Source organism: Actinomadura sp. J1-007 (assembly GCF_009793335.1).
Taxonomy (GTDB): domain Bacteria; phylum Actinomycetota; class Actinomycetes; order Streptosporangiales; family Streptosporangiaceae; genus Spirillospora; species Spirillospora yumaensis.
The window spans coordinates 5,116,753-5,345,477 of record NZ_WING01000001.1 but is presented as its reverse complement, the minus strand read 5'-3'; the positions used below and the strand labels follow the sequence as shown (position 1 = coordinate 5,345,477).

The following is a 228,725-nucleotide window of genomic DNA, read 5'->3' as shown; positions in this document are numbered from 1 at the left end:
GCGCGGCGTCGGCGGTCAGCGGGCAGATCCCGGTGAGGTTCATCGTCCGGCTCCGTTCTCCGGTCCCGTACGGCCGTCCGGCCCGCCACCGGGTCCGCCGCCCGACGCGAAGGCGTCGACGCCGCCGCGCCAGCCGCCGTCGGCGAGGCAGCGCTCGATCGCGGCCATCTCGATCCCGATCCCGCTGGTCAGGTCCGTCTGCGAGCCCAGGTCCACCGCCTGCTTGGTCAGCGACATCGCCAGCGCCGGCGCGCCCGCGATCGTCTCCGCGAGCCGTTCGCCGGCCGCGAGCAGTTCCCCGGCGGGGACGGTGCGCGCGACCAGCCCCACGGCGACGGCCTCCTCGACCGCCATCGTCCTGGCGGTGAACAGCAGCTCCTTGGCGCGGCGCTTGCCGATGACGCGTTGCAGCCGCTGCGTCGCGCCGACGGTGCCCCAGTGCGGTTCGGGGAACCGGAACGTGGCGTCGCCCGCCGCCACGACGAAGTCGCACGACATGGCGATCTCCCCGCCCGAGCCCACCACCGGCCCGTGCACCAGGGCGACGACCGGTTTGGCGCACCGTTCGATCGACTCGTACGCGCGGAACGAGGCGAGCCGCCGGGACCGCACCCACGGCTCGTCGCGGCCCCTGCGCTCCTTGAGGTCCGCGCCCGCGCAGAACGCGGGGCCGTTCGCGCGCAGCAGCACCGCGCGGACGTCGCCGTCGGCGTCGAGCCGGGCGAACGCCTCGCTGAGCCGGTGGCACATCGCGAGGTTCAGCGCGTTGCGCGCGGCCGGGCGGTTCAGCACGACGTGCGCGACGCCGCCGGAACGGCTGACCAGCACGGGATCGTCGTCCATGACTAGATCGTCCCTTCGTCGCGGAGCCGGGAGATCTCCGCCTCGTCCAGGCCCAGCAGCTCGGTGAGCACGGCCTCGGTGTCGGAGCCGAGCAGCGGCGGGGCGGCGGGCTCGGGCGGGCCCGCGCCCTCGGCGCGCAGCGGGGTGCGCAGCGCGGGGAACCGGCCCTCGCTCGGATGGTCGAAGTGCCCGACCATGCCGCGTTCGGCGGTGTTGCGGTCGGCGAGCGCCTCGCGGACCGAGTGCACCTCGCCCGCCGGAACGCCGGCCGCGCGCAGCGCCCCGGCCAGCTCGTCCCTCGGCCACCCGGCGACGGCCTCGCCGAGCGCGGCCGTCACGCGGTCGCGGCGGGCGAGCCGTCCGGCGTTGGCGGCCAGCTCCGGGTCGGCGGCCAGCTCGTCCAGGCCGAGCACCGCGCACAGCGGGCGCCAGTGCGGGTCGCTGCCGCTGATGTGCAGCCACCGCCCGTCCTTGCACTCGAACGCGGCGGACGGCACGCGGCCGGGGTGCTCGGTGCCGGTGCGCGCCGGGTCCTCGTCCAGCGCGAACAGCCGGGCCGCCGCCACCGCCAGCAGGCTGACCTGGACGTCCATCATCGCCAGGTCCATGTGGGCGCCGCGCCCGGCGCCGTTCCGCCCGGCCAGCCCGGCGAGGGCGGCGATGGCGATCCACAGCCCGGACGTCAGGTCGGCGATCGGGACGCCCGCCTTCGCGGGCGGCGTGTCCGGGTGGCCGGTGAGCGCCATGACGCCGGACAGCGCTTGGAAGACGGTGTCGTACCCCTTGCGGTCGGCGTACGGCCCGGACTGGCCGAAGCCCGTCGCGGACACGTAGACCAGGCCCGGGTTCTCCTCCGCCAACGCCGCGTAGCCGAGCCCGCGCCGCTCCATCGCGCCGGGCAGGAAGTTCTCGACCAGGACGTCCGCCTGCCGGGCGAGGCCGCGCGCGATCTCCTGCCCGCGCGGCGTCGCGAGGTTGAGCGTCACCGACCGCTTGCCGCGGTTGAAGGCGAAGAAGTACGCGCTCTCGCCCGCGGGCAGCCGGGGCTCGAACCGCCGGGCCTCGTCGCCGCCGTCCGGCCGCTCGACCTTGATCACCTCGGCGCCCAGCTCGGCGAGGACCTGGGTGGCCATCGGCCCGGCGAGCACCCGCGAGAAGTCCACCACCCGGACGCCGGCCAGCGGCCTCACGCCCCCGCCCCCGGAACCCCCGCATGATCGCGTTGACGTCCCCGCCGGCCCGCATCGCCTCGTCGAACGGCAGGTCGGCGACGCGGTAGAACAGGCCCTTGGCCGCGGCCATCGCCCGCGGGTCCACCGCGGCCCAGCCTGCGGCGATCTCCAGGGCGGCGGCGAGCTCGTCCCCCGGCTCGACCACCCGGTTGGCGAGCCCGTGCCGGGCCAGCTCGTCGGCGTCCAGCATGCGGCCGGTGCTGATCAGCTCGAACGCGAGCTTGCGGCCGAGGTGCCGCTGGAGCCCGGTCATCACGATCGCCGGGACGAGCGAGTGCCGCAGCTCGGGGTAGCCGAACACCGTGTCGGTGGCGGCGACCACCATGTCGCAGCCGATCGCGAGGCCCGCGCCGCCGCCCATGGCGGGCCCCCGCACGGCGGAGACGATCGGCTTGGCGAGCCGCTGCGGGAGCATCTGCGTACGGGTCGTCAGGTCCGCCCGGCGCACCACCGCGTCCTGGTCGGCGGGCGTCAGGCCGGCGAACTCGCTCAGGTCCGCGCCGGCGCAGAACGCCCGGCCCGCGCCGGTGAGCACCACCGCGCGGACGGCCTCGTCGGCGTCCGCCGCCCGCAGCGCGTCGAGGAGGGCGGCGGTGAGCTCGGTGTTCAGCGCGTTCAGCTTGCGCGGACGGTTCATCCGCAGCACCCGCACCGCGCCGTGGTCCTCGGTGACCAGCACGCCGTCCCGTCCGCCGCCGACGCCGGCTCCGGCCGCGTCGGCGACGTCGGCCTCGGCGACCCGGGCGGCGGGACCGTTGCCGTCGAGGGGGTCCTGCTCAGACATCCTGGAACTCCTTCCGGCGGACCGGGCCGAACCCCGCCCGCGCGACCATGCTGTGCAGCGGGCGGCCGAGCGCCTCCTCGCACCGCCGCGACGCCGCCATGACCCTGTCGAGGTCGAGCCCGGTGTCCAGGCCCTCCGACTCCAGCAGGTTGACCAGGTCCTCGGTGCAGACGTTGCCGGTCAGGCCGCCGCCGTAGCGGATCCGCGCGGGATGGCCGCCCACCCCGCCGAACGAGCTGTCGAAGTCGCGGCATCCGGCCTCCAGCGCCGCGACGCAGTTGGCCAGCCCGGAGCCGCGGGTGTTGTGGAAGTGCGCGACGACCGGGAGACCGGACCGTTCCGACGACAGGGCCGAGGTGATCCGCCGGAACATGTCCTTGACGGTGCTCGGCGTGGCGAGGCCGGTGGTGTCGCCCAGCGTCACCATGTCCACGCCGAGCTCGGCGAACCGGGCCGCGTCCTCGACCACCACGCCGGGGTCCACCCGGCCCTCGAACGGGCAGCCGAACGCGACCGACACCACCCCGACCAGCCGGAACCGTCCCGCGGCGAGCCGCGCCATCTCGGCGACGGCCGCCCACTGGCGCTCGCGCGTCGTCCGCATGTTGCGCTCGGTGTGCGACTCGGTGGCGGAGACCAGCAGGCTCAGCTCGTCCGCGCCGTGCCCGGCGTCGAGGTCGGCGACCGCCCGCTGGACGGCGCGCGGGTTGGGGCACGTCGCCTTGTACGCCACGCCGCGCGGCCGGGGCAGCCCGGCGAGCACCGCGCTCGCGTCGCGCAGCGCCGGGACCCGCTCGGGGTGGCTGTACCCGGTGGCCTCGACGCGGGTGAACCCGGCCTCGGCGAACGCGCCGACGAGGCCGATCTTGACGTCCGTCGGGACGTCGGTCTCCTCGTGTTGCAGGCCGTCGCGGGCGAAGCATTCGCAGATCGTGACTCGGTCGGTCATGCGCGGCCGCCTCCCTGGAGCGTGACACCCACACGGGTCTTCACGGCAGGAATACAGGCCGGGTGTTGATGATGTCAACAGCGCGACAGGGCGCCGGTCAGGGTTCGGCGCGCTCCAGCGCCCGGCCCACGGCCGCCAGCTTGCGCAGCGCGGAGTCGAGAACCTCCTGCTCAAGCGGGCTGAGGCAGGCGAGGAACGCGTCGTTGCGGTCGTTGGCGGCGGAGATGAGCCCGCGGTAGAGCGACCTGCCGCCGCGGGTCAGGGAGACCTGCGTGCTGCGTCCGGGGCCGGGCTCGCGCTCGACCAGGCCGCGCTCGGCGAGCTTGGTGACCACGCGGCTCATCTGCGCCTTGTCGAGGCCGGCCAGCCGGGCGAGCTGGTTGACCGTCTGCGGCTCGTCCGCGCCGAGCAACGCGATCGTTCGCCATTCGTGCAGGCTGACGCCGAATTCGCGGCGGTAGCGGAGGGCCGCGCTGCGAGAGAGCGCGTTGGCCACGCGATGGAGCCGGTAGGACAGCAGGTCCCTGATCGGAAGGAGCGCGGTCGTCTCGGCGGCCGGATCCGCCGAGCGCGCGGGAGGTGCGTTCATGCGGCCCACTCTAAAGCCGGGACCCGATCGAGCGTTAGGTGTTGACAAATACAACACTTGGTTCTCAGACTGCTGCCCAGTGCCGATCACGGTCGGCGAGGACCGGCGCCGGTCCCGGGCGTCCCCCGGACCTCGGGGAACCGCCCCGGCTCCGCCGCAAGCCAGTTCACGAGGAGGGCCGCACCATGCCCGAAGACCCGTCCACCGCCACCCTGCTGATCGGCGGGGAGTGGCGAACGGCGGACGCCACGTTCGAGGTGGTGGACCCGGCCACGCTGGAGCCCGTCGCGCGGGCGGCCGACGCCGGGCCGCGGGAGGCGCTCGCGGCCCTGGACGCGGCCTGCGCGGCGTTCCCGGCCTGGCGCGACACGGCCGCCGAGGAGCGCGCGACCGCGCTCGGCGCCGCCGCGGCCCGGATCCGCGCCGGGGCCGACTCGCTCGCCGCGCTGATGACCGCCGAGAACGGCAAGCCGCTCGCCGAGGCGCGCGGCGAGATCATGAGCAGCGCCCGGATGCTCGACTGGGCGGCCGAGGAGGGCCGGCGGGCGAGCGGACGGGTGACGCCGCGCGCCGGGGGCGGCCCCGGCCTGGTGCTGCGCGCCCCGGTCGGCCCCGCGCTCGCGATCACCCCGTGGAACTTCCCCGCGAGCATGCTGGTCCGCAAGGCGGGCCTGGCCCTCGCGGCGGGCTGCCCGGTGATCGTCAAGCCCGCCGAGCAGACCCCGCTGGTCGGCACCGAGCTGGTGCGCCTCATCGCGGACGGGCTGCCGCCCGGCGTCCTCCAGTCGATCACCACGACGCGCCCGAAGGACGTGGTGGACGCCCTGCTCGCCGACCGGCGGCTCCGCAAGGTCAGCTTCACCGGCTCGACCGACGTCGGCCTCGGCCTGCTGCGCTCGACCGCGGACCACCTGCGGCGCACGTCCCTGGAGATGGGCGGGCACTCCCCGGCGATCGTGCTCGACGACGCCGACCTGCCCGCCGCGGCGGCGGGCGTCGCCGCGGCGAAGTTCGCCAACGCCGGGCAGAGCTGCATCGCGGTCAACCGGCTGTTCGTCCAGCGGCCGGTGTACGACGCGTTCCTGCCGCTGCTGCTGGAACGGGTCGCGGCGCTGCGGCCCGGCCACGGCGCCGACGAGGGCACGACGCTCGGACCGCTGATCGACTTCGCCGGCCTCGACAAGGTCGAACGGCACGTCGCCGACGCGGTCAAGCGCGGCGCGTCCGTCGCGGCGGGCGGGCGCCGCTGGGAGCCGCCGCGCCCCGGGCTCGCGGGCGCGTTCTACGAGCCGACCGTCCTCACCGGCGCGGACGACACGATGCTGATCAGCACGGAGGAGACGTTCGGGCCGGTGCTGCCGGTCTACGTCTTCGACGAGGACGGCGAGGCGGTCGAGCGGGCCAACGCCACCGACTACGGGCTCGCGGCCTACGTGTTCGGCTCGGGACTCGCCCGGGTGTGGCGGACCGTGGACCGGCTGGACTTCGGCGTCGTCGCGGTGAACGAGCCGTTCCCGGTACGGCCCGAGCTGCCGTTCGGCGGGACGAAGAACAGCGGGCAGGAGCGCGAGGGCGGCAGCGAGGGCATCGACGCCTACCTGGAGTCCAAGTCCGTTTCGATGAGACTGTGAGGGCGGTGCCATGACGACGGGACAGCAGATCACCCAGGTCCGGTCCGGGCCGGAGCGCGCGCGGGAGCTCGCCGAGCTGGACGCCCGTACGCTGGTCCATCCGCACAGCGTGATCGGCGCTCCGGCCGAGGCGCTCGTCCTGGACCGCGGCGAGGGCGCGGTGGTGTGGGACGTCGAGGGCCGCTCGTACATCGACGGCACGTGCGGCCTGTGGCAGTGCCCGGTCGGCCACGGCCGCCGGGAGCTGGCGGACGCCGCCGCCGGGCAGATCGCGAAGCTGGAGTTCTACTCCTCCTTCGGCGACTACTCCAACGAGCCGTCGATCCGGCTGGCCGAACGCCTGCTGGAGCTGGCGCCGGCCGGGATGCGCAGGGTCTTCTTCACCAACGGCGGGTCCGAGGGCACCGAGACGGCGATCAAGCTGGCCCGGCTGGCGCAGCACAACGCCGGCCGCCCCGAGCGCACGATCGTGCTCGCGCGTACGGGCGGGTACCACGGCATGGGCGGCGGCTCGCTGGCCGCGACCGGCATCGACCGGCTGCGCGCCGGGTTCGGGCCGCTGGTGCCGGGCATCGAGTTCCTCGGCAAGCCGCACATGCCGCCCGGCGACCCGGACGCGGCGGACCGGCTGGTCGCCGAGCTCGAAGAGCGCATCGAACGGATCGGCCCCGAACGGATCGCCGCGTTCATCGGCGAGCCGGTGCTCGGCGTCGGCGGCATGGTCCCTCCCCCGGACGGCTACTGGCCGCGGGTGCGGGACGTGCTGCGCCGCCACGGCATCCTGCTGATCGCGGACGAGATCGTCACCGCGTTCGGCCGGACCGGGCACTGGTTCGCCAGCGAGCGCTACGGCATCGAACCGGACATGATCGTCACCGCGAAGGGCCTGTCCAGCGGCTACATCCCGATGGGCGCCGTGCTGCTCGGCGACCGGGTGCTCGACCTGGCGGGCGGCGCCCCGTTCCTGCACGGCTTCACCTACAACGGCCATCCGGTCGGCGCCGCGGTGGCCCTCGCCAACCTCGAGATCCTGCGCCGCGAGGGCCTCCTGGAACGGGCCGAACGGCTCGGCGGGCGGCTGCTCGACGCGCTGCGCCCGCTGGAGCGCCTGGACCACGTCCTGGAGGTGCGCGGCGTCGGGATGATGCTCGGCGTCGAGTTCACGGACGGCGACACCTCGGGGGTGCAGGCCGGCTGCCGCGCCGAAGGCGTCATCGTCCGGGCCTCCGGCTCCAGCATCGTCCTGTCGCCGCCGCTGGTGATCAGCGAGGAGCAGCTCGACACGCTCGCGCGGGTGCTGACCGCGCAGGTCGAGGCCGCGCGCTAGCGCGCCCCGGCCGGACCGCGCACCGCGCCCCCCACCCCGCACCACCGCCCATCCACCACCGACCCCTGCCCCCGTACGAACGGCACCGGAGGAGACCGTGCGCCTGAGAACAGGCACCACGACCAAGGCCATGGCCGCCGGTCTCGCCGTGACCGCGGTCGCGGCCTGCACCATCGGCAACCCGGCGAGCACCCGCGACACGCTGACGTTCGTGTCGACCGGCAGCCCCTTCCAGGACTACCAGAAGAAGGCGTGGCAGCAGCCGTTCACGGCGCGGACCGGGCTGAAGGTCCGCAACGACGGCCCGGTGGACGAGGCGCGGCTGCGCACGATGGTCGAGGCCAGGAAGGTGAGCTGGGACGTCGTCGACACCAGCGCCGCCGCGGCCGAGCAGTACTGCGGCAAGTACGTGGAGAGGCTGGACTTCTCCGTGATCGACCAGAGCGTGTTCCCGAAGGGCACGGTCGGCCGCTGCGGCGTCCCCGCGTACTTCTACAGCCTGGTCTTCATGTACGACAAGGAGAAGTACGCGAAGGACCCGCCGACCACCATCGCGGACTTCTTCGACGTGAAGAAGTACCCGGGCAGGCGGATCGTCCCGCCGGAGATCGCCGTCGGGCTGCTGGAGGCCGCGCTGCTGGCCGACGGCGTCCCGAAGGAGGGGCTCTACCCGCTGGACCTGGACCGCGCGTTCCGCAGGCTGGAGCCGATCAAGCGGGTGACCACGTTCGCGAAGACGTACGGCCAGATGCAGCAGATGCTGGTCGACCGCCAGGTGGACATGGGCCTGGTCCTGTCGGCCCGCGCGTACCAGGCGCTCAAGGCGGGCGCGCCGTTCCAGCCCGTCTGGGACAGGACCATCGTGAACTGGGACGACCTGGTGGTCCCCAAGGACGCGCCGAACAAGGAGAAGGCGATGCGGTTCATCGCGTTCGCGTCCCAGGCCGAGCCGTCGGCGAGGCTGGCGGAGCTCGCGTCCGTCCAGCCGATCAACGAGGGCATCGAGCCGAGGTACGACCGGATCCAGCAGACCGTCAACCCGTTCACGCCCGCGCGCAGGCACTCGATCGTCCGGGCGGACGCCGCGTGGTGGGGCCGGAACTTCGACCAGGTCACCAAGCGGTACACCGCTTGGCTCGCCGGGTGAGGCCGCGATGACGACCACGACGACCACCACGGTCCCGGCGGCGGGGGGACGCGGGACGCCGGGGCGCCGGGGCGTGCGCCTCCGGGCCCGCGCCGCCTGGCTCGTCCTGCCCGCGACCGCGCTGCTGCTGGTGTTCTTCTTCTACCCGATCGCCACGATCGTGTGGCGCAGCTTCACCGAGCCGCGTACGGGCCTCGGCAACTACACCGCGCTCCTGCACGACGGCGTCTCGGTCAAGGTGCTGGTGCGCACGCTCGTCACGGCGCTGATCGTGGCCGCGTCCACGCTCGTCATCGCCTACCCGTACGCCTACGCGATGACGAGGGTCGGCGCGCGGGCCCGCGGCGTGCTGACGATGATCGTCCTGCTGCCGTTCTGGACGTCGCTGATGGCCCGCAACTTCGCCTGGTACATGCTGGAGCAGCGCGGCGGCCCGATCGAGCGGCTCCTCGGCGCGGTGGGCTTCGACGGCGTCGTGCTGCTCGGCACCGTCCCGGGCGTGACGCTGGCGATGGTGCAGGTCATGCTGCCGTTCATGGTGCTGCCGCTCTACAGCGGCATGGAGGGGATCGACCGGCGGCTGCTCGACGCGGCCGGCAGCCTCGGCGCGCCGCGGTGGCGGGCGTTCGCGCGGGTGTACCTGCCGCTGTCGGTGCCGGGCGTCCTGTCCGGGTTCTCCCTGGTGTTCATCATGACGCTCGGCTTCTACATCACTCCGGCGCTGCTGGGCTCCCCGCAGCAGTCGCTGGTCTCGCAGGTGATCGGGGAACGGGTCAACCGGCTGCTGGACTTCGGCGGCGCGGGCGCGCTCGGCGGCGTGCTGCTGGCGGTGACGCTGGTGGTGCTGTTCGCGGTGTCCCGGGTCGCGCGGCCGGCCAGGGCGCTCGGCGGGGCGGTGGGACATGAGTGACACGAGCGGCGGTCGGCAGGGCGGCCGGGACGGCGGCCTCGGCTGGGGCCTGCGGACCGCGGTCGCGCTGACCGTGCTGCTGCTGATCACCCCGACGGTGGTCGTGATCCCGATGAGCTTCTCGGGGGCCGACACCTTCCAGTTCCCGCCGGAGTCGTGGTCGCTGCGCTGGTACCGCTCGTTCTTCGGCTCCGAGAAGTGGATGTACGCGCTGCTCACCTCGGTGCAGATCGGGCTGCTGGTGGCGGCCTGCGCCACCGTGCTCGGCGTCGCGGTCGCGCTCGGCCTGAACCGGTCGCGGTTCCGCGGCCTCGGGGCCGTCCGCACGCTGATGACGGCCCCGATGATCATGCCGGGGATCGTCGTCGCGGTCGCGGTCTACGGGGTGTTCATCCGCTGGCAGCTCAACGGCACGGCCGTCGGGTTCGTGATCGCGCACACCGTGCTGGCGCTCCCGTTCGTCGTGACGGCCGTGTCGACCAGCCTGGCCGGCTACGACCGCACGATGGACGTCGCCGCCGCGACGCTCGGCGCGACCGCCTGGACGACGTTCGTCCGCATCACCGTGCCGCTGGTCGCGCCGGGCGTGCTGTCCGGGTTCGCCTTCGCGTTCGTCACCTCGCTGGACGAGGTGGTCGTCGCGCTGTTCCTCCAGACGCCGGACATCCAGACCCTGCCGGTGCAGATGTACAACTCCATCACCCTTGAGATCGACCCGACGATCGCGGCGGCGTCGAGCCTGATGGTGACGGCCACCACCCTCGTGCTGCTTGTTCCGCAGTTCGTACGCCGCGAGCGGAGGACACGATGAACCCCACCGTCAACGACAGCAGCCGCGGGATCCGGATCAAGGGGGTGTCCAAGGTCTACTCCGGGACGGCGCGCCCGGCGGTGGACGCGGTGTCGCTCGACATCGCCCACGGCGAGTTCATGACGTTCCTCGGGCCGTCCGGCTCGGGCAAGACCACGATGCTGTCGATGCTCGCCGGGTTCGTGTCGGTGTCGGCGGGCTCGATCGAGATCGACGGCCGCGACGTGTCGCGGCTGAAGCCGCACAAGCGCGACCTCGGCGTCGTGTTCCAGCAGTACGCCCTGTTCCCGCACCTCAGCGTGGCCCGGAACGTGGCGTTCCCGCTCCAGCAGCGCCGGATGCGCAAGGCCGACATCGCGGCGAAGGTCGCCGAGACGCTGGAGCTGGTGCACCTCGGCCCGTACGCCGACCGGCTGCCCGGACACCTGTCCGGCGGGCAGCAGCAGCGCGTGGCGCTGGCCCGCGCCGTGGTGTACCAGCCCCGGGCGCTGCTGATGGACGAGCCGCTCGGCGCGCTGGACAAGCGGCTGCGCGACCGGCTCCAGCGCGAGATCGCGCGGATGCACCGCGAGCTCGGCATGACGTTCATCTTCGTCACCCACGACCAGCACGAGGCGCTCACCCTCTCCGACCGCATCGCGGTGTTCAACGAGGGCAGGATCGAGCAGGTCGGCGCGCCGGCCGAGCTCTACGAGCGCCCCGAGACGCTGTTCGTCGCGCAGTTCCTCGGCGAGTCCAACGGCTTCCGCGGGACCGTGGACAAGGCCGCCGGCGTCCTGCGCTGCGGCGCGCACGCGCTGAGGGCCCCGCGCCTGGACCCGCGGCTCGACCGGGCCGAGGGCGTCGCGGTCGTCCGGCCCGAACGGCTGTCGCTGCACGGCGACGCCGCCGACGTCGCGTCCGGGCGCAACCGCCTGGGGGCGACCGTCACCGAGGTCGTGTACGTCGGCGACCGCCACCAGGTGGGGCTGCGCTTCGCCGACGGCACCACCGGCACCGCGACCCACCCGGTCGGGTCCCCGCTGCCCGCGATGCCCGGCGAGTGCGTCACGGTGAGCTGGGACCCCGAGCACCAGTCGATCGTCACGGGCGGCGCCGGCGCGCCGGTCCCGCCCGTGGCCGCAGAGATCCCGGCGGACGCGTGAGCCCGGCGTCCGGCGTCCGTCCAGTCCCCCGGCGATGGGAGTCCCGCCCGTGACAACGCAGACCGACAGCGGCGGCCGGAACGGCACCGGCGAGGCCGCCGGAGCCGACGAGCGTTTCGAGCGCATCACCGCCGGCGTACCCGAGGTGACCGACGCGTTCCTGCGGGACGTCCTCCGGGACCGGTTCGGGCTCGACCCGGTCACGCTCGGCCCGCTCGCGGGCGAGACCGACCGCAACACCCACGTCGTGGACGCCGCGGGCGAGCAGTACGTCCTCAAGGTCACCGGCGCGGGCGAGCGGCGGGCCGCCGCGTTCCAGACGGCGCTGCTCGCGCATCTCGCGGAGCGGGACGCGGGCTGCGCGGTCCCGCGCGCCGTCCCCGACCGGTCCGGCGAACGGGTCGCGGCCGTGGACGGCCTGCTGGTGCGGCTGCTGACCTGGGTCCCGGGCGCCCCGCTGGCCGAGGTGCGCCGCAGGTCGCCCGAGCTGCTCGCCGACGTCGGCGCGGCGGCCGGGCGGCTGGCCGCCGCCACCGCGTCGTTCACCCCCCTGACCCGCCCGACCCCCACTACTGGGAGTTCGCGCACGCGGGCGCGGCGCTCGCCGGGTCGGTCCCGCACGTCCGCGACCCCGACCTGCGGGCGGCGGTCGCCCGCATCCAGGCGCGCCACCTGCCCCTGCTGGACGAACGGCTCGGCGGGCTGCCCGCGGCGGTCGTCCACCACGACCTCAACACGTTCAACGTGCTGGTGCGCCGGGACGGCGGCCGGACCCGGGTGTCCGGCGTGATCGACTTCGGTGACGCGGCGCGGGCGCCGCGGGCCGCCGACCTCGCGGTGCTGGCCTCCAGCGCGATGCGCGGCGCGGCCGAGCCGCTGGCCGTCGCCGCCGCGCTCACCGCCGCGTACCACGGCGCGTGCCCGCTCGGCGAGGACGAGCTGGACCTGCTGTTCCCGCTGATCGCCGTACGGTCGGCGGCGGTCGCGGCGACCACCGCGCGGCTGGACGCCGGACGGCGGCACGGCGACCCCCGGCACCGGTCCGCCGCCGTCGCGGGCCTCGCCCGCCTCCTCGCCGACGTCCCGGCCGAGGTGGGCCGCGCCGCCGTCCGGCAGGCGTGCGGGCTGCCCGCGCACCCGGCCACCGCGACGGCCGCCGCCTGGCTGGCCGGGAACGCCGCGTCCGTGACGCCGCCGGTCGAGGGCCCGTTCGGCCCGTTCCGGCTCGACGCGGCGGGCGAGTGCTTCGACGGCGCGGACCCGCGCGAGCCCGACTCCCTGCGCGCCGCCGCGCGCGACGGCATCCGGGCGTACGGTCCGGGCGTGCCGGTGGGCCGCTACGGCGAGCCGAGGTTCCTCGCTCCGCGGCGGCGCGGCCCGGGGTCCGGTGACGTTCCCCTGGGGCTCGACGTCTTCGCCTCCTCCGGCACCCCCGTTCGAGCGCCGCTGGCCGGGGTGGTGGAGGGCGCCGGGGCCGATCTGGTGCTGCGGCACGAACCGGCCGACGGCGTACGGTTCCGCACCCTCTACGCCGGGCTGTCGCACGACCTGGCCGAGGGCGAGGAAGTACCGGCGGGCGGACGGCTCGGCCAGGTCGCGGCCGACGCCGCCGACGGGCTGCCGCCGCGCGTCCGGATCCAGATGACCGCCGTGCCGGTCACGGCCTGGCCGGACGTCCCGCGGCAGGCCCCGGACTCCGAGCTCGCGCTGTGGCAGGCGCTGTTCCCCGACCCGACGCCGCTGCTCGGCGGGCAGAACGCGGTCGCGGCCTGGACGCCCGCCGCCGACCGGGCCCTGGCAGCGCGGCGGCGGCACCTGCCGAACACCCACCCGACCTACTTCAGCGACCCCATCACCATGGTCCGCGCGCGGGACTGCCGGTTCTACGACGAGCACGGGCGCGCCTACCTCGACGCCCTGAACAACGTCACCCTCGCCGGGCACGGCCACCCCCGCCTCGTCGAGGCCGCGGCGCGCCAGCTCGGCAGGCTGAACACCAACACCCGGTTCGTCTACGAGGTGCTGTCGGAGTACGCCGAGCGGCTCACCGCGACGCTGCCGGACGGCCTCGACGTCGTCTACTTCGTCAACTCCGGCAGCGAGGCCAACGACCTGGCGCTGCGCATGGCCCGCTACCTCACCAAGCGGGACGACGTGGTGATCATCGACGACGCGTACCACGGCTACACCTCGGCGGTCTCCGACGTGAGCCCCTCGCGCTACCGGCACTACGGCAAGCCCGACACCACCCACCCGACCCCCGTGCCGGACCGCTACCGGGGCCGGTACGGCTACGACGACCCGGACGCCGGGGCGAGGTACGCCCGGCACGTGGCCGACGCCTTCGACCGGCTCGCCGCGGCGGGACGGCCGCCGGCGGCGTTCCTGTTCGAGGCCCTGCTCGCGGGCGGCGGCCAGGTGGTCCTGCCGCCCGGCTACCTCGCGCCGATCTTCACGGCCGCCGCCGGGCACGGGGCGCTGACGATCGCCGACGAGGTGCAGGTGGGGTTCGGCCGGCTCGGCGAGGCGTTCTGGGGCTTCCAGACGCAGGGCGCGGACGTCGTCCCCGACTTCGTGACGATGGGCAAGGCCATGGGCAACGGGTTCCCGGTGGCGGCGATGGTCACCACCCGGGAGATCTCGCGGGCGTTCGACCCGGCGGGGCGGTTCTTCTCCACCTACGGCGGCAACCCGGTCGCCTGCGCGGTCGGCCTGGAGCTGCTGAACGTCGTGGAGGAGGAGGGCCTCCAGCACAACGCGCTGGTCACCGGGCAGTACCTGCGCGACAGGCTGTCGGCACTGGCGGAACGGCACGGGCTGATCGGCGACGTGCGCGGCCAGGGCTTCTACAGCGGCGTCGAGTTCGTGACCGACCGGCGCACCAAGGAGCCCGCGTCGGACGAGACGCTGATCGTCTGCGAACGGCTCAAGGACCGGGGCGTGCTGGTGTATCCGACCGGCCCGGCGTGGAACGTTCTGAAACTGAAGCCGCCGCTGACGTTCACGCGGGCCCACGCCGACGAGTTCGCCGCGGCGCTGGACGACGTTCTGGAGGAGGGCTGGTGACGATGGACGCCGACCTGGTGCTGCTCGGCGGCACGGTGCTCACGCTGGACGAGGAGTCCCGGACCGCGACCGCCGTCGCGGTGGCGGGCGACCGCGTCGTCGCCGTCGGCGGCGACCGGGAGGTGCGGGCGCTCGCGGGCCCGGGGACCCGGACGGTCGACCTCGGCGGGCGCACGGTGCTGCCGGGGATCAACGACGCGCACCTGCACCTGGCGATGTTCGGCCTCTCCGGGCCGCCGTACTCGGCCGACCTGAACGGCCTCGGCTCTCTGGACGACCTGCGCGGCGCGCTCGCCGGGGCGCCCGGCCCCGGCGGCTGGCTGGCCGGCGAGGGCTGGCGCGAGGCGAACATCCCGGAGTTCGACGCGGAGGTCCCCGGCCCGCACCGTTCGCTGATCGACCCGGTCACCGGAGACCGCCCGGCCATCCTGCACCACGCCTCGCGGCACTCCGTCCTGGTCAACACCATCGCGCTGCGCCTGGCGGGGATCACGCGCGACACCCCCGACCCGCCCGGCGGACGGATCGTCCGCGGCCCGGACGGCGAGCCCACCGGCCTGCTCCTGGAGGCCGCGAAGGAGCTGGTCACCCGGCACGTCCCGCCGTACTCCGAGCGGGAACGGCTGGACGCGATCGCCTCCGCCATGCGGACGCTCAACGCGCTCGGCATCACCAGCGTCACCGACCCGATCGTCTGGCCGGAGCTCCTGCGCGACTACACCACCCTGCGCAGGGAGGGCCGGATGACCGTCCGCGTCAACGCCCTCCTGCACTGGGACTGGCCGTCCCCGACGAGCACCTCCGAGGGCCTCGCGACGGCGCTGGCGTACGCGGGCCTGTCGACCGGGCTCGGCGACGACTGGCTGCGGGTCGGCGGCTGCAAGCTGTTCGCCGACGGGGTGCCGACGCAGTGCACCGCCTGGCTGCACCGCCCGTACCCCGAGGGCGGGACCGGCCACCTGATCACCCGCGGCGACGACGAGCACGCGCGGTACGAGGAGCTCATGCGCATGATCGAGCTGGCGCACCGGCACCGGCTCCAGGTGCAGGTCCACGTCACCGGCGACCGCGCGGCGGACGCGGCGGTGGACGGCCTGGCGCGCGCGCTCAAGGCCGACCCGTGGCCGGACGCGCGGCACGCCCTGATCCACGGGACCCTGCTGGCGGAGGACTCGTACGCCCGCCTCGCCGAGCACGGCATCGGCGTGATCACCAGCTCGCTGATGAAGTCGCACAGCGGCGCGTCGATGACCCGGTCCATCGGCGCGGACCGCTGGGCGCGGGCGTTCCCCGCCGGGGCGCTGCTCGCCACGGGCGTCCACGTCGCCGACAGCTCGGACGCGCCGGTCACCTTCCCCGACTGGCGGCGCGGCGTGGCCACCTTCGTCGGCGCCGCCCCGGGCCCGTTCTCCGACGTCCCGCCGGACCTGCGCCTCACCCGCGAGCAGGCGCTCCGCCTGTGGACGACGGCCGGAGCCCGTTTCGAGCACGCCGAACGGCGCAAGGGCTCGATCGCCCCCGGCCGCCTCGCCGACCTCGTCGTCCTGGACGAGGACGTCATGGCGGTCGAGGACTCCGAGCTCCAGCACCTCACCCCGACCCTCACCCTCGCGGGCGGCCGCATCGTGTACGACCGGGACCGCTGAACCGTGAACACCGTCCCTCACCCGGTCGGCGCGAAGCGGCGCTCCAGGACGTCGGCCTGCGCGTCGGCGCCCAGCCCGCGCAGCCGGTCCGTCAGCTCGGCCACGGCGGCGGAGTCGTCGAGCGGAATCCGCACGGCGGCATGTCCGGCGAGGATCCGGGCCTCCATGCTGGAACCGGTCCTGCCCAGGCTGTCGAGCAGGGTGAGCAGCGCGCGGACATCGTCCAGCGGCGGTGCGGCGGCGACCCGTTCGCTGAACGCCTTCGCGGACACCCTGGCGCCCACCTCGTACAGGGCGTCCAGCAGGCTGACGGCTCCCCGGGCGTCCTTCACCGGGAACTCGGTGGCGGCGCGCTCGGCGAAGAGCCCGACATGCACCTTCATCTTCTCCTCACGCAGCGCGTGCAGCAGCGCCGCGACCTCGCGGTGGTCCTCGCACGGCATCGCCAACGCGGCGCGCCTGGCGAACTCCACCGTCTCGGACGTGGCCCCCGCGGCCTTCAAGCCGTCCAAGGCGGGGAGTACGGTGCCCGGCCTGGTGACGGGCCCGGTCTTCGCGACTCGTCCGGCGAGCAGGCGGGACGTGCCGGACGGCTGGGTTCCGGCCAGGGTGGCCAGGAGGACGGCCACGGCGTCCGGGTCTTCGAGCGGGACGCCCGCGGCGGCGCGTCCTGCGAGCCGTTCGGACTCGGCCGCCAGCCCTATGTCGGCCATGCCGTCCAGCAAGCCCGCCACCGCGCGCGGATCGCCGAGCGGGATGCCTTCGGCGGCCCGCCTGGCGAACGCCGCCGCCCCGTCCGGGACATGGTCACGGAGCATGGCCAGTAGGGCGACCGCGGCTTCGGGCTTGTCGAGTTTCATGTCGTCGGCGGCACGCCGGAGCAGCGCCTGAGCGTGCTCGCCCGACCCGTTCTCCCGGAGCCGTTCCAGCACCGCGACCGTGGCCTCACCATCGTCCAGCGACATGTGGGCGGCGGCACGCCGGAGCAACACCTCAGTGTGCTCGCCCGACCCGTTCTCCCGGAGCCGTTCCAGCACCGCGACCGTGGCCTCACCATCGTCCAGCGACATGTGGGCAGCGGCACGCCGGAGCAGAATCCGAGCCGCCTGCCACTCCGTGCTGTCCCAGAGCCGATCCAGCACCGCGACCGTGGCCATGGCGTCGTTGAGCGACATCTCGGCGGCGGTGCGCCGGAGCAGGAGGTTCCGCTCCTCCGCCAGGTGCAACCCCTGCAACAGATCCAGCAGATCGACGGCCGTGCGGGGGACGTTCAACCGCATCTCCGCGGCGGCGCGCTCCGCGAGTTCCCTGGCCTGCGCGGTCATGCCCAGAGCCTGGAGCCGGCGCAGGAGGAGCACGACCGCCCGCGGGCCGGCCAGCGAGCAGGACACGGCGCGTGCCGCGAGCAGTTCGGCCTTGCCGAACGTACCGGGGCGGGCGAGGCGGACGAGGAGCGCGGCCACGTCGTTCGGATCGTCGAGCGGGGTCTCGCGGGCGGCGCGCTCCGCCAGACGCTCGGACGCGGCCGCGAACCCCATGCCGTCCATGGCGTCCAGCAGGCCCACGACCGCGTGCGGACGGTCGAGCGGGACGCCTACGGCGGCTCGGGCCGCGAAGCCCCGGGCCGTGTCGCGCGCATGGTCGCGAAACAGATCGAGCAGCGCCGTCGTCGCCCTCATGTCCCGGACCGGCATCTCCTCCGCCGCGCGCGCCGCCAGGGTCGTCCACAGCCCCGACGCGTCCATCGCCCGTAGCGTCTTCAGCAGGTCGAGGACCATGTGCGGGGGGTCGAGCGGCGTGGCCGCGACGGCGCGTGCCATGAAGACCCCGGCCTGCGCGTCGGCGCCCATGTCCCTGAGCCGGCCGAGGAACAGCGCCACCGCGAGCGGATCGCTCACGGGCAGACCTGCCGCCGCCCGTTCCGCGAGCGCGTTCGCCTGGGCGTCGGCGTTCAGTTCGCGCAGGCTGTCGAGCGTCATGGTCACCGTGCGCGCGTCGGTGACGGGGACGGCGTCCACGATGCGGTCCGCGAGCACGCCCACCTGCGTGCTCGCGTCCATCCTGGTCAGCCGCACCATCAGGTCGATGGCGGCGTAGAGGTTGTCCAGGGGCATGCTCACCGCCGCCCGCACCGCCAGCACGCGGGCCTGCGCGCTCGCGCGGACGCTCTGGAGGCGGTCGAGCAGCAGACCGATCACGTGGGGCCGGTCGAGCGAGGTCTCCGTGGCCACGCGCTCGGCGATGACCATCGCGTGCCCGGACGCCCCGAGGCTCCGGAGGTCGTCGAGAAGGCTGACCACGGACATCGGGTCCGTGAAGTCGACGTTGCCGAACAGACCGTTCAGATCGGAGAGTTGGACGCCCTCCAGATGGTCGAGGAACACTTCGAGCTGGCGGCAGCGCTCCTCGGCCTCGTCCCTGGTGCGGCGGGCCCGCTGGAGGTCGCGCGTGAGCTCGGCGATCTCCTGTTCCAGGCGGTCGCGCTCGGCCGTCATCGCCGCCCGGTCGGCGGCCCACTCGTCGCGCAGCCGCTCCTGGTCCGCAGCGAGCTCCTCGACCTGCCGCACCCGCCTCTGGATCTGTTCCTCAAGGTCCCCTGCGCGGCCTTCGGCCGTCTGCCTGGCGGCGAGGGCCGCCTCCAGCTCGTCGGTGACGAGCCGCGCGAGATACCTGTGCGGGTGCGCGACGAGCAGTGCCTTCAATTGCAGGAGGGTGAGGTGCTCGTACACGCCTTCCCCGACCGGCTTTCCGCCCTTGGCCAGGATGTCCAGCAGCTTGTCCAGGAAACGGTGGTCGTTCGGGACGCGATGGCCGCTCAGGTACCGGGAAAGGCTTCCCTTGTCCACATGGAAGACCCGCGAGAACTGGTTCTGCGAATAGCCCGTGGCGGCGAAGAGGTCGCGCAGGGCCTCCGTCCATTCCCGCACCGCGGGCTTGAGGTGCATCGGCGTTTGATCTTGCCGTGGAGCCGGATCATGCGCTGGTCTCGGCATCAACTCGGACATGCGGCCATTATCAGGCGCTCTCCGCCGCGTCACAGGGCGCTCGCACGAGGTTGTGTTGCCAGTTGCCGCAACGGTTCCGCGCCGCTCCGCCCGGCTCCCGTACCGGGCGGGCGGAGCCGGGAAAGGCGGCAGGCCATCGCTCCGGGCCCCTTATCCGGGGGCGTTGCCGCCGCCGTCCGCGGGCCCGAGCGGAAAGATCTGCATGAGGAGGCTGATCACGGTGAGGACGGTGTTGATCGCGGCGACGGCCGCGAGGGAAAGGGACGCGGTGCCGACGTAAGTCAGCGTCCCCGTGAGGATGCCGGCGGCCAACGCCGAGCCGAGAATGATCGCGAGCCTGACGGCCGGTGTCGAACGGCGGGGCATAAGGACGTCTCCCTGCGTATTCGAGCCCGCGAACGGATTCCCGCGAGCCGAATTTCATTGCAGCGAGCGCGCGACCCGTTGAGGAAGGGCGCAACGGGTGGTTGCGGCGTTCGGCAACGGGTTGCGGCGTCCGGCAACGATGCGTGCCGTACGGCGCGTGCGCGCAGGCCGGGGCCGCGCGTCCCGGAAACCGTCCGGGGGTGCCTCTAGAATCCCGTGGGTGACCGCCTACGATGATCTTGATGCGTTCGAGGGGCTGGACGCCTCCGCCCTGCCGCCGCGCCAGCAGCGGATACTGGCCGCGATCAGGGACTGGGTGGTCAGGTACGGGTATCCCCGAGCACGCGGCAGCTCGGCGACGCCGTCGGCCTGCGGTCGGCCTCGTCGGTGTCCCGGCACCTGGCGAGCCTGGAGAGCAAGGGGTTCCTGCGCCGCGGGACCTCGGTCGCCCGGCCGATCGACGTGCGGGCGTTCCTGAACGGCGGCGCCGGACGGGAGCCCGCCGACGACTCGGTGACCGTTCCCCTGGTCGGCGACATCGCCGCCGGCGCGCCCATCGCGGCCGACGAGCACCTCGACGGCACGCTGTCGCTGCCCCGCGAGCTCACCGGGCGCGGCACGGTGTTCGCCCTGCGGGTCCGCGGCGACTCGATGACCGACGCCGCGATCCGCGACGGCGACCTCGTCGTGGTCCGGCAGCAGCCCGAGGCCCACTCGGGACAGATCGTCGCCGCGATGATCGACGGCGAGGCCACCGTCAAGGTGTACCGGCGCCGCGACGGGCACGTGCTCCTCGAACCCCGCAACCCGGCCTACGACGTCATCGACGGCGACGAGGCCGCGGTGCTGGGCGTCGTCGTGTCGGTGCTCCGCAGCGTCTGAGGCTCACCGCTTGCGCAGGACGCCGCCGTACTCGTAGACGCCGCGGTCGAGCCGCGACGCGCCCTCGTAGCGGCGCAGCTCCTCGGGGACGGGGGCGAGCGGGGGCTGGACGTCCATCGGGCGCCAGTCGGCCAGGTCGCACAGGCCCGGCTCGACCGGGTCGAACCCCGACAGCAGCGCGTCGATCTGCGCGGGCGTGCGGGTCTGCCACGGGATCCCGGCGGCGGTGACCTGCTCGGTCATCCGCGCGCAGCGCTCCGGGTCGTCGCACGCCACCTGCGAGAACGTCAGGTGGCTGCCCGGCGCGGCCCGGTCGGTCACGGCGCGCAGGACGCGCTCGGGCCGTCGGCGTCGCGCAGGTGGTGGCCGACCGACAGGAACAGCGCCGCGACCGGCTCGGAGAAGTCGATCAGCCGCTCGACGTCGGGATGGGCGAGGACGGCGTCCTGGTCGCGCATGTCCGCGGTGATCACCGCGGTGGACGCGTCGCCGGCCAGCAGCGCGCGCCCGTGCGCGAGCACGACCGGGTCGATGTCCACGTAGACGACCCGGGCGTCCGGCGCGAACTCGCGGGCGACCTGGTGCACGTTGGCGTCGGTCGGCAGCCCGCAGCCCATGTCGACGAACTGCCTGATCCCGGCCTCGACGGTCAGGTAGCGGACGGCCCGGTAGAGGAACAGCCGGTTCTGCCGGGTGATGTCGAGCCCGGCGGGGTGGTGCTCCAGCTGGGCGCGGATGAACCGCCGGTCGACCTCGTAGTTGTCCTTGCCGCCCAGCAGCCAGCCGTAGGCCCGCGCGGACGTCGGCCGGTCGCTCGTGGTGTCGGCGATCGAGAGCTGGTCTTCGTTCACATGCGGGCTCCGCTTCCGGACGGTCCGAGGAGATCTCTGCCGCTCCGGAACGCTACCCCCCGCCGCCCGGTCCCGCTGATCTTCGGCGGGGATCGCGTGCGCGGCGGAGGCGATCGTCACGCGCCGCGCTCCCTCGGGAGCGTTCCGTCGAGCAGGTGCCTGAGGCCGGTGGTGAACGAGTAGTCGCGGGCCAGGTCCCCGGAGACGGGGCCAGCTCCTCGATCATGGCCAGGCCGCGGGCCTGCGGGGCGCTGGTGTAGTGCGGCGGGGCCGCGGCGTCGTGGCGCCGGTGCCGGTGGGCGAGCAGCGCGTGCCCCGCGGTGAAGTACCAGAGGGTCTCGTGGGCGAGGAACGCCTCGGACGGGGTCAGGCCGCGTTCGGTGAGGGCGGTCAGGATCTCGTTGGTCAGCCAGGCGCCGCGGGCGTTGACGGCGACGCCGGTCGCCAGGACGGGGATCGCCCAGCGGTGCGCGACGAACAGCCGGTGCATCCGCTCGCAGAGGGCGACGAGCCGTTCGGTGCCGCCCTCAGGCAGCGCCGCGGCGTCAATGTGCAGGTCGGCGGAGGCGATGAGCTCGGCCAGCAGCTCGTCCTTGTCGCGGACGTAGTGGTAGAGCGCGGTCGGCGTGCTGTCCAGCCGGGCAGCCAGCCTGCGCATCGACAGCTTCTCCACGCCGTCGGCCGCCACGATCTCCCGGGCCTCGTCGAGGATCCGGTCGAGGTTCAGCCGCGCCGGCCGTCCGCCTGTGTTGACCATGCCCCCATTCTGCCGGGTTGCCCGCCGCGATCAGGTTATGTAACAGTGTTAGGTAAGGTAAGCCTAACAAGGAGCGCGGATGGTTGCGAGATGGCGGGCCGTCCTGGCCGCGCTGGTCGTGCTGGCGTCGGCCGGCTGCTCGGCGGACCGGACGGAGCACGCGGCGTCCGGGAGCGGTGTGGTGATCGAGCACCAGCACGGCAGGACGACGATCGAGGGACGGCCGCGGCGGGTGGTGACGCTGGTGCCCTCGTTCACCGATCCCGCGCTGGCGCTCGGCGCGGCCCCGGTCGCCGCGCCCGGGAACCCCTACGGGCGCGGCCGGCCGTACGCCTGGCAGCGGGGCCGGCTCGACCCGGCGAAGACCAAGCTGCTGCCCGTCGTGTCCGCCGCGACGCTGAACGTGGAGTCGATCGCCGCCCAGCGGCCGGACCTGATCCTGGCCGGGTTCGTGGCCTCCGACAAGGCCGTCTACCAGCGGCTGTCGGCGATCGCGCCGACGATCCCGATGCTGCGCCGCGGCTTCACCGACACCTGGCAGGACGTCACGCTCGTGACCGGGCGCGCGCTCGGGCGCGAGGCCGAGGCGAGGACCCTGGTGGCCGAGTCGGAGCGGAAGCTGCGCGCGTCGGTGGCGGGACTGCCGCGGCTGAAGGGGAGGACGGTCACGTTCGCCGGGCTGAGCAGCCCCGGACTGGTCGCGGTCGTCTCCGACCCGCAGGACGCGGCCAACAGGCTCCTGTCGGCGCTGTCGCTGTCGCTCAACCCGTCGGTGCGCGGCAACCTCGCCGGCAACGCGGGCGTGCAGGGGCAGATCGGCATGGAGCGGCTACGGCTGCTGGACCGGGACCTGCTCGTCATCGCGCCGTTCAACGACGGGCTGCGCACGGCGCTGGAGAAGAGCCCGCAGTTCCAGGAGCTGAAGGTGGTGCGGCGAGGCGACGTGGCGTGGCTGAACGTCGAGCAGGGCACCGCGCTGCGCAATCCGTCGGCGCTGAACCTCGGCTACACCCTCGACGCGCTCAAGCCCGCCCTGACCCGGTTGGCGGACCGGTGAGCCGGCGCTGGATGCTGACCACGGTCGTCGGCCTGCAATTCCTGGTCTCCCTGGACCTGTCGATCGTGAACGTCGCGCTGCCCGCCATCAGCCGGGCCCTCGCCTTCACGCCCTCGGGCCTGCAATGGGTGGTCAACGCCTACACGCTGGTGTTCGCGGGGTTCGTCCTGCTGGGCGGCAGGATCGGCGACCTCGTGGACCGCCGCGCGCTGCTGGCCGGGGCGCTGGTGCTGTTCGCCGCCGCGAGCGCGTGGGGCGGCGCCGCCACGGCGGGCTGGATGCTCGTCGCGGCCCGCGCCTTGCAAGGCGTGGCCGCCGCCGTCCTCGCGCCGATGGCGCTGGCGCTCGTGACGTCGGCGTTCCCCGAGGGGCCGGAGCGGCGGGCGGCGCTGGCCTGGTGGGGCATGGCCGGCGCGTTCGGCGGCGCGACGGGGGTCCTGCTCGGCGGCGTGCTCACCGAGACGCTGGGCTGGCGCTGGGTGTTCCTGGGGAACGTCCCGATCGCCGCGGTGATCCTGCTGGCCGGGCTGCTGTCGGTGCGGTCCACGGCGACGGCCTCGCTCCGCGACCTCGACTGGGCCGGCGCGGTGCTCGTGACCGCGGGGTTCGCCGCCCTGGTGTACGGCGCGGTGAGCGGCGGCGCGCCCGTCCCGCTGGCCGCCGGGCTGGTGTCGCTCGCGGCGTTCGTCCTGGTGGAGCGGCGGGTCCGCCGCCCGCTGGTCCCGCTGGCGTTCTTCGGACGGCGGGAGCGGGTCGGGGCCGCGGTGTTCGGGTTCCTGCTGACGTCGGCGCAGCTCGCCGCGTTCTACTTCCTGTCCCTCTACCTCCAGGAGCGGATGGGCTACACCGCCGTCCAGGCGGGCCTCGCGTTCGTGCCGTTCAGCGCGGGCATCGTCGTCGGCGTCAGGGCGGGGGGCGCGCTGGCCGTACGGTTCGGGGCCAAGCGCGTGCTGGTCGCGGGGTCGGCGGTGGGCGCTTCGGGACTCGCCTGGTTCGGGCTGCTCACGCCGGACGCGCCGTACGCGGCGGCCGTGCTCGGCCCTTCCGCCGTCGCCAGCGTGGGGATCGGCGCCGCCTTCCTCACCCTCGGGGCCCTCGCCTCCACCGGCGTCCCCGAACGCGACGCGGGCCTCGCCTCGGGCGTCCTGACGACCAGCCAGCAACTGGGCGGCTCGTTCGGCCTGGCCGTGCTCGTCGCGGTCGCGGCGGAGGGGGCCGAGTACACGACGGTGCTGCTGATCGGCGCCCTCCTGCTGGTGCTGGGCGGGGCCGCGTCCGCCGTGATCCTCCCGTCCTCGCGCCGCACCCCCGACGCGCCGAGCGCGGGCGAACGGGCCGGGACGCGACGGCCCGCCACGACCGAGGGGACAGGAACATGAGAGACGGCGTCCGCTACCACGACCTCACCGTGGCCCGCGTCACCGACGTGACGCCCCGGATGCGCAGGATCACCTTCACCGGTCCTGACCTGGCCGACTTCGCCTCCGTCGCGCCCGACCAGCAGGTGAAGCTCTTCCTCCCGCCGCCGGGCCGGTCCGCGCCGGACGTCCCGCCGCTGCCCGAGGACGGCGACCTGGTCCGCTGGTACGCCGCGTACCGGGAGATGGACCCGGCGGTCCGCCCGTACATGCGCACCTACAGCGTCCGCGCCCACCGGACGGATCCCCCGCGGATCGACATCGACTTCGTGCTGCACGGCCCGGTGGGGCCGGGCTCGCGCTGGGCGGGCGACGCGGCCGTGGGGCGGCGGATCGCCATGATCGGTCCGGCGCCCAGCCACAAGCGCGTCCCGGCCGCGTACGACTGGATGCTGCTGGCGGGCGACGAGAGCGCGCTGCCCGCCATCGCGGCCACCCTGGAAGCGCTTCCCGCGGGGCTGCCCGTACAGGCGTTCGTCGAGATCGACGGCCCGGCGGAGGAGCAGCGGCTCGACACCGCCGCGGACCTGTCCCTCGCCTACGTGCACCGCGACGGCGCGCACGGCGACCGGCTCGTACGGGCGGTGGCCGAGCACCACATCCGGCTCGGCCTCCCCTACGTCTGGCTCGCCGGTGAGGCCGCGACCGTCCGCCGGCTCCGGCGGCACTTCGTCGCCGAACGGGCCGTGCCGAAGAGCGCGATCGCGTTCGTCGGCTACTGGCGCCGCGGAACGGCCCAGGACGCCCCGCCCACCTCCGAGGACCTGGCCGATGAGCGCGAAGCGCACTGACCACCGGACGCTGTGGCTGGCGGCGGCCGCGGCCGCCGTCCTGCTCGCCGCCGCGTCCAGCGTCGCGGTCGGCGCGCAGGACCTGCCGATCACGGACCTGTGGCACGGGCTCTGGGCCCGGGACGGCAGCCACGAGGCCCGGCTGGTGTGGGGAAGCCGCGTGCCCCGCACCGTCCTCGGCCTGATCGTCGGCGCCTGCCTGGGCCTGTCCGGCGCGCTGATCCAGGGCTACACGCGCAACCCGCTGGCCGACCCGGGGCTGATCGGCGTGAACGCCGGCGCGGGCCTCGCCGTGGCGCTCGCCGCCGGGACGCTGGGCGTCACGACGGTCACCGGGCAGGTCTGGTTCGCCATGGGGGGCGCGCTGGTGGCGGCGGTGGCGGGCTACCTCGCCGGCTCGGCGGGAGCGCGCGGCCCCTCGCCCCTGCGGCTGACGCTGGCGGGCCTCGCGCTGGGCGCGCTGCTGACCGGGATCACCAGCGGGCTCGCCCTGCTCGATCCGCGGGCGTTCGAGCAGGGCCGGGCGTGGAGCGCCGGGTCGCTGACCGGGCGCGACCTCGGCACCGCCTGGACGCTGCTGCCGTTCCTCGCCGCCGGGCTGGTGCTGGCGCTCGCCTGCGCCCGCGCCCTCAACGCCGTCGCGCTCGGCGAGGAGACCGCGACGGCCCTCGGCCTCGGCGTCAACCGCCTGCGGGCGACACTGGTCGCGGCCGTCGCCCTGCTCGCCGGTACGGCCACGGCCGCCGCCGGGCCGATCGGGTTCGTCGGCCTGATGGTGCCGCACGCCGCGCGGTGGGCCGTCGGGAACGACCAGCGCTGGGTCCTGGCCTGCACGCTCCTGCTCGCGCCCGCGCTGCTGCTGTCCGCCGACGTGGCCGCCCGGGTCCTGCTCAGTCCCGACGAACTCCCCGTCGGGGTGGTGACCGCGTTCCTCGGCGGCCCCGCGCTGCTGGCGGTCGTCCGGACCCGACGGCTGGGCGGCTCGTGATCCCGCCCGTGCTGAGACTGGGGCGGACGTTCTCCGTCCGCCTCGCCCCGCGCGGCGCCGCGGCCTGCGCCGTGCTCGCCGCCGCGACGGCGGCCGTCGCCCTCGTCTCGCTCGGCGACGGCGAGGTCCGCATCCCGCTCCCCGACGTCGTGGCGGCCCTGACCGGACGGGCCGGCGGCCTGGAACGGACCGTGGTGGTGGGCTGGCGCCTGCCCCGCGTCCTGCTCGCCGTGCTGCTGGGCGCGGCGCTCGGCATGAGCGGCGCCGTCTTCCAGAGCTACACCCGCAACCCGCTGGGCAGCCCCGACGTCATCGGCTTCGGCACCGGGGCCCACACCGGCGCCCTGGTCGCGATGATCCTGCTGGGCGGCTCGTACCCGCAGGTCGCCGCCGGCGCGCTCGCTGGCGGGTTCGGCACGGCGGTCCTGGTCTACCTGGCCGCGGGCCGCGGCGGCGTGCGGGGCGCGCGGCTCATCATCTCCGGCATCGCCATCGCCGCGATGCTCGCGGGCCTCAACACGTGGCTGATGACGGCGGCCAAGATGGAGGTCGCGATGGCCGCCGCGGCCTGGGGCGCCGGGACCCTCAACGGCGTCGGCTGGGAGCAGGCCCGTCCGGCGATCGCCGTCCTGGCGCTCCTGCTGCCCGCCGCGGCCCTGCTGTCGCGCCCGATGCGCCAGCTCGAACTGGGCCGCGACACCGCCACCGCGCTCGGCCTCAGGACCACCGCCACCGAGACCGCCATGATCACCATCGGGGTCGCGCTCACCGCGACCGCGACGGCCGCCGCGGGCCCCGTCGCCTTCATCGCCCTCGCCGCCCCGCAGATCGGCCGCCGCCTGGCCCGTTCGGCGGGAACGGCCCTCGCCCCCGCGGCGTTCACCGGCGCCTTCCTGCTCGTCACCGCCGACTGGCTGGCGCGGACGCTGTTCGCCCCGGCGCAACTGCCCGTCGGCGTGCTCACCGTCGTCCTCGGCGGCCTCTACCTGCTGTGGCTCCTGATACGCCAAGCGCGCTCCCCCGGCGCGTAGCCGCCGCCGCTCCCGCCCCCGCTCAGGGCCCGTCCTGGTCCGGTGTGCCGCCCGGCCAGAAATGCGTCACCGCCTCAACCATGCTTAGCAACTCTGCGTGACTATTTGAGTGCGGAACGTGGCGCTAGCGTTGGGGTCGTTGTGTCCAGGACGGACGAGCGACAACGGAAGGGAGGTGAGATGACAATGGTGACGGATGTTTACGAACCCCCGCTTCTGACCGCGGTGGGCGACCTTCGCGTGGTCACCCTTGGTGACCGCAGCTGGGGCTTCGACCGCATCAACCAGTGCGCGTTGTGGGGCTGCTAAGGGCCGCTCCACCACCTGAGGTCGCAGTACGGAAGGCCGTGCCGGCGCGGTACCCCCGTCGGCACGGCCGGCTTCGCGAGAGACGAGCCCGGCCCCGGTGAACGGGGCGCAGGGCCCCGCGTTCTTTTCTGAAGGGGGAGGCATGCGGTTCCTGGTCGTTCCCGACAGCCCGGCGGGGGAGGCCGTCGTGGCGTCGCTGCGCGTGCCGTCCCGCGGAACGCCGCCTGACCGGCCCGCTCCGCGCGTGATCCCGCACCGTTCGGGGCGGCCCTGGATCGCCGGCTGGTGGCGGGACGAGGACGTCGTCTGGGCCGCGGCGGGCGAGCGCCGCGTCGCCGTCCTGGGCCGGTCGGCCGCCACCGCGGCGTGGCTGGCCGACTACGCCGCCCGGCTGCGCGGCCTCGACGGTGCGGCCGGACTGCCGTGGGAGCTGCCCGGCAGCTTCCACACGGCCGCGGTCGTGGACGGCGTGGTGTCCGTGCAGGGCACGCTGTCGTCGGTACGGGAGGTCTTCCACACCCGGCTGCTGGAGACGACGGTCGCGGCGGACCGCCCCGACCTGCTGGCCGGGCTGACCGGCGCGGCGTTCCGTCCGGAGTGGCTGGCGTCCAGGCTGGTCGCGCCCGAACCGCCGTGGCCGGTGAGCGAGCGGTCCCTGTGGGAGGGCGTCGAGACGCTGGAGCCGGGATGCCGCCTGGAGGTCTCCCCGGACGGCCGGGGGCGCGTGCGCCGCCGGCACCGCCCGCCGGCGCCGGACGTCCCGCTGGACGAGGCGGCGGGCCGCCTGCGGGAGGCCCTGCGCGACGCCGTGGCGGTCCGCGCGCACGGCCGGACGATGCTGAGCGCCGACCTGTCCGGCGGCATGGACTCCACCAGCGTGTGCTTCCTCGCCGCCGAACGGGTCGAACGGCTCGTCGCCGTCACGTGCGAGGCCACCGACCCGGCCGCCGACGACGCGCACTGGGCCGCGCTGGCCGCGAAGGAGCTCCCCCGCGCCGAGCAGGTGCTGTACGGGGTGGAGGACTTCCCGCGGTGCTTCGCGGGCCTGCTCGAACCCGACCCCGACCTGGAGGGCCCGTTCCCCGCCATCCAGACCCGGGAGATCCTGATCAGGCAGGCGCGGCTGCTGTCGGCGCTCGGCTCGTCCCGGCATCTGACCGGGCACGGCGGCGACGAGCTGTTCCAGCCCAACCCCGGCTACCTGCACGATCTGCTGCGCAGGCGGCCGCTGCGGGCGATCCGGCAGGTCCGCGCCGGACGCGCCGTCCACCGCTGGAGGCTGCGGCCCACCGTCGCCCAGCTCCTCGACCGGCGCTCGTTCGGAGACTGGCTCGGCCGGGACGCGGGGCGCGCGCTGGACCGCCCGATCCGCGGCGTCATGCACGCGCCCCTCTCGGGCTGGGGGTCCAGCTACCGGATGCCCGAGTGGGCGACGCCCGACGCCCTCGCCTCGGCGCGCCGCACGCTCCAGGAGACGGCCGCCGCCGGGGCCGAGCCGCTCTCGCCGGTACGGGGGCAGCACCTCACCCTCCAGGTCGTACGGCAAGGCGGCGCCCTGGTACGCCGGATCGACCGGCTGTCCTCCCGCCTCGGCGTCACGCTGGAGGCCCCGTTCCTGGACGACCAGGTCGTCCAGGCCGGACTCGCGGTGGACTACGCCGACTGCCTGCGGGCCGACCGCTACAAGCCCGTCCTGGTGGACGCGATGCGCGGCATCGTCCCCCAGCGGAACCTCGGCCGCGGGTCGAAGGCGGAGTTCAGCGCCGACGTGTACGCGGGGCTGCGGCGGCACCGCTCCGAACTGCTGGAGCTGAGCGACGGGATGCGCCTGGCCGGCCTCGGGCTGGTGGACCCGGGCGCGCTGCGCGCCGTACTGATGTCCCCGCCACCGTTCCCGCACCGGCTCGTGCCGCTGCTCGGCACGCTGGCCTGCGAGGTGTGGCTGCGCTCCCTGGAGGCCGCGCCGGCACCGGCCGCGGCGCCGACCGTCCACCCCTAACCCGTGAAGGTGATGCTCTCGTGACGATGCCGATGACCCTTGAGGAGACGGCGCCGGTCCCGCTGCGGCGGCGGCTGGCGGCGCGCCCGGCGGTCGCCCTGGCCGCCGCGGTGGAACGGCTGCCTCCCCGGCGGATGCGGCGCGTGCTGCTGGCCGCCAGCCGCGGGGCGCGTCCCGCGTCGGGGGCGCAGGCGCTGGCCGCGCGGCAGGCGGTCGTGGCGGTCAGCGTGCACTGCGCCGGGCAGGGCTGCCTGCGCCGTTCGCTGGCGACGGCGCTCCTGTGCCGGCTCGGCGGAACGTGGCCGGACTGGTGCACCGGCGTGCGCGCCGAGCCGTTCCGCGCGCACGCCTGGGTCGAGGCGGAAGGGACGGCGGTCGGGGAGCAGGGCGACACGCGGCTCTACCACAAGACGATGACCGTGCCCGCCCGTCCGGCCCGTCCCGGTCGCTCCGCCCGGCCGGGCCGTCGCGCCCGTCGCGCCCGCCGCGAAGGGGGGCGGTGAACGATGCGCGAGTATCTGCCGCTGGCCACGCAGTGCCTGATGGCCGGGGTGTTCGCGTCGGCCTCGTTCGGCAAGCTGCGGAGCCGCGAGGACTTCGGCAGGTTCGTCACGACCGTACGGAAGCTGACCATGCGCGAGGGGGCGTCCACCGTCCGGATCGCCGCGGCGTTCGCGGCGCTGGAGACGCTGACCGCCGTGCTGATCGCCGTGCCGGCCACCGCGCGGATCGGGTTCGGCCTGGCGTCGGCGCTGCTGACCGTGTTCATCGGGGTGGTGTTCCGGGCCGTCCGCGGCCGGGTCTTCGCCGAGTGCGGCTGCTTCGGCCGCCACGGCTCGGTCATGAGCTACCCCCTCCTGCTGCGCAACGCCGCGCTGCTCGCCATCGCGGTGACCGGCGCGGTGCTCGCCGCGCCCGTCTCGCCGCTCGGCCTCGCCGGGCACGCGCTGGCGCTCGCCGCCGGGATCGTGGCGGCCTCGGCGCTGCTGCGCTACTACGACCACGCCGTGACCGCCGTCCTCATGCGGTTCCGCCCGAAGGCCGGGACGTGACGCGCGCGGGCGACGCTCCGGCGATCGAGATCACCGGCCTGAGCAAGCGCTTCGGCTCGGTGACCGCGCTGGACGGCATCGACCTGACCGTTCCCGCGGGGACGGTGCTCGGCCTGCTCGGGCACAACGGCGCGGGCAAGAGCACCCTGGTCGGCGTGCTGGCGACCCTGCTGCGGCCCACCCGCGGGACCGCCCGCGTCGCCGGGCACGACGTCGTCGCGCACGCCGCGGGCGTCCGCCGCTGCATCGCCGTCACCGGGCAGCGGACGACGCTGGACCTCACCATGTCCGGCCGGGACAACCTGATCATGGTCGCCCGGCTGCTCGGCGCCCGGCCCCGGCCCGCCCGCGCCCGCGCCGAGCACCTGCTGGAGCTGTTCGACCTGGTCCGCGCCGCCGACCGGCCCGCCCGCACCTACTCGGGCGGGATGCGGCGCCGCCTCGACCTCGCCGTCACCCTCACCCGGCGCCCCGAGGTGGTGTTCCTGGACGAGCCCGGCACCGGCCTGGACCCGGTCAGCCGGCTGAACATGTGGGACGCCGTCCGCGAGCTCACCGCGACCGGCACCACCGTCGTGCTGACCACCCAGCACCTGGAGGAGGCCGACCGGCTCGCCGGCTCGATCGCCGTGCTGGCGGGCGGCCGGGTGATCGCCTCCGGGTCGCCGCGGGAGCTGAAGTCCCGCATCGGGCACCGCACCGTCACGGTCGAGCTCGCCACCGACGACGACGCCGTCGAGGCGCGCCGGGCACTGCACCGGGCCGGGCTGCGCCCGGTGCTCGACCGCGTCGAGCGCACCGTCAGCGCCGCCCTCGCCCGCGACCCCGACCTGACGGCGGTCGTCCGCGCGCTGGACGCCGCCGCCGTCGAACCGTCCCGCCTCACCCTCACCGAACCCGGCCTCGACCAGGTGTACCTCGCCCTCACCGGGCACCGGCACGCGGAGACCCCATGACCGCCCTCGCCCCCGCCTCCGGCAACCGCCCCCTCCACACGATCTCCTTCGAGGGGACGGCCGCCTGGCGCGGCACCCCCGTGCGCACGCAGGTCCGCATCCTCACGGCCCGTTCCGTGCGCGACCTCGTCCTGGACCGCCGGCTGCTGGCCATGAGCATGGTCGAGCCGCTGCTGATGCTCGTCGCGTTCGGCCAGGTCTTCTCCGCCCTGGCCCGCGCTCCGGGCTTCCCGCCCGGCGTGCGCTACATCGACTTCCTGATGCCGGCGCTGCTGCTCACCACCGCCCTGCACAGCGGCGTCCAGGCCGGGATGGGCATCGCCGACGACACCCGCAGCGGCATGCTCGACCGCCTCCGGTCCCTGCCGATCCGGCCCGGCTCGGTCCTGCTCGCCCGCAGCGTCGCCGGCCTGGCCCGCGCGGTCCTGCGGCTGGCCGTCCTGCTCGCCTTCGCGTCCGCCCTGTTCGGCTACCGCCCGTTCGCCCACCCGGCCGGCCTGCTCGCCGCCGTCGCCCTCTCCCTGACCGTCGGCTGGAGCCTCGGCTGGGTGTTCACCGCGCTCGCCTGCTGGATCGAACGGACCGAGCCGCTGTACGCCGCCGCCGGGCTGCTGATGTTCCCGCTGACGTTCGCGTCCAACGCGTTCGTCCCGATCGGGCAGTTGCCGCCGTGGCTGCGGTGGACCGCCGGGCTCAACCCCGTCACCCACGGCATCAACGCCACCCGCGACCTGTGCCTGTCCGGTGCCGTCGGAACGGGAGCCCTGAGCGCCGCCCTCACCAGCCTCGCCATCGCCGCCGTCACCGCCCCCGTCGCCGCCCGCGGCCTCAACCGCCCGCACTGACCCGCGCCGTGCTCCCGTCCGGCCTCGCCCTCCGAAGGAGTATGGGCGAACAGGTGGAACGCGGAAATCAGCTGCTATCTCGCCAAGGTAAGAGAAGCCGGTTTCGGAACGGTTCTCGGCACTCCGGTGACCATCGAACTGCGCGATCTGGCCGCGCTCGGAATGGTCTTCACCGATTTCCCACCGAACCAGTGAGCCCTACCGGCGGGCGGCCGGCTCCAGCACCCACCGTGCGAAGTCGGCGGGTTCCACATTGCTGCCGCACAGGATGGTGGTGACGCGCCGTCCGGCGAACCGTTCGGGATTCTCCAGCACGGCGGCGACGCCGAGCGCCGCGGAGGGCTCCACGACGAGCCCGGCGTGCTCGTGGAGCGCCCGCATCCCGGCCTTGATCGAGTCCTCGCCGACGAGCACCACGTCGTCGAGGACGGCGAGCAGGTCGTCCAGGACCTCGGGGATCGGGCAGCGCCCCGCGACGCCGTCGGCGATCGTCTCGATCCGCTCCGTCTCGACCACCGTTCCCCGCCGCCACGACAGGGCCATCGCGGGCGCGCCGATCGGCTGGATCCCGATCACCCGCACGTGCTCGGCGAGCGAGCGCATCACGTACCCGAGGCCGCTCGCCATCGCACCGCCTCCGAGGGCCACGAGCACGGTGTCGAGCGCCGGATCGTCCCGGACGAGTTCGAGGCCGATCGTGGCGGCGCCCTCGCAGGTCGCCAGGTCCAGGCTGTCCTCGACCAGGTGCGCGCCGCCGGTCTCCGCGAGCTCGCGCGCCAGCAGCCGGGCGTCCTCGATGTCCTCGCCTTCGAGCCGCACCTCCGCGCCGAGTTCGGCGATCCGGCGCAGCTTGAGCGGGTTGGCGGTCTCGGCCGCCACGACGGTGACGGCGAGTCCCCGGCGCGAGCCGCTGTAGGCGAGCGCCTGGCCGAGGTTCCCGGCGCTCGCGCACACCACCCGCGACGCGCCGTTCTCGCGGGCCGCGGCCGCCACGGTCTCCGTGCCGCGCCCCTTGAAGCTCCGCACCGGGTTGAGCGTCTCGACCTTCAGCGTCATCGAGCAGCCGAGCGCCCGGCCGAGCGGCGCGCACTCCAGCGCCGGCGTGTCGAGGAACACCCGGTCGATCTCGCCGACCGCGGCGCGCACCCGGTCGAGCCTGAGCCGTACGCCATCGAGGCCACTCACGGCGCCCAAGCATGCCATGCCCCTCGCCGGGCCGCAGCGGCGCGTCCGGGGCGCGGCGGGGCGTGCGGGGCGTCGAGCCGCTATCCGCCGGCCGGTTTCGCCGGTTGCTCGATCTGGCGCATCAGGACGTCGTGCACCGTGAACCGTTCGAGCTCCGCGGCGACGGCGTCGGAGACCGCGCTGTCGAGGGCGGTCAGCGACCGCTGGATGCCGCGCCCGACCGGGCAGTCCGGGGCGGGCCCGTGCAGGCCGAGGACCGGGTCCGCGCCCTGGAGGAGCCGCCAGACCCGCGCGAGCGTGACGTCATGGGCGGGGGTCGCCAGCTCCCAGCCGCCGTGCACGCCCGGCCGGGACCGCACCAGCCCGGCCTCGCGCAGCGGGCCGAGCACGCGGCGCACGTAGACGGGATTGACGTTGGTGCTCTCGGACAGCTCGTCCGAGCTCACCGGGCCGCCGTCGGCCATGCCCGCCAGGTACGTGAGCACGTGCACGGCGACCGCGAACTGGGTGTTCTTCGACCGCGCCATACCGCCATGTTGCCATACCGAAACTATTACGGTTACGGTAGGCTCGATTCGTAATCACAACGACTACAGTTTGGAGCCGTCATGACGATCGCCATCACCGGGGCCTCCGGCGCCCTCGGGCGGGCCAGCGCCGAGATCGTGCTGCGGACCGTCGACCCGCGCGAGGTCGTGCTGACCACGCGCAACCCGGACGCGGTCGCCGACCTCGCGGCCCTCGGCGCCGAGGTGCGGCAGGCCGACTTCGCCGATCCGGGCACGCTGGCGGGCGCGTTCAAGGGCGTCGACCGGCTGCTCCTCGTCTCCACCGACGGGTTCGGCGAGCGGCTCGACCACCAGCGCGCGGCCGTCTCGGCGGCGGTCGGCGCCGGGGTCCGGCACATCGTCTACACCTCCCTCCCCGAGCCCGTTCCGGCCAACCCGGCGCTGGTGCTCTCGGACCACGCGGGGACGGAGCAGGCGCTGCGCGACAGCGGCGCGCGGTGGACGATGCTGCGCAACAACCTGTACGCGCACATGCAGGTGCCGGTCGTCCAGCAGGCCGCGGCGTCGGGCCGGCTGGTGACCAACGGCGGGGCGGGCGCCACCGCCTACGTGACCCGCGAGGACTGCGCCGCGGTGGCGGCGGCGGTCCTGACCCAGGACGGGCACGAGGGCATGGCGTACGACGTCACCGGGCCGGAGGCGCTGACGGCCGCCGACCTCGCGGACCTCGCGCGGGAGATCGGCGGCCGCGAGGTCGAGGTCGTCCACGTGGACGATGCCGCGGCGTCGGCGGGCCTGCGGGCGGCCGGGCTCCCGGACATGGTCGCGGACGTCGTGGCGTCGTTCGGCACGGCGACCCGCGGCGGCTTCCTCGCCAACGTCAGCTCGACGGTCTCCGACCTGACCGGCCGCAAGCCGACGCCGCTGGCCGACACCGTCCGCGAGGCCCTGAAGCCCTGAAACCCTGACCGCGAGGGCGGGCCGCAGCCGGGCCGCCGCCGGGCCGCAGCCGGGCCCGCCGCCGCGATCGCCGTAGGGCCGGGACGCCCGGGTCAGAGGCGGTAGCGGCGGCGGGCGTTGCCGGAGAACAGCGCGCGGCGTTCGGCCTCGCTCAGCGGGGCGGTGATCTCCTGGTACGCCGCGAGCTGCTCGGCGTACGTCCCGCCGACGCCGTCCACCGGGAAGTTGCTGCCGAAGAAGCAGCGCTCGACGCCGAACAGCTCGACGCAGCTCTCGACGTACGGGCGCAGCTCCTCGACGGCCAGGGTCCGCAGCGCCATGCCGAGGCCCGAGATCTTGCAGTCCACGTTCGGCAGCGCGGCGAGCTTGGCCATGCCCTCCCGCCAGCGGCGGAACGGCTCGCCACGGCCCCTGTCGGGCCAGCCGGTGTGCTCGGCCACGACCGCCGCGTCCGGCGCCCCCGCCAGCAGCGGCACGTAGGCGTCCACGTCGCCGGGCCGGATGATCTGGTCGAACACCAGGTCGCGCGCGGCCAGCAGCCGCAGGACGCGGCCGGCCGCCTCGCTCGCCGGGTCCAGCCCGCTGAGCACCCGTACGCCCCGGAGCGCCCCGGCGGCGGCCTGGGCGTCCAGGTCGCGCTCGACGTCCTCGGCGGACCGGCCCGGGTCGAGCCCGCCGATGATCGCGGAGGGACGGGCCGGGTCGGCCCGGTGCATCCCGTCCAGCCACCCGGTCTCGTCCAGGTAGGCGCGCGGCGCGGACGTCGCGGACACGTGCACCACGTCGGTGACGTCCACGCCGGCCTTCGCCGCGTCGGCGCGGTGGTCGCCCGGCAGGTAGTCGCGGTACACCTCCGGGAAGTGGCTGTCGAGCTGCGGATACCAGCCCTCGTGCGCGCCCAGGTCCCAGAAGTGCACGTGCGCGTCGACGAATCGCAGAGCGGCCATCGAGCTCCCCCCAACCAGATGCTTGCTTGATGACGCTTCCACGCTACCGCGCACCGTTCCTAACAGGAACAAGTGACGGTGCGTCGCCGGTGCTCAGCGCGGTATGGAGCGAGCGAGGCGGAACCCGACGTCGTCCACCCGGTAGTCGGGGTGGCTGCGGCGCCGGGCGGAGGCGCGGCAGCTCCAGTGCTCGTCGAACCAGCCGCCGCCGCGCAGCACCCGGTAGGAGCCGTAGACGCGGGGGTCGTAGAGGTCCCAGCACCAGTCCCAGACGTTGCCGAGCATGTCGTACAGGCCCCAGGCGTTGGGGCGCTTCCCGCCCGCCTCGTGGAGGCGCTCGCCGGAGTTGCCGCGGTACCAGGCGATCTCGTCCAGCGGCCCGTAGCGGGGCCCGGCCGTGCCGGCCCGGCAGGCGTGTTCCCATTCGGCCTCGGTCGGCAGCCGGTAGCCGTCCGCGGCGGGGACGCGCTCGACGCCTTCGCCGCCGTCGGGGAAGCGGTAGGCGGGCGCGAGGCCGTCGCGTTCGGACAGGCGGTTGCAGAAGCGGACGGCGTCCCACCACGAGACGCCCTCGACGGGCAGGCGGTCACCGGACGACGCGCTCGGACGCGCGCCGGTGACCCGCGCGTAGAGCGCCTGGGTGGCCGGGACGGCCGCGAGCCGGTACGGCGCGAGATCGACCGACCAGGTGCTCTCGGTGCGCCGGTCCGCCAGCGTCACCCGCCCCGGCGGGATCTCGACCATCTCCTGCGTGCTCGCGTCCATGGGCAGGCGATGCTAGCGGGCGGCGCGGCGAGCCGTTCCCAGGGGCGGGCCCGTCAGGCGGCGAGCGCGGTGAGGCGGTTGCTGAAGCGCGCGAGCATGGCGGTCTGGGACGTCTCGGGGAACAGCCGGCCGATCATCGGCGGGATGCGCCAGTTGGCGGGGTTGCGCCTCGCCATCCGGGAGACCAGGGAGACGTGCGGGTAGCGCGCCCGCTCGTAGGCGCGCAGCCGTTCCACCGGGTCGCCGCCCTTGGCGAGCTCGCGGCCGAGCACCCAGGCGTCCTCCAGGGTCTGGTTGGCGCCCTGCCCGAGGGTGGGCGGCATGATGTGGGCGGCGTCGCCGACCAGCGTGACGCGCCCCTCGCCCCACACCCGGCGGACCTTGTTCCAGTGGTGCCCGAAGAAGGCCAGGTCGCCCTCGGGCGCGGCGGCGAGCACCTCCGGCACGGGCGAGGCCCAGTGGCCGAACCGGCGCCGCATGTCGGCCAGCGGATCGGCGGGACGCGGGTCGGAGGGCGTCCAGCGCACGTCGAACCACCACTGGAGCAGCCCCTCCCCGCGGGCATCAGCCCGCACGCGCCCTCCCGTCCCGTGATCATGAGGTTGGTGTGCGAACGGGTGACCTCGACGTCGATCGGGCTGAGCCCCTGCCACGTGCCGAACGTCGCGGGCGCGACCGAGCCCTCGCCCCACAGGCGCGCCCGGACGGCCGAGTGGTGCCCGTCGGCCCCGACCAGCAGGTCCCCGGTCGCCGCCGTCCCGTCGCCGAACGTCGCGGTGACCCGGCGGCCGTCCTGCTCGACGCCCCGGCACTCCCTGCCGTACTCGACCAGGTCGCCGGGCAGCCCGTCCGCGAGCCGTTCCAGCAGGCGGCGGCGGGAGACCACCTTGGTCAGGAAGCCGTAGCGCTCGGCCGCGTGGGCGATGTTCTGGCTGGTGCGCAGCCGGCCGCCGGAGGTGAGCGCGTCGATCCGGTCGATGCGGGCGCCGACGCCGTCCAGGGAGACGCCGAGATCGTCCAGCACGGCGGTGCCGTTGCTGAAGATCATCACGGCCGCGCCGCCCGTCCGCCACCCGGGCGCGCGCTCGAAGACCCGGACCCGGTGGCCCGCGGCGAGCAGACCGCGCGCGACGGCGAGGCCGCCCACCCCGGCGCCCATGACGAGAATCTCCATGTCCCCTCCACATCGAAGTATCTCCGATCCGAAGATATATCACAATGGAGTAGGTTGGCCGGGTGGCCCATGAGCAACCCGAAGAGGACGTCTTCCGCGAGTTCCTCGTCGCCGTCCTGCTGCACAACGAGGCGGTCGCCGACCGCCTCGGCCTGCAACCCATCGACGTCGCCGCCGCGGTCCTGCTGGAGACCCGCGGACCGCTGTCGGTGGGACGGCTCTCCGAGGAGCTCGGGCTGCCGTCCGCCTCGACGACCCGGCTGATCGACCGGCTGGAGCGGGCGGGCTACGCCCGGCGCGTCCGCGACGAGCGCGACCGCCGCAAGGTCACCGTCGAACTGGCCGAGGGCGGCCTGGACGACTACGAGGCCGCGTGCGAGGCGTCCCGGCGGCACCTGTACGCGATCAGCCCGCACTACGAGCCGGAGCAGGTGCCCTTGCTGCTGGGCATGTTCGACCGCATCGCCCAGGCGTACCGCGCCGCCGCCAAGGAACTCCGCGCGTCCTCGTCCTGACCGGGGAAACGCCTCACCCCGGACGGCGAGGCGCGCCGGGCCCCTCGGGCTCCGGCGCGCCCGGCGGCATCGCGGAGCTCGGCAGCATCGCGTACGGCTCGTTCGGAGGCGGCTCGTTCGGACGCGGCTCAGACGGCGAACAGCAGGGCGGCGCTGATGAGGACGACCACCGCGGTCGCGAAGTGGATGCCGAACGCCGTGGCCTTCGTCCCGCCGTGCCGCAGCACGATGAGGGTGTCGCCGAGGGGGCGACGGCGACGACCAGCATGTACCAGCCCGCCGCGCCGGCGTCGGCGAAGGCGAGCAGGGCCAGTCCGAGGAGCCCGAACGTGAGGTCGCGCAGCCCCTTGACCTCCAGGTAGGCCGCGTCGCCGTCCCGCTTGGCCGGAACGCCGTACCCGGCGGCCGCGGCCTTCGGGACCAGTAGGAACCGGGCGCCGATGAAGGCGACGAAGAGGGCGAGGACGACGGCCAGACCGTAGGCGACGGGGCTCAGCATGACTTGCTCCAATTCCTAGCACTGCTAGCGACAGTGCCGACGCTAGCAGACCGCCGACAGGAAAACTAGCGCCGCTAGGAGCGGGCGCGCGGAAGCGCCGCGATGCCATGTCACGTGGGGCGTCCGTCAAACCGAGACCGATGCGACCCGAGCCGGGCCGGGCCAGGGCAGGACCGGGCCAGGGCAGGGCCGGGCCAGGGCAGGACCGGGGCAGGGCAGGACCGGGGCAGGGCCGGGCGGGGCGGGGCTCAGGGTGAGGGGGCTAGATCGACGCCGTGAGGACGTGGGAGAGGAGGGCGGGGCGCGGGTGGCGTTGGCGGCGTCGGGGAGGACGTCGGGGGTGAGGGTCCAGTCCATGCCCACCCAGGAGTCGCCCACCGTGCCCTGGCTGGACGGGAGGGTGTTGCAGGACTGGAGGATCCGGACGGCGCGGACGGAGTCGGGGGCCGGGGTGTCGGTCTCCACCAGCAGCACCGGGACGCCGACCAGCGGTCCGTCCTCCACGAGGCGCAGGAGCTGGTGCGCCTGCTCGCCCTCGACGGCCGCGCCGGCGTCCATGATCACCACTAGGCGGACCTGGGGCTCCGCGCCGGGGCCGGCGGGGTCGCCTTCCGGGCCGCCGATCCTGCGCAGGTCGACCAGGTCGAGGAGGCGCCGGAGCCGTTCGGCCGCGGCGGGGCCGGTGGCCACGCCGCCGCCCGGCAGGCGGGCGGCGGCGAGCGTGTTCAGCCAGCCGGCGCCCGACAGGCCCGTCGCGTCGATCACTTCCAGGCCGACCAGTCCCGGCGGGACGGCGGCCAGGAACCTGGTCACCAGCGACCAGGCGTAGGCGGCGGCGTCGCCGGGCATCGTGCCGCGCGAGATCCACACGGCGCGCCGCCAGGGCACCCGCAGGACGAGCGGCACCCGCAGGTCGGGCAGCTCGGGGGTGGACAGCCGCCCCAGCAGGACGCCCTCGGCCAGGTCGGCGCGGGGCCGCCAGGTCAGCCAGGACGGCGCGTCGAACGGCGCGGCCTCGGCGGTGACGTGCGGCTCGACGCGGGCGAGCTCGTCGCGGAGCTGCGCGGCGTCGGCCCGCAGCCGCTGGTCGGCCGCCGCCATGAGCTGCTCGAACCGTCCGCGCGGGGCGCGTCCGGCGATCTCGTCGTTGCGGAGGTTGAGGGCGTGCTCGGTGGACGCGCGGAACGCGGCGATCGAACGGCTCGCGTCCTCCCAGACCAGCCAGCACCGTTCGAGGTAGCCGACCTCCCCGGAGGGCGGCGCCTGCGGGGCCGGCGGGACGGCCGGGCGCGGCGGCGGGGCTCCGACGGCGGGCGCGGGCGGCGGGGCGGCCATGCCGGCCTCGGCCTCGCCCGGGTCGTCCACCTCGACGCCGTGGGCCTCGACCAGTTCGGCGAGCCCGCCGGCGTAGCCCTGGCCGACGGCGCGCACCTTCCAGCGGTCGGCCCGGCGGTAGACCTCCAGCCCGATGATCGCCTTCTCCGGGCCGAGCCCCGCGGCGGTGAACAGCGCCATCGGGCCGCCGCCGGGCGCGGTGAGCTGGACCTGCGGCGGCGGCACCGCCCCGAACGAGACGCCGCTCCCGCTCAGGCTGACCGCGATCAGCACCGCCTGGGCGTCCGCGGGCACGGCGTCGAGGTCGAGGTCGACGCGCTGGCGCCCGCCGCCGTCGGTCCAGCGCACGCCGGGCGCTTCGGGCGCGTTGAAGAACACCAGGTCGGCGTCCGAGCGCACGCGCAGGTCCGGGCCGACCAGCAGGGCGCTGAGGTCCACGGGGACGGCGCAGGACACGGTCGCGGTCACCCGCCGGGCGGGCAGCGCGGTGTTGGCGCCGGGCGAGAGTTCGAGCATCGCCGGTCAGGCCAGGCCGGCGATCGTCGGGAGCATGTCCTCGAAGGTGCGGCCGTGGCAGGGCTCGCCGATCGCGTTCATCTTCCACGCGTCGCCGTGCCGGTAGAGCCGGGCCATCACCATGGCGGTGTGGGCGCCGCCGCCGGTCAGGGTGTAGCGGGCCAGCTCGTCGCCGTCCGCCTCGTTGACCAGGCGGCAGAAGGCGTTGTCCACCTCGTCGAACGTCTGCCCGTTGAACGAGTTGACCGTGAACACCAGCGAGGTGACGTGCACCGGCAGCCGGGGCAGGTCGACGATCACCGACTCGTCGTCGCCGTCGCCCGCGCCGGTGAGGTTGTCGCCGGTGTGCCGGACGGAGCCGTCGTCGCTGACCAGCTTGCCGAAGTAGACCACGTCGGCGAGGCGGCCGTCGGCGAAGAGCACGCAGGAGGCGTCGAGGTCGATCTCCCGCTGCCGGGAGCCGAAGAACCCCTTCTTCCGCACCGCGTCCCAGCCGAGGCCCATCCGGACCATGCGCAGCTCCGCGCCCGGCTTCTCCAGCGAGATCCGCTGGCCCTTCACCATCGAGACGGTCACTGCCGTCGCCTCCTCGTGTCCCCTGTGCCGCGCGCTCCCCGAGAGCGCGCCGGCCGACGGCATCCCGATCGTCGCGAAGCCGAGCAAGATGCGACGAAAGCCTTGCAGCCCGCCACCCGGTTGTCACCCCGTTCGCCGTTGACGCCGTACGGGTTCCGGGACGTCCGGCGGTGCGGGTGTACGAGGCGATCGGCGCCATAGCGCCTGCTCCACGCGGGACATGAAAGAGAATTCACGTTCCTTTGCGGTCCGCGACCGGCTTTGGCGCCCCGCAGATCACGGCCCGCAATTCGAACGAATCGAATGCCGCGCCTGACGGCCCGGGACGGGATTGTTTTGCTGTGCCTGTGGGTGCGTCCGCATGGGCTTATCGACGAGCGGGCGGGGTCGTGAAGATCTTCTCTCTCGGTGCGCCCGACTTTCGTCCCGGACGGGGCGCGGGCCGTAGGCGCAATTGCGGTGTACCGCCTGCATGGCCGGTGTCGGGCGAGGTGCCGGGGCCCGGTTTTCGCTGGGATTACCTGCGACTGAAGAACTGACGTCGTCCTGACTTCAATTTACCTTTGCCTTACAATGTGCCGTGCCCGTTCTGTTGACCCCGCGTCCGGACGCCCCGGAACATGGCAGGGGAAAGAGAAGTGGCCCAGAATCTGCCGGCAGAATGGAGCACGGCGATATGGCATCGACCACGGGCGTCGGCATCGGAAAACAGATAAGAATGGAACGGCTGCTGCACCGGCACCGGGAGAGGCTCTTTCTGGTGCCGATGGACCATTCGGTCACCGACGGCCCGATCGCCACGGGCGACGGGATGGAGCGGCTCATCGGGGAGATCGCGGGCAACGGCGCGGACGGGGTGGTCCTGCACAAGGGGCGCCTGCGGTTCCTGGACCCGCGGATGTTCCGGGCGCTGTCGGTGGTGGTGCATCTGAGCGCGAGCACCAACCAGGCGCCCGACACCGACGAGAAGATCCTCGTCGGGGACGTCGAGCAGGCGGTGCGGCTCGGCGCCGACGCGGTGAGCGTGCACGTCAACCTCGGGTGCGACACCGAGGCGGCGCAGCTCGCCGACCTCGGCCGCACGGCCGAGCACTGCGCCCGGTGGGGCATGCCGCTGCTGGCGATGGTCTACCCGCGCGGCCCCCGGGTCAGGGACCCGAGGGACCCCGAGCTCGTGGCGCACGCGGCGACCGTGGCCGTCGACCTCGGCGCCGACATCGTCAAGACCCCCTACACCGGGTCGGTGGAGACCATGACCGAGGTGGTGCGGTCGTGCCCGATCCCGCTGATCGCGGCGGGCGGGGCGGCGGTGCCGGCCGCGCCGGCGCTGCTGGCGTCCATCCGGTCGATCATGCGCTCCGGCGCGGCCGGCGTCGCGGTCGGCCGCAACGTCTTCCAGGCCCGGGACGTGGCGGGCGTGACCCGGTCGATCGCCGAGATCGTCCACGGGCCGGAGCAGGACGCCGGCCGGGCCAAGGTGCTGGAGCACGCCGCCCTGATCAGAGGAGTGAAGTAGATGAAGCTGGCCTGGATCGACCTGCGCGGGCTGGACGAGCCGCTGGCGGTGGCCGAGGAGGCCGCGCACGTCGGGGCGCACGGGCTGCTGTCCGACGACCCCGCCGTGCTCGGCGCGCTGCCGCCGTCGGTGAAGCGCGTCGGCATGGCGGCGGACGGCGGCGACCCCGCCGCGCTCGCCGAGGTCGCGGACGTGGTGGTCGTCGACCACCGGCACGCCCCGGCGCGGCGCGACGACGACTCGGGCGTGTTCGTCCGGGTGGACGACCACGCGTCGCTGGACGTCGCGTGCGACTCGGCCGGGCGGCCCGGCTGGACGCTGATCGACTTCACCGACCCGACGAAGATCCCGCTGGAGATCGTCCTCGCGGCGGCGGACGGGACGCAGGGCCGGACCGTGACCCTGGTGCACGACCTGGAGGAGGCGCAGATCGTCGTCGGCGTCCTCGAACGCGGGTCGGACGGGGTGCTGTTCGCGCCGCGCGGGGTCGGCGAGACGACCGAGCTGATGAGCCTGCTCCAGGTCGCCACCCCCAAGATCGACATGTCGCCGCTGGAGGTCGCGGCGATCACCCATGTCGGGCTCGGCGACCGGGTGTGCGTGGACACCTGCTCGCACCTCGGCCCGGACGAGGGCATCCTCGTCGGCTCGTACGCGGGCGGGATGGTGCTGGTGAGCAGCGAGACCCATCCGCTGCCGTACATGCCGACCCGGCCGTTCCGGGTGAACGCGGGCGCGCTGCACTCCTACACGCTCGGCCCGGAGAACCGGACCCGCTACCTCAGCGAGCTCGGGTCCGGGTCGGAGCTGCTGGCCGTCCGGACGAACGGGGAGACGCGGCGGGTGGTGGTCGGGCGGGCGAAGATCGAGACCCGGCCGCTGCTGCGGATCGAGGCGCGCTCGGCGTCCGGGACGGCCGTGGACCTGCTCGTCCAGGACGACTGGCACGTGCGGGTGCTCGGGCCCGAGGCGGAGGTCCGCAACGTCACGGACCTGAAGCCCGGGGACGAGCTGGCGGGCGCCACGCTGACCGACCCGCGCCACGTCGGCTACGCCGTCCGCGAGTTCCTGCTGGAGAAGTAGGCGGCATGAGCCTTGTAGTGCAGAAGTACGGCGGGACGTCGCTGGGCGACGCGGCGCTGATCGGGCGGGTGGCCGACCGGGTCGCCGCGGCCCGGCGGGCCGGGCGCGAGGTCGTGGCGGTGGTGTCGGCGATGGGCTCGACCACCGACGAGCTGCTGTCGGTGGCGCACGAGGTGTCGCCGAAGCCGCGCGGCCGCGAGCTCGACGCGCTGCTCAGCACGGGCGAGCGCGCGTCGGCGGCGCTGCTGGCGCTGGGGTTGCAGCGCCGCGGGGTCGCGGCGTGCTCGCTCACCGGCGCGGACGCCGGGATCACCACCGACGACGAGCACGGCAGGGCGCGGGTGCTGGAGGTCCGCCCGGACCGCGTCCGCGAGCAGCTCGCGGCGGGCCGGGTGCCGGTCGTCGCGGGGTTCCAGGGGGTGTCGCGGACGGGCCGCGACGTCACCACGCTCGGGCGCGGCGGGTCCGACACCACCGCGGCGGCGCTCGCCGTCGCGCTGGACGCCGAGGTCTGCGAGATCGGCACGGACGTGGACGGCGTCTACAGCGCCGACCCGCGCTGCGTCCCGGACGCCCGGATGCTCCGCTACCTGCCGTACGAGCCGATGCTGGAGCTGGCGCGGGGCGGGGCGCGGGTGCTGGTGCCGCGCTGCGTCGAGTACGCGGGGGCGCACGGGCTGCCCGTCCGCGTGCGGCCCGCCGACGGCGGCGGCGACGGGACGTGGATCGCGGCGAGGCCGCCGCGCGGCAAGCGCGGGCAGCGCGGCGACCCGGCGGAGCGTGCTGGTGTGTGGGGGCTCGCGCACCTCGACCGGCAGGTGCAGCTCACCGTCGCGGGGCTGCGGGAGGACCCGGACGCGCTCGCGACCGTGTTCCGCGCGCTCGCGGACGCCGACGTCGGCTTGGACCTGCCGACGTGGGCGGCGTCGCCCGACCGGGACCGGCGGCTGGAGGTGTCGTTCCTGCTGCCCGAGGCCGAGTGCGAACGGGCCGGAGCGGCGCTCGCGGAGGCGCGCTCGTTCTGCGGGTTCGACGCGCTGCGGCGGTCGGAGCCGATGGGCAAGCTGACGATCGTCGGGACGGGCCTGCGCTCGCGCCCGATCCTGCTGCCCGCGCTGCTCCAGGCGCTGTCGGCGGCGGGCGTGGTCGTCGCGCGGACCGAGCTGACCGAGAGCCGGATCGCGGTGACCTGCCCGGAGGAACGGCTGCTGGAGGCGGCGATCGCGGCGCACGAGGCGCTGGTGCTCGGCCGGTCCCCGTTCACCTCCGCGCCGGGCGCGCCGGGCGAGCCGGGCGGCCCCGTCCGGGCGGAGGTGGGGAGATGAGCGCGCCCGCGATCGGGGTCCTCGGCGCGGGCATCGGCGGGCTCGCCGCCGCCGGGGCGCTGCGCGCGGCGGGGCTGGACTGCACCGTGTTCGAGCAGGCCCCGCAGCTCGAGCGGATCGGCGCGGGCATCCAGGTCTCGCCCAACGCCAGCCGCCTGTTCGGGCGGCTCGGCGTGGCGGAGACGGTCGACGCGGTCGCGAGCAGGCCGCTGTCGAGCGACGTCATGCGCTGGAACGACGGCCGCCTGCTCGGCCGCACGCCGCTCGGCCGCGACTGCGTCGAGCTGTTCGGCGCGCCGTACTACACGCTGCACCGGGGCGACCTGCACCGGGCGCTGCTGGAGGCGTCGCCCGAGGGCACGGTCGTCCTCGGCCGCCGCTGCGTCGCCGTCGAACCCGGCACCGGCGGGAACGGCGACGGCGGGAACACCGGCGGCGGCGGGCGCGTGTGCGCCGTGTTCGCGGACGGCTCGCGCGAGCGGTTCGACCTGCTCGTCGGGGCGGACGGCACGCGTTCGGTCGCGCGGCGGGTGCTCGCGGACGACGCGCCGCGCTTCTCCGGCCAGGTCGTCTACCGCGGGCTCGTTCCGGCCGAACGGGTGCCGGAGCTCGCGAGCGTCCCCCGGGTGCGGGGCTGGATCGGCCCGGGGCGGCACCTGGTCTGCTACCCCGTGTCGTCCGGGCGCTCGATCGCGTTCAGCGCGACGCTGCCCGCGACCGTCCTCCCGGACGCGGTGCGCGAGGCGGGCGGCGGCGAGGGCGCGTGGTCGGGCCCGGCGTCACCCGCCGAGCCCGCCGCCGAGTACCGCGGCTGGGACCCCGCCGCCGTCGCGCTCGTCGAGGCGGCCGAGGAGGTCACGTGGTGGCTGCTGCACGACCGCGACCCGCTCCCCCGGCTGGCCGCCGGGCGGCTCGCGCTGCTCGGCGACGCGGCGCACCCGATGCTGCCGTTCCAGGCGCAGGGCGCGAACCAGGCCGTCGAGGACGCGGTGGTCCTCGCCGACTGCGTGCGCGCGGCGGGCTCCGACGTGCCCGCGGCGCTGCGGCGGTACGACGGGCTGCGGCTCGCGCGCACGTCCCGCGTCCAGCGCGCCTCGCGGGAGACGGCCGACACGTTCCACCTGGGCGACGGCGCCCGGCAGCTCGAACGCGACCAGGACCTGCCCGGCCAGTGGGAGCTGAGCGGCCGCGCGTGGCTGCTCGGCCACCGCGCCGAGCTCGCCGCCGCCGAGCGTCTCCTGGCGGGCCCGCCGCCCGGGGCGCCGTCCGGGGACCGGTCCCGGCGGTCCGTCGCGAACTGAACCCCGAACGGAAGAGGGAACCGAGATGTCAGCAGGACAGACCGGGGGGATCGGCGTGCTCGGCACGGGCTCCCACCTGCCCGCCACCATGGTCACCAACGACCAGGTCGGGGCGCCCGCGGGCGTGGACGACGCGTGGATCACCCGCAAGACCGGCATCCGCGGCCGGCGCTGGGCCGAGCCCGGCGAGACCACCTCCGACCTGTGCCTGGCCGCCGCGCAGCTCGCGCTGAAGGAGGCGGGCACCGATCCGGACCTGCTGCGGCTGATCATCGTGGCGACGTCCACGCCGGACTCCCCGCAGCCGCCGACCGCCGCCGTCCTCGCCGCGCGGCTCGGCGCGCCCGCGGAGGCCGCCGCGTTCGACCTCAACTCGGTGTGCAGCGGCTTCGTGTTCGCGCTGGAGACCGCCCGGAGGTTCCTGGCCGCCGACGCCGGGACCGCCGGAGGGGACGGCGGGCCGTACGGGGCGGACGCGGGACGCGCCCTGGTCGTGGCCGCCGACGTGTACTCGCGCGCCATCGACCCGGAGGACCGCCGCACCGTCGTGCTGCTCGGCGACGGCGCGGGCGCGGCCGTCCTCGGCCCTGTCCCCGCCGCGCCGAACGGCTCGTACCCCGGCGGGGCCGGCGCGCACGCGGGCCGCGACGGCGACCGCGGCGGCCACCGCGACGGCCACCGCGCCGGCGATCACGGGCGGGCGATCCTCGGCTCGAAGCTGCTGACCTTCGGGACCACCGCGACCTGGTCGGCGTCGCGGCGGGCGGCAGCCGCCTGCCCGCGTCCGCCGAGACGCTCGCGCGGCGGCAGCACTACTTCACCATGCAGGGCCGCGCGGTCACCGAGTTCGTGATGGAGCACGTCCCGGACGAGGTCGGCCGCTTCCTGGACGAGCAGGGCGTGAGCCGCGCGGACGTCCGCCACGTCGTCCCGCACCAGGCGAACGCGCACCTGATCAGGAGGCTCGCGGACGAGCTGCGGCTGCCCCGCGCGGCCCTGCACTCGACGGTCGAGCGGTACGGCAACACCGGCGCCGCCTCGCTGCCGGTGACGCTGGACGCCGCCGCGCGCGACGGCCGCTTCGAGCCCGGCGACCTGGTCCTGCTGGTCGCGTTCGGCGGCGGCATGTCCATCGGGCTGTCCCTCGTCCGCTGGTGACGCGGGCCCGGCGGACGACGAGAGCCCGCGAGGCGGGCGAGAGGAGGAAGGGGAGACGATGACCCTGCACCGGAGCACGGCCGAGGCGTACCTGGCCCGCATCGGGGCCCGGCGGCCGGAGCGGCCCGACGCGGAGGCGCTGCGCCGCCTCCAGGAGCGGCACGTGATGTCGGTCCCGTTCGAGAACATCGACTGCTACCTGCGGCGGCCGCTCGGCCTCGGCGCCGCCGCCGTCGACAAGATCGTCCGGCTGCGGCGGGGCGGCGGCTGCTACGAGCTCAACTCGGCGTTCGGGCTGCTGCTGGAGTCGCTCGGCTACCCGGTGACGGTGCTCGGGGCGCGCGTGTTCAACGACGGCGCGCCCGGCCCGCCGCTGCGGCACCTGGTGCTGCTGGTCGAGGCCGACGACACCACGTGGCTGGTCGACGCCGGGTTCGGCTTCGGCAAGGAGCGCAACAGCCGGTTCCCGCTGCGCGCCCTCGACCGTTCGCCGCAGCCCGACCCGCACGGCGAGTACGTGCTCATGGACGCCCCCGACGGCGACGTCGACGTGGTGTGCGACGGCCGCCCGCTGTACCGGTTCGAACGGCACCCGCGCTCGCTGAGCGACTTCGAGCCGACGCTGTGGTGGTTCCTCACCGCGCCGCGCTCGCCCATGCTCCAGGCGCTGTTCTGCGTGCTGCCGACCGAGTCCGGGCGCGTCTCCCTGAAGGACCACAGCCTCGTCCGCATCGCCGACGGGCACCGGACCACGACGCTGCTGGAGGAGGAGAACCGGGTCCGGGAGACCCTCGCCGAGTCGTTCGGGATCGTCGTGGACGACATCCCCGACTTCCTGAAGTCGCCCGAGGAGCTCGCCGAGATCATCGCGACCGAGGCCGCCGCCGCGCGGCGCGGGACGGTCGCGCCCGCCGGCGGCTGACCGCCGCGCCCCGCACCGCGTCCCGTTCCGCGTCCCGCCGCGTCCCGCCGCGTCCCGCCGCGTCCCGCCCCGCACCGCGTCCCGCACCGTTCCGACCCGTTCCGAACCGAAGGACCACGCACATGCCTCCCCTCGACACCGACGTCCTGGTCGTCGGCGCCGGCCCCGTCGGCCTGACGGCGTCCGCGCTGCTCGCCAGGGACGGCGTGGACGCCGTCACCGTGACCAAGCACGCGGGCACCCATCCGACGCCCCGCGCCGTCTACACCAACCAGCGCACCATGGAGATCCTCCGCGACCTCGGCATCGAGGACGAGGCGCGGCGCGCCGGCGTCCCGATCGACCGGGTCGGCGGGAACGTCTGGGCCACCAGCTTCCCGGGCGTCGAGCTGGCCCGGATGCCCGCGTGGGGCACGGGCCTCGCCCGCCGGGCCGACTACGAGGCGGCGAGCCCGAGCCGTACGCACACCGCGCCGCAGCACGTCCTGGAGCCGATCCTGCTCGCGGCGGCGCGGCGCCTCGGCGCGGACGTGCGGTTCGGCACGGAGCTGACCGGGATCGAGCAGGACGGCGACGGCGTGACCGCGACCGTCCGCGACCGGGAGACGGGCGCCGAGCGCGCGCTGCGGGCGCGGTACGCCATCGGCGCGGACGGCGGGCGCAGCACCGTCGCCGCCCGGTCCGGCTTCGCGTACGAGGGCGAGACCGGCATCATGAACTGGGCCGCGAACGTGTGGCTTGAGGCCGACCTCACCCAGTACTGCGCGCACCGTCCGGCGCTGATGTACTGCGTGTACGAGCCGGGCGAGGACTTCCACAGCAACACCTGGATCTGCATCCGGCCCTGGTCGGAGTGGGTGATGAGCATCATCTTCTCCGGCTCGCGGGACCGTCCGGGCCTGGACGGGGCCGAGGCGCTCGCGTACGCGCGGCGCATGATCGCCGACACGGACGTGCCCGTACGGATCAAGGGCATCTCCACCTGGTCGGTCGACAAGGGCCTCGCGACCGAGTACCGGCGCGGCCGGATCTTCCTGGCCGGGGACGCCGCGCACCGCCACCCGCCCCCCAACGGCCTGGGCAGCAACACCGGCGTCCAGGACGCCTACAACCTGTGCTGGAAACTCGCCAAGGTCCTCAACGGCCAGGCCGGACCCGCCCTCCTCGACACCTACCACGCCGAGCGCCGCCCGGTCGGGGAGCGCGTCGTGGACCGGGCGATGCAGAGCCTGCTCGACATGGAGCCGATGGTGGACGCGCTCGGCCTGCATCCGGACCTCGACGCGCAGGCGGGCTGGGCGAAGCTGGACGAGCTGGCCGCCGCCGACGGGCGGGGCCGCAAGCGCCGCGCGATGCTGCGCGAGGCGCTGGAGTTGCAGGAGTACCACTACAACGCGCACGGCGTGGAGTACGGGCAGCGCTACGACGTTCCGGGCGCGGCGGTCGTCGCGGACGGCGGCGAACCGCCCGAGCCCGTACGCGACCCCCAGCTCTACTACCAGCCAAGCACGTACCCCGGCCACCCGCTCCCCCACGCCTGGGTCCAGCGCGACGGCACGCCGCTGTCCACGCTCGACCTCGCGGGACGCGGCGAGTTCACGCTGATCACCGGCATCGGCGGGGAGCTGTGGCTGGACGCCGCGGCGCAGGCGTCCGCGGCGCTCGGCGTCCCCATCGCGACCGCCGTCGTGGACTACCGCCGCGAATACCACGACCCCTGCGGCGACTGGGCCGCGCTCCGCGAGATCGACGAGACCGGCTGCCTGCTCGTCCGCCCCGACCGGCACATCGCCTGGCGCGCCGACGCCCGTCCGGCCGAGGCCGCCGAAGCCGAGGCCGCGCTCGCGGACGCCCTGCGCCGCGTCCTCGCCCGAGGCTGAGGGGACGGCGGAGATGCGCACCATCGACACCGACGTGCTGGTCGTCGGGGCCGGGCCCACGGGCCTCGCCGCGTCGGCCCTGCTGGCGCGGCTCGGCGTCCGCGCCCTGACCGTGTCGCGGCACGCCACCACCTCCCCGACGCCGCGCGCCCACATCACCAACCAGCGCACCATGGAGATCCTCCGCGACCTCGGCATCGAGGAGCGGGTGCGGCGGGCCGGAACGCCCGCGCGCGCCGCGGGCGCCAACGTCTGGGCCACCGGCTTCTCGGGGACGGAGCTGGCGCGGCTGCGGGCGTGGGGCACCGGCACGGCGCGCAAGGCCGAGTACGAGGCCGCGAGCCCGTGCCCGATGTTCAACGTTCCGCAGCACGTCCTGGAACCGCTGCTGCTGGAGAGCGCCCGCGAGAACGGCGCGGACGTGCGCTTCGGCACGGAGCTGGTCGCCGTCGAGCAGGACGGCGACGCGGTGGCCGCGACCGTCCGCAAGCGCCCGGCGGGCGAGGAGAGCCTCGTCCGGGCGCGCTACCTGATCGGCGCGGACGGCGGGCGCAGCACGGTCGCGGACCGGGCCGGGTTCCGCTTCGACGGCGACCCGGGCGTGCTGAACCACGCGGTCAACGTGTGGCTGGAGGCCGACCTCACCCAGTACTGCGCGCACCGTCCCGCCCTCCTGTACTGGTTCCACGAGCCGGGGGACGAGCTGTTCACCAGCACGTGGATCTGCGTCCGGCCGTGGTCGGAGTGGGTGATGGCGATCGTCCACCCCGCGACCGGCGGCCCGGACGGCGCGTCCGACGGGGCGTCCGACGGGGCGCCGGGGATGGACGAGGCGGAGGCGCTGGCGCACGCGCGCCGGATGATCGGCGACCCGGACGCCGACGTCCGGATCAAGGCGATCGGGACGTGGTCGATCAGGCACGCCCTCGCGACCGAGTACCGGCGCGGCCGGATCTTCCTGGCCGGGGACGCCGCGCACCGCCACCCGCCCCCCAACGGCCTGGGCAGCAACACCGGCGTCCAGGACGCCTACAACCTGTGCTGGAAACTCGCCAAGGTCCTCAACGGCCAGGCCGGACCCGCCCTCCTCGACACCTACGAGGCCGAACGCCTGCCGGTCGGCCGCGCCGTGGTCGAGCGGGTGAGCGAGAGCCTGCGCAACATCGGCCCGCTCGCCCAGGCGTTCGGCCTCGAACCCGGGCTCGACGCGAAGGAGGGCTGGGCCAGGCTCGACGAGCTGGCCGCCGACGAGGAACGGGGCCGCAAGCGCCGCGCCCTGCTGCGCGAGGCCGTCCAGCTCCAGCACTACCAGTACAACTGCCACGGCGTGGAGTACGGGCAGCGCTACGGCGGGCCCGGCGCGGCGGTCGTCGCGGACGGCGGCGAACCGCCCGAGCCCGTACGCGACCCGCAGCTCTACTACCAGCCGAGCACGTTCCCCGGGTCCCCGCTCCCCCACGCCTGGGTCGAACGGGACCGCACGCCGCTGTCCACGCTCGACCTCGTGGAGCACGGCGAGTTCACGCTCATCACCGGCATCGGCGGGGAGGCGTGGCTCGACGCGGCGGCCCAGGCGTCCGCCGCGCTCGGCGTCCCCATCGCGACCGCCGTCGTGGACTACCGCCGCGAGTACCACGACCCCTGCGGCGACTGGGCCGCGCTCCGCGAGGTGGACGAGTCGGGCTGCGTGCTCGTCCGCCCCGACCGCTACGTGGCCTGGCGTTCCGCCGCACCCGGCGCGGGCGCCGCCGATGCCGCACCCGGCGCGGGCCCCGGCGCGCCCGATGCCGAGACCGTCAGCGCGGACGCGGGGGCCCGCCTCACCGAGGCCGTGGCGCGCCTGCTCGGCCGCGCGCAGCCGTCCGACCGTCCCTCACGAACGCGTCCAGGAGGCGTCCGATGACGATGGAACAGCCCACCCGATCAGCCGTGCTCAGCCCGTCCGCCGCGCTCGACCGGTGGGTCGAGGCCGAGGTGCGGTACTTCGCGTCCGGCGGGGCCGACGTGCCGCCGTTCGAGGAGATGCTCGACCCCGACTTCGTCCTCGTCGAGCCCGCGTCCCTGCCGTACGGCGGGGAGTGGCGGGGGCCCGACGGGTTCCTGCGGTTCCTGGAGACGATGAACCGGGTCTGGAGCCGGATGGGCCCGAAGGACCCGCCCGTCCACGTGGAGCAGGGCGACACGATCGTGCTGCTGGCCACGCTCGACGCGGTCGGGCGCGCCACGGGGCGCGCCATCGAGGTGCCGGTCGCGCAGGTCGTGCGCTTCCGCGCCGGGCTGCTGCTGGAGGCGCGGATGTTCTACTTCGACACCGTCGCCGTCAACGAGGCCCTCGGCCATGACCCGCGGTGAGCGCGGCGGCCGGGACGCCCGGCGGTCCGGCGGCGCGCCGGACGGGCGGGAGGGCCGGCGGCGGATCATCGTCGCGGGCGCGGGGATCGGCGGGCTGACCGCCGCGCTGTGCCTGGCGCGCACCGGCAACGAGGTCACCGTGCTGGAACGGGCGGCCGAGCCGAGGGAGTCGGGCGCGGGCATCCTGCTGATGAACAACGGCCTCGCCGTCCTCGACGGCCTCGGGTTCGGCGCGGAGCTGCGCGCGGCCGGCAACCGCGTGGACGCCGCCACCCTGCACGGCGCGGACGGGCGGCCGCTGACCGCCATCGCCGTGCCCGACCGCGGGCCCGGCCTCGACCACGCCCTCATGCTGCGCCGCAGCGCCCTGCACGGGGTGCTGCTCGACGCCGCCCGGCGGCAGCGCGGCCTCGGCCTGCGGTTCGGGGCGCCCGTCGTCGCCGGGCACCCGTCCGGACGGGTGACGGCCGAGATCGCGGGCGTGCGCGAGACGTTCACCGCGGACCTGGTCGTCGCGGCCGACGGCGTCCGCTCCGTCCTGCGCGGGCACGGCCGCTTCGGCGCGCGGTTCCGCGACCTGCGGGCGCTGTCGATCCGCGGCATGGTGCCGGTGGAGACCCCGGCGCTGACCGGGCTGGACGAGTACTGGTCCCCGGCGGGCGTGTTCGGCGGCGCCCCGATGGGCGACGGCAGCACGTACTTCTTCACCTCGGCGACCAAGCGCCCGCTGCCGCACGCGGTCGGCGCGCGCGACCTCGCCGCGTTCCGCGCGGTGTGGCGGCAGGCGCTCCCGACCGTCGCGCCGGTGCTGGAGCACGTGCGCGAGTTCGGCGACCTCTACGTCACCGGCATCGCGCGCGTGGACTGCGAGCGCTGGGTGGACGGCAGGCTCGTCCTCCTCGGCGACGCCGCGCACGCGATGCCGCCCAACCTCGGGCAGGGCGGCAGCTCCGCCATCATCGACGGCGCGGTCCTGGCGCACGAGCTGGCCGCGGACCGTCCCCTCGCGGAGGCCCTGGCCCGGTACGACGCGCGCCGCCGTCCCGTCGTGCGCGCCCTCCAGGACAAGGTCGGCACGCTGTTCCGGCTCACCGAGGCGCCGCCGCCCGGCATGAGCCGGGTGTACGAGGCGGCGGTCCGCCTCGCGTCGCGCGTGCCCCGGTCCGGCGGCGGCGAGGCCCTCCTCCAGGAGGACCCGGCCTGGCTGCACGCGCAGGCCGCGTCGATGTCGGACGCGCGACTCCCGAAGGAGGCCCGCGATGGAACGGCCTGACGCGGCGGGCGAGCCGCCGTCCGTACGGCTCACCGCGCTCATGGACGGCGCGCTGATCGCCCAGCTCATCTCCGTGGCGGCCGAGCTCGGCGTGGCCGACCTGCTCGCCCGGGGCCCGCGCTCGGTCGAGGAGCTGGCGCACCACACCGGCAGCGACCCGGACGCCCTGCACCGCGCGCTGCGCTGCCTCGCCGCCGCCGGCGTCTTCACCGAGCCGTCCCCGCGGACGTTCGCGCTGACGCCGCTGGCGGACGTCCTGCGGACGGGCTCCCCGGACTCCATCCGCGACCTCGCCAGGATCAGGGGGCTGCCCGAGCACTGGCGGTCGTGGGGCGAGCTGGCGCACAGCGTCCGCACCGGGCGCTCGGCGTTCGAGCACGTCTTCGGCACGGACTGGTGGACGCACCTGGAGTCCCGCCCCGACCTCGGCGCGCTGTTCGACCGGGCGATGGGCAACGACACCCGGCAGGTGCACGCGGCGGCGCTGGAGGCGTACGACTTCTCCGGCGTCCGGCGCCTGGTGGACGTCGGCGGCGGCCACGGCCACCTGGCGGCCGCGCTGCTGCGCCGCCATCCGGGCATGACGGCGACCGTCCACGACCGTCCCCAGGCGATGGCGGGCGCGGGCGCCGTACTCGCGGAGGCCGGGGTCGCCGACCGCGCGAGCGTGGTGGGCGGCGACTTCTTCGAGTCCGTCCCGCCCGGGGGCGACGCGTACGTGCTGTGCCGCGTCTTGCACGACTGGGACGACGCGCGGGCCGAACGCGTCCTCGCGAACGTCCGCCGGGCCCTGTCCGGAGGCGGGCGGGTCGTCGTGGTGGACGCGGTCGTGCCCGAGGGCGACGTCCCGCACCCGGCCAAGGCGATGGACCTCACGATGCTGGCGCTGCACGGCGGCCGGGAGCGCACCGAGGCCGAGTTCGCCAAGCTCTTCGACGCCGCCGGGCTGCGGCACACCGGGACCTGGCCGTCCTCCTCGCCGATCAGCGTGCTCACCGCCGAGGCGGCCTGAGCCGGAAAGGGAGAACCCATGGACCTGCGCGACCCGAGACTGGCGACGGCCGCCGCGACCGCGATGGCCGCCGCCCGCGTGACCATCGGGCTGTCGACCGTGCTGCGGCCCGACCGGCTGGCCCGGTCCTGGCTCGGCGAGAGCGCGGAGGGCACCGACGCGCGGCCCGCCGTGCAGGTGCTCGGCCGCGGCCACGGGGGCCGCGACCTGATGCTCGGGGCGGGGGCGCTCGCCGCGCTCGCCGCCCGGGACCGCGCCGCGGGCGCGTGGCTCGCCGCGGGCGGCGTGGCCGACGCCGTGGACGGCGTCACCACCGTCCTGCTGTGGCGGAGCCTGCCGTCCCGGAGCCGCTGGGTGTTCGCCGCCTCCGCCGCCGGGACGGCCGTGGCGAGCGGGCTGATCTGCGCGGGGCTGCGGCCCCGCTGAGAGGAAGGAACGCGATGGGCAGCAGCGAGGCGATCATCTACGCCCGGCCGGGCGCGGACCCGTACGCCGACCGGTACGTGCGGGAGAACGGCGGGTCGCGGACGGTGTTCGTCCCGGCCGCCGACCCGGACACCGCCGTCCGGGTCGCGCCGTCCCTGGTGGCGGACGGGGCCGAGCGGATCGAGGTGTGCGGCGGGCTCGGCCCGCGCACGAGCGCCCGCGTGGCCGAGGCCGTCCGGAACGGGGTCCCGGTCGGGGTGTGCGTGTTCGGGGTGGAGTCGATCCCGGCGGCGGCGGCGTTCGACCGGAGCCTGCACGAGGGCGAGCGGGTCCGCATGGCCCTGCTGTACCGGGAGGACGGCGCGGACCCCGTCGCGGACCGGTACGCGATCGAGGCGGGCATCGTGCGGATGCTGTTCGTCCCGGTGCCGGACGACGCCTCGGCCGCCGGCGCCGCCGCGGCCCTCGCCGCGGACGAGGGCGTCACGCTGGTCGAGCTCTACCGGGGCCTCGGACCGGCGGCGACCGCCGGGGTCATCGAGGCCGTGGGCCCCGGCGTCGGCGTCGGCTCGGTGCTCTACGCCCGCTGATCGGGCTCCCCGCGTCCGGCCGGCCCTCCCCGCGGGGACCGGCCGGACCCGGCGCGCCCGGAAGCCGTACGCGGGGCCGCGGTGAGGAGGCCGCCGACGATCTCGTCGAGGCCCGCCTTGATGCGCTCGGTGCTCATCCCCCGCTCGTGCCTGTGGTGCACGAACAGCCCGGCGGCCAGCGGCGCCAGCAGCGCGTCGGCGAGGTAGTGCGCGTCCCCGCCGGGCAGCGCCTCGCCGATCAGCGTCGTGAGGTGGACGTGGTGGACGGCGTACGCGCCGCCGCGGAACCGCCCGGTCGAGGAGGTCGCCTCGGCGACGGCCATGAGCGGCGCGTAGTCGTCCAGCAGGTCGACATAGGCGTGCAGGAACGCGCGGACGCGCTCGGCGGGCGGCGCGCCCGGCCCGAGCGGCGGGGCCCCGGCCATGAACGACTCCTGGAGCCGGCTCTCCCGCTCGTCCATCACGGCCCCGATCAGTCCCGCCAGGTCGCCGAACCGGCGGTAGACCGTGCCGACGCCGACGCCCGCCGCGGCGGCGACCTCGTTCATGGTGAGGGCGGTGACGCCCCGGGTCGCCACGATGTCGGCGGCGATGGCGAGGATCCTGCCGCGGTTGCGCACCGCGTCGGCGCGCCGCGGCCGCTCCGCCCCGGCCACCGGCAGGTCCAGGCGGCGCCGGCCGCGGCGCCGCGCCGGTTCACGGCTCATGCGTTCGCGCTCCTCACCGGCCGCGACGCGCCGGGCGTGCGCGCGTCCGCCGTTGACATCCGGATAACTATCCGATTATGTTCGAGGTGGATTGTAATCCATCGAGGGAGCCGACCATGCAAGAGGTCGTACTTGAGGATGTGGGCCTGCTCCTCGTGCGCGCCCCCGCCGGGCTGCTGCTCGCGGCGCACGGGACGCAGAAGCTGTTCGGCTGGTTCGGCGGCGACGGCCCCGAGGCCACCGGCCGCGGCTTCGAAAGCCTCGGCTACTCGCGCGGCAAGGCCATGGCGGTGCTCGCGGGGCTCACCGAGCTCGCCGCGGGCCTCGGCCTCGCGCTCGGCCTGCTCACCCCGCTCGCCGCCGCCGGGGTGATCGGCATCATGATCAACGCGGCGGTCGCTGCGCACGGCGCCAACGGGCTCTGGGCGCAGAACGGCGGCTACGAGTACCCGCTCGTGCTCGGCACGCTGGCCGCCGGGTTCGCCGTGCACGGCCCCGGGCGGGTCGCGGTCGACCACGCCTACGGCTACGCCGAGACGGGCCTGTGGTGGGGCCTCGGCGCGATCGCGCTCGGCGTCGTGACGGCCGCCGGCTCGCTGGCCGGACGCCGCGCGCCCGCCGGTTCCGCGCCGCCCGAGCCCGCCGGGCCGTCCGAGCCCGCCGCGCGCGCGAGCTGACCCCGCACCGACACCGAAAGGCCACGATGGCAAGCCGCGTCCGAACGAGCACCCCGGCGTCCGGCCGGGAGGTGCGCCACCGGGGGCTCGCGCTCCTGCTGCTGTGCTCCGCGCAGTTCACGGTCATCCTCGACACCACGATCGTGAACGTGGCGCTGCCCGCGATCCGGTCGGAGTTCGGGTTCGCCTCGCAGGCGGAGCTCCAGTACGTGATCTCCCTGTACGCGCTGACGTTCGGCGGGTTCCTGATCCTGGCCGGGCGGGTGGCCGACCTCTACGGCCGGCGGCGGCTGTTCGTCGCGGGCCTGCTGCTGTTCGCCGCCGCGTCCCTGCTGTGCGGGCTCGCCCCGGCGAGCTGGGTCCTGCTCGCGGGCCGCGCGCTCCAGGGGCTGGCGAGCGCCATGGTCTCGCCCGCCGCCCTGTCGCTGCTGGTCACGCTGTTCGACGAGGGCCCCGAGCGCAACCGCGCCCTCGGCGTGTGGGGCGCGAGCGGCGGCGCCGCGGGCGCCACGGGCCTGATCGTCGGCGGGGTGCTGACCGCCGCGCTCGGCTGGGAGTGGGTCTTCTTCATCAACATCCCGATCGGGCTCGCCGCCGCGCTCGCGGCGCGGCGGCTGCTGCCGCCTGGCGGGGCCGCCGGGGCCCGGAGCCGGCTGGACCTGCCGGGCGCGGTCGCCGTGACGCTCGGGCTCGGCCTGCTCATCTTCGGCCTCACCCGCGGCGAGCAGGACGGGTTCGACGCGCCCGCGCCGCTCGTCCTGCTGGCCGCCTCCGTCCTGCTGCTCGCCGCGTTCGTCCTGATCGAACGGCACGTGCGCAGCCCGCTCGTCGCGTTCCGGCTCTTCCGGGTGCCGGGCGTGACCGGGTCGAACGTCGCGGCGCTGCTGCTCACCACGATCATCTCCTCGCAGCTGTTCTTCACGACCCTCTACGCGCAGCGCGTGCTCGGCCTGTCGGCGCTGGAGACCGGGCTCGCGTTCGTCCCCAACAGCGCCCTGGTGCTGGTCGGCTCGTCGGTCGCGTCCCGGATCACCGGACGGCTCGGCGCGGGCCGGGTCCTCGCCGCCGGCCTGGCGATCATCGGCGTCGGCTCGCTGCTGCTCGCGGGCGTCTCGCCGGACGGCGCCTACGCCACCGACGTGCTGCCCGGCTTCACCGTGACGGGGTTCGGCCTCGGGCTGGCGTTCGTCGCGGTGACGATCGGCGCGACGAGCGGCCTGCGCGAGGACGACCAGGGCCTCGCGTCCGGCGTGGTCAACACCGCCCAGCAGATCGGCTTCGCGGTCGGCATCGCGGCGGTCGTCGCCGCGGCGCTGGCGCTGACCGAGCACGGCGGCGGCGACGAGACCGAGCGCCTCGTCTCCGGCTACTCCACCGGCTACCTGATGGACGCGGGGCTCGCGGCCGCCGGCGCGCTGCTCGCCCTCGCGCTGGTCCGGGCGCGCCCGGCCCCGCCCGAGGACGGGCGGCCCGCGAAGGGCGCCGAGCCGACCGGCTGACCGCCGCCCGCGCGCGGCCGCGGACTCGCCCGCGCGCGGGCGGTGCCGTCCCCCGCCCCACGCGACGCACACGACCGACCCGGGCGAACGGGCCGGTACGGCGCGAACGGGCCGGTACAGCGCGAGCGGGCCGGTACAGCGCGAACGGGTCCAGAAGGGGCGGCCGACGGGCGCGGGCGGGTCAGACGCCGTGCGGGCGGGTCAGACGCCGCGGGGGAGCGGCTGGGCCTCGGAGGCGGGCAGGACGAGGCGGAAGCCCACGCCGCGTACCGTGACGATCCAGTCGCTGTCGCCGAGCTTGCGGCGCAGGCTGCTGACGTGCATGTCGAGGGTGCGGCTCGACGTCGTCCAGACGTGTCCCCAGACCTGCGACATGACCTCCTTGCGGGACACGACGGCCCCGGCCCGGGAGGCGAGCAGGTGCAGCAGGTCGAACTCCTTGCGGGTGAGCTCGACGACCTCGCCGTTCAGGCGGGCCTCGCGGGAGCGGGGGTTGATCCTGAGCGGGCCGTGGGTGAGCGGCCCGGGCACGGACGGGCGCGGGTGGACGCGGCGCATGACGGCCTCGATGCGGGCCATCAGCTCCTGGAACCCGTACGGCTTGACCAGGAAGTCGTCGGACCCGGCCTGGAGCCCGAGGACCCGGTCCACCACGTCGCCGCGCTCGGTCAGGGTGATGATCGGCAGCTCGCTGCGGCCCCGGATGGCGCGGCACACCTCCAGGCCGTCGATGTCGGGCAGGTCCAGGTCGAGCAGCAGCAGGTCCGCGCGCCGGTAGCGGCGCAGGGCGGTGGTCCCGGTCTCGACCCGCTCGACCTGGTAGCCGTGCCGGCGCAGGTTGCGGGTCAGGGCATCGGATTCGGACGGGTCGGCGTCCACGACGAGCACATGCACGGTTCCTCCTGGCGGGGGTGAGCTGAGGACGACCCCGTTGGCACGGTCCCTCGGGCGGGTGTCGGTCTTGCGTTGCGGGAGCGTGTCCGCATCGGTCCGGATAGCTATCCGTATAGCGTCTTCATCGTTTGCCGCGCGGAGCCGTCAAGTAAAGGGTTGCGGGGAGTTGCAGGGGGCCCGGCGCTCCGGTTAGGGGGCGCCCGCGCGGTGCGCGCGCACGGCCGGGGCGGTGGCGCCGGGGAGCAGGTCGGCGGGATCGTCGGGCAGCAGGCACGCGACGTCCAGCCAGGACTGGATGCGGTACGGGCCGCCACCGACGACGCTTCCGAGCCGCCGCCGCAGCCGCGACATCTCCGCCCGGACGGTGACGGTGTGCGCCGAGTCGCCGAAGAGTTCGGCGGACAGTTCCGCGGCGCTGCAACCCCCCGGCCGCCGGGCGAGCACGAACAGGATCTCGGCGTGCCTGCGGCTCAGCCGGTGCCGCCACCGGCCGCTCGGGCCCGCGACGACGACCGACGGCGGGTCGCCGCGCAGGTCGAGCCGGAGCGTCGTCGGGCGGTCGGACTCGGCCGGGTCGACGCGGACGAGCCACCCGTCGAACAGCGGCTCGAACCGACAGTGGCCGAGCCCCGGGACGAACCCCGCGCCCCGTTCGACGTCGTCGGGCAGCGTCACCCGGTCGGGCGGCAGCAGGTCGGCCGCCGCCGCGACCCAGCCGTGCCGGTCGGTGACCACGGCGGGCCCGGCGATCCGGGCGAGGACGGGCGCCGCGACCGCCCGCAGCGACGCCAGCTCGTTGCCGTGCGTCATGCGCAGCCGCGCCTCGGCGAGATGCGTGACCGACGACACCAGGCCGAGCGTGCTCGGGTGGGCCGTGGAGACGGGCCCGCTGACGTCCACGACGCCGAGCAGCCGCCCGTCCACCGGGTCGTGCAGCGGCGCGGCCGTGCAGATCCAGGGGTGGTGCGTGCGGACGTAGTGCTCGGCGCCGAACACCTGGAGCGGGTGCCGCGAGACGAGCGCCGTGCCGATCCCGTTGGTGCCGACCGACGCCTCGTCCCACACCGCGCCCTCGACGAACCCGAGCGACTCGGCGTTGGAGCGCACCCCCGTGCGGCCCTCGCGCCACAGCAGGCAGCCCTCGGCGTCGGCGACGACCATGATGTGGTTGCCGTCGTCGGCGAGCGACACCAGCCCGTGGCGCAGCGTGTCGAGGACCTCGGCGAGCCTCGACTCCGCCCGTCTTCGCTCCACCTCGGCGACGTCCAGCGGCTGCCCGTTGGACCCGCGGTCGGCGTCGACGCCGAGGCCGCGGACCCGCCGCCAGGACTCGGCGATGATCCCCCGAGGCGGCGCGGGCGGCCTGCCGCCCGCGAGCGTCGCGTCCCGGACCATGGACAGCAGCCGCGCGTGGCGGTGCGGATCGGCGCACGCCGGAAGCGCCGCTTCGAGCGGCATGACAACCCCCCGTGCAGGCGGATAATGATCAACTGACGATCAGTCCAACAGAAATCATGAATGCTGTCAAGCAATGCCGAATACCCTCGGGAAGCACGTCGCACCGTTCCACTTAATGGACGTCAATAAAACCGGATCACGGCCGGTCGGTTTCTCCGCGAACAAGATCGGCGCCACCCGGACGGCCCCCGGACCGAGCCTCTCCCCCGCGCCTCCGCCGCCCACCGCAAGATCGATTCAACCGGGGCGGGGACGTCGATATAGCAAGATGAATTCGAGGGAAAGGCGCTGGAAATCGGCAGTGGCGTGCGCGTTCGCGGCCACCCGCCGGACGCCCGGGGCCGCCGCTCCCGGCACTCCCGCGACCCGCCCACCCGCCGCGACGCCCCGGCGGGCCGCAGCCCCGGCCGTCCCCCGGGCGACCACGCCGTTCGACGCCGTATGCTGCGAAGGGGCCTGTCCATAACCCCGTAGCACCCTGTGACCGGCCACTCTCCGAGACGGTGCTACCCGCGGGGGACGACCCGCCATCGTCGCGACGGGCGCCCGCCGACACCGACGAGCCGAGCGATCACCACGGCCTCCCGCCCCGAGCCGAACGCCCCCGCCACGCCCACTCCGTCACCCTTCCCCCGCATTCTGCCTGCCACCGTGGACCTTTCCCCATCCATTCTCGCGACGGGGTCACCGCCTCGTTAAACTGGAGAAGGAAAAGCACGTTCGACCATTCTCCTCCCCTACACCAAAGGGGGTGATTCAAGAACGTCCAACCGGTCAAGATTCCTTGCCCGACTGCAACGACTGGACGCCGGACCCGCCCTGGACAGGCAAGTCGCGTACCGGCGGGCGAGGGCGGACTCCTCGGGCCGGCGGGCGTCCACCGGTATTCCGCACGGCGAATGCGATCCGGAAGAACGGCCTGTCACGCCACGGTCCCGGATGGCGCGGCCGGGCCTTGGTACGGAATGCGGAGCGCGAATCGTCGCGCGGGCGACGCCAGCGGTCGGTCGCGCCGAACGGTCGTGCGGCGGCGTTCCCGCTCTCCGGGACGGCGCGCGGCGGGGAAATCGACGTCGATCTTCACCGGGGGCGGATCACGCGCCGGAGGGATCGGCCCGTTCCCGCGACGCCGTTCTGGCCGGCCAGGTGCGGGGCGGGCCGGGCCCGCGGGCCGCCGCCGGGCCGGCGATGTGAAGATCTCATGTCGCCGCGTGGGCGATTCACCGGCTTCTCGTGATCACGGCACTGTCGCCGGACTTCGCGGCCCGCGCATACTTCCAGCCGGGAGCGCCCGGCCGTTCGCCGCGTACCCCGCCGCGCCGGGGCCGCGCGAGGTGGAAGCGCCGCCCTCGGCCGGCGGCCGGGACGTCCCGGCGAACGGGCCGGTGCTCCTTCGCAGTCACGAAGGCCCGGCGAGCCACCCGGCCCCGGGCCGTTCACGAGAGTACGGAGTTCTGATGAGGCGACGGAAGTTCCTGGGGTTGGCCGCTGCCGCGGCGCTGAGCGTGCCGGTGGCGGCGGCGCCCGCCGAGGCCGGTTCCGCCGCGCCCGTCATCGACGTCAAGGCCGATGACGAGGGGTTCACCGCGCCGGCGTCGTTCACCAGCGGGCCGACGTCGTTCCGGGTGAGCACCACCGCGACCGGTGAGTCGGGCAGCATCATCGGCCTGGTCCGGCTGCGTCCCGGCGCCACGCCGGAGCGCTTCGCCACCCATCTGGGCCAGGTGTTCGCCGACGATCCCGAGGTCGCCGTCCCGGCCGGGCGCGCGCTGATGGCCGAGGCGGAGCTCGTCGGCGGGGCCCAGGCCCAGCCGGGACGGCCGACGACGTTCACCACGACGCTGCGGCCCGGCACCTACTACCTGCTCGACTACATGGACTTCGAGACCGGGACCCCGGCGGGCGCCGAGGCGCTGCGCGCGCTGACCGTGAAGCGCGAGCGCCACCGCGGGCGCGCGCCCCGTCCCGGCGCGGTCGTGGGCATGTCGCGCACGGCGTCCGGGCCCCGGTTCCACGCGCCGTCCCGGATCCGGGCGGGCGCGCCGCTGCTGCTCTCCAACCGCATGGAACAGGTGAACGAGGCCCTCTTCGTCCCCGTACGGCCGGGAACGACCCGGGCCGACGTGCAGAAGTTCTTCGAGGGCGTGCAGAACGGCGAGTGGAGCGAGCCGCCATTCGCGGGTGCGTCGCTGGGCGCCCCGCCGTTGTCGCCCCGCCGTTCCCTGGTGCTCGCGGCCCCGCTGAAGCCGGGCCGCTACGCGCTGATCACCTGGGTGGTCGACCTGTCCGACGGCGGCCGGCTCGCCGCCAAGGGCATGCACACACTGATCACCGTGACGTGACGGCCCCGGCCCGTCCGACCGGCGGGCGCGCGCACCGGGCCCCGGTCACTGGCGGCTGACGGCGCGCGTGACGCCCGCGACGATCGTGGTCGCCAGGACCCAGCCGAGCACGACCAGCAGGTACGCGAGCCACTGGTGCCAGCCCCGCGGCTTGAACGCCTTCTCCTGCCCGAAGTCGATGATGGGCAGCAGCAGGTCGAGCGTGTAGAAGACCGGGTTGAAGTCGGGCGCCTCGCCCGGCTTCAACGGCTGGGGCCGGTGCAGCCCGTACGCGGTGGCGGCGGTGAGCATCAGCGCCACCAGCCACACCGCCGCGCGCATCGGCCGGAAGCCGTAGCCCACGGTGACGTCCTGCACATGCCCCCAGCACCGCGCGTACCAGGGCAGGGTGGCGCGGCGGCGGCGCTGCTTGGCCAGTTGGACGGTACGGGCCGCCGCGTCATCCCCGGCCAGGCGGTACGCCCCGGCCAGTTGCTCGTAAGGGTGGGGCACGTAGCCGAGGTCCTCGCGTTCCAGCAGCGCCAGGCGCTCGGCGGCGGGCAGCGGCGGGAGCAGGGAACGGTAGGTCAGGCCGTCGAGCCCGACCCGTTCCGGCCAGACCCGGGGCTCGGCGAACACGATCTCGACGTGGGAACGGCGCAGGTTGACCGCGCCCTCGATCGGCGCCGCGCCGCGCAGCCACAGCTCCCCGATCGTGCAACTGGTCGCCCGCAACGCCGTCGCGCCGGGCGCCGACAACCGCGCGGAGACGAGGTCGAGATGCCTCGTTATCGTGGCTCCCCGCAGGTTGACGGTGCCCTGCGCGCGCAGCCCCTCGCCGCTCAGATGCCCGCCCACGGCCAGGTTCTCCGCGTCGAGCGCGACGTGGCCGGGGGCGCGCAGTTCGGCGCGGTCGAAGTCCAGGTTCCCGCCGACGGTGCTTCCGGTCAGGGTGAAACGGCCGTGGATCACCGCTCCCGCCGCCGACAGGTCGTTCTCCACCGCGCCGTGATCGAACTGGAGGATCTCCTCGCCCTCGTCCCCGTCGCTGTCGCCGATGCGCGCCCCGTCCAGGAACAGCGCACCGGCGAGCCGCGCCCCTCCGAGCCGTACCTGGCCGGGGATCTCGCATCCGCTGAGCCGCAGGTGGCCGTCCACCTGGAGGGACACCGCGTCCAGGGCGGGCAGGTACGACGACCGCAGGTTGAGCCGCCGGGTCCGCGCGCCGTACAGGATCGGCGGGCGCTCGAAATGGCAGCCCAGCAGCCGCACCGAATGCTCCAGCACCGCGTCGCTGAGGTCGAGCAGGCCGCTGATCCGCCCCCCGACGATCCACAGGCCCGCGATCTCGCCGTCCGCCCGCGAGCCGTTCAGCAGCAGGGACCTCAGCACCTCCGCCCGAACGGTCCGAGCCGGGCCCCAGGAGCCGCCGTGCACGGCCTCCTCGTCGCCCGGCCCGAAGCCGACGCTCTGCCCTTTGGGGAACGCCCGCCATACGCGGCGCTCGGCGGGCGTGAGATCGGCGAGTTGCATCGGAGGGACCTTCTCGCACGCCGCCGCCGCAGCGCAATCGGTCGCGGGGCGCCGTGCGTCCGGCAGGATGATCGCATGGCTGCGAAGGACGACAGGCGGTGGAACCACAACATCCACTACCACCCGCTGATCCTGAGGTCCGTGCCCGGCGGCGCCCAGCGCGCCCTGGACGTCGGCTGCGGCGAGGGCATGCTCGCCCGCGGGCTCCGGCGGACCGTGCCGCACGTCACCGGGATCGACCTGCACGCCCCCGGCATCGACCAGGCCCGCGACCAGGCCGGCGACATCGACTACATCGTCGGCGACTTCCTCACCCACCCGTTCGAGCCCGCCTCGTTCGACGTCGTCGCCTCCGTGGCCACCCTGCACCACATGGACGCCGCCGCCGCGCTGGCCCGGATGCGCGACCTGCTGCGCCCCGGCGGCGTCCTGGCCGTCGTCGGGCTCGCCCGCAACACCTACCCCAAGGACCTGCCGTACGTCCTCGCCGGGGTGGCCGCCAACGCCGCCCTCCGCGCGGTCAAGGGCTACTGGGAGCACCCGTCCCCCACCGTCTGGCCGCCTCCGGTGACCTACCCCGAGATGCGGGCGCTGGCCGCCCGGACCCTGCCCGGCTCCCGGTACCGCCGCCACCTGCTGTGGCGCTACAGCATCACCTGGCGCAAGCCCCGGGACTGACCGGGCGAGGCTCCCGTCCGTTCCGCGACGGTGTCAGGAGGTACCGACCAGGCGGCACGTCATCCCCTTGGGGGTCAGCGTCGAGGGGCCGAAGTGCGGGGTGACCCGGTCGAGGCCGGGCGCTTCGAGGCGCTGGTGGACGGAGATGTGCGCGGCGGTCAGCACGAGGACGGCGATGCCCAGGTGCGTGCCGAGGCAGCCGCGCGGCCCCGAGGCGAACGGCAGGTAGGCGTTCGGCGCGTGCGGCGGCTCGGCCTTCAGCCAGCGCTCCGGGTCGAACCGTTCCGGCGCGTCCCACCAGCGCGGATCGTGGTGCAGCAGGTACGGGCTGAACATGATCGCGGTACCCGCGGGCACCCGGTGGCCGCCGAGGTCGAGGTCGGTGATGGCGTCCCTGCCGAGCAGCCAGGCGGGCGGGTACACCCGGAGCACCTCGTGGACGAACGCGTGGGTGTACGGCAGGGCCCGCTCCGGACGGCGGACGATCTCGCCGTCGGACGCGGCGGCGGCCTCGGCGCGGACCCGTTCGGCGGCCTCGGGATGCGCGGCCAGGCAGTACAGCAGCCAGCACCACACCGCGCCCATCGTCCCGATGGCCCCCAGGAAGGTGAACCCGATCGCCCCCATGGCGATGTCCCGAGGCGCGGGCTCAGGCTGCGCGAGGATGTGCTCCAGCAGCGTCCCCGGAGGCTCATGGTCCTCGGAGCCGTCATGCCGAAGGCCGCCGTGCTCGGGGGCGGCGTGGGCGGGGCAGGCGGGGGCCAGCATGGGGGCGATCTCGTCGCGGACCCGCTGGTCCGCGGAGCGGACGCGGCGGCGCAGGCGGCTCGGCATCCACCTCGGGACGCGTACGGCGGCCTCGCCCGCACGCAGGGACGCGTCGAACGATCCGAGGAGCGCGTCCACCAGCCCAGGGGCGGGATCGGGGACGTAGAGCGGGAGCAGGGCGCGCACGCAGACCGCCCAGGCGTTCTCAGTCGGGTCGAACCGGACGCCGTCCAGTGCGTCGAGGTCGGCGGCCAGGGCCCGCCGTACGGCGGGCAGCCGCGCCGGCAGCGCGGCCGACCGGAAGATCGGCAGCGCGAGCTGCCGCGCCCGCATCCAGCGCCGGGTCTGCTCCGGCGTGGGGAACCTGCCGCCGTCGAGCGGGTTGGCGTTGGGCACCGAGTCGCGGTTCGTACGCGCCAGTACCCGCTGGATCAGTTCCGGATCGCCGGCCACGACCACGCCGGTGTCGAAGCGGAACAGATCTCCGTACTCCCGTTGGCATTCGGTGAGGAATCCGATCGGGTCGGCTTCGTAGGCCGTCAAATGGCGCGCGAGAATGCCGCCCCGCGGGCCGGGAAGTGTCATATCCGAACGCTCGGACATCGGTCAGGACCCTCTCGCCGGCCTCGATTCCCCAACACGTGCTTGATCCGGAAAGGGTGCGGTGCCGGGGGCCGTACGCCACCGGCACCGCGCTGAACACGCCCTAGCGGAGCCGGTAGACGATGTAGCGGCCCTTCATCTGTGCCCGGTGCATGCCGAACGCGCGCTTGACGATCCTTGTCATGTCTGACACACCTTTCCCTCAAGCCACCTCGCGGATGTGTGGCCGTCGCCTCATCTACGCACACACTTCCGGGCCGGGCAACGGTCACCGCCGTCGGTGCCCGCCATTTCCGCCGATAAGCGCCGCCCCAAAACGGCGCCCGAACTCCTCACCCCGAACTATGACCGTTGGACAATTCCCATGACGTACCGTCACCGAGCCCGCCCGCGCCCCCACGCCCCGCGGGTCAGGCGGGCACGGCCTCGACGAGCGCGCATTCGCTCTCGGTCGGGACGACGCGCGACAGGCGCAGCCCCGCGCGCCCCAGCAGCCGTTCGAAGTCGGAACGGGTGCGCTGGCGTCCGCCGGGCGTCATCACCAGCATCGACAGGTCGGTCCACGCCGCGAGCGCGGAGCCGCCGCCGCCGGGCCCGTCCGGGAGCACCCATTCGGCCAGCACCACCCGGCCCCCGCCCGCGCCGCCGCCCGCGCCGCCGCGCAGGGCGGCGCGGCAGTTGGTGAGGATCCGTGCGGCGCGATCGTCGTCCCAGTCGTGGATCACGTGGGCGAGCAGGTAGACGTCGCCGCCGGACGGCACGGAATCGAGGAAGTCTCCCCCCACGCACCGGCAGCGGCCGTTCAGGCCAGGCTCGGCGGCGGCGACCACGTGGGGCAGGTCGTAGAGCACGCCGCGGACGCCCGGGTTGGCGGCCAGGATGGCCGACAGCAGCGCGCCGTTCCCGCCGCCGACGTCCACGACCGTGCCGGAACGCCCGAAGTCGTAGGCCCGGACGATCGGGGCGACGAGCCGTCCGGCGGACGCGGCCATCATCGCGTCGAACGCCCGCGCCTCCTCGGGATGGTCGCCGAAGTGCTCGAACATGGTCCGCCCGTGCAGCGTCTCGAACGCGGGCTCACCTGTGCGGATGCTGTCGGGCAGCCGCGTCCAGGCGTCCCGGTAGAGGGGCCTGCCGACGGCCAGGGCCCAGTCGCGGATCGAGCCCGGCGCGCCCTCCCGGAGCAGGGCGCCGAGCGGCGCGAGCGCGAAGCGCCGCCCGTCCAGCTCCTCGAAGACCTCGGCCGCCGCCAGCGCGCGCATCAGTCGGTACAGTGCAGGGCCGTCCGCGCCGACCGCGGCGGCGAGCTCCTCGACCGGGCGCGGCCCCGCCGCCAGCTCGTCGGCGACGCCGAAGCGGGCCGCCGCGTGCACGGCCTGGACCAGCGCCGCCCCGATCGCCAGCCGGTCGACCTGCGCGGACACAGGGTCCTGCGACGGCTCAGGCACGGCTCGCTCCTCGTACGACTCGTTCCGACGGGCCCCGCGGCTCCAGCCAACGCGCGCCGCTCCGGCCTGTCAATCGCCCCGTACGAACGCCCGATCCCCCGCCGTGCAAGGCGATGCGGCCCGTTCCGGCGGGCGTGCTCCCCGAGGCGGGCAGGAGGCGGCGGGGGCGTGTGGTAGCCCTTACGGGTGCGCCCGCCGGGGGTGTGCGGGCGGCGACCTTTTTGTGGGGACCCCACAACACAGCGGCCCCGTCGTGTTCGATGCGGGGCATTGGTGAACAACGTGGGGATCCAGCAGGCTAGAGGGACAGGTGCAAGCGACGCTCCCCGACCCGGACGTCGCCGTACGCGCGGGGTACTTGGGAGGCTCAACCGGTGTTCAGTCGTGTCGCCATCGTCAACCGTGGAGAGGCCGCGATGCGGCTCATCCACGCCGTCCGGGAGCTCTCGGCCGAAACCGGGGCGCGGATCCAGACGGTAGCCCTCTACACCGACGCCGACCGCGACGCGACGTTCGTCCGCGAGGCGGACGCCGCCTACCCGCTCGGGCCCGCCTCCGCCCGGCCCTACCTCGACCACGCCGTCCTGGAGCGGGCGCTGGTGGAGAGCGGAGCGGACGCCGCCTGGGTCGGGTGGGGGTTCGTCGCGGAGGACCCGGCCTTCGCGGAGCTGTGCGAGCGGATCGGCGTCACGTTCGTCGGGCCGAGCGCGGACGCGATGCGCAGGCTCGGCGACAAGATCGGCGCGAAGCTGATCGCCGAGGAGGTCGGCGTCCCGGTCGCGCCGTGGAGCCGCGGCGAGGTCGCCACGCTGGAGGACGCCCTGCGGGCCGGCGACGAGATCGGCTACCCGCTGATGCTCAAGGCGACCGCGGGCGGGGGCGGGCGCGGCATCCGCAAGGTCGCCTCGGCGGACGAGCTGGCCGAGGCGTACGAGCGCACCAGCCAGGAGGCGCTGCGGGCGTTCGGCTCCGGCGTGGTCTTCCTGGAGCGCCTGGTCACCGGGGCCCGGCACGTCGAGGTCCAGGTGATCGCCGACGGGCAGGGCACGGCGTGGGCGCTCGGCGTCCGCGACTGCTCGGTGCAGCGCCGCAACCAGAAGATCATCGAGGAGTCCGCCTCCCCGGTCCTGTCGGCCGGGCAGGCCGCCGAGCTGAAGGCGTCCGCCGAACGGCTCGCCGTGGCCGTCGGCTACCGCGGCGCCTGCACCGTCGAGTTCCTCTACCACCCCGGCGAGCGGCTGTTCGCGTTCCTTGAGGTCAACACCCGGTTGCAGGTCGAGCACCCGATCACCGAGCTCACCACCGGCACCGACCTGGTCCGGCTGCAACTGCACGTGGCGAGCGGCGGGCGGCTGGAGGGCGAGCAGCCGGGCGAGGCGGGGCACGCCGTCGAGGCCCGGCTGAACGCCGAGGACCCCGACCGCGACTTCGCGCCCGCCCCGGCCGCATCGCGCGCCTGGTCCTGCCCGCCGGGCCGGGCGTACGGGTGGACACCGGCGTCAGCGAGGGCGACGTCATCCCGGCCGACTTCGACTCGATGATCGCGAAGATCATCGCGTACGGCCGGGACCGGGAGCAGGCGCTCGGCCGGCTGCGCCGCGCGCTGGCCGGGACCACCGTGATCATCGAGGGCGGGGCCACCAACAAGAGCTTCGTGCTCGACCTGCTCGACCAGCCCGAGGTGGTGGACGCGAGCGCCGACACCGGCTGGATCGACCGGGTGCGCGCCGAGGGCCGCCTGGTCAGCAACCGGCACTCCGCGGTCGCCCTGGCCGCCGCCGCGATCGAGGCGTACCGGGACGAGGAGGAGGTCGCCCGCGGGCGGCTGCTGTCCACCGCGCACGGCGGGCGCCCGCAGGTGCGGCACGACCCGGGCCGCCCGCTGGACCTCAAGCTCCGCGGCGTCGGCTACCGGGTGAGCGTGGCCAGGGTCGGGCCCGCGCGGTTCCGCGTCGGCGTCTCCGGCGGCGGCGAGGTGCGCACGGCCGACGTCGAGGTGGAACGGTTCGACGCGCACAGCGGCCGGATCGTCGTCAACGGCCACCGGTTCAAGCTGGTGTCGGCCACGCACGGCCCGACCCACCTGGTCGAGGTGGACGGCGTCACGCACCGGATCAGCCGCGACGAGGGCGGCGTCGTCCGCTCCCCCGCGCCCGCGCTGGTGGTCGCGACGCCGCTGGCGGTCGGCGACGAGGTCGAGGCGGGCGCGCCGATCCTGGTGCTGGAGAGCATGAAGATGGAGACGGTGCTGCGCGCGCCGTTCCGCGCCCGCGTCCGCGAGTGCCCGGTGTCGGTGGGCGGCCAGGTCGAGACCGGCGCGCCGCTGATGCGGCTGGAGCCGCTGCCCGACGAGGGCGCGGCGGAGGCGGAGGCGGCGTCCGAGGCCGTCGAGGTGGAGCTGCCCGAGGAGCCGGCGGCGTCCGCGGCCGAACGGGTCGAGCGCGGCCTCCAGGACCTGCGCGGCCTGCTGCTCGGCTTCGACGCCGACCCGCACGACCCGAAGCGGCCGCTGGCGGACTACCTGGCCGCGCGCGCCGAGCTCGGCGGGCTGCCGCTGGAGGGCGAGCTGGACCTGCTCACCGTGTTCGCCGACCTGTCCGAGCTGAGCCGCAACAAGCCGGCCGGAGAGCTCGACGCCGAACCGGGCAGCCCCGTGCACAGCCCACGCGAGTTCTTCCACGGCTACCTGCGGAGCCTGGACGTCGAACGCGCCGGGCTCAGCGAGGCGTTCCAGGCCAAGCTCGCCAAGGTCCTCGCGCACTACGGCGTCACCGGCCTCGACCGCACGCCGGAGCTGGAGTCGGCGGTCTTCCGCGTCTTCCTGGCCCAGCAGCGGATGGGCGCCGGCGTCGCCGTCGTGACCGAGCTGCTGCGCCGCTGGCCGGTCGGCGCGCCGCCGCGCGAGGCGCTCGCCGAACGGGCCGGGCCCGCCCTGGAGTACCTGGTCGAGGCCACGCAGGTGCGCTTCCCCGCGGTGTCGGACCTGGCCCGCGGCGTGGTGTTCCGCTGGTTCACCCAGCCGGTGCTGCGCCGCGACCGCGCCCAGGTGTACGCCGCGGTGCGCGACGACCTGCGGTACCTGGACCGCGAGCCCGACGCCCCCGACCGCGCCGAGCGGATCCAGTCCATGGTGGCCAGCTCCGAGCCGCTCGTCCGGCTGATCGGCCGGCGGATCGGTCGGCCGGGCCGCGACCACGCGCCGCTGCTGGAGGTGCTGACCCGCCGCTACTACGGCAACCGCTGGCTGTCGGAGGTCACCGCGCGGGACGGCGCGGGCTGCCGGTTCGTCACCGCCGAGCACACCGGACCCGGCGAGGTGACGCGCGTGGTCGCCGCCGCCGTGGACATCGCCGCCCTGCCGGACGCCGTTGAAGCCGTCGGCGCGTTCGCCGCCGAGACCGCGGACACCGCGGACGCCGCGGGGCAGGGCCTGGTCGCCGACCTCTACGTCGCCTGGGAGGACCGGCCGGACGCCGACGCGATGGCGGTACGGCTCCGCGAGCTCCTCGCCGAGCGCCCGCTGCCCGCGTCCGTCCACCGGATCACCGCCACCGTCGTCGGCACCGGCGGCGCGGTGATGCACCACCTGTTCACCTTCCGGCCGGACGGCGGCGGCTTCGCCGAGGACCGGCTGATCCGCGGGCTGCACCCGCAGATCGCGCAGCGCCTCCAGTTGCAGCGGCTGCGCGAGTTCGACCTGACCCGGCTGCCGTCCGCGGACGAGGAGATCTACCTGTTCAGGGCGGTCGCGAAGAGCAACCCGGCCGACGAGCGGCTCGTCGCGCTCGGCCAGGTCCGCGACCTGACGCCGCTGCGCGACGCGGACGGCAGGCTGATCGCGCTGCCCGCCGCCGAGGACGTGTTCACCGGGTGCCTGGACGCGATCCGCAACATCCAGGCGCAGCGCCCGCAGAACAAGCGGTTCGACACCAACCGGATCATGATGTACGTCTGGCCGCCGACCGAGCTGACCGCCGAGGAGCTGAAGGCGCTGGCCCAGCGGCTGCTGCCGACCATCGCCGGCGCGGGGCTGGAGGAGGTCCAGTTCGTCGCCCGCCGCCGCACCCCCGCCGGCGCGCTGACCGAGATCGCCGTCCGGATCACCCAGGAGCCGGGCCACGGGCCGCGCCTGCACGTCGCCGGGCCGTCCACCGAGCCGGTGCCGCCGCTGGACGACTACCGCCAGAAGGTGCTGCGCGCGGCCCGGCGCGGCAACGTCTACCCGTACGAGCTGACCGGCCTGCTCGCCGGGCCCGGCGGCACGTTCACCGAGCACGACCTCGACGAACGCGGCGCGCTCGTCCCCGTGGACCGGCCGAAGGGCGGCAACACCGCGGCGATCGTGGCGGGCGTCGTCACGACGCCGACCGCGCGGCACCCCGAGGGCGTCACCCGCGTGGTGCTGCTCGGCGACCCGACCAAGGCGCTCGGCGCGCTGTCGGAGCCGGAGTGCTCGCGGGTGATCGCCGCGCTCGACCTCGCGGAGCGGATGCGGGTCCCGCTGGAGTGGTTCGCGCTGTCGGCGGGCGCGCGGATCTCGATGGACTCGGGCACCGAGAACATGGACTGGGTCGCGGCGGCGCTGAAGCGGATCGTCACCTTCACCCAGGACGGCGGCGAGATCAACGTCGTGGTCGCCGGGATCAACGTCGGCGCCCAGCCGTACTGGAACGCCGAGGCGACGATGCTCATGCACACCAAGGGCGTCCTGGTGATGACGCCGGACTCGGCGATGGTGCTCACCGGCAAGCAGTCGCTGGACTTCTCCGGCGGCGTGTCGGCCGAGGACAACTTCGGCATCGGCGGCTACGACCGGGTCATGGGCCCGAACGGCCAGGCGCAGTACTGGGCGCCCGACCTGCCGGCCGCCCGCGACGTCCTGATGGCCCACTACGACCACACCTACGTGGCGCCCGGCGAGACCGCGCCGCGCAGGGCGGGCACGAACGACCCGTTCGACCGCGACATCACGGCGTTCCCGCACGCGGCGCCCGGCAGCGACTTCACGACCGTCGGTGAGATCTTCTCCGCGGAGCACAACCCGGACCGCAAGAAGCCGTTCGACATCCGCACGGTGATGCGCGCCCTGTCCGACCAGGACCACCCGGTGCTGGAGCGCTGGGCGGACATGGCCGACGCGGAGACGTCCGCGGTGCAGGACGCGCACATCGGCGGCCGGCCGGTCTGCCTCGTCGGGATCGAGTCGCGGCCCGTTCCGCGGCGCGGGTTCCCGCCGACCGACGGCCCGGACGCCTACACCGCGGGCACGCTGTTCCCGCGCTCGTCGAAGAAGACCGCCCGCGCGATCAACGCCGCGTCCGGCAACCGGCCGCTGGTGGTGCTCGCGAACCTGTCCGGGTTCGACGGCTCGCCGGAGTCGATGCGCAAGCTGCAACTGGAGTACGGCGCGGAGATCGGCCGGGCGATCGTCAACTTCGAGGGCCCGATCGTGTTCTGCGTGATCTCCCGCTACCACGGCGGGGCGTTCGTGGTGTTCTCCAAGGCGCTCAACCCCAGCATGACGGTGCTGGCGCTGGAGGGCTCGTTCGCCTCGGTGCTCGGCGGCGCCCCGGCCGCCGCCGTGGTGTTCTCCGGCGAGGTGAACAACCGCACCGCGAACGACCCGCGGGTGACCAAGCTCCAGACGCAGGTCGCCGAGACCAGCGGCGCCGAGCGGGCCGCGCTGAACGCCCAGCTCGCCGAGGTCCAGTCGGCGGTGCGGGCGGAGAAGCTCGGCGAGGTCGCCGTGGAGTTCGACCGGGTGCACAGCATCCAGCGCGCGGTCGAGGTCGGCTCGGTGGACGCGATCGTCGGCGCCGCCGAGCTCCGCCCCCGGATCATCGAGGCCATCGAGCGCGGCCTGAACCGCTGACGCCCCGTTCCCGCGTCCGGCCTGGCCCTGGCCCTGGCCCCGGCGCGGTCGCGTCCGCGGCGCGACCGCCCGGGGTCAGGCGGGGATCTGGGGGAACGGCTGCCGCAGCGCGACCTCCTCCAGGCGGTCGCGCCAGGCGGCGATCTCGTCGGCCCCGGCGCGTTCGGGACGCCACAGCCTCACCCGCGCCGCGTCCTCCAGGGCCGGGACGGGGCGCGCGGCGCCGCCGGCGGTGACGAGCCCGCCGCCCGGCACGGGCAGCGCGGCGACCCAGCCGTCGTCGGAGCCGGGCGGCGCGAACTCCCAGACCAGCCGCCGCGCCACGACGCCCGTGATCGGGTGGTCGATGTAGTACGGCCGCCAGTCGCCGTACGTCCAGACGCGTCCGGGCAGGTCCTCCTGGAGGAGGTCCCTCAGGAGGCGGCGCGCGAGCATCAGCGTCTCGCGCACGCGCTTGGCGTGCCGCTGGACGCCCTCGACGTTCTCCGGCCCGTACCGCGCCTTGTATCCGGTGGGCGTACGGAACGGCTGCCCGCCCGACGTCCGCTTCCCCTCGTCGTCGATCCAGGTCAGCACGACCGTCTCGGCGTCCTCGACGGCCAGTTCGGCGCGAAACGGGTAGTTGCCGTGGATCGTCCCCTCGCCGCTGGGGCCGAACGTGCCGAGCGCCCCCGCACCGTCGGGCAGGAGGCCGTGGGCGGGGACCATCCGCTCGCGCCGCACCTCGTCGGGGACGCCCATCCGGGCGGCGGCCTCGCGCAGTTCGGGGGCGAGGCCGTCCTCGCGGAGCACGACGTAGTCGATGTCGCGGTAGAGGGACCACAGCGCGTCCAGCGCGGCGGGCGCGTCGATGTCGGCCAGCGCCCAGAACGCGCCCTTGGCGAGGACGTCGTTGCGTCCGACCGCGGACCCGGTGCCCAGCGCGGCGGCCGAACGGGCGAGGGCCAGCAGGTCGGGCACCGCCCCGGCGTCCTTGGCGCGGCCCACCGCGAGGACGAGGCCGAGCGCGAGCCCCTCGTACTCGCCGCTCACCGGCCCCGCCGCGAGCAGTTCCAGCGCCTCGCGGGCGAACGGGGCGGCGTCGGCGTTCGCGGCGAGCAGCTTGCCGGTGCGCGCGAACCAGCCCTTCTTCAGGCCGCCGCGCTTGTCGCGGTGCTCGCGGACCTCGGCGCAGTGCCGGCCGAACTCCTCCAGCCCGTCCGCCCTCGGGTCGCCGGCCAGCCGGGCGCGCATCGCCACGGCCCAGCGCGAGCCACCGGCCGGAGCCCAGCCGGGCAGCGTCCCCGTAGCCCCCGCCGTGCCCGCCGTGCCCGCCTTTTGCGCGTCGTCGTCGCTCATGGCCCGATCCTGGCAGGCGGGTCCGACACGGCGGCGGCGGTTCGCGGCATTCGGCGGTCATCACCCGGCGTGTCCGTTCGGTGACGGTCTCTCAGGTTGGTCTTATCGCCGGTTCCTACCGTCCCGCCCATGACGAAGATCCACTGGATGCGGGGACGGGTCTGGGGCCTGGCCGCGGGCGCCGCGGGACTGGCGATGGCGGTCGCGGCGGTCCTCGCGACCGGGACCGGGGAACGGCCCGCGCTGCCCGGCGCCGTCGCCGAGGACGGCTCAGGGCTGCCGTGGCCGTTCGGCGCGCGCGGGGCGCTGCACGTCGAGGGGTCGCCGGACACGGTCCTGTACGGCTCGCGGAGGCCGACGCCGATCGCCAGCGTCGCCAAGGTCATGACCGCCTACGTCTTCCTCAAGGACCGCCCGCTGGCGCCGGGGCGCGACGGGCCGGTCTTCACCGTCTCCGCCGAGGAGGCCGGCCGGTACGGCGAACGGCTCGCCCGGCAGGAGTCGCTGGTGCCCGTACGGCCCGGCGAGCGCTACACCCAGCGGCAGGCGCTGGAGGCGCTGCTCACCGTCTCGGCCAACAACGTGGCCCACGAGGTCGCCCGCTGGGACGCCGGAGGCGACCGCGCGTTCGTCGCCAAGATGAACGCCGCGGCCCGCGCGCTCGGCATGGACGACACCCGCTACACCGATCCGAGCGGGTTCGACACCGGGACGGTCAGCACGGCGGCCGACCAGCTCGTCCTGCTGCGCGCGGCGTCCCGGCTGCCGGGCTTCCTGGCGACGGCGTCGCGGCCGTGGTTCGAGGCGCCGGGCACGGTGGGCCGCGTCCCGTCCACCGACGTGGTCCTCGGGCGGCAGGGCATCATCGCGGGGAAGACCGGCTACACCCGCGCGGCGGGCGGCGGCTTCGTGTTCCTGGCGCTGGTCCGCAAGGAGGGCGTCCCGGTGCTCGTCCACGGCGTGATCCTCGGGCACCGCGACGCCGTCGGCTCGGCGCTGACCTGCCGGACGGCCCCGCCGCTGGTCGAGGCGGCCGTCAACGGCCTGGGGCGTCCGCGCCGTACCGCCGAGGCCGACCGGGTCCAGTCCTGGACCGAGTCGCGGCCTTAACCGAAGTCCGGGGGCGGGGCGCGTCCCGGCCGGGGAAGCGCAGGCGGATCAGGGTGCCGCCGCCCGGGGCGTTCTCGGCGTCGAGGCCGGCCGCGTGGGAGACCGCGATCTGGCGGGCCATCGCCAGCCCGAGCCCCGACCCGGGCAGGGCCCGCGCGCTGCGCGCCCGGTAGAAGTGGTCGAAGATGTGCGGCAGGTCCTCGGGCGCGATGCCCGGGCCGTGGTCGCGCACCGTCAGCTCCGCGCCGTCGCCCGCGACGACCCTGACCTCCACGGCGCCGCCGTCCGGGCTGAACTTCGCGGCGTTGTCCAGGACGGTGGAGACCAGCCTCGCCAGGCGAGCGGGCACCCCGGTGACGACCGCCTCGCGGGTCTCGGCCTCGAAGGCGACGCGCGGCCAGTTGGCGCGCGCGGCCTCCACGGCGGCGAGGGCCAGCTCGTCCAGCCGCACGTCCTCCAGGAGCGCGGGCGGCTCCTTGCCGCGGGCCAGCTCGACCAGGTCGTTGACCAGGCCGGTGATCGCGCGGAGCTGCCCGTCCAGCGCGGCGACCGCCCGTTCGCGCTGCTGCGGGGTGATCCGGTCGCCGAAGCCGAGGATGTCGATGTTGGTGCGCAGCGCGGTCAGCGGCGTGCGCAGCTCGTGCGAGGCGTCGGCGACGAGCTGCCGGCGCGCGGCGAGCGACCGCTCCAGCACGTCCAGCATGGTGTCGAACGACGCGGCGAGCCGGGCGACCTCGTCGCGGCCCGGTTCGCCGTCCGGGACCGGCAGCTCCGACCTGCGCCGGGGGTCGCCGGTCGCGGCGATGAGCTCGGCGGTGTCGGTCAGCCGGCTCACCCGGCCGAGCCCGGCGCGGGCGACCAGCCAGCCGCCGCCCGCGGCGAGCACGACGCCGGCCGCGGCCAGCACGGCGAGCAGGGTCTTCAGCCGGGCCACCGAGTTGGCGTAGGTCTGGGCCTGGATCGCCACCTGGAGGGCGCCGCCCTCGACCGGGACGGTCAGCGCCCGCCCCCGCGCGCCGTTCACCACGACGTCGGAGTACGCCGAGCCCGAACGGCCCGCCGCGACCCGGGCGGCGCCGGCGGTCACCGGCATGCCGGACCCGCCCACCGTCCCCGCGGGGGTCCCGGCGGGGAAGGTCTGCGCGCACGTGCTCGTCCCGCGCAGCGAGCACGACGAGGACGAGATCCACGGCATGGCCGCCGCCCCGCCCCGCACGTCCGGGCCCTCCAGCAGGGCGTCCGCCTGCCTGCGCAGGCCGAGGTTGAGCTGCCAGTCGAGCTCGTGCCGGACCGCGGCGTACACCCCGGCGGTCAGGGCCGTCACGATCAGCGCCATCGCCGCGGCCGTCGTCACCGCCAGCCGGGTGCGCAGCCGCGACCGCCGCCACCGCGCGGCCGGGCCTCCGCTCACGGCTCGCCCAGCCGGTAGCCGAGCCCGCGGACCGTGTGCACGAGCCTCGGCTCGCCGCCGGCTTCGAGCTTGCGGCGCAGGTAACCGATGTAGACCTCCAGCGAGTTGGACGAGGGCCCGAAGTCCAGGCCCCACACCCGCTCCCCGATCTGGCCCCGGCTCAGCGTGCGGCCCGGATGCTCCAGCAGGACCTCCAGCACGCTCCACTCGGTGAGCGTGAACTCGATCCTGCGCCCGCCGCGCCACCCCGTCCGGGTCTCCGGGTCCACGGTCAGGTCGGCGAACCCCCGGGCGGGACCGGGCCGGGACCTGCGCAGCAGCGCCCGCACCCGGGCCACGAGCTCCCCGAGGTCGAACGGCTTGACCAGGTAGTCGTCGGCGCCCGCGTCCAGGCCCTCGATCCGGTCGCTGACGGCGTCGAGCGCGGTGAGCACCAGGACCGGCGTACGGTCGCCGCGGGCCCGCAGCGCGCGGCAGACGGCCAGCCCGTCGGTGCCCGGCATCATCACATCGACGATCATCACGTCCGGGAACCAAGCCGCGGCGGCGCGCAGGGCGGCGTCGCCGTCGGCCTCGGTGCGGACCTCGTACCCGGAGATGCGCAGGCCGTCGGCCAGCGCCTCCCGCACCTCGGCCTGGTCGTCCACGACGAGGACGCCCGCCCCGTCCAACTCCGCTCCGCTCACGTCACACCAACGGACCGGCTCCCCGGGACCATTCCCGCGCCCCCGCCGAACCGGCCGCCCCCTGCGGAACGGCCGCCCCGCGCGGGCCCTCCGCCCGATCCGGGCGCGCCGTTCGTTGACCAGACTCGCGTCACTCGTCGGCGCGGGGACGTCCGGGCGGCCGCCGGCCCGGACGTCCCCGTACGCCGTGATCAGGCGAGGTCGTACCGGTCGAGGTTCATGACCTTGTCCCACGCGGCGACGAAGTCGGTCACGAACTTCTCCTTCGCGTCGTCGCTCGCGTAGACCTCCGCGACCGCGCGCAGCTCGGAGTTGGCGCCGAAGACCAGGTCGGCGCGGCTGCCCGTCCACCTGACGTTGCCCGAGGAGTCGCGGCCCTCGAACGTCTCGGAGTCCTCGGACGTCGGCTTCCACACCGTGCCCATGTCGAGCAGGTTCACGAAGAAGTCGTTGGTCAGCGTCCCGGGGGCGTCGGTGAGGACGCCCATGGACGACCGCGCGTGGTTGGCGCCGAGGACGCGCAGGCCGCCGACGAGGACCGTCATCTCCGGCGCGCTCAGGGTGAGCAGGTTGGCCCGGTCGATGAGGAGGAACTCGCCGGGCAGCAGGTTGCCCTTCATGAGGTAGTTGCGGAACCCGTCGTGCGTCGGCTCCATCACCTCGAACGACTCGACGTCGGTCTGCTCCTGCGTCGCGTCGGTCCGTCCGGGGGTGAACGGCACCTCGATGTCGTGCCCGGCGTCCTTCGCGGCCCGTTCGACGGCGGCGCACCCGCCGAGCACGATCAGGTCGGCCAGCGAGATCCGCTTGCCGCCGGTCTGCTCGGCGTTGAACGCCTCCTGGACGCCCTCCAGGGCGCGCAGCACGGTCGCCAGCTCGTCGGGGTTGTTGACCTCCCAGCTCCGCTGCGGTTCGAGCCGGATGCGCGCGCCGTTGGCGCCGCCGCGCTTGTCGGTGCCGCGGAACGACGCGGCCGACGCCCACGCGGTCGAGACGAGCTGGGAGACCGACAGGCCGGAGTCCAGGAGCCGGGCCTTGAGGGCGGCGACGTCCTCGGGGCCGACGAGCTCGTGGTCCACCGCCGGGACGGGGTCCTGCCAGACCATCGTCTCGTCCGGCACCTCGGGTCCGAGGTACCGCGCGACCGGGCCCATGTCGCGGTGGGTCAGCTTGAACCACGCGCGCGCGAACGCGTCCGCGAACTCCTCGGGTTGTTCATGTAGCGCCGCGAGATCGGCTCGTAGATCGGGTCGAAGCGCAGCGAGAGGTCGGTCGTCAGCATCATCGGCTGGCGCGTCAGCGAGCCGTCCTCGGGGTCGGGCACGGTGTTGGCGCCCGCGCCGTCCTTCGGCCGCCACTGGTTGGCGCCCGCGGGGCTCTTGGTCAGCTCCCACTCGTACCCGAAGAGGATCTCGAAGAAGCTGTTGTCCCACTTCGTCGGGGTGGGGTCCAGGTGACCTCCAGGCCGCTGGTGTAGGAGTCCCGGCCCTTGCCGGTGCCGTGCGTGCCCTTCCAGCCGAGGCCCTGGTCCTCCAGCGGGGCGCCCTCGGGCTCGGGGCCGACGCTGTCGGCGGGGGCCGCGCCGTGGGTCTTGCCGAAGGTGTGGCCGCCGGCGATCAGCGCGACGGTCTCCTCGTCGTTCATCGCCATGCGGCCGAACGTCTCGCGGATGTCGCGGGCCGCGGCGAGCGGGTCCGGGTTGCCGTTCGGGCCCTCGGGGTTGACGTAGATGAGGCCCATCTGCACCGCGGCCAGGGGCTTCTCCAGCTCCCGGTCGCCGCTGTAGCGCTCGTCGTCGAGCCAGGCGGTCTCGGGGCCCCAGAAGACGTCCTCGTCGGGCTCCCAGGCGTCCTCGCGCCCGCCGGCGAAGCCGAACGTCTTGAGGCCCATCGACTCCAGGGCGACGTTGCCGGCCAGGATCATCAGGTCGGCCCACGAGATCTTCCGGCCGTACTTCTGCTTCACCGGCCACAGCACGCGGCGCGCCTTGTCGAGGCTCGCGTTGTCCGGCCAGCTGTTGAGGGGCGCGAAGCGCTGCTGGCCCGCCCCGGCGCCGCCCCGGCCGTCGCTGACCCGGTAGGTGCCCGCGCTGTGCCACGCCATGCGGATGATCAGCGGCCCGTAGTGCCCGAAGTCGGCCGGCCACCAGTCCTGCGAGTCCGTGAGCACATGCGCGATGTCCTGCTTCACCGCGGCGAGGTCGAGGCTCTCGAACTCCTTGGCGTAGTCGAAGTCCGCGCCGAGGGGGTTGGCCATGGGCGGGTTCTTGGCGAGCAGCTTCAGGTTGAGCCGGTCAGGCCACCAGCCGCGGTTGCCGCCGCCCTGGGTCGGGTGGGGGGCGCGCCTGTGCGCGACGGGGCAGCCGCCTTCGCCCTCCGCCGGGGTCGGGGCAACGGTTTCGTTGTTCTCGGACATGTGTTTTCCCTCCGGGGAGAATCAGGAACTCTCGCGGGCGGCACAGGCGGGGCAGAGGCCCCAGTAGATGACCTCGGCCTCGTCGATCGAGAAGCCGCGGTCGTCGGAGGCGGTCAGGCAGGGCGCCTCGCCGACGGCGCAGTCGGCGTCGGCGACGGCCCCGCAGGACCGGCACACGATGTGGTGGTGGTTGTCGCCGACGCGCGCCTCGTACCGCGCCACGGAGCCGGACGGCTGGATGCGGCGCACCAGCCCCGCCGCCGTCAGGGCGTGCAGCGAGTCGTACACGGCCTGGTGGGAGACCTTCGGAAGCTCCCTGCGCACGGCGCGCAGGATCGAATCGGTGTCGGCGTGCGGATGCGCGTGCACCGCGCTCAGCACCGCCGTGCGGGGACGGGTCACGCGCAGCGCGGCTCCCCGCAGCATCTGCTGGAAGTCCGGGGGCGTGACCACGCCCACAGGCTGGCCCACTTTCTGGAACCAGTCAAGAATCCAGCACGAAATCCCTCAAGCCCCTCCACTCCCACCCGCCCCCGCCCGTACGCCGCATCGGCGGGCCGTCCGGCGCCCCGTTCAGGCCCGGACGATCCCCGCGGCGCGGGCCGCGCGGAGCCGGCCGGGGAGCCCCTCCGTCAGCTTCCGGAACAGCGCGTCGTCCCCGGCAGACCACTACCGGCCGTCCCGCTCCAGGCACGTGCGGCAAAGCGGGTCACGGGGTGTCGATCGGCGACAATCGCTGCTATCTGTTGACGGGCGTAACTTTGTGTCGAGTCCCGAGGGCGAGGCGATGGCGGCAGGTGGGTCGGCGGACGCGCGGGGGCGGCGGGCCCGCGCGGAGGCGCTCGAACTGGCGCGGCGTTCACGCGAGGCGTACCGGCTGGCCGGACGGTACGAGGCGGCGGCCGAGGCCGAGCGGGTGGTCGCGGCGACGCTCGTCGGCCTGACCGCGATCGGCTGGCGCCTGCTGGTGGACCGCCGCTGGCCGGGCACGCGCTCGGCGAACATCGACATGATCCTCGTCGGTCCGGGCGGCGTCTTCGTCATCGACGTCAAGCGCTGGCGGGATCCGCCGGTCGTCGCGGAGGGGCGCCTGACGGCCGGCGGGGAACGCCGCGACGGGGAGGTCGGCAAGCTGCTGGCCCTGACGCGGACCGCCGACGAGCAGGTGGCCGCGCTGGGCATGTCGCCGGTCGCGCTGCGCCCGCTCATGGTGTTCGCCGGGCACCGCATCGACGCGAGCCTCGGCAGGGTCCGGCTGCTCGGCCACCCCGATCTCGTCCGGACGCTGGTCGCCGAGCCGAGGCGGCTGACTCCGGCCCTGGTCCGGGCCGTCGCCTCGCATCTGGCCGAGGTGTTCCCGGCGTACGAGTCGACCGCCCTTGAGGAGCCCGGCGCCGAGGCCGCTCCGGCGCCGGACGGCGGCGGGGACGCGCTCTTCCGGACCGAGGACGTCGAGCAGGCGGCCATGGAGTCGCTGCTGCACGCGCCGATCGAGCGGTGGATGACGTTCCTGCATCCCGAACAGGTGGCCGTCGCGCGCCGCGAGTGGAGCGGGCCGGCGCGCATCAGCGGGCCTGCGGGGACCGGCAAGACCGTCGTCGGGCTGCACCGCGCGGCCCACCTCGCGGGACGGTCCCGGGGCCGGCTCCTCTACGTCACGTTCGTCAACAACCTGCCGCGCGTGCAGAGGCACCTCTTCGAGCGGATGGCCCCGACCTTCGCCGACCGCGTGGAGTTCACCAGCCTGCACGGCTGGGCGACCGCGTTCCTGGCCGAACGGGGCGTCGAGGTGCAGTTGAACGCCGCGCGCGCCGACGACGCGTTCTCCCGCGCGTGGATGACCGCCGGCCGCGACAGCGTGCTCACCGAGATCGATCCGAAGCCCGGGTACTGGCACGAGGAGATCCACCACGTCATCAAGGGCCGCGGCCTGGCGTCCCTTGAGGAGTACCGCACCGTCGCGCGACACGGCCGCCGGACCGCGCTCCAGCCCGCGCACCGCGAGGCCGCCTGGCTGCTCTACGAGGAGTACGAGATGCTGCGCGCCGAGCGCGGCGTCGGCGACTTCAACGACGTGCTGCTCGCGGCGCTCGGGGAGCTGCGCGAACGGCCCGCCGACCCCCCGTACTCGGCCGTGGTCGTGGACGAGGTGCAGGACCTCACGCTCGTCGGCGTCAAGCTCCTGCACGCGCTCGCGGGCGACGGCCCGAACGGGCTCCTGCTCATCGGCGACGGGCAGCAGGCGGTGTACCCCGGCGGGTTCCGGCTCGCCGACGCCGGCATCGCCGTCAAGGGGCGCGGCGCCGTGCTGCGCACCAACTACCGGAACGCCGCGCGGATCCTTGAGGCGGCGATGGACCTGGTGTCGGGCGACCCGTTCGACGATCTCGACGGGCCCAGCCCGAACGGGCGCCGCGCCGTCGATCTGACCTACCACGACGGGCGGGTCGTCCGGGTGGACGCGGCGGACGGGGACGAGCACGACCGGCGGCTGGTGGAGGCGCTGCGGGCGCTGCCGGAGCGGAACGCGGACGGTTCCGCGTCGTGGGCCGGCAGTGTGGTGCTGTGCCGGTCGCGGCGGGAGGTCGAGCAGTACCACCGGTTCCTCGTGCGGGCGGGCATTCCGGTGCTGCGGCTCGAACAGTACGACGGGCGGCCGGTCGAGGCGGTCAAGCTCGGCACGTACCGGCGCGCCAAGGGGCTGGAGTTCAAGTACGTGTTCCTGCCTCATCACGACGTCGGGCTCTCCAACGGCGCGCTCACGGACGCCGTCGACTCGGAACGTGCCGAGTTGGCTCGCAGGCAGCTTTTCGTGGCGATGACGCGTGCGCGCGACCTGCTGTGGCTCGGGTCCGTCGCGGCGGATGCGCGGGGCGGTCGCTGACGTCGGGCGCAAAGGGGTGTGGGGCCCCGACGGCGTCGGGGGCCCCACGTGAACCGGATGGGAGCCGGGTCTACTTCAGGGTGAGGCGCTGCGACTGGAGCGCCTCGTCCAGCGGCTGGAAGAACGACTGGAAGCCGGAACGGCAGCTTCCGGTCGTGCCGCCGGAGGTGATGCCGATGGCGGTGCTGCCGCTCTGGAGCGAGCCGCCGCTGTCGCCGGGCTGCACGCAGGCGGTCGTCTCGATCATGTCGGTGACCGTGCCCTCCTGGTAGTTGACCGTGCGGCCGTAGCCGCGGATCGTCCCGGAGGTGGTGCCGGTGGTGGAGCCCTTCTTCTGGATCTGGGTCCCGACCGGCGGGCGGCCGACCTGGGTGAGCTGGGCGTTGCTGGTCGGCAGCGAGCTGTTGGTCACCCGGATGGTGCCGTAGTCGTTGCCCGGGAAGCTGGTGGCCTGCCGGGTGCCCACGGTCTGGCCGCCGGACGTCGTCCACGAGGCGCCGATGCGGGTGCAGTGCCCGGCGGTGACGACGTACGTCGTCCCGCCGCCGACGCCGATCGCCGACACCGAGCAGCGCGAGCCGCCGGTGAGGATCGCGTCGCCGGGGCCGAGGACCGTGCGCGGCGCGGACGCCACGCGCTTCACCACGACGTTCTTGCCGACGGACCGCGCGCGCTTGACGAACGCGTTGGTCGCGGCGTCCTTGTCGCCCTTCGGCACGTTGACGACGACCGAGTTGGAGACGACGTCGACGCCCCAGGACAGGCCGGTCGTGCCGGCGGTGCCCGCGAGGCGGTCGAGCTTGGACTTGGAGTCGTTGAGCGGCTTCATGCCGTTCTCGACGACGCGGGCCTTCGCACCGGCCGCCTTGACCTGCTGGGCCGCCGACGCGCTGGTCACGTTGACGACCAGCTTTCCGGCGCCGTCGACGTAGGAGCCGGCGTACTGGGAGCCGAGCCGACCGGCGAACTGGTCGGTCGGCGCGTTCTGCGGGAGCTGAGCGTGCTGGACGGGTCCCGCCGGCTGCGTCTCGGCCGTTGCGGGAACGGTCCCGTACGCAGACAGCGCCATCAGCGCCGCGGCACTCAAGAGCGGGGGAGCCACGCGTTTGAGGGACGATCCACGGTTCACGCCTGTCCACCTTTCGCCACCGGCCGCCTGTGGGCGCCGACGGCAGTTCGGGGTGCGGGGGGCACGCGCCCGGATCACGCGAACTCGCTGGTACGAGCCTCGTGACAAAGGCGTCGCGTGGGAGCAAAGTACTTCGGCGCGCTCCCGGCCGACAGATTTCGAGACCCGACTGAAATTTCACAGCCATTTCAGACGCGGTCGATTCCGGTAAGTCGACCGGTCCCCGTTGAACGGTCGATGACCAGGCGATTCGCGGCCGGTCCGCGCCGCTCGGCCATTTCAATGCGCCGGTTCGGTGGCGGCGCCGAGAAGGCGTCCGCGCCGCCGCGACAATGGCGGGCCGTCCGCGGCGGACGCCTTGCGCTCAAGTCGACTTGAGCGTGCACGATGGCCGCCCCGAACCCCCTGCTCCCGGAGGAACCGATGGACGTCGAGACCCCCGTGCTCGTGGTGGGCGGCGGCATGGCCGGACTGTCGACCGCCGCGTTCCTCTGCCATCAGGGCGTCCGCCCGATGCTGGTCGAACGGCACACCGAGCCGTCCAGGCTGCCCCGCGCCCGCACCGTCAACGCCCGGACGATGGAGCTGTACCGCGCGCTGGGGCTGGAGGACGCCATCCGCGCCCGCCCTTCGGTGTACGCGCGATGGCCGGAGATGGCGCGCGCGGACACGGTCGCGGGCGAGGAGAGGTTCCGGCCCCGCGCGGGCGAGCACACGCCCGCCGACGTCAGCCCGGTGCCCTGGGGGCCGATCAACCAGGACGAGCTGGAGCTGATCCTCCGCGACTACGCCGGCCGCCACGGCGCGGACGTGCGGTTCGGCACCGAGCTGGTGTCGTTCACGGCCGGCGGCGCGGGCGTGGTCGCCCGGCTGCGCGAGCGGGCGACCGGGGCCGAGCACGCCGTCCGCGCCGCGTACCTGGTCGCCGCCGACGGGCCGCGCAGCCCGGTCCGCGAACGGCTGGGCATCGGTTTCCGGGACTTCCGCGGCATCGGAACGGTCACCCACTACGCCAACGTGTTCTTCCGGGCCGACCTGTCCGGGGCGACCCGGGGCAGGCCGATCGGGCTGTGGTTCCTGGACCGGCCGAAGCCGGGGACCGTCCTCATGCCCCGAGACCTGGAGGGCACGTGCGTGCTGATGGTCCCGTTCGACCCGGAACGCGTCGGCGGCCTCTCCGACGCGGACTGCGTCGAGCTGGTGCGGACGGCCGTCGGCGCGAACGGCCTGAAGGTGGAACTGCTGTCCGACATCCCCGGCGAGCCCCGCAGGCTCCGCACGTGGGAACTCGCCGGACGGCTCGCCGACGGCTACGGGCGCGGCCGGGTGTTCCTCGTCGGCGACGCCGCGCACGTGATGCCGCCGACCGGCGCGTTCGGCGCCAACGTCAGCGTCCACGACGGGCACAACCTCGCCTGGAAGCTCGCGCTGGTCCTGGACGGGACGGCGGGCCCGGACCTCCTGGCCACGTACGAGGCGGAACGGCGCCCCGTCGCCGCGTTCACCATCGACCAGGCGATGCGGCACCTGCGGGAGAGCACCGACCTCGGAGACGGCGGCGGCGCCCCGGCGGACGAACTCGAAACGATCTTCGGCTACACCTACCGCTCCGCCGCGCCGTCCGGCGACCTGCCGGCCGCCGTCCACCCGAGGGCCGCGCGCGGGCTGCCCGGAACCCGGGCACCGCATGTCGAGCTGGTCCGGGACGGCCGGCGGATCTCGACCCTGGACCTCTTCACCGGCCGTTTCGTGCTGCTTTCTGGGAGCGAAGACCGAGCCTGGTGCGACGCGTTCCGGAACACCGCGCGACGCTACGGCCTGCCCTTGAACGCGTTCCGCCGCGGGGACGGCATTGATGGAGCTCTGGAAACGGCGTACGGAATCGGAGCCGCCGGAGCCGCGCTCATACGCCCCGACGGCTTCGTCGCCTGGCGGTGCCCAGAGCCCGCGGACGACGCGGCGGCCGTGGCCCGCGACGTGCTGAGCCGTTCGCTCTGCCTGCCGCCTCGTTGACGGCCCGTCAGCGCTCCTCGCGGCAGCCCTGCGCGGACAGGAACCCGTTCCACGAGAACGACGTGCGGCAGCGGTGCAGCCCCGCGGCCGGACCCACCATCACCCTGATCAGCACATCGGCGCCGCTTCCCCCGTCGCACCCGTTGGCGGTGAGGTCGTACCCGTTCTGCGCCGGTGTCCGTTCACCGGAAAAGCAGGTGTACGCGCCCGCCGCATGGGCGGACGGCATGGACAGCAGCGGCCCCGCAAGCGCCGCCGCCGCAGCGGCGGCGACGAGTCGTCTGGTAATACGCACGATGCTCCATTCACGGTCCGGGATTCCCTCACAAGCTATGGACCGAGGACACATCCGCCCAGAGGCATTCCTCATCGCTTTCCCATGCGTTCCTGAGCGGTCGATCCCGCCCCCGCCGCGTACGTCCGGCATCAGCCCGGGTCGGCAAGAAGGCCGTACCTCCCGTCCTTGAAGTCAACAACGACAACCCCTTCACGAATCGCCGCGATCACCGGGGAGTGCGGGGCCGGCGCTTCCGGATCGCGCATCGGTCGTTTGGGTGGGGTTTTCTCCTTCGGATGGTGTACGGGACATCTCCGGGTAGTTCCGGATGTCTTCGGGGGGCGGCTTCGGGCCAGGGTTGCGGTCATGCGAACCACGACACGGATCACGTTGCCCGCAGTGCTCGCCCTGGCCGCCGCGGCGGCGGCCACGCTTCCCGCCCACGCGGCGCCCGACCCGGTGCGCGGCGCGCTGGCCTCGGTGGTGGACGACGCCGGGGCGCCCTCGGTCATCGCGCGCTGGGGACGGGACGGCCGGGCCGCCTCCTTCCGGTACGGGACGGCTCGGAAGGGCACGCGCGTACCGGCCGTCCAGGGGCGGTTCCGGGCGGGCAGCACGACCAAGACGTTCACCGCGACGGTGGTGCTCCAACTGGCCGAGGAGGGACGTCTTTCCCTGGACGCCCGCGTGGAGTCCCTGCTGCCGGGCGTGGTCCCCGGTGGGGCGTCCGACATCACGGTCCGGCAGCTGCTGAACCACACGTCCGGGCTCGCCGAGTTCCCCGACGCGTCGTTCTTCGACGCGCGCGGCGCGCTGAAGGACCCGCTGCGCACGTGGACGCCCGCGGAACTGGTCGCGGGGATCCGCTCCGCGCCGCGCGCCTTCGACCCGCCCGGCTCGGACTACCTGTACTCGCAGGTCAACTACGTCCTGCTCGGAATGATCATCGAGCGGGCGGGCGGCTCCTACGCGCGGGAGGTCGAGCGGCGCATCGTGCGGCCGCTGCGGCTGCGCGACACGTACGTGCCGGGCACCGAGACCGCGATCCGCGGCCCGCACAACCGCGGGTACGTCACCGACGGGACGTCCTACGCCGACGTCACGGCCCTCAACCCGTCGATCCTGGACGCGGCGGGCCGCATCGTGTCCAGCACCCGCGACCTGGCGGCCTTCCACCGGGCGCTGGAGACGGGGCGGCTGCTCTCGCCCGCGTCGCTGGAGCTGATGCGCACCCCGTCCCGGCACGCGTCGTACGGCAGCGGACTGGAGGTGATCCCGCTGAAGTGCGGCACGTTCTACGGCCACGGCGGCGGCACTCCCGGCTACGCGACCCTGGTCGCCTCCTCGCGGGACGGCCGGACCTGGTTCGCCGCGTCGGCCACGCTCAACGGCGACGCCGTGTGGCCGCGCCTCAGTACCGCGCTGACCGCGGCGCTGTGCCCCTGAACCCGCCGGTCAGCGCAGGGCGCGGAGGGCGGAGCGGGCGGCGTTGTAGCCGCACATGCCGTGGGCGCCGGCGCCCGGCGGGGTCGCGGCCGAGCACAGGTAGACGCCGGGGGCGCCCGTCGCGTACGGGTCGAGTCCGGCGCGGGGGCGGAACACCAGCTGCGCCGGGTCGTTCGCGCCGGTGAGGATGTCTCCGCCGACGTAGTTCGGGTTGTGGACGGCCATGCCGGTCGCGGAGCGCACGTGCGTGTCCTGGACGCGGTCGCGGAAGCCCGGGGCGAACCGTTCGATCTGCCGGACGATCGCCTCGGTCGCGTCGCCGGTGTACCCGGCGGGCACGTGGGCGTAGGTGTAGAGGGGGTGCACGCCGTTGGCCGAGCGCGCCTCGTCCGCCAGGTACTGCTGCCCCACCAGGACGAACGGCCGCTCGGGCATCCGCCCCGCGTTCACCTGCCGCTCGGTCGCGGCCATCTCCTCGAACCCGCCGCCCAGGTGGACGGTCCCGGCGTGCCGCGACTGCTCGTGCGTCCAGGGCACGCCTTCGGCCACCGCGAAGTCCACCTTGAACGCGCCGGGCCCGTGGCGGAACCTGCGGTACGCGGCGCGGACGTGCCGCGGCATCCGCCGTCCCGCGATCCGCAGGGCCGCGCGGGGCGAGGTGTCGAGCATGACGAGGTCGACGGGCCCGAGTTCGTCGATCGTGGTCACCTCGCGGCCGGTCTCGAACGTGACGCCGTGCTCGGCCGCGCGGGCCAGGACCGCGTCCCTGATCGCCGCCGAGCCTCCCTCGGCCACCGGCCACCCGTAGGCGTGCGCCGCCGTCGTCAGGGCCACGCCGATCGCCGACGACAGCACGCCGCCGAACGGGCGGAGCGCGTGGGCCGCCGCGCCTCCGAACAGCGCGCGCGCCTGCGGCGTTCTCCAGGCGCGCCCCAGCGCGGACACGGGCATCGCGGCGCGGGCGCCGAAGCGGGCGAGGCTCACGGGATGCCGGGGAACGTGCAGCATCGGCTGCAAGAACTCCTCGCCGATCGCGTCGAACCGTTCGGTGAGCGGGCCGAAGACGCGCCGCCACGCCGTGCCGTCCCGGCCGAGCGCGGCGGCCGTCTCCTCGACCGAACGCCACAGGGTCGCGCCGCGCCCGCCGTCCAGCGGATGGGCGAACTCCGCGTCCGCCCAGCGGTAGGTGAGGCCCGCGCCGGTGAGGTCGAACCGTTCGGCGAAGGCGGAGCCGAGGAGCAGCGGGTGGAAGCCGGAGCACTCGTCGTGGAGCAGGCCGGGCAGGGTCAGCTCGCTCGACCTGGTGCCCCCGCCGAGCGTGTCCGCCGCCTCGACCACCCGGACGCTGACCCCTTCGGCCGCGAGCGTGAGCGCCGCCGCGAGGCCGTTGGGGCCGCTGCCTACTACGACCGCACTGGTCATGAAGCCGCCGTCTCCTCACGTCGCCCGAGCCGGAACGGCCCCGGGGCGACGGGCCCGGCGCCCCGCCGTCACGGAGTGCACAGCTCTCGGAATCGTCCCAAGATACTCAGGCCCGCCCGCGCGCGATCCGCGGCAGGTCATTTGGCCGGGTCGTGGCCCCAGTTCATCAGCGAGTACCGCCACCGGGTGTCGGTCACGTCGCCGGAGGGGCGCTGCGCGAGATGCCGGTGAACGTAGCCGACCACCTTGTTCATGTGCGCGTAGTCCTGCTCGGTCAGGTCGGCCCGCTTCGCACGCAGCAGCTCCACGATCCTGCGGCCCGAGGCGTGGCCCGTCGATTCGCCGCCGCCGTCCTTCTGGCCCACGGAACGGGACTCCTCGGTGTCGAGCCAGCGCTCCAGCTCCTTCGGCGTCATGTTCACGGCCTTGCCGAACTCGGCCGCCACCGCCCCGTTCCCGCCGGTCATGCCGGGTCCTCCCGCCTGCGCAGCGCCGACGCCTTGTGCACGGCCCTCCTGCCGCTCCTGGCGCTGCGCACGACGTACTGCGGCTCCTCCGGCGAGGCGGCGACCGTACGCCCGGCCTCCTCCCGCCGATCGGTGATCTTCTTCTCCACCGTCCCCTCGGCCGTGGACCCGTGGCTGCGCCAGGACACCTCGTCGCCGACGGCCGGGACGTACTCGCGTCTGCTGTCCATAGGGCTGCGGTACCCGGCCCGGCCCCGGCCAGTCATCACGGAATGCCTGGTCAGCGGGTGTTCGGGCGGCCGGTCGCCGCTCTCCCCAGCGGCGGCAAAATCCCCCTAATTCGGGCTTGTGCCCGCGTACGCCCGGGTACGAGGCGACCGACCAAAAAAGGGGGAACGATGATTAACACACTGCACAAGTGGGGCGTGCGATCGAACCTGATGTACACGGCGGGCATCGCCTCGGTCGGCCTGGCGTTCGCCTCCTGGGCCGCGTCCAACCGGCTGGAGGGCGCGGGCCTGGAACGCGCCGACAGGTGGGGCATCTTCGTCGGCGAGTGGGCCCCGACCTTCTTCGCCATGGGCCTGGCCCTGCGCCTGGAGGAGACCCACGGCGACGACGCGGACGAGTACTTCGGCCAGCGCGCCGAGATGGACGAGGCGGTCACCGGCCTGGCGGCCCGCTCGGCGGCGATGCGCTAGGCGCGATGGCGCTGCGCTAGGCGGGGCGGCGCTGCGAGGCCGGGCCCGGCGATCCGGGCCGTGCGGACGCCGCGTCCGCCCGCGCCCGACCCGCCCGCGCGTCCGCCCGCGCCCCGCCCCGGCCCTGCCCGCGCCCCGCCCGCGTCCGGACGGGGCGCTCGGGCGGCCGGGCGGGCGCTCACCTCGCGTGCGGGCGGGAGCGTTCTTCGGTGGGCGGTGTGATGGTGATGCTCCCCTGGGCGCCGGGGCTGGTGTTGCCCGCGGCGTCGGTCGCGGTGGTGGTGATCTGGTGCTCGCCCGGCGCCAGGTCGATGCAGGGCGTGCAGTGCCAGGTGCCGTTGGGCTGGACGGTGGGCGTGCACGCTTCGGTGCCGTCCGCGAAGACCTTCAGCTTGGTCCGCGGTTCGCCGGTGCCGGACAGCAGGGGGCGCGGGTCGGCGAGCGGCCCCTGACCGCCGTTGAACGTGGGCGCGGCGGGCGCGACGGTGTCGATCGTGATCGCGAGCGGGCTCCCGGACGTGGCGTTCCCCGCCGGGTCGGTGGCGCGGGGAACGAGCGTCAGCTTTCCGTCCGGCAGCTTGATGGTGGGTGTGACCGTCCACGCGCCGGTGGCGTCGGCCTTCGCGGTGGCCACCGGCTGACCGCCCGGACCCACAAGAGAGATCGTCGTGCCCGGCTCGGCACGCCCGGAGAACGTCGGGAACGGATTCTTGGACGGCGCGCCGCTCCTCGGGCTGGTGACCGTGGGCGCGGAGGGCGCGACCGTGTCGATCGTGAGCGTCAACGGGCTCCCCGACGTGGCGTTCCCCGCCGGGTCCGTGGCACGCGGGATCAAGGTCTGCGCCCCGTCCGGGAGCTTGATGGCGGGTGTAGCCGTCCACAGGCCGCTGGCGTCGGCCTTCGCGGTGGCCACCGGCTGACCGCCCGGACCCACGAGAGAGATCGTCGTGCCCGGCTCGGCACGCCCGGAGAACGTCGGGAACGGGTTCTTCGTCGGCGCGCCGCTCCTCGGGCTGGTGACCGTGGGCGCGGAGGGCGCGACCGTGTCGATCGTGATCGCGAACGGGCTTCCCGGAGTCGAGTTCCCCGCCGGATCGGTGGCGCGCGGGATCAGCGTCAGCTTGCCGTCCGGAAGGCCGACGGTGGGAGTGGCCGTCCACGCGCCGGTGGCGTCCGCCTGTGCGGTGGCCACCGGTCGCCCGCCCGGTCCGGTGATGGTGACGGTGGTCCCCGGCTCGGCGCGTCCGGTGAAGGTCGGGGTCGGGTTCTTGGACGGTCGTCCCGGACGGGGACCGGTGATGGTCGGCGCGGCGGGCGCGACCGTGTCGATGGTGATGGTGAGCGGGCTTCCCGACGTGGAGTTGCCCGCGCGGTCGGTGGCGCGGGGGGTCAGCGCCTGCCGGCCGTCCGGCAGCCTGATCGCGGGAACGGCCGACCAGGCGCCGTTCGGACGGGTCCTCGTCCTGACCAGCCGCTGCCCTTCGGGGCCGGTGACGGTGACGGTGCTGCCGGGTTCGGCGCGGCCGGTCAGGCGCGGGGCGGGGTCGCTCAGCACCGCTCCGTCGGCGGGCCCGGTGATCGCGGGCGCGGCGGGCGGGGTCGTGTCGATCGTGAGCCGCACCGGACGCCCGTACTTGGCGGGTCCCGAACCGGTGCGCGTCGAGGGGGTCACCTTGTAGCGGCCGTCCACCAGGGGCCACTGGACCTTGACCCGCCAGGTGCCGGCGCGGGTGACGGCGCCGGAGTACGCGACCGGGGTGCGCGAGTCGGTGAAGCGGACGGTCACCCGCGCGCCGGGCGTCCCCCGCCCGGAGATGGTCGGGGTCGGGTTGCGCAGCAGCGCCCCATTGCGCGGCGAGGTGATGACCGGACGGCGCCCGCCGACGGCGGGCTGCCCGCCGGGCGCCGGGTGCGCGCCGCCGCGCCGCCACCAGACCCGGTGGTCCTCCACCTCACCGGCTCCCGCGGCCCCGGTCGGGCGCGGGTCGCGCACCTGCCCGGCGTACAGCCGCAGCCGCACGAACGCCACGCCCCGGCGCGCGCGGCGGCCCCGCCAGGTCAGCGTCGCCGACCGCGCGCCGGGCCGCAGGAACACCACCACGCGCCCGGAGCCGGCGAACTCCCGGCCGCGGCCGGAGTCGAGCCAGCCCGCCAGGGTCGCGGTCCGCCGGGTGGTGTTGCGCACCCGGACGGTTCCGCGCAGCGTCCCCGCGGCGGAGACCCGCAGCCGGTGCGCGAGCGCGTCCTCGTCATCGAACCCGCTGCGGTCGTCGGCCTGGGCGCGGGCGCGGCCGGAACGGCCGGGACCGCGTTCGGCGTCGATCCGGGCGCCGAGCCGCAGGCCCGCCACGATCGAGTGCCGGGCCACCCCGTACCGGTCCGGGGCGTCCGAGAAGTCCCGCCGCCGCCCGTGCCGCGGCCAGTGGCCGTCCGGCGCCCCTCCGCCGGCTCCCCCTCCACCGGCGGACGGCTCTCGGGGCGTTCGACCGGTCGTGCGGGGACGGCGGCGCCGGTTCGTGCCCGGTGCGGCGGTCGGGTCTCTCCGGCATGAGCACCGTCGACGGCTCGGAACCCGGCGAGGCGGCCAGCGGACCAGCGGCCACCACGGCCATACCGAGCGCGAATGCGGACAGCATCGAGTAAAGCTCCTTGCCTGGCTGGGGAACACGGCGGAGGCTCCGCCGATGATCACGGAAAGTAATCGTGATCACGCTCTGTGTTTACCATCCGCCCGAACCGCATAACCGCAGGTCAGAGGCTTAGAAGATTCTTTACGGAGCTGCCCGCGTCAGAAGTGGAAAAATGACGCCAATCCGAGTCCGGGAGGTCAGGAGGGGGCCTGGTCGCCCCCCTGAGCCGCCGCGCGTCCGCCGCCGGGCGCGCGTCCGCCGCCGGGCGCGCGACCGTCCGGGTCAGCTCCGGAAGGGGAGGCGGACGACGGTGACGAAGAAGTCGTCGATCTGCTGGACCGCGGCGATGAACTGCTCGAAGTCGACCGGCTTGGTGACGTAGGCGTTGGCGTGCAGGCGGTAGCTGCGCAGGATGTCCTCCTCGGCGGAGGAGGTGGTGAGCACGACGACGGGGATGGTGGCCAGCTCCTCGTCGTTCTTGATCTCCTCCAGCACCTGGCGGCCGTCGTAGCGCGGCAGGTTGAGGTCGAGCAGGATCAGGTCGGGGCGCTTCGCGTCGGCGTACTCCCCGCGCCGGTGCAGGTACTCCAGCGCCTCCAGCCCGTCCCGGACGACGTGCAGGACGTTCCCGACCTTGTTCTCGTCGAACGCCTCGCGGGTCATCAGCTCGTCGCCGGGATCGTCCTCGACGAGCAGCACCTCGATGGGCTGGATGGGCTGGGTCATGCGGCTCCCTCGGTGTCGGGGTCTCGGGCGGTGTCGCCGCCAGTCTCGCTGCCGGCCTCGGCGTCGTCGGGGCCGGGGTCGGTGCGCGGCAGGACGAAGTGGATGCCGGCGCCCTCGGCGCGGCCGGTGTCCAGCCAGATCCGGCCGCCGTAGCTCTCCACGATCTTCTTGCACAGGGCCAGGCCGATGCCCGTCCCCTCGTACGCGTCGCGGCCGTGCAGCCGCTGGAAGATCACGAAGACCTTGTCGGCGAACTCGGGCGCGATGCCGATGCCGTTGTCGATGACCGAGAACTCCCAGCCCTCGTCCGTCTCCCGGCAGCCGATCTCGACCTCCGGGGTCCGGTCCGGCGCCCGGAACTTCACCGCGTTGCCGACGAGGTTCTGCCACAGCATGGTCAGCGGCGTCATGTCGCCGCGCACCCGCGGCAGGCGTTCGGGCCGCTCGACGCGCGCGCCGGTCTCCTCCAGCGTGCCCTGGAGGTTGCGCAGCGCCTTGTCCAGCGGCTCGTCCAGGTCGAGCGGCTCGTCCCGGTCGTAGACGCGGCCGACGCGCGAGAACGTGAGCAGGTCGTTGATCAGCACCTGCATGCGCTTGGCGCCGTCCACCGCGAACTCGATGTACTGGTTGGCGCGGTCGTCGAGCTGGTCGGCGTAGCGGCGCTGGAGGAGCTGGCAGAACGAGGCGACCTTGCGCAGCGGCTCCTGGAGGTCGTGGCTCGCCACGTACGCGAACTGCTCCAGCTCGCCGTTGGAGCGGCGCAGCTCGGCGGTCTGCACGTCCAGGTCGGCGGTGCGGTCCTGGAGCTGCCGCTCCCGGTCGGTGGCGTAGCCGAGCTCCTCGACGATGCGGTGCCGCATCGCCTCCACGTCCGTGGCCACCGAGCGCAGGTCCGCCGGGCCCCGCACGCCGATGGCGTGGTCGAACTCGCCGTCGGCGACGCGCCGCGACGAGCGTCCGAGCGCCGCCAGCGGGCGGCCCACCGCCAGGTGCAGGACCACGGCGAGCAGCGCCCCGGCGGCCAGGATCGCCACGAGCATCCCCCCGAGGACGCCGTCGCGGATCCTCCGGTCGTGCGCGGCGGCGTCGCGGCCCTCCGCGACCGCGTCGTCCAGATGCCGGTTCTGGTCGTTCCACAGGGCGCGCAGCCGGTCGAACCCGGCCTTGCCCCGGCCCACCATGGCGGCGTCCACCGAGCCGGGGCCGCGCGCGCCGACCTGCGCGATCATCGGCTCGGCGTAGGTGCGCTGCCAGTCCGCGGCGAGCGCGCGGACGCGGGCGAGGTCGGCGGCGGCCTCGGGCTCCTCGCGGACGAACGAGGCGAGCCGGTCGGCGGACTGCCGTTCGGCGCGGCGGCCCTCCTGGTACGGCCGCAGGAAGCCGCGCTCCCCGGTGAGGACGTAGCCGCGCACGCCGGTCTCCTGGTCGACGAGCGCGGCCTGGAGCCGGTACGCCTCGGTCCGGGCCGGGGACAGCTCGTCCACGAGGTGGTCGACCGTCGAGGCGGTACGGGTCAGCAGCGCGTACCCGACCGCGCCCGATGCGACGACGAGCAGCCCGACCAGGGTCAGCGCCAGCAGGACCCACTGCTGGACGGTCAGCTTCCCGCCCCGCCCCCGCCGTTCGGGACGGCCGGCGGCGGGCTCCTTCTCCTCGCCGGCCCCGTCGTTCGCGCCGTTCCCGTCCTTCTCGGCGGTCGCGCCGTTCCCGCCGTTCCCGCCGGGCCTGCCGGTCCGGGGGGCGGCCCCGGTCCCTTCCTCTACGCCGTCTCCGGCGCTCTGGGAGCTGAGCGAGCTCATGTGCCCTTCCATCCGAGGGCGACCACGGCGACGTCGTCGCCGAGCCCGCCGTAGTCCGCCGAGGCCAGCTCGGCCCCCATGATCAGCGCGTCCACGAAGTCGGAGGCGTCCAGGCCCGCGCCCCGCTCGGCGAGCCCGAGCAGCCCGTCCAGGTCGAGCCGCCGCCCGCCGGGCCCGGTCTCCCCCTCGAACAGCCCGTCGGTGAACAGCACCAGCTCCGCCCCCGGCGGCAGCTCGACCCGTTCCTCGGGCCAGTCGCCGAAGCCGGGGAGCAGGCCGAGGGCCATCCCGCCGGCGGTCTCGACGAGCCGGACGTCCGGGCCGGGGCCGCGCAGCAGCATCGCCGGGTGCCCGGCGCGCAGCACGTCCACCGTGCGGCGGTCGGGACGCAGCCTGAGCGTGGTCAGCGTGACGAAGCACTCGTCGTCGTCGCGCTCGGCGAGCAGCAGCTCCTCCAGCAGCGCGGGAAGGCGCGGGCCCCGCACGCCGGCGAGGACGAACGAGCGCCAGGCGACCCGCAGGCAGACGCCGAGCGCCGCCTCGTCCGGGCCGTGCCCCGCCACGTCGCCGATCACCGCGTGCACCGTGCCGTCCGGCGTCTCGACCACGTCGTAGAAGTCGCCGCCGAGCAGCGAGTGCGCGCGGCCCGGACGGTACCGGGTGACCGCGACGACCTCCGCAGTGGCGAGCTTGGGGCTCGGCAGCAGGCCGCGTTCCAGGCGGGCGTTCTCCTCGGCGCGCAGCCGGCCGGCCTGGAGCGCGGCGGCGGCGATCGCGCCCTGCTTGCGCTGCACCGCGTAGCGGATCGCCCGGCCGAGCCACTCCGACTCCAGGCGGCCCTTGGCGATGTAGTCCTGCGCGCCGGCCGCGACGGCGGCGAGCCCGGCCTCGGCCTCGGCCAGCCCGGTGAGGACGATCACGGCGGCGTCCGGCGACCCGGCGAGCAGCGTCTCCAGCGCGTCCAGCCCCTGCGCGTCCGCGAGGTGCAGGTCGAGCAGCACGCACTGGAACCGGCCCCGGGCCAGCTCCCGCCGCGCCTCCGCCATGGTGCGCACCCAGGTGAGCCGGTTGCGGACGTCGGCGTCGCTCAGCAGCTCCTCGACCAGGAACGCGTCGCCGGGGTCGTCCTCCACCAGGAGCAGCTCGATCGGCGCGGCGGGGTCGCCCTGCCGCGCCGTGCCCTGCCAGGCGGAAACGCCCGGCCCGGTTCCCTGGACCGGGATCCTCGACCCGTCGGCCATCCCGGGGGAGACCATGTCCCGCACTCACCACCCGTCCGCCTGCCACTGCGCCTGCCACCCGACCGGCCCGGCTGCCGCGCCGGCCCGGCGTCGAAGGATACTCAACCCATGACATGTAACGCTATGTAACTGCATGTGATCATCACGACATCCGCGCGTGACGGACGGCATACTCGGCATACGGTGCGGGTAGTCCAGCTCCCCTAAGGTTGCCGTACGGCAAAGTGTGCGCGCCGGAACACATCCGGCCGGGGGCGGGCGAGCGGAAGGGGGCGGTCGTGACCGGCCGACAGGCACAGGAGCCGGCGGGCTCGCCCGCCGACGAGGGGCTGGCCGACCAGGCCGCGGCCGTGGAGGTCGCGATGGCGTCGGCGGTGCTGGCGTGGAGCCGCGCGGCCGAGGACGCCGGCGTGCACATCTCGCCGGTCCAGCTGCGCGCCATCGAGGCCGTCGCCCGGCACGGACGGCTCAACCTGGGCGGGCTCGCCGCCGAGATGGGCGTGATGCCGTCCTCGGCCAGCAGGCTGTGCGACCGGCTGGAGTCGGCCGGGCTGGTGGTGCGGGAGAGCGCCGTCGGCGACCGGCGCGAGATCATCGTCCGGCTGAGCGGGGAGGGCGAGCGGCTGCGCGCCCGGCTGACCCGCTGGCGGCGCACCGCGATCGAGCGGGCGCTGGGCGAGCTGTCGCCGGCCACCCGGTCCCGGCTGCTCGACAGCCTCACCGAGTTCGGCCGCGCGTGCGAGCGCCAGGAACGCCCCGGACCGGGCGACGCGCGGAGCCGTACCGCCTGAGCCTTTATTTGTCATACTGCATTTTCTCTGTCATCCTGCGGCAGGTTCCGCCCGGCCGCGCCCACGCGCGGCGTCCGGCCCTCCCGGGCCCGGCGCGGAGGGCGCCCCGGGTCGCATCTTCCGCGGGCCGACGACCGGGGGGACGTTCCGTGGCGAAACCGCACCTGCGTTCGGGCGAGGTGGAGCGCGCGCTGCGCGCCGCGCCCGCCCACGCGCTGCCCGAGGCGCTGGCCGGCGCGGTGACCGCGCGCTTCCCGCAGGTGACCGGCGCCCGGCTCTACCTGGTCGACTACCGGCTCGCGTCGCTGCTGCCGGCCGAGTCGCCGTCCGAGCACGAGCCGATCGCCGTGCCGGGCACGCCGGCCGGGCGCGCGTTCGCCTCGCTGCGGCCGGTCCCGGACCCGGCGGGCTCCCGCGCGCGCCGCGTCTTCGTGCCGGTCGCCGCGCGCGGCGACCGGATGGGCGTGCTCGCGCTGGACGTGGACGCCCCCTGCTCCAGGGAGGACTTCGCGGAGCTGGCCGACATCGGCGAGATCGCGGGCGGCGCGCTCAAGGTGGCCTGGGCGCTCACCGACCGGTACGAGCGGGTCCGCCGCGACCGCCGGCTGACCCTGGCGGCCGAGCTCCAGTGGCAGCTCCTGCCCGGCCAGACGTGCGCGGGGGAACGGTTCGACCTGGCCGGGCACCTGGAGCCCGCCTACTCCGTCGCAGGGGACAACTTCGACTGGACGGCCGAGCGCGACCACCTGACGCTGTCGGTCACCAACGGCGCGGGCGAGGGCATCCGGGCGGCGCTGCTGACCTCGCTCACCGTCGGCGCCCTGCGCAACGCCCGCCGCGGCGGCGCGGACCTGGCCGAGCAGGCGAGCCTCGCGGCCGACATCGTGCACGCCAGGTACGGCGGCGAGTGGTTCACCGAGACGCTGCTGATGCGGGTGGACCTGGCGAGCGGCGAGGCCACCGTGGTGGACGCGGGGTCGCCGCGGGTGCTGCGGATGCGCGGGACGCGCGTCGCGCGGGTCGAGCTGGAGCAGCAGATGCCGCTCGGCATGTTCGCCGACACCGAGTACCGGGCGCAGCGGCTCCGGCTGGAGTCCGGCGACCGGCTGGTGATCGTCAGCGACGGCGTGTACTCCGCGCCGCACCCCGGCGGCGGCGACTTCGGCACGCACCGGCTGGAGCAGGCGGTGCGCGGCACTCGGCTCCAGGACGCCTCCGGGGTCCCCCTGGCGATCATCGGCGAGCTGATGAGCACCCACGAGGGCGCCGAACTGGCCGACGACGCCGTCGTCGTCTGCGTCGACTGGCACTGACGGAACCGCCCCGCACCCGCCCCGCGCCCGCGGCGCGCCCGCGGCGCATCCGGCGCGCCCGGCGGACGGCGCGGAACGGCCCGGGGCGGTGAGGACGCCCCGGGCCGTGTCACCGTGGCCGGGTCAGAATCCGGCGGTGATGCGGGTGAACTCCCAGTCCTGCTGGGGGACACCGCTGCCGCCGGCGCGGTCACGGTTGACCGACCAGAACGTCAGCCGCGCGAGGCCATGGGACTTGGCCCAGTCGCGGATCTGCGTCCAGGTCGCGGGGGTGGTCGGCTCCTGCTGGTCGGACAGCCCGTTCATGCCCGAGATGCCCATGTGGGAGTAGGCGGTCGCGTCGGACCAGGAGAACGCCGTCTTGAGCCTGTCCTTCAGGCCCTCGCTGCTGTTGACGGTCGCCTGGTACATGTTGGAGCCGCCGCCGAAGTTGAACGGCATGATCGTGAAGATGTCCACGTCGGCCTTCAGCTCGGCCGCGCGGTTGATGAGCCGCACGCCCCACGAGTTCGGGCCGTTGGACAGGGTGGGGAACGTGAGGATCGTCGTGATGCCGGGGTTGTTCTGCTTGACGATCTTCAGCGCGCCGAGGATGCGGTCCTGCACCGCGTTGCTCTCGAACTCGTCGGTGTTCTCGATGTCGATGTCGATCGCCTTCAGCTTGTAGGCGTCGATGACCTGCTGGTACGCGCCGGCGAGCGCCTGCGGGGTGGAGCAGTTGGGGCCGAGCTTGTTGCCGCTCCAGCCGCCGATGGACGGCATGATGTCGCCGCCCGCGGCGCGGACCTTGGCGACGTTCTGCTCGTCCACGCCGCCCTTCAGCGGGCGCTGGCTGTCCCAGGACGGGGTGCAGCCGCCGCCGGACAGGATGAACGCCATCGTGAACCACTTGATCCCGGTCGCGTTCATCACCGTGGTCGGCGCGGGCGGGTTCTCCCAGCCGAGGTACATGTAGGGCGCGGCGCTCATGCCGGGGCTCGGCGTGGTGCACCCGCTCGTCGTGCCGCTGACCTCGCCGCTCGCGGCGGACTCGCCCACGCCGTTGTACGCCTTGACGGCGTAGGTGTGCGACGAGCACGCGCTCAGGCCGCCGATCGTGGCGCTCGTGCCCGTGACGGTCGCCCGCACGGTCGAGCCCTCGTAGACCCGGTAGCCGGTGACGGTGCCGCTGGCGGCGGGCCAGCTCAGCGAGATCGAGGAGTCGGTGCGTCCGGTCACGGTCGGCGCGCCGGGCGTTCCGGGCGCGCCGGGCTCGGGCTCCCCGCCGCCGTCGCAGGACGAGCCGTTCAGGGTGCAGCCGTCGGGGCCGCCGGTCCCGGTGCCGTTGAAGCCGAACGACACCGACGCGCCGGGCGCGATCGTGCCGTTGTATTCGCGGTTGCGGAACGTGAAGTGGCCGTTCGGTCCGGCCGTCATCAGCGCGTCCCAATAGGCGCCGACGCCGGTTCCCGAGGGCAGGTCGAACTCGACGCGCCATCCGTTGATCGGGGATCCGGTGCCGTTCGTGATCGTGTATTTGCCGGTGAATCCCGAGCTCCAGTCGGCGGTCTTGGCGAACGTCGCCGTCGCCGAGGCCGCGCGTGCCGGACCGGCGGCGTGCGCGCCGGGCGGGCTGACGAACGCGAGCACGAGCAGGGGGCACAGGAGGAGGGCGAGACGGGCCTGAAGATGTCGCATGGTTGCTCCAGGGGCGGGGGCGAGCTGGAGGGACGTCCGCCCGGCGCGCGGGCGGCGGCCATATCTAATAGGAACCCTTCCTAAAAATTAGGGGAAGACTAGACCCGGCCGGCGGCGCCTGGCAAGCCTTTCCAACGGCCGCTGAACGGCCTGGCGGAACGCAATCGCGACCACTCCAGGCAGCGGACCGTGCCAGTCGGCCGCGCTGTGAAAAAATGGTCCGCCGAACACCGCGACATCCCCGCACCGGAAGATCACAAGAGAAAAGCGGCGCCCATTCCGGGAGCGACGCATTCGGCCGCGGGCGGAGGGCGCCGCGATCATGAAAATGGCGCGGAACGCGTCGCGGGAGACGCCGTGCGCCGCGGAGTCCGGGGGCGGGGTCCGGCGCCGGGCCCCGCCCCCGGGGCGGCCGGCCGCGGTTCCGCGGACCGGCCGGTCTCGCGGGCTAGCCGATCTGGAGGTCCACGCAGGCGTAGAAGGCGTTGGAGGTGTCGGCGATGTTCCAGATGGCCAGCAGCTTCTGGCGTCCGGTGAAGCTGCCGAGGTTGACGCTGTGCGTGACGGTGCTCGGCGGCTGGGCGTTGTTGCCGCTGACCACGCCGACGCGCGTGCCGCCGATGTAGTACTCCCAGTTGGTGGTGCGGTGCCGGGCGGTGAAGGTCCAGGTGAAGCTGGCCGTCCTGCCGACCGAGGTGGCGCGCCAGCCCTTGCTGTCGTCGTTCAGCTCGGCGAACGCGGCGTTGCCGCCGTTGCAGCTGCGCAGGCCCTTCGGGCCCTCCACGCTCTGCGGCTCGTACTTGATCGAGCCGCACTGGACGGTGCCCGCGGCGCACTGCGCCTGGCGGCTGGGCGGGGAGTTGATGTAGCCGTGGGCGCTGGCGGTGCCGGCGAGCACGACGACGAAGGCGGGGGTGAGCGCGACGCCGGAGGCCGCCGCGATGATCTTCTTCTTCATGGGAGCTCCGAAACTGTGGGTCGGTGGCCGCGCGAACGGCCACTGCGGGGGACGTTCGTGTGCTCGGAGCTGGCTGGGCGGGGCACGAGCCGCCATGGCGGTCTCCCGTGGGCGTGACCAGGGAATATCTAATAGGAAAGTTTCCTATTAGCGTGATTCTGATCCCCCGCCGATTTGCTGTCAACACCGCCGCCGGACCCGGCATCCGGAGGGCCGGAGGGCTCGCGGGCGAGGGTTTCGAGGGCCCGGGCCAGGATTTCCAGGCCCTCGTCCAGCTCCCGCTCGGTGGTGGTGAGGGGCGGGAGCAGCTTGACGACCTCGCCTTTCGGGCCCGAGGTCTCCACCAGGAGGCCGCGCTCGAACGCCGCGCGGCAGACCGCCGCGGCGCGGGCGGGTTCGGCGAAGGCGAGCCCCCAGACGAGGCCGCGCCCCCGGACCTCGGTGACGAGGCCGCGGTGCTCGTTCGCCAGGCTCCGGAGGGCCCGCCGGACGAGGTCGCCCTTCGCCGCGGTCTGCTGCTCCAGGCCCTCGCCCGTCCAGAAGTCCAGCGCCGCGGCGGCGGTGACGAAGGCGGGATCGGAGCCGCGGAACGTCCCGCTGTGCTCGCCCGGGCCCACACGTCGAGTTCGGGCGGGAAGAGGGTGAGGGCCAGCGGCAGCCCGTAGCCGCTGAGGGACTTCGACAGGCAGACGATGGCGGGGACGATCCCGGCGGTCTCGAAGCTGAAGAACGGGCCCGTCCGGCCGCAGCCCATCTGGACGTCGTCCACGATGAGCAGCATGTCGTGCCGCTTGCAGAGGTCGGCCAGGCCGCACAGCCACTGCGGGCCCGCGACGTTGACGCCGCCCTCGCCCTGCACCGTCTCGACGATCACGGCCGCCGGGCGGTCCAGGCCGCTGCCGCTGTCCTCGAGCATGCGCTCCAGGAGCTGGAAGTCCGGCACGCGCCCGTCGAGGTACCCGTCGTACGGCATCGTCACGGTGTGCGCCAGGGGCACGCCCGCGCTCGCGCGCTTGGCCGCGTTGCCCGTCACGGCGAGCGAGCCGAGCGACATGCCGTGGAAGGCGTTGGTGAACGCGATGACCGTCTGGCGGCCGGTGTACTTGCGCGCCAGCTTGAGCGCCGCCTCGACCGCGCTGGTCCCGGCCGGACCGGGGAGCTGGACCTTGTAGCCGAGTTTGCGCGGGCCGAGGACGACGCGCTGGAACGCCTCAAGGAAACGGCGTTTGGCGACCGTGTGCATGTCGAGGCTGTGCACGACGGAGTCGGCGGCCAGATAGCGCATGAGCTCGGTTTTCAGATGCGGATGGTTGTGGCCGTAGTTCAGCCCTCCGGCGCCGGCGAAGAAGTCGAGGAAGGAGCGGCCTTCCTCGTCGTACATGCGGCTCCCCTGGGCCGTTGTGAAGACGGTCGGCCAGCTCCTGGAATAGCTGCGGACCTCTGATTCGAGCTTTTGAAAGACATTCACGTTGAATCCTCGGGCTGGCCGGCGGGAGCCACTCCGGATACGCGCCGGTAACAATTCGGCCTTTACTCGCCGGGGGCGGGGGGAGCGTCCGGTGGCCGCCGACCAGTGAGAATCTCACCGGGGACAGGGGAGCCGGCGGCACCGCGCGCCAGCGTACTACCACACCGCGGGCCCCTGTCGAGTTCGCGCGGGGCCCAATTCCGACGCCCGCGCATAAGTGCAGGTGGCGGCATATGCGTTGCGCATATAACGCGGGTATCGGCGGGCGTGAAGTGTGCGAACGGCCACTGTCAAGGAAATGCCTGCCCATCTCTTTCTTGACCGCATGCGGCCACAATGGTTGGATCTTCAATGCCGCTGCCCAATCATTTCTCGCGTCCTGACATCCCATCCCGCGGGGCTGACCGCACTGCGGATGCGGTCGACGATTCACCAGTTCGGCGGAGTGCAGATGACAACGAGAACCACGGGCGGCGTGCTCGCCGATTCCGAGACGGCCCGCCTCGTCACGGCGGAACACGTCCTGGTCGGAACGGGCCACGAACCGGGGGTCCGCTGGCGGCCGGGCGAGCGCCTGGAGCACCTCTTCGAGGACCGGTGCGACCGGCTCCGAACGGACGGCGGGCCCCTCCCTCCGGCCGTGGACGCCGGCGACCGCGTCCTGACGTTCGGCGAACTGGACGAGCGGGCCAACCGCCTCGCCCGCCTCCTGCTGGCGCGGGGCGTGCGCCCCGGCGACCGGGTCGGGCTGCTGCTGGACGAGGCCGTGCACGCGTACGCGGGCATGCTCGCCGTCCTCAAGGCGCACGCCTCGTACGTCCCGCTGGACGCGGGCTATCCGACCGACCGGCTGGAGTACATCGTGCGGGACGCGGGCGTGCGGACCGTCCTGTCGCTGTCGCACCTGCGCGGACCGCTGGACGGGTCCGGCGCGGAGGTGCTCTGCCTGGACGAGCTGTCGGCGCTCGCGGACGCCCAGCCCGGCCACCGCCTCACGGACGCCGAGCGCGGCGACCCCGTCGACGACCTGTGCTACATCGTCTACACCTCGGGCTCGACGGGACGGCCCAAGGGCGTGGCGATCGAGCACGCGTCCATCTGCAACTTCGTCCGCGTCGCCGTCGAGGTCTACGGCGTGGGCCCGGCGGACCGCATGTACCAGGGCATGACGATCGCGTTCGACTTCTCCGTCGAGGAGATCTGGGTGCCCCTCGTCGCGGGCGCGACGCTGGTGCCGAAACCGGCCGGGGCGTCGCTGGTCGGCGACGAGCTGCGCGACTTCCTGGTCGAACGGCGCGTCACCGCGCTCTGCTGCGTCCCGACGCTCCTGGCGACCCTCGACGGCGACGTCCCCGGGCTGGACTTCCTGCTGGTGTCCGGCGAGGCGTGCCCGCAGGACCTCGTCGCCCGGTGGCACCGGCCGGGACGCAGGTTCCTCAACGTCTACGGGCCGACCGAGGCGACCGTCACCGCGACGTGGACGCCGCTGAGCCCGGACCGGCCGGTGACCATCGGCATCCCCTGCCGACGTACTCGGTGGTCGTCCTGGACCCGGACGAGGACGCGGCGCTGCCGCCCGGCGAGACCGGCGAGATCGGCATCGCGGGGATCGGGCTGGCGCGCGGCTACGTGGGCCGCGACGACCTCACCGCCAGCAGGTTCGTCCCCGACTTCATCGGCATCCCCGGCAACCCGTCCGGCCGGATCTACCGCACCGGCGACCTCGGCCGGATCGGCGCGGGCGGCGACGTGGAGTACCTCGGCCGCATCGACACCCAGGTCAAGGTCCGCGGCTACCGCATCGAGCTGACCGAGATCGAGTCGGTGCTGTCGGAGGCGCCCGACGTCGCGCAGGCGGTCGTCGGCACCCACGAGCCCGAGCCGGGCACGGTCGAGCTGGTCGCCTACTACACCCGGCGGAACGCCGACGTCCGCGTGGACCGCGACGAGCTGAGACGCAGGGCGAGGGAGCGCCTGCCCGCCTACATGGTGCCCGCGTACTTCGAGGAGCTGGACGCCATCCCGATGCTCCCGAGCGACAAGGCCGACCGCAAGAGCCTCCCCCGCCGACCGCCCCCCGCGCCGCCTCCGCCCCGGACGGCGGCCTCGCCCCCGCGAACGACACCGAACGCGTGCTCGCCGACTCGCTCGCCCGCGTCCTGCGCATGGACCGCGTGCCCGCCGACGGCCACTTCTTCGACGACCTCGGCGCGGACTCGCTGCTGATGGCGCGGTTCTGCGCCTCGGTGCGGGGGCGGACGGACGTGTCCCTGTCGATCCGCGACGTCTACCAGAACCCCACCGTCAAGGGCCTCGCCGCGGTCCTGGAGACCCGGACGTCCAACGCGCCCGCGGCCCGTACCCCGGTGAAGGCGGCGACGACGCGGAAGGGCGAGTACGTGCTCTGCGGCGTCCTGCAACTGCTGCTGGCCGTCGCGACGCTGTACCTCGGCGCCGCCGTCGCCGCCGCCGGCTACGGATGGGCGTCCGACGCCGACGGCCTCATCGACCTCTACCAGCGGGGCGCGGTGTTCAGCGGCGCGTTCCTGCTGTACCTGTGCACGCTGCCGATCCTGGCGAAGTGGGCGCTGGTGGGCCGCTGGAAGCCGTGCGAGATCCGCGTCTGGAGCCTCGCGTACGTGCGCTTCTGGACGGTCAAGACGCTGGTCCGTTCGAGCCCCGTCATGCTGATGACCGGGTCACCGCTGTACTCGCTGTACCTCAGGGCGCTCGGCGCGGAGATCGGCCGCGGCGCGGTGGTCTTCGCCAGGACGCCGGTGTGCACGGACCTGCTCACCGTCGGCGCCGGGACGATCGTCCGCGAGAACTGCGCGATGCCGGGCTACCGGGTCGACGACGGCGTCATCCGGACGGGCCCGATCACGCTCGGCGACGACGTCTTCGTGGGCGACCGGACCGTTCTGGACATCGGCACGTCCATGGGCGACGGGGCGCAGCTCGGGCACGCGTCGTCCCTGCACTCCGGCCAGGCCGTGCCCGCCGGCGAACGCTGGCACGGATGCCCCGCGCGCCGTACGTCCACCGACTACCTGCCGATCCCGCCGGCGCGCTGCGGCACGGCGCGCCGGGCCGCCTACGGCGTCCTGCAACTGCTCACCCTGGTCGCGGTCACCGGCCCACTCGGCGTCGCGGCGCTGGTCGCGCTGCTCACGCGGTTCCCGATGCTCGCCGACATCATGCGCGCGGAGACCGAGGGCCTCGGCCGGGCGGAGCTCTACCTCGACGCCGCCGCGCTGTCGAGCGCCGCGTTCTTCGGCGGCGGGCTCGCGCTCCTGGCGTTCGCGCTGACCGTGCCCCGCCTGCTCAGCCTGGTCGTCAGGCCGGACAAGGTCTATCCGCTGTACGGCGCGCACTACTGGGCGCAGATGACGGTCCGGCGCCTGACGAACCTGAAGTTCTTCAACGACCTGTTCGGCGACAGCTCCTACATCGTCCACTACCTGCGCGGCCTCGGGTACCGCTTCGCGCGCCCGATCGTCCAGACCGGCACGAACTTCGGCACCGAGCTCGCGCACCACTCGCCGTACCTGACCACGGTGGGCAGCGGCACGATGGTCTCGGACGCGCTGTGGATCATGAACGCGGACTTCTCCAGCACCTCGTTCCGGCTGTCCGAGGTGCGGATCGGGTCGCGGAACTTCCTCGGCAACAACATCGCGTTCCCCGCCGGGGCCCGCGTCGGCGACAACGTCCTGCTCGCGACGAAGGTCGCGGTGCCCGTCGGCGGCCCGCTCCGCGAGAACGTCGGCCTGCTGGGCTCGCCGTGCTTCGAGATCCCGAGAGCCGTCGAACGCGACCAGGCGGTCAGCCGCCCCGACGCGCCCCGCCTCCCGGCCAAGAACCGCTACAACCTCCGCACGATGGCGATCTTCCTCCTGGTGCGCTGGTTCCGCCTCTTCGCGCTGGCCGTCCTGTGGCTGGCCGCCGAGGACCTGCTCCACGCCACCCCCGCGGCGGGCCTGCTCGCCGGAACGGCCGCCACCCTCCTGTTCGGCATCGGCTACGGCGTCCTCGTCGAACGCGCCCTCCTGCGCTTCCGCTCCCTCACGCCCCGGCTCTGCTCGATCTACGACCCGTACTTCTGGTGGCACGAACGCCTCTGGAAGCTCGGCGGCCAGGCCCTGTTCAGCGGCACGCCGTTCAAGAACGTGATCTGGCGCCTGCTCGGCGTCCGCATCGGCCGCCGCGTCTTCGACGACGGCTGCGCGATCCCGGAGAAGACCCTCGTCACCATCGGCGACGAGAGCACCCTCAACGCGGGAAGCGTGATCCAGTGCCACTCCCTGGAGGAGGGCGCGTTCAAGTCGGGCCGCACCACCATCGGCGCCCGCTGCACCCTGGGCGTCGAGTCGTTCGTCCACTACGACGTGACCATGGGCGACGGCGCCACCCTCGCCGCCGACTCGTTCCTCATGAAGGGCGAGCAGATCCCCCGAACGCCCACTGGCAAGGAAACCCCGCCTCCGAGACCCCCGCCCTCCCAGCCTGACCCCCGGCCTCACCGGGTTTCCTGGTCGAGCCCGAGAGTTCGGCGGAACCGCCGGGCCCGACACCGTTGGCCTTTCCTTCCCAGCCGCCGTCCTTCCGGCCGCCTTCGAGCCCGGCCTTGTGACCGGTCCGCGCATTCTCGTAGCCCGCGGTGCCGCTCACCGCGTCTGGGGCGGCATGGTCACCCGGCCACTCGGCCCGATGGCGCTGCGATCTGGAAGGCGATGGGTGAGATGACCACGAGGGTGTGGAGCGGTTCAGGAAGGGGCTCGTCCAAGCGCAGCACGCCCTTCTTGAAATGTGCCAAGTGCTCACCGCCCGGGGTGAAGTAGTCGCAGAAACTCGGATAGTAGCCACTCTGCGAGTGTTTCCGTCCTCTGCGTTCCCACACGATAGAGCACAGGACCTGGCGATCGACGACTATCTTGTGGCGCAGCACCATCGGCACGTTGCCGTACCGAGTCGACCTGAACAGGTACTCGTCCTCCTCGACGTGGCCGATCACGGAAGCGTCCGGCGCGACGGCGGTGATCGCCTGGGCTTTGACGATGGGGGACGGTGAGACCGGGTGCCCTTCACGAGTGTGGAACTGCGGGATCTGGCGACCGGCGCGTTCGAGGTAGAGGATCGGCGCTCCGGCCGGGTCGGACAGTCGCAGGACCAGCCGGCCGATATCCCCGGTATTGGACAAGAACCGCGTCAGCCTGCTCTTACTCCCTTCGACGTCCTCGATCACGACCGTCTCCGCCACCATCGCTCCCGCCGCGTCCTTGACGGTGAAGTGGCGCCATTTGTTCTTGAAGGAAAATTCCGGGGAGTGCCCGATGGCGCCCATCACTTGTCCCAGGGCGGTGTGTCATCGACGGGCTTGGCCGGTTTCTTGGTCGAGCCCGAGAGTTCGGCGGAACCGCCGGGCCCGACGCCATTGACCTTTCCTTCCCAGCCGCCGTCCTTCCGGCCGCCTTCGAGCCCGGCCTTGTGACCGGTCCGCGCATTCTCGTAGCCCGCGGTGCCGCTCGCCGAGTCCGGTTTCCAATCACCCGGCTTCCAGTCGCCCTTTCCGCCGACCACGGCGTTGTGCGTTTCGGTCGGGTCGATGCCGAACTTCGCCTTGTACTCGGCGTCGGTGCCGGTGTACTTGCCGCTGCCGTCGTACTTGCGATGCCCGCCGAGCTCGTGCTCGACGGGCCCGGCGGTGAACTTCGCGCCGCCGCCGACGCTCACGTTCCCGTCCTTGTCACGGTCGTAGTCGAGGTCGATCTCCTTGACCGGGATCGGCTTTTTCGCCTGAGTGCCGATCGGGTTCTCGGCCCGGTTGACGAACGAGAGAGCGGCGTTGCCCGCGTTCTGCAACAGGTTGGCGGCGCCGGACTTCGCGCCGTTCGCCAGAGCCTTCTTGAACGCGTCGCCCGCGAACTGGTTGCCGTGGTCCCCCTGCTTGTCGGCGGTGATCGCAGCGCCGCCACCCAGGACGGCCGCCGCGGCCAGGCCGCTGTTGAGCAGGATGCCCGTGGCGACGTGCGTGACGGTGAGCGCGGTGGCGGCGAGCGGCAGGCATGCGGCGTAGTTGGGCGGGAACGCCGACGCCGCCGCCAGAGCCCCAAGATAGGCCGCCATTCCGGTCGCGAAGGTCGCGTAGACGAACAACGCCCAGGCCACCACCGTGAGGGCGATGCTCACGGCCATCAGGTAGTTGTGCAGGTAGTCGAGCTGGAGCGAGTACTCGTGGACGTTCGACTCGTACCGCTCCCGGTCATTTGCGGACCAGGTCTGCTCGGGGATGCTCCGTACGAGCTCCCGGAGTTCGGAGGCGGCGGTCTGGAGGTCGTCGGCGGCGTTGTCGTAGGCGTAGGCCGCCTTCATGATGTTCGCGGGCTTGCCCGAGGACAGCTTGAACTCGAAGGCGACCATCAGCGCGGGCGGCAGGACCGCCCCCGCGGCGGCGGCGACCGCTGTCGCCGCCGTCATCAGGGCCTCGGCGCTGCCGACGACCCCGGCCTGGGCTCCGCTCCCGGTGGCGGCCCCGGCGGCGGCTCCCCGGCGGCCTTGCCTCCGGCGACCGTCGCCCCTGCCGGTATCGCGGCCCGTCCCGGCAGGCTGCTCCCGCCTCGTGGTGGCATGTCGATCCTTCCGGTGGCGCGGCTACAGGTTGGCCTCTTCGGCCTTCTGGTACGTGAGCGCGGTGGTGCCGAGCTTGCCCGCCATCTCCTGCGCTTCCTTCTTCAGCGCGTCGATGTTCTCGAACGCGAACTGCGTCGCGATCGGATAGGCGAGCGCCATGGGCGACAGCGTGACGCTGAAATCGCCGCCTTCGAGGTTGTACACCCCGTCACCGTTGATCTTGTTTTCAGCCTGCTCGATCTTCGTGACGACGTAGCCTTTGACGGCCTCACCGTGCAGCTTGATCCCGGCCGGGTCGATCTGCTTTTCCGGAGGGCTCAATTCCAGCTCCCGAATCACGGACGTGCCCACTCCACGCCGTCGAATGAGGTCCCTGGGAAGCCTAGGGGGCATAGAACGCCCCAGCCATCACCCGAACAACGTTCCTCACTCCCGTAACCAGCGGGTCGAGACACGTCCTCCCAATCCGGCTCGATTCTTTGGCAACTGTTGCCATGAGGTGGAACGAGCTGGCAGCAGAAAGCCCTCTGTCCCCCGGTCAGGAGGGGCAGAGGGCCGAGGGGCTCGCTTACGCCTCGTTCACCTGGTCGCTGACGCTGCCAGCACGGCCGCACGCAGCGCTGCCGGACGCACCAACAGAACGGGACCGTCAGCGTCCTTGCTGTCACGCACCGCCACCACACCATCGAGACCGGCGAGTTCAGCGAGTTCAACGCAGTTGCCGCCATTCTCACCACTGCGGCTCGCCTTGCGCCAGGTCACACCACTCAAGTCCATTTCTCCAAAGCCTCCCTCATCACGTCCCGCGACATGTCCTCTGTAAGCGCCCTCGCACGCAGCTCCCGCAGCACATCCGAAAGTGCGGCAAGGTCGGCCGGATCGTCGGTGGTGACGCCTCGCACGGTGGTTTCCAGATACGAGACCTCGCTCCGGTCTTCCATCGTAGCCACCACGAAAGCGCCGCCCGTTCCGGCCGGGCGGCCATTGTTCCGCACGATCTGGACGGTGACGTTGGGCAGTTCGCTCATGGCGAGCAGGTGGGCGAGCTGCTCGCGCATCACCTCGGAGGAACCCACCTTGTGGTGCAGGACGGCCTCGCTCAGCAATGCCACGAGGACCACAGGAGCCGGACTCTCCCTCGTCAGGACGCTTTGCCGCGCGATGCGGGCTTCCCTGGCCTCGTCGGTGTCGAGGAACGCGCGGGAGTAGGCCACGGTCTGGAGCAGTCCGGGCACGATGGTGTGCTCCCACGAGATCAGCTCCGCGGCGTCCGACTCCACCTTCGGCCAGTCGAACCAGAGCGGTATCGGATGGCCGTCCCGGTTCAGGTCCTCCCACAGGCTGATGAGGGAGCCGCCCGCCTCCACGCAGTCATCCACGATCTCCACGAACGTGCGCGTGGCCCGCTTCTTTCCGCTTTCGATGCGGCTCACCTGCGCGGGGCTGACCTGCGTCAGGTGAGCGATCGTCTGCTGCTTGAGCCCCTTGGCCTCCCGTCGCTGACGCATCTGGCGGCCGAAGGCCACGAGCGCGGGAGCCACCTTCGAACGCTGACGCCGTGCGGCCATGGTGATCACATTCTCCGATTGGAAACTTGCGCGCGTTGCCTGGCACTTACCGCCTGTTACCACTTGAGGACGGTAAGCAGATCCTAAGCTCGAACGTGGCTGAATGTGTGCCGTATGCCACGGACGGTGAGGAGAGGCTGATGGCGGAAGCGGCGCACGGCGAGATCGTGGTGAAGCGGGATCTGGAGGCCGTGTCGGAGGTGCGCCGGCACGTGCGGCTCATGCTGGGCCGCTGGGGGATGGACGACTACGTGCCGTGCCTGGTGGCGAGTGAGCTCGTCACCAACGCGATCCGGTACGTCCACCACGGCGAGGTGACCGTGCGGATGGGCCGTACCGAGGAGGGGGAGGTGTGGCTGGAGGTGCAGGACGCCGGGCTCGAAATGCCGGGCGTCCGGGAGGCCGCGCTGACCAGTGAATCCGGGCGCGGCCTGTTCGTCGTGGAGCGGCTCGCGCGGTGCTGGGGCGTTCGGCCGCTGGCCGGGGACGCGGGCAAGGTGGTGTTCGCCGTGCTCAAGCCTTGAGGCGCATTCGACGTGGGCGCGGAGCCTGAGGGACGGCCGCTCCGCGGAGCCGGGGGCGCGTTGTCTACGGGTTAGCGGGGGTGGGCGTAGACAACGCGCGTCTCACGTGTCCCGGGCTATCGGATCAGGCGCGGGTGCTGTAGTCGCTGCACAGGATCGTGTAGCCGCCGTGCGTGCAGCGGGTACAGGTGCCCGCCTGGTAGGTCACGGCGTCGGACGGCACCGCGGACAGGGCGGCGGCGTCGATGGTTCCCGCGTCGCGGGGTTCGAAGTTCGCAGACATGAGTCATCCTCCGTTTTCTCACGAAGAGTTACCGTGCGCCTACAGTTAGCCATGGCCTGAAGACGGGCTCCAGGGGCGGAGCGTGGGTGTGGCGCTCCAGGCAGGGGGGCGTGGCCCTGCCGCGGGATTGGCGGGATCCGCGAGGGTCAGGGGCGGGCTGGTGTGGCGGGGGTGATGTCGTGGGCCTTCTGGACGAGGTCCGGGCGGTTTCCGTCGTTGAGGCGCCGGTCCCACTGGGCCTCGGTCTGGGCGCGGATCTGCGGCTCCATCTCGGCGGGCAGGACGTGCCGGTAGCGGGTGTCCTCGCCCAGCAGGACCTCGATCGTCTTCTGGAAGACGGGCTCCGGGTCGTACTGCTCGTGGGGGAAGGCGAGTGCCGGGTAGTCGAAGAGCCGCTGGGACGGGTCGTCCCGCCAGGACTTCCAGGTCTCGAACATGGTGTCGTTGAAGCCGGTGAGGAACGGGCCCGGGTTGATCGTGGCGACGGTGACGCCGAACTCGGCGAGCTCCTGGTCGAGGGCGTCGGCGAACGCCTCGACGGCGTGCTTGGACGCGGCGTAGGCGCCGGTGAACGGGTCCACCGTCAGGCCCGCGACCGATGACATGAAGACGATCCTGCCGCGGCGGCGGGCGGCCATCCGGCGGGCGAGGCCCTGGGTGAGCAGGACGGGGCCGAAGACGTTGGCCTCGAACTGGCGGCGCAGGCGGTCGGCGGGGATGTCCGCCGTGGCGCCGCCCTCGGAGACGCCCGCGTTGTTGAGCAGGACGTCCACGTCCCACGTCCAGGCGTTCTCCCGGTCGCCGGGGTCGGTGACGTCGAGCTTCTCGACCCGCAGGGCCGCGCCGCGCCGCGCGGCCTCGGCGCGTACGGCGGCGACCTGGGCGACGATCTCGACGCCCGCGATCACGTCGTGCCCGTCGGCGGCCAGGCGCAGCGCGACCTCCTGGCCGAATCCGGTGCCCGCTCCGGTGATGAGGATCGTTCCCGCCATGTCGGTGGCCCTTCCGTGTCCGCGTGTCCGCGTTTCCCCGTGGCGGCGAACGTTCCCCGGATCGCGGGCGCCATTGCGGGGCGTTGGCGATTTGTGCCAAGAAAACGAGGTCTTTGCGGTGGTTCGGCGTCCCACCTGCCGTGGTTGGCGGGGGCGGGCGGCGAGCGGTGAGAGAAGGGCTTGCCGGGCGGGGAATCGCTGGTTAACGTGCTCTCAAATTGATAGGAAACCTTCCTGTTCTTGTCGCGCTGACTCGGGGTTCGGGGGAATTCCGCCGGCTTCCCACCCTGCCCATGGAGTGAGTCTTGCGTTCTGTCCTCAGCGTCCTCGCGGCGCTTCTCATCGTGCTCCTCGTCCCGGCCGGCGCCCGCGCCGACGCCCGTGCCGACGCCCAGGCCGACGCCCCGACCGCGACGTTCGCCAAGCCCGCCGACTGGGGTTCGGGGTGGGAGGGCAGGTTCACCCTCACCAACGGCTCCGACACAGCGATCAACGGGTGGACGGTCGACTTCGACCTGCCGTCCGGGACGAGCCTCGGGGCGTACTGGGACGCCCTGCTCACCGCGAAGGGCTCCCACCAGACCTTCCGCAACCGCGACTACAACGCCGTGATCGCGCCGGGCAAGTCGGTGACGTTCGGGTTCACCGGTACGGGCCCGGGCGCTCCGGAGAACTGCGCGTTCAACGGGCAGCCGTGCGCGGGCGGCGTGCCGGGCGGCCTCGGGACGCCGGGCTCCCCAGCGTGACGGGCCGTACGGACACGTCCCTGACCCTGGCGTGGACGGCCGGCAGCGGCACGCCGACCGGGTACCGCGTCTACGAGGGCTCCGCGCTGCGGGCCACCGTGAACGGCACGACCGCGACGCTGTCGGGGCTGGAGAAGTGCTCGACCCACAGCTACACGGTCAAGGCGTACAACGACACCGGGGAGTCGGCCGCGAGCACGGCCGCGACCGGGACGACCAGCGGGTGCGCCACGGGCCCGCTCCCCAAGCACTTCCTCACGGGCTACTGGCACAACTTCGAGAACCCGGCCCGCGAGCTGAAGCTGTCGGAGGTGCCCGACCAGTACGACCTGGTCGCGGTGGCGTTCGGTGAGGCGACGGGCCGCGCCGGCGAGGTCTCGTTCCGGGTGGACCCGGGGCTGTCCACGGCGGTCGGCGGCTACACCGACGCGCAGTTCAAGGCCGACGTGGCGGCGCTGCACGCCAAGGGCAGAAAGGTCATCCTGTCGGTCGGCGGCGAGAAGGGCGCCATCCGGGTCGGGGACGGCTCGTCCGCCACGGCGTTCGCCACCTCGGTGCACGGCCTGATGACCGAGTACGGGTTCGACGGCGTCGACATCGACCTGGAGAACGGGCTGAACCCGACCTACATGGCGCAGGCGCTCCGCGACCTGCGGTCCAGGTCGGGCGCCGACCTGATCATCACGATGGCGCCGCAGACGCTCGACATGCAGTCCACCGGCGCGTCCTACTTCCAGCTCGCGCTGAAGATCAAGGACATCCTCACCGTCGTCCACATGCAGTACTACAACTCCGGCGCGATGCTCGGCTGCGACCAGAAGGTGTACGGGCAGGGCACGGTCGACTTCATGACCGGGCTGGCCTGCATCCAGCTGGAGAACGGGCTGCGGGCCGACCAGGTGGCGCTGGGCCTGCCCGCCGGGCCGGGCGCGGCGGGCGGCGGCGTGGTCTCCCCGTCCATGGTCAACAACGCCCTGGACTGCCTGGCCAAGGGCACCGGCTGCGGAACGTTCAAGCCGTCGCGCACCTATCCCGACATCCGGGGCGCGATGACGTGGTCCATCAACTGGGACGTCACGAACGGCGGCGGCTTCGCCAAGACCGTCCGCCCGCACCTGAACACCCTGCCGTAACCGCCGTTCCCGGCAGCGGGCCCCGCGCCTCCGGGCGCGGGGCCCCGCGCGGGTCAGCGGAGGGTGAGCCTCGCGGCGCGGCCGTGCTCTCCCGCCGCCCAGCAGCCGCCGTCGGACGCGCAGTCCACGGTGTCGTACGAGCCGGTGTCGAAGCGGGTCCAGGAGCGGCCGGCGTTGAGGGTGGCGTCGCTGCCCGTCGGGCCGACGGCGAGCGCGGCCGGGCCCGCGTACACCGGCCAGACCACGCCCGAGCGGTACTCGGCCGGAGGACGGGGCGCGGGACGCCACGTACGGCCGCCGTCGCTCGTCGTCGCGGCGGCGGACGGGGACGGCCGTCCCGGCTGGTAGTCGCCGCCCACGGCGATGCCGTGCCGGGAGTCGCGGAACGCGACGCCGAACACGCCCTGCGACGGGCCGCTCGGCAGCGGGGTGTCGGCGACCGTCCAGGTGAGCCCGCGGTCGCGGGAGTGGAACACCCGCGAGCGGGACGCGCCTCCGGTGGCCAGCCACACGTCCCGCTTCCCGTGGGCGACCAGGCACTGGCCGCTGGCGGCGAAGGCCGCCTCGCCCGCCAGCGCGGCGGGCATGCCCGCGTTCGGCAGGACCCGCCAGGTGCGTCCGGCGTCCGCGGTGGCGATCAGCCGGAACCGCCCGTCCACGGGGTCGCTGACGGCCAGCCCGTGCCGGGGGTCGGAGAACGTGAGGCAGTCGTAGAACGCGCGCGGGTCGTCGTTGCTGAAGCCGAGCGTCCAGGTGCGGCCCCGTCGGAGGTCCGGTAGACGCGGGACGCGTCGCCCTCCCCGATGGCCAGCACCACGGCGCGCCGCGCGTCGAACGCCTCGACGTCGCGGAACTCCAGGCCCTCCGTGCCGGGCGGGCCGACCCGCCGCCACGTGCGCCCGGCGTCGGTGGTGCGCAGCACGGTCCCGCCGCTGCCCGCCGCCCAGGCGACCTTCCGGCCGACCGCCGCGAGCCCGCGCAGGCGCGAATCCGTCCCGGTCGGCGTGAGCCGCCACCCCGGGCGGACGTGCGAGGCGGAGCCCGCGGGCCGTTCCCGCGCCTGGGCCGCCGCCGGTACCGCCAGGGGCGCCGCGGCCACCGCCCCGGCCGTCACGGCGAGCACCGTCTTCCGGACCAACGCCCTCATCGGGTTCATGCGTCGCAAACTAACGAAGGATGATCAGGCCGTCCAGGGCGCGGGCGGCGGGCCCGGTCACGGCCTGCGCCCCTTGAGGAGCGCCACGGCCGCCGCGAGGACCGAGATGGCCGCCGCGCCGAGGAAAGCGTCGCGGTAGCCGAGCCGGTCGGACGGGGCGAGGTCCGCGACCGACGCGAGCAGGGACAGGCCGAGCGCGCCGCCGACCTGCCGGGTGGTGTTGATCAGCCCGCTCGCGACCCCGGACCGTTCGGCGGGGACGCCCGCGACGCCGAGCGCGGTCAGCGGCACGAACGCGAGCCCGAGTCCCCCGCCGATCAGGACGGTCGGCCCGAGCAGGTCCACGAGGAACGTCCCGTCGGCGGGCACGCGGGACAGCCAGGCGAGGCCCGCGGCGAGGACCAGCAGGCCGGGGACGAGCGTGCCGCGCAGCCGTCCGGCGGCGAGCGGCGCGGCCATCAGCGCCAGCGCCAGCGGGAGCTGGGTGATCCCGGTGGCGAGCGGCGAGTAGCCGAGCACCCGCTGCTGGTAGAGCGGCAGGAAGAAGAAGGTGGCGACCCACACCATGCCGAGCAGCAGCATCGCCGCGTTGCCGGAGGCCACCCTGGCGACGCGCAGCAGGCCCGGCGGCACGAGCGGGTCGGCGGCCCGGCGCTCGATCACGGCGAACGCCGCGAGCAGCACGGCCCCGGCGCCGAGCGCGGCCGGGCCGCCCCTGCCGAGCCCGTAGACGACCGCCAGCAGGCCGAGCGTCACGGTCACCGCGCCCGGCAGGTCGAGGGTCCCGCCCCGGCGGGCCCCGTCGGACGGGACGAGGCGGGGCACGAGGACCAGCGCGGCCAGGGCGACCGGGACGCTCACCGCGAAGATCGCCCACCAGCCGAGCAGGTCGGTCAGCACCCCGCTGAGCAGCACGCCCGCCGCGCCTCCCGCCGCCGACACCGAGCCCCACACGCCGAGCGCCCTGCCGCGCGCGGGCCCCGCCGGGTACAGCGCCAGCACGATCGCCAGCGCCGCCGGGGACAGCACGGCCGCCCCCGTCCCCTGGACGGCGCGCGCCGCGATCAGCAGGCCCGCCCCGGCGGGGACGGACGCGGCGACCGAGCCCGCGGCGAACAGCCCGAGCCCGCGAGCAGGGTCCGCCGCCTCCCGTGCACGTCCGCGATCCGGCCGCCGACCAGCAGCAGCGCGCCGAACGCGACCAGGTAGGCGTTCACGACCCACGACAGCCCGGCGGGCGAGAGCGCCAGGTCGTCGCCGATGGCGGGCAGCGCCACGTTGACGATCGAGGTGTTCAGCGCCACCAGGAACTGGGAGGCGGCCAGCAGCCCGAGAACGGCCCCGCCGGTCCGCGCGGGCGCGACCACGACTCTCTCCACAAGAACCCATCTCCTTTGTTAGAAGTTATAACGGGAGTATGTGGCTCTAGTCCAAGGGAAGTCAAACGGCCCGGTCCCCTCGGGCCGCCGAGCGGTCCGGGCCGCCCGCGGGCCCGTGCCGTACAAGGGCGGGGGCGGGGCTCCCCAGGGAGGCCCTGGGCGCACCGGGCGGCCGGATCGCAGGCCCTGCCGCCGAATCACGCGTCGGCATGGTGCCGGGAAAAAAGATCTACCTAGGGCCGGGTATATGTGAGCACGCTTTGGCGTTGTCTTGGTATCAGCGGATGTAATTAACGCAAGGTCAGGGTCACGCGCCCTTGACCCCGCTGAACGAGAACCGTCGTGGCCCGCCCTGTAGGCGGGATCCCTTCGAGCCGCGTCGCGGCCGTCCCTTCCAGCGGACTCCTTCACGGCGGTCTTACCCCGAGCCCCTCAGCGGCTCGGTGCCGTTCCCCCTCAAGCCACGCACCGGACCCAGGCGTTCGCGTGCCCGGCACCGGAACGGCGCTCCCGATAAGCCGACGCAAAGGAATCGCCATGAACACCCGTGCCCTGAACCTCGCCCTGACCGCCGTCACCGGTAGCTGCCTCGCCGGCACCCTCGCCGCTGGCGTGGCCGCCGCGAGCAACGCCACCCCGGACCAGACCACGCAGGCCAAGGCGCCCGCCGCCGCGGTCGAGCACACCGCCCGCCACAAGGGCCACGGCCACAAGGCCGTCGAGAAGGCCGCGCCCGCCAAGCACAGCAAGGCCGTCTACAGCGGCAAGACCAAGGCGTCGTACTTCTGGGACGACGGTTCGTCGGTGAACGGCGACACCGGTGCCCCGGCGAGCGGCAAGCCGATGCAGAAGGGCCTGTTCGCCAGCCCGAGCTGGCCGCTGAACACCAAGGTCAAGGTGTCCTACAACGGCCGGAGCGTCACCGGGTTCGTCGGTGACCGCGGTCCGGGCGAGCCGTCCCACCGGGGCGTCATGCTGGACCTGGACACCTACACCTTCCGCCACCTCGTGGACGGCAAGAAGCCGAGCAGCAAGTACGACACCGGCACCTCGCAGGGCCACATCAACGGCCTGAAGTACGAGGTCCTGAAGTGGGGCAAGGGCGGCGGCGCCAAGGGCGCTCCCAAGCCCCTCGGATGACCGCGCGCCCCGATGAGGGCACCGGCGACCGTTGACCGACGGTAGAGCCCGGCCGCGACGCCACTGAACCGCCACCCACGGGTGGCGGTTCAGTCGTTTTCGGGGTACTTCCCGGGGAGGGGTCAGCGGCCGGTCCTGCGGATCTCCTTGGCCGTGTCCTTGACCCGCTCGCCGACCTGCTTGGCGCCGCCGGCCACGCGGTCCCTTCTGCCCTCCGCCTCCAGGTACGGGTCGCGCGCGTCGCGTCCCGCCCGCTCCTTGCTCCGGCCCTTGGCGCGCTGGGCTCTGTTCTTGAGCTTGTCGAGGAAACCCATGGTCCCTTCCTCCGAACCGTTGCCGTACGGGAGGGCCGATGCCCGCCGAGACGCGATCTATGCACGTGACGGCACGTCCGGCGCCTCCGCGCCCGGCCCGCGCCGTGCGCGGGCGGACGCTCAGCCGGGGCCTCCGGCCTCCGGGGCAGGACGGCCAGCTCCAGATCCCGGAGCCGGGCGGGGTCGGCGATGACGTCGTACTCGGCCACCCGGCCGTCCCGCAGCGTGAACGCGAGGACGATGAGCAGCCGGCCGCCGGGGCGACGACGGCGCCGACCGAGCCGTTCACCAGCGCGGGCTCGGCGAACCGCGCGCGGGGGCCGAGGAGCCGCACCTCCCGTACCACGGCGTCCGCGCCGCGGACCACGCTCAGGCGGTCCGGCGGGAGCGCGGCGCGGTCGGCCCGCCGCACGGCGTCCGGGGCGAGCACCGTGAGCAGGGCGTCGAGGTCGCCGGTACGGGCGGCGGCGAGGAACGCCTCGACCACCCGCCGCTGGCGGCCGAGCTCCGCGACGGGCGTCGCGTTCGCGCCCCGCACGCGCAGCCGCGCCCGGCTGGCGAGCTTCTTGGCGGCCACCGGCGTCCGGTCGAGGATCGGTGCGATCTGGTCGAACGGCACGGCGAACAGGTCGTGCAGGACGAACGCGACCCGTTCGGCGGGGCCGAGGGCGTCCAGCACGACGAGCATCGCGCGGCCGACCGCGTCGACGAGCACCGCCTCCTCCTCCGGGCCGTCGTCCGCCGAACGGGCGGGCAGGGACGGTTCGAGGGGGTCCTCGCGCCGGGACGCGCGGGTGCGGAGCATGTCGAGGCAGAGGCGGGACACCACGGTCCGCAGCCAGCTCTCCAGGTTGCCGATCCCGGCGGGGTCGGCGCGGCTGAGCCGCAGCCACGCCTCCTGGACGGCGTCGTCCGCCTCGGCCGCCGAGCCCAGCATCCGGTAGGCCACCGCGCGCAGCCGCGCGCGGTGCGCCTCGAACCGTTCGGCCAGCTCGTCGTGCTCGTCCATCGGTCACCTTTCCTCGCCGCGCTCCGTCTGCTTCGTGGGACCGACCGACGACACGACAGGGGAGAAAGGTCAATGATCCGACACGAGCAGGGTAGCGAGTGCGGCGGGCCGCAGCCGCTGCTGCGGCCGCTGGACCTCGGCGGCCTGCGGCTGCCCAACCGGGTGGTGATGGCGCCGGCCACGCGGGCCCGCGCGGCCAACGCGGACCTCGCGCCGACGGACCTGCACGCCGCCTACTACGCCCAGCGGGCGGGCGCCGGCCTGATCGTCGCCGAGGGCGCGTGGGTGAGCGAGCGGGCGATCGGCTTCCCGGACGTCCCCGGCGTCTTCAGCGAACGGCAGGTCGCCGGGTGGAGCCGGGTCACCGGCGTCGTGCACGCCCTCGGCGGCCGTATCGTGCTGCAACTCTGGCACACGGGCGCCAACTCGCACCCCGACCACCTCGGCGGCGCGCTGCCCTGGGGGCCGTCCGCGATCGACCCGGGCGAGGTGTCGCCCACGCCGTCCGGGCGCAAGGCGACCGTCACACCGCACGCGATGACGCTCGCGGACATCGAGCGCACGGTCGCCGACTACCGCGCCGCGGCGGAGAACGCGCGCCGCGCCGGGTTCGACGGGGTCGAGATCGCGGCCAACGGCACGTACCTGCTCGCGCAGTTCCTCAACCCGCGCCTGAACCGCCGCGCCGACGCCTACGGCGCGCGCCGCGACCGCCTGCCGCTGGAGGTCGTGGACGCGGTGACGGAGGTCTGGGGCGAACGGCGCGTCGGGGTACGGCTGTCGCCGTTCTGGTCCGAGGCCGACCGCCCTCGCGGGCCCCGTCCGCGCGGCGCCTACCCGTTCGCCTCCGACGAGGAGATCCGCGCGGGCCACGACCGCCTGGTCGCCGCGCTGGACGGACGCGCGCTCGCCTACCTGCACCTGCGCGGCCCGTCCCCGTCCGCGCCGGGCGCACGGCCGGACTTCGACGCGTTCGCCCGGTACCGCAAGCTGTTCAACGGGCCGCTGATCGCCAACAACGGGTTCGGGCGGGAGAGCGGGAACGCGATCGTGGAGGCGGGGCTCGCGGACGCGGTGTCGTTCGCCCGGCTGTTCATCGCCAACCCCGACCTCGTCAGCCGGTTCGCGCTCGGCCTCGAGCCCGCGGCCGGCGACGGGAGCACCCACTACACCGGCGGCGCGCGCGGCTACGTCGACTACCCGATCTGGCCGGCGGGCAGCGCGTGAACCCTCCCGGCCCTGATGGCAAAAGACGGTGTCCGCAGACAACGTCCGGAGGATGGCTGACATGAACAGAGCGGCTAGATGACCGCTGCCACGCAGACGTGTGCCGGCAGCGACGCGGAGGCCATCGAGGGGTCGCGGCGGGATCCCGAACGGTTCGCCCTGCTGTTCGACCGCCACGCGGGGCGGCTCCACCGCTACGTGGCGCGCAGGCTCGGCGACGGCGAGGCCGACGACATCGTGGCCGAGACGTTCCTCGTCGCGTTCCGGCGGCGCGGCGGCTACGACCTGGCGCGGCCCGACGCGCTGCCCTGGCTGTACGGGATCGCCTCCAACCTGATCCACCGGCACCGGCGCACCGAGCTGAGCCGGTACCGCACGTTCGCGCGCACCGGCGTGCTGCCCGACCCGCCCGAGGGCGTGGCGGAACGGGCGGTCGAGCGGGTGAGCGCGCAGTCGGTCGGGCGGCGGCTCGCCGGGGCCATCGCGGCGCTGCCCGCCCGCGACCGCGACGTGCTGCTGCTGGTGGCCTGGGCGGAGCTGACGTACGGGCAGGTCGCCGACGCGCTCGGGCTCCCCGTCGGGACCGTGCGCTCGCGCCTGAACCGGGCCCGTACCAAGGTCCGCGAGGCGCTGGGCGGCGCCGACCCGACCGCGTTCCACGACGAAGCAGGACACGACGACGAAGACGAGAGAGGCCGGCGATGAACGAGATCTCCGAGGTCCGCACGCTGTGGGCCGAGGCCGACGAGCCCGGGGCCGCACGGCTGGCGCAACTGCGGCGGCGGCTGGTGGACGAGGCGGACGCGCGTCCCGTTCCGGCGGCGGTCCCCGCCCGGCGGCCGTGGCGCGGATGGGGCGTGCGCGCGGCGGTCGCCGGCGGGCTGGGCGTCGCGGCGGCCGCGGGCTTCGCCCTGGTCCCGGGCGGCGACGGCGGTGGCGGTGTGCCCGGACTGAACGCGCCGCCGGCCAACGCGGCGGAGCTGCTCACCAGGGCCGCCGCGGCGGCCGAGTCCGGCGGCGGCCTCCACCCGCGCGGCGACCAGTTCGTCCACCACGAGCTGACCGGGGAGGAGATCACGATCGCGGACGGCGGCGACGCGTGGCTCCGCCGGGTGCGCTACGAGGAGTGGCAGCGGGCGGACGGGGCGTTCCAGGCGTTGCGACGCAAGACCCAGATCGGGGTGGCGCCGCTGCCCGGCAAGAAGCTGCCCGACCGCGCCAAGGAGACGGACCCGCCGGGCGCCGCGGACGAGATCCTGCCGTGCTCGTCCAAGCCCGCTACGGGCAACGCGCCGTACGCGGTGAACGAGAAGCTGCCCACCGACCCCGCCGGGCTGCTGGCCGTCCTCAAGGCCAACGCCGGCGGCCCCGCCGATCCCGCGACCGGCGGGAAGCCCCCGACCGGCGACGCGGCCACGTGGTCGGAGATCGGCATGCTCGCGAGCCGCCCGCTCCCGCCGAAGGTGCAGGCGGCCCTGTTCCGCGTCGCGAGCCAGGTCAAGGGCGCGCGCCTCGTCGGCCCGACGACCGACGCGGCCGGGCGGACGGGCGTGGGCGTCTCGTTCGGCGCGCGGGAGGGCGAGCGGCAGGTGCTGATCTTCGACGCGAAGACCTACCGCTACCTCGGCCAGCGCAGCGCCTGGACCGGCGGCGGCACCGCACCGCCGCGCGGTTCGGTCCTCAGCAACACCGCGCTGGCGTCCACGAAGGTGCTCGACACCGCGCCGAAGGCGGCCGGCGAGCACCCCTGCCCGACGCCCAAGCCGTAACCCGCGGCGCGCGCCGTCCGCCCTTCACTCCTGTGGGCGGACGGCGCGTTCGCAGCAGCCGGCGAGCACGGGCGCGAGGAGGGACAGGTAGCGGTCCGCCCACGTCTGGAACGTCCACGACTCGGGCCACCAGCGCAGGCCGCGGCGCTGGAAGAACTCCCACAGGAGCGCGCGGTCGAGCAGGACGTACGCGACGGCGCGTTCCGGGAAGCCCGGCCTCGGGGGCCTCGCGGCCAGGTACGAGCGCAGGAACTCGCGGGCGGGTCCGGCGTCCTCGTCCAGGTAGGAGCAGAGCGTTCGCGCCAGGTCGGACTCGGCGTCGCCGAAGTAGGACTGGGCGAGGTCGAAGACGCCGCTGACGGCCCACCCGCCCGCGTCGCGGCGGACGACCAGGTTCCCTTCCTTGTAGTCCTCCATGACCAGGCGGGGCTGGAACGGGACGGCCAGCGCGGACGCGCGTTCCGCGAGGCGGTCTCCGGTCCAGGCGAGGTCGGCCTCGGTGGTGGCGGACGGGTTGTGGCGCTGGGCGGTCGTGAGCCTGGCGCGGACACGTTCCGCCACCCATCGGTCGTAGGGACGCGCGGCGGCGTGCAGCGGAACGGGGTCGGGGAGGGCCCAGACGGACGCGTCCGGGGTTCGAGCGGGCCGACTGTCCCGGTGGCGGGGTAGTAGCGGCCCGGATGGGCCCAGGTGAGCTCGTGCATTTCCGCGAGATTGGCGCCGAGCGCCCGGGCCATCGCGATCCTGGCGGACGGACCCGATTCCTCGCCGACGTCGGACGGCCGTACGCCCGGCATCCTCGGCATGATGGCGTAGCTCCAGCCGAAGATGTCCGTGGACGGGTCGATCCGGTACGGCCAGGGCACGGGGACGCGCGTCCCCTGGTGCAGGACCTCGGCGTAGAAGCGCTCGGCCTCGAACTGCCCGGGATGGTTGGGGTCGCCGCGCAGCACGTACTCGCCGGTGCTGCTCGTCAGGAAGAGGTTCTGCCCGAAGTGCCCGTGCGGGATCGGTTCGGCGGCGACGAGACGGCCGAGACCGAACCGGTCGAGAGCGCTTTGCAACTGCCGATCGGCGATCCGGCCGAGGCGTTCCGAATAGGACCTGGCTGACACGGCCGCCCTTCCCGATGGCCCGCCCGCACTCCGAACCAGCTACGGCGGATGAAGCAGAGAAGCAGGACCCCGTAGTTGGCGACCCAGAATATCGACCCGAGGTCGATCTCGCTGGACAGGCCGCCCGGATACTTCTGGACGAGATGGCGCACGAGAGCCGCGACGCAGAGCGCGAGCAGCGCGATCTGCGGAGCGACCTCTTTCAGGTAGAGGCCGGCCCGCTGCTCCTTGCGGGTCACCCGGTATTCGGGCTTGCGGCCGGGCCCGTACAGAACGGCCCGCGCGCAGGCGTTGATGTAGACGAACGTCATGCCCACCCACATCTGCTTGGCGCGCCACACTTCGCGCCAGGACGTCCCGTTGCCCAGGACGAACATGTAGACGCCGAGCAGCGTGACGTAGAAGATCGAATAGGCGATGTGCGCGACGACGTCCGTCCGGAACATCCGGACGTCGCAGAGGAGGCACAGCGCCGGGGTCAGCATCAGCACGAGCGTCGGGACGCTGGATATGTAGAACAGGCCCGTTTCCAGGAATTGCAGCCGTTGCCGGAACGACAGCCCGCGAGCCGTCAGCGGCGACTTCCAGAAGAAGATCCTGAGCGTGTCGAGCGCCCACGTTCCGAGCTGCTTGTAGACGTTGGGGACGTCCTCGGGCGCGACCTGGCCCACGGCGCCGAGGACGGGAAGGTACGCACCGCGCAGGCCGCGCTGGAGCGCGAGGTAGCCGGAGTACAGGTCCTCGACGAGGTTCCAGGTGGGGAATCCGCCGATCAGTTCGAGGTGGGCCCTCCGCCACACCAGGCCGCTGCCGCACGGGAAGGCCGAGTCGTTCGCGGCGCGCGAGAGCATGATGCCGCGGTAGAAGAACCTGCGCCGGTTCCCGAACGGGTCGCCCGGACTCACCCGCGAGTCCTTGATCGTCTGGACGAACGCGACGCCGGGCCGGCGGGCGAGGTGGCCGACGGTGTGGCGCAGGAAGTCGGGGTCGCCCACCAGGTCGTCGGCGTCCCGCGTCTCGATGAACCCGATCGCCGGATGCGCGTCCGCGACGAAGGCGAGCATGGAGTTGAGATTGCCGTCCTTGGCGTCGCCCCGCCGTTCGGGCGTGTTCTTGCGCGGCGGCAGATGGTAATGGAGGACGGCTCCGGGATGCCGGTTCCTGAGGTCCTCGACCATTTCCCGTACGGCCGTCCGGTGCCCGTCGTCGCCGACCACGATGACGAGGCGTTCGTGCGGCCAGTTCTGGGCCAGCACCGATTCCAGCGTGCGCCGGACCATGGCGGGCGGCTCGTTGTACGTCGGAACGAGCACGGCCACGTCCGGCGCGGCGAACCGCTCGGGCCCGGGGACGTCCGGCGCCAGGCGGCGCCAGTTGGTGCAGACCGTGACGAACAGCAGAAGCACCAGAAAGACGTTCGCCGAAAGGAACGGGAGCGACAGCCAGAGGTCGGCGGCCCGCAGTTCGGCGGCGATCCACCCGACGTAGACGAACGACGCCGCCATCAGAACGACGCCCATCGCCCTTCTCAGCCGGTCGTCCCTCCACAGCGAGGGCAGGGGCGGGGGCGGGGGCGGGACGTGTTCCGGCGTGCCGTCGTCACCGGCGGGGTCGGCCTTCTCGGATCGCACCTCTGCGAGCGCCTCCTGAACCGGGGAGTGGAGGGTGCGGACCGGTTCGCGGCCCAGCCACTGGGACGCCGCCGGAGCCCTCCGGGTTCACCGCCCGGGACGTCCGGAAGATCTTGGTTGGCCGGTGCCGGGCGGAAGGGGTGTGGTTGGGTGGGGGCAAGCATGATCGAAAGGCGGTGGCGGGTGAGCGTTCCCGAGCAGGCACCACCGGGGGTGGACACCACCGTTCCGAGCGTCGCGCGGATGTACGACTACTACCTGATGGGCAAGGACAACTACGCGGTCGACCGGGAGGCCGCGGAGAAGGTCATCGAGGTCAGCAGGCAGACCGGCTCGGACATCAGGCTCGCCGCCCGCGCCAACCGGGCCTTCCTCGGCCGGGCCGTGCGGGCGCTCGCGGACGCGGGCGTGCGGCAGTTCCTCGATGTCGGCACCGGGCTGCCGACCCAGGAGAACGTCCACCAGGTGGCGCTGCGCGCGGCCCCCGACTCGCGCGTGGTCTACGTGGACAACGACCCGATGGTGCTCGTCCACGCGCGGGCGCTGCTCGCCGACAACCCCCGCACGACCGTCATCGACGGCGACCTGCGCGACCCGGCGGGCATCCTGGGGGACCCCGGCGTGGCCTCCCGGATCGACTTCGGCGAGCCGGTCGCGGTCGTGTTCTGCGCCGTCCTCCAGTTCGTCCAGGACGACGAGGAGGCCGCCGCGCTCGTGGGCGCCTTCCGTGAACGGCTCGCCCCGGGAGCCACATCGTCCTCTCGCACCCGTTCCCCGGCGAACGGCCGGGCGAGGAGTTCGAGGAGATCGGCCAGGTCTACACCAGGACCCCGTCGGGGTCCTTCACCCTGCGCGGCCGCGCGTCGGTCGGGCGCCTGCTCGCCGGGACCGAGCTGCTGGAGCCCGGCCTCGTCCCGGTGCAGAGCTGGCGCGGGGACGTCCCGCCCGACTTCACCGTCCCCTCGTACCTGGGCGGCGTCGGGCGCGTCCCGGCCTAGGCGGGGACGCGGCCCCGGCGGTACGGTGATCTTGTCGGCGGACCGGGTAGGGACGGTCCGACCGGAAACCGCGAGCCTGGGGGAACGATGACCGACATCAACGTGGGGCGGTTCGGGATCTGGCGGCCCGCCGCCGGCCTGGACGCGGAGCTCGCCGCGAACGCCGAGGCGCTCGGGTACGGGACCGTCTGGATCGGCGGCTCGCCGGACGGCGAGCTCGCCATCGCCGAGCGGATGCTCGCCGCGACCGACCGCCTCGTGGTCGCGACCGGCATCGTCAACATGTGGGCGACGCCCGCCGAGCAGGTCGCCGCGTCGTACCACCGGCTGAACGACCGGCACGGCGGCCGGTTCCTGCTCGGCGTCGGCATCGGGCACCCGGAGGCGTCGAGCGAGTACCGCAGCCCGTACGAGACGATCGTCGGCTACCTCGACCGCCTCGACGCCGAGGGCGTCCCGGTGAACGGCCGCGTGCTCGCCGCGCTCGGCCCGAAGGTGCTGCGCCTCGCCGCCGAGCGCGCCGCCGGGGCCCACCCGTACCTGGTCACGCCCGAGCACACCCGGCGGGCGCGCGAGGAGCTCGGCATCGGCCCGCTCCTCGCGCCCGAGCAGAAGGTCGTCCTCCAGTCCGACGCCACGCGCGCCCGCGAGCTCGGCCGCGCGAACGTCGCCGACATCTACCTCAAGCTGCGCAACTACACCGCCAACCTGAAGCGGCTCGGCTGGAGCGACGAGGACATCGCCGACGGCGGCAGCGACGCGCTGATCGACGCGATCATCGCGCACGGCGCCCCGGCCGGGCGGCGGCCCGCCTCACCGAGCACCTCGACGCGGGCGCCGACCACGTCGCCGTCCAGCTCCTGACCCCGCCCGGCGAGGACGTCCTGCCCGGACTGCGCGCGCTGGCCGAGGCCCTCGACCTGGGCTGACCCGCCGCCCGGCCGAATAGTGCCGAATCAATTTCATATTTATGCCCGGTCTCTGTGGGCCGATGTGCTTCCCCGGTGCCGTGGGGCTCGTGATACTGCTCTGCGGGCGCCACCGGGAGGAGAGCCATGGGCACCGAGGAACTGACGCGCCGCGGGTTTCTGGCGGGTACGGCGGGGGCGGCGATCATCGCCGCGGGCGGGTCGGCGGCGGCCGACGGCGGGCCCGCCGCGAGCCGCGCCCCGGCGGCGGAGCCGCCCCCGCCGGACGAGTCGGGCATCGACCACATCGTCGTGGTGATGATGGAGAACCGGTCGTTCGACCACTACCTCGGCTGGCTGCCCGGCGCGGACGGCCGGCAGGAGGGCCTCACGTTCACCGACGCGCAGGGGCGCGAGCACGCCACGCACCACCTGACCGTCCCGCACGGGTGCGGCTTCAAGGACCCCGACCACTCCTACGAGGGCGGACGGGTCGAGTACAACGACGGAAAGTGCGACGGCTGGCTGCGCGCCGGGGAGAACGACACGTTCGCCATCGGCTACTTCCACGGCGACGACCTCGGGTTCCACGGGCGCGCGGCGCGGGACTGGACGGTGTGCGACCGCTACTTCCCCGCGGTCATGTCCTCGACGTTCCCCAACCGGATCTTCCAGCACGCCGCGCAGACCGACCGGATCTCCAACACCTTCGCCATCTCGGAGCTGGCCACGATCTGGGACCGCCTGAAGGCCAAGCGGGTCCCGGCCCGGTACTACTTCAGCGACGTGCCGTTCACGGCGCTGTGGGGCCTGCGGCACCTGGACATCAGCCGGAACATCCAGGAGTTCTACAACGACGCGCGGCGCGGCGCGCTGCCCGCGGTGAGCTTCGTGGAGCCCGGCTTCCTCGGCGAGCTCGTCCCGGGGCTGTCGGAGGACGAGCACCCGCTCGCCGACATCCGCTTCGGGCAGGCGTTCCTCAACCGCGTCTACACGGCGCTGATCGACTCGCCGGACTGGGCCCGCACCCTGCTGGTGATCAACTACGACGAGTGGGGCGGGTTCTTCGACCACGTCCCGCCGCCCGCCGGGCCCGACCCGCGCCCCGACCTCGGCACCGGCCTGCGCGGCTTCCGCGTGCCGTGCCTGCTGATCTCGCCGCGGGCGCGGCGCGGCGCGGTCGCGCACGAGGTGTACGACCACACCTCGGTGCTGAAGGCGATCGAGTGGCGCTGGGGGCTGGAGCCGCTGTCGGTCCGCGACGCGGCGGCCCGCAACCTCGCCGAGGCGCTCGACTTCGAGAACCCGCCCGACCTGCGCGCGCCCCGCTACACCGTGCCCCGCCCGTCCACCCTCGGCTGCCTGGACACCGCGCACGCCCACACCGGCGACGACTGGCACGACCTGGACGCCTACGCGCGGCGGCGCGGCTTCCCCGGCCGACGCCACCGCTGACCGCACCGCCCGGCGAACGGGGCGCGGGATTCCCTCCCCGCGCCCCGCCCTTTTTTCTCGCATCGGCCTTTCTTCGGCCGGTTGATCTGCGACCGGAGCGGGAATATCCGGAACGGGAAACAATCTCCATAGGAGATCGTTCCCTTCCCGAGGACGCTTTTCCTTTCTGGAGCCGCACCACCCCGACCAGCAGCTCAGCGAGTGCGGGCGCTGGAACATCCCCGCACGTCCGGAGGCCGAACGCGCCGAACGCGCCGTTCCGCCGTTCCGAAGAGCACTTCCCGTCGTCGCCGCCACGCCGGGGTTCCGCCGATTCCTCCTTGGCGCGCACGACCCGCCGCACCGGCGCGCACCGAGCCGCCGGACGCGGCATTCCCCCCGCACCACCGGCCTTTCCACGGCCGTTCCCGAAAGGACCCGTAATTGGGTCGCAGCCTCACCCTCGCCGCACTGGTGGGGGTCTTCACCCTGCTTCTCTCGATCTTCGCGGCCACCCCGGCCGCCGCCCGCCCCCTGACCGCCGCCGCCCAGCCGAGGGTCGTCGCCGAACGGGCCGTCGCGCCCCGCACCCTGGACCTGACCGTCGCCTCCCCGCCCTCGGCCGGAACGGGATGGTCAGGCTCCTGCTGCCGTACGGCTGGTCCCGCACCGCAGGACGGACCTGGCCGGCGCTGTGGCTCCTGCACGGCGGCGTGGACGGCTACACCGCCTGGACGCGCGAGACCGACGTCCAGCGGCTCACCGCCGGCTCGGACGTCATGGTCGTCATGCCGGAAGGCGGCGCCTGCGGCAACTACTCCGACTGGTGGAACCACGGCCGGGGCGGGCCGCCCGCCTGGGAGACGTTCCACATGCGCGAGGTGCGCGGCATCCTCGAACGCGACTACCGCGCCGGAACGGCCCGCGCGATCGCCGGCAACTCGATGGGCGGGCTCGGCGCCATGCTGTACGCGGCGCGCTTCCCCGGCGCGTTCCGGGCGGCGGCCTCGTTCAGCGGCTACCTGCACACCCTCTACGGCCACCGGCCCGGCGACGACTCGATCGGCTGGGGCCCCTCGCTCGCCTGCCCCGGCACCGACTGGCGGCGCGTCTGGGGCGACCCGGACGACCAGGCCGCGATCTGGCACGCGCACAACCCGTACGACCTGGCGGGCGCCCTGCGCGGCGTCCGGCTCCGGGTGGCCTCGGGCGACGGCCGCGCCGGGCCGCTCGGCGGGCTGCCGTTCACCGATCCCGTGGAGGCCGCCGCGCACGACCACGCCGCGGCGTTCACCGCGCGGCTGGGCTCGCTGGGCGTCCCCGTCGCGACCCGCCTCTACCAGGGTCAGCATTCGTGGCCGTACTGGCAGCGCGAGCTGCACAACGCCTATCCCGCCCTCCTGCGGGGCCTCACGTCCGGTGTTGGAAACGGGTGACAATTCGGCGGGCGGGGATGCGCACTTCGGTGAGCATTCCTTTTCCCCGATTATGGACAGAATGGAAAGCACCTCTTGGCATCGCGCCGTCCTTCCCGCGGGGCGGCCGGTGCGCAAGCACTCCCGGCTCGGCTCCGAGCCCCCACCCGAGGAGCGCTCATGGGTGCGGTCGTTCTCGCCAGCGTGGCGCCGGTGGCCTACGTCACCGGGTTCGCCATCTTCAAGACCACCGCGGGCAGGATGCCGCGGCTGACCGGTTCGCGTCCCTTCCACACCACCCGGCACCTGGCCCTGGACCCCGTCTGGCTCCTGGGCATGATCACCATCGTGGCCGGGCTGGTCACGCAGAGCCTGGTCCTGACCGATCTGCCCGTCCGGGTCGTCGTCCCCATGTACGGGCCGGTGCTCGCCGTCCTGCTGCTGGTGTCGATCGCCAACTTCGGCGAACGCGTCCAGAAGGGGGAGCGGCGCGCGCTCGCCGTGCTGCTGCTGGCACTGCTCGCCCTCGCCGCGGCGGGCGGCCTGCTGTCGGACGGCGGCCCGCCGGACACCGCCGGGCCGTGGGACGCGTCGCCGCCGCTGTGGAAGCTCGCGGTGCTCGTCGGGCCGTCGGTGCTGATCCCGCTCTGGCTGTTCACCGTCCGGGACGAGCCGATGGACGGCCGGCACGCCCGGCAGGTCACCGGCGTGGCGTTCGGCCTCGGCGCCGGCGTCCTCGTCGGGTGCGCCGAGAGCTCGGGCGCGAGCATCGCCCACCTCGTCCGCGACCGCCCGCGCCAGTGGGACCTGCTGCTGGCCTCGCCGCACCCCTACATCGTGGTCGGCACCGGCCTGCTCGGGCTCGGCCTCGCGCAGATCGGGCTCCAGCGGTGCCGGCTGTCGGTGGTGGTCGTCGTGCTCGCGGTCGGGTCCAAGGCGTCGCTGTGGCTCACCGGGATCATGGTGTACGGGCAGCCCTGGCCGCAGTCGCCCGGCAAGTTCCTGCTGTCGGCGGTCGGCCTCGTCCTCGCCGTCGCGTCGGTCCTGCTGGTCCCCCGGCACGAGCCGGAGGAGCCCGCGGCCGAGCCCGCCGAGCCTCCGCGGGACGAGCCGCGCGCCCGTCCCGCCGGCCTCCCGGCCGCCGCCCCCATCAACCTCAACCCCGCCGGCGCGCCCCGCCCCCGCCGCCTCGGACCGCAGCCGCCCCCCGTCCTGCGCCGTCCGGGCGACCTCCGGTCCCCCGCGTCCGACCGCCGCCCGCACTGAGCCCGCGCCCGTCCCCGCCGGGCCGGGCGCGGCGGGGACGGGCGCGGCGGGCGCGGCGGGTCAGCGGCCGTTGATCGCCTCGCCGATGATCTCCAGGGCGAGGGCGGTGTCGGGGCCGAGCTGCCCGGAGAACGACACGGCGGTGATCCCGGCGGCCTCCAGGCGGTCCAGGCCCGCGCGCAGGTCGCCCGCGTCGCCCGCGGCCATGAACAGGTCGAGGGTGCGGTCGCTGATCTCCGCGAGCCGTTCGGTGGCGCCGTCCCGCTTGGCGGCGAGCGCGGCCTCGCGCTCGGACTCCGGCACCCCGTGGAACGCCAGCGGCGCGCCGAGCGCGGGCAGGAACGTGGCGAGCAGCGCGCGGGCCTCGCGCCGCGCCAGCTCCCGGTCGGGGTGCACGAACGTCCAGTTCTCCGCGACGAACTGCGCCTCGCCGGGCGCGCGCCCGGCCTCCTTCGCGCCCGCCTCCATGTGCTCCTTGAGCAGGCCGGCGTAGCCGGGGTGCCACTGCGCGGCGGCGCGCAGCCCGTCGCAGTGCGCCCCCGCGAGCCGCGCGCCCTTCGGGCCGAGCGCCCCAGGTACACCGGGACGCGGCGGCCGGTGCCGAAGTGCAGCCGGGCGTCCTTGCGGAGCTGGAACACCTCGCCCTCGTACGGCCCGCTCCCGCCGCCGACCAGCGCGCGGACGACGTCCACGGCCTCGCGCAGCCCGGCGAGGCTCGCCGGATTCTCCTGCCCCACCATCTCGTACATCGAGCCGCGCCCGAGGCCGAGCACCGCGCGGCCCCCGGACAGCTCGTCCAGGTGCGCGAGGTTGGCGGCGATCTGCACCGGGTGGCTGAGGTACGGGTGCGTGACGTTCGGGCCGATCAGCACCCGGGAGGTGGCGCGGGCCATGTCGCACAGGACGGGCCACACCGGGCGGCGGAACAGCACGTCGTGCAGGGAGACGTCCTCGAAGCCGAGCTCCTCGGCCCGCGCGGCGAGCGCCGGGTAGGCGTCGATCGGCAGGTTCCCGTGCAGTTGCAGGAAGTACTCCATGGTCCTATCCCTCTCGTACGGCGGGGGCGGGGGCGGGCGCGCCGTCGCGCGCGGTGCGGCGGATCTCGTCGAGGTCGCCCGTGCCGAGCTCGCCCGTCACGCGCGCGACGTCCAGCAGGTCCTCGCCCAGCGCCGTGCCGAGCAGCGTGAGGATCGCCGTCCCGGTCGGGGCGGGGACGCCCGCCAGGCGGGCGAGCGCGACGTTCAGCACCAGGCCCCGGCGGACGTCCTCGTGCACGTAGCGGTGGTCGAGGCCGACCGTCTCCCGCCACAGGCCCGACGCGAGCAGCCGCGCCTTCGCGTCCGGCGGGTACATGGAGGTGTCACGTTCCAGGTAGTAGTCCTCCAGCGGCCAGTGCGGGGCGGGCAGGCCGAGGGCGGCGCGCAGCGCGAGCCGTTCGGCGTCGAGCGCGGAGGTCGTCTTCAGCACGGCGGGCGAGGAGCCGTCGGCGTGGATGTCGAACCGTTCGGCCAGCGTCTGGATCGCGCCGAGGTTGTGCGCGATCAGCGGCGGGTGGATGACCGGGCCCCAGTTGGCGAGCGCCGCGTCGAGCCCGTCGGAGACGCGCACCGCCTCCGGGTAGGCGTCGGCGAACCGCGCGTGCGCCGCGTCCGCCGCCGGGCCGGCGCCGGGGATGCTCCCCACCGGCAGCCTGCTCGACGTGACGGGGATGTCGACCTCGCCGGGCGCGGTGACCCGCGTGAGGTACGGCAGCGTGCCGGTCTCCAGGAAGACGGCGTCCGGCCGCAGCCGCGACCCGTGCCAGGTGCCGAACGTGCCGGGGGTGAACGCGACCGCCTGGCCGGGCGCGAGGACGGGCGCGAGCGCCGCGAGCAGGTCCGGCTGCGCGGACGCGGGCACCGGCGCGAGGACGAGCCCGCTGCCCTCCACGGCCGCCGCCAGGTCGTGCGTGGCCATCGCGGCGGTGACCCGCCCCACCCGGTCGTGCGTCCGGTACCGCAGCCGACCGCCCGGCGGGAACGCGGCGGCGCGCCGCCACCATCGCACCTCGTGCCCGCGCAGGGTGAGGTCGGCGACGGCGGCGTGCGCGCCGTTCCCGCCGCCGAGGACTGTCACGATCACCGCGGGCCCTCCATTTCCTTGATCACGCCCGCCATCCTCTCGCGCCGTCCCCGCCCGCACCGACGATCACGAAAAACCGGTGCCCAACGGACACCGAACGCGCGAGTGAACGAACACGAGCAAAGCGTGACCAAAGCCGCGCCTCAGCCGCCGTCCGTCGCGGCGGACGGCGGCTGAGGCGGGCGGACGGCCGCGGCCGTCAGGTGCCGGTGACGCCGCGCCCCGGCCGCGGGGACCGGTCGTCCGCGGACGGCGCGGGTCCCGCCTGCGTGGGCGCGGCGGGGGCGGCCGACGCGGACTGCGCCGCCTCCGCCCGCGTCACCGCCTGCGCCGCCTCGGCCTGCGCGGCGGTCTGCACCGCGTGGGTCCGCACCACCTCGGCCTGCGCGGCCTCCAAGCGCGCGGCGTCCGCCCTGGCGGCGGCGGCGCGGCGCTCCGCCCCGCTCTCCTCCCAGTGGCCGACGTCGTCCCCGGCGACCCGTCCGACGAACGTCCCGCTCGGCGTCGTGCCGGTGGTGCAGTGCTGGTCGGGGTAGTCCGGGTTCGGCTCGCCCCCCTCGGCGCGGGACCAGGCCACCACCTGGTCGAGCGGCACGTCGTCCTCCGGCCCGTTGCGGTTGAAGAAGATCCCCATCGTCACCGTCCCGGCCGGCCGGCGCGTCGTGCGGCCGGCGTGCGTTCGCCCTTCGGGCCTTCGGCCCGTTCGCCCGCCTTGCGCGGCCGGCGGTGCTCGTCCCGCTGGAGTTCCCTGTTGGCCTGCTCGCCTGCTGCGGCGTCCGTCGCGACGCCGTCGTCCTCGATGCGCCTGCGGGTCCTGGCGCGCTCGATGTCGTACTTGTGGCTTCCCGGACGAGGCATTTCCCGTTCTCCTTTCGACTCGTCCGCGGGGAGGCACCCCGTGGACGCGCGGAAGGGCCTGAGTGCGGCCTCCTGAGGGCGGGCTTCCAGAGTCGGGACTCCCCGGCCCGCGGGCCGCCCGAATCCGCTCGGATACCCGCCGCCGGAGGCGCCATGCGAGCCGCGCTCGCCAGGCGCGTAATTTCTTCGTCTGTCATTTCCTCCCGGCCCGCCACGTGCGTCGCGGCGGCCGCGGTGGCTCGGGACGCACGTGGCGATCCGCGAGGCCGGTCCGCAGGTGATCCGGGCCGGTTGACCGTCCCGCGGCGGCCGGGAAGGTAAAGAGTGGGGCGATCCGGTCGGGCGGCCGTCCCGGCCCGGGGCCCCCGGGGCAAGGGTCGGCGGCGCGGCGCACGTCCGGCCCGGCGGTTCTCCCGCTGATCGCCCGGGGTTCCCATCCGTGAACGGGGAAGCTTAAGATGGCCGCACTTGACTACGGAGAGTAATTATCTTTAACTGCGCGGTCGCCGCGACGGCCGCGCACGGTTCCGGCGAACGGGGAGCGGCTGACATGGGAGCTACGGAGACCCCGGGCGGGGCCGACGACGCGCGACCCCCGGCGGAGGGGCGTCGGGCCATGGCCGCGACGGTGCACACGCTGGTCCGCGAGGCCGACCACCACCTGACCCGGCTGCACCAGATCGTGGAGCACCTGCAAAGCCTGCTGGACCTCTACCCGCCCGTGCCGTCGCAGCGCCCCGGCGGCGCCGCGTTCGACACCCGTCCGCCCGCCGACGGCGACTCCCCGCCCGGCGCGCGGCCACCGTTCGGCTCCCGGGTCCAGCCGCGGCTGACCGACCGCGAGCAGCAGGTCCTCGCGCTGCTGGTGCGCGGCTCGTCCAACCGGCACATCGCGCGGGCGCTGGAGATCTCCGAGCCGACGGTCAAGAACCACCTGCGCTCGGTGTTCCAGAAGCTCGACGTGGCCGACCGCACCCAGGCCATCGCCAAGGTCCTCGGCGGCCGCGACCCGCGCGCGGACCGGCCCGGCTGAGCCCCTGGGGCCGGTCCGCGCGCGGGCGTCAGGACGGCGGCAGGCGCTCCCTGATCCAGTCGCCGAGCTCCGTGAAGACCAGGTCGCGGGGGTTCTCGGGCGACAGCACGAGATCGTGCACGCCGCCGTCGATGCGCACCAGCGCGACGTCCCGGCCGAGGCGCGGCGCCCAGCGGGCGATGTGGTCCACGTTCAGCACCGCGTCCCCGGCGGTCGCGTCGGCGTCCTCGTCGGACGGGTCCACGCTGCGCGCCGACGCCATCACCAGCACGGGCACCTCGATCGACAGCCCCTCGTGCACGCGCTTCTGCGCGCGCCGTACGGCCGCCAGCCACGCGGCCCGCGTCGGGAAGCCGGCGAGCGGCTTCCAGGCGAGGTCGAAGTCCCATTCCCCGGTGCCGCCGCGGTGGATGCTGCGGACGTACCGGTCGGACTGGGCGAGCGGCAGCCGGGCGCCCGGCGCCGACCGGCGCAGCAGGCGGGCGGCGGCGACGTACGCCCAGCGCGGCACCGCCCGCAGGGGGAGGTCCAGGGCGGGGCTGTTCAGGAAGAGGCCGTCGATCAGCCCCTTGCCGCGGAACCGGTCGGCCCACAGGGCGGCGGTCAGACCGCCGGTGCCATGGCCGCTGAGCAGCAGCACCCGGTGCCCGTCCACCTCGCGGACGAGCCGTACCGCCTCCCCGATCTCGGCGAAGTACTCGGTGAGGTCGCCGACGAGATTGGGGGTCTGGTGGGGCCGCAGCGAACGGCCGTTCTTGCGCAGGTCGAGCGCGTAGAAGTCGTACCCGTGCCCGACGTAGAAATCGGCCATGTGGCTCTGGAAGAAATAGTCGGAGAAGCCGTGCAGATAAAGCACGGCCCGCGGGGACGAATTCGCGATGGAACGCCGGACGAGAGTGGCGGTGACCTCGCCCTCGAAATCACTTCCGAGGAACAGTCCGATCGCCTCGTAGCCGTCTCCGAGCACGTCAGCCGTCACGTTCATCAGCACGCTCCGCGCGAGGTCGGTCCAACGGTGGTCTCAGGGCGTACGCCGAACTCCGCTCCGCCGCGCCGCGGGCTCCCGCGGCCGCGCCGCGGGCTCGCGCCGCCGCGCCGCGCGCACGGCCCGCCACCGCTTCGTCGCCGGGCCCGGCCGCCGCGCGCTCTCGCCGTCCAGGCTAAATCGGCGGCCCTTTCCGGACCATGGACCCATGGGACCGGCCCGCCCCGCATGAGCCGGACGGACCGGTCCGAATAACGCATTGTCCGCCAACGCTCCAGGGGAGAGAATGAAGGGAATGCCCCCCGCCCTCCACGTTCCCGGAGCCACCGCCGCATCATTCGGAGACGCCGCCGCGCAGGGCGGAGACGCCCGCGCGGGACGAGGACGCCGCCGCGCGGGAGCGGACCCGCCGCGCGTCGTTTCGTCGGGGACGGCGCGCGGCGGCACTGGGGAACGCCGCACCAGACGCCGGGACCGGTCCCGGTCCTGACGCCGCGCCGTGCGTCAGGACCGGGGACGGGTCGTCAGGCCGTGGCCGTACGGGAAGAGCGGGTCGTAGTGCTCGTCGCCCACGTTGATGGGCTCCTGGGCCTCGCTGCGCGGCCACGTCACCGGGAGCCGCCCGCGGAACGGGCGCTTGCCGAACAGCACGTCCGCCACGCCCGCGCCCTCGCTGCCCGGCAGCCACGACATCACGAACGCGTCCATCTTCGGGAGCAGGCCCGTGACGATCTGCGGGCGGCCGGCGACGTCGAGGACGACGCAGGTCCGCACCGCGCCGCAGACGCGGTCGATGTTGGCGCGGTCGGCGGCGGACGGTTCGAGCGTGTGCCCGTTGCCGACGTCCCCGACGCCCTCGGCGTACGGGGTCTCGCCGATCACGACCACGCCGGCGTCGTGGCCCGCCGTGGGCGCCGACGCGTCCGCGCTGTACGTCACGTCCGCCGCGTTCCGCCGGATGCCCTGGAGGATCGTCGTGCCGGGGATGGTCGCGCCCGAACCGCCCTGCCAGGTCACGGTCCAGCCGCCCGCCTGGTTGCCGAGGTCGTCGGCGTTCGCCCCGGCGACGTAGATCCGCTGGGACGGCTTGAGCGGCAGCGCGCGCCGGTCGTTCTTCAGCAGCACCTGCGACTCGGCGACCGCGCGGCGCGCGACGGCCCGGTGCGCGGCCGACCCGATCGAGCCCGCGCGGGAACGGTCGGTGTACGGGCGCTCGAACAGGCCGAGCTGGAACTTGGCCCGCAGGATCCGCCCGACCGCGTCGTCGATCCGGCTCGTCGGGATCCGCCCGGCCCGTACCTCCGCGACCAGCGTCCGCACGAACTGCGGCGCGCTGTAGGGCTCCATGAACATGTCGATCCCGGCGTTCACCGCCGTGCGCACCTGCACCGCGTAGTCGCCCGGGAGCTGGTGGATCGCCTCCCAGTCGCTGACCAGGAAGCCGGGGAAGCCGATCCGCCTCTTGAGCACGTCGGTCAGCAACTCCTTGTGCGCGCTCATCTTGACGGGGTTCCCGACGCCGTCCTCCGTCCAGTCGACGCTGGAGAACGACGGCATGATGCTGCCCACCCGCTCCTCGCGCACGGCCGCGACGTACGGCGCGAGGTCGATCCGCGCGAACGTCCTGCGGTCGGTGACGGTCACGCCCTGGTCGATCGTGTACGTCCCGGTCGTCGAGGACCCGAACCGCGTGTCGCCGTCGCCCGCGTAGTGCTTGGCGGTCGCGAGGACGTGCCGCGTGTCGGCGAGGTTCCGTCCCTGGAAGCCCTCGATGCCCGTCCCCATCGCGGTGACGAGCCGCGGGTCCTCGCCGAAGCTCTCGTACGTGCGCCCCCATCGCACGTCCCGCGTGACGCACACGCACGGCGCGAACGTCCACTGGGGCCCGGTCGCGCGGGTCTCCATCGCCGTGATCCGCGCCGCCTCCCGCACCAGCCGCGGATCGCGCGTCGCGCCGAGCGCGATGTTGTGCGGGAAGACCGTCGCGCCGACGAGGTTGTTGTGGCCGTGCACCGAGTCCACCCCGTACAGCAACGGGATGCGCAGCCGCGTGGCGAGCGCCCGCGCCTGGTAGCCGTCCACCATGTCGGCCCACCCCTCCGGCGTGTTGGCCGCGGGCGTCGAGCCGCCCCCGGACAGCACCGACCCGAGGCCGAGCGCCGTGATCTGCCCCTGGTCGCCGTCCACCGCGCCCCGTTCGGCCTGGGCCATCTGCCCGGCCTTCTCCTCCAGCGTCATGCGCCCGAGCAGGTCCTTCACCCGCCCAGCCACCGGAACCCGCGAATCGAGGTAGGCCGCCGCCTCCGCCCGCGCAGGCGGCACGGACAGCAACGGCGCCGCCAGCGCGACCGCCACGAGCAGCGACCGCCGGGACCCGACGGTGAGGAGCCGAGAATGCGCCACGTGTCCCTCCCGGACGAGCTTGCGCCATCAGTCAGGACCGTCCCCCGCACCCAGACATCTGTCAAGAAACAGAACACCATCCCCCAAACCCCCCACCCCCTCCGCCCCACCCGCCCCCCACCCCCTGACCACACCCGGCCTCCCCGTCGGCGACGGGCCCGGGACGGGCGCGGCGGGCGCGGCGAAGCAGGGCCGGAGCGGGGGTGTGGGAGGGGGTGGGGTTTGAGGGGGTGGGGGGTTGTTGGTGGGGGTTTGGGGAGGTGGGATGGGGGGTCGATCTGCGGGTTTGCGGGGCGGGGCGGGTTCGGGTGTGGCGAGGATGGGGGCATGACGTTCCCGCTGATGCCCGGGTACGACCACATCAACCTGGTCGCCGACCTCGACCCCGTGGCGGCCGTGCGCGACGGGGAGATCGGGGAGCGGATCCGGGCCTACCCGAGACTCCTGCCCGCCGGGTCGCCCGACTTCGGGCACGCGGTGCAGTCGGGGAGCGAGTGGCGCATCGGGGGGATCGGCTCGTCCGATCCCTCGGCGGCGCGGTACGCGCTGGCGGTCGACCTGCGGATGGCGGCGGCGCGGCGGGAGGGGGAGCCGGAGGCGGCGCGGGCCATGCTGGCCGCGGCGGACCGGCTCGACCCCGAGGAGGGCGAGCAGCTCGCCAAGGACGAGTGGGAGATCGGCGACCTGCGCTACCGGGTGATCCGGGTCGAGCGGTTCACGCTGATCGGCGACCGCGTGATGGAGCCGCCGCGCCCGACGGACGGCGCGGAGCCCGTCGACCCGTTCCTGCGCGGGCACCTCATCGACCCGCGCGCGCCCGCGGGGCAGTGGGAGACGCAGCTCCGGCTGAACCTGGTCGGCCACCTGCCGAACCCCGGCACGGTGCCGGACATGGTGATGACCGAGGCGCGGCACGCGGTCCGCGCGCATCCGGGCGTGGTGCTGCTGCCGCCGACGTTCATGGTCGTCGAGGTCAGGGACGACGCGTGGAAGCCCATCACCGGCGGCGACGACCCGGAGGAGGCGCGCGAACGGCTCGCGACCCACTTCACCAGGGTGCTGCCGCGGCTGCGCGAGTTCGAGGGCGATCCGCCGTCCGGCGCCGAGCTCGCGGCGTGGGACGAGGCGGCGCGGCAGGTCGCGCACTCGACCGGGCACGTGATCATGGCGGGCGGGCGGGAGTTCCGCACCGTGCGGATCTCGCGGATGCTGCGGCTCGGGCGGGACGGCCCGGAGGCGCCGCGCCCGTCGGACCAGGAGCGCTACGGGTTGGGCGAGGCCGAGTAGCCGCGGGCCCGCGCGGCCGGGCGGGCGGGTCCGGGCGAGGCGGGGATGCGGACGGTGAACGCCGCGCCCGCGCCCGGACGCCCGTCGGCGGTGATCGTTCCGCCGTGGCCGGTGACGACCTCGCGGGCGAGCGCGAGGCCGAGCCCGTGGCCGCGGCCGACGGAGCGGGCGAAGAGGCGTTCGGCGTCGCGCGGGTCCAGGCCCGCGCCGTCGTCGCTGACGGTGAGCTCCACGGTGCGCGACGGCCCGCTGGCGAGGGTCACCCAGATGTGGCCGCCCGCGCCGGTGTTGCCGAGCGCGTTGTCGAGCAGCGCGGAGATCACCCGGCGCAGGGCCGTCTCGGCGCCGCGGACGACGCCGGGCCCGTTCCGCGTCACCTCGATCGTGACGCCGAGGGAACGGGCGCGGACGTGCTCGGCGGCGGCGAGCTCCTCGGCGAGCGCGGCGAGGTCGACCGCGGACGTCCGGCGGGGCCCGCGCAGCTGCGCCGAGACCAGCAGGTCGTCCACGACCTCGCCGAGCTGCCGGGTGCCCGCGACGAGCCGGTCCATCTCCTCGGTGACGGCGCCCGGGTCGGCGCCGCGGCGCAGCCGGCGTTCGACGAGTTCCGCGCGGGTGTGCAGGCGGGCGAGGGGCGTGCGCAGCTCGTGGCTGGCGTCGGCGACGAACCGGCGCTGCCTGGCGAGGGCCTCACCGAGCGGCGCGATCGCGCGCTGGGCGAGGATGCGGCCGACGAGCAGCGCGGCGAGGAGCCCGGCGAGCTCGGTGGCGACGAGCGTGCGGAGCAGCCGGCGGCGTTCGGCGGTCTGGTAGCGCAGGTCCATCGCGGCCTGGACGGTCGCGTCGCCGCGCCGTTCGGTGCGGACGAGGTAGAGGTGCCCGCCCGCGCGGGCGCGGGCGACGCGGGCGCCGCCGTCCGCGGCCCGGACGGACACCGCCGGGAGCGCGGCCGGAGCGCCGGGCGAACGGCGCACCGCGCCCGCGCGCACCTCGGACAGCCACACGCACGGCGGCGGGTGGCCGACGTCGGCGCCCCGCGTCGCGGCGGCGAGCTCGCGGCGGGCCGCCTCGTTCTGCCCGGCGCCGGTGACCGCGTACACCAGCCCGCCGGCGAGCGCGATGACCAGGGCGATCGCGCCGGTGAGCTGGAGGGTGACGGCGCGGCGGGCGCGCAGGACGAGGCGCCGCTCCGGGTCCCGCGCGCCGGGGCGGTTCACAGCCGGCCCACGCGGTAGCCGACGCCGCGGACGGTCCGCACGACGTCCGGGCCGAGCTTGCCCCGCAGGTAGTAGACGTAGGTGTCGACGATCGACTCGGTGCGGGCGCCGTCGAAGACGCCGCGCCGCAGCGACGCGCGGGTGTGCACGTGCCGGGGGCGGACGGCGAGCGCGCGCAGCAGCCGGCACTCGCGTCCCGACAGCGTGACGCTCTCGCCGGTCGGCAGCCGGACGATCCGCGCCTCGGCGTCGAGCCAGCCGTCGCCGAGCGGCAGCACCGCCGCGCGGTCGATGTTCCTGCGGTGCAGCGCCCGGACCCTGGCGAGCAGCTCGTCGAGGTCGAACGGCTTCGGCAGGTAGTCCTCGGCGCCCGCGTCGAGCCCGCGGACCCGTTCGGCGACGGCGCCGAACGCGGTGAGGACGAGCACGGGCGCGGTGACGGCCTGGGCGCGCAGCCTGCGCAGCAGGTCGAGGCCGTCGATCCCGGGCAGCCCGCGGTCCAGGACGATCACGTCGTGCCGGCGGGCCAGCCCGAGGTGCAGGCCCCGCTGGCCGTCCAGGGCCACCTCGACCGCGTAGCCCTGCCCGGCGAACACCTCGTCCAGCATCCCGGCGAGCTCGCGGTCGTCCTCGATGATCAGTAGCCGGCGGGACGCCCCCCGGTCCGCCGGACTCGATGTCACGGCCACGAGGCCACGGTCGCACCGCCCCCGGACGCACGCCAGACCTGCGGGCAATTGTGGTCAATTACGCCGATCTTTGAACCGGTCCGGCCGGCGGCACGTCATCTTCCGTCCTTCGCGCGGCCATGCCCCCTCGGACGGGCCGTGCGCCGGGCTGGGCATGGCCTCACTCCGCTCCCGAACGGTCCGCGGCGCGGGCCGCGGCGGCCTCGAAATGGCGCCGGCACAGGCCCCGGCGGCGCGCGTCGCGGACCATGTAGGTGCCGAGCGCGAGCTGGACGAGGCTGAGCCAGACGTTCTCCCACCGGTCGCGGAACCGCATGGCGAGCAGCGCCGGACGGTGCGCGGCCCGCGCTCCCGCCGCGCCCCGTTCCGCCGCCAGCGCCGCGCCGCGTTCCGTCCCGCTCGGGCGGGGGACGAGGAGGCAGGGGCCCCGGTTCGGCAGGGAGCGGGTGTGCGAGGCCGTCGAGGCGAGGTCGTACGCGCGCAGGATCTCCCGGGCGACGACGCGCATCGTGATCGGCGCGAGCCGCCAGGCCGGGCAGGGCCGGTTGGCGGCGACGCCGAACGGGATGTGGTTCAGGTCGCGGACGGCGCGGCCCCCGCGGCGCTCCGGGTCGAACCGGCCCGGGTCGAACGCGTCCGGGTCGGCGAAGCCCGCGCGGTGGAACGCCGGGTAGTCGAAGCAGAGCACCGAGCCGGACGGGATCGTCGTGCGCGCGTCCAGCTCGATGTCGCCGGTGGTGATGCGGTGCGCGACCCCGAACAGCGGGTAGAGCCGCATCGTCTCGGCGATCACGTGGTCGAGGTACCGGTCGTCCCTGGCGCGGACGGCGTCCTGGACGGCGGGCCGCTGCGCCAGGACCATCAGCAGGTGCGCCATCGCCTCCGACATCTGGACGACGGCCGTGTTGAAGAACGTCCCCTGGAGGTAGAGGGCCCGTTCCGCGTCGAAGAACCCGTCCGGGAGGGGGTGGCGGGTGCGGTCCAGCAGCCCGGCGAGGTGGCGGGTCAGCCGGTGCCGCCGCTCCATGTGCCGCAGGCCGCAGCACTTGAGCGCGGTGACGACGTCGTCGGCGTTGCCGACGATCAGGGCGCGGGCGTCGGGCGGGCACGGCCGGCCGAAGACCAGCTCGTAGTACAGGTCCGCCCAGACCGGCATCATCAGGTCGCGCAGCCGTTCGGCGCTCGGCCGCCCGCCCTGGCGGCGCCGCAGGTCGCACAGGGTGCGGGCGACGCAGCGGCGCGCGAGGTCCTCGGCCTCCGCCTGCGGCACGGCGAGGAAGCGCCGCGTGGTGCGGGCGACCTCGTCGTAGCGCGCGCCCGCCTCAAGGTGCTCCTGGTGCAGTTCCGCGCCGGGCGACAGCCAGTACCAGAACAGGTCCGACAGGGCCGCGCCCTCGCTGCGGCCGGAGGCGGCGGGGTGGGAGTAGACCTCCCTGAACCGTTCGACGCCGACCAGGTCGCCGGGGACGAGGATGCCCTCGCCCCCGTTCACGCGGGCGAACACGCGCACGCGCAGCGCGACGACCCGTCCGGGGAGCCACGAAGGCAGGCTCGCCACCGCCGCGGCGGCCAGCGCCGCCGCGAGCACCGCCGCGACCGTGGTCAGCATGTCCGCCGCACCATCCCCGGGTCGAGGTCCCGGACGGACGCGCAGCCGCACAGCGTGAGCGCCTGCTCGACCTCGTCGCGGAGCAGGCCGAGCACGCGGGCGACGCCCCGTTCGCCGTCCGCCGCGAGGCCCCAGATCACCGGGCGGCCGACCGCGACGGCGTCCGCGCCGAGCGCGAGCGCCTTCAGCACGTCGGTGCCGCGCCGGATCCCGCCGTCGAGCAGCACCGGGACCGCGCCGTCCACGGCGGCGGCGATCTCGGGCAGCGCGTCGATCGTCGCCGGGACGGAGTCGAGCTGCCGCCCGCCGTGGTTGGACACCAGCAGCGCGGCGACGCCGTGGCCGAGCGCCCGCCGCGCGTCGTCCGGGTGCAGGACGCCCTTCAGGACGATCGGCAGCGCCGTGATCCGCCGGAGGAACGCCAGGTGCTCCCAGGAGAGGCCGGGCCACATCTCGATCGGACGGACCCGGCCGCCGTCGCGGAGGTTCTCGCAGCGCAGGCCGTCCGGCAGGTCGGTGAAGCCGCGGCGCAGCTCCCGCTCGCGCCGTCCGCGCGCCGGGGAGTCGGCGGTGACGACGAGCGCGGAGCACCCGGCGGCCTCGGCGCGGCGCACGACCGCCTCGGTGAACGCCGCGTCGGACTGCGCGTAGAGCTGGAACCACAGCTCGGCGTCCGGCGCGGCGGCGGCCACGTCCTCGACGGCGACGGTCGCGGCCATGCTCACGATCATGATCGTTCCGGCGGCGGCCGCCGCGCGGGCCGTGGCGCGCTCGCCGTCGGGGTGGGCGAGCCGGTGGAACGCGGTCGGCGCGACGAGCACGGGCGTCGCGGCGCGGCGGCCGAGCAGGGTGACGCCGAGGTCCGGTCCGGCCGCGCCGCGCAGGACGCGCGGCAGCAGCGCGAGCCGCCCGAACGCGGCCTCGTTCGCCCGGAGGGTCACCTCGTCCCCGGCGCCGCCCGCGAAGTAGTCGTAGTGCGCGGGGTCGAGCCGGGCCCGCGCCAGCCGCTCGAACTCCCGCACCGCGAGCGCCCGCCCGCTCGCCTCCCCCGCCGGCCCGGGGTCGGTGCCAGTGCCGTTGCCGCTGCCGGTACGGCTCGTCGCGGTGGTCATGCCCGCCGCGCCCCTGCGTCGCCCGCGCCGCGTGCGCTGCCCGCGAGGGTGTCGGCGAAGAACGCGCGGAGGGGTTCGACGTGGACCTCGCGGGACGTCCACTCGTTCTCCAGGTTCTCGGTGATGTGGTGGACGGCCGTGGGCTCGCCCGGCCGGTGGCACCGGACGACGGGATGCAGGTAGTGGCCCTCGTCGGCGCGGCCGGCGTCGCTCTGCCTGATCCGGGCGACCTCGACGTCGAACGGGTCGTGCCGGTCGTGGTCGGGCCCGTACTCCAGGGTGATCGCGTAGCGGGCGGCGGACGGGTCGAGGGGCGGCCCGGCCAGGTCGTACGGGACCTCGTGGAGGTAGCGGGCCCCGCCGTCCCCGGACGGCACGATCATGTCGGCGAGCACGCCGAACTGCTGCCACAGCGCCGAGGAGCGGTTGACGCGGGCGATCACCGCCGCCGCGAGCGCGTCCGGGTCGGCGGGCAGGTCCTCGCCGGGCCAGGCGACCCCGTGGTGGCGGTGCTCCAGGACGCGGTGCAGCGCCCGCACCCCGTACCGGAAGCCGTGGATGAACCCGCTCGTCCCCTGCTTGAAGTCGCGCGACTGCGTGATCGTCCCGGCGAAGTAGAGGCCCGGGACGTCGGCCGACTCGTACGCGGAGGTCAGCGCCGGGAACCGGTCGCCGATCGTCAGGCGCGGCCGGCACCCGGCGTCGAAGATCGAGGCGTCGAAGCGGAAGCCCGTGCAGACGATCACCCGGTGGTACGGGATGTCCTTGGTGACCTCGTCGGCGCGCACGAAGCTCACCGTCACCAGGTACGTGCCGTCCGCCTGCCGCTCGACGCGCTTGACGTCGCCGTCCAGGATCGCGTTCTGCGCCTTGAGCTGGTAGCTGTCGAGGACGTTGTTGTTGACGGCGCGCAGGTGCCCGACGTAGTGCGTGCGCCACGCCAGCCTCACCGAGTGCGGCCCGGCGACGTGGATCACCGCCGCCTTCTCCACGAGGTTGTCGGCCGTCTCGAACGCCGAGTTGCCCTTGCCGATGACGAGCACCCGCTGGTCGGTGTAGTCGTCCGGGTCGGTGGAGGCGGTGGCGTAGGTGTCGGCCGTCTCGATGCCCGGGACGGGCGGGATGTTCTCCCGGCTGACGCCGGTGGCGACGATCAGCCGCCGCGCGGCGTGCGTGCGGCCGTGCTCGTCGGTCACGCGGAACGTCCCGTCCGGCCCCTCGTCGCGGGCGACGCGGACGGCGCGCGTGCCGTACTCGACGGGCAGGTCGGCGTCCGCGGCCCAGTCGGCGAGGTAGCGGACCATGTCGTCGGCGTGCGGGAAGTACCGGTCGCTGTAGCTGGTGAACAGCGGGGCCGGGCCGTCGGACAGCAGCGAGTTCCAGTCCATCCGGAGGTTGAGCTCGGGGTCGTCCCAGCCGGTGTGCTTCTTGTTGTTGGAGATGAGGGTGCGGTGGCGCGGGAACGTCCGGAAGAACGTGCCCGGCCCGGGGCCGGCTTCGAGGATCAGATGGCCGCGGCCCGCCCGGCGCAGATGGCGGCCCATCTGGAGCCCGGCGGGCCCGGCGCCGATCACCAGGTAGTCGAGGGGGGCGTTCTGGTCGTCCGGCACGGTCGCCTCCTGGCACAGCGATGTGGTTGAAAGGACAACCTCAGTATCGGAACGCAATCTCAGAGAACGATCAGAACGGCTCCGGGCCCTGCCCCGGCCCCCGCGCGCCCGCGTGCGGCGCGAGCAGCGCGAGCAGCGCCCGCTTGTCGGGCTTGCCGCTCGGCGCGACCGGGACCTCGGGCACGAACGTCACCGTCCGAGGCACGCTGCCGTCGCCCAGCTCGGCGCGGACCCACTCGCGCAGCGCGTCCGGGTCGGGCGCGGCCTGCGCGCGGGCGGGGACGACGAAGGCGTGGACGGCCTCGCCGGTCCGCTCGTCCGGCGCGCCCGCGACGTACGCCTCGTCCACGCCGGGGTGCGCGGCGAGGGCGCGTTCGATCGGGCCCGCGTAGACGACCATCGCGTTCACCATGACCGCGTCGCGGGTGCGGCCCGACAGGTGCAGGAAGCCGTCCTCGTCGGTGCGGCCGAGGTCGCGGGTGCGCAGCCAGCCGTCCCGCAGGACGTCGCGGGTCTCGTCCGGGTCGTCCCAGTAGCCGGACATGAGGTACGGGCTGCGGACGTGGATCTCGCCCTCGCGGCCCGTTCCGACGTCGCGGCCCTCCGCGTCCCGGACGGCGACCTCGACGGCCGGGTGCGGGCGGCCGACGGAGGTGAGCGCGCGCTCCGGGCGCCCGGCGATGTCGGCGGGGGTGAGCATCGAGATCGAGCCCGCCTCCGTCTGCCCGTACCCCTGGTAGACGACGGGGCCGAGCCGTTCCACGGCCTCGGCCAGCCGGTGCGGGGCGAGCGGCGAGCCGGACACCATGAGCGCCCGCAGCGAGCCGACGTCGGCGGGCGCGTCCCGCAGCAGGTCGAGCATCCGGCACAGCTTCGGCACGGTCGCGATCGACCCGGTGATGCCGTACCGCTCGATCGCGTACGGGAACGCGGGCCGGCCGTCGTCCTCGGCGATCACCGCGGTGCCGCCGCCGACCAGGCACGCCCCGAGGAACTCCATCACGACCAGGCTGGCCAGCGTCCCGAACAGCAGGTACCGCTCGAACCCCCGGGCCATCTCCTCCACCACCGGCGGCCGCATGTCGGGCTCCCACGCCCAGTGCGCGCGCAGCGCCCGGTAGGTGATCGCGCACCCCTTGGGCCGTCCGGTGCTGCCGCTGGTGAACGCCAGGACCGCCACGTCGTCCGGACGCCCCGCCGCGGCGAGCGGCGGCCCGGCCGGGCCCGCGAGCAGGTCGGCCGCGCCCGGACAGGGCCCGAGCGACAGCACCTCCAGCGGCCCGGCCGCGCCGCGGACCTCCGCCGCGGTCGAACGGTCCACGACCACCGCGTCGTTCCCCGCCCCGAGAACGTGCGCGAGGTGCGCGGCCGGGTAGCCGGGCCGGACGCCGACGACGCGGCAGCCGAGGGCGTGCGCGGCCATGTGCGCGGCGAACGCCTCCGGCGTCACCTCCGTACGGACGGCGACGCCCTTCCCCGGCCCGAGCCCCGCCTCCCGCATCGCCGCAGCGATCCGCCGGATCATCGCGAGCAGTTCCCCGCGCCGCACGCGCCGTTCTCCCTGCTCGAACGCCACGCTCGCGGGATCGTTCTCCAGCGACTCCAGGAACGCTCCCGGAAAGCCCGGCGCATCACCCATCGCCCGTCTCCTCTCCACGGCTTATCGTTTGTCCACCGCGAACGTAGACGGCGCGGATCAGAGCCGGATCAGAACCGGCCGCTCCCCGAAAGGAGCACGGCGTGAAGGTGATCGGCGCGGGTTTCGGCCGGACCGGGACGGCCTCGCTCAAACAGGCCCTGGAGATCCTCGGGTACGGCCCCTGCTACCACATGTCGGAGGTCATCGCGCAGCCCCACCGCGTCCGCCAGTGGCTCGACGTCGGCGAGGGCCGCAGCGCCGGATGGGACACGATCTTCGCCGGGTACGCGTCCACACTCGACTGGCCCGCCGCCGCGTACTGGCGGGAACTGGCCGAGCACTACCCGGACGCGAAGGTCGTCCTCACCGTCCGCGACGCGGAACGCTGGTACGACAGCGTCAGCGCCACCATCTTCGCCAGCGCCCTGGCGGAGCGCCGCCCCCTCCCGCCGCACCGCCGGATCGTCCGGAAACTCGTCGCGCTGCGCGCCCCCGACTTCGCGCTCTACCCGCGCATGGCGCGGGCCACGGTCATGGACCGCGTCTTCGACGGCCGCATCGACGACCGCGCCCACGTCCTCAAGGTCTTCGAACGCCACATCACCGAGGTGACTTCCGCGATCCCGCCCGAGCGGCTCCTCGTGCTGGACGTCCGCGAAGGCTGGGAGCCGCTGTGCGCGTTCCTCGGCGAACCCGTCCCTGACGTCCCGTTCCCGGAGGCGAACGAACGCGCCACGTTCCGCCGCAAACGCCCCCGCCGCCTCCTCCGCCTCATCATCAAGGGCCGCTGAGTCTTACGCGTTCACCCGCAGGAGGCCACCCGCGCGAGCGGCCACCCGGAACGACCGCACCCGCGCGGACAGCAGCACCACCGCGGTCGTTCCAAGAACGGCCAGCCCAGCGGCCCGCGCCGCGTTCGGAGCGCCGACATGCGCCGTCACGCGCCCCGCGCCCAGCACCGCCACCGGCGTCAACGCGAACCCGCCGAGCAGATTCCAACTGCTGACCCGCGCGAGCACGTTCGGCGCGAAAACAGCCTGAACGGTCGTCGTCCACAGCACCCCGTAAACCGCCTGCGCCGCCCCGGCGCCAACATCGCCACGGCCAGCACCGGCCAAGGCGCGTGAATTCCCACCAGCAGCATCGGCCCGGCCAACGCCACGGGCAGCAACGCGATGACCAGCACCGCCCGCCGAGGCCGCCACCACAGAACGGCCACCCCACCCGCGATTGCGCCGAACGCCTCCGCCCCGGCCACCAGCCCCCACACGCCGGCCCCGCCGTGCCGTTCCACGAAGACGGGCCCGATCACGCCAGAAAACGCCCCGGCCGCAACCGCGACCACCGTGAACTGCACGGTGAGCAGCCACACCCACCGATACGCCACGAACTCCCGCCACCCACTCCGCAACTCGTCCAGCATCTTGTTTCGCGCCCCGCCGCGCCGCCGCGTCCGGACCCGTACGAGCAGCAGCACCCCCACCGCAGCGGCGACCGCCTTGATCCCGGCGGCCCAACCAGGCCCCGCCGCCGCGACGACCGCCCCGGCGGCGGTGAGCCCGACCAGCAGCCCCACCGCGACGGACTGCCCGACGAGCGCGTTCACCACCTGCCGCGCGTCCCCCTGAACGAGGTCGGCGACGATCCCCCGTTCAGCGGGCCCCGTCAGCGAACGAGCGAGCCCCGCCACGAACGCCAGCCCACACACCACCCCGAACGGCGCGGCCCCAACGAAGAAACACACCGCGAGCCCGCACCACGCCACCGCCGCAAGCCCCTCGGCCCCCGCCATCACCCGCTCCCGCCGAAACCGATCCCCCAGCACCCCACCGAACAGCACAAGCAACGCCGGAGCCGCCTTGCACGCCATCACCACAGCCAACCCGGCGGCGCCGTACCCCATTTCCAACGCCCCGAAAACAAGCCCCAGTTGCCCGAACCCGTCCCCCACATTCCCGGCCAACCGCGCCAAAACCAACCGAACAACGGCCCGATCCGCACACACCTCGCGCACCCCGATTAGCCCCAACACCGTCCGCACCCTACGCGCCGTCTCAGCCCCCGACCCTCAATTTCACAAAAGCACCTCCTAACCGAGGGAGCAAATCAGCACAAAACCAAAAATCCCCGCCACTCACGCAAACACGGTAATTTCGCCGCGCACCCGCGCCCCCCACCTCATGGGATCGGCGGCGCGTCTGACCGGATTCTCATCCACGTCGCCGGCACACATCGGCCGGGTCCACTCCGTACACCAGGTTCCAGTACTCGGCACCGATCGACATTTCAGCCTCGCCGACGGGCAGTGCGCATGCGAGTGCGTCGAAGACCTGCCGCACGCGGTCGGCGTCGTAATCGCCGAACTCCTTGGTCGCGCGTAGCAGCAGACCGCCATAGGACAACTCGGCAACGTCGTAGAAGGCCCCGGTCTCGCGAAGCCGTTCCGCTCCGCCCAGCCGCGCGGCGATCTCCCGCGAACACACCGTCGTCCACGAGTAGCTACGCAGCGTATCGACGCTCTCCTCGGCACATTCAGGCATGTAGCGCCCTATGCCCGTCTCCAGGGCCGTGCGATCACCCATGTTGTCGTTCGTGACGTTCCCGAACGTACTGTGCTGGAGTTCGGCCTGCTCCCGGAGAAACCCGACCCGCTTCTCTTGGAGTTCCGGGAATGCCGACCACGAGATGAGACTATCAGTGGCGCGCATATTGAAGATGAACCATTCGGTCGCCCCGACGACCCGCTCGACGCCGATATGTGCACAATCGCTCCCCGGAAAGCCATTCTCTTTCAGACCGAACAACTGAATTTCAATTTGATGGAAATGCGTATCGGCTGATCGCAGAAATTTTTCCCAGGAATCGGGACTATAGACACTCACCTTCTTCCTACCAAGCGGTTCGGCCTGAGTGATCAGCCCTGCCCACAAGGAATGAGGTTCCCCCCAGGGAAGGCGATCATCCTTCAAAGCGTGAGGGTCGAGCGACTTCCCGTCACCCAACTTCTCCCGAAGGGGTGCCAAGACATCTCCCAGAGCCGACTCCAACCAAGACCGGGTCGGCTCGGCATACCGACCACCCAGGCGGGCAGTGGTCTCCACCATGAACACATCACCATCCGACACCTGAACCTCCTTCGCAGGAAACCTGCCTCCGTCGCGCGGACATCCTCTTCCCCGCCTTCCGCTCTAGCCGGGAAGTCCGATATCAGTGTTCGCGATGATACTCATCACCGCCGCTTCCAGGCTCGGGGAGCCCTCGACACGAAGCCGCTCTTGAAGCAACTCCGGCTGAACCAATCGTCCAGTATCGTCACCCGCACAGTCGCGCATGGCCTTCCACATGCATGCGGAATTCACCGGCGACACACGGACCCGGTCCATAGAGAGTCGGTGAACGCGCTGGCGCGGAAACACCCGGCGTCGGGACGTGCATGTCCTGGCCGCTGTTCTTCACTTCGACTGCCGGCTCGATGAGCACCCCGTGTGCGCGGCAGGCCCAGTTCCGGAACGTCTTCTCGGACTCGTCACGGCGTTCGACGGCAGTAAAAGCACGTGCGATGCGAACGGACCATTCGACAGCCATTTTGTCTCACCCACGAGAAGTGTCCGCACATCTCGCGTTCTAGGTAGGGGTGCGAGGTGGTGCCCTGCGGGCCTGAGCGTACTCGTGCTGTGCGACAACGCTCCCGCTACGCCTCTCCGTGCTCTTGCCGGGAAGGTTGGGGCGGGGTCCGGGCGGGTTGGGGGGCGGCCCGCCCGGACGGATGGGGGTCAGCGGGCCGCGGTGGTGGGGAGGGCGGGGGTTATGGCTCGGGCGTAGGCGGCTTCGCCTTCGCGGTTGGGGTGGAGGGGGGCGGCCAGGTGGACGGGGACGTAGCCCTCGATCCAGCGGCGGGACGGTGACTGGCAGGCGTCGTGGCCGATGCTGGGCGTCACGAGGTCGATGTACGTCGCGCCGTGGGCGGCGGCCTGGCGCTGGATGACGGCGTTCATCGCGTTGACGCTGCCCTGGAGGTAGTCGGCGTCGACGGGCAGGACGGGCTGGGTGGGCCAGCAGCCGCCCTTCTTGATGTAGAGGCCGTAGCCGGTGACGACGATGCGCGCCTGCGGGGCGCGCTGGCGGACGCCGTCCAGGACGGCCGACATCCTCGGCTCGAACGCCTTGATCCGTTCGGCGACCTGGTCGACGCCGCCGGAGGTGTAGTCGTCCTTGCACGGCTTCGCGGTCGGGTCGATGCGGACGCAGTTCTGCGCGACGCCGACGAGGCCGGTGTCGTTGCCGCCGATCGTCAGCGTGACGAGGGTCGTGTCGGCGCTGAGCGCGTCGAACTGCGGCGGAACGGTCTCGGTCGGCACGCCCGCGACGCTCGTCTCCTGCTGCTGCGTCATGTGCTTGGACGCCGCGCCGCTGCACGTCACGTCGCGGAACGTGGTGGGGCTCAGCGTCCCCGCGAGTTCGTGCGGGTAGTTGTGCGTGGACCGGCCGCAGCCGACCGGGCCGGTGATGTTGGGGATGAGCGGTCCGGACGCCATCGAGTCGCCCAGCGCGACGTACGTTCCGGACGCGCGGGTTCCGGCGTGCGCCGCGGCGGGCGCGGAGAGGCCGGCGGTGAGCGCCGCGGCGGCGAGCGCTCCGGTGACCAGGCGACGCTTCCTCGGGGTGGACGAAGGGTTCACGGTGCCGCTCCCGCCTGTGCTGGACGATGTCGCCGTGATCGTCCAGTCTCGGGTGACGCCGTTCAATTGGCGCGCGGGCAGATTTCAGCGGGAGCCGTTGTGACGCACGACAAGCACGAGGACCGGGCGGCCCCGCTGCGGGTCGCGGGACGGCCGGTCGCCGCGCGGCTGCGCGCCCGCTGCCCGCGGCTGACCCGGCACGTCGTCGACCGGCTGCTGGCCGAGCTGCCGGTGTACGCCGAGCTGCCCCAGGAGGAGATCGCCGGGGACGTCGCGGACATCGTCCAGCACAGCCTGCGGCAGTTCGCCGACATCCTGGAGCGCCGCCGCCCCGTCCGGCCGGACGAGCTGGACCGGCAGCGCGACTCGGCGGCGCTGCGGGCCGAGGAGGGGGTGCCGCTCGACGCGATCCTCACCGCCTACCAGATCGGGACGGCCATGGGCTGGGAGGACATCGCGGCGGGCGCCCGGCCGTCCGACCTCGCCGACCTCCAGGAGGCGCTGGCGTACCTGATGGACTTCCAGCGGCGGCTGACCTCGGCCGTCAGCGGCTCCTACCTGGAGGTACGGCAGATCCTCGACAGCCAGGAGCACGGCGGGCGGCACGCGCTGATGGCGGCGCTGCTCGCCGGGGAGCCGCTGGACCGGATCGCGGCCCGCACCGGCCTGCGCCCGGCGGCCCGGTACGCGGTGCTGACGCTGGCGTTCGCGCCGCGCCGGGCCGAGACGGGTTCCGGGCAGCGCGCCCGGGTCGCGGCGCGGCGCCGGATCCGCCGCGTCCGGACCGTGCTGGACCGGTTCGCGGACGAGCCGGCGCTCACCACGCTGGACGGCTCGGGCGGCACCGCGCTGCTGCCGTTCGCCGCCGCGCCGCCGTGGGCCGTGCTGCGCGGCCTCATCGCGGAGGCGGCCGAGGCGTCCGGCGCCCGCGTCACCGCCGCGGCCGAGATCGCCGAGCCCGCCGGGATCCCCGACGCGGTGACGCAGAGCAGCGAGGTGCTGGACGTGGTACGCCGCACCGGCCGCCCGCCGGGCCTCTACCGGCTCGCCGACGTGCTGCTCGACTACCAGCTCAGCCGCCCGAGCGGCGCGCTCGCCGAGCTCGCGGCGCTGCTGGAGCCGCTCGACCGCAAGCCCGCCCTGCTGCGCACGCTGGAGTGCCACCTCGCGAACGGCCTCGACCGCCGCCGCACCGGGACGGCCCTGCACATCCACCCGAACACCGTCACCTACCGCGTCCGCCGCATCTGCGAGCTGACCGGCCTCGACCCGGCCCGTCCGGCCGACCTCCAGCTCATCAACGCCGCTCTCGTCGCCCGCCGCGCCCGCTGACCAGCCCCGTCCGAACGACCCGGTCGGACGGGGCGCGGCATGCCGTTCGCCCCCTCCGCCCGCGCTCTCCTGCCCCGCCGCCCACCGTTCCGAGGCACCTGCTGTTCGCGGCGCGGGTGCGGGACCCGCGGGCGGCGGGGCTACGGCGCGGGGTGGCGGGTGGTCTTGTCGAGTTCGCCGAGGGCCCAGCGGGCCCAGGCGCTGGCGGCCTCGTACTGGCGCAGGCCGTAGCCGGCGGCGAGCCAGCCGAACGGGAGGCGGCCGTCCGGGGAGAGCGGCGGGTCCTCCGCCAGCACGCCGGCGAGCCGTTCGACCTCCTCGTCGCCCCGTTCGGCGATCTCCTCCAGCACCGTGCGGGCGTCGTCCGGGTCGAGCGCCGACAGCAGGAACAGCCGCAGCACCGGCTCGTTGCGGACGGCGGCGCCGGTCTCGGGGGCGAGCAGCCACGCGCGCAGGGCGGCGCGGCCCGCCTCGGTGACGGCGTAGGCGCGGCGGTTGCGGGCGCCCTCCCCGGCGGGCTCGATCAGGCCCTCCTCGGCGAGCCGGGCCAGCTCGGGATAGATCCGGTTGTGCCCGGCCTGCCAGGCGTACCGCCCGAGGTCTCCCTCGAACGCCTTGGCCAGGTCGTACCCGCTGGCGGGCCGTTCGGAGAGCAGCCCGAGCAGGGCGTAGCGAAGCATGCGCCCGACCTTACCTGTCCGAACGGAGAGGTCCAGTCTGGACGTATCCACGTTGACATATCCAAGTGGACACATGAGACTCGGGCCATGAGCACCGAGACGACGCCGCACTACCTGTCCGGCCATCTGGCGCCCGTGCCGGACGAGACCGAGGCGTTCGACCTGCCCGTCACCGGCGCGCTGCCGCCGGAGCTGACCGGCCGCTACTTCCGCAACGGCCCGAACCCGCGGCCCGGCGAGGACCCCGGGCACTGGTTCGGCGGGCACGGGATGCTGCACGGCGTCCGCCTGCGCGACGGCCGCGCCGAGTGGTACCGCAACCGCTGGGTGCGCACCGGCAAGCTCGCGGGCGACCCGTTCGTCCGCCCCGACGGCACCCTCGACCGCGCCGCCGTGAGCGCCAACACCCACGTCATCGGGCACGCGGGGCGCATCCTCGCCCTGGTCGAGGCGGGCCTGCCGTACGAGGTCACGCGCGGGCTCGACACGGTCGGCCCGGTGGACTTCGGGGGCCGCCTCACCACCGCGATGACGGCGCATCCTAAGCAGGACCCGGTGACGGGCGACCTGCACTTCTTCGGGTACGGCGCGCTGCCGCCGTACCTCACCTACCACCGGCTCGACACCTCCGGCGCGCTCGTCCGCAGCCGGGAGATCGAGGTGCCGGGCGGCACGATGATGCACGACTTCGCCATCACCGAGCACCACGTCGTCTGGCTCGACCTGCCGCTGACGTTCCACGCCGACCTGGTGGCCCGGGGGATGCCGTACCAGTGGGACGACGCGTACGGCGCGCGGCTCGGCCTGATGCGGCACGACGGCGCGGACGTCCAGTGGTTCGACATCGAGCCCTGCTACGTCTTCCACGTCGGCAACGCGCACGAGGAGTCGGGACGCGTCGTCCTGGACGCCGTCCGCTACGGCCGCGCCGAGTTCGCCGCGCTGTGGGGCGCGGCGGGCGGTTCGACCTCGCCCGCGGACGGCTCCGAGCCGTCGGCCATGCCGCGCCTGTACCGGTGGACGCTCGACCCGTCCACCGGCACCGTCGCCGAGCGGCCGCTCGACGACCGCGGCATCGAGTTCCCCACCCTGGACGACGCGCGCGTGGGCCGTCCCGCCCGCCACCTCTACGCCGCGCAGGAGAACGCCGTCGTCAAGTACGACCTCGCCACCGGAGCCGCCACCGCGCACACCCTGCCGGAGGACACCGCCGTCGGCGAGGCGGTGTTCGTCCCCGCGACGCGGGGCCCGCGGCGCGAGGACGACGGCTGGCTGCTCACCATCACCACGCGCCGCGACGCGAGCGCCTCCCGACTGCTCGTCCTGGACGCGTCCGACCCGTCCGGCCCGCCCGTGGCCGCCGTGGACCTCCCGAGGGCCGTCCCCGCCGGATTCCACGGAAGCTGGCTCCCGGACGACCCCGCCTGACGTCCGCCCCGGTCAGGTGGCCCGGAGTTTGGAGAGGAGGGCTCTGGCTTCGGCGGCGAACGACTCGTCGCCGGAGTCGGCGGCCCGCTGGAGGTGGGCGCGGGCCTCGGCCAGGTCGCCGTCGGCGTGGCGGAGCTCGCCCAGCCGGTAGGCGGCCTCGCCGACGAGGTCGGCCTGCGTGGTGCCGGTGGCGAGGGTCAGCTCGTAGAAGCGGATGGCCGAGCCGCGGTCGCCGAGCCAGTACGCCAGCTCGCCGAGGTGGGCGGCGGCGAGGGCCGCCTGCTCGTCGCCCGCGTCGATGACGCGCTGGTACCAGCGGAGCGCCTCGGGCCAGTCGCGGGCCTGCTTGCCGAGCGAGCCGAGGTACATCCTGGCGTTCGACTCGGCGTGCGCGTCCGGCTCGCCGGGGCCGTCCAGGGCGCGCAGGTACAGGTCCCGGGCCCGCGCGGGGTCGCTGTCGTGGTGGGTGTTGCCGAGGACGACGAGGGTGCGGCGGCCGACCCGCGAGTCCTCGGGGATCCGGGCCAGGACGTCGCGGGCCTCGTCCATGCGTCCCTGCTCGACCAGCTCCTGGCCCAGGGCGAACAGCGCGGCCGGGGCGCCGGTCTCGGCGGCGGCGCGCAGGGTCCGCAGGGCGCCCTCCTCGTCGCCCTGCTCGCTGCGCAACATGCCGAGCACGCTGCCGAGCAGTGCCTGGGCGGACGGGTCGAGGGGCTGCTCCGCCGTGCGGTCGGCGGACGGGGCGAGGCGTTCGGTCTCGGCCGCCTCGCGCAGCAGGGGGACGAGCCGTCCGGTGGCGACGAGGCGGATCTCGGCGTCCGGGTGGTCGGCGAGCCGCTCGTACGCGGCGCGGGCCCGTTCGGGAAGCCCGGCGGAGACGTAGAGGTCGGCGAGCTGGATCTGGAGGTCCGGGCCGGGGTCGTCCAGGAACGCGGCGGCGCCCTCGACGTAGAGCATCGCGGCGTCGCGGTCACCGGACCCGGCGCATTCGGCGGCGCGCTTCCCGGCCATCCGCAGGGCGTCCTCGGGGTATCCGGCGCGGGCCGCGAGGGCGAGCGCGCGGACGGCGATCCGGTGCACGCCCTCGGAGAACGCCTTGTTGGCGACGACGATGACGTTCTTGGCGGCCATCTCCGCCAGCTCGGCCACGCGTTCGTCCTCGGCGTCGACGGCGGCCGCGCGGCCGAACGCCTCGGCCGCCGCCTCCAGGTCGCCGTCCTCGAACGCCCAGGCGCCGAGGAGGTTGCCCGCGGGCAGGCGCACGTCGGGCTCGTCGGAACGGAGCGCGCGTTCGAGCTCGGCGGACGCCTCGTCGCGCCGGTCGCGGTCGCGGAGCGCGCGGGCCAGGTCGATGCGGACGCGGGCGGCGGCGGGGTCGTCGCCGCCGTCCGCGGCGTCGATCGCGTGCCGGTACAGCCGTACGGCCGCGTCGGAGTCGCCGCCGTGCCGCCGCGCGTCGCCCCACAGCCAGTACCCCGCGAACACCGTCTCAGGGTCGCCGCTCGTCACCGCGCGCTGCGCGGTCTCGGCGACGCCGTCGTAGTCCTCGACCTCCAGCAGCGCGCCCATGAGGCTGCGCAGCGGGGCGAGCGAGGCGGGGTCGTCCACGGCGGCGCCCGCGCGGTACGCGGCGAGGGCGGCGTCCATGTCGTCCTCGACGTAGGCGTGCACGTCGCCGATGTCGTCGTAGGCGGCGGCGACCTCGGCGGGGTCGCCGTACAGGACGACGAGTTCGAGCATCGCGCGGGCCTTGGCGGGCTCGCCGTCCATGATGCTGCGGGCCGAGCGGATGACCTGCCGTCCGGCCGGGCCCGCGGTGGGCTTGCCCGCCTGGTTGGCGAGCATCCAGCGGACGGAGTCCAGCTCGTCCGGCGCGTCGTCCCCGAAGTGCTCCTCCGCGAGCGCGAACAGCATCTCCCGCACGGCGGCGGTGTCCTCAGCAGGCGGCTGCGGCTCGGCAGACGGCTGCGGCTCGGCGGGCGGCTCGGCGGGCGGGGGACGGGGGCCGCGAGCGGGGCGGGCGCCGTCCCGGCGGCTTCGAGTTCGGCCTCGGGCTCCGCGACGAACTCAGGCTGCGCGGCGGGCTCGGGCTGCGCGGCGGGCTCGGGCTGCGCGGCGGGCTCGGGCTGCGCGGCGGGCTCGGGCTGCGCGGCGGGCTCGGGCTGCGCGGCGGGTTCGGGCTCGGGGGGCTCGCCCGCGGCCTGCGCGGCGAGGCGGAGGGCCAGGTCGTCCTCGCCCGCGGCCTTGAGCAGCGGCAGGAGCCGGGTGGTCGCGGCCAGGCGGACGCGGCCGTCGGCGGACGCGGCGAGCGGTTCCAGCAGGGCGCGGGCCTCGCCCGCCGCGCCGTGGGCGGCGAGCAGGTCGGCGAGGTCCACCAGCGCGGACGGCGCGCCGTCCGGCGGGAACGCGGCGGCGCCCTTGTAGTAGGCGCGGGCGGCGTCGAGGTCGCCGCGCCCGGCGGCCTCCGCCCCGTACTCGGTCGCGATCCGCACGGCGTCGCCGGGCACGCCGCCCGCGGCGGCGAGGTGCAGCGCCCGGACGGCCACCGCGTGGTCGCCCGCGCCGTCCGCCCGGCCCGCGACGGCGGCGAGGCCGTCGAGCGCGGCCTGGTGGTTGCCGTGATCCTCGTCCGCCGGGTCCGGGTGCCCGGCGCCCGCCGCGGCGGCGGCGCCGAACGCCTCGGCCGCGCCCGCGAGCCGTCCGTCCTCGGCGAGCCAGCCGCCGAGCGCCGTGCCCGCGATCAGCACCTGGCCCGGGTGGCCGGACCCGAGCACCGACTCCATCGCGCGGTACGCGGCGTCGTCGTCTCCGAGGCGGCGCAGCACGTGGCCGAGCTCGCAGGTGAGGTACGGGACGGAGTCGGCGGCGGCGGTCCCGATCGCGCGCCGGTAGGCGTCCGCCGCGCCCGCCAGGTCGCCCCGGTCGCGCGCGAGGTCGCCGAGCGACCACACGCCGATGGAGACCGTCTCCGGGTCGCCGGACGCGGCGGCGCGGTCGGCGGCGGCCTCCCGCGCGGCGACGTCGCCGGTCAGCGCGAGGACGCCGAGCAGCCGCCGCAGGCAGGCCAGCGCGGACGGGTGGGCGACGGCGGCGCCGTGCTCCAGCACGCGGACGGCGGCGCCGGGGTCGCCCGCGAGGTCGTACGCCGCGCCGACGTTGTCGCACACGACCGCGATCTGCTCGGGGCCGCAGAAGTCCAGCGCCAGCCCGTACAGGTCGCGGACGGCGTCCGGCCCCCGGTCCAGGCGCTCCAGGAGCGCGGAGACGAGCATGGCGCGGGAGCGGTCGGCGCCGCCGGTGCCCGCCGCCGCCTCCAGCGCGGTCCGCGCCGCGCCGGCGTCGCCCTCGAACAGCGCGACGTGCAGCGCGGCGAGCACGGGCGTGCCGTACTCGGCGGCGAAGATCTCCAGCGCGCCGGGACGGTCGCCCTCGTGCAGCCGCAGCACCGCGCGCTCGCGGGGCGTCGCCGCGCCGAGCCGTTCCTTCGCGCCGAGCCGGACGACCGGGTCGCCCGACGCGGTGGCCTTCCCGAACGCCTCGCGCGCGCCGTCCGCGTCGCCGGTCGCGGCGAGGTAACCGCCGAGCTCGTACGCGGCGGACGCGGCGCCCTCGGGGGCGTCCGGCTCGCCCTCGGCCGCGAGCCGTTCGAACGCGGCGAGGGCGCGGGCGGCGAGCTCGGCGGCGCGCGCGGTCTCGCCCCGGCCGTCGTGCAGCCGGGCCAGCAGGACGCCCGCCATGGCGGCGGAGTCGGGCGCGGGGTTCCCGGGCCCGCCGGCGGCGATCGCGGCCCGGTACCGGTCGGCGGCCGCGTCGGGGTCGCCGTGCCGCTCGTACGCCGAGCCGAGGAGCAGGTCCACGTGCGGGCCCTCGCCCATCGCCTCGGCCTGGACGGCGCGTGCCTCGTCCCCCCGGCCCGCGGCGACGAGCACGCCGACGACCTCGTCGAGCAGTTCGGGGTAGCCGTCGTCGCCGGGGTCCGCCGCGTCGAGCGCCCGCCGGTACGCGGCGGCGGAGGCGTCGAGGTCGCCGAGCGCGTACCGCGCGCCGCCCGCGCCCTTGGCGGCGAGCGCGGCGAGGTGCTCGTCGCCGCCCTCCATCGCGCGCTCCCACGCCTCGGCGGCGCCCGCGTGGTCGCCCGCGTCGCCGCGCAGCGCGCCGAGGTGGACGGCGGCCTCCTGCACCCGGTCGGGGTGCCCGCCCTCGACCACCAGGGACAGCGCGGCGTCGGCGGAGGCGTGCGCGCCCGCGCGCCGCCACGCGTGCGCGGCCTCCAGCGCGAGCCAGGTGGACACCGCCGAACGGGTGTCGTCGCCGCGCTCCCGGACGGCGGCGAGCGCGGACGCGGCGCCGTCGAAGTCGGCGGCGACCAGCCGCCGCGCGAACGCGCCGTCCTCGGCCAGCTCCGGATGGTCCTCGCCGACCAGCGCGAACGCGGCGCGCGCGGCGTCGAAGTCGTCCAGGCGGACGCGGGTGAGGCCGAGCAGCCAGGCGCTGCGCGGCGCCCGGAGCCGGTCGCCGCGCGCCGCGATCCGTTCGTGGACGGCCGCCGCGCCCGCCAGGTCGCCGCGCCCCTCCAGCACGCCGAGCACGCACGACTCGGCCTCCGCGCCGAGGCCCGGGTGGCCCGACGCGGCCACCGCCTCGTACGCCTCCAGCGCCGCGTCCTCGTCGCCGTCCGCGCCGCGCCGTTCGAGCGCCGCGCCGAGCGCCTGCGTCACCCACGGCGCGAGGGACGGGAGGCCGTCCGCGCGGGCCCGGCGCAGCAGCGCGATCACCTCGTCGGCGTCGTCCTCGCCCCGCAGCACCCACGACAGGACGGCCGCGTGCGACAGCGCCATCGGGTCGCCCGCGCCCGCCGCCTCCTCCAGCAGCGCGACCCCGCGCGAACGGGGCGCGCCGAGCGAGACGCACACCTGCGCGAGCATGCTCTTGGCGAGCGCGGCGACGGCGGGATCGGCGTGCGCGGCGCACTCCTCGTAGCGGGCGACGCCCGCCTCGCGGCCGTGCCGCTGGTACTCGACGAGCGCGCCGAGCAGCGGGTGCGGCTCCGGCCCGGCGGGGCCCGCCGGATCGGGCGGACCGGCGGCGGTGAGGAGGTGGAGGCTGACGGCGGCGCCGAAGCCGTTCACGAGGTCGGGGCCGTCCGCGACGTACTCCAGCAGCTCGGCGGCCTGCTCGGCGTCGCCCTCGCCGAGTTCGAGGGCGGCGAGCATCGCCGAGGCGCGCGGCGACTGGACGGCGATGTCCGCGTCGGCCACCGGGCGCAGCAGCGCGCGGGCCGCGTCCGGCTCGCCGTCGCGGATCCGTTCGAGGGCGGCGTCGCAGTCGTCCAGGGCGCGCTCGTACGCCTCGTCCGGTCCGCGCTCGGCGGCCTCGGCCTGGGTGAGCGTCATCGTCGCCTGGAACGCCACGTCCGCGTCGTCCAGCTCGGCGGCCCGGCGCAGCAGGCCGAGGGCCTCGGCTCGATGGGGGTCGCCGTCCGGCAGCTCTTGCAGGAGCACGCCGAGGAAGTGCACGGCGCCCCGGTGGAAGTCGCAGTCGGCGGCGAGCACCTCGCGCCAGCACGCGAGCGCGTCGTCCACCCGTCCCGCCTCGGAGTGGAGCTGCCCGAGGCACGCCCGCGCCTCGGCGGCGAAGCGCGGGTGGCCCGACTCCACGACCCGCCGCAGGATCGCGTGCGCCTCCCGCTCGTCACCGAGCCGGTGGGTGAACTTGGCCTCCTGGACGAGCGCGTCCAGCCGCACCTCCGGCCGGTGGTCCTCGGCGGCCCGCCGGTACGCCTCGCGCGCCTCGGCGTGCTCACCGAGGTCGAACAGCGCCGCGCCGAGCAGCTTCTCGGCCATCCCGCGCTCGGCCGGGTCGCCGACCGCGATCGCGTGCTCGCAGACGCGGCGGCACTCGGCGAACTCGCCGCGCTCGGCGTAGATCGGGTAGAGCCGGAACGCGGCGCGCGAGCACAGCGCGGGGATGCCGTGCGCGAGCATCCGGTTCAGCCCGGTGAGGACCACCTCGTCGTGGGCGTTCGGGCCGTCGTCGGACTCGTCCTCGTCGAGCAGGCCGGTGACGGCTTCGTAGGCGTCCCACGCCTCGCGCTCGCGCTCGCCGCCGTCGTCCGGCGGGCGGGGCACGGCCAGGCCCTCGGTCAGCCCGGCGATCTGCGGCAGCTCGGACCGCCTGGCCCGGTCCAGCGCCGCGGCGGCCCCGTCGGGGTCGCCGAGCGCGCCGAGCACCCGGACGAGCATGACGTCGGCCATCGTGGCGGTCACCGCGTCGGCGCCGGCGGCGGCGGTCCGCAGCGGGCGGCACGCGAGCGCCCACTCGCCGGCGTCCACGAGCAGCGCGCCGAGGCAGAGCGCGGAGCGCGGCGCGAACACCGGGTGGCCGGTCGCGACGACCGAGCGGTGCGCGGCGCGGGCGCCGTCCAGGTCGTCGCGCTCCTCCAGCAGGCGGCCGAGCGCGTGCGACGCCTCGGGGACGATCGCGTCATCGCCGGAGACCACGATCTCCCGCAGCTCCGCGGCGGCGCCGTCCAGGTCGCCGCCGCGCCACTTTCCGGTCGCCGTTTCGAGCCGCTCGGCCCACGATGACATGCCAGAACCCCTCTTGGAACGCTCGGGAGTGATCATTGCCGGGTAAGCGACGGAAAGTACACGATCGGGCTCCTCCGCACCGTCTTTTCCCGACGATTCGCCCATGTCACCCTTCTCGTCCGTGAGACCCGCTCGGCCGCGTCCCGCGGGGCCGCGACCGGCTCAAGCGCGGCTTGAGCGGGATCGCTCGGGGCACGAGCGAGCTTCCACCCCCGCCGCCGACGCTGCGGGCATGCGTGAATCGACCCAGATCCTGATCATCGGCGGCGGCCCGGCGGGCTCCACCGCGGCCGGCCTGCTGGCCCGCGAGGGGTTCCAGGTGACCCTGCTCGAACGCGACCGCTTCCCCCGCTACCACATCGGCGAGTCCATCCTCCCGTCCTGCCGCCCGATCTTCGAGATGCTCGGCGTCTGGGACAAGGTCGTCGCGCACGGCTTCCGCTCCAAGGGCGGCGCGTACTTCCAGTGGGGCCCCGAGGAGTGGGAGGTCCGCTTCTCCGACCAGGGCTCCGACAACGTCAACGCCTGGCAGGTCGTCCGCAGCGAGTTCGACCAGATCCTGCTCGACCACGCGCGGGAACTGGGCGTCGAGGTGGTCGAGGGCGTCGGCGTCCGCGAGATCGAGTTCGACGGGGAACGGGCCGTCGCGGCGTCCTGGCAGGACGCCAAGGACCCCTCCCGGCGCGGGCGCATCGCGTTCGGGCACGTGATCGACTGCTCCGGCCGCGGCGGCGTGATGGCCACCCGCTACCTGAAGAACCGGCGCTTCCACGACGTGTTCCGTAATGTCGCCACATGGGCGTACTGGAAGGACGCCAAACCCCTCGGCAAGGGCCCGGACGGGGCGATCGCCGTCTGCTCGACGCCGAGCGGGTGGTTCTGGGCGATCCCGCTGCACGACGGGACGACCAGCGTCGGCCTGGTCACCGGCCGCGACCTGTTCAACGAGGGCCGCAACCGGCTCGGCGACATCCAGGCCGTGTACGACGAGGCGCTCGCGCAGTGCCCGACCGTCCTGGAGATGCTCGACGGCGCCGAGCAGGTCACGGGCATGAAGACCGAGCAGGACTACTCCTACGTCGCCGAGCGCTTCACCGGCCCCGGCTACCTGCTGGCGGGCGACGCGGCGTGCTTCCTCGACCCGCTGCTGTCCACCGGCGTGCACCTCGCCACCTACAGCGCCATGCTCGGCGCGGCGTCGCTCGCGAGCGTCCTGCGCGGCGAGGTGGCCGAGGAGGACGCGGGCCGCTTCTACGAGACCGTCTACCGGCACGCGTACGAGCGGCTCCTCATCCTCGTCTCGGTGTTCTACGAGAGCTACCGCGGCAAGGAGTACCACTTCTACAACGCGCAGAAGCTCACCAGCGGCGAGCGCGACAACCTGCACCTCCAGGCCGCGTTCGACCGCATCATCACCGGCATCGCCGACATGGACGACGCGGAGAACGCCTACCGCCTCGTCCAGGACCACCTCCGCGGCGCGGAGAGCGGCGACCCGAACCCCCTCAACAACCTCAACCGCGTGCACGAGATGAAGCAGTCGCCGTTCGCGCCGGAGAACGCCGTGGACGGCCTGTACCTCGTCACCAGCCCGCACCTGGGCCTCGGCAGGACCCCTTCGTCCCAGGCGTCCTGACCCGCCCGACGGCGGCGCCGAGTCTCCGCGCCCGCCCCGCGCCCCGTTCCACGCCCGCAGCACCACGCGCTGCGGGCGTGGACGTCCTGCGCCCCTGATTCCTGAGAACGCCCCCGGGAGGCTTCCATGCTCGCGGCGCCCGTTCCCCCGATCCCCGCTCATTCCCTCCTCGTCTTCCTGCTCCAGGTGGCCCTGCTCGGGCTGCTCGCGCTCGGCCTGGGGCTCCTCGCCACGCGGTTCGGCCTGCCCGCGATCGTCGGCGAGCTGACGGCCGGCGTCCTGCTCGGCCCGTCGGTCCTCGCCGCGGTGGCCCCGGACCTGTCCGGCTGGCTGCTGCCGCACGATCCCGCGCAGATGCACCTGCTGGACGCCGTCGGGCAGATCGGCGTGCTGCTGCTCGTCGGCGTCACCGGCACCGAGATGGACTTCGGGCTGCTGCGGCGCCGCCGGGCCACGGCGCTGTGGGTCAGCTCGTCCGGCCTGCTCATCCCGCTCGGCCTCGGCATCGCGGCGGGGCTGGTGCTGCCCGCCTCGCTGCGCACGGACGGGAGCGAGCACGCGGTGTTCGCGCTGTTCCTCGGCGTCGCGATGTGCGTCAGCGCCATCCCCGTGATCGCCAAGACGCTGATGGACATGAACCTGCTGCACCGCAACGTCGGCCAGCTCACCCTCGCGGCGGGCATGGTGGACGACGCGTTCGGCTGGTTCATGCTGTCGATCGTGTCGGCGATGGCCACCGCCGGGGTCACCGCCGGGCAGATCTCCGAGTCCCTGGCGTACCTGCTGCTGGTCGTGGCGTTCGCGCTGGTCCTCGGCAGGCCGCTCGCCCGCGCCGTCCTGCGCCCGCTCGCGAGCGCCGGGGACGGCCCGCCCATCGCGGGCGCGGCCGTGCTGATGCTGCTCGGCGCCGCCGCGACGCAGGCGATGGGGCTGGAGGCGGTGTTCGGCGCGTTCGTCGTCGGGATCGTCATCGGCAACGGGCGCGCGGTCGGGCTGGCGAAGCTCGCCCCGCTCCGGACGTTCGTCCTGGCGTTCCTCGCGCCGGTGTTCTTCGCCACCGCCGGCCTGCGGATCGACCTCGGCAAGCTGGCCGACCCCGTGGTGCTCGGCGCCGCGCTGGCGCTGCTCGCCATCGCGGTCGCCGGGAAGTTCGCGGGCGCCTACCTCGGCGCGCGGCTCAGCCGGATGAACCGCTGGGAGGCCCTCGCGCTCGGCGCCGGGATGAACGCGCGCGGGGTGATCGAGGTCATCGTCGCGATGGTCGGCCTGCGGCTCGGCGTCCTCAACACCGCCACCTACACGATCATCGTCCTCATCGCGATCGTCACGTCCGTGATGGCGCCGCCGATCCTGCGGGTGGCGATGCGGCGCATCGAGCACACCGCCGAGGAGGAGCTGCGCCTGAACGAACGCCTCGGCACCGCCCAGGACGCGCCCTGACCGCCCGTCCGCCCTCGTCCGGCCCCTGAGGATCACGGGTCCGGACGAGGGCGGACGGTTCTGGCGGTCGGGCGGTCCGGGCGTTCAGGCGTTCAGGCGGCTGCGCGGGCCCGTTCAGGCGGCTGCGCGGGCCAGGGCGCGGAGCGTGCCGGCCGGGTCGGCGAGCGGCGGCAGCGCCGCGAAGACCCCGGTCAGGCCGAGCCCCTCCAGCCGCTTCAGGTGCGCGGCCACCTCCGGGACGTCCCCGGTGACGCCGGTCATGCCGAGCGCGAGGTCGACCAGGCCGAGCTCCTCCAGCAGGCGGGCGTTCTTGCCGCCGACCGTGTGGTCCCACACGTCGTAGCGGCGCTCCATCTCCTCCACCGCGGGCAGCAGCTCCGGCGGTACGAGCGAGCGCATGTGCGGCGACTTCAGCCGGAGCGCGACGTCGGAGGCGAGGGCCGCGCCGATCTCGGCGTTGGCCTCGGCGCGGGTGGGCTTGACGGAGATGAAGCTGAACCCCCAGATCTGCACCGAGCCGGGGTCGCGGCCCGCCTTCTCGGCGGCGGCGCGCACGGTCGCGACCTTGGCCTCGACGCGCTCCTCCGACATGCCGATCGTGGTGACGACGCCGTCGGCGAGCTCGCCCGCGAGGCGCAGGCTGTTCGGGTAGTCGGCGGCGACGAGGATCGGCACGGGGTGCACGCGGGTGAGCGGCTCGGTGCTGTACCCGTCCACCTCGGCGGAACCGCCGCCGAGGACGGCCCGCACGGCGGACACGTAGTCGTACAGCTCGCGGGACGTCGCGACCGGCGAGCGGCCGACGACGCGGCGGACGCTGCCGCCGTTGCCGATCGCGAGCATCACCCGGCCGCCGGTGACCTCGTGCAGCGTGGAGATCGCGGTCGCCGTCGCGGCCGGATGCCGGAAGAACGGCGTGGTCACCATCGGCGTCAGCGTCGCGTTGCGGCTCTCCTGCGCCGCGACCGTCAGCGAGACGTACAGCTCCCACGCGCGGGCGGGGGTGTCGCCGACCCCGACCACGTCGTAGCCGAGGTCGTCGGCCAGCTTCACCAGCCCGCGGAATTCGGCGAGGTCGTCCGCCCACTCGATGATCGCACCCAGTTTCATGAAACGCCCTCCCGAAATTATCCACGCCGAGGCCCGACGCCTTGAACATAGATAAGTGAAATGGCGGGCGCAATATGGCTTGAGGGAATGTCGAGCCGTTCTCGATCGGCGGTTCGGGAAGGTCGCCGCGCGGTTCGCCGGCGCCGCGATCCACTCGCCCCAGGGCCCGGAAGCAGGTCCATCGAGGCTCGACCCGCACCCCAGCGGGCATCCGGAGAATTCCTCCGTAGCAACGTCCGCGTGAGATCCCCAAGGGAGCGTACATGGATATCGGAGTGTGCCTGCCGACCACCGTACCCGGTGCCGACGGCAGCCGGCTGATCGAATTCGCGCGCCGCGCGGACCGTCTTGGATTTCACAGCCTGACGGTGGTCGACCGGGTCGTCTACGACAATTACGACGGCATCGTGGCGCTGGCCGCCGCGGCGGCGGTGACCGAGCGGATCAGGCTGACCACCGCGATCCTGCTGGCCGCGTCCCGGCCGAGCGCGGTCGAGCTCGCCAAGCAGCTCGCGAGCCTGGACCGGCTGTCCGGCGGACGGCTCGTCGTCGGCGTCTCGTCCGGGATGCGCGAGGACGACTACACCGCGACCGGCACCGACCACGGCTCGCGCGGCCGGCGCCTGGACGCGATGATCGAGGAGATGCGGGAGGTCTGGAAGGGCGCGGGCCCGGCGCCGGGCGTCGGCCCGAAGCCCGTCGACGGCGACATCCCGATCTGGGTCGGCGGGCACTCCCCGGCGGGCCTGCGGCGCGCCGCCCGGTACGGCATCGGCTGGATCTCGCCCGGCGGGCCGCCGCACAAGTACCCGGAGCTGGTCAACAAGGTCAAGGAGCTGTGGGCCGAGGAGGGCCGCGAGGGCGCGCCGCGGATGGGCGCCAACTGCTACGTCGCGCTCGGCCCCGGCGGCAAGGAGGCCGCGAGCGAGCACATGCTCCACTACTACGCCTACATGGGGCAGATGGCCGAGCACCTCGCGAAGGGCGCCATCACCGACGAGTCCGTGCTGCGCGACGCCGTGGACGGCTACGCGGCGAACGGCTGCGACGAGCTGCTCCTGCTCCCCGTCACCGACGATCCCGATCACCTGGATCGCATCGCCGACGTCGTCCTGCGCTGAGCGGGGCCCGGTGATGGACACTCCCCCGAAGGACCCGCGCGTCGTCATCGTCGGCGGCGGGATCGGCGGGCTCGCGCTCGCCCAGGGACTGCGGCAGGCGGGGTTCGGCGACGTCACGGTGTACGAGCGCGACGCGTCCCCGCGCGGCCGGATGCAGGGCTACCGGCTGCGGATCAGCCCGGAGGGCGAGCAGGCCGTCAAGGCGTGCCTGCCCGCCCGCGCCCGCGAACTGCTCGCCGCGACGTCCAACCAGCGCGGCTCGGAGGGCCTGGTCGCCTACGACGAGCGGCTGAACGAGATGTGGTCGCCCGACTTCACCGACCCGCGCGCCGACGACCCCGACAAGGTCGACGCCGTGGACCGGGTGACGCTGCGGCGCGTCCTGCTCGCGGGACTCGGCGGCGCCGTCCGCTGGGGCGAGCGGTTCACCCACCTCGAACGGTCCGGCCCGGAGGGCAGGGTCGTCGCGCACTTCGCGGGCGGCCACGCCGACACCGCCGACGTGCTGATCGCGGCGGACGGCGCGAACTCCCGGGTCCGCGGCCAGCTTCGCCCGGACGACCGGCACCAGGACCTCGGCGTGCGGGCGATCCTGTCGCGGACGCCGCGCGCCAAGGCGGACGCGGCGGGGCTGCCGGAGGTGCTGCGCGACCGGTTCGTCAACGTGACGGGCTCGAACGGGCTGCGGCTCGCGCTGATGCCGATGGTGTTCCGCAACCCGCCGCGCGAGGCGGCCGAGCGGATCTGGCCGGGCCTCGGGTTCGATCCGACCGAGGACTACTACATGTCGGTGTTCAGCGTGCACCAGGACCACCTCGGCCTCGGCGACGAGGCGTTCTTCGCGATGGACGGCACGGCCCTGCGCGACCTCGTGCTGGAGCGCACCGCGGACTGGCACCCCGACCTGCGGGGCGTGTTCGCGCACGCCCAGCCCGAGGAGACCCACCCGCTGGCGCTGCGCGCCACCATCCCCGTCGAGGCGTGGTCGGCCGGGAACGTGATCCCGCTCGGCGACGCCGCGCACACCATGCCCCCGACCGGCGGCGTCGGCGCCAACACCGCGCTGCGCGACGCGGCCGGGCTGACCCGGGCGCTGGCCTCGGCGTTCCACGGCGGCCGGGACCTCGCGGAGGCGGTCGCCGAGTACGAGCGGGACATGGTCCGGTACGCGACCGAGGCGATCGACACCTCGTTGAGGATCGCCAAGTGGTCGATGAAGAAGATCGACGTGGACGGGCCCCCCGGCCCGCCCGCGCCGTCCGAACGGTCACCCGAACGGCCCCGAGGCGGGGCCGCGACGCGGCAAGGAGCAGCGCAGTGACGAGCACCACCACACCGGACACCAGCCGTCCCGACGGAATCCTGCGGCTGGCGAACGCGTTCTGCGACGCCAAGGCGCTGCTGACCGCGGTCGAACTCGGCCTGTTCACCACCCTGAGCGCGGGCCCGGCCACCGAGGAGGAGATCCGCAAGGCGCTCGGGCTGCACGGCCGCGGCCTGTCGGACTGGCTCGACCTGCTGGTCGAGCTGGACATGCTGGAGCGCGCGGATGGCCGGTACGCCAACACGACCGGCGCCGACCGCTACCTGGTGCGCGGCCAGGAGTCGTACATCGGCGGGTTCATCGAACGTTCCAACCGCAACCTGTACCCGGCGTGGGGACGGCTGTCGGAGGCGCTGCGCACCGGCGAGTCCCAGTCGGGCAGCGACTTCGGCGCGGTCGTGGAGAACCCGAGGATCCTCGGCCAGTTCATCAACTCGATGGACGCGTTCATCCGGGTCCTCGGCCCGCAGTTCATCGAGGCGTACGACGGCTGGGCCGACTACGGCTCGGTGCTGGACATCGGCGGCTGCCGCGGCGCGCTCACCGCGCAGATCGTCAAGGCGCACCCGCACCTGACCGGCAAGGTCTTCGACCTGCCGCAGATGGAGCCGTTCTTCCAGGAGAAGGTCGCCGAGCAGGGCCTGGACGGCCGGATGAGCTTCCACGGCGGCAGCTTCTTCACCGACCCGCTGCCGTCCGCCGACATCGTCGTCATCGGGCACGTCCTGCACGACTGGGACCGCGAGCAGCGCGGCTTCCTCGTCAGGAAGGCGTACGAGAGCGTCAACCCCGGCGGCGTCCTGCTCGTCTACGACCGGATGCTCGACCGGGCGTCCAGCCGCCAGGTGAACCTGGTCGTCAGCCTCGACATGCTGCTGGTCACCGAGGGCGGCTCGGAGTACACCCTCGATGAGCTGCGCGGGCACGCGCGGGAGGCCGGTTTCGCGTCGGTCACCGACCAGCCGCTCGGCGAGGACGACACCCTGCTGATCGCCCGCAAGGCGTCCTGACCCGGGCCGCGCGGCCCCGGCCGGACGCACCGGGGCCGCCTCCGGGGACGGCCGTGCCCGCCGGACCAGGCGCCCGGCGGGCACGGCCCTCCCGTCACGACTGAGGAGACGATCGATGTTCCTGGTATTCGGATCGACGGGCGGGGTCGGGCGGCACGTGGTCGCCGGGCTGGCCGCCGCGGGCGAGCGGGTCCGCGCGTTCACCCGCGACCCGGCCCGCGCCTCGTTCGCGGAGTCCGGCGGCCTCGTGGAGGTCTTCGCCGGCGACCTCGCCGACCCGGGCGCCGTGCACGCCGCGCTGCGCGGCGTGGACGGCGTGTTCATGGGGACGAGCGCCGACGCGCTGGACCACGAGCCCACCGTGGCCGACGCCGTGCGCGAGCGCGGCGTGCCGCGCGTGGTGAAGCTGTCGTCGGTCGCCGCCAACACGCCGGTGAACGACTCGTACGGGCGGGCGCACGCGGCGTCGGAGGAGGCGTTCGCGAAGTCGGGCGCGGCGTGGACGTTCCTGCGCCCGGCCGGGTTCATGACCAACGTGCTCCAGTGGCGGCGGTCGATCGGCGGGCAGGGCAAGGTGTTCCAGCCGTACGGCGACATCGCCCGCGCGATGATCGACCCGGCGGACGTGGCGGCGGTCGCGGTCGCCTGCCTGACGGCCTCCGGCCACGCAGAGCGGTCCTACCAGCTCACCGGCCCCGAGGCGCTGACCGCGCCCGAGCTGACCGCGCGGATCGGCAGGGCGCTGGGCCGCGACCTGGAGTTCGTCGGCGTCGCGCCCGAGCAGGCGCGCGCGGGCATGGTCGGCGCCGGGATGCCGCCGGACCTGGTGGACGGCCTGCTGGCGTCGATGTCGGAGCCCGGTCCGCTGCGCGGCGGCACGGTCACCCCCGACGCCGAACGCATCCTCGGCCGCGCCCCCGCCACGTTCGACGCCTGGCTCACCCGCAACCTGGACGCCTTCACGACGCCCACCCCCTGACGCACTCCCCCACCCTCCGAGGGCGGCCGCCTCCAGGCGACCGCCCTCGCTCCGTCCCCGCTGAACGCCGACGCACGGCGACGCGAGGCGTCCCCCGAACAGCACGGATCCCCCTCGTAGATGTCCACACCCGAGGGGGATCCGAGTCTTCGGCCGGCCACACGGTCAGACGGTGGCCTCCGGACGCGCGGCGTGGATGATCGCGCGCAGCTCGTCGCGGGTCGGGGTGCCGTCGGCGGCGGCCGGCTCCTCGCCGTACTCCTTGCGGGCCTCGCCCGCCCGGACGGCCAGCTCCGGGTTGCCGAGCACCTCGTCCGCCGGGCCGACGAGGTTGACGCGGCGGCAGAACGCGCGGCCGAGTTCGATGTCGAGCAGCACGCCGCCGGCGAGGCCCTCGGCGATGAGGTGCTGGCGCTCCATCTCGGCCCGGTCGTGCTCGGGCACCTCCCGGCCGGTCAGCCGGTAGATGCGGGCCCGGTCCATCGCGGCCGACTCGCGGTAGACCGCGTCGGCCTCGGCCGCGACGCCCTCCTCGTAGGCGAGGGCGGTGGCGGCGAGGTCGCCGCCGTGCCGTTCGACCGCGTCCGCCGCGGTGAACGCGAACGTCAGCGCCATCGCCGCGCCCCACCCGTACGCGGGGTTGGTCGTGCAGAGCGAGTCGCCGACCGGCAGCAGCCCGAGCACGAGCGGCGCGCCGTCCACCACGTACCGGCGGCGGACGTTGTGGTGCCCGCCCATGATCTGCACCCCGTCCAGCGGCGTGCCGTTCGCCGGGTCCACCCACGGCGCGACGGCCGGGACCGCGCCCGCCGCCGCCTCGAACGCCCAGGTGTGGCGCAGCAGCCGCAGGTCCTCGTCGGCCGGGTGGCCCTCGAAGCAGATCGCGAACGTGTCGTGGTCGCCGGGGAAGCCGATGTAGGCGACGCCGTCGAGGTCGCCGCGCAGCGTCGCGACCGCCGTCTTCGGCAGGTCGCAGCCCTCGGTGAACCGGTAGTAGCGGCTGAAGTAGACCGTCTCGCAGTCCTGGCTGTCGGCGCCGACCCGGACGCCCTCGGCGGCGAGCCAGCGCGGCAGCGGCGTGCGCTGGCCGCCGCAGTCCAGGACGAGCCCGGCGTCCAGCTCCCGCCCGTCCGCGAGCCGCACGCCGGTGACGCGCGGCGGCGTGCCGTCCGCGCGCTCGAAGCGCAGCCCGGTCGCGACGGCGGGGCACACGAACGCGATGCCCGGCCGCGCCTCGGCCGTCCGCCGCAGCGCCAGCTCGAACGCGGCGCGCCGCGCCCACAGGTTCGCGAACGCGTCGTCGCCCGGCTCCCACAGCTCCTCGGGGATCAGCCGCTTGAACAGGTTGATGACCTCGATGCCGTCCGCGCCGAGCCGTTCGAGCACCTCGGGCGCGTGCGCGGCCAGCAGGTTCCGCGTCCGCGCGGAGAAGCCGTGCGGCAGCCGGAACTGCGGGACGCCGCGCCGCTTCCACGTCATGAACGGGTCGTCCCCGGGCGGCGGCGGGTCGCGTTCGATGACCGTGACCGCGTGCCCGCGCCGGTCGAGCGCGATGGCCGCCGCGAGGCCCGCGACGCCGCCGCCGAGGATGACGATCTGCGAGTGGGCTTCGGTCACGGCGTTCCTCCAGGTCCCGGCGGCAACGTGCCGATCGTGGCCCTCCGGCGTCGACACCCGCTGGAAGGGCGCTCGACCCGCCTCCAGCGAATCTTGAGCGCGCGGTGTGAGGCTCGCCGGGCAGAGGACGGAGGTCGATCATGGACGAGTCGGTTCCGGTGCTCATCGTGGGCGGCGGCTACGCGGGCCTCGCGTCCGCGCTGTTCCTGTCGCACCACGGCGTGCGCTGCACGCTGGTCGACCGGCATCCGGGGGTCTCGGTGCAGGGCCGCGCGCGGGGCATCAACCAGCGCACGATGGAGCTGTACCGGCCGCTCGGGATCGAGCCGCGGATCCGCGAGGCGGGCCGCCCGTTCGACGGCGAGTCGGGCGTGGTGCGCTGCGCGTCGCTGGCCGGCGAGTGGACCTGGCTGCTCGGCGACGACGCCCGCGCGCCGCTGCCCGACCTGACGGCCTGCGGGTTCGGCATGGCCGACCAGCGCACCGTCGAGCCGATCCTGATCGACGCGGCCCGCGCCCGCGGCGCCGACATCCGCTTCGGCGCCCGCTGCCTGTCGGCCGAGCCCGGCCCGGACGGGATCACGGCCACGGTCGCCGACGCCACCGGCGCGCGGCACACCATCCGCGCCGACCGGCTGATCGCCGCCGACGGGTTCCGGGGAACGATCGGCCCGTCCGCCGGGATCACCCGCGAGGGGCCCGGCGTGACGCAGAGCTGGGTGACGTTCCTCGTCGAGGCGGACCTCTCGGAGATCGTCACGAAGCGGGCCATGTTCTGGATCGTGATGAACCCCGAGCTCGGCGGCTTCGGCTCGTTCCTCACCACCTCCGTCGAAGGGCAGTGGGCGGTCAGCTTCACCTACGACCCGGCGCGCGAGTCGCCGTCCGACTTCACCGCCGAACGCTGCGCGAAGGCGGCCCGCACGGTCATCGGACGCGACGTCCCCCTGGAGATCCTCGACATCGCCTGCTGGGAGGAGGCCGTGGGCGTGGCGGACGCATTCCGCAGCGGCGACGTCTTCCTCGTCGGCGACAGCGCCCACGTCTGGCCCCCCGCCGGGGCGATGGGCGCGAACGCCGCCGTCCAGGACGCCCACAACCTCGCGTGGAAGCTCGCCGCCGTCATCAACGGCTGGGCGTCACCGTCGCTGCTCGACACCTACGAGGCCGAACGCCGTCCCGCCGCCCAGGCGCTCGCGGGCATCACCGTCCGCCGCCAGGAGGCCCGCTTCAGCAACACCCCGGTCGTGGACGACGTGGACGACACGCTCTGCACCCTCGGCCAGCGCTACAACTCCAGCGCCGTCCTCGGCCCCGCCCACCCGTCCGTCTACGGCGACGACCTCGCCCAGCACGCCGCGCCGGGCACCCGCGCCCCGCACCTGTGGCTCTCCCGCGCGGGCGCGCGGATCACCGTCCACGACCTCTTCCACGACGCGTTCACCCTGCTGACCGGCCCCGGCGGCGCGCCCTGGGTCGAGGCCGCCTACCAGGTGGCCGCCGAGACGGCCGTCCCCCTCCGCGGATTCCGAGTAGGCCCGGAGGGGGACGGCATCCACCTGATCGACGTCGACCACGCCTGGGAACCGCGCTACCGCCTCGGCCCCACCGGCGCGGCCCTCGTCCGCCCCGACGGCTACGTGGCCTGGCGCTCCCCATCCCTCCCCGACTCCCCCGCCACCGCCCTGGCGGACGCCCTGCACCGCATCCTGCACGCCTGACCTGGGCGCCCCTACGCGAACAGGCCGGCGTAACGCGACAGGTACAGCGGCCATCCGGCGTCGCCGCCGATGCCATCGGCGATGGCCTGCCAGCCGGGCCCGTGCCGGTCGATGTCGCGGTGCTCCAGTACGACCCGGGTGCGCTCCGGCGTCTCGGCGATGAACCGCACCTCCACCTCGCTGGTGTTCTCCGGCTCTGTCTCCAGCTGCCATCGCACGCCGATGTCCCAGCTGAACACCACGCGGTCCGGCGGCTCGTACGCCAGGACGCGCGCCCACCGGCACTCGCTGCCGTCCTCACCGCGGTCGTAGATGTGGCCCCCGACCTTGGGCTCGAACACCGTCTCCGCGATCGGCGCCTTGAGCAGGTTGTGCTCCGGCGGCTTGAAATCACCGAACCGCTCGGTGAACACGGTGAACGCCCGCTCGATCGGTGCCCGCACGACGGTCTCCCTGCGCACCACCGCTGCTGACTCGGTCATGGTTTCTCCTCGCTCGGTCGCTCGGCGGCCTCCTGGTAGCCCGCCATGGCCCGCCCCCAGAAGGCGTCGAGCTGATCACGCAGCGCGGCCACGCCCGCCGGGTCGAGCCGGTAGATCCTCCGCGTGCCGACCGCGCGTTCGGTGACCAGCCCCGCGTTCTTCAGCACCTTCAGATGCTGGGACACCGCGGGCCTGCTGACCGGCAGCTCGTCGGCGAGCTCCCCGACCGCCCGCGGCCGTTCCGCCAGACACGTGATGATCGCGCGCCTGGTGGGATCCCCCAGCGCGGCGAGCGCGTCATCAGCTTGGTAAGTGCCCACGAACGGTAAGCCTAGACGAACGGTCCCACAGCCACAAGCCGCCCCCTCCCCCGAACCACCTGACCCGCCCAGCGGCGCATGGCATTCTCGGACCCCCCTGCGCAAAATCGGAATAGGAGCAACGAGTGGGCCGATACATGTCCTTCACCCGCGTCACACAGCAGGAATTGAAACGAGGCGACGAAGACCCGCAATGGCTCCAGTCCCTGATCGACAGCCGCATGGAGTCGAGCGAAGGCACGCTGGATACGGTGGGCCTGGACAAGGCGTGGGCCGGCATCCAGTACCTCCTGGACGCGGCCGATGTCGGCATCGAGTTGCAGATCGACGGCAGCTTCCTGGACGCCGAAGGCATGAACGGCTGGGACCCCGAAGAGGTGAAGGAGGCCGCCGACCTGCTCCGGAAGGCCGACTTCGAGACCCTGGCCGTCCACTACGACCCGGCCGACATGGACGCCGAAGACGTCTACCCCGGAACCTGGAAACCCCGCGGCGACACCGGCCTGCATTACCTGCGGGAGCCCTACGAGGCCCTGGTCCGATTCTTCAACGCCACCGCAGACAGGAACGAAGCCGCAGTCATGACATTCTCCTTCTGAACTGGCCCGGCCTGCCCCCTCCCCGCAGCCGCCATCCCCTGACGACACACCGATTCCGTGATGGCCGCCAAAGACGCGCGTGCCGTTCGGCCAGCGGCAACCAGCCCCCAAGCCGGCACCCTCACGTCCGTCCAGCCCCTCAACACCCTGCCTGCCGCGGGCATCAAGGAGCCCGGAGTATTGCCGCTGCACCCCCCGGCTGAGCAGGTGCCCTTCTTCAAGAACCCGGTGTCATCGACGACCAGCACGCCCTCACGGTGCCCCAGATACTCGACGGCGTAGCCCCGCAGATCGTCCCGGGCGCCATCGACGTCCCAGTCCGCCCGCCGCAGCAATCGCTGCATCCCATCAGGTGAAACCGCACCGGCATGCTCGGCCGGCGTCCACCCATTCTTGCGCTCCAACCCCGCGACCAGCCCGGACGCATTCCCCGGACCCGCTCACGCGGCTCGGACAGGACGAACCTGCCCGCGATCCGCGCGTGCACCCGGTCCAGGTCCGCAACAACCACATCGACGGCCACACACGCCGTGATCACTACGAACCGCAACACAAGTGCCGTTGCAGTGTTAGCGGCTGAGTGGGGAGTTGGGTTTTACGGACCTGTGGGTTGCCTGTCGCTGTGGGAGGGATGGAGCGAACGTTTTGCGGGTCGGTGGCTTGGGGGGCGTTGCGTGGTGCGGGTGCTTCGGTGCGCCCGGGACCGGGAGGTGTTGGGCCGTGTGGTGTCCGGGTTGTTGGGCTGGTTGCGGTTGACGTGGAAGCCGGATGTCTCGTTCTTACCGCTCCGGTGGCCGGGTGACTTACCGCTCCGGTGGCCGGGTGAGAGGAGGCGGTAGGTGTAGAGGCCGTCTGGGGTTTGCCGGATGCTAATCCGCTCTGGCTGTGCGTGCTTGAAGCGGTTGTGCCAAGCGCAGCACAGCACCAGTCGGTCGATGTCGGTGGCACCGTTGGCCAGGGCCCATCCGTCGACGTGGTCGACTTCGCAGAGATGCCCCGGAACTTCACAACCGTTGACGACGCAGACCGGGTACAGCACCTGGAGGACTCGGCGTTGGGCCGCGGTCGCGAACCGTACGCGCCGCCCGAGGTAGAGCGGGACGTTCTTCCGCCCCAGGATCAGCGCGGACACACCGGCGGCCAGCGCTATGCGTCGTGCTTGCGGGGCCGGGATCGGTGAGCCGTCGCCGAGGCGGGCGGGGGTGTGTCCGCCGTTCAGGGTGTCGAGATCCATCACCACGGTGACCTGGCCGGAGACGTGCCCGCCGCTCAGCACTGCGGTGAGCGCCGCCGCGGTCCGTTCGGGCAGGTCGCGGCGGTCATCGGCACCGGCCGGCTTTGCCAGGGGACCCAACGCGGCGTCCCAGACGGCAGCATCCTCGGCGTTCAGCCATCCCTTCAGATAACGGCCGCCATCCAGCGAACGCACCGAGGACACCCATGAACGCTCGTAGCCGCGGGCCTGTGCTTCAGGCGGGCGTTCGGTTCCGTCGCGTTCCGCTATCACCTCACCGATCCGGTCCCCGGTCGCGGCGACCTTTCCGGGCGGGCATCCTTGCTCGACCAGACCGAGCAGAATGCCCTCGGCAGCGGCACAGTCCGGACCGTCCAACCGGGTCACCGCCCTGGCAATGGTCGCGGCATGTCCGAACGAGAGCCCACCCGTGGCCAACAGCATGTCCACCTTCGGCAAACGGGCCAGCTGCCGGGCCAACGTGATGCGTTCCCTGGCTCGGGCGTCGCGCATTCCTAGCCGCGAACGCAACCATGCCTGAGTCGATGGAAGACCCCACCGACGCGTTTCACCAGACGCGTCAACGACGCCGATAAAGCCCGCGAGGGCGCGTTCGGCCACGTCCAGGGCACCGGCAAGTCTCTCGGCCGATTCCAGGCATTCAGCAGCCGTCTCTGGCGGCTGCCGCCGGGCCAGTTCCGCGGCGGCCGCCATCGCGCGGTCCACCAGTTCAGCGGTGGACAGCGACGCGAGATCATCTGCCATCGAACACATGCTCAGACAGTATCGACACCGTCGCTGAGCGTTAATGGTCGCGGAAGGGAGAGCGTTAAGGGTGTTGAGTAAGAGAGGTGTGAGGTGCCAGATAGGCGGGGTACTCGCTCCCAGTTTCCGGTGGGCTCTCCTTCGCCAGGCCACAGCAAGGTGGGCCTGACGGTAAGGGGGCCTGTTGCGAAAGCGCTGTTCAGGGCCGCTCGGTGGCGGGTGTGACCAGCACGGCCGCATGACGGCCGATCGCGAGCCGACCGCGAGCCGGGCCATATTGCCGTGCGGTCGGACCCGACGCGAGAGACACTGACGCGGTGAATCAGCTTGAGGAGATCGTGAGGTTGGCCCGCGGTGTGCTGGGCGGGGACCTCGTCGGTGCATATCTTCATGGGTCGTGCGTGCTCGGCGGCCTCCGGCCGGCCAGCGACCTGGACGTTCTGGTCGTCTCCGGACGGTCGATGGACGAGCGGGAGCGACGGGCGCTGCTGGGCGGCCTGCTCGGGATCTCCGGTTCCGGGGACGGGGCCCGCCCGGTCGAGCTCATCGTGGTCGTTCAGGACGAGGTCCGGCCATGGCGTTATCCTCCGGCCTGCGACTTCCTGTACGGCGAATGGCTGCGCGCCGAGTACGAGGCTGGGAAGGTCCCCCGGCCGGAGCCGATGCCTGATCTGGCCCTGCTGATCACGATGGCGCTGACCGCGGACCGCGCCCTCACCGGCCCGCGGCTGACACAGGTCCTCGCCCCCGTCCCACACTCCGACGTGGTCCGGGCCAGCGTGACGGCCATTCCCGACCTGCTCGACGAACTGGACAGCGACACCCGCAACGTCCTGCTGACTTTCGCACGTATCTGGACCACACTCGCCACCGGCCAGATCAGGTCGAAGGACGCCGCCGCCGAATGGGCTCTAGCTCAGCTCCCACTCGAACACCGCCCCGTCCTCGAATACGCCCGGCAGCTCTACCTCAACTACCGTTACAGCGAGGAAGACTGGAGCGAGACATTGCGAGCGCAGGTGCGTCCACATGTGCACCACGTGCTCTCCGAGATCGAACGGTTGAGCTCCCCGAGCCAGAGTCCGTCCCGAACGTTCCGGTCATAGCCATTCCTCGATGGCCGCGAAATGCACGGTCGTTTCAAAGTCTGCGGACCGCAAATTCAGCGCATCCGGGTAGGCGCGGCCCCGCCCGGGAGTCGTACGCCTTGTCGGAACGCTCTCCGGCTTGACCACCATCGGATCCCCGCGCCCCACAACCTTGACCACCTGTGTCCAAGATCCACTTTCGTGACGGGCCCGGGGGCACGGGCACCACACCGGCCTCTCCACGGACTCGTTCCGCCTCCGCCCACGACGGAACGAGCCGTCCGTTGAGATCATCCTGCGCCTAGGACGACTCGGACGGACTTGCAGCCATCGGCATGGCGCTTCCAACTGAGCCGATGGCCGCTCAGCTCATTGATGATGTTCAGCCCACGTCCGGAATCGTCCTCAAGGCTTGGGACCCGTACGCGAGGGAGCCCTGTGCCCTGGTCCCACACCTCCAGAATCACGGTTTCGGGGGACGCGGCGACATAAAGAGCCGTCGGGCCGGGGGCGTGTTTCACCGCATTGGACACCAGCTCGCTCACGACGAGCTGGGCATCTTCCCCAAGAAGGACGGAAGCCCCAGCCCGCACCATTTCGTCCATGGTGAATGACCTCGCCATAGCGGCCGCGGCCACGCCGGCGTCCACCAGAGAGAGCCGTTCTCCCGCCTCCGGCCCTGCTGTTGTGCACATGGATACTCCTTCGGCTGCACTGGCCGCCAGCCTGCATTACAGGGAGTACGCTTGTGGTACACAATCCGGGATATTGTGAATCTGCGATCTTGAGGGGCTTGATATGAGCCGTGTCGGCAACCTCGATCCGGACAATGACTATGGGCACTGGATCGCGTCCAACCTGAGGTTTCTCCGCCTGACATGGGGCATGACCACTGCGCAGGTGGGAGAGATCATCGGAGTCACAGCCTCGCAAGTCTCAAATCTGGAAGCAGCACGGTCACAACTACAGATAGAGCAGGCCGAATCCCTTGACCTGCGATGGAAGACTGACGGGCACCTGACCCGCATGGTGCGGCAGAGGGACCGACCGCATGATCCGGACTGGTGGAACCAGTACGTGGTGTACGAACGCCAGGCCGAGCGCATTGAGTCGTACAACGCCTTGGTGGTGCCAGGGCTGCTCCAAACGGAGCCCTACATGAGAGCGCTGTTCGAGGTCTCGGTCGTGGTGACCGACATCGACGCAGCGGTACGGGATCGGCTGGCCAGGCAAGAGTCACTACGAAAAAAGGATCCCCTTGAGCTGCGATTCCTGATCAAAGAATCGGCGCTGCTGGACCCCATCGGCGGCAAGGAGGTGATGAGGGAGCAGCTTGCGTACCTGCTGGAGGTGTCCAGGTGGCCCAACGTCGTTCTACGAGTCGTGTCGCGAGACATAGGAGCACACGTGGGGGTGGACGGTTCGTTCCAGCTCCTCCATGGGGGAAAACGTGTGGCAGCGTACATAGAAGCTGTGGGCGGAGGGAGACTCGTAGTGACTCCTTCCAAGGTCGCCGGGTACCGGCGACGGTATGACACCCTCATGGGCGAGGCGCAGCCTCGGAGAGTGTCAGAGGGCCTCATCAGGGATGCGATGGAGGGCTGAATATGGACGACGTGAAGTGGCGCAAGTCCAGCCGTAGTGACACGTCAGGCAAAGAGTGCATTGAGCTGGCCGACCTGAACAGCTCCGTTGGAGTGCGGGACAGCAAGGACCCGAAGGGCCCAAGCTGGTGCTGAGTCGTCGGCAGCTCGGGAGCTGCTCCGGCGGCGAGGAACGCCTAGTAACGGGAAGCAGGGAGAGACTCCCTCTAGCGGTCGTCTAGCACGTACTCGCTGACGCGGAGCGCGTGACAAGACGGCCAGGGCCTCCGTTCCGGCGGAGGCCCTTCCCATGTCTGTTCTCTATGGTCACCGCGCTGGAAGACGCCCTCCGAAGCATCCTGCACGCCTGACCTGGCCCGGGCTCGGTTCAGCGAATGGGGTCGTTCCACTCGTTGGCGTGGCGTTGCCTGGGGCCGAGGATCCGTTCAGAGTCAAGGGGCGGGTGGGGTGAGGTGAGGCGGGCCAGCGGCAGCATCACCGTCTTGGCGAACGGCCCACAATCTTGGCATTTGAGAGGTGGTCATGAGCGACGAGGTTCACTGGCGTAGAAGCAGCTACAGCGACACGTCAGGCAAAGAGTGCGTGGAGTTGGCCGTCCTGCATGGGTCCGTTGGAGTGCGGGACAGCAAGGACCCGAGGGGCCCAAGCTGGTGCTGAGTCGTCGGCAGGTCGGCGAGTTGCTGCGGGTGGCGAGGAACGCCTGATCGGGCAGCAGGGAGAGGTTCTCTCTCAGGTGGTCCCTGGGACTAGGTGTTTGTGCTGGGAGGTTGGGGGCGCGGCTGGCGGGGGGGCTGGCCGTTGGGTGCGGGGTGGTCGCGGTGGTGGTTGGAGGCGTGCGGCCGTTGTCGGGACGCGGGTGCGCCTCGCGTACGGGCCGGGCCAGGGGTGCGCGGTCGCTGCCTGGCGGGTTCGGCGACTCGCCGCAGGGGCCGGCCGAGCTGCACGTATCGCAACGCGGTCTAACGAGGTATCGGCCGGTTGGGACGGTGGTCCCGTCTGGCCGTGGGGGTGGGTGGGCTCGTCGTCGCCTGTCTGGTCGCACTTCGCCTTGCCGTCGTTTGCATGCTGGCCCGGGCGCTGGTCAGCGATCGGCTGTCGGTTCGTGTTCGGGGGCCGGGAACCCTTGCTGACGATGTGATGCACGATCCTGAAATCCCAGGACTCGTTCACGAGAACGACGGTCCCACCAGCGCGGCCCGGCGCGGTTGCGGAGGGTTCTGCGGCGGGTCAGGGGGCTGGGGCTTTCCAGTTGATGGTGTGGCGTTGTTCGGGCCTAGGGTTCGTTCGGGTTGAGGAGGGTGCGGGTGAGGATGGGGAGGGTCAGCCGCATCATGGTCTTGGCGAACGGGCCCAGTGTCTTGGTGGTGTTGGCCTTGGCGCCGCGGTCGATGACCTTCTCCACGCGGGCGCGGCGGAGGCGTTCGTAGGCGGTGAACGCGGCCTCCGGGGCGGGGATGTCGCGGAGGCAGCGGGCCAGTTCGACGGCGCTCTCGACGGCCATGGACGCGCCCTGGCCTGAGGACGAGGACGGGGCGTGCGCGGAGTCGCCGACGAGGACCATGCGGCCCCGGTGCCAGCGCGGCACCTTCGGCATGTCCTGCATGGAGCCGAGGACGGTGAGCGCCTCGGGGTCGGTGGCGGTGAGGATCTTCGCGGCTGGGATCTCGTCGGAGTAGATGTCGCGGAGTCGGTCCAACCATTCGGCTCGGGGGTTTCGCGGGCTTCGGCGGAGGTCATCGCGGCGTGCGGGACGTTCGCGAACCATGCCGTACGGCCGTCCGGTTGTGCCCAGTAGCCGAGGAAGCCGCGCTTGCCGAACGCGAAGAACATCGTGCTGGGGTCGGCGGGCAGCGTCACGTCGGCGGCGGCGCCGAAGTTGAGGAGCCGGGTGGCTTGGGGGCCGGGCGCGGCGGGGTCGATGAGCGTGCGGACGGTGGAGCCGATGCCGTCGGCTCCGACGAGGATGTCGGCGCGTGCGGTGGTGCCGTCGGCGAACAGGGCGGTGACGCCGTCCGGGTCCTCCTCGGCGCCGACCAGGCGTTCGCCGAAGCGGGTCTCGATGCCCTGGCCGGCGGCACGTTCGCGCAGGGCGCGGCACAGGTCGTCGCGCCAGAGCGCCAGGCTGGGCGGCAGGCCGCGCAGGCCGGGGAACGTCCCGATCGTCCTGCCGCGGCCGTCGTGCATGACCGCCCGCGTGATGGGCTGCCCGATCGCGCGGACGGCGTCGGCCGCGCCGACGATCTCCAGTGCGGACAGCCCGTTCGGCGCGATCGACAGGGTGACGCCCACGCCGTCGGACGGGGCGGCGTACGCCTCGTGGACGGTCGCGTCGATGCCCGCGCGGTGGAGCGCGAGCGCGGTGGCCGGTCCCGCCACGCCGCCGCCGACGACCAGTGCCGTACGCGCCATGAACGCCTCCTAGGAACGGCGAAGGGCTCAGTTTCGGGCATGCGGACGGGATGGGGAAGCCCCGGCGGCGGCGCGCCGGGGGCCGGAGGCGGACGCCTACCAGGTGACCGGGATGGCGGTGAAGCCCTCCATGAAGCCGCCGAGACCGCGCGGCAGGTCGCGGGCGGGGACGGCGAGGCGGATGTCGGGGAAGCGGCGCAGCAGGGTCTCGGTCGCGACCTGGAGCTCCATCCGGGCCAGCGCGGCGCCCACGCAGTAGTGGATGCCCGCGCCGAACGTCATGTGGTGGTTCTCCTTGCGGTGGATGTCGATGGTGAACGGGTCGTCGAACACCGTCTCGTCCATGTTGGCGGACTCCTCCGACAGCAGGACGCTCGTGCCCTCCTTGATGACCGAGCCGTCCGACAGCTCGATGTCGGTGAGGGCGTAGCGGAGCGTGCCGATGGACGAGCCCATGATCTGCGTGCGGAGCAGTTCCTCCACCGTGGACGGCACGAGCTCCGGGTCGGCCTTCACCTGCTCGACCAGGTCGCGGCGGTGCAGCAGGACGGCGGTGCCGGTGCCGATCTGGCTGGCGGTGGTGACGTAGCCGGCGATGAGCAGGCTCTGCGTCCAGTGGTGCAGCTCGTAGTCCGACAGCCGGTTCTCGTCCTCGTCGCGCACCTTGATCAGGCTGCCGATCAGGTCGTCGCCGGGTTCTTCCGCTTGGTCGCGATGAGGTCGGCGAGGTAGGCCCACAGGCCCTTGCGGCACTCCTCCACCTCGGCGGGCGGCAGCTTGGTGACCGACAGGAAGCCGTCCACGAGGCGGCGGAACTTGTCGCGGTCCTCCGGCGGGACGCCGAGCAGCTTGCAGATCACGAGGATCGGCAGCGGGAACGCGAGCGCCTCGTTCAGCTCGGCGGGCTTCGGGCCGTCCGCCATCGCGTCCAGCAGCTCGTCGGTGACCGACTGGGCGAACGGGCGCAGCAGCTCGATCCGGCGCGCGGTGAACGCCCGGGTCACCAGGCCGCGCATGGCGGTGTGGTGCGGCGGGTCGCCGTCGATCTTCGGGTCGACGAACAGGTCATTGTCGGCCGAGACCCGCGCCATGCCGGGCCGGGCGATGTTCTTGCTCAGCCGCGCGTCGGCGAACAGGCTGCGCACGTCCTTGTAGCGGGTCACCATCACCGCGGTGTCGCCGGACGGCAGCCGCACGTCCACCTGCGCGCGCTCGCGCAGGCCGCGCAGCTTCTCGGGGACCTCCATCACCGGGGTCCACTCGAACGGGTAGGGAATCGGCGTGTCGGCGCTGGTGTCGGCGCTCATGGAAGACCTCTCTCGTCCGGGATCGTTCAGACCGGCCACGAGGGCTGGTGAAGGCAGCAGTCGGCGAAGGCCCATTCGTAACGGACGCTGATGGAGAACTGTTCGACGATCGCGCGACGCCCCCGTTCGGAGGCCGTCTCCGCCGCCCGGTCCACCATGTCGAGGAACGCGCTGACGGCGTACCCGTACGACTCGCCCGGGTGGTAGACCTCGATCCACGGCGCGTACCGGGAGCCGGGCCGGACGCCGTCCCTCAGGCCGTCCGACACCTCGGCGTTGAACCACACCATCGGCAGCAGCGCGCCGAGCCCGTCGTGGAACGAGCGCGCCGACGCGGCGGTGAAGAACGACGCGTGCGCGTGCGTCGCCGGGTCGATCGGGAGCTGCTCGCCGAGCGCGGGCGCGCCCAGCTCGCTCGCGAGGTCCGCGTACGCGCGGCGCAGCTTGTCGCGGGCGTCGAGGGTGCCGACGATCGACTGGCCGAGCAGCGCGGTGTCGGCGTCGTCGGGCGCGGCCGCCGCGCAGCGGGCCAGGGCCCGGGCGTACGCGGGCAGCAGGTGCCCGGTGTCCTGCTGGACGAAGAACGCGAGCGCCTCGGGCGGCAGCGTCCCGTCCCGCAGGCCCGCCCAGAACGGATGGTCCTGCACCTTCCGCAGCACCGGGTCGCGTATCTCCTTCAGCTCGTCGCGCAGCATCGCTCTCCTCCGTCGGTTCCGGACCCGGGACCGGGTCCGGGCCGGGCTCCTGGCGCGGACGCTACGGACCGCCGCTCAACGCGCCCTTGAACCACCACGCGGCGTCCAAGCGGGTTTCGAGGGCGCTGGCGCAGATTGCCGCTGGGCTCCGGCGAACGCCGCCGGGCCCCGGCGAGCGAGGAGGGGTTGCGATGGATCTCGGCCTGGCGGGACGGCGGGTGCTCGTCACCGGCGCGACGCGCGGCATCGGCCGGGCGACGGCGCGGGCGTTCGCGGCGGAGGGCGCGAAGGTCGCCGTCACCTACCACACGTCCGACACGGCGGCGAAGCGCGTCGTGGAGGAGCTCGGCGGGGACGCGCGGGCGTGCGCGCTGCGCTACGACCTCGCCGACCCGGACTCGATCCGGCGGACGGTCCGCTCGGTCGAGGATCGCTGGGGCGGCGTCGACGTCGTCGTGGCGAACGCCCAGACCTGGACGTGGGTGAACCCCGAGGACGCGCCCCCGTTCCAAAACCAGGACATGGACCACTGGCTCGGGCTGTTCCGCGAGAACGTCGAGGGGCACCTGTGGACGGTGCGGGAGGCGCTCGGCGGGATGCGCGAGCGCGGCTGGGGGCGGATCGTCCTGCTGTCCTCGGTCACCGCCGCGTACGGCAACCCGAACTCGGAGTTCTACAGCGCGGCGAAGGCGGCGCTGCACGGCTTCGCGCGGTCGCTGATGTGGACGCGCGACGGCGTGCTCGCCAACGTCGTCGCCCCCGGCGGCACGCTCACCGAGAGCCTGGAGGCCGTGGACCCGGAGCTGCTGGCGAAGGCCGCGGAGGAGACGCCGAGCGGGCGGCTCAGCACCGCCGACGACGTCGCCCGGCTGGTCGTCTTCCTCGGGTCGGCCGCCAACGGCAACGTCAACGGCGAGGTCGTGCACACCGCCGGAGGCCGCTGACCCCGCCGCCTGGTCCCTCAAGCCAGTGTCGAGCCGTCCCTGCCGTGCCCCTGTGAGTGTTCGTGAACATGAGCGAAAGAGGAACGCCGATGAGCCCTCGCGACCGCGAGCCCATCGCCATCATCGGAATGGCCTGCCGGTTCGCCGGGGGCCTCGACTCGCCGGACGGCTTCTGGGACTTCCTGCGCGCGGGCGGCGACAGCATCGGGGAGCTCCCCGAGGGACGCTGGGACTGGTACGCCTCGCAGGGCCGCGAGCACGCCGCGGCGGTCAGGGACGTCACGAAGCGGGGCGCGTTCCTCGACGACGTGCGGGGCTTCGACGCCGACTTCTTCGGCATCACCCCGCGCGAGGCCGCGCTCATGGACCCGCAGCAGCGCATCGTCCTGGAGCTGTCCTGGGAGGCGCTGGAGCACGCCGGGATCCGCCCGCCGGACCTCGGCGGCACGGACGCGGGCGTGTTCGTCGGCGTCGGCTCAGACGACTACGGCCGCCGGCTGCTGGAGGACCTGCCGCGGATCGAGGCGTGGACGGGCGTCGGCGGCGCGTACTGCGCGGTCGCGAACCGCGTGTCGTACCTGCTGGACCTGCGCGGCCCGAGCATGGCCGTCGACACCGCGTGCTCGTCGTCGCTGGTCGCGATCCACCTCGCGGTGCGGGCGCTCCAGGCCGGGGAGTGCCCGGTGGCGCTCGCCGGGGGCGTGCTGGTGATGGCGGCGCCGGGGCTGTCGCTGGTGCTGGACGCGGCGGGCGCGACGTCCCCGGACGGGCGCAGCAAGTCGTTCGACGCGGACGCCGACGGCTACGGGCGCGGCGAGGGCGGCGGCGTGATCGTCCTCAAGCGGCTCGCGGACGCCCGCCGCGACGGCGACCGGGTCCTCGCGGTGCTGCGCGGCAGCGCGGTGCACCAGGACGGCAAGACCAACGGGATCATGGCGCCGAACGGCGACGCGCAGGCGCACCTGATGCGCCGCGCGTACGAGGCGGCCGGGGTGGACCCGGCGACCGTCGGGTACGTGGAGGCGCACGGCACCGGCACCCGCGTCGGCGACCCCCTTGAGGCGCAGGCGATGAGCGAGGTGTTCGGCCGCGGCCGGGACCCGGAGCGCCCGCTGCTGATCGGCTCGGTCAAGCCGAACGTCGGGCACCTCGAAGCGGGCGCGGGGATGGCCGGGGTCATCAAGACGGTGCTCGCGCTCGGCCACCGCGAGATCCCACCCAACCTCAACTTCACCACGCCGAACCCCGCGATCCCGTGGGACACCGCCGGGCTGCGGGTCGTCACCAAGCCGACCCCCTGGCCCGGCCCGGACGGCGGCGGGCCGCGCCGCGCGGGCGTCTCCGGGTACGGCTACGGCGGGACGATCGCGCACGTCATCCTCGAAGAGGCCGAGCGGGTGAACGAGCCGCGGGCCGGGGCGGCGGCGGCCGACGAGCCGGAGGCCGGGGACGCGGCGGCCGGGGACGCGGCGGGCGGCTCGGGCGGCGAGCCGGGCCTCGCCGTGTACCCGCTGGCGGGCGCGAGCGCGGCGGCCGTCCAGGAGTACGCCGGACGGCTCGCGGACCGCCTCGAACGCGACCCGGCGCTGCGGCTCGCCGACGTCGGCCACACCCTCGCGCACCGCCGCGCCCACCTCCCCGAACGCGCCGCCGTGGTCGCGGACGGCCGGGACGAGCTGGTCGCGAAGCTGCGGGAGGTCGCGGACGAGGCCCCGAGGGCGGCGGCCGGCGCGGTGCTGCCCGGCGCGGGCGAGGGCCTGGTGTGGGTGTTCTCCGGGCACGGCTCGCAGTGGACCGGGATGGCGCGCGGGCTGCTCGCCGGGAGCGCGCCGTTCGCCGAGGTGATCGACGCGATCGAGCCGGTGTTCGTCGAGGAGATGGGGGTGTCGCCGCGCGCGACGATCCTGAGCGACGAGCCGCAGCCGGTGGACGTGATCCAGCCGATGATCTTCGCGGTGCAGGTCGGGCTGGCGGCGGTGTGGCGGGCGTCGGGCGTCCGCCCGGCCGCGGTGCTCGGCCACTCGGTCGGGGAGATCGCCGCCGCCGTCACCGCGGGCGTGCTCACCCTGGAGCGGGGCGCCCGGCTCGTCTGCCGCCGCTCGGTGCTGCTGCGCGAGGTCGCGGGCCAGGGCGCGATGGCCATGGTCAACCTCCCGGCGGACGAGGCCGAGCGCAGGCTCGCGCCCTGGCCCGGCGCCGCCGCCGCGGTCGCCTCGTCCACCGGCTCGACCGTGATCTCCGGGGACCCCGCGACGATCGAGGAGATCCGCGAGCGGTGGCGCGCCGACGGCCTGTCCGCCCGCAAGGTCGATTCGGACGTGGCGTTCCACGGCCCGCAGATGGAGCCGCTGCTGGACCGGCTCGCCGCGGCGGCGGGCGACCTCCCGCCCTCGGCGCCCGAGGTGCCCGTCTACGGCACGGCGCTCGCGGACCCGCGTTCGGACGCCCCGCGCGACGGCGCGTACTGGGCGGCGAACCTGCGCAACCAGGTGCGGTTCGCGGGCGCGGTGCGGGCGGCGGCGGAGGACGGGTACCGGCTGTTCGTCGAGGTCTCCCCGCACCCGGTGGTGGAGCACTCGATCAACGAGACGCTGGACGACCTCGGCGTCGGCGACGCGTTCGCCACGCACTCCCTGCGCCGCAAGCGCCGCGAGCGCGAGGAGCTGCTGAGCGGCCTCGGCCTGCTGTGGTGCCACGGCGCCGAGGTCGACTGGACGGCGCTGTGGCGCAACGGCGCGCTCGCGGACCTGCCCGCGACCGCGTGGCAGCGCGAACGGCACTGGGCCGAGGAGCCCGCCGCCCGCGCCGGCCACGTCGAGCAGCACGACGTGGACAGCCACACCCTGCTCGGCGGCCGGACCAGCGTGAACGGCACGACGCCCGCGCAGGTCTGGCGCACCCACCTGGACCGCGACTCGCGCCCGTACCCCGGCGACCACCCCGTCCGCGAGGTGGAGATCATCCCGGCGGCGGTGCTGCTGGACAGCTTCCTCACCGCCGCGACGTCCACCGGCCCGTGGCCCGACCTCACCGACGTGGCGCTGCGCGTCCCGGTCAGCGTCGCGAGCCCGCGCGACCTCCAGATCGTCCTCCAGGACGGCACGGTACGGCTGTCGTCCCGCATCGTCGACGCGGGCGGCGGCGGCACGGGCCCCGGGGACGGCGAGGGGTGGGTCACGCACACGACCGCCGCGATCGAGCCGCGCACCGACCCGCGCGCCGCGCCGCGCGTCAGCATGGGCCCGAACAACGTCGAACTGCTGCCCGGCTACGTGATCGACCGGCTCGCGTCGCTCGGCGTGGCCGCGATGGGCTTCCCGTGGGAGGTCGAGCGGATCCGGGTCGGCGAGGGCTCCTTCGCCGCGACGATCCGCGCCGACCGCGAGTCCGACGACCCGCCCGCCACCTGGGCGCCGGTGCTGGACGCCGCGCTGTCGGCCGCGTCCGTCGCGTTCACCGGCCCGCCGATCCTGCGGATGCCCGCGCACATCCACCGCGTCACGCTCGCCGAGGCGCCGCCCGCCCGCGCGCACGTCACCGTCCGCGTGGTGGACGACGACACCGTGGACGTCGAGATCACCGACCTGGACGGCACGGTCGTCGGCCGGCTGTCGCGGCTGCGGTACGGCGCGCTGGACAGCGACGCGGGCGCGGTCACCAACCCGCGCCGCCTCGTCCACGCGATGGCCTGGACGCCGCTGGAGCGCGAGCCGTCGAATGCGTCGAGCACGGACGGCACGGGGCCGAGCATGACGCTCGTCGGCCCGGACTCGGCGCTGCTCGGGCGGCTGACCGAGCGGCTCGGCGAGGCGGGCGTCCCGCACCGCGCGGTCGCGGTGCCCGCCGACCTGGACGACGACGAGCTGGAGAGCGGGCGGATCGTCCTGGTCGTGCCCGCGCCCGCCCCCGCGGGCGGCTCGGTGGAGGGCGTCGGCGAGGCCGCGGCGGACGGCGCGTGGCTGCTCGCGAGCACCGCGCAGCGGCTCGCCGGGGCCGGGCTCGCCTCGCCCGCCAGGCTCTGGTGCGTCACGCAGGACGTCCGGGAGAGCGCGGGCGAGCGGACGCTCGGGCACGGCCCGCTGTGGGGCCTCGGCCGGATCATCGGCGGGGAGCACCCGGAGTTCTGGGGCGGCGTGGTCGACATCGGCCGTTCGCCCCGCGACGTCCCCGGCCTGCTGGACGTCGTGCGCGGCGTCCGCGGCGAGGACGTCGTCGTGGTGCGCGACGGCGCGCCGTCCGTCCCGCGGCTGCGCCGCCTGGACGGCGACCCCGTCCGCCAGCCCGTGCTGTGCGAGCCCGACGGGACGTACCTGGTCACCGGTGGTCTCGGCGTGCTGGGCCTGGAGGTCGCCAAGTGGCTCGCCGGGCGCGGCGCGCGGCGGCTCGTCCTCGCCGGCCGGAGCGCGCCGCCGCCCCGAGACCTGTGGGACGGCCTCACCGACCCGAGGCGGCTCGCGCAGGTCGACGCGATCCGTTCGCTCGAACGGCTCGGCGTCACCGTCGTCACCGTCGCGCTGGACGTCGCCGACGGGGAGGCCGCCGCGAAGGCCCTCAGCCCGTCCGCGCTCGGGCTGCCGCCGATCCGCGGCGTCGTGCACGCGGCGGGCGTCCTCGCCGACCAGCCGCTGCGCGCGCTGGACGAGGAGACGCTGCGCGGCGTCCTGCGGCCCAAAGTGGACGGCGCGATGGTGCTGCACTCGCTGTTCCCGCCGGGCAGCGTGGACTTCTTCGTGCTGTTCTCCTCCAGCGGGCAGCTCCTCGGGCTGCCGGGGCAGGCCGCGTACGCGTCGGGCAACGCTTTCCTCGACGCGCTCGCCGCGCACCGCCGCGCCGCCGGGGACACCGCCGCGTCCAGCCTCGCCTGGACGTCGTGGCGCGGGCTCGGCATGTCCACCTCGTCCGCCGCGATCGACGCCGAGCTGAACGCGCGCGGGACGGGCGACATCACGCTCACCGAGGCGTTCGACTCGTGGGAGCTGGCCGAGCGGTACGGGCTCGGCTACGCCGCCGTGCTGCGCACCATCCCGCTGGAGGCGGGCGAGCGCCGGGCGCCGCTGCTGAGCGAGCTGCCCGCCGACACCCCCGCCGAAAGTACGGGCGGCACCGAGCCCGCGCCGACGCCGTGGGTCGGGCTGGACCTGCCGGAGCTGCGCGTCTACCTCACCCAGGAGATCCAGCGGCAGGTCGCGACCGAGACCAAGCTCGCCGCCGCCGAGGTCGATCCGCGCCGCCCCCTGGTGGAGATGGGCGTGGACTCCGTGATGACCGTACGGATCCGGCGCGGCCTGGAGCGCCGGTTCCGGCTGCCGCTCTCGGCGACCTTGTTCTGGGACCGGCCCACGATCGACGCGGTCGCGGCGCTGCTCGCCGAACGCATCGACGGCGGCGAGTCCGCCCTCGCCGGCTGAAGGGAGCCGACATGAACCCCGACGACGTGACCCCCTGGCCCGCCGACCTCGCGCACGCGTACCGGGCGGCGGGCCTGTGGCGGGGCCGCCCGCTCGGCTCGTACCCGTGGGAGTGGGCCGACCAGTGGGGCGACCGCACCGCCGTGGTGGACGGCGAGCGCCGCCTCGGCTACCGCGACCTCGCCGAACGGTCCGACGCGCTCGCCGAGGGCCTCGCCGCGAGCGGCCTCGGACGCGGCGACTCCGTCCTCGTCCAGCTCCCGAACGGCTGGGAGTTCGTCGTGGTCGCGTTCGCGTGCCTGCGGCTCGGCGTCGTCCCGGTGATGATGCTGCCGCCGCACCGCGAGTACGAGCTGACCTCGATCGGCGCGCACGTCGGCGTGAAGGGCATCGTCGTCCCCGACACCTGGCGCGGCTACGACCACCAGGCCCTCGCGCACCGGGTCGCGTCGGCGCTGCCCGAGCCCGCGCGCGTCCTGGTGGTCGGCGACGACGTGCGGCCCGGGAGCGTGGACGTCCGGACGCTGATCGAACGCGGCGGCGACCCGTCCGCCCGCCGCGAGGCGCTCGACGCCCGCGCCCCGTCCGGCTCGGACGTCGCGCTGATGCTGCTGTCCGGCGGCACCACGGGCGTCCCGAAGGTGATCAGCCGTACCCACGACGACTACGAGTACAACGCCCGCCGCAGCGCCCTCGCCTGCGGCTTCGACGCCGGCACCGTCTACCTGGCCGTCCTGCCGGCCGGGCACAACTTCCCGCTCGCGAGCCCCGGCATCCTCGGCGCGCTGTTCTCCGGCGGACGCGCCGTCCTGCTGCCGTCCCCGCGCCCGGACGCGGTGTTCGCGGCGATCGAGGCCGAAGGCGTCACCTCCACCTCCGCCGTCCCCGCCGTCGCGCTGCGCTGGGCGTCCGCCGCCGCGACCACGTCCGCCGACCTCTCCACCCTGCGCACGATCCACGTCGGCGGCTCCGTCCTCTCCCCCGAGGTCGCCGCGCGCATCGGCCCGGCCCTCGGCTGCCGCCTCCAGCAGGTGTACGGCATGGCCGAGGGCCTGATCTGCTACACCCCGCCCGACGCGCCCCCCGAGATCGCGAACGGCACCCAAGGCGCCCCCATCAGCCCGTACGACGAACTCCTCGTCATCGACCCCGACGGAAACCCGGTGCTCCCGGGCGAGATCGGCGAACTCCTCACCCGCGGCCCGTACACCCCGCGCGGCTACTACGGCGTCCCCGACCAGAACGCCGTGTCGTTCACCCCCGACGGCTGGTACCGCACCGGCGACCTGGTGCGCATCACCCCGGAGGGCAACGTCGTCGTCTGCGGCCGCGTCAAGGACCTGATCAACCGCGGCGGCGAGAAGATCTCGTCCGGCGAGATCGAGACGCTCGTCCAGGAAATGCCCCAGGTCTCAGAGGTAGCGGCCGTAGCGATGCCCGACCCCGAGGTAGGCGAACGCGTCTGCCTTTTCGCCAGCCTCCACCCGGGCCGCACCCTGACCCTGGAAGAGGTGGCCGAGTCCCTAACCGCCCGAGGCGTAGCCGCCTTCAAAATCCCCGAACGCCTCGAACTCCTCCCCACCCTCCCCCACACCTCAATAGGCAAGCCCGACAAAAAAGCCCTCCGCACCCACCTCCTAACCCCCAACCCCACTTAATCCGGCCCGCCCCCGAGAGTGCCAGCACCACCGCCCCCCACCAGAGCCGGTCGGGCGGCTTCTGAGGCTCCTCAGCGCGGGGCGAAGGCCGATTCCGGTCACACCACGCACCATTGTGGAGCGGTGCAGAGCCCGCCACCGGGACCGAACGGAAGATCGCCGGCCACGCTTCGATCCCGTGTTGGCTAGGCTCTGGGGGCTGGCGGGCAGAAGGGTCGGGTTCCGGTATGCCGCTGTATCTGATGTTCGTCGTCGCGGTGTTCGCACTGGGGTCAGCGAGTCTCTACTACTACCGGACCCGTTCAGGCCGGTCAGATCGTGGCGAGGTATTCGACGGATTCAGCACGCGGGGACGCACCCCGGCGCGCAAGAATCCCGATAACCCTGACGACCCCGACCCCTACGGCGACATCGAGTCCTTCAGGCACTGATGAGGTCCGGTGACCGCGCCGTCTGGATGAGCTGATCGATGTACAAGGACCGGGAACCGGCGATGTGGCGGCTGGGCCTGGTCGTCGGCTTGTGCATCGTGCTGATCGGGGCCGTGCTGATGGTTCTGGCGATCTGGTACCTGAACGCCTACACCGGTGAGGAGCCCAAGAGCCGGGAGTACGTGAACCGCCTGACCAATGTGGTTTTCTCGTTCTGCCTGGCCTGGACGGGCGCCTGCTGGGCGCTGTGGGCGGCGATGGTCCTGAAGATCTCCGAAGGCCATCCGAGCTGGGACGGCGTGATGGCCGGATGGCCCTTCGAACTCTGGGATTCGTCGGCGGGCTGGGAGGAGCCCTGCTGACGGTGGCGTCACCGTGGCTGCTCGCAGTGGTGCCGCTCCTGCTCCCGATCATGGCGCTGAACGAGATGGCGGTCATCCGGTCTCGGCGTGCGGAGATCGCCCGCGGCGACTTCAGCCGATGGCACTGACCCGAGAAGGCCATCCCCCAGGACGCCACGCAGGTACGCAGACTGCTCGTTCCAAGGCACATCTGAGTCGTCGACGAACGCGACGAGGCCGCCGCGTCCTCGTAGGGGTCAAGATCCTACGGGTGCGCCGTTGAGCTCTGTCGGTCGCTACGACGGTCAAATGCTCAGGCGCTTCGGACACTCCGAACGCCCGGTGACCGACGTTGCGGCAGACCGCGTCCGTGATCTTCAGCGGCTGCTCCGCCGACCTCCCGGCTCTCAGGGCTGGTCGTACGCGGTGTTTCTCGCGCCCAGCTCACCCTGACCGCCTGTGCGGTCCACCGGCCGGACGGAGCTCAGCGTCCGCGTTGCGGACGAAGTTGACCAGGTGTGGCCACGATTGTAGATCGATTGACCCATTGTCATGAAGTGCGTTAGTTCTGGCCGTTACGACTCGATTATTCTGCCATGATGGGGGCCGCTTGCATGTGTTCAGAACTGGGTCGGAGGGCGTTCGAGTGACTCCGGACGGGATGTCGATAGTGGCATTGACCGGTGTGCTCGGGTAGCGGAGGTGGCACGTGCGGAGCGGGCCGCAGCGGTGCTCGCCGAGGTCGCGCGCCTGGGGGAGCAGCATGGGCCGGCGCTGCGGCGCGCCTTCGCGCTGCTGAGCGAGGGGGCGTTGGTCGGTCCCGCTGGGAATCAGTTGTTCTCGGCCCTCGCGAATCGACATCGATCGGTGCGGAACGGGTTTCTAGACGCCTTCGAGCAGGTTCGTGTTTTAGCCGCGGAGGCGAAGGAGCCTCCGCGGCATGTCGCCGCCCCACGTATCTCGGGATCTCCGTCAGCGGCTCCTCGTGGATCTGGAGATGTGTTGAGCGGGCGTCCCGACCAAATCAACCTGCTCGCCGAGGAAATGACGAGGGCAGGGCGAGCTTGGCAGGACTCGGGTGAAGAGCTGGAGCGCATTCTGCGCGGCCTGGGGCTGAGCACAGGGGCGGCTCGTTCCATCGGCCGCGCCGGGAGGTGGGTCGCCGACCAGAAGCGTGACCTCGAACGCCGCCGCGACGAGCTCCTCAAGACCGATCAGCAGCAGGTCGTCCAAGCCGCGGCCAACGCCGCGCAGCTTGCCTTGGCTCAGCGCGGGAAGACCGGGAACCCACTTGAGAAGGCATGGAATGACTACGCTCACCACTACCTGCCCGGTCTATGGGAAGGCTCCAAGGATCTCGGGCTGAGCGCGCTTGCGTCCAACCCCTTGAGCGCACCGGTCTACTACGCTTTCGACGCTGACGGCTGGGCCGAACGAGGACCCATCGGACAGGTCAAGGGCCTGATCGACGGCGCGCAACATCCGGTGCAGTTCGCCAAGGCCGTCGCCAACTGGGAGGAGTGGAAGAACGACCCGATTCGGGCCTTCGGTCACGTCGTCCCAGGACTCGTACTGACGATCGCGACCGGCGGTGGCGGTATCAAGGCCGTTGGCCGCATCCGAGCCAAACTCAAGACCAGCAAGCCGTCGCCGGACGCTGAGAGAGGTCACGCTGCCGAGGCGAAGCCCAGCACTCCCCCTGAACAGCCGAAACCCGCGGACAAGACGCCTCCCAAACCGGCGTCCGGAGACGTCAAAGTCGGCGGAAAGCCTTCCGGTGACAAGAAGGTAGCCGGTGGCGGAGGCACGACTCCTTCCGGAGACGTCAAGCCCCGCGTGCCGGAGTACACCGCACAACAGCTGAAGGAACTGTCCGATGCCGCAGGTGGCCTGCGAGGTGTTTACGAACAGCATGGCCCGGAGCTCGCGGGGAAGGTCATCGGTCAGGAGACCTTGAGCCTGAGTTCGGGCAAACGGTTGCACATCATGCGCAGAGTCGAAGAGTTGGGGTTGCCGCAGCAAGGCGCCGCCGACGTGGCGATGGCCGCCGCACAGCGCGCGTGGGGCAGTGCCGGTCAGATCCGTCTGCCCGACGGCCGGATCGCGGTGGTGCCGGGGCACCCTACCGTTCCGGACACGTTCGTCGTCGGCAAGGACGGCGAGATCACCCTGCGGCGATCACGACGCATCTTTGAAAAGGGTTCCGCCAAAGCCAGAGTCGAGTTTCTCGATTGATTGGATCAATTAATGCCTGATGACGAGCCACTGACCGCGCTCGACTATGAACTCTATATTCTCCACGCGATGATCGTGGCTCCGGACGAGGCGGTCGAGCAGGTGCTCGAACGTCTCGGGCTGGACCGGGCGAGGATGCAGTGGTCGACCGAGCGCGTCAAGGACAAGGATTTCCTCATGCGACCGGCTTTCGAGGAGGTCTGCGAACTCCTGGCACCGGTTCTGCACGAGGAGCAGCGTGTCGTCGCGGGGGAAGAGCGTACAGTCCGCATCTTCCCATTGCGTCTTTGGGATGATTTTCACTTCGCAGTGTTCGGTTCTCCCGACGGGGGAATTTGGGACGAACAGTTCGTCCGCCCGGAGGGCGCGCTACCGCCTTCCATCGAGGATCCGTCGCAACTGGCCGTCTGGAGCGTGACCAGAGACGAGGTCGAGGCGCGATTCGGCCCGCTCCAGGCCAGTGACGTATGGCCTCCGTACGGTGCTTACACGCTGGCCCACGAACTCGGCGACGGCTCGACGACCGTCTATGACGTGGTCTTCTCCTGGTCGCTACTCCAGGCCGTTCATCCCTCTGAGTCGTGAACGACAACGATCGTCCGGGCGAGCGCACAGGACCCGACGCCGCCCATCCATCCACCGTCTGGGTGCCGATCCAACAGACCGGCGTGCCGCCGGTGTTGCTCGACGATGGCCGGCACTTCCTCATTGCGTTCACGGGTCCAGAACGGCCTTCCGCAGAGCCACCACCCGGCTGTACGTACTTGCAGCCCATTCCAACGGACCAACTCGCGTTGCTCCTGCCTCCGAGCGTGGAGCTCTTTCTCCTTCCGGCTGGTGTACGGCTCTCACTGCGCGACCTCGCACGTAACGCGTCGCGTCTCCTGGAGACCGCTCGACGCGCACGCTTCCTGCCTCCGGAGAAGGACGAGCCCTTTTCAAGGGGCCTTCCTCATGACGAGCCCGTTCGCCGGTGTCCGGCCCAGGAGAAAGGAGCCGTGGGCGCGGGTGGTGTGGGGGCGGCGTCGGGTCGGAGTGTTACTTGTTGTGGCGTCGCTTGGCGGTGTGCTTGAAATAGGCCGTGCCCGCCGAGAATATTATCGCGACCGCTGCGATCAGAATGAGGAGCTGAACGAGCGACGGGAGGGCTGACGGCATTGGCTGGCGTCCTTTCGCGGCGGAACGGTCGAGACCGGTTGGTCAGGACCGTCCCGGAGGGGGACCCTCCCGCTGGGTCAGGCGTCGATGGTAAGCCAGTATGGACTGGCGACGTACTGCGGCCCTAAGGTGACCCGGCTGTCTGTGTCCGCGGTGCGGGGCGGTCGGCGACGAGCAGTTCGCGGGCTTGTCGCGGCCGGATTCGCTGGGAATGCCCGCGTTCGTTGGTTGTGGTGGCAGGAGGGCCGGGGGACGGCCCTCCTGCTCGGGGGTTAGGCGGCGGCGGGTTCCTTGGGGTAGCAGGGGCAGTCCCAGACTCGGGTGAACGGGGCGAAGGTGTCGAAGCGCTTCTCGCTGATGAGGGCCTGGTTGAGGAGGTTCTCCTCGCTCCAGAAGTCGCCGCTGAACTGGCGGACGACCCACTGGTTGTCGTACCAGGAGCCGCCGCCGAGCTTGTCCTCGACGGAGACGAGGTAGTGCTTGATGTTGAACTTGCCCTCGTAGTAGGCGTAGATCACGCGGGCGTACAGGTCGTAGCCGGTCTTGTAGAAGCCGGAGTAGCGCTCCTGGAGCTCCTGGGTGCGGGACGGGTCGGCGAGGAGGGTGTCGATGATCTCGGCGGCGCGGTAGCCGGTGGACATCGCCAGGAACGTTCCGCCGGAGAAGATCGGGTCGAAGAAGCAGGCGGCGTCGCCGACCATGAACCAGCCGCGGCCCGCGATGGTGTCGGAGTAGTAGCAGTAGTCGGCCTCGATGTGCACGTCGCCCTTGGGCTCGGCGCCGGCGATGCGGCTGGAGATGCGGTCGAGGCGGGCGATGTGCTCGTTCAGCAGCGCCTCGGGCTCTCCGGAGCGGAAGACCTCGCGGCGCATGACGGAGCCGACGCTCATCGTGTCGGGCCAGATCGGGATCGCCCACAGCCACCCGTCGTCGTGGCTGCCGATCATGATGTCGCCCTCCTCCCCGGGTTCTTGCGCTCGTCGATCCCGGTGAAGTGCCGGAAGACCGCGACCATGCGCATCCGGTCGAGGTGGCGGCGCAGCTTGAACCGCTTGGTGATCAGGCTCGACCGGCCGCCGGCGTCCACCACCCAGCGGGCGCGGACCTCGCGGGTCCTGCCCTCGTGCTGGTAGACGACGCCGACGACGCGGTCGCCGTCCTCGACGATCAGCCGCTCGACGTTGGCGTTCTGGAGCATCCGCGCCCCGGACTCGACGGCGAACTCGGCGAGGACCTTGTCGAAGTGGGCGCGCTCCACCTGGAAGGTCGAGTGCTCCCGGCCCTCGCCCTGGGCGGCGAACGGCACGCGCCCGTACTTGCCGGACCCGACGCGGCAGAACTCGGCGCCGTGCTTCGGCACGTGGCCCTGCTCGGTGATCCGGTCCCACACGCCGAGCCGCTTCGCGATGACGTTCATGTGCGGCAGCATCGACTCGCCGATGTGGAAGCGGGGCAGCGAGCGCCGTTCGAGGACGAGCACGTCGTGGCCGAGCTGGGCCAGCTTGGCGGCGGTGGTGCTGCCGCCGGGGCCGGCGCCGATCACCAGGACGTCGACGCGTTCGGGTGGGTGCCGTCGGCTTGGGTCTGGTCGGTCATCCTCGGTTCCCAACTGTGAGGCGCTTTCGCGGATGTCCCCCGCAAGCTACGGAGAGTGGCTCGACACCTTCTGGAGCGACGGCCGAAGCGGCGGGCGCCCCCTCGACGGGCTTGCGAGCGCGGGCGACTACATCTGGGCTCTCGACGTTCGGACGAGGACAGGAGCAGCCGATGACAGGGCACGACACCGGGTTGTGGGGCATGGCGGACGTCATGACGCCGATGGCGATCCGGGTGGCGGCGACGCTCGGCGTCGCCGACCGCATCGCGGCCGGGACGCGCACGGCGCCGGAGCTGGCCAAGGAGACCGGCGCGCACGCCGAGGCGCTCGACCGGGTCATGCGGCACCTCGCCGCGGTCGGCGTGCTGGTCCGGGACGCGTCCGGGCGGTACGAGGTGTCGGAGAAGGGCGGGCCGCTGCGCTCCGACCACCCGGGGAGCATCCGGCCGTTCCTCGACATCGACGGCGCGATGGGCCGCGGGGACGTCGCGTTCGCGAACCTGCTGCACAGCGTCCGGACGGGCGAGGCCGCGTTCACCGCGCAGTTCGGGGTGTCGTTCTGGGACGACCTGGCGGCCGACCCGAGCGCAGGGCGTCGTTCAACACGCAGATGGGGTACGACGCGATGGGCCGCGCGCACGCCGTGTCGCAGGCGTTCGACTGGGGCTCGCTCGGACGGCTCGTGGACGTCGGCGGCGGGAACGGCACGGTCCTGGCGGCGCTGCTGAAGGCGCACGAGGGGCTGAAGGGAACGGTCCTGGACCTGCCCGACACGGTCGCGGAGGCGCGGGAGACGATCGCGGCGCAGGGGCTCGCGGACCGGTGCGACGTCGTGGCGGGCAGCTTCTTCGACCCGCTGCCCGAAGGCGCTGACGGCTACCTGCTGTCGGCCGTCCTGCACGACTGGGACGACGAGGCGTCGCGCTCGATCCTGCGGCGGTGCGCCGAGGCCGCGGGCGGCGGCCGGGTGTTCGTGGCGGAGCGGATCGGCCCGGACGGCGAGCTGCACACCGAGACCGACCTGCGGATGCTCGCCTACCTCGGCGGCGGCCGGGAGCGCGGCGTCGCCGAGCTGGCCGGGCTCGCGGCGGACGCCGGGCTCCGCGTCGCCGCGGTGCACCCCGCGCCCCCGCTGTCGGTGGTGGAGCTGGCCGCCGCCTGACCCCGGCCCCCGGGATCGCCTCATCGCGAGCGAATAGTTGACATCGACTAACAAGCACTGGATAGTTGGTATCGGCTAAACCGATGAGGACAAGGACGTCGTGGTGGCGCAACGCAAGGTGGGCAACCCGCTGGCCCTGGCGGTCCTCGCCGAACTGCTCGTCGAGGCCATGCACCCGTACGAGATCGGGCGGCGGCTGAAGGAGCACGGCAACGACCGCACGCTCAAGTACAACCGCGGTTCGCTCTACATGGTGGTCGAGCAGCTCAAGAAGGCCGGCTTCATCGCCGAGCGGGAGACCGTGCGCGACACGCAGCGGCCGGAGCGCACGGTCTACGCGCTCACCGACGCGGGCAGGGACGAGCTCTACGACTGGCTGCGCGAGCTGGTGGCGCAGCCGCGCAACGAGTACCCGCAGTTCGGCGTGGCGCTCTCCCTGCTCAGCGTGCTCGCCCCGCACGACGCCACGGCCCTGCTGCGGCAGCGCCTCGACCGGCTGAACGCCCAGATCGAGGAGATCCGCGAGACCGTGCGGACCGCCTCGGACAACGGCGTCATCTGGGTCTTCCTGGTCGAGGACGAGTACGAGCTCGCCGTCCTGGAGGCGGAGTGCCGCTTCGTCACCCGGCTCATCGAGTCGCTCCAGCGGCCCGACTACATCCGAGCATGGCAAGAGATCTTGGGGAGTCAGACATGACGGCAACCAGGACGGCTTTGGTCATCGGCGGGGGATCGCCGGCCCCGTCGCCGCGATGGCCCTGCGGAGGGCCGGGATCGAGCCGGTCGTCTACGAGGCGTATCCCGGCACCGCGGACGGCACCGGCGTGTTCCTCACGCTCGCGTCCAACGGGATCGACGCGCTGCGCACGATCGGCGCCGACAAGGCGGCGCTGGAGAAGGGCTTCCCGACGCCCGCGATCCTGCTGCGCAGCACCACCGGCAAGGACCTCGGGCGCAACCGCACCGGCAAGGAGCTGGCGGACGGCACGACCAGCCAGACCGTCCGGCGGTCCGACCTGTACCGGGCGCTGCACGACGAGGCGGCCTCGCGCGGCGTCCGCATCGAGCACGGCAAGCGGCTGGTCGGCGCCCGCGAGACCGTCGACGGCGTCGTCGCGACGTTCGAGGACGGCACCGAGGCGACCGGCGACATCCTGGTCGGCGCGGACGGCGTGCACTCCACCGTCCGCACGGTCATCGACCCGGCCGCGCCCGCCCCGCACTACTCCGGGCTGGTCAACCTCGGCGGCTACGCCTCGGGCGTCGAGGTGGACGGCGAGCCGGGCAGCTACACCATGATCTTCGGGAAGCGGGCGTTCTTCGGCTACGTCGTCCCGCCGGACGGGACGGTGTGGTGGTTCGCCAACCTGCCGCGCCCGGACGAGCCCGTCCGCGGCGAGGTCGAGATGGTCTCCGGCGAGGACTGGCAGCGCCGACTCGCCGACCTGTACGCGCCGGACGCCGGGCCCGGCGTCGCGTGCGTGCGGGCGAGCGACCCGGCCGACATGAAGGCGACGCCCGTCCACTCCGTCCCGCGCCTGCCGGTCTGGCACACCGACCGCATGGTGGTCATCGGGGACGCGGCGCACGCCCCGACGCCGACGTCCGGGCAGGGCGCGTCGCTGTCCATCGAGGACGCCGTGGTGCTCGCCAAGTGCCTGCGCGACCTGCCGACCCCGGCGCGGGCGTTCGCCCGGTTCGAGGAGCTGCGCCGGCCGCGGGTCGAGGCGATCATCAAGGCGGCGGCGCGGATCAACAGCAACAAGGCGCCGGGCCCGGTCGGCCGGATGGTCCGCGACGCGGTGCTGCCGCTCATCCTGAAGCTGACGTCCAACAGCAAGGCCGTCATGGGCGTGTACGACTACCACGTCGACTGGGACGAGCCCGTCAAGGCGTGACGGAACGGCCCGACGCCCGCGTGCGGCACGGCACGCGGGCGTCGGCGGCGGGCTTCCCTAGGAAGGCTCAGCCCTTTTCGAGGAAGGCGTGCACCTTCTGCGCGGCCTGCCGGTTGCCCTCGTCGGTGAGGACGCCGTTGGACACGAACGAGGGCCCGACGAACTCGTGCGCCCCGATCCGGAGGAACTCGGCCCCGAGCCCCGGGCAGCCCTTCTCGATGATGTCGCCGAACGTCTCGAAGTGCTGCTCGACGACCTCGTTCGGGACCCCGAGCAGCGACTCCTGGAAGTCGTACCGCTCCTGCTCCTCGGGGGTCAGCTCCCGCGTGCGGGGCGTCGCGAGCGGCTGGAGGCAGAACACGACCCGCGTGCCCTCCGGGGCCGTCCGGGCGACGAACGCGAGGTCGCGGAGCTGGATCCGCGCCGCCTCCTCGACCCGGTGCCGGAACTGCGAGGCGTCCGGCTCCGGCGGCACCGGCGCCTCGCGCCGGTTGGCCTCGACCTCGGCGAGGTCGGCGTCGCCGGTCGAGAGCGCGGCGAGGTCGAACAGCGGGACCTGGGTGAGCTTGGCGAACGTCCCCTCGTAGAAGATCGGGCCGAACGCGTTCCAGGTGCGGGCCCGCAGCAGCCCGATGTAGTTGCCGAGCCCGCTGAACACGACCACGGTCTTCGCGGCGTGCAGGTACGGGATCGCGGCGATGAGCTCCTGCGTCGAGTTGGCCGCGAGGACCGCGAGGTTCAGCCACCGCTCCCCCGTGAGCGCCGCGAGGTGCGACGCGAGGGTGGTGGAGTCGGACGTCGCGCCGAGGCCGAACGCGACGGAGCTGCCGAGCAGCAGCCCGCCGCCGCCGTCCGCGACCCAGGAGACGCTGTCCACCGGGCCGTGCGGCGAGGCGGAGAGCCGGAACCCCTCCTCGTCGGTGTTGAGCGTCTCGGACCGGTGGCCCGGCGCGAGCGCGAACCCGAGGTGCGCGTGCGGGAACAGGTCGATGCCGAGCTGCTCGAAGAACACCCCTCCGCGGTGCTGCGTGTTGAAGTCCTCGTGGTCGGTGTTATCGGTTTTACCGGTGGTGTCGGCCTTGGCCGGAGAACCCATGGTGCTGCCGCTCCCTTCCCTGCGGTCGAACGGATCGCCCTGCGTGTCGGACGGGGTGCCCCTGCGGTCGGACGGACCGCGCGCGGTTCAGCCCTTCGCGCAGGGCCCCTGGTAGGCGCCGATGTTCGGGGGCGTGTCGGCGGGCACGCGGAACCCGAAGAAGTCGCGGCCGCCGTTGTTCGGGATGACCGCGCCGGCGCCGATGGCGGGCGAGCCGCACTTGAGCCGGTAGCCGAGCACGCCGCCGCCGGGCCGGGTGAAGCGCGGGTCGGCGTTCACCGCGTGCCCGTCGGGCGGCAGGGCCCCGACGTTGCTGTAGAGGTTGTGGTCGAACGTGCTGTTCGGGTCGGCGACCGTCGAGCCTTCGGCCCGTCCGACGAACGTGTTGTTGCTGTAGGAGATCGGCGTGTTCATCAGCCCGCCGACGAGCGCCGGGGCGACCTCGCTGTAGACCACGTTGTCGTAGAACCGGATGTTCTTCTGCGGCGCCGCGCAGCCCGTCGCGACCACCGGCACGTCGAACGTGCCGAACTTCATGCCCTTGTCGTTCTGGCTGATGTTGTAGCGGATCACCGCGCCGTCCGACGTGGACCCGGGCACCGCGCAGAACGCCATGAACGCGCCGTTGTCGTGGCTGTAGTTGTACTGGTACGTCGAGCCGGAGTTGGCGGCGTCGAAGTTGTAGGCGAACGCGGGCGGGTTCAGCGCGCCGTTCTTCACCTCGTTGAACTGGAACGTCGCGCCGGTCGAGTTGAACGACAGGATGCCCGCGTGCGCCTGCGTGCCCCGCACGCCGAAGCCGTCGACCACGTTGCGCTCGGTGAGCGGGTTCAGGCCGTTCTGCACGAGGATGCCGTCGCCGCCGATGTCGCTGAGCCGGTTGCCGTGGACGTGCACCCGCGTGATCGGGACGAACGAGTTCGTGCCCGCCGGGTAGAGCGGCTCGCGCCGCGACCACTGCGACAGGGTGCCGATGCCGATGTTGTCGACGGTGGCCACGGTGGTGCGCGAGACGTCGATGCCGTCGAACCCGGTCGGCTTCTCCGACCCGGCCGCCTTGAACAGCACGCCGCCCGCGTTGTCGAGCTCCGGCTGGAGGCAGTCGCAGCCGGGCACGTCGTGCACCTTCACGTCCTGGACCACGTAGTGCCGGCCGGTGCCGTAGTCCTCCAGCAGCACGTAGATGCCGCCGCGCGCCTTCCCGTCCGGGGCGGCCGGGGTGTTGGAGATGTCAAGGTGGCGGATCTCGTAGCCCTGCACGTTGTGCAGGAACACCGCCGCGCGGGCGCCGCCGCCGGCGATCGCCGGGCGGGCCCCGCGGCCGTACGCGGCGAGCGTGATCGGCGCCGCGGCGGTGCCGGAGCCCTGCGGCTGGAGGACGCCGTCGCAGCGCGTCCCCCGGCGCAGCAGCACCGAGTCCCCGGGGCGGAGCGCCTGCCGGTTGACACGGTCCAAGGTGCGCCAGGCGGTGCCGGGGCTCGTTCCCGGCGACGCGTCGTTCCCCGACCGGCAGTCGAGGTGGTAGACGGTGCCGGTCCGGTGCCTGCCGTGGCCGGACGCGTCGGCGCTCGCGGGCACGGCCGCGACGGCGAGCGCGGCGGCGACGCCCGCGCAGGCGGCGACCGCGACGGAACGGGCCGCCCGGAGCGGCCTGCTCCGTGGTCGGCGGCGGGTCGGGATGAAACGCATGTCACTGCCTCCAGGGGGTGAGAACGCGGACCGGCGCCGGTACGGCCGGGGGCCTACCGGCGCCACTCGATGAGCTCTTCGTTGGGCTTGCGCTTCGCCGCGTTCGGCGGCACGGGCATGCGGAGGCTCGTGTCCTCATGCCCGATCGTGACGATCCCCGCCAGCGCGACGTCCTCCGGCAGCCCGACCACGCCGGCGAGCGCGTCCAGCTCGCCGGTGTAGACGGAGCTGACCATGCCGGTCGCCAGCCCCTCGTTGATCGCCGCCAACTGGAGCATGATGAACAGCGCTCCGCAGTCGAACCACCAGAACGGCACCGGCCAGGGGATCTCGTCGTACCCCTCGCGGACGTCCTCGGCCGCGTTGTACCGCTCGTGGTACGACGCCTCGCGCGTGCACACGTAGATGTGCACCGGCGCGGACGCGATCCAGCGGGGGAAGCCGAGCTCGACGTACCGCGCCTCGGCGATGTCGGCGGCGGCCTGCCGCAGCTTCGGGTCGGTGACGACGACGAGCCGGTGGCCCTGGCTGAACCCGGCGCTCGGCGCGCGCCGCAGCGCCGCCAGGACGCGGTCCAGCGCCTCGTCCGAGACCGGCTCGTCGGTGTAGCCGCGCACCATCAGCCGCTTGCGCAGGATGTCGGAGAACTCCATGCCGTCCGCCTCCGGGATCGGTGAATCGAAGATCGGTGTGTGGGGGCGCGGGGGTGCGCGGGTCGTCAGATGGCCGGCTCGACGTCGTACAGCCGCAGCCAGGCGTCGAACTCCAGCGCCATCTCGATGTTCATGCGGCTGACCCACTCGTGCGCGATGCCCGACGGCTCCTCGATCGTCCGCCGCACCGCGTCCAGGTCCAGGAACGGCAGGGACGGCGAGGACGGGTCGTTCAGCAGCGCCGACAGCTCCTCGTGCAGCATCGCCGCGTACGCCGGGTCCTGCGTGACCGGCCAGGGGCTCTTCGTGCGCTCCAGCACCGACGACGGGACGAGGTCGGCGACCGCCGCGCGCAGGATGCTCTTCTCCCGGCCGTCGAAGGTCTTCAGCGACCACGGCGTGTTGTAGAGGTACTCGACCAGCCGGTGGTCGGCGTACGGCACGCGCAGCTCCAGCCCGTGCGCCATCGAGAGCCGGTCGCCGCGGTCGAGCAGCATCGGCAGCCACCAGGTGAGGGTGGCGTACGAGACGTCCCGCATCCGCCGCTCCGCCGGGCTCTCGCCCTCCTGGTGCGGCGCCCGCGCGCGGACCTCCTGGAAGTGGTCGGCGTAGTACGTGCCGAGTTCGAGCTTGTCCATCAGGCCGCCGTCGAACAGGCCCCGGCCCTGGCCCTTCGGGGAGCCCGGCTGGCGCGGCTCGTTCGCCGTCCAGGGGAACGTGCCGGCGTTCAGCAGGTCCTCGTCGTGCATCCAGTTGTAGCCGCCGAAGATCTCGTCGGCGACCTCCCCGGCGAGCGCGACCGTCGAGTGCTCCTTGATGCGGCGGGAGGTCAGGTAGTTGGAGGTGTCCATGTCGCCGAGCGTGGTCGGCATGTCCTGGGCGCGCAGCACGGCCTCGCGCGTCTCGCGGCCCATCAGGTCGCCGGTGCTCAGCACGATCGGCACGTGCTCGGTGCCGAGGTGCCGCGACACCTCGGCGGCGTACGGCTCGTCCGGGGAGAACCGCACGTCGTCGGGCCGGAACCGCTGCGCGTACTCGTCGAACGTCGTCACGAACGTCCGGACCCGTTCGCCGTCGAGCTGCCAGCGCCACTTGGCCGCGATCGCGGTGATCGCGCTGGAGTCCACGCCGCCCGACAGCGCCGTGCACAGCGGGACGTCCGCGACCAGCTCCCGCAGGACGATCTCCTCCAGCAGCCCGCGGACGTGCCGGACCGTGGCGTCCTTGTCGTCGGTGTGCGGGCGGGCCTCCAGCGTCCAGTACGTCCGGTCCACCGGGCCGTTCCGGCCGATCGTGAGGGTGTGGCCGGGCAGCAGCTCGGCCATGTCGCGGAACACCGACTGGCCCGGACGCTTCGCCGTCGCGAACATCTCCCGCAGCCCCGCCAGGTCCACGACCGGCCGCACGTGCGGGCTGGCGAGCAGCGCCTTCGGCTCCGACCCGAACAGCACCCCGTCCGGCCGCAGCGCGTAGAACAGCGGCTTCACGCCGAGCCTGTCGCGGACGAGCAGCAGCTCCTCGCGCCGCACGTCCCAGATCGCGAACGCGAAGATGCCCTCCAGCCGCTTCGCCGCGTCCGCGCCCCACTCCAGGTAGGCGCGCAGCACCACCTCGGTGTCGCTGCGCGTCCTGAACCGGTGCCCGCGCGCCTCCAGCTCGCCGCGCAACTGCTTGAAGTTGTAGACCTCGCCGTTGTAGACGATGACGGCGAGGGGCCGGCCGTCCTCCTCGACGGTGAGCGGCTGCGCGCCGCCCTCCAGGTCGATGATGGACGTGCGCGTGTGCCCGAACGCGGCGTGCCCGCCGATCCACAGGCCCCGGTCGTCGACGCCGCGCGCGGCGAGGGTCCGGGTCATGGCCTCCAGCGTCGGCCGTTCCCGTGCCAGGTCACGGCCGTAGTCCACCCAACCGACGATGCCGCACATCCGCGTCTCCCTTTCGTTGGTGGCCGCGCCGCCGCCGCGCCGCGCCCTCGTGCCCGTCGTGCTCCTCGTGCCGTGGTGCTCCTCGTGCTCGTCCGGGATGCGCCCGTCCGGCTACGGGGTCTCGATGTGGATCGACCGGGTCGGGCAGGCCCGCGCGGCGGTGCGCACCGCCTGGTGCAGGTCGGCGGGCGGTTCGGCGTCGAGCACCTCGACCTGGCCGTCCTCGTCCTGGTCGAAGACCTCGGGCACGTTGTAGACGCACAGGCTGGCCACCGCGCAGGTCTCCTTCGTCGCGCTCACGCGCACCGCACTCACCGTCCTCGGTCATCGAACACTCGTCGCACAGAGGGACTGTGCGGGCAGGCTGTCGCGCCGGGCTCGAAAATCGGTACAGCGCCGGGAACGGTCGCCGGGGCGGCCTCGCGCGCCCGTCTCGCGCGCTTCGACCGAGGCTCCAAGGAGGTACGGGACGGTCACGCCGTGGTGTGGTCGACGGCGGAAAGGACGTCCGAATGATGGTGACCGCGGCCCCTGACACCGGCACAGCGCACGGGATCCTGAGGCTCGGCAACGCCTACTGCGAGGCGCAGGCGCTGCTGACGGCCGTCGAGCTCGGCCTGTTCACCGCGCTGCACGGCGCGCCGGCCACGGACCGGGACCTGGGCGAACGCCTCGGGCTGCCCGGCCGCGGCCTGCGCGACCTGCTGGCGCTGCTCGCCGCCCTCGGCCTGCTGCTGGAGGAGGACGGCCGGTACCGCAACACGCCCGCCGCCGACGAGCACCTGGTCGCCGGGCGCCCCGGCTTCGTCGGCGGCTCGCTGCTCGGCGCCAAGGCCAACCTGTACCCGCTGTGGAACGGGCTGACCGAGACGCTGCGCAGCGGCAAGCCCCGCTCGACGTCGGACGGCTTCGAGGCCATGCTGCGCGACCCCGAGGAGCTGCGCCGCTACATCCGGATGATGGAGGGGGCGCTGGCCCCGCTCGTCCCCGGGCTGGTCTCGGCGATCGACTGGACGGCCCGGCGCTCGGTGCTGGACGTCGGCGGCTGCGCGGGCGACCTCGCCGGACGGCTCGTCACCGAGTTCCCGTGGCTGACCGGGCGGGTGTTCGACCTGCCGCAGATGGCCGGGCCGTTCGACGAGCGGATGGCCGAGCTCGGCCTCGCGGGCAAGGTCCGCTTCCACGCGGGCGACTTCTTCCGCGACCCGCTGCCCCGCGCCGACGTGCTGATCCTCGGCCACGTCCTGCACAACTGGTCGCCCGAGCGCCGCGAGATCCTGATCCGCAAGGCGTTCCAGGCCGTCCGGCCCGGCGGGGTGCTGATGGTGCACGACCGGATGCTCGCCGACGCGCGCCCCGCGGTGGACAACCTCGTCGCCAGCCTGATCATGGCGCTGGTCACCGAGGAGGGCGAGGAGTACACGGTCGGGGAGCTCAGCGGGCTCGCCGAGTCGGCCGGGTTCGCGTCGGTGACGCACCGGCCGCTGGAGGACAACGAGACCCTCGTCCTGTGCGAGAAGGCCCCGGCCCCCGGACGCCGCTGACCCGCGCGCCCGCGCGACCCGCGCGGTCCGCCGGCCTCGCGCACGCGGGCTCGACCGGTCGTGGAGGGCGAGCCGAGCGGACGGTGCTGACCTGGGCGCATGCGCATACTCTTCACGACCTGGGCTTGGCCCTCGCACCTGTACGCCATGGTGCCGCTCGCGTGGGCGTGCCGTTCCGCCGGGCACGAGGTGCTGGTGGCGAGCCAGCCGGAGCTGACCGGCGCGATCCAGGCGACCGGTCTCACGGCCGCGCCCGTCGGCCACCACGTGGACGCCGTCGGCGTCTTCCGCGACATCGTCCGCCCGCCGGACGGCGGCGGGCGCGGCGGCGGCGGGCCGCGCGTGCTCGGCCTGCTGACCGCCCTCGCGGACTCCATGACCGACGACCTGGCCCGGCTCGCGAAGGGCTGGCGCGCCGACGCCGTCGTGTTCGAGCCGACGTGCTTCGCCGGGCCGCTCGCCGCCGCCGTCGCGGGCGTCCCCGCGATCCGGCACCTGTACGGGACGGACCTGCTGGGCGCGGCGGGCCGGTTCCTGCCCGACGCCCTCGCCCCGCTGTGCGAACGGCTCGGGCTGGACGGCGTCGACCCGTTCGGCATCGCGACCGTCGACCCGTGCCCGGCGGGGCTCCAGCTCCCGACCGGCTCCCCGCGGCTGCCGATGCGGTACGTGCCGTACAACGGGCCGGGACGGCACCCGCGCCCGCTGCCGCCCGCCGCCTCCCCCGGCCGCCCGCGCGTGTGCGTCACCTGGGGGACGACGATGAGCCGCCTGGACCCCGAGCTGTTCCTCGCGGGCGACGCCGTCCGCGCGGTCGCGGACCTCGACGTGGACGTGGTGGCGGCGGTCACGCCGGGCCAGCGCGCGACACTCGGCGCCGTGCCGTCCGGCGTGCACATCGCCCAGTCCGCGCCGCTGCACCTGCTGCTGCCGCGCTGCGACGCGGTCGTGGCGCACGGCGGCGCCGGGTCGCTGCTCACCGCGCTCGCCGCCGGGCTGCCGCAGGTGCTCGTCCCCCGGCTGCCCGACCACGTGCGGCACGCCGCGCGGATCGCCGAGACCGGCGCCGGGGCCGTCCTGCCCGCGCCCGTCGAGGACCCGGCGGCGATCCGGGACCGGCTCGCGGAGGTGCTCGCCGAGCCGGCGTACCGCGACGCGGCCGGGAGGCTGCGCGGCGAGATGCTCGCCCAGCCGTCCCCCGCGGCCGTCGTGCCCGAGATCGAACGCGTCGTCGCCCGATCCGCGAGCGGGCCGGTCCAGCCGGTCTCCATCCGCCGTTGAGCCGCGCGGGCGAACCTGCTCGGGTGAGTGTCCTAACGAGTGCGGCCGGATCCACCGACTGGTTCCGGTGCCCCCAGTGCCAAGAACTGACCTACGGCAGACGCTACGAGCGCAACCTGCGGGTCTGCCCCGGGTGCGGCGCGCACAGCAGGCTCACCGCGGCGCAGCGCATCGACCTGCTCCTCGACGCCGGCTCCGCGCGCCGCCTCGACCCGCCGGAGGTGGCGGCCGACCCGCTCGGCTTCGCCGACTCCCGCCCGTACCCGCGACGGCTGGCGCAGGCCCGGGAGCAGACCGGGATGGACGAGGCCATCGTGTGCGTGACCGGCACGCTGCTCGGCCACCCGGTGGTCGCCGCCGTCATGGACTTCCGGTTCATGGGCGGCAGCCTCGGGGTCGGCGTCGGCGAGGCCATCGCGGCCGCGGCCGACACCGCCCGGGACCTGCGCAGCCCGTTCATCCTCGTCACCGCGTCCGGCGGGGCGCGGATGCAGGAGGGCGCGTTCGCCCTGATGCAGATGGCGAAGACCAGCCAGGCGCTCGCCGAGCTGGACGAGGCGGGCATCCTCACCGTCTGCCTCGTCACCGACCCGACCTACGGCGGGGTCGCCGCGTCGTACGCGACGCTCGGCGACGTCATCATCGCCGAGCCGGGCGCGCGGATCGGGTTCGCCGGGCCCCGGGTGATCGAGCAGACGATCAAGACGGGGCTGCCGGAGGGGTTCCAGACCGCCGAGTTCCTCCTCGGGCGCGGCCTGGTGGACGCGGTCGTGCCGCGGCCCGCGCTGCGCCCGACGATCGCCGACCTGCTGGAGGCGCGCACGCCCGTCCGGCCCGCGCCGGCGTCCCCGCGGGCGCGCGCCGTGCTGGTGCGCGACCCGGCCGAGCTGCCCGAGCGCGAGCCGGAGGCGGTGATCGCCGCGGCCCGCGACCAGGACCGGCCGACCACGCTGGAGTACGCCAACCAGGTGCTCGACAACTTCCAGGAGCTGCGCGGCGACCGGCTCGGCACCGGCGACTGCCCGGCGATCGTCGGCGGCGTCGGCCGGCTGTCCGGCCGCGAGGTCGTCCTCATCGGGCACCAGAAGGGCCGCGACACCGCCGAGCGCGTCCAGCGCAACTTCGGGATGGCGCTGCCCGAGGGGTACCGCAAGGCGGCCCGGCTGATGCGGCTCGCCGTCAAGCTCGGGCTGCCCGTCGTCACGCTCGTCGACACGCCGGGCGCGCACCCGGGCATCGGCGCGGAGGAGCGCGGCCAGGCGTGGGCCATCGCCGAGAGCATCCGGCTGATGTCCGGCCTGCCCGTCCCGATCGTCACCGCGATCACCGGGGAGGGCGGCAGCGGCGGCGCGCTCGCCCTCGCCGTCGCCGACCGGGTGCTCGCCTGCTCCGGCGCCATGTACTCGGTGATCAGCCCCGAGGGCTGCGCGGCGATCCTGTGGAAGGACCAGGCCGCCGCGCCGCTCGCCGCCGCCGCGCTGCGCATCGGCGCCCGGGACCTGCTGCGCAACGGGATCGTCGACGCCGTCGTGCCCGAACCGGACGGCGGCACGCCCGCCGACCCGTCCGCCGCCGCCGAGCTGCTGCGCGCCGCGCTGACCGAGGCCCTCGCCGAGGTCTCCGGGCTGCCGCCCGGCGAGCTGGTCGCGCGTCGCCGCCGCCGCTTCCGCGGCTACGGCGCCGTACCCGCCCCGCGCCCCTGACCGGAGAGTCCGCCGGTGACCGAGGAACCGACCGGAGGCACGCGCCCGGCGTGCCCGACGAGAGGAAGCCCGTGTTTTCGTCCATCCTGATCGCCAACCGGGGTGAGATCGCGCTCCGCGTCGCCCGCACCTGCCGCGAGCTCGGCATCCGCACGATCGCGGTGTGCTCGGACAGCGATCGCGACTCGGCCGTGACGCGCTTCGCCGACGAGTGCGTCCGCATCGGTCCCGCCCCCGCCAGGCACAGCTACCTGAACGCCGCCGCGATCGTGACGGCCGCGCTCCAGACCGGCGCGGACGCCGTGCACCCGGGGTACGGGTTCCTGTCGGAGGACCCCGACTTCGCCGAGATCTGCGAGGCCGAGGGGCTGACGTTCATCGGCCCGCCCGCCGAGCTGCTCGCCCGCCTCGGCGACAAGGCCCGCGCCCGCGAGATCGCGCAGGCCGCCGGGCTGCCCGTCCTGCCCGGCAGCTCCGAGTCCCTGACGACCCTCGAACAGGCCCGCTCGGTCGCGTCCGAGATCGGCTACCCGGTGATCCTCAAGGCCACCGCCGGGGGCGGCGGGCGCGGCATGACCGTCGTGCGCGCCCCCCGCGACCTGCCGCTCGCCTGGGCGCAGGCCCGCGCGAGCGCGCAGGCCGTCTTCGGCGACCCCCGGCTCTACATCGAGCGCTACCTCGACAACGCCCGGCACGTCGAGGTGCAGGTCCTCGGCGACGGCCGCGGCGGCGTCCTGCACCTCGGCGAGCGCGACTGCTCGGTGCAGCGCCGCCGGCAGAAGCTGGTCGAGGAGACCCCGGCGCCCGGCCTGCCCCGCGAGCTGGCCGACCGGATCTGCGCCGCGGCCGTCCGCGCCGCGTCCCAGGTGGACTACGCGGGCGCCGGCACCTACGAGTTCCTTGTGGACGACGACGGCGGCTTCACGTTCATGGAGGTCAACTGCCGCATCCAGGTCGAGCACCCGGTGACCGAGCTGGTCACCGGCGTGGACCTGGTCCGCGAGCAGCTCCGCGTCGCGGCGGGCGACGGCCTGTCGATCACCCAGGACGACATCGCCCCGCGCGGCGTCTCCATCGAGTGCCGCGTCAACGCCGAGGACCCGAACCGCGGCTTCATGCCGACGCCCGGCGCGATCGAGGTGTTCCAGCCGCCGAGCGGCCCGTTCGTCCGGGTGGACACCCACGGCTACCCCGGCTTCCGCGTCACCGCCGACTACGACCCGCTGCTGGCGAAGGTCGCGGTCTGGGCGCCCGACCGCCGCCAGGCCATCGAGCGCGCCGACCGGGCCCTGGAGGAGTTCCGCGTGAGCGGCCGGGGCGTCCGCACGACCCGCGACTACCTCCGCGAGGTCCTCGCCGACGCCACCTTCCGAGCCGCCAAGCACACCACGTCCCTGGTGGACGACATGGCCGTCCACCGCCCCACCCTCCGCACCGCCTGACGCGAAACGGAAGCGACGCGCCGCCGGGGCCCGTCCCGGCGGCGCGTACGCGCGCCGGCCCCGGGACGGCCGGCCTCAAGCGACCGGGTTGTCCGGCGTGTCCAACCAGATCCGCTGCCCGTCCCGCGTCACCGTCACCCCGTACCGGGTGCAGGACGGTTCACCGGCCTTGCTCCACCGCTCCCGCGTCTCATGCAGCACGGCTTGCCGGACCCGCTGGTCCCGTACCGGCATATAGAACCCGGGACCGATGAACCGTCCCTCCGCGGTGCCGTCGTTCCGAACGGTCAGCTTGGCCAACGGTCCGTCCGGGTGAAAGGTGAACGCCCACGGCACCACGAGGATTCCGCCGGGCTTCGTCTGCTCGATCCACGCATACGGCACGGTGTGCACCGAGGCGGTCACCACCACCCGGTCATAAGGCGCGCCCGCCGCATATCCCTCGGCGCCGTCGCCCGTGACCACGTGCACCGGATATCCCGCTCGATCGAGCGCCGTGCGGGCATGCTCGGCCAACGCCGCGTCGATCTCCATCGTGGTCACATTCTCCGCGCCCAGAAGGTGAGCGAGCACGGCGGCGTTGAAACCGCTCCCCGTGCCGATCTCCAGAACGCGCATTCCCGGCTGAACGCCCAAAGCGTCGATCATGGTGACCATGCCCTCCGGCGCCGTGCTGGACGAGGTGGGCCACGCCCCCTTCTCGGCGGCCGTCCCGTCGTCCATCTGGATCACGATCGAGTCACCGGAGCCGGCCAGCTCGGCCCACCGCTCCGGATCCTCACCGCGCCGGACGGGAACCGACCAGCCATCCCCGCGATGCACCCAGATCACGTCCGGAATGAACGCCTCCCGAGGGACCGCCCGCACAGCGGCACGGGCGTCCATCACACCTCCCCGGACCCGCCGCACCCCCAGCACGAACGGGTTTCCTTCTTGTTGTCCACCCAGGTAACGATCGTTCCCTTCCCGTCACACGCGCTGCACTTCTCCTTCTTGCCATGCTTTCCCATCCCGCTGCCTCCTCGCCTTCTCGCCGTCGGATAGCGAATCCGTTGCATCAGCGAGATTGAGAATCCCAACACAGAATGATCTCTACATGATCGCTGCACACCGGGCCGCGGTCCTGTCCCAGGACTGTTTTACCGTGCCGTCCTGAATTTGTCCCGGGGAACGATGGGGTGCCTTCGCGCTGGCCAGGAAAACGGCGGACGCGGCGCGTCGCCGGGGTATTCCGGTGGCGCGCCGCGTCCTTTTCGGGCCGGGTCAGACCGGCCAGGATTCGCGGTTGTAGGCGGATTCGGCGAAGTTCCATTCGTGGGCGGCGGCGCGGTGGAAACAGGTGAGCAGGTCGTCGCGTTCGTGCGGCGGCGACTCGGCGGCGACCTCCTCGATCATCGTGAGGAACGACTCGACGTAGTGCTCCAGGTAGTCCCCCTCGGGCAGGTAGCGCGCGATCCAGAACGCGTACCGGCCGTTCGGGTCGTGGCGTTCGGCGAGGTCCTCGCAGACCAGCAGGTGGAACCAGGTCATCGGCAGCAGCGCGCCGACCCCGGCGGCGAACGAGCGCGCCGGGGCGGCCCGCATGAACGAGGTGTAGGCGTGCACCGCCGGGGCGGGGCGCGCCGGGGCGGCGCCGGGCGCGGCGGTCCCGAGCGCCGCCGCCAGCTTGGGCAGCTCCTCGTCCAGCCGGGGCAGCGAGCCGAACGTGGCGCTGCCCGCCGAGGCCAGCAGCGCGCCGTGCGCGTCGCTGCCGGCGAGGGCCGCGCACCCCGCCAGCGCCCGCGCGTACGCGGGCACGACGTGGTGCGCGTCCTGCTCGGCGAAGTGCCACAGCGCCGCCGGGGGCAGGGTGCCGCGCCGCAGGCCGTCCCAGAACGGGTGCCCGGTGATCCGGGCGGCCAGCGGCCCGGCGGCCGCCGCCAGCTCGGCGCGCATCAGCGCGCGGCGGTGGCCGCCGCGCCCGCGCCCGCGACCTGGTCGAGGACGAGCGACAGGATCGCGTCGGGGTCGGGGACGCCGCCTGAGCTGCGCCACGCCACGAACGCGTCCGGCCTGACCAGCACCGCGCCGTCCGGCGGGATGCCGTACGCCGCCGCCCAGTCGCCCTCCGCGACGCAGTCCTCGCCGATCCGCACGGTGCGCAGCGGCACCGGGCTCCCGGCGGCCAGCCGCGCCGCCGCCTCGTGCCACGCCTTCCCGCCGGGCCCCGTCAGCAGGACGAACGAGTCCCAGAACAGGTCGATCGTCGAGATGCGGACGCCGTCGCGTTCCAGCCAGACGTGCGGCGCGCGGGTGCCCGGCTCACCGTCGAGCCGGAGCGGCGCGGTCAGCACCGGGCGGTCGTCCTTCGCGACGATCGCCTGGGACCGGTAGCGGTAGCCGAGCGTGATGACGATGTCGTCGACCATCCGCCGCCTGACGTCGTCGTCGGCGTAGCCGTGCCGGATCCGGTTGCGGACCATCGCCTGCTCGGCCATCGCGCTGCCGACCGCGTGCCGTTCGTCGTGGTAGGTGTCGAGCAGTTCGTCGCCCGCCCAGCCCTTCAGCCGGGCGGCGAGCTTCCACGCCAGGTTGTGCGCGTCGTGGATGCCGGTGTTCGCGCCGAACCCGCCGGCCGGCGGGTGGACGTGCGCGGCGTCGCCCGCCAGGAACACCCGGCCGGTGCGGAACCGCTCGGCGACGAGCTGCGCGCCCTCCCACGGCACCTTCGCCATGATCTCCACGTGCATGTCCGGCAGGCCCGACGCCTCCCGGACGATCTCGACGCAGCGCTCGTCGGTGAAGTCGTCCGGCGTCTCGCCCTTCTCCGGGAAGTACACCGGCGCGGCCAGCCAGGGGTCGCAGCCGTGCAGCCGCGACAGCCCGGTCATCGACCCGCCCGCCGTGGCGTAGCAGAGGATGAACGGCCGGTCGGCGAGGACGGCCTCCAGCTCCGGCGCCCGGAAGTAGATGCTGAGCGCGTTGAACACGGTGCCGCGGCCGGTGCGCTCCACGCCGAGCTCCCGGCGGACCGTGCTGCTCGCGCCGTCCGCGCCGATCAGGTACGAGGCGCGGACGGTGCGGACCTCGCCGGTCGCGGTGTCCTCGACCCGCGCGGTGACGCCGTCCTCGTCCTGCTCGATCGAGCGCAGCCGCACGCCGAAGCGGACCTCGGCGCCGAACTCGCGGGCCTTCTCGGCGAGGACGACCTCGTAGCGGTCCTGGCCGCAGCCCATCACGCGCTCGGGGCTGATGTCCGGGCCGTCCAGCGACGGCGCCTCCACCACCTCGGCGTCGGCGATCTCCGCGTAGGTGTTGACCCGCAGGATGCCGCCCTCGAAGAACGGGTGCGAGTCGCCGATCTCCAGCGCCCGCACCTCCGGCCCCATCCCGGCGGCGCGGAACAGCTCCATCGTGCGGGCCTGGAGGCCGGGCGCCCGGGGCAGCACGGAGGTGTCGGCGCGCTTCTCGACCAGCAGCGCGCGCACCCCGTGCCGGCCGAGGAACGCGGCGGAGGACAGCCCCACCGGTCCGGCGCCGACGATCAGGACCGGGACCTCGTCGTCGTAGTCACTCACCGTTGGCGTCCCAGACGTAGAAGGGGCTGGCCATCGCGTCCTTCGGTTCCTTCCAGTTCGGGTCGTACGGCCGGATGTGGTGCGACAGCCGCTCGTTGATCTCTCCGTAGAGCGGGTGGCTGCGCGCCTTGTACAGGTTCGGCGAGATGTCCTCGTCCGCCTCGACCAGATGGAAGTACAGGTCGTGGAAGCGGAACAGCGTGCGTCGCGACACCCCGATCATCCGGGGCAGGTCGCTCGCGTCGGAGTCCCCGAAGATCCGCGCGACGTGCTCCGCCTCGGACGGCTCCATGCGAGCGACGATCAATGTCCGGTGCACCCCGGCCTCCTCTCGTATGTTGCGGCCATGCTGGCCGCCGCCCCTCCGGGCGCGGTCGAACCCGGCTCGCGGGGCCGGGCCGGGGCGCGGCCGGGCCCCGAGCCGGGCTCCAGCCCCGTGCGAGCGGGCCGGGCCATCGTCGGCGGCGACGTCTGAGGAGGTAACCGTGGATCTTGCACTGGCGGGCAAACGCGTCCTGGTCACCGGTGGCACGCGCGGGATCGGCCGGGAGACGGTGCTGGCGTTCGCCAGGGCCGGGGCCCGGGTCGTCGCCTGCCACCGCAGCCCCGGCGAGGACGCCGACGGCCTCGCCCGCGAACTGAAGGCGCTCGGCGACGGCCACCGCGTGGTCCGCGCCGACGTCACCGACGCGGCCGAGGTGGCGGCGCTGGCGCAGGCGTGCCGGGAGGCGCTCGGCGGGCTGGACGTGGTGGTCAACAACGTGGGGATCGACGCGCGCTCCCCCCTGCACGAGCTGACGGCCGCGGAGTTCAGGCGGGTCCTGGAGACCAATCTGACCTGCGGGTTCACCGTGATCCAGGCGGCGCTGCCGCTGCTGGCGGACGGCGGCTCGATCGTGAACATCGGCGCGGTCGCCGGCTACCGGGGACGGCCCGAGAGCGCCCACTACGGGGCGTCCAAGACGGCGCTGACCGGGCTGACGCGCTCGCTCGCCAAGGAGGTCGGCAAGCGCGGGATCCGGGTCAACATCGTCGCGCCCGGCGTGATCGTGACCGAGCCGGGCGGCGGGCCGCCGCCCCCGGTCGCCGACATCATCCGCGGCATGACCGCGCTCGGCGACCTCGGCCGCGGTGAGGACGTCGCGGCGGCCGTGCTGTTCCTCGCCAGCGACGTGTCCCGGTACGTCACCGGCGCGACGGTCAACGTGGACGGCGGGATCTGATGGACATCGGGATCGGGCTGCCGACGATGATCCCCGGGATCGCCGGGGCCGAGCTGGTCGAGTGGGCCCGCCGCGCGGAGGACCTCGGGTTCTCCTCGCTCGGCGCGCTGGACCGGCTGATGTACGACGGGTACGAGCCGCTGACCGCGCTCGCCGCCGCGGCGGGCGCCACGTCCCGCATCCGGCTCGCCACCACCATCCTGATCGCCGCGTACCGGGGCGACCGGGCGCTGCTGGTCAAGCAGCTCGGCAGCCTCGACCGGCTGTCGGGCGGGCGGCTCACGATCGGGGTCGCGGCGGGCGGCCGTCCCGACGACTACGAGGCGTGCGGCACGCCGTACGCCGGGCGCGGCCGAAGGCTCGACGCCCTGCTCGGCGAGCTGCGCGGGTACTGCGACGGGGCGCAGGCCGGGCCGGTGCCGGGCCCGCGCCCGGTCGGCGGCTGCCCGACGCTGCTGGTCGGCGGGCACTCCGACGCCGCGATGGAGCGGGCCGCCGCGTACGGCGACGGCTGGATCGCCGGCGGCAGCTCCGCCGCGGGCTACGCCGAGCTGGCCGGGCGGGCGCGCAAGGCGTGGTCGTCGGCGGGCCGGTCGGGCGAGCCGAGGCTCGTCGCGATCGCGTACGTGGCGCTCGGGCCGGGCGCGAAGGAGCGGGCCGGGCGGTACCTGGAGGATTACTACTCGTTCATCGGCTGGAAGGCCGAGATGGCGGTGCGCAGCGTGATCACCGACGCGGGGCGGCTGCGCGAGTTCGCGGACGGCTACCGCGACATCGGCTGCGACGAGCTGATCCTGTTCCCCTGCGTGCAGGAGCCCGCGCAGGCCGACCTGATCGCCTCCGCCGTCGGCGCCGGACCGGCCTGACCGGTCCCGCCGGCCCGGCCGGCGGGCGCTTCGGACCGGCGGAGCGCGCGTACGGCGCGAGACCCCGGCCGCCCCGGGAGGGAGGGGCGGCCGGGGTCTCGCTCGTGCGGGGTCCCGGGCGCCCCGGGAAGGCGGGGGGCGCCCGGGACCGGTCAGACGATCTTGAGCAGCCCGGCGTCGATCGACAGGTCGGCCCCCGTCACGCTGGGGATCCGGCCGGACGCCAGCAGCACGACCAGCGCCGCGATCTCCTCCGGCTCGACGAGCGCGCCGGTCGTCAGCCCGACCTTGCCGGGCACCGACCGGACGAACTCCTCGGGCGTCATCCCGGCCTGCTTCGCGAGCTGCGGCTTGGTCCAGATCCGGGTCCGTACGGGGCCGGGCGAGATCGTGTTGACGCGTACGCCCTTCGGGCTGAACTCGACCGACAGCGCCTTGCCGAGGTTGGCCAGCGCCGCCTTCGCCGCCGCGTAGTGCGCGAGCTGCGGGTCGGCGAGCCGGCCGTTGGCCGAGCCGATGTTGACGATCGTCCCGCCGCCGCGCTCGACCATGCCGGGCAGCGCGGCCCGGCTCGCCCGCACGGTGCTGAACAGGTTGAGCTCGAACGAGCGCCGCCACACGTCGTCGTCGATGTCGAGGAAGCTCGCGGCCCAGCTCACGCCGCCGCCGACGTTGTTGACCAGGACGTCCACGCCGCCGAGCTCCTCCCGCGCGGCCTCCACCAGGCGGCCGGGCCCGTCCGGTGTCGCGAGATCCACCTCCATGGTGTACTTGGTGGCCTCGCGCAGTTCGGGGCCGACGGTGCGGGCGCCGCCGTAGACGTCCGCGCCCGCCTCCGCCAGGGCCCGTACGACCGCGAGGCCGATGCCCTGCCCCGCGCCGGTCACCACGGCCTTCTTGCCGGACAGTTCGAGTTCCATGCCGTCTCCTTCGCTCGCGCTCGTCGCCGCTCACTGGTTGCCGCTCGCTCGTTGCCGTTCTGCCGTACACGCCGCCCGCGCCGTATGCGCCTCGCGCGCCGTACGCGGCGCGGCGGCGGGCTCAGGCCCGGTCGCGCTGCTCGGTGAGGAACCCGCCGGTCGGCCCGCCGTCCGGCAGGGTCGCGACGTCCGCGATGAACGGGGCGGCGTCCTCGGGCAGCCGTTCCTGGCCGGGCATCATCCGGGTCCGGACGCGCCCCGGGTTCACCGCGTTCACCAGCACGCCCGTGCCCTCGGTCTGGGCGGCCAGCAGCGAGACGAGCCCGTTCAGCGCGCTCTTGGAGATCGAGTAGCCGGGCGTCCCCGCGAACAGCCGCCCGCCGAACTCGGCGGTGGTGCCGCTGGACACGACGGCCACCCGGCCCCACCCGCGCCGCACCATGGCCGGCACGAACGCCTGCGCGACCCGCCACGTCCCGAGCAGGTTGACGTTCAGGGTCCGCTCGACCAGGTCCAGCGACACCGACAGCGGGTCGGCCCCGGCGTCCAGCAGGACGCCCGCGTTGCACACCAGCACGTCCACCCGGCCGGCCACGGCGGCGGCGCGCGCGGGCCCGCCCGGGTCGGTCACGTCCAGCGCGAGCCCGCGCGCGCCCGGCCCGAGGTCGGCGGCCGTCGCGCTCGCTTCGGCGGCGTCGCGCGCGGTGACGACCACGCGCAGGCCGCGGCCGTGCAGCTCCCTCGCGACCGCGCGGCCGATGCCGCGGTTCGCGCCCGTGATGAGAGCGGTGAGCGGCCGGGCCGCCCGTTGTGGTGGTCCATGCGGAAAGCCCTCCGTCGCCAGGCGCCGCGCCGCGCCCGCCGCGCGTGCGCTCTTGCGAAGGGTGGCCCCGGCGGCTCGACCCGTACTGGAGGAGCGCTCGCGGACGCGCCGCGACCACCGCCGCGAGCGTCCCTCCAACACGCCGCGACTTGCCGCTCAGACGCTCATCAGCACGAGCGCGGCCCGCGTCCCGATCCGGGGGCGCGGCACCCGTTCCTTGATCCTCAGCGGAGGTTCGATGCACGCTCACGTCATCGCGGCGGCCGGCACCGACAAGAACCTGGACCTCGTCCTGAAGGTCCTCCCGGCCATGGTCGTCATCCTGATCGTCTCGGCGCTGTGCGGGCGGATCGCCCAGCGCCTGTGGCAGCCCCGCGTCCTCGGCGAGATGGTCGCGGGCATCCTGCTCGGCCCGACGCTGTTCGGCTGGCTGTGGCCGGACGCGCAGGCGAAGATCTTCTCCCCGGAGGTGAAACCGATCCTGTACGTGCTGAGCACGATCGGGCTGACCTTCTACATGTTCCTGGTGGGGGCCGGCATGGACCACGGTGGGGAGGGCGGGGAGAAACTCGGCGTGCTGCGGCCCGCCGTCCTCGCGCTCTCCGGCATCCTGCCCGCCATGGTGCTCGGCGCGGGCACCGGCCTGCTGCTGTGGGAGACGCTGTCGCGCGACGACGTCGGCCGGTGGCTGTTCGCGGCGTTCATCGGCGGCGCCCTGTGCATCACCGCGTTCCCCATGCTGGCCCGGATCCTCTACGAGCGCGACCTCCAGAACACCCGGATCGGCCGGCTGTCCCTGATGGCGGGCGGGGTGGACGACGCGATGGCCTGGTGCCTGCTCGCCGTCCTCAGCGCGGTGCACCTCGGCTCCGGCCTCGGCAGCGCGGCCAAGACGATCGGCCTGTCGGTCGTGTTCGTGCTGGTGATGCTGACGGTCGTGGCGCGCGGCCTGAAGATCTTCGGGCGGCGGGTCCTCGCGGCCGGGCAGGTCTCCAACGGCGCGATGTACGTCATCGTGCTCGTCCCGCTCACCGCGGGCTGGCTGACCGACTGGATCGGGATCTACTCGGTGTTCGGCGGGTTCATCGCGGGCCTGGCGATGCCGCGCGACCCGGCGTTCCGGCAGATGGTGCACGGCCGGATGATGGACGTGGTGTCCACCCTCCTGCTGCCGGTCTTCTTCACCTTCTCCGGGCTGAACACCGAGCTGAGCGGCCTCGGCGGCGGCACGATGCTGCTGTCGTTCGCCGCGATCCTCGCCGCCGGGTTCGCGGGCAAGTACTTCGGCTGCGCGTTCGCGATGCGCGGGCTCGGGTTCGGCTGGCGCGAGTCGTACGCGGTGGGCTCGCTGATGAACGCGCGCGGGCTGATGATCCTCATCTTCATCAACATCGGCCTGGCGCAGGGGATGATCACGCACCAGGTCTTCGCGATGCTGGTGATGGTCGCCGTCATCACGACGGCCACGGCCCTCCCGCTGTACCTGCTGGCCCTGCCGAAGAAGTACGAGGAGTCGCAGCGCGAGCCGCGCTCCGACGAGCGCGAGCTGGCGGCGGCCTGACCCCGGGGCGCCGAGCCGGCGCGTCGGCCGCCCGGTGGGGCGCCGCCTCAGGCGGCCCTCACCGGGCGGCCAACGGCCTTCAGACCTGGCGCTGGTAGTGGCGGAAGGCCATCGCGGAGAGCCAGGCGCAGGCCGCGGTCAGCGCGAGGAGCGCGAAGGTGCGGTCGAGGACCCCGGCCCAGCCGACGTCGCCGCGGGTGGCCTCCCGGCCGACCTCGACGACCCAGTTGACCGGGTTGACGGTGGCGACGGCGCGCATCCAGCCCGGCATCACGTCGCGCGGCACGAAGATCTCCGACAGGAACGCCAGCGGGAGCAGCAGGAACTGGCCGACCGACAGGACCCGCTGGTGGCGGCGCGTCACCAGGCCGAGCGCGTTGGACAGCGCCGCGACCGACAGCGCCCCGAGCAGCACGCAGGCGAAGAACACCACGAGGATGAGCACCCCGCCCGAGAAGCGCGCCCCGAGCGCGAGCCCGAAGGCCAGCACGATGAGCGTCTGCCCGAGCACCACGACGGCCTGCTGGGTGAGCCGTCCGGTGACGAGGGCGCCGCGCGGCACCGGGGTGATCAGGAACCGGTTAAGCGTGCCGTGCTCCATCTCGGCGACGATGCCCATCCCGGCCCACCCGCTGGAGAACACCGCCGTCATCGCGACGATCCCCGGCGTCAGGAACGCCAGGTAGGAGCCGTCGGCGGAGCCGTGCTCCAGCAGCGGGCCGAGCAGCTTGCCGAACAGCAGCAGCCAGGCGATCGGCTGGATCAGCGCGGCGAGCACGTACGACGGCTGGCGCAGCGAGTTGCGCAGGTCGCGGACCGTCAGGTGGTACGACTGGACGACGACGCTCGCCACCGGCCCGGCGGTCACCGGCGGGCCTCGGGCATCCCGCACAGCAGCCGCCCGGCGTGCCTGCTGTAGACGTCGTCGATCGTGGGCGGCGACAGGGTCAGCGACACGACCCGCACGCCCGCCGACTCCAGCGCGGCGAGCACGACCGGCGCGGTCGCGGTGCCGGGGTCGATGCGGGCGCTGAGGCCGCTGCCGGCGACGACGATGTCGCACACGCCCTCCAGGCACGACAGGGCCGAACGGACCCGCGCCTCGCCCGGCGGCTCGACCAGCTCCACCCGCAGCGCGTCGCCGTGCATCTCGCGCTTCAGCTCCGCGGGCGTGCCCATCGCGACCAGCTTGCCGCGGTCGAGGATGCCGAGCGTGTCGGCCAGCTCCTCGGCCTCCTCCAGGTAGTGGGTGGACAGCACGACGGTGATCCCGACGGCCGCCATCCCGAAGATCTCGGCCCACAGCTCCTTGCGGGTCTCGGGGTCGAGGCCGGTCGTGGGCTCGTCCAGGAACAGCACGTGCGGCTCGTGCACCAGGCCCATCGCGACGTCGAGGCGGCGGCGCATCCCGCCGTTGCAGGCGCGGGCGGGACGGTCGGCGTACTCGCTCAGGCCGAACCGCTCCAGCAGGTCGTCCACCTGGGTGCGCAGCCGCCGCCCGCCGAGCCCGTACAGCCGGCCCTGGAGGGTGAGGTTCTCCCGGCCGGTCGCGATCGGGTCCACGCCGGACTGCTGGGCGACGCAGCCGATCATCCGGCGGGCCGGGCCCGGCTCGGCGACCACGTCCACGCCCGCCACCCGGACGCTGCCGCCGCCCGGCCGCGACAGCGTGGTGAGGATCTTGATGATGGTCGACTTGCCGGCGCCGTTCGGCCCGAGCAGGCCGAACACGGTGCCGCTCTGCACCGTGAAGGAGACCCCGTCCACGGCGCGCACGGCGCCGGGATAGATCTTGGTCAGGTCCTTGACGTCGATGGCCAGGCTGTCAAAGCTCATCAGCCCACTCCCGAGGATTCAATCGGCTCTTCGATCATGACCAACCGCCGGGCGCGACGCCTCTCACGCGCCCTCCCCCGAACGGGAGCCGGTGGTCTCCCGTGCCAACGCGTGGTAATCGCGCCACGCGTCCAGATCCTCGTGCGCCCCCGCCTCGAATTCCGCGATGATCCCGTGCACCCAGCTCCGTTCGGCGCAGAGCAGAGCCGCATGGTACTCGGTCTCGATGATGAACAGCCGCCGCATTCCCGAAGCGAGCATCTGCTCCATCGAGCACCGCACCTCGGCGATCCGCTCGTCCAGCGCGACGGCCCGCTCGCGCAGCAGCCGCAGGACCTCCTCGGGCTGGAGCACCGGCATCAGCGACAGGCCCGCCTCGAACTCCGGGTACTCCTTGGCCGGGCAGCGCAGGATCTCGCTCAGCCAGTCCCTCAGCTCGGCCCGGCCCGAGACGGTCAGCGCGTAGACGGTGCGCTCGGGGCGCCGCCCCTCCCGGAACGTCTCGACGGGCTCGATGAAGCCGGCCCGCACGAGCGCGTCGACGACGGTGTAGAGGGAGCCGTAGTTCATGCGGATGCTCTGCTCCTTGCCGCGCCCCTTGAGCATCGCGGCGAGTTCGTACGGGTGCATCGACCGCTCGAACAATGCGGCGAGCACTGCGAGCGCGAGCGGATTGGAAACTCGTCGTTTCACGGTGAACTCCCCGCCAACGGATACTCTGCGGCGAGTATACGTTTCGGGAGATTCATGCACCAGATGATCTCCTTATGGAAAAAGGCCGCGCCACCGCCCTTGACGGTGGCGCTGCCTCGCGTTTTTCGATTAGGTCAGAAATTAGTGACCCGTTGTCACAGCACCGTGACGAACGCCGCCGCCAGGTTCACCGCGAGCGCCGAGCCGGCGAGGCCCGAGCGGATCGCGTTCCACCGCCGCCACCGGCTGCGCCGCTCGGTCCAGTCGTCCGGCAGCGCGCCCGGGTCCTGCGCGGCGACCCAGTGGTTGATCGGCACGTTCTTGGTCAGCGACACCGTGATCACCGAGACCATCAGCAGCCCGGCCGCGCCGCCGAGCACCCGCACCGCCGCCCCCGGGCCCGCCGCCACGAGGGCGAGGTCCGACAGCGACGTCACCAGGATCGTGATCGGCATGAACGGGTCGTACCGGGTGGCGAGGAAGCCGTGCGCGTGCACGTACTGCTCGCCGGGCAGCGCCAGCAGCAGCGGGACGCCGCCCAGCACGGTCGCGCAGAACACCCCCACCGCCACGGCGTTCCCCAGCAGGGCGACCAGCATCAGGATCTCGGACACCTCCGCGCTCCTTCCTTCGTTCCGGTTCCGCGTTCACCCGATCGGACCAGCCGATGGGGGTCAGCCGGCCGCGCGGACGACCAGCGCCGAGTTGAAGCCGCCGTAGCCGCGCGCGACGACCAGAGCCGTGCGGACCGGCGCGTCGCGGGCCTCGCCGAGGACCAGGTCGAGGCCCTCCGGCGCGGCGCGGACGCCCACGGTCGGCGGGATCACCCCGTCCCGGATCGCCAGCAGCGCGGTCACCGCGTCGAGCGCCGCGCCGCCCGCGTACAGCCGGCCGATCATCGTCTTCGGCGCGGTGACCGGCACGCCCCGCGGCCCGAACACGGCGGTCAGGACGCCCGCCTCCACCCGGTCCAGCTCCGGCACGCCCATCGCGTCGGCGAACACCACGTCCACGTCGGCGGGCGCGAGGCCCGCGTCCCCCAGGGCGTTCTCGACCGCGCGGCGCAGCCCAGGCGGGCGGTCCGAGCCGGGCGGCGGGTCGAACGTGACGCCGTACCCGGCGATCTCGCCGTACACGTGCGCGCCGCGCGCCGCGGCCCGCTCCGCGTCCTCCACGATCATCAGCGCGCCGCCCTCGCCCGGGACGTAGCCGCACGCCTCCGGGTCGAACGGCACGTACGCGCGGTCCGGGTCGGCGCGGGCGCTCAGCCGCCCCGAGCTGAGCTGCGCGACCAGCCCGTACGGGCACAGCGAGGCGTCGGCGCCGCCGCTCACCACCATCCGGGTCCCGTCGCGCAGCAGCCGGCGCGCGTGCGCGAGCGCGTCGAGCCCGCCCGCCTGCTCGGTCGCGATCACGCCGCAGGGGCCGCGCATCCCGTGCCGGATCGAGATCTGGCCCGTGGTCGCGGCGTAGAACCACGCGATCGACTGGTACGCGCCGACGAACCCGGGCCCGCGGTCCCACAGGTTGACCATCTCGCGCTGCCCGAACTCGGTGCCGCCGGACGAGCTGGCGGTGACGACCGCCATCTCGTACTCGGGCACGTCGCCGGGCTCGATCGAGGCGTCCTCCAGCGCCATCCGCGCCGCCGCGAGACCCATGTGGGTCCAGTGGTCGGTCTGCGGGATGACGCGGGACGGCACGTGGTCGCGGGCGACGAAGTCGCGCACCTCGCCCGCCAGCCGGACGGGGTAGGACGACGGGTCGAACCGCGTGATCGGCGCGAGCGCGCGCCGGCCGAGGAGCGTCGCCTGCCAGTGCTCGTCCGCGCCGAGCCCGAGCGGGGTGACGGCGCCGAGGCCCGTGACGACCGGCGCGCTCACGCCGCCTCGCCCGGACGGGCCAGCAGCATGGCGGTCTGGAACCCGCCGAAGCCGCTGCCGACGCTGAGCACGACGTCGGTCCGGTGGTCGCGCGCGGTGAGCGGCACGTAGTCCAGGTCGCACTCGGGGTCGGCGTGGTGCAGGTTCGCGGTCGGCGGGACGACGTCGTGCTCGATCGCGAGGGCGCTGGCGGCGACCTCGATGGAGCCGATCGCGCCGAGCGAGTGCCCGATCATCGACTTGATCGAGCTGACCGGGACCT

The 228,725-nt window shown here is 73.8% G+C and carries 191 protein-coding genes and 15 pseudogenes (2 of these 206 only partly in view); 101 read left to right on the top strand and 105 right to left on the bottom strand.

What is annotated here, in order from left to right; all coding sequences use genetic code 11:
* The 6 genes and pseudogenes from GEV43_RS24280 to GEV43_RS24255 form a co-directional block, all read right to left on the bottom strand.
* Window positions 1-43 carry the 5' portion of an AMP-binding protein gene (locus GEV43_RS24280; RefSeq protein WP_160822658.1) on the bottom strand. The gene continues 1,571 nt to the left of window position 1, outside the view, so the window shows 43 of its 1,614 coding nt (coding positions 1-43); its start codon is at window positions 41-43; its stop codon lies beyond the left edge, outside the window.
* Complete coding sequence (locus tag GEV43_RS24275; RefSeq protein ID WP_160824751.1) at window positions 40-843, bottom strand: enoyl-CoA hydratase/isomerase family protein; 804 nt, start codon at window positions 841-843, stop codon at window positions 40-42. Before GEV43_RS24275 ends, GEV43_RS24280 begins: the two co-directional genes overlap by 4 nt.
* Before the next feature lie 2 nt (window positions 844-845).
* Window positions 846-2,033, bottom strand: coding sequence for a CaiB/BaiF CoA-transferase family protein (locus GEV43_RS24270; RefSeq protein ID WP_160822657.1), 1,188 nt, complete (start codon window positions 2,031-2,033; stop codon window positions 846-848).
* Window positions 2,034-2,169: 136 nt separating this feature from the next.
* Window positions 2,170-2,712: pseudogene (locus tag GEV43_RS24265) on the bottom strand (enoyl-CoA hydratase/isomerase family protein); the annotation flags it as partial.
* 139 nt (window positions 2,713-2,851) lie between these two features.
* Window positions 2,852-3,808 carry a hydroxymethylglutaryl-CoA lyase gene (locus GEV43_RS24260; protein WP_160822656.1) on the bottom strand — a complete coding sequence of 319 codons (957 nt, stop codon included), beginning with the start codon at window positions 3,806-3,808 and terminating at the stop codon, window positions 2,852-2,854.
* A gap of 97 nt (window positions 3,809-3,905) precedes the next feature.
* Window positions 3,906-4,397: a MarR family winged helix-turn-helix transcriptional regulator gene (locus GEV43_RS24255; RefSeq protein WP_160822655.1), complete on the bottom strand. Its 492-nt coding sequence runs from the start codon at window positions 4,395-4,397 to the stop codon at window positions 3,906-3,908.
* A 185-nt stretch (window positions 4,398-4,582) separates the two neighbouring features.
* Here GEV43_RS24255 and GEV43_RS24250 point away from each other — a divergent pair, with 185 nt between their 5' ends.
* The 9 genes and pseudogenes from GEV43_RS24250 to GEV43_RS24210 all read left to right on the top strand — a co-directional run bounded on the left by GEV43_RS24250 (window position 4,583) and on the right by GEV43_RS24210 (window position 16,080).
* The gene (locus tag GEV43_RS24250; RefSeq protein ID WP_160822654.1) at window positions 4,583-6,028 is read left to right on the top strand and encodes an aldehyde dehydrogenase family protein; all 1,446 of its coding nucleotides are present in this window, start codon (window positions 4,583-4,585) and stop codon (window positions 6,026-6,028) included.
* A 10-nt stretch (window positions 6,029-6,038) separates the two neighbouring features.
* The gene (locus GEV43_RS24245) at window positions 6,039-7,355 is read left to right on the top strand and encodes an aspartate aminotransferase family protein (protein ID WP_160822653.1); all 1,317 of its coding nucleotides are present in this window, start codon (window positions 6,039-6,041) and stop codon (window positions 7,353-7,355) included.
* 97 nt (window positions 7,356-7,452) lie between these two features.
* Entirely contained in the window at window positions 7,453-8,502 is a 1,050-nt protein-coding gene (locus tag GEV43_RS24240; RefSeq protein WP_160822652.1) for an ABC transporter substrate-binding protein, read from the top strand.
* A 7-nt stretch (window positions 8,503-8,509) separates the two neighbouring features.
* Window positions 8,510-9,412, top strand: coding sequence for an ABC transporter permease (locus GEV43_RS24235; protein WP_160822651.1), 903 nt, complete (start codon window positions 8,510-8,512; stop codon window positions 9,410-9,412).
* Window positions 9,405-10,223, top strand: coding sequence for an ABC transporter permease (locus GEV43_RS24230; RefSeq protein WP_160822650.1), 819 nt, complete (start codon window positions 9,405-9,407; stop codon window positions 10,221-10,223). The genes GEV43_RS24235 and GEV43_RS24230 overlap by 8 nt, the downstream gene beginning before the upstream one ends.
* On the top strand, window positions 10,220-11,368 hold the full coding sequence (locus tag GEV43_RS24225) for an ABC transporter ATP-binding protein (protein ID WP_160822649.1): 1,149 nt from the start codon (window positions 10,220-10,222) through the stop codon (window positions 11,366-11,368). Before GEV43_RS24230 ends, GEV43_RS24225 begins: the two co-directional genes overlap by 4 nt.
* Window positions 11,369-11,402: 34 nt before the next feature.
* Window positions 11,403-11,942, top strand: a pseudogene (locus GEV43_RS24220) (phosphotransferase); the annotation flags it as partial.
* Window positions 11,943-12,004: 62 nt separating this feature from the next.
* On the top strand, window positions 12,005-14,434 hold the full coding sequence (locus GEV43_RS53935; RefSeq protein ID WP_375539103.1) for an aminotransferase class III-fold pyridoxal phosphate-dependent enzyme: 2,430 nt from the start codon (window positions 12,005-12,007) through the stop codon (window positions 14,432-14,434).
* Between the two features lie 2 nt (window positions 14,435-14,436).
* Window positions 14,437-16,080 carry an amidohydrolase gene (locus GEV43_RS24210; RefSeq protein ID WP_241683808.1) on the top strand — a complete coding sequence of 548 codons (1,644 nt, stop codon included), beginning with the start codon at window positions 14,437-14,439 and terminating at the stop codon, window positions 16,078-16,080.
* Between the two features lie 17 nt (window positions 16,081-16,097).
* Here GEV43_RS24210 and GEV43_RS24205 read toward each other — a convergent pair whose 3' ends face one another.
* Entirely contained in the window at window positions 16,098-19,025 is a 2,928-nt protein-coding gene (locus GEV43_RS24205; protein ID WP_160822646.1) for a helix-turn-helix transcriptional regulator, read from the bottom strand.
* 210 nt (window positions 19,026-19,235) lie between these two features.
* Window positions 19,236-19,451: a hypothetical protein gene (locus GEV43_RS24200; protein ID WP_160822645.1), complete on the bottom strand. Its 216-nt coding sequence runs from the start codon at window positions 19,449-19,451 to the stop codon at window positions 19,236-19,238.
* A gap of 387 nt (window positions 19,452-19,838) precedes the next feature.
* On the opposite strand from GEV43_RS24200, the gene lexA reads away from it, so the two are divergent.
* Window positions 19,839-20,333, top strand: a complete 495-nt coding sequence (lexA, locus tag GEV43_RS24195; protein WP_309239816.1) for a transcriptional repressor LexA — start codon at window positions 19,839-19,841, stop codon at window positions 20,331-20,333.
* A gap of 3 nt (window positions 20,334-20,336) precedes the next feature.
* Here lexA and GEV43_RS24190 read toward each other — a convergent pair.
* Window positions 20,337-21,184 (bottom strand): annotated as a pseudogene (locus GEV43_RS24190) (SAM-dependent methyltransferase).
* A gap of 52 nt (window positions 21,185-21,236) precedes the next feature.
* Window positions 21,237-21,941 (bottom strand): TetR/AcrR family transcriptional regulator, encoded by a 705-nt coding sequence (locus GEV43_RS24185; protein ID WP_160822644.1) that lies wholly within the window; start codon window positions 21,939-21,941, stop codon window positions 21,237-21,239.
* Between the two features lie 79 nt (window positions 21,942-22,020).
* Here GEV43_RS24185 and GEV43_RS24180 point away from each other — a divergent pair, with 79 nt between their 5' ends.
* The 11 genes from GEV43_RS24180 to GEV43_RS24130 all read left to right on the top strand — a co-directional run bounded on the left by GEV43_RS24180 (window position 22,021) and on the right by GEV43_RS24130 (window position 32,387).
* Window positions 22,021-22,998 (top strand): ABC transporter substrate-binding protein, encoded by a 978-nt coding sequence (locus GEV43_RS24180; protein ID WP_160822643.1) that lies wholly within the window; start codon window positions 22,021-22,023, stop codon window positions 22,996-22,998.
* Window positions 22,995-24,377: an MFS transporter gene (locus GEV43_RS24175; RefSeq protein WP_206681259.1), complete on the top strand. Its 1,383-nt coding sequence runs from the start codon at window positions 22,995-22,997 to the stop codon at window positions 24,375-24,377. The genes GEV43_RS24180 and GEV43_RS24175 overlap by 4 nt, the downstream gene beginning before the upstream one ends.
* Window positions 24,374-25,207 (top strand): siderophore-interacting protein, encoded by an 834-nt coding sequence (locus GEV43_RS24170; RefSeq protein WP_160822642.1) that lies wholly within the window; start codon window positions 24,374-24,376, stop codon window positions 25,205-25,207. The genes GEV43_RS24175 and GEV43_RS24170 overlap by 4 nt, the downstream gene beginning before the upstream one ends.
* Window positions 25,188-26,195: an iron ABC transporter permease gene (locus GEV43_RS24165; protein WP_160822641.1), complete on the top strand. Its 1,008-nt coding sequence runs from the start codon at window positions 25,188-25,190 to the stop codon at window positions 26,193-26,195. Before GEV43_RS24170 ends, GEV43_RS24165 begins: the two co-directional genes overlap by 20 nt.
* Window positions 26,196-26,203: 8 nt before the next feature.
* Complete coding sequence (locus GEV43_RS24160) at window positions 26,204-27,226, top strand: iron chelate uptake ABC transporter family permease subunit (protein WP_309239815.1); 1,023 nt, start codon at window positions 26,204-26,206, stop codon at window positions 27,224-27,226.
* Window positions 27,227-27,406: 180 nt separating this feature from the next.
* Window positions 27,407-27,535: a lasso RiPP family leader peptide-containing protein gene (locus GEV43_RS56235; RefSeq protein WP_160822639.1), complete on the top strand. Its 129-nt coding sequence runs from the start codon at window positions 27,407-27,409 to the stop codon at window positions 27,533-27,535.
* 142 nt (window positions 27,536-27,677) lie between these two features.
* Window positions 27,678-29,534 carry an asparagine synthase gene (locus GEV43_RS24150; RefSeq protein WP_160822638.1) on the top strand — a complete coding sequence of 619 codons (1,857 nt, stop codon included), beginning with the start codon at window positions 27,678-27,680 and terminating at the stop codon, window positions 29,532-29,534.
* Window positions 29,535-29,560: 26 nt separating this feature from the next.
* A complete protein-coding gene (locus GEV43_RS24145; protein ID WP_241683806.1) occupies window positions 29,561-30,037 on the top strand; it encodes a lasso peptide biosynthesis B2 protein in 477 nt (158 codons plus the stop codon).
* Between the two features lie 3 nt (window positions 30,038-30,040).
* Window positions 30,041-30,586 (top strand): MauE/DoxX family redox-associated membrane protein, encoded by a 546-nt coding sequence (locus GEV43_RS24140; protein WP_160822636.1) that lies wholly within the window; start codon window positions 30,041-30,043, stop codon window positions 30,584-30,586.
* On the top strand, window positions 30,583-31,542 hold the full coding sequence (locus GEV43_RS24135; RefSeq protein WP_160822635.1) for an ATP-binding cassette domain-containing protein: 960 nt from the start codon (window positions 30,583-30,585) through the stop codon (window positions 31,540-31,542). Before GEV43_RS24140 ends, GEV43_RS24135 begins: the two co-directional genes overlap by 4 nt.
* Entirely contained in the window at window positions 31,539-32,387 is an 849-nt protein-coding gene (locus GEV43_RS24130) for an ABC transporter permease (protein WP_175250125.1), read from the top strand. Before GEV43_RS24135 ends, GEV43_RS24130 begins: the two co-directional genes overlap by 4 nt.
* A gap of 198 nt (window positions 32,388-32,585) precedes the next feature.
* On the opposite strand, the gene GEV43_RS24125 is transcribed toward GEV43_RS24130, so the two are convergent.
* Both GEV43_RS24125 and GEV43_RS24120 read right to left on the bottom strand, forming a co-directional pair.
* Window positions 32,586-33,572: a pyridoxal-phosphate dependent enzyme gene (locus GEV43_RS24125; RefSeq protein WP_309239814.1), complete on the bottom strand. Its 987-nt coding sequence runs from the start codon at window positions 33,570-33,572 to the stop codon at window positions 32,586-32,588.
* A gap of 80 nt (window positions 33,573-33,652) precedes the next feature.
* The gene (locus GEV43_RS24120) at window positions 33,653-34,099 is read right to left on the bottom strand and encodes an Rrf2 family transcriptional regulator (protein WP_160822633.1); all 447 of its coding nucleotides are present in this window, start codon (window positions 34,097-34,099) and stop codon (window positions 33,653-33,655) included.
* A gap of 81 nt (window positions 34,100-34,180) precedes the next feature.
* Between GEV43_RS24120 and GEV43_RS24115 the strand changes: the two genes are divergently transcribed.
* Window positions 34,181-35,041, top strand: a complete 861-nt coding sequence (locus GEV43_RS24115; protein WP_160822632.1) for an NAD(P)H-binding protein — start codon at window positions 34,181-34,183, stop codon at window positions 35,039-35,041.
* Window positions 35,042-35,133: 92 nt separating this feature from the next.
* Here GEV43_RS24115 and GEV43_RS24110 read toward each other — a convergent pair whose 3' ends face one another.
* The 4 genes and pseudogenes from GEV43_RS24110 to GEV43_RS56230 all read right to left on the bottom strand — a co-directional run.
* The gene (locus tag GEV43_RS24110) at window positions 35,134-35,988 is read right to left on the bottom strand and encodes an amidohydrolase (RefSeq protein WP_160822631.1); all 855 of its coding nucleotides are present in this window, start codon (window positions 35,986-35,988) and stop codon (window positions 35,134-35,136) included.
* 93 nt (window positions 35,989-36,081) lie between these two features.
* Window positions 36,082-36,753 (bottom strand): SUMF1/EgtB/PvdO family nonheme iron enzyme, encoded by a 672-nt coding sequence (locus GEV43_RS24105; RefSeq protein WP_160822630.1) that lies wholly within the window; start codon window positions 36,751-36,753, stop codon window positions 36,082-36,084.
* Window positions 36,754-36,806: 53 nt separating this feature from the next.
* Window positions 36,807-37,328 (bottom strand): FAD-dependent monooxygenase, encoded by a 522-nt coding sequence (locus GEV43_RS24100; RefSeq protein ID WP_309239813.1) that lies wholly within the window; start codon window positions 37,326-37,328, stop codon window positions 36,807-36,809.
* A 176-nt stretch (window positions 37,329-37,504) separates the two neighbouring features.
* Window positions 37,505-37,912: pseudogene (locus GEV43_RS56230) on the bottom strand (FAD-dependent oxidoreductase); the annotation flags it as partial.
* A gap of 77 nt (window positions 37,913-37,989) precedes the next feature.
* On the opposite strand from GEV43_RS56230, the gene GEV43_RS24090 reads away from it, so the two are divergent.
* Window positions 37,990-38,442: a MarR family transcriptional regulator gene (locus tag GEV43_RS24090; protein WP_160822627.1), complete on the top strand. Its 453-nt coding sequence runs from the start codon at window positions 37,990-37,992 to the stop codon at window positions 38,440-38,442.
* Between the two features lie 128 nt (window positions 38,443-38,570).
* On the opposite strand, the pseudogene GEV43_RS24085 reads toward GEV43_RS24090, so the two are convergent.
* The 3 genes and pseudogenes from GEV43_RS24085 to GEV43_RS24075 all read right to left on the bottom strand — a co-directional run bounded on the left by GEV43_RS24085 (window position 38,571) and on the right by GEV43_RS24075 (window position 41,368).
* A pseudogene (locus tag GEV43_RS24085) lies at window positions 38,571-38,941 on the bottom strand (DUF4267 domain-containing protein).
* Window positions 38,942-39,067: 126 nt separating this feature from the next.
* Window positions 39,068-40,792: a TerD family protein gene (locus GEV43_RS24080; protein ID WP_160822626.1), complete on the bottom strand. Its 1,725-nt coding sequence runs from the start codon at window positions 40,790-40,792 to the stop codon at window positions 39,068-39,070.
* Between the two features lie 6 nt (window positions 40,793-40,798).
* On the bottom strand, window positions 40,799-41,368 hold the full coding sequence (locus GEV43_RS24075) for a TerD family protein (protein ID WP_160822625.1): 570 nt from the start codon (window positions 41,366-41,368) through the stop codon (window positions 40,799-40,801).
* 676 nt (window positions 41,369-42,044) lie between these two features.
* Between GEV43_RS24075 and GEV43_RS24070 the strand changes: the two genes are divergently transcribed.
* From GEV43_RS24070 to GEV43_RS24005, 14 genes are all read left to right on the top strand, one after another.
* Window positions 42,045-42,884: a 2-amino-3,7-dideoxy-D-threo-hept-6-ulosonate synthase gene (locus tag GEV43_RS24070; protein WP_160822624.1), complete on the top strand. Its 840-nt coding sequence runs from the start codon at window positions 42,045-42,047 to the stop codon at window positions 42,882-42,884.
* The gene (locus GEV43_RS24065) at window positions 42,885-43,967 is read left to right on the top strand and encodes a 3-dehydroquinate synthase II family protein (RefSeq protein ID WP_160822623.1); all 1,083 of its coding nucleotides are present in this window, start codon (window positions 42,885-42,887) and stop codon (window positions 43,965-43,967) included. It begins immediately after the preceding gene.
* A gap of 5 nt (window positions 43,968-43,972) precedes the next feature.
* Window positions 43,973-45,292 carry an aspartate kinase gene (locus tag GEV43_RS24060; RefSeq protein WP_160822622.1) on the top strand — a complete coding sequence of 440 codons (1,320 nt, stop codon included), beginning with the start codon at window positions 43,973-43,975 and terminating at the stop codon, window positions 45,290-45,292.
* Entirely contained in the window at window positions 45,289-46,593 is a 1,305-nt protein-coding gene (locus GEV43_RS24055; RefSeq protein ID WP_160822621.1) for an FAD-dependent monooxygenase, read from the top strand. The genes GEV43_RS24060 and GEV43_RS24055 overlap by 4 nt, the downstream gene beginning before the upstream one ends.
* Before the next feature lie 25 nt (window positions 46,594-46,618).
* Window positions 46,619-47,446, top strand: coding sequence for a hypothetical protein (locus tag GEV43_RS24050; protein WP_160822620.1), 828 nt, complete (start codon window positions 46,619-46,621; stop codon window positions 47,444-47,446).
* A complete protein-coding gene (locus GEV43_RS24045; protein WP_160822619.1) occupies window positions 47,416-47,751 on the top strand; it encodes a 3-oxoacyl-ACP synthase III family protein in 336 nt (111 codons plus the stop codon). Before GEV43_RS24050 ends, GEV43_RS24045 begins: the two co-directional genes overlap by 31 nt.
* A gap of 58 nt (window positions 47,752-47,809) precedes the next feature.
* Window positions 47,810-48,673 carry an arylamine N-acetyltransferase gene (locus GEV43_RS24040; protein WP_160822618.1) on the top strand — a complete coding sequence of 288 codons (864 nt, stop codon included), beginning with the start codon at window positions 47,810-47,812 and terminating at the stop codon, window positions 48,671-48,673.
* Between the two features lie 122 nt (window positions 48,674-48,795).
* Entirely contained in the window at window positions 48,796-50,553 is a 1,758-nt protein-coding gene (locus GEV43_RS24035; RefSeq protein ID WP_160822617.1) for an FAD-dependent monooxygenase, read from the top strand.
* A gap of 13 nt (window positions 50,554-50,566) precedes the next feature.
* Window positions 50,567-52,456, top strand: a complete 1,890-nt coding sequence (locus GEV43_RS24030) for an FAD-dependent monooxygenase (protein WP_160822616.1) — start codon at window positions 50,567-50,569, stop codon at window positions 52,454-52,456.
* Complete coding sequence (locus tag GEV43_RS24025; RefSeq protein WP_160822615.1) at window positions 52,453-52,905, top strand: nuclear transport factor 2 family protein; 453 nt, start codon at window positions 52,453-52,455, stop codon at window positions 52,903-52,905. Before GEV43_RS24030 ends, GEV43_RS24025 begins: the two co-directional genes overlap by 4 nt.
* Window positions 52,892-54,178 (top strand): NAD(P)/FAD-dependent oxidoreductase, encoded by a 1,287-nt coding sequence (locus tag GEV43_RS24020; RefSeq protein ID WP_160822614.1) that lies wholly within the window; start codon window positions 52,892-52,894, stop codon window positions 54,176-54,178. The genes GEV43_RS24025 and GEV43_RS24020 overlap by 14 nt, the downstream gene beginning before the upstream one ends.
* On the top strand, window positions 54,165-55,190 hold the full coding sequence (locus GEV43_RS24015; RefSeq protein ID WP_160822613.1) for a methyltransferase: 1,026 nt from the start codon (window positions 54,165-54,167) through the stop codon (window positions 55,188-55,190). The genes GEV43_RS24020 and GEV43_RS24015 overlap by 14 nt, the downstream gene beginning before the upstream one ends.
* Window positions 55,191-55,208: 18 nt before the next feature.
* Window positions 55,209-55,616 (top strand): DUF4267 domain-containing protein, encoded by a 408-nt coding sequence (locus tag GEV43_RS24010; protein WP_160822612.1) that lies wholly within the window; start codon window positions 55,209-55,211, stop codon window positions 55,614-55,616.
* A gap of 14 nt (window positions 55,617-55,630) precedes the next feature.
* A complete protein-coding gene (locus tag GEV43_RS24005; RefSeq protein ID WP_160822611.1) occupies window positions 55,631-56,206 on the top strand; it encodes a DUF6506 family protein in 576 nt (191 codons plus the stop codon).
* Here GEV43_RS24005 and GEV43_RS24000 read toward each other — a convergent pair.
* Window positions 56,194-56,913 (bottom strand): TetR/AcrR family transcriptional regulator, encoded by a 720-nt coding sequence (locus tag GEV43_RS24000; RefSeq protein WP_160822610.1) that lies wholly within the window; start codon window positions 56,911-56,913, stop codon window positions 56,194-56,196. The two genes, GEV43_RS24005 and GEV43_RS24000, sit on opposite strands and share 13 nt — an antisense overlap.
* A gap of 116 nt (window positions 56,914-57,029) precedes the next feature.
* On the opposite strand from GEV43_RS24000, the gene GEV43_RS23995 reads away from it, so the two are divergent.
* Together GEV43_RS23995 and GEV43_RS23990 are read left to right on the top strand one after the other, a co-directional pair.
* Window positions 57,030-57,590 (top strand): DoxX family protein, encoded by a 561-nt coding sequence (locus GEV43_RS23995; protein WP_160822609.1) that lies wholly within the window; start codon window positions 57,030-57,032, stop codon window positions 57,588-57,590.
* A gap of 26 nt (window positions 57,591-57,616) precedes the next feature.
* A complete protein-coding gene (locus GEV43_RS23990) occupies window positions 57,617-59,089 on the top strand; it encodes an MFS transporter (RefSeq protein ID WP_160822608.1) in 1,473 nt (490 codons plus the stop codon).
* 201 nt (window positions 59,090-59,290) lie between these two features.
* On the opposite strand, the gene GEV43_RS55065 is transcribed toward GEV43_RS23990, so the two are convergent.
* Together GEV43_RS55065 and GEV43_RS23980 are read right to left on the bottom strand one after the other, a co-directional pair.
* Window positions 59,291-59,983, bottom strand: a complete 693-nt coding sequence (locus tag GEV43_RS55065; RefSeq protein ID WP_309239812.1) for a response regulator transcription factor — start codon at window positions 59,981-59,983, stop codon at window positions 59,291-59,293.
* 189 nt (window positions 59,984-60,172) lie between these two features.
* Entirely contained in the window at window positions 60,173-61,441 is a 1,269-nt protein-coding gene (locus GEV43_RS23980; RefSeq protein ID WP_160822607.1) for a helix-turn-helix domain-containing protein, read from the bottom strand.
* Between the two features lie 1,457 nt (window positions 61,442-62,898).
* On the opposite strand from GEV43_RS23980, the gene GEV43_RS23975 reads away from it, so the two are divergent.
* Entirely contained in the window at window positions 62,899-63,783 is an 885-nt protein-coding gene (locus tag GEV43_RS23975; protein ID WP_160822606.1) for a hypothetical protein, read from the top strand.
* Between the two features lie 45 nt (window positions 63,784-63,828).
* On the opposite strand, the gene GEV43_RS50885 is transcribed toward GEV43_RS23975, so the two are convergent.
* Complete coding sequence (locus GEV43_RS50885; protein ID WP_160822605.1) at window positions 63,829-65,295, bottom strand: membrane-associated oxidoreductase; 1,467 nt, start codon at window positions 65,293-65,295, stop codon at window positions 63,829-63,831.
* A 75-nt stretch (window positions 65,296-65,370) separates the two neighbouring features.
* On the opposite strand from GEV43_RS50885, the gene GEV43_RS23965 reads away from it, so the two are divergent.
* Window positions 65,371-65,973: a bifunctional 2-polyprenyl-6-hydroxyphenol methylase/3-demethylubiquinol 3-O-methyltransferase UbiG gene (locus GEV43_RS23965; RefSeq protein ID WP_160822604.1), complete on the top strand. Its 603-nt coding sequence runs from the start codon at window positions 65,371-65,373 to the stop codon at window positions 65,971-65,973.
* A gap of 33 nt (window positions 65,974-66,006) precedes the next feature.
* On the opposite strand, the gene GEV43_RS23960 is transcribed toward GEV43_RS23965, so the two are convergent.
* Window positions 66,007-67,284 carry a cytochrome P450 gene (locus tag GEV43_RS23960; RefSeq protein ID WP_160822603.1) on the bottom strand — a complete coding sequence of 426 codons (1,278 nt, stop codon included), beginning with the start codon at window positions 67,282-67,284 and terminating at the stop codon, window positions 66,007-66,009.
* Between the two features lie 470 nt (window positions 67,285-67,754).
* Window positions 67,755-68,792: a methyltransferase gene (locus tag GEV43_RS23955; RefSeq protein WP_206681258.1), complete on the bottom strand. Its 1,038-nt coding sequence runs from the start codon at window positions 68,790-68,792 to the stop codon at window positions 67,755-67,757.
* Window positions 68,793-69,166: 374 nt separating this feature from the next.
* On the opposite strand from GEV43_RS23955, the pseudogene GEV43_RS23950 reads away from it, so the two are divergent.
* Window positions 69,167-74,664: pseudogene (locus GEV43_RS23950) on the top strand (biotin carboxylase N-terminal domain-containing protein).
* Between the two features lie 75 nt (window positions 74,665-74,739).
* Here GEV43_RS23950 and GEV43_RS23945 read toward each other — a convergent pair.
* Complete coding sequence (locus GEV43_RS23945; RefSeq protein ID WP_160822602.1) at window positions 74,740-76,002, bottom strand: DUF4132 domain-containing protein; 1,263 nt, start codon at window positions 76,000-76,002, stop codon at window positions 74,740-74,742.
* Window positions 76,003-76,131: 129 nt separating this feature from the next.
* Between GEV43_RS23945 and GEV43_RS23940 the strand changes: the two genes are divergently transcribed.
* Window positions 76,132-77,112, top strand: coding sequence for a D-alanyl-D-alanine carboxypeptidase family protein (locus tag GEV43_RS23940; RefSeq protein WP_160822601.1), 981 nt, complete (start codon window positions 76,132-76,134; stop codon window positions 77,110-77,112).
* On the opposite strand, the gene GEV43_RS23935 is transcribed toward GEV43_RS23940, so the two are convergent.
* The 4 genes and pseudogenes from GEV43_RS23935 to GEV43_RS23920 all read right to left on the bottom strand — a co-directional run bounded on the left by GEV43_RS23935 (window position 77,039) and on the right by GEV43_RS23920 (window position 82,077).
* Complete coding sequence (locus tag GEV43_RS23935; RefSeq protein ID WP_309239811.1) at window positions 77,039-78,523, bottom strand: HAMP domain-containing sensor histidine kinase; 1,485 nt, start codon at window positions 78,521-78,523, stop codon at window positions 77,039-77,041. The two genes, GEV43_RS23940 and GEV43_RS23935, sit on opposite strands and share 74 nt — an antisense overlap.
* Window positions 78,520-79,209, bottom strand: a complete 690-nt coding sequence (locus GEV43_RS23930) for a response regulator transcription factor (RefSeq protein WP_309239810.1) — start codon at window positions 79,207-79,209, stop codon at window positions 78,520-78,522. The genes GEV43_RS23935 and GEV43_RS23930 overlap by 4 nt, the downstream gene beginning before the upstream one ends.
* A 191-nt stretch (window positions 79,210-79,400) precedes the next feature.
* Window positions 79,401-81,624 (bottom strand): annotated as a pseudogene (gene katG, locus GEV43_RS23925) (catalase/peroxidase HPI).
* A gap of 21 nt (window positions 81,625-81,645) precedes the next feature.
* Window positions 81,646-82,077: a Fur family transcriptional regulator gene (locus GEV43_RS23920; RefSeq protein WP_160822600.1), complete on the bottom strand. Its 432-nt coding sequence runs from the start codon at window positions 82,075-82,077 to the stop codon at window positions 81,646-81,648.
* Window positions 82,078-82,387: 310 nt separating this feature from the next.
* Between GEV43_RS23920 and GEV43_RS23915 the strand changes: the two genes are divergently transcribed.
* On the top strand, window positions 82,388-84,508 hold the full coding sequence (locus GEV43_RS23915; protein WP_309239809.1) for a UvrD-helicase domain-containing protein: 2,121 nt from the start codon (window positions 82,388-82,390) through the stop codon (window positions 84,506-84,508).
* A 70-nt stretch (window positions 84,509-84,578) separates the two neighbouring features.
* Here GEV43_RS23915 and GEV43_RS23910 read toward each other — a convergent pair whose 3' ends face one another.
* A complete protein-coding gene (locus GEV43_RS23910) occupies window positions 84,579-85,577 on the bottom strand; it encodes a S1 family peptidase (RefSeq protein WP_160822599.1) in 999 nt (332 codons plus the stop codon).
* A 483-nt stretch (window positions 85,578-86,060) separates the two neighbouring features.
* Here GEV43_RS23910 and GEV43_RS23905 point away from each other — a divergent pair, with 483 nt between their 5' ends.
* A complete protein-coding gene (locus tag GEV43_RS23905) occupies window positions 86,061-87,650 on the top strand; it encodes an FAD-dependent monooxygenase (protein ID WP_160822598.1) in 1,590 nt (529 codons plus the stop codon).
* A gap of 7 nt (window positions 87,651-87,657) precedes the next feature.
* Here the strand turns inward: GEV43_RS23905 and GEV43_RS23900 are convergent, their stop codons facing one another.
* On the bottom strand, window positions 87,658-87,945 hold the full coding sequence (locus GEV43_RS23900; protein WP_160822597.1) for a hypothetical protein: 288 nt from the start codon (window positions 87,943-87,945) through the stop codon (window positions 87,658-87,660).
* Between the two features lie 348 nt (window positions 87,946-88,293).
* Here GEV43_RS23900 and GEV43_RS23895 point away from each other — a divergent pair, with 348 nt between their 5' ends.
* Window positions 88,294-89,373 carry a serine hydrolase gene (locus GEV43_RS23895; RefSeq protein WP_160822596.1) on the top strand — a complete coding sequence of 360 codons (1,080 nt, stop codon included), beginning with the start codon at window positions 88,294-88,296 and terminating at the stop codon, window positions 89,371-89,373.
* A 9-nt stretch (window positions 89,374-89,382) separates the two neighbouring features.
* On the opposite strand, the gene GEV43_RS23890 is transcribed toward GEV43_RS23895, so the two are convergent.
* From GEV43_RS23890 to GEV43_RS23880, 3 genes are all read right to left on the bottom strand, one after another.
* Window positions 89,383-90,795 carry an NAD(P)/FAD-dependent oxidoreductase gene (locus GEV43_RS23890; protein ID WP_160822595.1) on the bottom strand — a complete coding sequence of 471 codons (1,413 nt, stop codon included), beginning with the start codon at window positions 90,793-90,795 and terminating at the stop codon, window positions 89,383-89,385.
* Window positions 90,796-90,932: 137 nt separating this feature from the next.
* Window positions 90,933-91,262 (bottom strand): DUF3140 domain-containing protein, encoded by a 330-nt coding sequence (locus GEV43_RS23885; protein ID WP_160822594.1) that lies wholly within the window; start codon window positions 91,260-91,262, stop codon window positions 90,933-90,935.
* A complete protein-coding gene (locus GEV43_RS23880) occupies window positions 91,259-91,492 on the bottom strand; it encodes a DUF2945 domain-containing protein (protein WP_160822593.1) in 234 nt (77 codons plus the stop codon). Before GEV43_RS23880 ends, GEV43_RS23885 begins: the two co-directional genes overlap by 4 nt.
* A gap of 168 nt (window positions 91,493-91,660) precedes the next feature.
* Between GEV43_RS23880 and GEV43_RS23875 the strand changes: the two genes are divergently transcribed.
* Window positions 91,661-91,963: a hypothetical protein gene (locus GEV43_RS23875; protein ID WP_241683022.1), complete on the top strand. Its 303-nt coding sequence runs from the start codon at window positions 91,661-91,663 to the stop codon at window positions 91,961-91,963.
* Between the two features lie 178 nt (window positions 91,964-92,141).
* Here the strand turns inward: GEV43_RS23875 and GEV43_RS23870 are convergent, their stop codons facing one another.
* From GEV43_RS23870 to GEV43_RS23855, 4 genes are all read right to left on the bottom strand, one after another.
* Window positions 92,142-94,331, bottom strand: a complete 2,190-nt coding sequence (locus GEV43_RS23870) for an Ig-like domain-containing protein (protein ID WP_160822592.1) — start codon at window positions 94,329-94,331, stop codon at window positions 92,142-92,144.
* A gap of 544 nt (window positions 94,332-94,875) precedes the next feature.
* Window positions 94,876-95,319: a response regulator gene (locus GEV43_RS23865; protein ID WP_160822591.1), complete on the bottom strand. Its 444-nt coding sequence runs from the start codon at window positions 95,317-95,319 to the stop codon at window positions 94,876-94,878.
* Window positions 95,316-97,118, bottom strand: a complete 1,803-nt coding sequence (locus GEV43_RS23860; protein ID WP_206681257.1) for a CHASE3 domain-containing protein — start codon at window positions 97,116-97,118, stop codon at window positions 95,316-95,318. The genes GEV43_RS23865 and GEV43_RS23860 overlap by 4 nt, the downstream gene beginning before the upstream one ends.
* Complete coding sequence (locus tag GEV43_RS23855; protein WP_241683021.1) at window positions 97,115-98,374, bottom strand: PP2C family protein-serine/threonine phosphatase; 1,260 nt, start codon at window positions 98,372-98,374, stop codon at window positions 97,115-97,117. The genes GEV43_RS23860 and GEV43_RS23855 overlap by 4 nt, the downstream gene beginning before the upstream one ends.
* Window positions 98,375-98,637: 263 nt before the next feature.
* Here GEV43_RS23855 and GEV43_RS23850 point away from each other — a divergent pair, with 263 nt between their 5' ends.
* Complete coding sequence (locus GEV43_RS23850; RefSeq protein WP_160822590.1) at window positions 98,638-99,150, top strand: MarR family transcriptional regulator; 513 nt, start codon at window positions 98,638-98,640, stop codon at window positions 99,148-99,150.
* Window positions 99,151-99,299: 149 nt separating this feature from the next.
* The gene (locus GEV43_RS23845) at window positions 99,300-100,463 is read left to right on the top strand and encodes a PP2C family protein-serine/threonine phosphatase (protein WP_206681256.1); all 1,164 of its coding nucleotides are present in this window, start codon (window positions 99,300-99,302) and stop codon (window positions 100,461-100,463) included.
* A gap of 123 nt (window positions 100,464-100,586) precedes the next feature.
* Here GEV43_RS23845 and GEV43_RS23840 read toward each other — a convergent pair whose 3' ends face one another.
* The 3 genes and pseudogenes from GEV43_RS23840 to ectB form a co-directional block, all read right to left on the bottom strand.
* Window positions 100,587-102,140: a cellulose binding domain-containing protein gene (locus GEV43_RS23840; RefSeq protein WP_160822589.1), complete on the bottom strand. Its 1,554-nt coding sequence runs from the start codon at window positions 102,138-102,140 to the stop codon at window positions 100,587-100,589.
* A 448-nt stretch (window positions 102,141-102,588) separates the two neighbouring features.
* On the bottom strand, window positions 102,589-103,098 hold the full coding sequence (locus GEV43_RS23835) for a lytic polysaccharide monooxygenase auxiliary activity family 9 protein (RefSeq protein ID WP_160822588.1): 510 nt from the start codon (window positions 103,096-103,098) through the stop codon (window positions 102,589-102,591).
* A gap of 239 nt (window positions 103,099-103,337) precedes the next feature.
* Window positions 103,338-104,566 (bottom strand): annotated as a pseudogene (gene ectB / locus GEV43_RS23830) (diaminobutyrate--2-oxoglutarate transaminase); the annotation flags it as partial.
* 451 nt (window positions 104,567-105,017) lie between these two features.
* On the opposite strand from ectB, the gene GEV43_RS50880 reads away from it, so the two are divergent.
* From GEV43_RS50880 to GEV43_RS23815, 3 genes are read left to right on the top strand one after another with little or no spacing between them, the layout of a single operon-like run.
* On the top strand, window positions 105,018-106,376 hold the full coding sequence (locus GEV43_RS50880) for an AMP-binding protein (protein WP_160822587.1): 1,359 nt from the start codon (window positions 105,018-105,020) through the stop codon (window positions 106,374-106,376).
* Window positions 106,316-106,792, top strand: coding sequence for an amino acid adenylation domain-containing protein (locus GEV43_RS50875; protein ID WP_160822586.1), 477 nt, complete (start codon window positions 106,316-106,318; stop codon window positions 106,790-106,792). The genes GEV43_RS50880 and GEV43_RS50875 overlap by 61 nt, the downstream gene beginning before the upstream one ends.
* Window positions 106,699-109,407 carry a Pls/PosA family non-ribosomal peptide synthetase gene (locus GEV43_RS23815; protein WP_206681254.1) on the top strand — a complete coding sequence of 903 codons (2,709 nt, stop codon included), beginning with the start codon at window positions 106,699-106,701 and terminating at the stop codon, window positions 109,405-109,407. Before GEV43_RS50875 ends, GEV43_RS23815 begins: the two co-directional genes overlap by 94 nt.
* A gap of 502 nt (window positions 109,408-109,909) precedes the next feature.
* On the opposite strand, the gene GEV43_RS23805 is transcribed toward GEV43_RS23815, so the two are convergent.
* The 4 genes from GEV43_RS23805 to GEV43_RS23790 form a co-directional block, all read right to left on the bottom strand.
* A complete protein-coding gene (locus tag GEV43_RS23805; protein WP_160822584.1) occupies window positions 109,910-111,043 on the bottom strand; it encodes a hypothetical protein in 1,134 nt (377 codons plus the stop codon).
* Window positions 111,044-111,217: 174 nt separating this feature from the next.
* On the bottom strand, window positions 111,218-111,535 hold the full coding sequence (locus GEV43_RS23800) for a hypothetical protein (protein WP_160822583.1): 318 nt from the start codon (window positions 111,533-111,535) through the stop codon (window positions 111,218-111,220).
* A gap of 240 nt (window positions 111,536-111,775) precedes the next feature.
* The gene (locus GEV43_RS23795; RefSeq protein ID WP_160822582.1) at window positions 111,776-111,973 is read right to left on the bottom strand and encodes a DUF397 domain-containing protein; all 198 of its coding nucleotides are present in this window, start codon (window positions 111,971-111,973) and stop codon (window positions 111,776-111,778) included.
* A complete protein-coding gene (locus GEV43_RS23790) occupies window positions 111,964-112,764 on the bottom strand; it encodes a helix-turn-helix transcriptional regulator (RefSeq protein WP_241683794.1) in 801 nt (266 codons plus the stop codon). Before GEV43_RS23790 ends, GEV43_RS23795 begins: the two co-directional genes overlap by 10 nt.
* A 140-nt stretch (window positions 112,765-112,904) precedes the next feature.
* On the opposite strand from GEV43_RS23790, the gene GEV43_RS23785 reads away from it, so the two are divergent.
* Entirely contained in the window at window positions 112,905-113,288 is a 384-nt protein-coding gene (locus GEV43_RS23785) for an ATP-binding protein (protein ID WP_160822580.1), read from the top strand.
* Window positions 113,289-113,412: 124 nt separating this feature from the next.
* Here the strand turns inward: GEV43_RS23785 and GEV43_RS46955 are convergent, their stop codons facing one another.
* Window positions 113,413-113,571, bottom strand: a complete 159-nt coding sequence (locus tag GEV43_RS46955) for a hypothetical protein (protein WP_164717209.1) — start codon at window positions 113,569-113,571, stop codon at window positions 113,413-113,415.
* A 146-nt stretch (window positions 113,572-113,717) separates the two neighbouring features.
* A complete protein-coding gene (locus tag GEV43_RS23780) occupies window positions 113,718-114,563 on the bottom strand; it encodes an SDR family oxidoreductase (RefSeq protein WP_160822579.1) in 846 nt (281 codons plus the stop codon).
* A gap of 305 nt (window positions 114,564-114,868) precedes the next feature.
* Between GEV43_RS23780 and GEV43_RS50865 the strand changes: the two genes are divergently transcribed.
* Both GEV43_RS50865 and GEV43_RS23775 read left to right on the top strand, forming a co-directional pair.
* Window positions 114,869-115,309 (top strand): cellulose binding domain-containing protein, encoded by a 441-nt coding sequence (locus tag GEV43_RS50865; protein ID WP_241683020.1) that lies wholly within the window; start codon window positions 114,869-114,871, stop codon window positions 115,307-115,309.
* A complete protein-coding gene (locus GEV43_RS23775) occupies window positions 115,306-116,442 on the top strand; it encodes a glycosyl hydrolase family 18 protein (RefSeq protein WP_309239807.1) in 1,137 nt (378 codons plus the stop codon). Before GEV43_RS50865 ends, GEV43_RS23775 begins: the two co-directional genes overlap by 4 nt.
* Before the next feature lie 53 nt (window positions 116,443-116,495).
* On the opposite strand, the gene GEV43_RS48230 is transcribed toward GEV43_RS23775, so the two are convergent.
* The 3 genes and pseudogenes from GEV43_RS48230 to GEV43_RS23765 form a co-directional block, all read right to left on the bottom strand.
* Window positions 116,496-117,101 carry a hypothetical protein gene (locus tag GEV43_RS48230; RefSeq protein ID WP_206681253.1) on the bottom strand — a complete coding sequence of 202 codons (606 nt, stop codon included), beginning with the start codon at window positions 117,099-117,101 and terminating at the stop codon, window positions 116,496-116,498.
* Complete coding sequence (locus GEV43_RS48225; RefSeq protein WP_206681252.1) at window positions 117,080-117,598, bottom strand: hypothetical protein; 519 nt, start codon at window positions 117,596-117,598, stop codon at window positions 117,080-117,082. The genes GEV43_RS48230 and GEV43_RS48225 overlap by 22 nt, the downstream gene beginning before the upstream one ends.
* A gap of 57 nt (window positions 117,599-117,655) precedes the next feature.
* A pseudogene (locus tag GEV43_RS23765) lies at window positions 117,656-118,875 on the bottom strand (MFS transporter).
* Between the two features lie 639 nt (window positions 118,876-119,514).
* Here GEV43_RS23765 and GEV43_RS23755 point away from each other — a divergent pair.
* Window positions 119,515-120,117: a hypothetical protein gene (locus tag GEV43_RS23755; protein WP_160822575.1), complete on the top strand. Its 603-nt coding sequence runs from the start codon at window positions 119,515-119,517 to the stop codon at window positions 120,115-120,117.
* A 122-nt stretch (window positions 120,118-120,239) separates the two neighbouring features.
* On the opposite strand, the gene GEV43_RS23750 is transcribed toward GEV43_RS23755, so the two are convergent.
* Window positions 120,240-120,431, bottom strand: coding sequence for a CsbD family protein (locus GEV43_RS23750; RefSeq protein ID WP_160822574.1), 192 nt, complete (start codon window positions 120,429-120,431; stop codon window positions 120,240-120,242).
* 592 nt (window positions 120,432-121,023) lie between these two features.
* Window positions 121,024-121,368: pseudogene (locus GEV43_RS55060) on the bottom strand (sigma-70 family RNA polymerase sigma factor); the annotation flags it as partial.
* Between the two features lie 144 nt (window positions 121,369-121,512).
* Between GEV43_RS55060 and GEV43_RS23740 the strand changes: the two are divergent.
* From GEV43_RS23740 to GEV43_RS47300, 3 genes are all read left to right on the top strand, one after another.
* A complete protein-coding gene (locus GEV43_RS23740; protein ID WP_160824739.1) occupies window positions 121,513-122,667 on the top strand; it encodes an alkene reductase in 1,155 nt (384 codons plus the stop codon).
* A gap of 78 nt (window positions 122,668-122,745) precedes the next feature.
* Window positions 122,746-123,372: an RNA polymerase sigma factor gene (locus GEV43_RS23735; protein WP_160822573.1), complete on the top strand. Its 627-nt coding sequence runs from the start codon at window positions 122,746-122,748 to the stop codon at window positions 123,370-123,372.
* Window positions 123,369-124,436 (top strand): CU044_5270 family protein, encoded by a 1,068-nt coding sequence (locus GEV43_RS47300; RefSeq protein ID WP_175250124.1) that lies wholly within the window; start codon window positions 123,369-123,371, stop codon window positions 124,434-124,436. Before GEV43_RS23735 ends, GEV43_RS47300 begins: the two co-directional genes overlap by 4 nt.
* 24 nt (window positions 124,437-124,460) lie before the next feature.
* On the opposite strand, the gene GEV43_RS47295 is transcribed toward GEV43_RS47300, so the two are convergent.
* From GEV43_RS47295 to GEV43_RS23725, 3 genes and pseudogenes are all read right to left on the bottom strand, one after another.
* A complete protein-coding gene (locus tag GEV43_RS47295) occupies window positions 124,461-124,997 on the bottom strand; it encodes a phosphotransferase (RefSeq protein WP_175250123.1) in 537 nt (178 codons plus the stop codon).
* 176 nt (window positions 124,998-125,173) lie between these two features.
* Window positions 125,174-125,500, bottom strand: a pseudogene (locus GEV43_RS56225) (phosphotransferase family protein); the annotation flags it as partial.
* Complete coding sequence (locus tag GEV43_RS23725; protein ID WP_160822572.1) at window positions 125,410-127,182, bottom strand: glycosyltransferase; 1,773 nt, start codon at window positions 127,180-127,182, stop codon at window positions 125,410-125,412. The pseudogene GEV43_RS56225 and the gene GEV43_RS23725, both read right to left, overlap by 91 nt.
* Before the next feature lie 162 nt (window positions 127,183-127,344).
* Here GEV43_RS23725 and GEV43_RS56220 point away from each other — a divergent pair.
* The 5 genes and pseudogenes from GEV43_RS56220 to GEV43_RS23700 all read left to right on the top strand — a co-directional run bounded on the left by GEV43_RS56220 (window position 127,345) and on the right by GEV43_RS23700 (window position 133,203).
* A pseudogene (locus GEV43_RS56220) lies at window positions 127,345-128,180 on the top strand (SAM-dependent methyltransferase).
* A gap of 87 nt (window positions 128,181-128,267) precedes the next feature.
* Complete coding sequence (locus GEV43_RS23715) at window positions 128,268-129,044, top strand: TIGR03620 family F420-dependent LLM class oxidoreductase (RefSeq protein WP_309239805.1); 777 nt, start codon at window positions 128,268-128,270, stop codon at window positions 129,042-129,044.
* A 191-nt stretch (window positions 129,045-129,235) separates the two neighbouring features.
* The gene (locus GEV43_RS23710) at window positions 129,236-130,543 is read left to right on the top strand and encodes an alkaline phosphatase family protein (protein WP_160822571.1); all 1,308 of its coding nucleotides are present in this window, start codon (window positions 129,236-129,238) and stop codon (window positions 130,541-130,543) included.
* 611 nt (window positions 130,544-131,154) lie between these two features.
* Window positions 131,155-131,958 (top strand): alpha/beta hydrolase family protein, encoded by an 804-nt coding sequence (locus GEV43_RS23705; RefSeq protein ID WP_241683019.1) that lies wholly within the window; start codon window positions 131,155-131,157, stop codon window positions 131,956-131,958.
* A gap of 159 nt (window positions 131,959-132,117) precedes the next feature.
* Entirely contained in the window at window positions 132,118-133,203 is a 1,086-nt protein-coding gene (locus tag GEV43_RS23700; protein ID WP_160822570.1) for a hypothetical protein, read from the top strand.
* Between the two features lie 60 nt (window positions 133,204-133,263).
* Here the strand turns inward: GEV43_RS23700 and GEV43_RS50850 are convergent.
* From GEV43_RS50850 to GEV43_RS23680, 4 genes and pseudogenes are all read right to left on the bottom strand, one after another.
* A pseudogene (locus GEV43_RS50850) lies at window positions 133,264-134,240 on the bottom strand (LLM class flavin-dependent oxidoreductase).
* A 4-nt stretch (window positions 134,241-134,244) separates the two neighbouring features.
* Complete coding sequence (locus tag GEV43_RS23690) at window positions 134,245-135,324, bottom strand: NAD/NADP octopine/nopaline dehydrogenase family protein (protein ID WP_160822568.1); 1,080 nt, start codon at window positions 135,322-135,324, stop codon at window positions 134,245-134,247.
* 199 nt (window positions 135,325-135,523) lie between these two features.
* Window positions 135,524-135,958, bottom strand: coding sequence for a hypothetical protein (locus tag GEV43_RS23685; protein ID WP_160822567.1), 435 nt, complete (start codon window positions 135,956-135,958; stop codon window positions 135,524-135,526).
* A gap of 2 nt (window positions 135,959-135,960) precedes the next feature.
* Window positions 135,961-136,182, bottom strand: coding sequence for a phosphatidylethanolamine-binding protein (locus GEV43_RS23680; protein WP_160822566.1), 222 nt, complete (start codon window positions 136,180-136,182; stop codon window positions 135,961-135,963).
* 616 nt (window positions 136,183-136,798) lie between these two features.
* Between GEV43_RS23680 and GEV43_RS23675 the strand changes: the two genes are divergently transcribed.
* Window positions 136,799-137,215 (top strand): helix-turn-helix transcriptional regulator, encoded by a 417-nt coding sequence (locus tag GEV43_RS23675; RefSeq protein ID WP_241683018.1) that lies wholly within the window; start codon window positions 136,799-136,801, stop codon window positions 137,213-137,215.
* Between the two features lie 28 nt (window positions 137,216-137,243).
* Here the strand turns inward: GEV43_RS23675 and GEV43_RS23670 are convergent, their stop codons facing one another.
* Window positions 137,244-138,200: an alpha/beta hydrolase gene (locus GEV43_RS23670; protein ID WP_160822565.1), complete on the bottom strand. Its 957-nt coding sequence runs from the start codon at window positions 138,198-138,200 to the stop codon at window positions 137,244-137,246.
* 504 nt (window positions 138,201-138,704) lie between these two features.
* Window positions 138,705-140,603: a glycoside hydrolase family 3 N-terminal domain-containing protein gene (locus GEV43_RS23665; protein WP_309239804.1), complete on the bottom strand. Its 1,899-nt coding sequence runs from the start codon at window positions 140,601-140,603 to the stop codon at window positions 138,705-138,707.
* Window positions 140,604-140,930: 327 nt separating this feature from the next.
* Here GEV43_RS23665 and GEV43_RS23660 point away from each other — a divergent pair, with 327 nt between their 5' ends.
* Window positions 140,931-141,890, top strand: a complete 960-nt coding sequence (locus GEV43_RS23660) for a DUF5954 family protein (RefSeq protein WP_160822564.1) — start codon at window positions 140,931-140,933, stop codon at window positions 141,888-141,890.
* On the opposite strand, the gene GEV43_RS23655 is transcribed toward GEV43_RS23660, so the two are convergent.
* From GEV43_RS23655 to GEV43_RS23630, 6 genes are all read right to left on the bottom strand, one after another.
* Complete coding sequence (locus GEV43_RS23655) at window positions 141,866-143,107, bottom strand: cell wall metabolism sensor histidine kinase WalK (RefSeq protein WP_160822563.1); 1,242 nt, start codon at window positions 143,105-143,107, stop codon at window positions 141,866-141,868. The two genes, GEV43_RS23660 and GEV43_RS23655, sit on opposite strands and share 25 nt — an antisense overlap.
* Window positions 143,104-143,796, bottom strand: a complete 693-nt coding sequence (locus GEV43_RS23650; protein ID WP_206681250.1) for a response regulator transcription factor — start codon at window positions 143,794-143,796, stop codon at window positions 143,104-143,106. The genes GEV43_RS23655 and GEV43_RS23650 overlap by 4 nt, the downstream gene beginning before the upstream one ends.
* Before the next feature lie 160 nt (window positions 143,797-143,956).
* Window positions 143,957-145,405, bottom strand: coding sequence for a cytochrome P450 (locus tag GEV43_RS23645; RefSeq protein ID WP_160822562.1), 1,449 nt, complete (start codon window positions 145,403-145,405; stop codon window positions 143,957-143,959).
* Entirely contained in the window at window positions 145,399-146,517 is a 1,119-nt protein-coding gene (locus GEV43_RS23640; RefSeq protein ID WP_160822561.1) for an alpha-hydroxy acid oxidase, read from the bottom strand. Before GEV43_RS23640 ends, GEV43_RS23645 begins: the two co-directional genes overlap by 7 nt.
* Window positions 146,514-148,127: an NAD(P)-binding domain-containing protein gene (locus GEV43_RS23635; protein ID WP_309239803.1), complete on the bottom strand. Its 1,614-nt coding sequence runs from the start codon at window positions 148,125-148,127 to the stop codon at window positions 146,514-146,516. The genes GEV43_RS23640 and GEV43_RS23635 overlap by 4 nt, the downstream gene beginning before the upstream one ends.
* A gap of 70 nt (window positions 148,128-148,197) precedes the next feature.
* Entirely contained in the window at window positions 148,198-149,766 is a 1,569-nt protein-coding gene (locus GEV43_RS23630) for a class I adenylate-forming enzyme family protein (RefSeq protein WP_160822560.1), read from the bottom strand.
* Between the two features lie 101 nt (window positions 149,767-149,867).
* On the opposite strand from GEV43_RS23630, the gene GEV43_RS23625 reads away from it, so the two are divergent.
* Window positions 149,868-150,557 carry a sulfotransferase family protein gene (locus tag GEV43_RS23625; protein ID WP_160822559.1) on the top strand — a complete coding sequence of 230 codons (690 nt, stop codon included), beginning with the start codon at window positions 149,868-149,870 and terminating at the stop codon, window positions 150,555-150,557.
* 179 nt (window positions 150,558-150,736) lie between these two features.
* On the opposite strand, the gene GEV43_RS23620 is transcribed toward GEV43_RS23625, so the two are convergent.
* From GEV43_RS23620 to GEV43_RS23610, 3 genes are all read right to left on the bottom strand, one after another.
* On the bottom strand, window positions 150,737-151,798 hold the full coding sequence (locus tag GEV43_RS23620; RefSeq protein ID WP_160822558.1) for an MFS transporter: 1,062 nt from the start codon (window positions 151,796-151,798) through the stop codon (window positions 150,737-150,739).
* Between the two features lie 178 nt (window positions 151,799-151,976).
* Window positions 151,977-152,891: a hypothetical protein gene (locus GEV43_RS23615; RefSeq protein ID WP_160822557.1), complete on the bottom strand. Its 915-nt coding sequence runs from the start codon at window positions 152,889-152,891 to the stop codon at window positions 151,977-151,979.
* A 648-nt stretch (window positions 152,892-153,539) separates the two neighbouring features.
* Complete coding sequence (locus GEV43_RS23610; protein ID WP_160822556.1) at window positions 153,540-154,445, bottom strand: SGNH/GDSL hydrolase family protein; 906 nt, start codon at window positions 154,443-154,445, stop codon at window positions 153,540-153,542.
* 99 nt (window positions 154,446-154,544) lie between these two features.
* Here GEV43_RS23610 and GEV43_RS23605 point away from each other — a divergent pair, with 99 nt between their 5' ends.
* A complete protein-coding gene (locus tag GEV43_RS23605; RefSeq protein ID WP_309239802.1) occupies window positions 154,545-155,777 on the top strand; it encodes a helix-turn-helix domain-containing protein in 1,233 nt (410 codons plus the stop codon).
* A gap of 140 nt (window positions 155,778-155,917) precedes the next feature.
* Here the strand turns inward: GEV43_RS23605 and GEV43_RS23600 are convergent, their stop codons facing one another.
* Window positions 155,918-156,457, bottom strand: coding sequence for a PadR family transcriptional regulator (locus GEV43_RS23600; protein ID WP_160822555.1), 540 nt, complete (start codon window positions 156,455-156,457; stop codon window positions 155,918-155,920).
* An 87-nt stretch (window positions 156,458-156,544) separates the two neighbouring features.
* Here GEV43_RS23600 and GEV43_RS23595 point away from each other — a divergent pair, with 87 nt between their 5' ends.
* Window positions 156,545-157,885 (top strand): carotenoid oxygenase family protein, encoded by a 1,341-nt coding sequence (locus tag GEV43_RS23595; RefSeq protein WP_160822554.1) that lies wholly within the window; start codon window positions 156,545-156,547, stop codon window positions 157,883-157,885.
* Window positions 157,886-157,897: 12 nt separating this feature from the next.
* Here GEV43_RS23595 and GEV43_RS48220 read toward each other — a convergent pair whose 3' ends face one another.
* Together GEV43_RS48220 and GEV43_RS50845 are read right to left on the bottom strand one after the other, a co-directional pair.
* Window positions 157,898-159,454, bottom strand: coding sequence for a tetratricopeptide repeat protein (locus GEV43_RS48220; protein WP_241683786.1), 1,557 nt, complete (start codon window positions 159,452-159,454; stop codon window positions 157,898-157,900).
* Entirely contained in the window at window positions 159,391-164,475 is a 5,085-nt protein-coding gene (locus tag GEV43_RS50845; protein ID WP_160822553.1) for a tetratricopeptide repeat protein, read from the bottom strand. The genes GEV43_RS48220 and GEV43_RS50845 overlap by 64 nt, the downstream gene beginning before the upstream one ends.
* A gap of 232 nt (window positions 164,476-164,707) precedes the next feature.
* Here GEV43_RS50845 and GEV43_RS23580 point away from each other — a divergent pair, with 232 nt between their 5' ends.
* On the top strand, window positions 164,708-166,111 hold the full coding sequence (locus GEV43_RS23580) for an NAD(P)/FAD-dependent oxidoreductase (RefSeq protein WP_160822552.1): 1,404 nt from the start codon (window positions 164,708-164,710) through the stop codon (window positions 166,109-166,111).
* A 126-nt stretch (window positions 166,112-166,237) separates the two neighbouring features.
* The gene (locus GEV43_RS23575) at window positions 166,238-167,551 is read left to right on the top strand and encodes a cation:proton antiporter (RefSeq protein WP_160822551.1); all 1,314 of its coding nucleotides are present in this window, start codon (window positions 166,238-166,240) and stop codon (window positions 167,549-167,551) included.
* A gap of 114 nt (window positions 167,552-167,665) precedes the next feature.
* On the opposite strand, the gene GEV43_RS23570 is transcribed toward GEV43_RS23575, so the two are convergent.
* The gene (locus tag GEV43_RS23570) at window positions 167,666-168,661 is read right to left on the bottom strand and encodes an LLM class flavin-dependent oxidoreductase (protein ID WP_160822550.1); all 996 of its coding nucleotides are present in this window, start codon (window positions 168,659-168,661) and stop codon (window positions 167,666-167,668) included.
* 263 nt (window positions 168,662-168,924) lie between these two features.
* Here GEV43_RS23570 and GEV43_RS23565 point away from each other — a divergent pair, with 263 nt between their 5' ends.
* The 4 genes from GEV43_RS23565 (at window position 168,925) to GEV43_RS23550 (ending at window position 173,095) form a co-directional block, all read left to right on the top strand.
* On the top strand, window positions 168,925-169,782 hold the full coding sequence (locus tag GEV43_RS23565; protein ID WP_160822549.1) for an LLM class flavin-dependent oxidoreductase: 858 nt from the start codon (window positions 168,925-168,927) through the stop codon (window positions 169,780-169,782).
* A gap of 13 nt (window positions 169,783-169,795) precedes the next feature.
* Window positions 169,796-171,103: an NAD(P)/FAD-dependent oxidoreductase gene (locus tag GEV43_RS23560; protein ID WP_160822548.1), complete on the top strand. Its 1,308-nt coding sequence runs from the start codon at window positions 169,796-169,798 to the stop codon at window positions 171,101-171,103.
* On the top strand, window positions 171,100-172,116 hold the full coding sequence (locus GEV43_RS23555) for a methyltransferase (protein ID WP_160822547.1): 1,017 nt from the start codon (window positions 171,100-171,102) through the stop codon (window positions 172,114-172,116). Before GEV43_RS23560 ends, GEV43_RS23555 begins: the two co-directional genes overlap by 4 nt.
* A gap of 115 nt (window positions 172,117-172,231) precedes the next feature.
* The gene (locus GEV43_RS23550; protein ID WP_160822546.1) at window positions 172,232-173,095 is read left to right on the top strand and encodes an NAD(P)H-binding protein; all 864 of its coding nucleotides are present in this window, start codon (window positions 172,232-172,234) and stop codon (window positions 173,093-173,095) included.
* A 165-nt stretch (window positions 173,096-173,260) separates the two neighbouring features.
* Here the strand turns inward: GEV43_RS23550 and GEV43_RS23545 are convergent, their stop codons facing one another.
* The gene (locus tag GEV43_RS23545) at window positions 173,261-174,712 is read right to left on the bottom strand and encodes an FAD-dependent oxidoreductase (protein WP_160822545.1); all 1,452 of its coding nucleotides are present in this window, start codon (window positions 174,710-174,712) and stop codon (window positions 173,261-173,263) included.
* A gap of 140 nt (window positions 174,713-174,852) precedes the next feature.
* Between GEV43_RS23545 and GEV43_RS53920 the strand changes: the two genes are divergently transcribed.
* Complete coding sequence (locus GEV43_RS53920; protein ID WP_160822544.1) at window positions 174,853-176,433, top strand: FAD-dependent oxidoreductase; 1,581 nt, start codon at window positions 174,853-174,855, stop codon at window positions 176,431-176,433.
* An 11-nt stretch (window positions 176,434-176,444) separates the two neighbouring features.
* Here the strand turns inward: GEV43_RS53920 and GEV43_RS23535 are convergent, their stop codons facing one another.
* Window positions 176,445-176,915, bottom strand: a complete 471-nt coding sequence (locus GEV43_RS23535; RefSeq protein WP_160822543.1) for an SRPBCC family protein — start codon at window positions 176,913-176,915, stop codon at window positions 176,445-176,447.
* A complete protein-coding gene (locus GEV43_RS23530) occupies window positions 176,912-177,235 on the bottom strand; it encodes a helix-turn-helix transcriptional regulator (RefSeq protein WP_160822542.1) in 324 nt (107 codons plus the stop codon). Before GEV43_RS23530 ends, GEV43_RS23535 begins: the two co-directional genes overlap by 4 nt.
* A gap of 137 nt (window positions 177,236-177,372) precedes the next feature.
* Between GEV43_RS23530 and GEV43_RS23525 the strand changes: the two genes are divergently transcribed.
* A complete protein-coding gene (locus tag GEV43_RS23525) occupies window positions 177,373-177,834 on the top strand; it encodes a YfbM family protein (RefSeq protein WP_160822541.1) in 462 nt (153 codons plus the stop codon).
* A gap of 171 nt (window positions 177,835-178,005) precedes the next feature.
* Here GEV43_RS23525 and GEV43_RS23520 read toward each other — a convergent pair.
* Both GEV43_RS23520 and GEV43_RS23515 read right to left on the bottom strand, forming a co-directional pair.
* Window positions 178,006-178,357: pseudogene (locus GEV43_RS23520) on the bottom strand (transposase); the annotation flags it as partial.
* A 72-nt stretch (window positions 178,358-178,429) separates the two neighbouring features.
* Window positions 178,430-179,833 carry an HNH endonuclease signature motif containing protein gene (locus tag GEV43_RS23515; protein ID WP_160822540.1) on the bottom strand — a complete coding sequence of 468 codons (1,404 nt, stop codon included), beginning with the start codon at window positions 179,831-179,833 and terminating at the stop codon, window positions 178,430-178,432.
* A 317-nt stretch (window positions 179,834-180,150) separates the two neighbouring features.
* On the opposite strand from GEV43_RS23515, the gene GEV43_RS23510 reads away from it, so the two are divergent.
* Entirely contained in the window at window positions 180,151-180,939 is a 789-nt protein-coding gene (locus GEV43_RS23510) for an aminoglycoside adenylyltransferase family protein (protein WP_160822539.1), read from the top strand.
* Window positions 180,940-181,211: 272 nt separating this feature from the next.
* On the opposite strand, the gene GEV43_RS23505 is transcribed toward GEV43_RS23510, so the two are convergent.
* A complete protein-coding gene (locus GEV43_RS23505; protein WP_160822538.1) occupies window positions 181,212-181,616 on the bottom strand; it encodes an ATP-binding protein in 405 nt (134 codons plus the stop codon).
* 205 nt (window positions 181,617-181,821) lie between these two features.
* Between GEV43_RS23505 and GEV43_RS23500 the strand changes: the two genes are divergently transcribed.
* The 3 genes from GEV43_RS23500 to GEV43_RS23490 all read left to right on the top strand — a co-directional run bounded on the left by GEV43_RS23500 (window position 181,822) and on the right by GEV43_RS23490 (window position 183,182).
* Complete coding sequence (locus tag GEV43_RS23500) at window positions 181,822-182,526, top strand: DUF5753 domain-containing protein (RefSeq protein ID WP_160822537.1); 705 nt, start codon at window positions 181,822-181,824, stop codon at window positions 182,524-182,526.
* 2 nt (window positions 182,527-182,528) lie between these two features.
* A complete protein-coding gene (locus GEV43_RS23495) occupies window positions 182,529-182,660 on the top strand; it encodes a DUF397 domain-containing protein (protein WP_206681247.1) in 132 nt (43 codons plus the stop codon).
* 387 nt (window positions 182,661-183,047) lie between these two features.
* Entirely contained in the window at window positions 183,048-183,182 is a 135-nt protein-coding gene (locus GEV43_RS23490) for a DUF397 domain-containing protein (protein WP_160822536.1), read from the top strand.
* Window positions 183,183-183,798: 616 nt separating this feature from the next.
* Here GEV43_RS23490 and GEV43_RS53915 read toward each other — a convergent pair.
* The 5 genes and pseudogenes from GEV43_RS53915 to GEV43_RS23475 form a co-directional block, all read right to left on the bottom strand.
* Window positions 183,799-184,221: an NAD(P)/FAD-dependent oxidoreductase gene (locus GEV43_RS53915; RefSeq protein WP_302930953.1), complete on the bottom strand. Its 423-nt coding sequence runs from the start codon at window positions 184,219-184,221 to the stop codon at window positions 183,799-183,801.
* Between the two features lie 137 nt (window positions 184,222-184,358).
* Window positions 184,359-184,934 (bottom strand): annotated as a pseudogene (locus GEV43_RS53910) (FAD-dependent oxidoreductase); the annotation flags it as partial.
* A 96-nt stretch (window positions 184,935-185,030) separates the two neighbouring features.
* The gene (locus tag GEV43_RS48215) at window positions 185,031-185,597 is read right to left on the bottom strand and encodes a cytochrome P450 (protein WP_309239801.1); all 567 of its coding nucleotides are present in this window, start codon (window positions 185,595-185,597) and stop codon (window positions 185,031-185,033) included.
* A 17-nt stretch (window positions 185,598-185,614) separates the two neighbouring features.
* Window positions 185,615-186,241: a cytochrome P450 gene (locus GEV43_RS48210; RefSeq protein ID WP_206681245.1), complete on the bottom strand. Its 627-nt coding sequence runs from the start codon at window positions 186,239-186,241 to the stop codon at window positions 185,615-185,617.
* Between the two features lie 26 nt (window positions 186,242-186,267).
* The gene (locus GEV43_RS23475; protein WP_160822535.1) at window positions 186,268-186,936 is read right to left on the bottom strand and encodes a TenA family protein; all 669 of its coding nucleotides are present in this window, start codon (window positions 186,934-186,936) and stop codon (window positions 186,268-186,270) included.
* Window positions 186,937-187,127: 191 nt separating this feature from the next.
* On the opposite strand from GEV43_RS23475, the gene GEV43_RS23470 reads away from it, so the two are divergent.
* The 8 genes from GEV43_RS23470 to GEV43_RS23440 all read left to right on the top strand — a co-directional run bounded on the left by GEV43_RS23470 (window position 187,128) and on the right by GEV43_RS23440 (window position 198,538).
* Entirely contained in the window at window positions 187,128-187,880 is a 753-nt protein-coding gene (locus GEV43_RS23470; protein ID WP_160822534.1) for an SDR family NAD(P)-dependent oxidoreductase, read from the top strand.
* 89 nt (window positions 187,881-187,969) lie between these two features.
* Window positions 187,970-193,288: a type I polyketide synthase gene (locus tag GEV43_RS23465; protein WP_206681244.1), complete on the top strand. Its 5,319-nt coding sequence runs from the start codon at window positions 187,970-187,972 to the stop codon at window positions 193,286-193,288.
* An 11-nt stretch (window positions 193,289-193,299) separates the two neighbouring features.
* Complete coding sequence (locus GEV43_RS23460) at window positions 193,300-194,946, top strand: (2,3-dihydroxybenzoyl)adenylate synthase (RefSeq protein WP_160822532.1); 1,647 nt, start codon at window positions 193,300-193,302, stop codon at window positions 194,944-194,946.
* A 227-nt stretch (window positions 194,947-195,173) separates the two neighbouring features.
* Window positions 195,174-195,377, top strand: coding sequence for a hypothetical protein (locus GEV43_RS23455; protein ID WP_160822531.1), 204 nt, complete (start codon window positions 195,174-195,176; stop codon window positions 195,375-195,377).
* 38 nt (window positions 195,378-195,415) lie between these two features.
* Window positions 195,416-195,739, top strand: coding sequence for a hypothetical protein (locus GEV43_RS23450; RefSeq protein ID WP_160822530.1), 324 nt, complete (start codon window positions 195,416-195,418; stop codon window positions 195,737-195,739).
* A 2-nt stretch (window positions 195,740-195,741) separates the two neighbouring features.
* Window positions 195,742-195,867, top strand: a complete 126-nt coding sequence (locus GEV43_RS53905; RefSeq protein ID WP_302930951.1) for a hypothetical protein — start codon at window positions 195,742-195,744, stop codon at window positions 195,865-195,867.
* Window positions 195,868-196,720: 853 nt separating this feature from the next.
* A complete protein-coding gene (locus tag GEV43_RS23445; RefSeq protein WP_160822529.1) occupies window positions 196,721-197,953 on the top strand; it encodes an SPOR domain-containing protein in 1,233 nt (410 codons plus the stop codon).
* Between the two features lie 12 nt (window positions 197,954-197,965).
* The gene (locus GEV43_RS23440) at window positions 197,966-198,538 is read left to right on the top strand and encodes a hypothetical protein (protein WP_160822528.1); all 573 of its coding nucleotides are present in this window, start codon (window positions 197,966-197,968) and stop codon (window positions 198,536-198,538) included.
* An 845-nt stretch (window positions 198,539-199,383) separates the two neighbouring features.
* On the opposite strand, the gene GEV43_RS53295 is transcribed toward GEV43_RS23440, so the two are convergent.
* Window positions 199,384-200,058: an NAD(P)/FAD-dependent oxidoreductase gene (locus GEV43_RS53295; protein ID WP_160822527.1), complete on the bottom strand. Its 675-nt coding sequence runs from the start codon at window positions 200,056-200,058 to the stop codon at window positions 199,384-199,386.
* Window positions 200,055-200,720 (bottom strand): NAD(P)/FAD-dependent oxidoreductase, encoded by a 666-nt coding sequence (locus GEV43_RS53290; RefSeq protein WP_254715871.1) that lies wholly within the window; start codon window positions 200,718-200,720, stop codon window positions 200,055-200,057. Before GEV43_RS53290 ends, GEV43_RS53295 begins: the two co-directional genes overlap by 4 nt.
* 188 nt (window positions 200,721-200,908) lie before the next feature.
* Between GEV43_RS53290 and GEV43_RS55055 the strand changes: the two genes are divergently transcribed.
* The 4 genes from GEV43_RS55055 to GEV43_RS23415 all read left to right on the top strand — a co-directional run bounded on the left by GEV43_RS55055 (window position 200,909) and on the right by GEV43_RS23415 (window position 203,768).
* Window positions 200,909-201,436, top strand: a complete 528-nt coding sequence (locus tag GEV43_RS55055) for a hypothetical protein (RefSeq protein WP_309239799.1) — start codon at window positions 200,909-200,911, stop codon at window positions 201,434-201,436.
* Complete coding sequence (locus tag GEV43_RS55050; protein ID WP_309239798.1) at window positions 201,319-201,870, top strand: methyltransferase; 552 nt, start codon at window positions 201,319-201,321, stop codon at window positions 201,868-201,870. The genes GEV43_RS55055 and GEV43_RS55050 overlap by 118 nt, the downstream gene beginning before the upstream one ends.
* Before the next feature lie 103 nt (window positions 201,871-201,973).
* The gene (locus tag GEV43_RS23420; protein WP_309239797.1) at window positions 201,974-202,567 is read left to right on the top strand and encodes a PadR family transcriptional regulator; all 594 of its coding nucleotides are present in this window, start codon (window positions 201,974-201,976) and stop codon (window positions 202,565-202,567) included.
* A gap of 55 nt (window positions 202,568-202,622) precedes the next feature.
* Window positions 202,623-203,768 (top strand): FAD-dependent monooxygenase, encoded by a 1,146-nt coding sequence (locus GEV43_RS23415; protein ID WP_160822524.1) that lies wholly within the window; start codon window positions 202,623-202,625, stop codon window positions 203,766-203,768.
* Between the two features lie 67 nt (window positions 203,769-203,835).
* On the opposite strand, the gene GEV43_RS23410 is transcribed toward GEV43_RS23415, so the two are convergent.
* The 5 genes from GEV43_RS23410 to GEV43_RS23390 all read right to left on the bottom strand — a co-directional run bounded on the left by GEV43_RS23410 (window position 203,836) and on the right by GEV43_RS23390 (window position 209,431).
* Window positions 203,836-204,864 (bottom strand): hypothetical protein, encoded by a 1,029-nt coding sequence (locus GEV43_RS23410; RefSeq protein ID WP_160822523.1) that lies wholly within the window; start codon window positions 204,862-204,864, stop codon window positions 203,836-203,838.
* Window positions 204,865-204,951: 87 nt separating this feature from the next.
* A complete protein-coding gene (locus GEV43_RS23405; protein WP_160822522.1) occupies window positions 204,952-206,553 on the bottom strand; it encodes a right-handed parallel beta-helix repeat-containing protein in 1,602 nt (533 codons plus the stop codon).
* A gap of 53 nt (window positions 206,554-206,606) precedes the next feature.
* Window positions 206,607-207,206, bottom strand: a complete 600-nt coding sequence (locus GEV43_RS23400; RefSeq protein WP_160822521.1) for a nitroreductase family protein — start codon at window positions 207,204-207,206, stop codon at window positions 206,607-206,609.
* A 65-nt stretch (window positions 207,207-207,271) separates the two neighbouring features.
* On the bottom strand, window positions 207,272-209,131 hold the full coding sequence (gene asnB, locus GEV43_RS23395; RefSeq protein WP_160822520.1) for an asparagine synthase (glutamine-hydrolyzing): 1,860 nt from the start codon (window positions 209,129-209,131) through the stop codon (window positions 207,272-207,274).
* Between the two features lie 111 nt (window positions 209,132-209,242).
* Window positions 209,243-209,431: a ferredoxin gene (locus GEV43_RS23390; RefSeq protein WP_309239796.1), complete on the bottom strand. Its 189-nt coding sequence runs from the start codon at window positions 209,429-209,431 to the stop codon at window positions 209,243-209,245.
* Between the two features lie 212 nt (window positions 209,432-209,643).
* Between GEV43_RS23390 and GEV43_RS23385 the strand changes: the two genes are divergently transcribed.
* The 4 genes from GEV43_RS23385 to GEV43_RS23370 all read left to right on the top strand — a co-directional run bounded on the left by GEV43_RS23385 (window position 209,644) and on the right by GEV43_RS23370 (window position 215,101).
* Window positions 209,644-210,675, top strand: coding sequence for an acetylserotonin O-methyltransferase (locus GEV43_RS23385; RefSeq protein ID WP_241683016.1), 1,032 nt, complete (start codon window positions 209,644-209,646; stop codon window positions 210,673-210,675).
* Between the two features lie 99 nt (window positions 210,676-210,774).
* Window positions 210,775-211,956: a nucleotide disphospho-sugar-binding domain-containing protein gene (locus GEV43_RS23380; RefSeq protein ID WP_160822518.1), complete on the top strand. Its 1,182-nt coding sequence runs from the start codon at window positions 210,775-210,777 to the stop codon at window positions 211,954-211,956.
* A 23-nt stretch (window positions 211,957-211,979) separates the two neighbouring features.
* The gene (gene accD / locus GEV43_RS23375) at window positions 211,980-213,659 is read left to right on the top strand and encodes an acetyl-CoA carboxylase, carboxyltransferase subunit beta (protein WP_160822517.1); all 1,680 of its coding nucleotides are present in this window, start codon (window positions 211,980-211,982) and stop codon (window positions 213,657-213,659) included.
* 71 nt (window positions 213,660-213,730) lie between these two features.
* A complete protein-coding gene (locus GEV43_RS23370; protein ID WP_160822516.1) occupies window positions 213,731-215,101 on the top strand; it encodes an acetyl/propionyl/methylcrotonyl-CoA carboxylase subunit alpha in 1,371 nt (456 codons plus the stop codon).
* Window positions 215,102-215,176: 75 nt separating this feature from the next.
* On the opposite strand, the gene GEV43_RS23365 is transcribed toward GEV43_RS23370, so the two are convergent.
* The 4 genes from GEV43_RS23365 to GEV43_RS23350 form a co-directional block, all read right to left on the bottom strand.
* Window positions 215,177-215,986, bottom strand: coding sequence for a methyltransferase domain-containing protein (locus tag GEV43_RS23365; RefSeq protein WP_160822515.1), 810 nt, complete (start codon window positions 215,984-215,986; stop codon window positions 215,177-215,179).
* 378 nt (window positions 215,987-216,364) lie between these two features.
* Window positions 216,365-217,036 (bottom strand): TenA family protein, encoded by a 672-nt coding sequence (locus tag GEV43_RS23360; RefSeq protein ID WP_160822514.1) that lies wholly within the window; start codon window positions 217,034-217,036, stop codon window positions 216,365-216,367.
* A complete protein-coding gene (locus GEV43_RS23355) occupies window positions 217,036-218,658 on the bottom strand; it encodes an FAD-dependent monooxygenase (protein WP_160822513.1) in 1,623 nt (540 codons plus the stop codon). The genes GEV43_RS23360 and GEV43_RS23355 overlap by 1 nt, the downstream gene beginning before the upstream one ends.
* Window positions 218,651-218,977 (bottom strand): TcmI family type II polyketide cyclase, encoded by a 327-nt coding sequence (locus GEV43_RS23350; RefSeq protein WP_160822512.1) that lies wholly within the window; start codon window positions 218,975-218,977, stop codon window positions 218,651-218,653. The genes GEV43_RS23355 and GEV43_RS23350 overlap by 8 nt, the downstream gene beginning before the upstream one ends.
* Before the next feature lie 27 nt (window positions 218,978-219,004).
* On the opposite strand from GEV43_RS23350, the gene GEV43_RS53900 reads away from it, so the two are divergent.
* The 3 genes from GEV43_RS53900 to GEV43_RS23340 are packed head-to-tail and all read left to right on the top strand — an operon-like array spanning window position 219,005 to window position 220,747.
* Complete coding sequence (locus tag GEV43_RS53900; protein WP_302930946.1) at window positions 219,005-219,133, top strand: hypothetical protein; 129 nt, start codon at window positions 219,005-219,007, stop codon at window positions 219,131-219,133.
* A gap of 10 nt (window positions 219,134-219,143) precedes the next feature.
* Complete coding sequence (locus tag GEV43_RS23345) at window positions 219,144-219,881, top strand: SDR family NAD(P)-dependent oxidoreductase (protein WP_160822511.1); 738 nt, start codon at window positions 219,144-219,146, stop codon at window positions 219,879-219,881.
* Complete coding sequence (locus tag GEV43_RS23340) at window positions 219,881-220,747, top strand: LLM class flavin-dependent oxidoreductase (protein ID WP_160822510.1); 867 nt, start codon at window positions 219,881-219,883, stop codon at window positions 220,745-220,747. Before GEV43_RS23345 ends, GEV43_RS23340 begins: the two co-directional genes overlap by 1 nt.
* Window positions 220,748-220,899: 152 nt before the next feature.
* Here GEV43_RS23340 and GEV43_RS23335 read toward each other — a convergent pair whose 3' ends face one another.
* Both GEV43_RS23335 and GEV43_RS23330 read right to left on the bottom strand, forming a co-directional pair.
* Entirely contained in the window at window positions 220,900-221,667 is a 768-nt protein-coding gene (locus tag GEV43_RS23335; protein WP_160822509.1) for an SDR family NAD(P)-dependent oxidoreductase, read from the bottom strand.
* Window positions 221,668-221,788: 121 nt separating this feature from the next.
* Window positions 221,789-222,631, bottom strand: coding sequence for an SDR family NAD(P)-dependent oxidoreductase (locus tag GEV43_RS23330; RefSeq protein ID WP_309239795.1), 843 nt, complete (start codon window positions 222,629-222,631; stop codon window positions 221,789-221,791).
* Window positions 222,632-222,728: 97 nt separating this feature from the next.
* Here GEV43_RS23330 and GEV43_RS23325 point away from each other — a divergent pair, with 97 nt between their 5' ends.
* The gene (locus GEV43_RS23325; protein ID WP_160822508.1) at window positions 222,729-224,051 is read left to right on the top strand and encodes a cation:proton antiporter; all 1,323 of its coding nucleotides are present in this window, start codon (window positions 222,729-222,731) and stop codon (window positions 224,049-224,051) included.
* Between the two features lie 79 nt (window positions 224,052-224,130).
* Here GEV43_RS23325 and GEV43_RS23320 read toward each other — a convergent pair whose 3' ends face one another.
* The 6 genes from GEV43_RS23320 to GEV43_RS23295 all read right to left on the bottom strand — a co-directional run.
* Window positions 224,131-224,919 (bottom strand): ABC transporter permease, encoded by a 789-nt coding sequence (locus GEV43_RS23320; RefSeq protein ID WP_160822507.1) that lies wholly within the window; start codon window positions 224,917-224,919, stop codon window positions 224,131-224,133.
* A complete protein-coding gene (locus GEV43_RS23315; protein WP_160822506.1) occupies window positions 224,916-225,887 on the bottom strand; it encodes an ATP-binding cassette domain-containing protein in 972 nt (323 codons plus the stop codon). Before GEV43_RS23315 ends, GEV43_RS23320 begins: the two co-directional genes overlap by 4 nt.
* 63 nt (window positions 225,888-225,950) lie before the next feature.
* Window positions 225,951-226,580, bottom strand: coding sequence for a PadR family transcriptional regulator (locus GEV43_RS23310; protein ID WP_206681243.1), 630 nt, complete (start codon window positions 226,578-226,580; stop codon window positions 225,951-225,953).
* 155 nt (window positions 226,581-226,735) lie between these two features.
* The gene (locus GEV43_RS23305; protein WP_160822505.1) at window positions 226,736-227,194 is read right to left on the bottom strand and encodes a DUF1772 domain-containing protein; all 459 of its coding nucleotides are present in this window, start codon (window positions 227,192-227,194) and stop codon (window positions 226,736-226,738) included.
* A 60-nt stretch (window positions 227,195-227,254) separates the two neighbouring features.
* The gene (locus tag GEV43_RS23300) at window positions 227,255-228,463 is read right to left on the bottom strand and encodes a ketosynthase chain-length factor (protein WP_160822504.1); all 1,209 of its coding nucleotides are present in this window, start codon (window positions 228,461-228,463) and stop codon (window positions 227,255-227,257) included.
* Window positions 228,460-228,725: the 3' portion of a beta-ketoacyl synthase gene (locus tag GEV43_RS23295; protein ID WP_160822503.1), read on the bottom strand. It continues 1,039 nt past the right edge of the window; only the last 266 of its 1,305 coding nucleotides appear in the window; its start codon lies off the right edge, out of view; the stop codon is at window positions 228,460-228,462. The genes GEV43_RS23300 and GEV43_RS23295 overlap by 4 nt, the downstream gene beginning before the upstream one ends.

Coding starts and splice junctions, on each gene's coding strand:
- GEV43_RS48225 (WP_206681252.1), bottom strand. CDS start 117,598: ATGAACCCGATGAGGGCGTTGGTCCGGAAGACGGTGCTCGCCGTGACG.
- GEV43_RS24015 (WP_160822613.1), top strand. CDS start 54,165: ATGGAACGGCCTGACGCGGCGGGCGAGCCGCCGTCCGTACGGCTCACC.
- GEV43_RS24025 (WP_160822615.1), top strand. CDS start 52,453: ATGACGATGGAACAGCCCACCCGATCAGCCGTGCTCAGCCCGTCCGCC.
- GEV43_RS23735 (WP_160822573.1), top strand. CDS start 122,746: ATGACCGCTGCCACGCAGACGTGTGCCGGCAGCGACGCGGAGGCCATC.
- GEV43_RS24250 (WP_160822654.1), top strand. CDS start 4,583: ATGCCCGAAGACCCGTCCACCGCCACCCTGCTGATCGGCGGGGAGTGG.
- GEV43_RS24000 (WP_160822610.1), bottom strand. CDS start 56,913: ATGAGCCGTGAACCGGCGCGGCGCCGCGGCCGGCGCCGCCTGGACCTG.
- GEV43_RS23715 (WP_309239805.1), top strand. CDS start 128,268: ATGACCGACATCAACGTGGGGCGGTTCGGGATCTGGCGGCCCGCCGCC.
- GEV43_RS23505 (WP_160822538.1), bottom strand. CDS start 181,616: ATGTGCACAACAGCAGGGCCGGAGGCGGGAGAACGGCTCTCTCTGGTG.
- GEV43_RS24105 (WP_160822630.1), bottom strand. CDS start 36,753: ATGGACGCGAGCACGCAGGAGATGGTCGAGATCCCGCCGGGGCGGGTG.
- GEV43_RS23945 (WP_160822602.1), bottom strand. CDS start 76,002: ATGAGCGACGACGACGCGCAAAAGGCGGGCACGGCGGGCACGGCGGGG.
- GEV43_RS24170 (WP_160822642.1), top strand. CDS start 24,374: ATGAGAGACGGCGTCCGCTACCACGACCTCACCGTGGCCCGCGTCACC.
- GEV43_RS23855 (WP_241683021.1), bottom strand. CDS start 98,374: ATGGTCTCCCCCGGGATGGCCGACGGGTCGAGGATCCCGGTCCAGGGA.
- GEV43_RS24115 (WP_160822632.1), top strand. CDS start 34,181: ATGACGATCGCCATCACCGGGGCCTCCGGCGCCCTCGGGCGGGCCAGC.
- GEV43_RS50885 (WP_160822605.1), bottom strand. CDS start 65,295: ATGCAACTCGCCGATCTCACGCCCGCCGAGCGCCGCGTATGGCGGGCG.
- GEV43_RS24185 (WP_160822644.1), bottom strand. CDS start 21,941: ATGGTCAACACAGGCGGACGGCCGGCGCGGCTGAACCTCGACCGGATC.
- GEV43_RS23705 (WP_241683019.1), top strand. CDS start 131,155: ATGGTCAGGCTCCTGCTGCCGTACGGCTGGTCCCGCACCGCAGGACGG.
- GEV43_RS24210 (WP_241683808.1), top strand. CDS start 14,437: ATGGACGCCGACCTGGTGCTGCTCGGCGGCACGGTGCTCACGCTGGAC.
- GEV43_RS23865 (WP_160822591.1), bottom strand. CDS start 95,319: ATGACCCAGCCCATCCAGCCCATCGAGGTGCTGCTCGTCGAGGACGAT.
- GEV43_RS24070 (WP_160822624.1), top strand. CDS start 42,045: ATGGCATCGACCACGGGCGTCGGCATCGGAAAACAGATAAGAATGGAA.
- GEV43_RS23380 (WP_160822518.1), top strand. CDS start 210,775: ATGCGCATACTCTTCACGACCTGGGCTTGGCCCTCGCACCTGTACGCC.
- GEV43_RS47300 (WP_175250124.1), top strand. CDS start 123,369: ATGAACGAGATCTCCGAGGTCCGCACGCTGTGGGCCGAGGCCGACGAG.
- GEV43_RS24230 (WP_160822650.1), top strand. CDS start 9,405: ATGAGTGACACGAGCGGCGGTCGGCAGGGCGGCCGGGACGGCGGCCTC.
- GEV43_RS23755 (WP_160822575.1), top strand. CDS start 119,515: ATGAACACCCGTGCCCTGAACCTCGCCCTGACCGCCGTCACCGGTAGC.
- GEV43_RS24130 (WP_175250125.1), top strand. CDS start 31,539: ATGACCGCCCTCGCCCCCGCCTCCGGCAACCGCCCCCTCCACACGATC.
- asnB (WP_160822520.1), bottom strand. CDS start 209,131: ATGTGCGGCATCGTCGGTTGGGTGGACTACGGCCGTGACCTGGCACGG.
- GEV43_RS23630 (WP_160822560.1), bottom strand. CDS start 149,766: ATGGGTGATGCGCCGGGCTTTCCGGGAGCGTTCCTGGAGTCGCTGGAG.
- GEV43_RS23460 (WP_160822532.1), top strand. CDS start 193,300: ATGAACCCCGACGACGTGACCCCCTGGCCCGCCGACCTCGCGCACGCG.
- GEV43_RS23525 (WP_160822541.1), top strand. CDS start 177,373: ATGTCCTTCACCCGCGTCACACAGCAGGAATTGAAACGAGGCGACGAA.
- GEV43_RS24275 (WP_160824751.1), bottom strand. CDS start 843: ATGGACGACGATCCCGTGCTGGTCAGCCGTTCCGGCGGCGTCGCGCAC.
- GEV43_RS24080 (WP_160822626.1), bottom strand. CDS start 40,792: ATGCTCGAACTCTCGCCCGGCGCCAACACCGCGCTGCCCGCCCGGCGG.
- GEV43_RS24205 (WP_160822646.1), bottom strand. CDS start 19,025: ATGCACCTCAAGCCCGCGGTGCGGGAATGGACGGAGGCCCTGCGCGAC.
- GEV43_RS23790 (WP_241683794.1), bottom strand. CDS start 112,764: ATGGCCGCACGGCGTCAGCGTTCGAAGGTGGCTCCCGCGCTCGTGGCC.
- GEV43_RS23490 (WP_160822536.1), top strand. CDS start 183,048: ATGAGCGACGAGGTTCACTGGCGTAGAAGCAGCTACAGCGACACGTCA.
- GEV43_RS23965 (WP_160822604.1), top strand. CDS start 65,371: ATGGCTGCGAAGGACGACAGGCGGTGGAACCACAACATCCACTACCAC.
- GEV43_RS24200 (WP_160822645.1), bottom strand. CDS start 19,451: ATGCCCCGCCGTTCGACACCGGCCGTCAGGCTCGCGATCATTCTCGGC.
- GEV43_RS23415 (WP_160822524.1), top strand. CDS start 202,623: ATGGCCCTGCGGAGGGCCGGGATCGAGCCGGTCGTCTACGAGGCGTAT.
- GEV43_RS23980 (WP_160822607.1), bottom strand. CDS start 61,441: ATGCCGCTCGAAGCGGCGCTTCCGGCGTGCGCCGATCCGCACCGCCAC.
- GEV43_RS23315 (WP_160822506.1), bottom strand. CDS start 225,887: ATGAGCTTTGACAGCCTGGCCATCGACGTCAAGGACCTGACCAAGATC.
- GEV43_RS23640 (WP_160822561.1), bottom strand. CDS start 146,517: ATGACCACCGCGACGAGCCGTACCGGCAGCGGCAACGGCACTGGCACC.
- GEV43_RS23400 (WP_160822521.1), bottom strand. CDS start 207,206: ATGGAGTTCTCCGACATCCTGCGCAAGCGGCTGATGGTGCGCGGCTAC.
- GEV43_RS23675 (WP_241683018.1), top strand. CDS start 136,799: ATGGCCGCGACGGTGCACACGCTGGTCCGCGAGGCCGACCACCACCTG.
- GEV43_RS23470 (WP_160822534.1), top strand. CDS start 187,128: ATGGATCTCGGCCTGGCGGGACGGCGGGTGCTCGTCACCGGCGCGACG.
- GEV43_RS23685 (WP_160822567.1), bottom strand. CDS start 135,958: ATGGGGATCTTCTTCAACCGCAACGGGCCGGAGGACGACGTGCCGCTC.
- GEV43_RS23340 (WP_160822510.1), top strand. CDS start 219,881: ATGGACATCGGGATCGGGCTGCCGACGATGATCCCCGGGATCGCCGGG.
- GEV43_RS24145 (WP_241683806.1), top strand. CDS start 29,561: ATGCCGATGACCCTTGAGGAGACGGCGCCGGTCCCGCTGCGGCGGCGG.
- GEV43_RS53920 (WP_160822544.1), top strand. CDS start 174,853: ATGGACGAGTCGGTTCCGGTGCTCATCGTGGGCGGCGGCTACGCGGGC.
- GEV43_RS23780 (WP_160822579.1), bottom strand. CDS start 114,563: ATGGCGGGAACGATCCTCATCACCGGAGCGGGCACCGGATTCGGCCAG.
- GEV43_RS23405 (WP_160822522.1), bottom strand. CDS start 206,553: ATGCGTTTCATCCCGACCCGCCGCCGACCACGGAGCAGGCCGCTCCGG.
- GEV43_RS24035 (WP_160822617.1), top strand. CDS start 48,796: ATGCCTCCCCTCGACACCGACGTCCTGGTCGTCGGCGCCGGCCCCGTC.
- GEV43_RS23885 (WP_160822594.1), bottom strand. CDS start 91,262: ATGACCGGCGGGAACGGGGCGGTGGCGGCCGAGTTCGGCAAGGCCGTG.
- GEV43_RS23840 (WP_160822589.1), bottom strand. CDS start 102,140: ATGCGACATCTTCAGGCCCGTCTCGCCCTCCTCCTGTGCCCCCTGCTC.
- GEV43_RS48220 (WP_241683786.1), bottom strand. CDS start 159,454: ATGGGCGCGCTGCTGGAGGTCGAGGACTACGACGGCGTCGCCGAGACC.
- GEV43_RS24045 (WP_160822619.1), top strand. CDS start 47,416: ATGCAGGGCCGCGCGGTCACCGAGTTCGTGATGGAGCACGTCCCGGAC.
- GEV43_RS24055 (WP_160822621.1), top strand. CDS start 45,289: ATGAGCGCGCCCGCGATCGGGGTCCTCGGCGCGGGCATCGGCGGGCTC.
- GEV43_RS23860 (WP_206681257.1), bottom strand. CDS start 97,118: ATGAGCTCGCTCAGCTCCCAGAGCGCCGGAGACGGCGTAGAGGAAGGG.
- GEV43_RS23360 (WP_160822514.1), bottom strand. CDS start 217,036: ATGCGCGCCGAGCTGGCGGCGGCCGCCGGGCCGCTGGCCGCCCGGATC.
- GEV43_RS23565 (WP_160822549.1), top strand. CDS start 168,925: ATGGATATCGGAGTGTGCCTGCCGACCACCGTACCCGGTGCCGACGGC.
- GEV43_RS23515 (WP_160822540.1), bottom strand. CDS start 179,833: ATGGCAGATGATCTCGCGTCGCTGTCCACCGCTGAACTGGTGGACCGC.
- GEV43_RS23385 (WP_241683016.1), top strand. CDS start 209,644: ATGATGGTGACCGCGGCCCCTGACACCGGCACAGCGCACGGGATCCTG.
- GEV43_RS23410 (WP_160822523.1), bottom strand. CDS start 204,864: ATGGGTTCTCCGGCCAAGGCCGACACCACCGGTAAAACCGATAACACC.
- GEV43_RS23595 (WP_160822554.1), top strand. CDS start 156,545: ATGAGCACCGAGACGACGCCGCACTACCTGTCCGGCCATCTGGCGCCC.
- GEV43_RS53900 (WP_302930946.1), top strand. CDS start 219,005: ATGCTGGCCGCCGCCCCTCCGGGCGCGGTCGAACCCGGCTCGCGGGGC.
- GEV43_RS23875 (WP_241683022.1), top strand. CDS start 91,661: ATGATTAACACACTGCACAAGTGGGGCGTGCGATCGAACCTGATGTAC.
- GEV43_RS23740 (WP_160824739.1), top strand. CDS start 121,513: ATGATCCGACACGAGCAGGGTAGCGAGTGCGGCGGGCCGCAGCCGCTG.
- GEV43_RS23990 (WP_160822608.1), top strand. CDS start 57,617: ATGGCAAGCCGCGTCCGAACGAGCACCCCGGCGTCCGGCCGGGAGGTG.
- GEV43_RS23975 (WP_160822606.1), top strand. CDS start 62,899: ATGAGGCGACGGAAGTTCCTGGGGTTGGCCGCTGCCGCGGCGCTGAGC.
- GEV43_RS50845 (WP_160822553.1), bottom strand. CDS start 164,475: ATGTCATCGTGGGCCGAGCGGCTCGAAACGGCGACCGGAAAGTGGCGC.
- GEV43_RS24020 (WP_160822614.1), top strand. CDS start 52,892: ATGACCCGCGGTGAGCGCGGCGGCCGGGACGCCCGGCGGTCCGGCGGC.
- GEV43_RS23700 (WP_160822570.1), top strand. CDS start 132,118: ATGGGTGCGGTCGTTCTCGCCAGCGTGGCGCCGGTGGCCTACGTCACC.
- GEV43_RS24110 (WP_160822631.1), bottom strand. CDS start 35,988: ATGGCCGCTCTGCGATTCGTCGACGCGCACGTGCACTTCTGGGACCTG.
- GEV43_RS24165 (WP_160822641.1), top strand. CDS start 25,188: ATGAGCGCGAAGCGCACTGACCACCGGACGCTGTGGCTGGCGGCGGCC.
- GEV43_RS23535 (WP_160822543.1), bottom strand. CDS start 176,915: ATGACCGAGTCAGCAGCGGTGGTGCGCAGGGAGACCGTCGTGCGGGCA.
- GEV43_RS24235 (WP_160822651.1), top strand. CDS start 8,510: ATGACGACCACGACGACCACCACGGTCCCGGCGGCGGGGGGACGCGGG.
- GEV43_RS23365 (WP_160822515.1), bottom strand. CDS start 215,986: ATGGACGCCCGTGCCGCTGTGCGGGCGGTCCCTCGGGAGGCGTTCATT.
- GEV43_RS23895 (WP_160822596.1), top strand. CDS start 88,294: ATGCGAACCACGACACGGATCACGTTGCCCGCAGTGCTCGCCCTGGCC.
- GEV43_RS23995 (WP_160822609.1), top strand. CDS start 57,030: ATGCAAGAGGTCGTACTTGAGGATGTGGGCCTGCTCCTCGTGCGCGCC.
- GEV43_RS23455 (WP_160822531.1), top strand. CDS start 195,174: ATGCCGCTGTATCTGATGTTCGTCGTCGCGGTGTTCGCACTGGGGTCA.
- GEV43_RS23475 (WP_160822535.1), bottom strand. CDS start 186,936: ATGCTGCGCGACGAGCTGAAGGAGATACGCGACCCGGTGCTGCGGAAG.
- GEV43_RS23905 (WP_160822598.1), top strand. CDS start 86,061: ATGGACGTCGAGACCCCCGTGCTCGTGGTGGGCGGCGGCATGGCCGGA.
- GEV43_RS23940 (WP_160822601.1), top strand. CDS start 76,132: ATGACGAAGATCCACTGGATGCGGGGACGGGTCTGGGGCCTGGCCGCG.
- GEV43_RS24245 (WP_160822653.1), top strand. CDS start 6,039: ATGACGACGGGACAGCAGATCACCCAGGTCCGGTCCGGGCCGGAGCGC.
- GEV43_RS23710 (WP_160822571.1), top strand. CDS start 129,236: ATGGGCACCGAGGAACTGACGCGCCGCGGGTTTCTGGCGGGTACGGCG.
- GEV43_RS23550 (WP_160822546.1), top strand. CDS start 172,232: ATGTTCCTGGTATTCGGATCGACGGGCGGGGTCGGGCGGCACGTGGTC.
- GEV43_RS23440 (WP_160822528.1), top strand. CDS start 197,966: ATGCCTGATGACGAGCCACTGACCGCGCTCGACTATGAACTCTATATT.
- GEV43_RS24255 (WP_160822655.1), bottom strand. CDS start 4,397: ATGAACGCACCTCCCGCGCGCTCGGCGGATCCGGCCGCCGAGACGACC.
- GEV43_RS23880 (WP_160822593.1), bottom strand. CDS start 91,492: ATGGACAGCAGACGCGAGTACGTCCCGGCCGTCGGCGACGAGGTGTCC.
- GEV43_RS46955 (WP_164717209.1), bottom strand. CDS start 113,571: ATGTCTGCGAACTTCGAACCCCGCGACGCGGGAACCATCGACGCCGCC.
- GEV43_RS56235 (WP_160822639.1), top strand. CDS start 27,407: ATGACAATGGTGACGGATGTTTACGAACCCCCGCTTCTGACCGCGGTG.
- GEV43_RS24060 (WP_160822622.1), top strand. CDS start 43,973: ATGAGCCTTGTAGTGCAGAAGTACGGCGGGACGTCGCTGGGCGACGCG.
- GEV43_RS23835 (WP_160822588.1), bottom strand. CDS start 103,098: ATGAAGAAGAAGATCATCGCGGCGGCCTCCGGCGTCGCGCTCACCCCC.
- GEV43_RS53295 (WP_160822527.1), bottom strand. CDS start 200,058: ATGATCGGCAGCCACGACGACGGGTGGCTGTGGGCGATCCCGATCTGG.
- GEV43_RS23450 (WP_160822530.1), top strand. CDS start 195,416: ATGTACAAGGACCGGGAACCGGCGATGTGGCGGCTGGGCCTGGTCGTC.
- GEV43_RS55050 (WP_309239798.1), top strand. CDS start 201,319: ATGGGGTACGACGCGATGGGCCGCGCGCACGCCGTGTCGCAGGCGTTC.
- GEV43_RS23670 (WP_160822565.1), bottom strand. CDS start 138,200: ATGAACGTGACGGCTGACGTGCTCGGAGACGGCTACGAGGCGATCGGA.
- GEV43_RS23335 (WP_160822509.1), bottom strand. CDS start 221,667: ATGGAACTCGAACTGTCCGGCAAGAAGGCCGTGGTGACCGGCGCGGGG.
- GEV43_RS23465 (WP_206681244.1), top strand. CDS start 187,970: ATGAGCCCTCGCGACCGCGAGCCCATCGCCATCATCGGAATGGCCTGC.
- GEV43_RS23570 (WP_160822550.1), bottom strand. CDS start 168,661: ATGAAACTGGGTGCGATCATCGAGTGGGCGGACGACCTCGCCGAATTC.
- GEV43_RS55055 (WP_309239799.1), top strand. CDS start 200,909: ATGGCGGACGTCATGACGCCGATGGCGATCCGGGTGGCGGCGACGCTC.
- GEV43_RS24225 (WP_160822649.1), top strand. CDS start 10,220: ATGAACCCCACCGTCAACGACAGCAGCCGCGGGATCCGGATCAAGGGG.
- GEV43_RS24005 (WP_160822611.1), top strand. CDS start 55,631: ATGGGCAGCAGCGAGGCGATCATCTACGCCCGGCCGGGCGCGGACCCG.
- GEV43_RS24150 (WP_160822638.1), top strand. CDS start 27,678: ATGCGGTTCCTGGTCGTTCCCGACAGCCCGGCGGGGGAGGCCGTCGTG.
- GEV43_RS23580 (WP_160822552.1), top strand. CDS start 164,708: ATGCGTGAATCGACCCAGATCCTGATCATCGGCGGCGGCCCGGCGGGC.
- GEV43_RS24120 (WP_160822633.1), bottom strand. CDS start 34,099: ATGGCGCGGTCGAAGAACACCCAGTTCGCGGTCGCCGTGCACGTGCTC.
- GEV43_RS23325 (WP_160822508.1), top strand. CDS start 222,729: ATGCACGCTCACGTCATCGCGGCGGCCGGCACCGACAAGAACCTGGAC.
- GEV43_RS24010 (WP_160822612.1), top strand. CDS start 55,209: ATGGACCTGCGCGACCCGAGACTGGCGACGGCCGCCGCGACCGCGATG.
- GEV43_RS23560 (WP_160822548.1), top strand. CDS start 169,796: ATGGACACTCCCCCGAAGGACCCGCGCGTCGTCATCGTCGGCGGCGGG.
- GEV43_RS23750 (WP_160822574.1), bottom strand. CDS start 120,431: ATGGGTTTCCTCGACAAGCTCAAGAACAGAGCCCAGCGCGCCAAGGGC.
- GEV43_RS24140 (WP_160822636.1), top strand. CDS start 30,041: ATGCGCGAGTATCTGCCGCTGGCCACGCAGTGCCTGATGGCCGGGGTG.
- GEV43_RS48210 (WP_206681245.1), bottom strand. CDS start 186,241: ATGAGCGCCGACACCAGCGCCGACACGCCGATTCCCTACCCGTTCGAG.
- GEV43_RS23680 (WP_160822566.1), bottom strand. CDS start 136,182: ATGCCTCGTCCGGGAAGCCACAAGTACGACATCGAGCGCGCCAGGACC.
- GEV43_RS24180 (WP_160822643.1), top strand. CDS start 22,021: ATGGTTGCGAGATGGCGGGCCGTCCTGGCCGCGCTGGTCGTGCTGGCG.
- GEV43_RS23645 (WP_160822562.1), bottom strand. CDS start 145,405: ATGCTGACCACGGTCGCGGCGGTGCTCGCGGCGGCGCTGGCCGCCGCG.
- GEV43_RS24050 (WP_160822620.1), top strand. CDS start 46,619: ATGTCAGCAGGACAGACCGGGGGGATCGGCGTGCTCGGCACGGGCTCC.
- GEV43_RS23495 (WP_206681247.1), top strand. CDS start 182,529: ATGGACGACGTGAAGTGGCGCAAGTCCAGCCGTAGTGACACGTCAGGC.
- GEV43_RS24030 (WP_160822616.1), top strand. CDS start 50,567: ATGCGCACCATCGACACCGACGTGCTGGTCGTCGGGGCCGGGCCCACG.
- GEV43_RS24260 (WP_160822656.1), bottom strand. CDS start 3,808: ATGACCGACCGAGTCACGATCTGCGAATGCTTCGCCCGCGACGGCCTG.
- GEV43_RS50880 (WP_160822587.1), top strand. CDS start 105,018: ATGACAACGAGAACCACGGGCGGCGTGCTCGCCGATTCCGAGACGGCC.
- GEV43_RS23660 (WP_160822564.1), top strand. CDS start 140,931: ATGACGTTCCCGCTGATGCCCGGGTACGACCACATCAACCTGGTCGCC.
- GEV43_RS23785 (WP_160822580.1), top strand. CDS start 112,905: ATGGCGGAAGCGGCGCACGGCGAGATCGTGGTGAAGCGGGATCTGGAG.
- GEV43_RS23600 (WP_160822555.1), bottom strand. CDS start 156,457: ATGCTTCGCTACGCCCTGCTCGGGCTGCTCTCCGAACGGCCCGCCAGC.
- GEV43_RS23575 (WP_160822551.1), top strand. CDS start 166,238: ATGCTCGCGGCGCCCGTTCCCCCGATCCCCGCTCATTCCCTCCTCGTC.
- GEV43_RS23805 (WP_160822584.1), bottom strand. CDS start 111,043: ATGACGGCGGCGACAGCGGTCGCCGCCGCCGCGGGGGCGGTCCTGCCG.
- GEV43_RS23890 (WP_160822595.1), bottom strand. CDS start 90,795: ATGACCAGTGCGGTCGTAGTAGGCAGCGGCCCCAACGGCCTCGCGGCG.
- GEV43_RS23910 (WP_160822599.1), bottom strand. CDS start 85,577: ATGGCGCTGTCTGCGTACGGGACCGTTCCCGCAACGGCCGAGACGCAG.
- GEV43_RS24065 (WP_160822623.1), top strand. CDS start 42,885: ATGAAGCTGGCCTGGATCGACCTGCGCGGGCTGGACGAGCCGCTGGCG.
- GEV43_RS23795 (WP_160822582.1), bottom strand. CDS start 111,973: ATGGACTTGAGTGGTGTGACCTGGCGCAAGGCGAGCCGCAGTGGTGAG.
- GEV43_RS24040 (WP_160822618.1), top strand. CDS start 47,810: ATGACCCTGCACCGGAGCACGGCCGAGGCGTACCTGGCCCGCATCGGG.